The following is a 230,686-nucleotide window of genomic DNA, read 5'->3' as shown; positions in this document are numbered from 1 at the left end:
CCGCGGCTGTCCGCCGCCCTTCGTGCCGGACGCCGACCAGATGCGGGTCATGTTCCAGGTGATGTCGGCTGGAGCGGTCACCGAGCAGTTCGTCGACTACGTCGCCGCGGACCTGCGGTTCAGCGATGCCGATCAGTGCGGGCCGGTACTGGCGTCGACACCCGAGCAACGCGCCGAGTTCCCCGTGGTCGTCATCGGATGCGGTGAGGCGGGGCTGTTGGCCGGGATCAAGCTCAAGGCAGCGGGCATGCCGTTCACGATCATCGAAAAGCAGTCGGGCGTGGGCGGAACGTGGTTGGCCAACCGCTATCCGGGTTGCCGCGTCGACATTGCCAACCAGTACTACGCGTACTCATTCGAGCCGCTCGACCACTGGACGCACTACTACTCCGAGCAGCCCGAGATCCTGCACTACCTCGATGACGTCGCAACCCGCTACGACATCACGCCCGACGTCCGATTCAACACCGAGGCGACCGGCGCCGCATGGGACGAGGAGTCGGCGACCTGGCGGGTCGCGATCCGCGCGGCGGACGGCAGGGCAGAGACGCTGACCGCACGTGCCCTGATCTGCGCGGTCGGCCAGTTCAGCAATGCGGTCATTCCGGATATCAAGGGAGCCAAAGACTTTCGCGGCCCTTCGTTTCATACCGCGGATTGGCGCGACGATGTCGACCTGGCGGGCAAGCGGGTGGCGGTCATCGGCGCCGGCGCCAGCGGATTCCAGCTGGTGCCCGCCATCGCCGACTCGACTCAACAGGTCGACGTCTACCAGCGCACGCCACAGTGGATGGCGCCCAACCCCATTTACCACGACGCCATCCCCGACGGAGCCAGGTGGGCGATCCGCCATCTGCCCTACTACGGACGTTGGCTGCGGTTCGTGTCGTGGTGGCCGATCGCCGACGCACTCGACGAGCAGGTGAGGATCGACCCGGACTGGGACAACGGTGGGCTCTCGTGCAGCGAGTCGAACCACGCGATTCGCGAGATGTTCATAGCGTGGATGCGGGTCTTCTGCACCGACGAGGAACTACTCGCGAAGGTGACTCCGAACTACCCCCCGATGGGCAAACGGACGTTGCAGGACGACGGAACCTGGCTCACCACGCTGCAGCGGGACGACGTCGAATTCATCAACGACGGCATTGCCGAGATCACCGCGGATGGAGTCCGGACCGTCGACGGCGTACATCGACCCGCGGACGTGCTGGTGTGGGCCACCGGATTCGACGTGAACCACCAACTCGGACCCATCAACGTTCGCGGGATCGACGGCGTGGAACTGAATACGGCCTGGGGCGACTCCGCGTACGCCTATCTCGGCGTCACCGTGCCGGGCTTCCCGAACTTCTTCTGCATGTTCGGTCCAGGCACCAACGCCGTGAACGGGGCCAGCATCATCTACAACTCGGAGTGCCAAATGCGCTACATCCTCGGGTGCATCGACATGGTGCTGGCCGGCGGTTTCGGCTCGGCCACCGTACGCGCGGACGTGTGCGACGACTACAACCGCCGCAGCCAGGAACGGCTGAAGGAGATGGTCTACACCCACCCGGCGGTCTCCAGCAGCTATTACAAGAACGCCGCCGGTCACGTGCCCACGTTGTACGGGTTCCGCATTTTCGACTACTGGAAGTGGACCAACCGGCCAAACCCCGACGACTACGAATTGCGGCCGACTCCCGAAATCGTGCCCACCGGTCGTCGCTCGGAGTAGTTTTTTCTCGGTGCCAGGCCGCCGATTGGCACGCCTTGTCAACGAGCCGCGTCAAAGGAGCCGCAATGGGGTTCATCCGGCCCAACCTGCCCGTCGTCGACACCGCCGAGTGGAGCAAGAAGCCGCGCGCCGAACGAGTGGTGCCCATGGTGCGTCACATCGCCGAGAACGGCTTCGGCACGCCACTGATCATGCACGTGATGTACGGCATCAAGATCGCCCTCTACATCCTCGGCGCCTGGGTGTTCGCGTGGACCACCTCGGGCATCGGCGGCTTCACCAACGTCGACACCTGGTGGACCGAACCGATCGTGTTCGAAAAGGCTGTGCTGTACACGATGTTGTTCGAGGTCGTCGGCCTCGGCTGCTGCTTCGGCCCGCTGGCCGGACGCTACTTCCCGCCCATGGGTTCCATCCTGTACTGGCTGCGGCCAGGCACCATCCGGCTGCCGCCTTGGCCTGACCGGGTGCCACTGACCCAAGGCAGCAACCGAACTCCGTTCGACGCGCTGCTCTACGGCGCCCTGCTGGTCTTGCTGGTCACCGCGCTGGTATCCGACGGCACCGGACCAATTCCAGCGCTGGGCACCGCAATTGGCGTGTTGCCGTATTGGCAGACCATCGCGATCCTCACGGTCCTCACGGTCCTCGGTCTGCGCGACAAGATCATCTTCCTGGCCGCCCGCGGCGAGGTGTACGCGCCGCTGGCGCTGGTGTTCCTATTCTCCGGGGCCGACATCGTCATCGGGGCCAAGCTGGTCTTCATGGTGATCTGGCTGGGGGCCGCGACGTCAAAACTCAACCGCCACTTCCCTTTTGTGATCTCCACGATGCTGGCGAACAACCCGTTCATCCCTTCTGGTCCGCTCAAACGGTCGATGTTCAAGCATTACCCGGATGACTTGCGGCCCAGCGGATTAGCGGGCTTCATCGCACACTTCTCCACCGCCGTCGAAGGCCTGGTGCCGCTGGTGCTGTTCTTCTCGCACGGTGGCTGGCCGACGACCATCGCCGCGGTCATCATGATCGTGTTCCACCTCAACATTCTGCTGGCCTTCCCGATGGGAGTGCCGCTGGAGTGGAACGTTTTCATGATCTTCGGGGTGCTGTGGCTGTTCGTCGCACATGCCCCAGTGGGGCTGTCGGGCCTGACTAGCCCCTGGCCCATCGTGCTGTTCGCAGTCATTGCGACAGTAGTGGTGCTCGGAAACCTGTTCCCGCGCAAGGTTTCCTTCCTGCCCGGCATGCGCTACTACGCCGGCAACTGGGATACCACGGTGTGGTGCGTCAAACCGTCGGTCGACGACAAGTTCCGGACCGGCTCGCGCGCACTCGGCCCGATGCAGCACCTGCAGCTCGAGCGGTTGTACGGCAGCAAAGAAGAGACCCTCGTTCCGCTGCACCTCGCAATCGCGTTCCGGGGCATGAACACTCACGGGCGCGCGCTGCTCACGCTGGTGCACCGCGCGCTGGCCGGCTACGACGAGGACGACTACAACCTCTGCGAGGGCGAGACCCTGTGCGCCATGGTGCTCGGCTGGAACTTCGGCGACGGGCATCTACACAACGAATGCCTGATCGAGGCGCTGCAGCAGCGCTGCGGATTTGAACCCGGCGACGTCCGGGTGGTGATCCTCGACGCGCAGCCCATCCACCTCCAGCGTCAGGAGTACCGGCTGGTGGACGCGGCCACGGGCGAGTTCGAGCGCGGCTACGTCGATGTCGACGACATGGTCACCACCCAGCCCTGGGCGGACGACCTTCCCGTGCACCCGCAGCGCAACACCGCCGCCGGCATGACCTAACTCAGGTTGCCGGAGTGACGATGCGGCGCGCGGCCTCCACGGCGGCCGCCCGCCGGGCGGCGACGATGGCGGGATCGGCGGTGACGGCGTCCGGACGCGGCGACTGCGCCCAGGCCAGAGCGACGCCGAACAACAGTGTGAGCAGCTCCATGGGCTGCCAGGCCACATCGACCTGACCGGCCGCCTGAGCGGCCTCGATGGTGGCGATGTCGCGGGCGAGGACCGATTCCGGATCGTCGAGGGATGGCGGGTCGAGCTTCAGCCCCTCCAGGTTGGCCCAGGTCATCATCCGCAAGTGCTCGGGCGTACGGCAGGCGAGGTTGTAGATGTCGCCGACGAACTCCGGTATCGCATCCGCGCGCAGCGTGACGGCGGCGAAGAACTCCGCGGCGTCCGCCGCGACGACGCTGCGGAATAACGTCTCCTTGTCGCCGAAATGGGCGTATAGCCGCTCCTTGCTGGCGTCGGCCGCCCGCGCGATGCGGTCGATGCGCGCACCGGCCAGCCCGTATTGGGCGAACTCGGTCCGCGCGGCAGCCAGAATCGTGTCACGAAGCTCACTGGTGGTTCGCACACGAGAAGCATACCCATACGAACTAGTTCGTTTGGTAGACTATCTGGCACGGGGTGCGCCCCACCGAATGTCGACCCGAACCGAGGATGTCGTGACCCAGCCCATGAGAAAGCCCATCGATAACCCCGTCGACCAGCCCGTCGACCTGGATGCCGTAATGAACCACCCGCCGCGGGTGCAGACCTTGCAGGGCGTGCTCGACCGCGTTCAGGGCGGCATCACGCCGCTCATCGACCTCTGGCAGCCGTATGTTGCCGGGCTCGAAACGCTGCCCCGCGATGGCCGGTTCTTGTTGGTGGGCAACCACACTGCGTTCATCGGCGGTGAGGTGCTGCTGATCCCCCACTTCGTGCGTCGCGAGCTCGGCGTGCGGGTCCGACCGTTGGCCGAGCGCCGGATGGCGCAAGGGTCCGGCTTCGGCAAGGACGTGATCACCGCCTATGGCGCCGTCATCGGCCACCCGGACACCGCACGGGAACTGATGCGGCACAACGAAACCATCCTGGTGTTCCCCGGTGGGGGCCGAGAGATAGCGAAGTTCAAAGGCGAGGAGTACCAGCTGAATTGGCGTGGCCGCGCCGGGTTCGCCCGGGTCGCCGTGGAAAGCAACTATCCGATCGTGCCGGTCGGCCTGGTCGGCGGCGACGACGTCTACAAGAGCCTGGTGACGCGCGACAGCGTGCTGGGCCGGCTCGGCCGTAGTATCAGCACGAGGCTGACCGGCACTGCCGACATGGCGATGCCGGTGATGCGCGGCCTCGGGCCGACGCTTCTCCCCCGCCCCCAACGCATGTATCTGCGCTTCGGTGAGCCGATCGACACCACGAAACCCGACCGTGTGTCGACGGAGGACTGGGTGGCCTCGGTCAAGGACAACACTCAGCAGTCGCTGGAAGCGATACTGGCCGACCTGCTTGCCGTTCGGGCGCGGGACCCTTTTCGGGAACTCAACCCGCTGTCCTGGGCGAGAGCGGTCAACGCCCGCTAGCCGACGATAAAGCCCGGCGCGCAACAAGATCCAGCACATAGCCGATGGCGCCGATGACCACGATCACGGCAACGACCTGGCCGTAAGCCAGCTGGTCGCGGGCGTTGAGGATTTGGTAGCCCAGACCGGAACGCACACCGAGCATTTCGGCCGGCACCAGGACGACCCACGCGATGCCCAGTGCGACCCGTAAGCCGGTCTGCAGGTGCCCGCGGATCGCGGGCAACACGACGACCGTCAGCAGTTCGGTTCGGGTTGCCCCAAAGGATCTGGCCACCTGCAGATAGCCGGGCTCGACGGCGTGCACGCCCGCGGCGGTGTTGATCAGGATGGGCCACACCGCGGCCGCGGCGATCAGAAAGATCACCGGTTGGTTCCCGATTCCAAAGAGCGCCACCGATATTGGCGCCCACGACAGTGGTGAGATCATCCGCAGGAACTGCACCACCGGACGGGTGGCGCGATCGGCGACGTCGTTGAGGCCGATCAGCAGTCCGGCGGGAACTCCGATGACGGCGGCCACCAGCAATCCGACCAGCAGCCGCCACAGGCTGACCCCGGTGTCGGACAGCAACACGCCGCGGTTGTACAGCTCGACCAGCGACTTGCCCACCAGCCCGGGTGTGGTTTGGCGCAGCAGTGACTGCGGTGGGGCGAGCACGGCGGTGGCCAACCACCAAATCCCCACTGCCACCGCGATCGCGAGCGCCGGCGGCCACCACCGGCGCAGAAATGACCACTTCGGTGTTGGTGGCGCATCCGGTGTCACCGCCTCGCCCGGCGTTGCATCGACGGAGCTGATGGGATTGGTGGTCATAGCGGCTGCACCTGTTCGACTCTGGTCAGATCAGTGGGGAGGCCGAAGCTTTCGGGGCCACCGTGGGCGGCCAGCGCAGTCCGGACGAAGGTGTCGTCGACCAATTGCGCGTGCACGGTTGCCGGGTCGAGTCGATTCAGGAATTGCCGGTCGCCGTCAACAACGGTGTCGTGCATGGCTTCTACCAGCCGGCGGGTGAAACTCGGAAACGGGAAGGGCTGGTAGCCCAACCGCTGCGGCTGCCAGTCGGGGTGCGCGAAATGGTAGTCCTGGGCACGATAGGTCAACGCCGTCTTGATCGCCGCCACCGGCTGGGGCAGGTAGGCCCCGGACGACAGCGTCGCGGCCGCCGCGGGGCGGTCGGTGTTAATGCGTTGTTGTGCCAGCACAATCGAGTTGACCAAGGATCCGGCCGCCTGCGGTCGATTGTCGATGAGGTCCTGGTGGGCCAGCACCACGCAGCAGGCGTGGTCGCGCCACACATCGCCGAGAAACGTGTGAATGCGCCCAATCTTGCGCACCTGGGCCATCGCGTTGAACGGGTCTGCCACCACGTAGCCACCGATCGATCGATTTGCCAACGCCGGCACCATGTCTGACGGGCTCATCACGATCAGCTCGACGGTGCGGGCACTGCGCGAGGCGCCTCGGCGCACCACCGGCACCAGATCGTGGGCCCGCAGCAACTCCTGCAGGATGATGTTGTGGATCGACCACCAAAACGGTACGGCGACCTGCGTGCCGGCGAGCTGTCCCACATCGGTGATGTTCGGCGCCACCGTCAATGCCGAGCCGTTGGTGTGGTTCCAGCTCAGCACCCGAACCGAGCTACCCAGCAAGAACCGTAGTTGGATGGCCATCGGCATCAGCATGTGCACGGCGTCGACCTGTCGGGTGACGAACGCCTCGGCCAGCGACGCCCAGCTACGAAACAGCACCGGCCGGGCCGAACTCACCACGCCCGGTTGATAGAGCCCGGCCGCGTGCGCGATCAGCAGTGGTGCGGCGTCGGTGATCGGCAGGTACCCGATGCGAAGCTGTCCGCTGGTGTTGGTCCGGTCGACGGTCGCGGCACGAGCGAGATCGGCCAGACCGGCCAGGCCGCCCGCCGCGGCGAGGGTGACCGTGCCGGCCAGCAGCGAGCGCCGGGACAGCAGCCCCCCGCTCACTGTTCGGCCACCCGGTAATGGCCCAGAATCTCTTGCCGCAGTTCATCATTGGTACCGTCGGGTCGCCATTCGCGGCGAATCCGCCCGTCGACGCCGAGCAGCACGATGCGGCTGGCCAGCTCGACGGCCTCATCGACGTCATGGGTGACCAACACGACTGTGATCCCGAGCTCGGCCGCGAGGTCGGCCAGCCAGGTGCGCAAATCGCCGCGGATCGCCGGGTCCAGGGCGCTGAACGGCTCGTCGAGCAACAGCAGGCGAGGCCGGGTTGCGACCGCCCGGATGATCGACACGCGCTGCGCCTGACCGCCGGAGAGTTGGTCGGGGTATTGGTCGGCCACCCGCTCCAGGTCGAAACGCCGCAGTAGTTCTTGGGCGTATTCGGGTTGAAACGATTGCCGGTTAGCGGCGAATCGTCCGGCGAATACCACGTTTTCACCCGCGGTCAGCCACGGCATGAGCAGCGGCTGCTGAAAGACGACACCGGTGTGCGGGCGGGCCACGCCATTACCGGAGGACCATTCGACGGTTCCCGACGTGAGGCTTTCCAGACCGGCGATCACCCGCAACAGCGTGGACTTGCCGCTCCCGCTTCGCCCCAGGATGGCCAGAAAGTCGCTGTCGTCGATGGTCAGGTCGATACCGGCCAGTGCATGGCTGCCGGCCCCAAAACGCTTGTGGCCGTCGACTATCCGTACTGTGCCAGTCGCCACCGCAGTTGTCCTTTCGCCAGGGCCGGGTGCCGGCTACGCGCATCGCCGGGCATGGCACCAGGCCGACGGTGCCACAGACAGACCGCTCTGTCTACGCGCCCGGTGTGTGGCGCCGCCCGGTGGAAATTCACCCGTGGGACCGCAGCCCGGCCACCGCGGCTCCCAAGCACTCAAGCGGAGTTGAAATGGCTTGCAGCACAAGATGTTCGGCAGGCGATCGGACAACCCGGCCGTCGCCATGCCGGGAGGATGTCGCACCCCACGCAATCGGATCGCGCTGATCTGAACAGACCGGCGCTATCGTCCGCAGGCGCGACCGATGAACTCCGCCGCAAGGTGCCGGCCGAGCCGGATCGGCTCCACCGATTGATCGAGCTTGGAACCCGCCAGCGCACCGTCGTAGAGTAACTGAAGCTGCCGGGCGGTCTCGTCGGGCCGTTCGGCGCCGGCCGACGTCATCAGCTCGGTCAGGCATGACCGCACCCAGTCCCGGTGCGCATCGATCGGTTCGAACCGCTCGCCGGGAAACTCGGTCGCCACGTTGGCGTACAGGCAACCCGGAAAATCGCACCGCAGCCCATTGGCAATCGCCAAATCGAAGAAGGCCAGCGCCTTTTCGGTGGGATCGGTCAGCGCCGCCGCGGCCGTCCCCCACTTGGACCTATCGGCCTGGTCCAGCCCTACAAGGTAAGCGATCACCAAAGCCGCTTTGGAGCCGTAGAAGTCGTACAGACTCGCTTTCGCACATCCCGACTCGCGCAGGATTCGTTCGATGCCGACGGCGCGAATCCCGTGCGCCGCGAAGAGCTTTGTCGCCACCGCAAGCAGCCGATCGGCCGGGGATGCCGACCGTCGCGCAGCCGGTGCCGCGGCCTCCCGGTCGAGGATCTCCATGTTCTCCGACGCTAGCAGAGCTCCGTAGACAGAGCTGTCTGTCTGCTCGTCGCGGGTCAGCGGTCCCTGATCCGGCGGATCACCACGAACACGACCACCGACCCGATCCCCACCAGCGAGATGGCCACCGCGGGCTTCGTCACGAACCCGATAACCCGGATCTTGACGTCGTCGGCGAGGCGGCGAGGATTGGCGCGTTCAGCAAGCGAATCGACGGTTGCCGCCAGCTGATCGCGCGCGACATCGATCTCCTGCTTGATGGCTTCGGGGTCCCGGTCCGCCACTGTGCTGCCCTCCAAGTCCTCCGTAGTCCGCATGGTGCACCTGAGGAACTACCCTAGTGCCGACGCCTGGATGAACCGAAAGGGATGCACCTTGACTGAGACCACGCGGCTGGCCGCCGGCGACAAAGCGCCCGCCTTCAGCCTGCCCGACGCCGACGGCAAAGAGGTATCGCTGGCCGACTACAAGGGCCGCCAGGTCGTTGTGTACTTCTACCCGGCCGCCTCGACGCCGGGGTGCACCAGACAGGCCTGCGACTTCCGCGACAACCTGGCCGAACTCAACGGCGCTGGCATCGACGTCGTCAGCATCTCCCCCGACAAGCCCGAGAAGCTGGCGAAGTTCCGCGACGCCGAGAAGCTGACGTTCCCGCTGCTGTCCGACCCCGACCGCAAGGTGCTCACCGCCTACGGCGCGTACGGCGAGAAGCAGATGTACGGCAAGACGGTCACCGGCGTCATCCGCTCCACTTTCCTGGTCGACGAGAAGGGCAAGATTGCCGTCGCCCAGTACAACGTGAAGGCCACCGGGCACGTCGCCAAGTTGCGGCGCGACCTCGACGTCTAGGACTTAGGGGCGCGCCTGTCACGTGGGATATGAGTGTCTGCCACAACTTTCGCTACCGGACGCTTGGGCCCGGGGAACTCCTCCAGCCCCCTGCCGGCTTTTGCCCGCCAAGCCTGCTTTCGGACAACTGGTACGACCGGTGCTAGGCCTGGTGCGCGCACCCGAACGGATCAGTCGCCGATGACGGCGGCCTCCTTGTACTCGGTGATCGGCCGCGCGATCCCCTGTTCGTCGCAGACTCGCTGCAGCTTTTCCAGGGTCTCGTCGATTCCCGGTCCAAGCCGCTTGCCGGGCGTGAAGGTGGCCGGAAGATGCTGCATGCCCTGGATCACCCCGATCGTCTGATAGTGCACGGTGCCCGCGGGATCGCAGCGGTAGTCAGGCATCCGGTCGAGGACCGCCGTGAGCATCGACTTGAACACGACCCTCGCGACATTGGAGCCGATGCAGCGGTGGATGCCGAGACCAAAGCTGAAGTGCCGGTTGTTCTTACGGGTGAGGTCCAGTCGATTCGGGTCGGGGAACACCGCGGGGTCGCGGTTGGCCATCGCCCAGGACAACCACAGGCGGTCGCCCTCCTTGAACTTGTTGCCGCCTATTTCGAGATCGGCGGCGATGGTGCGACCGTCCCCTGGCGCCGGCGTGAAGTAACGCAGGAATTCCTCGGTCGCGGAGTCGAGCAGCGTGTCCGATTCCCGCCTCAGCAATTCGCGCTGCTCGGGGTTTTCGCCCAGCCATTCGAGTGAGTGCGCGGTGAGCGCCGTCGTCGTGTCGAAACCTCCGCCGATGATCAACCCGAGCATTCCGACCAGTTCGAGGTCGGGGGCAGGTTCGCCGTCGATCCGTAGCTTTGCCATCGCGTCCACCAGACCGGGGCGCGGGTTCTCGCGGATCTCGAGGAGGTGGTTGAACAGGTCCATCCCCATCGCTATCGACTGCTTCATCACCTCGGGAAATTCGGGGGAATCGGCGGGTGTGTACACGCCGGCGTGGGCCGGCTCGCAGTAAAGCGTCCACTTCTTCAGTGGAACGCCCATCATCGCCAGAGTCAGCACGGCAGGCGTGATGTTCGCCAGATCGTCGACGAAGTCGATCCGCCCGGATGCGATCTTTTCGTCGATGCTCGCCCGCACGATCTCGTCGACAAACGGCACCCAGCGCTTGACGGCGGCCGGCGACAGGTACGGATTCAGGACGCTGCGGTAGGCCGTGTGCTCGGGTTCATCCATCTCGAGCATGCCGCCACGGATGCCGGAGCCCTGCGGCGTCGTGGGAATGGTGATGCCCTTGTAGGCAGGGCGTTGGCCGGTGACGTCGTGGTCGTTGGACACGTGCGGGCACCGAGCGAGCTCGAAGACTTCCCGACTGCCCGCGGCCACCCAGTGTCCGTCGTAGGTGTCGGTCCACGCGACCGGGCACCTGGCGTGCATCTCCTCGGTGATCGCGGTGAACCGCTCGCGGTACTCCGGCGTGTGGCGATCAAAGTGGTAACGGTTGATCTTGCCGGCCTTATCGGCACTGCCGGTGAGGGTGTCTCGCGTGCTCACAGTGGCGCCTCCAGCGGACGAATTCTGCTTGTTGAAGCAGTATGCGTTCGGCGCGACCTGGAGGTCTAGTGTTTCGGCCCCGCGTCCGGGCAGAGGTCGGCATGGGCAAAGCGGACCGCGGCGTCGAACTGATCGTGGGTGAGCTCCGCCTGCTTACCGGTACGAGAGTTGGCGAACATGGAGTCGGCGATCTGGGCGGGTGCCTCGCCGGTGTAGAGGCGCCAGCAGATGGCGTTGCCAAACCCCACCAGGTCGAAATTGTGCGGGTCGTCGTGGTTGCCGATGCCGACGCTGTTGATGTCGTTGACGAACTCGTCGGCGCCCGCGTGCGCGGGGCCGGCCACCGCGATTGCGCCACCCAGCAATGCCCCAGCCACCACCACCGTGCGCAGCCGGCCTGGCCTTGGGCTCAGCACCGCCATGGTCGTGTCTCCGATCAGGCCAGGTTGGCCAGCAGCAGCGCTTCGGTGATCGCCGCGCGTTCCAGTACTCCCAGATGCAGGCTTTCGTTGATGCTGTGCGCTTGGGTCGCGGGGTCTTCGACGCCGGTGACGAGGATCTTCGCCTGCGGGAAAGCGGCGGCGAACTCGGCGATGAACGGGATCGAGCCGCCCATACCCATGTCGATCGGCTCGACGCCCCACCCCTGCCGAAACGCGGCCCGCGCCGCGTCGTAGACCGGGCCGCTGGCGTCGATGGCGTAGGGCTCGCCGATGTCGCCGCGGATGACGTCGACCCGGGCACCCCACGGCGCGTGCTGCCGCAGATGCGCGGCCAGCAAGTCCAGGTGCGCCGCCGCATCGCCGCCCGGCGCGACCCGCATGCTGATCTTCGCCCGGGCTCGCGGGATCAGCGTGTTCGACGCTTTCTCGATCGTTGTGGTGTCGATGCCGATGACCGTGATCGCCGGTTTCGCCCACAGCCGCTGCGGCGCCGAACCCGAGCCGATCTCGAACACGCCGTCGAGCAGGCCGGAGTCGGCGCGCACCCGCTCGGGCGGGTAATCCACGGCTGCGGCCGTACTTTCGTGCAGGCCGGCGACGGCCACGTTGCCGTCGTCGTCGTGCAGGCTGGCCAGCAGTCGCACCAGCACCGTCAACGCGTCGGGCACCACACCGCCCCAGATGCCGGAGTGCAGCCCGTGGTCGAGCGTGGCGACCTCGACCACGCAGTCGACCAGGCCGCGCAGCGACACCGTCAGCGCGGGTGTGTCGGTGCTCCAGTTGTCCGAGTCGGCGATGACGATCACGTCGGCGGCCAACGCGTCGCGGTGGGCGGCGAGCAAACGGCCCAGGGACGGCGACCCGGATTCCTCTTCGCCTTCCACGAACACGGTGACACCGACCGGCGGCTGGCCGCCGTGCGCCCGGAAAGCCGCCAAATGCGTTGCGATACCGGCTTTGTCGTCAGCGCTGCCCCGGCCGTAGAGCCGGCCGTCATGTTCGGTCGGCTCGAAGGGGGACGTCTTCCACTGGCTGCGGTCACCTTCGGGCTGAACGTCGTGATGGGCGTACAGCAGCACGGTCGGCGCGCCGGCCGGCGCCGGATGCTGGGCGATGACGGCGGGCGCCCCGCCTTCGCTGACGATGCGCACATCGCCAAAACCGGCCTGCGACAACAGATCCGACACCGCCCGCGCGCTGCGGTGCACCTCGTCACGCCGGGCGGGGTCGGCCCACACCGACTCGATGCGCACCAGGTCCTCGAGGTCTCGCCGGACCGACGGCAACACGTCGCGGACGCGCTCAACCAGATCGCTCATGGCTCAAGGCTAGTCGGGCCACGGTCGATGCGAGACGCGGAGACCGCTTCCAAGGCTTGAGCCTCCAGAGGTCGCGGCTGTCTTTTTGCCCGCCTCTTGGCGACAACCTCCAGGTCGGCTGGTCAAGTTGCTGAGTTGTCGCTCGGAGGCGGGCAAGTCGGCATATGCCCGACTTCTTGTGACAGGTGAGAAACGCTAGGGAGTCTCGAGGATCGCCACTGCGGCCGCGGTGTCCCCCTCGTGCGTCAGCGACACGTGAATCGTCACGTCGGCCAGATGCTTGGCCACATCGCCGGTCAGTCGCACCCGCGGTCGTCCCCACATGTCGGTGACCACTTCGATGTCGCGATGGATGTCCTCGCGCAACACCGGACGCTGCGCGAACCGCGACCCGGACCAGGCCTTGATCACCGCTTCCTTCGCTGCCCACCGGGCGGCCAGGTGACGCGCCGCCGACGAACTCTTGTCCGAGGCGTCGCGGCGTTCACCGGGCGTGAAGGTCTCGGAGAACGCCGTCCCAGGCTGGTCCACCTGCTCAGCGAAATCAGGAATGGAGACGAGGTCGATCCCCACGCCGACAATGCTCATGGTTCGCCAGGCTAACTTATCGGCGGAGTCATTCCGCAGAGGCCCGGTAGGCATCGTCATCACCCAGCCGGGCGTCCGGATTCAGCAGCATCGCCGCCTCCTGCCGCTTCTCCGGCGCGTCGTGATCGAAGCGGCGGTCCGCGGGCCGCTCGTACATCGGCGGGCCACCGGCGATGGCCGACGCGAGCCTGCGCTGACCGGCCAGCAGGCGGGCGTCCGCTCGCTGCTGGTAGTCCGCGCGCTGCTCCGGGTTGAGCGAAGCGATGAACGCCTGCGGGTGCACCAGCGCGACGAGGCCGGACACATGGCCGAATCCGAGGCTGGTGAGCATTCCCGCCTTCAGCGGGAACTTGCCGCCCAGCCGCAGTGTGTCGCGGACCCACACGAAGTGGGCCGACCCGTTCAGCTCGTCGTCGACGCAGTCCAGGCTGCGGTTGGGCGGGATGACACCGTCGCGCAGCATCTGGCACAGCCCCATCATCTGGAAGACGGCCGCGCCGCCCTTGGCGTGTCCGGTGAGGCTCTTCTGCGAGACGATGAACAACGGAGCCCCCTCGGAGCGACCCATCGAGTCGGCGAGGCGCTCGTGCATCTCGGTCTCGTTGGTGTCGTTGGCCAGGGTCGAGGTGTCGTGCTTCGAGATCACCGCGATGTCGTCGGCGGTCAGGCCGAGCTTGGCCAGCGCGTGCACCAGCGGCGAGTCCTTGCCACCGCGACCCGCACCCAGCGCGCCCAGTCCGGGCGCCGGGATCGAGGTGTGCACGCCGTCGGCGTAGGACTGCGCGAAGGCGACCACCGCGAGCACCGGCAGGCCCATCTTGAGCGCCAGGTCGCCGCGAGCCAGCAGGATGGTGCCGCCGCCCTGCGCCTCGACGAAGCCCAACCGGCGCCGGTCATTGGCCCTGGAGAACTTCGAGTCGTGGATGCCACGGCCGCGCATCATCTCGGTGTCGGCGGTGGCCGCCATGTCACCGAAGCCGATGATGCCTTCCAGCGTCAGGTCGTCGATGCCGCCTGCCACCACCAGCTCGGCCTTGCCCAGCCGGATCTTGTCCATGCCCTCCTCGACCGAGACCGCGGCCGTCGCGCACGCGGCGACCGGGTGGATCATGGCGCCGTAGCTGCCAATGTAGGACTGAACCACGTGTGCGGCAACAATATTCGGCAGCACTTCCTGGAAGATATCGTTCGGCTTGTTACGGCCCAACAGGTTTCCGTGGTACATCGTCTGCATCGAGGTGCCACCGCCCATGCCGGTGCCCATGGTGTTGGCCACCAGGCTGGGGTGCACGTAGCGCATCACTTCAGCCGGGCTGAAGCCCGCGGTCAGGAACGCGTCGACCGTCGCGACGATGTTCCACACCGCCAGCCGGTCGATGGAACTCAGCATGTCCTGGCTGATGCCCCACACGGTCGGGTCGAACCCGGTCGGGATCTGGCCGCCGACGACGCGCGACAGCGTGTTCTTGCGCGGCACCCGAATCTCGGTGCCGGCCTTGCGAATAACCTGCCAATCGCTCGAGTCGGGCACCGGGCGGATGACCGTGTGCTCCGGGTCGAACTCCACGAACGAGCGGGCATCGGCTTCCGACGACACCACGAAGGCGAAGTCCTTTTCGAGGAACACCGACACCAGCAACGGCGATCCCTGGTTCGGGTCGACCGCACCGTCGTCGACGAATTCGCGGATGCCGACGCGCTCGACCACGATGTCGTGATAGCGCTCGACCAGTTCGGCCTCGTCGACCAGATCACCGGATTGCGTGTCGTACCAACCCGGTTGCGGGTCGTCCTCCCAGCGAATCAGGCCGGTGGTCCATGCCAGCTCCAGGACGCCGGCCGCCGACAGCTCGTTGTCGACCTCCATCTCGAACCGGGTGCGCGACGAGCCGTACGGACCGATTTCGGCGCCACCGACGATGACCACCAGGTCTGCCGGGTCGACGTCGAGGTCGGCCCATTCCGGCGGCGGGGCCGGGGTGAAGCCGCGCGGCGGTGACGGCAGCGCAGCGATGCTGCCCTCGGCCGCCTCGTCGTCAGCGGACTCCGCCGCTTCGCCGACCCGCTCGCGGGCCTTCGCGGCCAGTTCGGCCATGTCCAGGTTCGCTTCACCGAGCCCGCCGGTCAGGTCCTTCTCGATCGGCTTGCCCGCCGCGGCCACCTTGGACTCCACGTCGCACAGGTCCAGCAGCATCGCGGCCATCTCGTCGGTGGAGTACGTCGTGACGCCGGCCTCCTCGACCGCATCGACGATGGCGTCGTTGTGCCCCATCAACCCGGTGCCGCGGGTCCACCCAATCAGCGCGTGCGCCAAGCTAACTCGCGCGGCCCACGACGATTCCGCGTGCCAGCGGCTGACCAGGGCGTCCAGCGCGGACTTGGCTTCGCCGTAGGCACCGTCACCGCCGAACATGCCGCGGTTGGGCGAGCCGGGCAGCACCACGTGCAGCCGCGACGCGATGTCGCGCTCGGCGCCGATCTTGGACAGGCCGCCGACCAGCCGCTGAACAGCCCACAGCAGGACCTTCATCTCCATCTCGGAGCGCGAACCGGCCTCCGACAGGTCGCCGGCCACCCGCGGCGCGGCGAACGGGAACAGCAGCGTCGGAGTCTGCGCGTCCTTGATGTGAATCGATTGCGGCCCAAGGCTTTCACTCTGCTCGGTGCCGACCCACTCGATCAGGGCATCGATGTCGGAGTAGGACGCCATGTTGGCCGGGACCACCCACAGCGTCGCACCGAACCGCGCGTGGTCGCGGTACAGCGCGCGGTAGAACGCCAGCCTCTCCTCGTCGAGCTTCGAGGTCGTCGCGATGACGGTCGCGCCGCCGTCGAGCAGTCGCGCGGCGACCGACGCCGCGATCGAACCCTTGGAAGCTCCTGTCACAACGGCGACTTCGCTGCTGTAGTAACCCGGGTCGGGGTTCTCGGCGCCCGCAGCGATCCGGCCGTACAGCGACGCGTGGATCTGACGACCCGCGGCCAGCGACCTGCCCTGCCACCAGGTGGCCTGAGTGGCGACGACGTGGCCGGCACCCTCGAACCGCTCGGACAGATGCACCCAGTCGGCGTCGATGTCGCCCTCGTCGGTCAGCCACAGCTTGACCAAGTCCTCGCGGGCGCTGGCCCACCGGTCGTCGAACACGACGGCCTTCTTGGAGTCGAACACCGGCGCCACCAAACGTGGCCAGTCCGCGCCCAATTCGCCGGTGACCAAGTCGATGAGCTCGGCATCGGTGGCCGCGGGCAATGCGGCGGCCGTGTCGTCGAGACCCAACTGGCCCAGTATCAGGCGGGCCGCCGACGCGAGCACACCGTCACGACCGGTGATCTGGTCGGTGAATTCGGAGAGCGCGGCCGCGTCGATGGTCGCGCCGCCGCCCCCGCCCGCCGATGGCAGCGCCACCGAAATGCCGCGCCGTGCGGCGACCGCGGCGACCGCGGCGTCGATGACCTTGTCGACCGAAGCCGCGTCGGCCAGGGCCCCGTCGTGCAGGCCACCCATCGCGCCGCCGCGCACGCTGGTGCCCTCGCGGGTGCCCAGAGCGACCTCGACGGTGACGTGCTTTGCCCAACCGTCGCCGAGCTCCCAGGTCTTCTTGACCCGCTCGGCGATGGCGGCCGGCCGCTTGCCCGACGGCCCGAGGACCGTCTTGAGCTGATCGTTGATGGCATCGGAAAGCACTGGGCCGTAAGGCTTGTAGGTGCGAGCCAGCTTGGTGACCTGCGCCCGCAGTCCAGCCAGGTCCGCCTCGGCCGCCCCGTCGATGGCGCCCAGGTTCAACTCCGAACCCAGGTCGACCAGCAACTGGTTGCGCCGCGAGGACGCCCCGTCGGTGATGGACTCGATGGAGTCGAGTTGCTCGATCTGATCGATGCGCATCTTGGCCGACAACGCGATCAGCGCCAGGGTGGCGTCGGCGGCGTCGAACCCGATGTCGTCGGGGCGCGGAGCCCCGGACGGCGCGGTAGGTGCCGGTGCGGCCGGAGCGCTGACGGCCCCTTCCGGCGCGGACGATTCCGCAACCGGCTCCGGTGCGTCGTCGGCTTCCGGTTCCGGGTCGGTGTCGTTGGCGAACAGCACCGCCGAGTCACGCTCGGCGTTGAGCACTTCCACTGTGCTGTGCGCATATTCGGGCAGCTTGAGGGTGTTGGTGGCCAGGCCCGCGACGGTCGGTGCCGTCTTCACGCCGATCTCGACCAGCCGTTCGACGCCAAGGCCACCCGCGGCCTCCTCGATGAACAGCAGGTCCTGCGTTTCGATCCAGCGCACCGGGCTGGCGAACTGCCATGCCAGCAGCTCGATGAAGACCGTCCGCGCCATTTCGGCCGGCCGTTCGCGGCGCCAGGTGTCGTAGTCGGCCAGGATCTCGTCGAGCGGCTCGGCGGGCACGAGGTCGCGGATCTCCTGGATGAAATCGCGATCCAGCGTGAACGGCCGCGGCACCAGGTTGGGAATGTAGCGCCCGACGATCAGGTCGGGATCCGCGTTGCGGGGCATGACACGGTCCAGCGAGCGGCGGAAGTCGGCCACGCCGACCCGCAACACCCGGGAGTGGAACGGCACGTCAATGCCGGGCACCAGGATGAACGAGCGCTTGCCGCCAGAGATTTCGCGGCGCCGCTCCACCTCTTCTTCCAGCGCCTCCAGACCGCGGACCGTGCCGGCGATCGCATACTGCGAGCCGCGCAGGTTGAAGTTCACGATCTCCAGGAACTCGCCTGTGCGCTCGGCGATTTCACCGACAAACGCGGTGACCTCGTCGTCGGGCAGGTCGATCTGCGAAGGTCGGATCGCGGCCAACCGGTAGTTGGAACGGCCAAGTTCGTCGCGCGGCACGATGTCGTGCATCTTGGAGCCACGGTGAAAGACCATCTCCAGCAAGGCTTCTAGTTCGTAGATGCCGGTCACGCAGGCCAGCGCGGTGTACTCACCAACGGAGTGACCGCACGCGATGGCGTCTTCGACAAAGGCGCCCTGCTCGCGCATCTCGGCGACCTGGGCGGCGGCCACCGTCGCCATCGCGACCTGGGTGAACTGGGTCAGGTAGAGGACACCCTCGGGGTGGTGATAGTGCACCCCGCTGGCGATGATGCTGGTCGGGTTGTCCCGCACCACGTGCAGCACCGAGAAGCCCAGCGTGTCGCGGGTGAACTTGTCCGCGGTGTCCCACACCTTGCGGGCCGCCTTGGACCGGGCACGCACCTCCATGCCCATGCCCTTGTGCTGGATGCCCTGACCCGGGAACGCGTACACGGTCTTGGGCGCGGCCAGCCGTGCGGTGGCCGACATCACCAGGTCGGATCCGATGCGCGCGGCGACTTCCAAAACCTCTGCGCCCTGGTCGATTCCGACGCGGTCGACGCGGAATTCGACCTGATCGCCGGGGCGCACCATGCCCAGGAACCGCGCGGTCCAGCCGACCAGCCGGGCCGGTGGGCGGGCTTGTCCGTCGGTGGCGGTGGCCGCATGCTGCGCGGCGGCCGAGAGCCACATGCCGTGCACGATCGGCGATTCCAGGCCGGCCAGCAGCGCGGCGGCCCGGTCGGTGTGGATGGGATTGTGGTCACCGGACACGACTGCGAACGGCCGCATGTCAACAGGCGCGGCGAGGCTGACGTCGCGACGGCGACGGCGCGGGGTGTCGGTGGCGTTCTCCGACACCGCTCCGCCGGCCCGGACGGGGTCGGTGAGTTCGGCGGCACCCGTGCGCCCCAGGATCGCGAAGCGCTCCTCGAGGGTGGCGATAACAGCGCCGTCGGGGCCAGCCACCGTCACCGAGACCGGAACGACACGACCCATGTCCGTATCGGTGGCCTCCGAAGCCGTTGCGGTAACGGTTAATTGGGCCGGGACTGTCGGAAGTGTGCCGACTATGTGTGCGGCGTGGTCCAGATGCACCAAGCTCAGCAGGCCCTCGACGACGGGTACGCCGCCTTCGGTGACCGCCGAGCCGATGGTCGCGAAGACCGCCGGCCAGCAATGTCCGACCAGCGCGTCGGGGACCGTGGTGAGGCTGGGCGCCAACGGTTCTCCGAAGATCGCCGTGACGCCGGTGTGGTCGGCGACCCGCTCGGGATCCCAGTCGACCGTCGCGATGGCCGTCCCATCGGTGACCTGGGGCAGCAGGTCGGGCCCGTCGACGCCGGCGGCGATCGCCAGCACCGCACGCATCGCCGCGGTGGCGTCTTCGGTGGAGACCACCGGGGCACCACCGTCAACGGTGTTGGCGTGCAACGTGAAGGGAATGTCGATCCAGACACCGGACACCGGCACGGACAGCACCACCTGTTCGTCGCCCGTGCCGCCGTTGGACTTCACCAGCAGCCGAGCGCCGGTGGATGAGTGTGTGGCGCGCTGACTTTCGGGTCCGTCGTGCACCGTCCAGTCGGCGGGATCAGCGATGCGGTGCACCGGGTTGGTGGTGGTGCGGCCGGCCCACAGCACGTCGGGCGCGTCGAGCACCACAGCCAGCGCCCCGGTCACGTCGGGGCGGCCCAGGCGTCGCGACCTGATCGCCTTCGGCTCGGCTCCGGCAGCCAGCACCTCGTCGATGGCGGCCTGCTCGAAGCGGTCGAGCAATTCGCCCACGGGCTCGTCGAGCCGCGTGATGCCCGCGACCGCGGCGGTGCCGGGGATGATGCACACCTGGTCGGCGTCGTAGCGGGCGTCGTGCGCCTGCCACAGCGAGTCACTGCGCCACCAGCGCCGCACATCCTTGTCGATGACCGGGACGAAGTTGACCGGCTTACCCAGCGTCTTGCACAGCGTGACGAAGAACGGCACGTCGGCGGGGTGCAGCACGACGGTCTCGGCGTCGGGGTAGCGCCCAACGAGCGTGGCAAGGGCCTGTTCCGGGCTTTCCAGCAGCACCGAGCCGGTGGAACCGGAAAACAGGCTCTCGATGGGGCCGTGCTCCTGCGGGTGCAGACGCGCCTCGGCGCGCTGCAGCATCTGCTGGAACCGGTCGCGCCAGGTGTCGGCGAGCCACGGGCTGCCGGGTGAGGCCGTGTCGGCGGTCGAGTCGCCCTCGCCGATGGCCAGCTCGACGTAGCGGCGCAGCCACTGCAGGTACGTCATTTCCTTGACGTCGCCGAAGTAGGGCTTGGCGGTGTTGGCCATCGCGGCGATGATCTCGTCGCGGCGCTCGGCGACCGCGTCGGCGTCACCGGCGACCTCGTCGAGCAGCCGGCCGCAGCGCGAGGCGGAGTTGTCGATCTCGTGGATGTCGGCGCCCAGCTGGCTACGGCTGGAAGCCATGCCGCCCTGGGCTTTTCCGGCGCCGATCCATTGGTCGGTGCCGGAGGTCTCGACCAGCATCTGCTTGACCGACGGCGACGTGGTTGCTTCCAGGGTCGCCATGGCCGCGGTGCCGACCAGGATGCCGTCGATCGGCATGGACGGGAAGCCGTACTCCCGCGACCACCGGCCGGACAGGTAGTCGGCGGCCCGCTCGGGGGTGCCGATGCCGCCGCCGACGCAGACGGTGATGTTCGGGCGCGACCGCAGCTCCGAATAGGTAGCCAGCAGCAGGTCGTCGAGGTCTTCCCAGGAGTGGTGGCCGCCGGCACGCCCGCCCTCGATGTGCACGATCACCGGTTTGGTGGGCGCCTCGGTGGCGATGCGGATGACCGAGCGAATCTGCTCGATGGTGCCGGGCTTGAACACGACGTGGCTGATGCCGATGTCGTTGAGCTCGTTGATCAGCTCGACGGCTTCCTCGAGGTCCGGGATGCCGGCGCTGACCACCAGGCCGTCGATGGCCGCACCGGACTGACGGGCCTTTTGCACCAGGCGCTTGCCGCCGACCTGCAGCTTCCACAGGTAGGGGTCCAAGAACAGGGTGTTGAACTGATAGCTGCGGCCGGGCTCGAGCAGTTTGGACAGTTGCTCGATGCGGTCGGCGAAGATTTCCTCGGTGACCTGCCCGCCACCGGCCAGCTCGGCCCAGTGCCCGGCGTTGGCCGCGGCGGCGACGATCTTGGCGTCGACGGTCGTCGGAGTCATGCCCGCAAGCAATATCGGCGAGCGGCCGGTCAGCCGGGTGAATTTGGTGGAGAGCTTGACCTTGCCGTCGGGCAGTCGAACCACGGTCGGCGCGTAGCTCGACCAGGCCCGGGCCACCTCGGGAGTGGCGCCGACGGTGAAGAGATTGCGCTGGCCGCCGCGGGTCGCGGCCGGCACGATGCCGACGCCGAGGCCGCGAATCACCGGCGCGGTCAGCCGGGTCAGGATGTCGCCGGGACCCAGGTCCAGAATCCAGCGCGCACCGGCGCTGTGCACCCGGGTGATCTCCTCGACCCAGTCGACGCCGCTGACCAGGATGGCGTCGGTCAGGTAGCGGGCCAGCTCGACGTCGAGGCCGACCTTCTCGGCCCAGCCGCCGACGATGTCGATGCCGTCGGCCAGCCGCGGCGTGTGGAAGCCCACCTCGACCTGAACCGGGTCGAAGACCGGCGCGAAGACGTCGCCGCCGCGCAGCTTGTTCTTGCGGTCGGCTTCCTCCTTCTCGGAGATCTGCTGGCAATACAGTTCGAAGCGGGACAGCTGCTCGGGAGTCCCGGTGATGACGACCGAGCGCCGGCCATTGCGGATGGACAGCACGGGCGGCAGCACGGTCCGCACATCCTGTGCGAACTCTTCCAACAGCTGGCGGATGCGCTCGGGGTCGGCGTTGGTGACCGACACCATCGGCGGGCGGTCGCCCAGGATCGAGATGCCGCGGCGACGCGCCACCAGCGTTCCGGCCGCACCGATCAGCTGCGCCATCGCCAGCAGCTCGACGTCGCGAGCACCGCCGGCCTTGAGCGCCTCGACCGCGAGCACGCCCTGCGAGTGCCCGGCCACCGCCACCGGCGGCGTCTCGATGAGGTCCAGGCCCTGGCGGCCCAGTGCCCGGATCGCCGCGATCTGGGTGAGCAGCACGCCGGGCACCGACACCGCGGCAGACGTCAGGTGCTTGTCCGAGGGAACCGCGTCTTCGGCGGCGAGAGCGCGTACCCAGCGCAGCGGCTCGAAACCGATCGGACGCACCACGACCAGCTCTTTGGCCACGGGCTCCAGCAGCAATTCCACCTCGCCGACCAGCGTCGCCAGGTCGGTCTCGATTCCGGCCGAGGAGACCAGCTCTTCCAGGGTCTCCAGCCAGGCGCTGCCTTGACCGCCGAACGCGACTGCGTACGGTTCGCCGGCGGTCAGACGGTCGACCAGAGCGTGGGTGCTGTTCGGGCCGTGCCCGTCGCGGTCAGCGGACACCCGGCCATGCTCGTGGATCGTCACGTTCTGTATCTCCCTGTATGCGTCTTTACGTATCGGTTCACCCGGCCGGTGCAGCACCGGCGGGCAGGACCTCGTCGATTCCGCATTGAATCGCAGCCAAAAAAGCAGCTGACCGGTGTGTTGTCGGCGGACCATCCTGGCGAGCCAAGCGGCGCGGCGGACACCATCGGATCTACTAAGAGTGTCATAAGGATTCCTGCCCTTTTGGCGTGGTCAGTGGTTACTGGTGAGTTCTACGCACGGGTAACCGTGTCGTGGGTAACACCGCGATTAACCCCGCCCACGGACGTCTCGAACAAACGTCCTGCGTGCAGGTGGTTACGGTCGAGTAGCTATAACTGCGCAGATCAAGGCAGCATTGTTATCTAATCGTTACGTTAGAAATTTGAGTTTCGCGCCGCACGAGACGCGACGCACTCCGGGCCGTCGCACGAGCGCAGACGTTCGTGGTGCGAGCGGAACGGCGAACAACTGTTTGCTGGGATGCGTGCCGCCGGCGCCCGCTCGGCCCGCTGGGCGAGTTGGCGTCCACCGCGATGCGACGTGGGGGCTAGGCCCACTGCCCGAATTGGGGCTTGAGGATCTCGTTGACATCCACCCCAACCCCGCCGACGCTGCGCTTATCGATCTCGACCTGGTGCAGATTCGCGGCCGGGTGGGCGTATCCCTTGGGCGAGCCCCAGTTGTGCTGCCAGAAGTAGGAACCCAGCCCGTCGTGTAGCGCCCAGTCGATGGTCTTCGAGTTGGCGTAAACACCCGTCCGCTGGTGCCCAACGACGGATTCCCAGGAACGCAGATACGGCGCTATCTGGCTTTTGTACTGCTCGTAGGACGGATCGTCGTCGATGGAGGCATAGATCGGGGCGCTGGCCGGGCCGCCGGCGGCCGCGTGTAGCTGCATCCCGCGTTGCGCGTGCTGCAGGCCACCGCTGGCACCGCCCAGCCAGTCCGCACTGTTGCCCTTGCCGAACTGATAGCACGACACGATTTTCAACCCGTTGCTGTTCAGATCGTGGGCTTCGGCGACCTGGATCGGCTTGCCCAGCATCCACGCGCCGCCCGGGCGCCGATCGGACACATAACGGATGGACCCCACGGCGCCGGCGGCCCGGATCTGGCTGGCGGGGATCACCCCGGCCGCGTAGTCGAGCAAGGTGCCCAGTGCCGCCGAGGCGGGCGCGGCACACGCCGATGACGCCGCGATGCCCAGCCCGAGGAGAGCCGGGGTTGCGGTGGCGAATTTGAGCACGTCACGGCGGCTAATCGGCACATGCGACAGGGTACGACAGAAACAACATTCGACACACCAGCCACGACGGTCACATCTGCGTCACGTTGTCGCAACTCCCGGTCCGCCGGAACCACCGCCTCATCCGCGGTGGGGCGCATCCACCTTGTTGCCCTGCTCCGCGGTGGTGAGCACGTGGTAGACGAAGCCGAGCTTGGCCACCACCGGCAGGGTGAGCCGGAAGGGGTAAAGGGCCTCCTTACCCATGGCGTGGTTCACCCTGTTGAGAACGCCAGAGAGCACCTCCCAGTCGTGCAGCATCGTGGCGAAGTCGCCGTCGCCGTAGTGCACCCGGGGGTTGATGTCGGCGTCGAGGTCGAAGTGCACCCGGCTGGCAGACAGCAGCAGTCCCGAGTCGGCGATGGTCGCCAGGGTGCCGGTGATGTGCAGATAGTGGGCGAACGTCTCCGCCCAGTCCTCCCACGGGTGGGCGGTGGCGTAGTGCGAGATGTAGTCGTGTTCCCACCCGTCCGGGACGACTCCGGCGTAATAGTCCGCTAGGGCGGCCTGGTAGTCGCGGCGTTCGTCACCGAAGAATTCGCGGGTCTGGTCGATGAGCTCGCCGCCGGCGATCAAGATCATCTCGTAGTAATGGCCGACCTCGTGGCGCAGGTGGCCCAGCATGGTGCGGTAGGGCTCCTTGAGGATGATGCGCTGGCGTTCGCGGTACAGCTCGAGCGATTCCGCCAGATCGATGGTGATGACGCCGTCGGCGTGTCCAATGGTCACCGGATGCCCCACCGACTCGCTGGAAATGAGATCGAAGGCCAGGCCCTTCGGGTCCTGGTGGAAAGGTGTGATCGGCAAGCCGAGATCGAGTAGTTGAAAGATCAACCGCCGCAAGTCTTTCAGCGTGCTGGCCAGCTCCTTGAGCGCCTCGGTGTCGTCGGGTCCCGGTTCGTTTCGGACAAAGCCGTCGACGAAGCAGATCGGCGTCTCAGGGCCCGCCGCGACCAGCCAGTTGCAGCCCCGCTCCCAATTGGCGCACCGCACCCACGCCCCGTCGTCGATCGTGGTGGACTCCCCGTCAGCCGGGGCGAGCACCATCTCCATCCAGGGCTTGTGGAATGCCACCTCCGTCGAGCAGACGAAGCAACTCTGCTGTTCGAAGGCCACCGCATAGCCGCAGTGCGGACAGCGAAACGCGCGCATCGGGCTATCCCTTGTCGTCTGGGCCGGTCAGGTACACCCAGGGCCGTTGCGGGCGGCTCTTCAGATATCCCTGCTGCCAGTTCCATTGCGGATGCTGACGCAGGAACTCGTCGGCGTCGAAAGGAGCACCGTCGGCTCGGCCGTAGCGCGCCCACAGCTTCATCTCGGCGATGTCGGCTGCGCAGGCCACCTTCGCGTCGACGGAGCCGAACGGAGTGAACGGCGTCAAACCGCTGTTCTCGCAAGGGTCTTTGTCGGAATGCGCACAAATGGTGCGCGACGATGGGCGCGTGTAGTTGAGGTAGGGATCAAAGGAGTCAGCGATCATGCGCTTGCCGATCTCGACGTCGATGCGCCCGTCGAAGTCGCCGAGCAGCTGTTGCCAGCGCACTTGGCGGGCACCGTTGGGCGTGCGTATATCGCTGAACCCCGTACCGAAGCATTCCAGGTTGCGGATGCGCGGGTCGGTCGGTGCGTTGTCACCCCAGAAGTAGCCGTCGTTCTTGCGCGACAGGCTCTGATACAGCAGGCCCTCTTCGTAGCGCGCGATCTCGCCGGTCTTGGTGTCGCCGATCAACCACGAGTTGGCGTATCCGCCGTTGTTGTCCGCGTTCATCAGGCTGATCCAGTGGTCAATGTCGTTGGCGTACTGAGTCGCGACGCGGGCCCGGCAGAACTCCGGCATCCGTGTCTCGTCATATCCCTTGTAACCCTCGTATCCGCCGATCGTGGTCTCGGTGATCGCCAGACCTGCCGACGACAGCCAGAAGTCGGTCATGCTCGCGATCCACCCGGGCGCGGTCTGCATGACCATCCGATTCCCGTCGGCAGGAGTCAGATCGAGGATCACGTTCTCGAACTGGCCCTGCCAGAAGTCGGTGAAGCTGGTGTGGCCCAGCACAATTGACCCGTCACTGGTCGCACTACCGGTCGCGATGAAGGCGCTGCAGTGGTTGCCTTCGCCACCCGTGGGGGCCAGGGCCGTGTAGCGGCCCGAATTCTTCGGCCACCAGTAACCGGTCAACTCCATCCAGTCGTTGATGCCCAACACGTCCTCGAACGTCGACGGAACGCCCGCGGCCGTCAAACCTGCTGCAACGCCTTCGATTTCGGTGCGCAGCTCGGGCGGGATCAGGGCGGCGTGCAGCTCGACGGCCCGTTCGACGAAGAACTCGTAGGTCATGCCGATGTCCTGATAGGTCATCTCCCGGTAGACCCGGATCGACTCGGCGTACTCGTCGGCGACGAGGTAGCCGTACTGGAAGCCGCGTTCGAACGGTGCGCCGCCGATCGAGACATGCAACCATCCGTCGAGTTCGCGGCGCGACGCCTTGGCGAGCCAACCCTGTTGCTCGTCCGTCAGCGGGGCGGGCGCGGTGCGGGCCGGCGCGGCGCTGGGAGCAGGCGGCGGTAGCACGTTATGTACAGGAGGGGTTGGTGTCACGATCACTCCTCACCTGGGGTGTCGAACAGGCCCAGCTTGAGCCGGTTCACCACGTCTGCGACCGCAAGCCAACCGCGCACGCTGTTGCCTGCCGAGTTCAATTTCGGCGAGAAGGCGGCCACCGCGAGCCGGCCGGGCACCACCGCCAGCACGCCCCCGCCGACGCCACTCTTGGCGGGTACGCCGACCGCGTAGGCCCAATCCCCGGACTCGGTGTACATCCCCTCCATCACCATTTCAGCCAGCACGTAGCGGACATTGGAGGCCGCCATGACCCGCGCGCCGGTGTGGGGATTGATCCCGCCGGCGGCCAGCGTAGCGCCCATGGTCGTCAAGTCGGCGGTGTTCAGCATCGTCGAACACTGCTGGGTGTACACCGCGCAGGCTTCCATCGGATCGCAGAACAGCGAGCCCGCGCTGTACAGCAGCCAGGCGATAGCCTTGTTGTGCGAGTTGGTCTCCTGCTCGGAAGCGTTGATCTCCTCGCTGATGGACAGCGGCCGCCCCGCCAATGCGCTCTGGAAATCCAGGATTTTGCGCCATCGATCGCCCGCGTCGCAGGCTTGCACAAAGCTGGTCGTCGCCATCGCGCCCGCGTTGACCAAGGGCGACGTGGGCTTGTCGTGATGCAGCTCGAGGGCCACCACCGAATCGAATGCGGCTCCGGTCGGGTTCGCACCGAGCTTCGCGCGCACCGCACGATGGCCCCGCTCCTCGATGACCAACGCCAGCGTGAACACCTTGGAGATGGACTCGATGGGAAACTCGTGGTCGACGTCTCCGATCGCGGCGGTGTGGCCGTCGGGAGTCATCGCACACACCGCGAAAAGGTCGGGATCGACGGCGGCGAGTGCGGGGATATACGTCGCGGTTCGGCCCCGGGAGTTATTCCGATTCTTTGAATAGGCTTGTGCCACAGCAGATTCGATTGCCGCCGTGTCCAACGGGTTGGTGGCCATGGCGAATCACTCCCACACTGCGCAGGTCGCTCGAACTCGCGACAGCGAGCGTAGCAGCGTTCGGTGGCCGCGGCCCAGCAAATGGCCTCGCGGCCGACAATAGCGCTGTCACTATTAACTTAATAAAGTTAGGGTCGAAGGTGCAGGCGTTCAGACCAAGGAACCACAGCCGACTGCAGGGGGCTCCCGATGGATCGCGACCAGCTGGTCGACTTGACCAGGCGTGCATTGAAGTTGGCGCGCGACAAAACCACTGACCTTGCCGCCGGCCAGCACACGGTCGATGCCCGCGACTACACCTCGCTGGAGCGACACCTCAGCGACACGGCCCTGATGCTGGCCAGCCCGCAGCTGGTCGGCTACGTCTCCGAGCTGGCCGAGCCCGGCGCGTATTGCACCAAGACGGTCATGGGGCGATCCGTCCTGCTGACCAGAACGTCCGACGGGTCGGTCAAAGCGTTCGACAACGTCTGCCTGCACCGGCAGTCGCAGCTGGCGACGGGATGCGGCACCGCCAAGCGATTCACCTGCCCGTACCACGCCTGGACCTACGACAACACCGGCACGCTGGTCGGGCTGCCCGGTCGCGAGGGCTTCCCGGGCGTGACGGTCAAGTCCGACGGTTTGACCGAGCTGCCGGCCACGGAATTCGCCGGGTTCCTCTGGATCGCGCTCGAGCCCGGCGCCACGCTCGACGTCGCCGCGCACTTGGGACCGCTGGCCGAGGAGCTGGACTCGTGGGGCATCGGCCGCTGGTCTCCGCTGGGCGAGAAGGTGCTCGACGTCCCGATCAACTGGAAGCTGGCCATCGACACCTTCGCCGAGAACTACCACTTCGCGACGGTGCACCGGGATACCTTTGCCACCATCGCCCGTAGCAACTGCACGGTTTTCGATTCGTACGGACCGCATCACCGGCTGATCTTCCCGCTCAACGGGATCCTCGACCTCGACGACGTGCCCGAGGAGCGGTGGGACCCGTTCCGCAGCATGGTGGTGATCTATGCGCTGTTCCCCAACATCGTGTTGTCGGTGACGATCGCCAACGGTGAGCTGTTCCGCGTCTATCCGGGCAACGAACCCGGACGGTCGATCACCGTCCACCAGAACTCGACGCCGCTGGACATCTCCGACGAATCCGTGGCCGCCGGCGCCCAAGCCGTCTTCGAATACGCCCACGCCACGGTGCGCGACGAGGACTACCGACTGGTCGAGCGCCTGCAGGCCAACCTCGAGTCAGGGGCTCGCGATCACCTCGTGTTCGGCCGCAACGAGCCGGGACTACAGCATCGCCACATCACCTGGGCGCAGGCGATCGAGGAAGCGGTCGCGACGGCAGCGCTGTCAGCCACCTGAGTTCACTTCGGACAGCACGGCGATCAAATCAGCGAGAAGGGTTGCCAGAGAATCACTTTGGCCGGACGAGACTCGGCTCAACAGTTCGACTGCTTCGCCCCGACGCCCAGCCGCCACCAGCGGCACAACCTTGTCGACCGTCGACTGCAACTCCGGCGCGGCGGCGTCGGTGTTCGCGACCGTGGTGGCCAGCACCTCGATCAGCTCCCAGTCCCGGTACAGCGCCATCGAGCGCTCGTTGAATGCGAAGCCGGTCACCGGTTTACCCCACAGCGTTCCTTCGTAGCGGTACGGGCCTTCCATGTACTCGATCGGCAGGCCGTGTGCCGGGGCCGGTACCAACGGCTCGCCGACCAGATCGAGTCGCAGTGTGGCGCAGGTGATCCGGTGCCGGTCGGCCAGGTATCGGGCCGGGGCGAGGGGACGCATCAATGGCCGAACGGTGTCTGGCCACCGCACGTAGCTGCTGACCGTGACCTCGACGTCCTCGGCGCATTCAGGCGCGATGGCCGGGTCGGGGTGGCTGGTCGTCACACCGGTAAACGGTTGCAGGGCATTGCCGTTGGTGCGGTCGAACTGCCGCCAGATGCTCACGTCCACACCGTTGTCGAAATTGATGGTGCGCCATTCGTGCGACCTGGCCCGCGGGTCTCCCTGAGTTCCCCCGCCACCGACGTATTTCGGGAACCATTGCCGGTCCACGTGCCCGGCGTCACCGCTGACCTCCTCAACCACCTCACCCCACTGCAGGGTTCCTCTCATCGCCATGCCGGTCTGGAAGTAGGAGTAGGTGTCGGGTTGGCCGAAGCACTCGATCTTGCCGTTGTAGGTCGAGGCGCCTACCGGTGTGGGTGCGCGGGTGGGCGTGACAACCAGGTCCAGCCGCATGGACCGCCCCTGGTGATCGTGGCCGACCAGGCTGACTCGATACGTATAGGGCAGCAATTCGCCATCGCCGTCCCGGCAGCTGGTCCACGACGCGGTGCCTGCGCTGCTCTGGAAGCTGATGTCGAGATGGCCTGGGGCCATGGTCAATTTGCGCTGCGCACCCGGTTTCATGTTGGCCGGCGGCATGTCGTAGTCGGTGTAGGTGCCGTAATCACCGGTATCGAGGTCGAACAGCGCCATCGTGTAGAAGTCGGCGACCACCGTTCCGCCGGGCTGGTTCTTGTTGAAGATGGTCAGGAACGCGAACGATCGATCGCTCTCGACGGCCCGCAGTTGACCGGCGATGAACCAGGTGTCGGACTCCTGGTCCGGGTGTTCGCCTTCGGCGTCGGGGAAATCCAGCTTGGGATCACCCGGCACCAACTGAAACGGATAATGGCGCCAATCGTTGGTCATCTCAAGCCTCGTCTCACCCGGCACGGGTTTCGCCAGAAGGCACTGCTAGGCCGCAGGCCGCTTTTTTCGCTATGTTAGCGTCAATAGCGAAATTGCGGTCGCGGTCCCACCTTTTGAGGAAGTGCCCCCGATGACAGAACATTCCGACCATCGTTCCTATAACGAGCTGTTCATCGGTGGACAGTGGCGTAAGCCCGCCGCCCCTCAGCAGCTCGCGGTGATCTCGCCCCACACCGAGGAGCCGATCGGCCATGTCCAAGTGGCGGGTCCCGAGGATGTCGATGCCGCCGTCGCCGCCGCGCGGCAGGCGTTCGACCACGGCCCGTGGCCACGGCTGACCCATGCCGAGCGGATGGCCAAGGTCGAAGAGCTCGCGGCGATCTACGCCGGGCATGTCGACGAGATGGCCGACCTGATCACCGACGAGATGGGGTCCCCGCGCACCTTCAGCCGGATGGGCCAGGGGGCGGCCGCGGCGGGGTTGATTCACCTCACGCTTGCCGCTGCCCGCAACTTCCCCTGGGTCGAACGCCGCCAAGGTGTGCTCGGCGAAGTCCACCTGCACAGGGCACCGGTCGGGGTGGTCGGGGCGATCGTGCCGTGGAATGTGCCGCAGTTCCTGATCATGCCCAAGCTGATACCGGCCCTGATCGCCGGCTGCACGGTGATCATCAAACCCGCACCCGAAACACCCTTGGACGCTTTGTGGTTGGCCGAAATGATCGAGCAGATCGGCCTGCCCGACGGCGTGGTGTCGGTGCTGCCCGGTGGTACCGACGTCGGCGAGGCGCTGGTCCGTCACCCCGGTGTCGACAAGATCTCGTTCACCGGTTCCAGTGCCGTGGGACGCCGGATCGCCACGCTCTGCGGCGAGCAGCTCAAGCGGGTGAGCCTGGAACTGGGCGGCAAATCGGCGGCGATCATCCTCGACGACGCCGACATCGACAAGACCGTCGCCGGGCTGAAGTCGGCCAGCCTGATGAACAACGGACAGGCCTGCGTCGCGCAGACCCGTCTGCTGGTCAGCGAACGACGGCACGACGAGTTCGTCGACGCGATGGCCGCAATGATGTCTGGCCTACAGGTCGGGGATCCCGCCGACGAGGCGACCGACATCGGACCTCTCTTCGCGAAGCGGCACCAGCACCAGGTCCAGGAGTACATCCGCTCCGGACAAAGCGAGGGCGCCCGCATCGTGCTCGGTGGCCCCAATACCGCCGAAGACAGTCCGGCCGAGCGAGGCTGGTACGTGCGGCCGACACTGTTCGTCGACGCCACCAACGACATGCGCATTGCCCGCGAGGAGATTTTCGGCCCGGTACTGACCGTGCTGCGCTACCGCGACGAAGAAGACGCGCTGCGCATCGCCAACGAGAGCGACTACGGCCTGGCCGGTTCGGTGTGGACGGCGGACGTCGGCCACGGCCTGGAGGTCGCCGCCAGGGTGCGCGCCGGGACTTACGGCATCAACATGTACACCCTCGACATCGGCAGCCCGTTTGGCGGTTTCAAGCATTCGGGCATCGGCCGCGAGTTCGGGCCGGAGGGTCTCGACGAATACGTCGAGCTTCAGACGGTGATCGCCAGCGGCAAGATGCCGCCGCTCACCGCCTGAAAAGCATGGGCGGTCAAGAACTTTCGGGCATCTGCAGGGTAAGCTCCACCGGGCAGCACAGCACACCGTGCTGATTGGTCACCTCGATCGAAATGTCGACAAGGCAGCGCGGCGGATTCACCGAGTCGTCCCGGCGCTTGGCCACCACGCGCCCGCGCCCGATCATGGTGTCACCGGCATAGACCGAACCGGCCAGCCGCAGGGACCGGCGCACTACGCGACTGCTCGGGCCCGCCCAGTCGGTGGCGACACGATCCGCGAACCCGGCCAGATGCATGGTGTTGACGTAGATCGTCGGATTGCCTTGGCTTTGCGCGTAATTCGGGTCGAAGTGGCCGGGAAAATAATCCCAGGTGGCTCCCGCGTTCTCCACCACCCGCTGGTAGCTGATGGGGTCGACCACCTCGGGCAGTTCGACGGGAACGCTGATCTCGTTCCAGTACAGGCCGGCTCCGGTCACGTGGTGGCCTCGGGGGTGAAACGGAACAACGTGTTGCGGCACCGGGCCACGACGGTCTGGTCCTGGCGACGGTAGGTCTCCAGCGTCTCGACGAAATGACCGACGCCCAACCGGGTCCGCTTCTCCGGCGACACCGACACCAGCTCTTCGACGACGGTGAGCAGATCACCCTCGAGGATCGGCTCCAAGAACTCGACATCATTGGCCGCGTTGATGAATGTGGTGCCCGGCAACGGCACTCGCAACACCATCGACGCCGCGGGCGGCCTGCCCCCCGGCTGCCACGGCGGTGGGATCAGCCACCCCATCAACAAAGCCGGCGGGGCCAGCAAGCCTCCCCAGGTTTGCCGGGCGAATTCGCCATCCCAATACGACCTATTGCCGTCGCGCACCATCGCGGCGAACAACTGGATGCGCGCGCCGCTGACCGGTGTCGCCGCGGTTCGCGGTTGGCCGGCCGCGCCGACCATCGCCAATGCGTCCTCGTAGCTGCCGAAGGCCAGCTGGTAGCTGAGGTCCTGATCCACGTAGCGGTGCCGCTTACATGACGAGCGGGTGCCGGCTCGGCACCACGTCCCATGCGAGGTTGCGGGACGTGAAGTACCAGTCGCCGCGCTCGAAGATGAGCTCGTCGCGGTATGTCCCGGTGGCCCGCAGGGTGGTGTCGCCGTACGCGGCGGCAAATAGCAGGGCAACACAACGCTGGCTGGCGTTGACCCCGTCGATGTGGATCTCGTGATCGACGGTCACCAAGCGCGCCCCGTCGCCGCCGTCGAAGCCGGAGCGCAGGCTGGTGAACAGCTCGCCGTCCCGAACATAGGTGGCACCGGAGTGGCGGAACGTGGCGATCCACCGATCACGTTTGCCTGCGGAATAGGCCCGGTTGTGACGGGCATTCAGGTTCAGGATTGCGTCTCGGCCCGTCGCGGATTGCAGGAACTGTTCTTGCTGGTAGGTCATCGTCATCTTGGTTCGCCGACCTCTCTACGAAATGACGGGGAAAAACTCATGTAACACTAACTTAACTTACCTCAGCGGCTCACGATATAGCCGTAACTTTCCCGATCCCAGACGCCCGGATTCAATCCCCGAGCGCGCAACAAATCTTTACGTACGCGTCCGATCACGTTCTTCGGAAGTTCATCCACCGTGTCGACGAACCGCGGCACGCAGAAGTACGGCATGCGGGCAGCGCAGAAATCGAGCAGCTCGGCGCAGTCCAGCGCCGCCCCGGGACGCAATGCAACGACCAACAGAATGTCGTCCTCACCCAGGTCGCTGGGCACCCCGACCGCGGCGGCCTCGGCCACGGCGGGATGACGCAACACCACCGCCTCCACCTCGACCGAGGAGACATTCTCGCCGCGCCTGCGCAGCGAATCTTTGCTCCGGTCAACATAAGTCAGGTTCTGGTCCGCATCGAGCCGGCCGAGATCGCCGGTGCGGAACCATTCCGGGTGGGGCTCGACCTGCAACCCCGCACCGATGTAGCCCTCGCTCATCACATGCGGATGCCGGGGCCTGCAGGTGATCTCCCCGACGGCGTCGGCGGGCAGGGGCTTGCCGTCGGGGTCGACGATGCGCACGTCGAAGTTGGGGTTCGGCCGACCCGATGTGCCCGGAACTCCTTCGTCGGCCACGCCCTTGACGGCGATCGGGAAGGCTTCGGTCATCCCGTACATCGTCACAATGCGACAGCCGTAGCGCTTTTCGATCTCCGAATAGGAGTTGGCGTCGATGGGCGCGGCGGAAATGAATCGCAGCGGCAGGTCTGCATCGCGCGAATCGGCGGGCAGGTTCTGCAGCATCGAGACCATCGCCCCGGCACCGGCGAAGCCGATGGCGCGGTGGGCACGCACGTCATCCCACACCTCACCCGGATGGAAAGCCTTCGCCAACACCGTCGTTGCGCCGACCAACATCGGGGCCAGCACGCTGGGCGCCGCACTCAGGTGAAACAGCGGCATCGCCGTCCATAGCACCTCCCCTGCCCGCAACTCCCACGCCGAGGCCACCGTCGCGGCCACCGAGAACAGGTACTGCCAGGTGGTGGCGACGGCTTTCGACGGTCCGGTGGTGCCCGACGTGTAGAACAAAGATCCGACCTCGACGGGCGGCGCACAGGCGTCGGGGACCGTATTAGTGGTCGCGCGCTCAAGCGCGCTGCGCAGTGAATCATCGTGCACCACAACGTCAGTCACCGTTTCTAGTTGGTCGGCGATCTCGTCGACGCGAGGCCGGCGCTCGGCATCGGTGACAATCACTTTGGCCTGCGACAGCCGCAGGGTGTGCAGCAGGAACTCGCCCTTGTTCGCCGCGTTGACCGCCGCGCTCACCGCTCCGATGCGCGCCGCACCCAGCCAGAAGTAGACCCATGCCGGGCAGGTCGCGGTGAACAGGGCCACGCCGTCGCCGCGGCCCACACCCAGTTCGGTCAGCATCGCGGCCGCCGCGGCCGAGCGTTGCCGCATCTGCTCGAACGTCACGTCGGTTCCGGCGATCGACATCATCACCCGGTCGGGATGCTGCTCGGCGCGGCGGTCGAGCACGGCCGGCACGGTGAAACTATCGACACCGAAATCGGACGGCCCGAGCGGCGCACTGCGGGCGGAGTCCACCTGGCTCCGATCAGGCTTTGGCGGCCGCCGGGTCGGGCTCACCGCTGGCCGTGTAGCCGAAGTCGGTGGCAGCCGCCTCGGCACCCGGGTAGAAGCGGTGCGCCCAGCGGCGCAGCGCGGCGTAGTCGTGCGCCTCCTCGGGCGCCAGGTTCGGCTTCTCCAGGTATTTCATGTTCTCCCAGGTGAAGAAGTCCTGTTTGATGACCTCTTGTTGCAGCGCCAGGAACTTCGCGGCGCGGCCGGTGGGCGCGTCGCCGGTGTCGCCCGGCTCGCGGATGGACGCCTGGGTGAAGAAGTAGTCGGTGTAGTCCTCGTCGACCGGCGTCTGTCCGGTGACCTCGACCGTGGCCACCAACTCGCTGGGGAAGCGGACGATGCCAAGCCCCAGCGAGTAGTTGTCATAGATGATCTTGGCGTCGACCGGCCCGTTCGGGGTCAACCACGTCGACCCCCGGCCGCCGCCGAAGTGGGCGCTGACCGTGGCGTGCAGGTGATAGCCGGACACCTCGAACGAGGTGGTGTTCGCGGGGTTGGCGGCCTTGTGCACGTACTGCACGTGGTAGGGGTCGGCGGCGTTCTCGATGATCATCTGCGCGTGCACCTTGACCCGGTTGAGCATCCGGGTATGTGGGTGCAGCGGGTAGTACTCGTCAGTCTCCAGCTCGGGCAGCACCGGCGGCTGCCAGTACGGCGCCCGGCCGTGCCGCTCGTGCCAGACCACGATGAAGCCGTACCACTCCATCGCCGGGTAGGCGCGGATGCGGACGTTGTTCTTGCACCCGATCTTGCTGTAGGGGATCAGCGCGTTGCTGCCGTCGCCGCGCCACTGCCAGCCATGCCAGGGGCAGACGATGTGCTCGCCTTCCACGGTGCCGCCGACCCCCATGTTGGCGCCGAGGTGCTGGCAGTACGCGTCCAGCACGTGCACCTTGCCCGACGCGGTGCGAAACAGCACCAGCTCCTCGCCGAAGTAGTGCACCCGCTTGACCTGACCGGGGGCCAGGTCCGAAGCGAACGAGACGATGAACCACCCCGTCGGGAACCGGTAAGTGGACAAGGCAATGCCGGACTGGCCGAACTCGCGTTCCGACGGGTCCTGCTCTGAAAGCGTATCTGTCACGACTGCTCCGTATCCCACGCGGCCGAACGCAATTGGGCCGCCTTGATCGACCGCGGTTCGGCGACAGGTTCTATTTTTACTATTTTAGGCATAGAACGTCAACGCGGGTGCCTGCCGAGTGCCGCCGTGCGGCGCCGGTGTCCGCCGGAGCATGGTCGGCAACGACGGCCGGGCCGGCACGCCGACGCGATAAGGCCTTGTGGCGCAACGGTTGTTCGTCGTGACCCCCATGATGGCGCGCACGCAGCGGCACCAGGTCAGTACGGCGCAGGCGTATCGCCGAATGCGGCAAGCACCGCCAGCGGGTCCAGGTAGTCGCGCCAGTGCACGATCTTGCGGTCCGCGATTGTGATCACCGAGACGAACCGGTTGACGTAGGGCGCACCCGTGCTGATCACCGTTCCGTGCATCGTGTACTCGAGAGTCACCACGGACTTCTCGGGGTCGTAATAGCGGTACACGTCGCTGCTGCCGCTCTGCACGATCGAATCCCCATAATTCGAGTACAGCTCGGCCAGCGCTGCTCGCCCGACGATTCGGCGCGGGTAATCCGGGACGGTGATGACGTACTCGACCACCACATCCTCGGCGTGCATATCGAAGAAATCGGTCCCGTCCACCAGGCCCGCCAGACCCTCGGCGACAACCGCGAAGTAGGGCCGCATCGCGGCGTATCTCGTCATGTCTCGCGACGACACAGCGTCACTCCTGAATTCGCAGCGCGGCCTTCGGGCACTGCTCCACCGCGGCGCGAACATCGATCTCCAGATGCTCCGGCACCGGGCCGTCCGCGATCTGCACCACGTCCTCGTCGCCCAGTTCGAACACGTCCGGGGCGATTGACTCACAGAAACCGCTTGCCTCACAAGAGTTTCCGTCGACAGTCACGCGCATCAGTTGCCTCCTTAAAGACCCTTGGGGCGGGTCCCGATCACTCCGGTGGTTGCAAGGTGGGCGAGTTCTTCCTCGGTGAGCCCGCAGCGGTCGCGCAATACCTCCCCATTGTGCTCGCCCAGCGTCGGCGGCGGGCGGCGCAGCCACCGGTCCTGGCCGGCGAGCAAGGCGAACGGCGGGCAGGGATACAGGGCTGACCCGATGCTGGAATGGTTCAACTCCTCGAAGAATCCCCGATCGCGCAGTTGGGGGTTCTCGGTTACCAGTGATGGCGACACCACGGGAGCGGCGGGAACGCCCGCGGCGGCCAGTCGCTCGACCGTCGCCGCCAATTGCTGCCCGGTGAACCACTCCTGCAGCCGTCGATCGATCTCGTCGGCGCGCTCTCGCCGGCCTGCGACCGTGGCCAGGGCATCGTCGCACCAGGCTGGCCGCCCCATCTCGTCGACCAGCGCCGCCCACTGCTCGTCGTCGCGGATGGTGACCGCGATCCAATCGTCGTCTCCCGCGCAGCGGTAGAGGTTCTGAACCAACCCGCCGTGACCGCGGTTGCCCCGGCGGCTCAGCGTGATCCCGAAGACCTCGGACTCGATCGCCTGGATCGCGGTGGCATTCAACACCGTTTCCAGCATCGGCAATTCCACCTGCTGACCCGCCCCGGTGCGTTCGGCGAAATTCAGCGCAGCCAGCACCGCGAAGGCGGCATGCACGCCGGCCAGTGGATCGCAGGCGCCGCGCGGCGCCACCGGCGGAGCGTCCGGCAGCCCGGTCACCCACGCGAGGCCGGCGATCTGCTCCATGGTGGGGGCGAACCCCACCCGCTCCCGCCATGGACCGTCCAGCCCGAACGCGGGCATCCGTGCGACGACGAGTTTGGGGTTGACCTTCAAGAGCACGTCGGCGGTGAGGCCGAACTGGTCCATCACGCGCGGAGAGAAGTTCTCGATCACCACGTCGGCGCCGGCCGCCAGCCTGGTGAAAAGGCGGCGCCCCTCCTCGGAGCCCAAATCCAGAGTGACCGAACGCTTATTGGTGTTCATCGCGTGGAACACCCAGCCGTACTCCCACCAGTCGTCCACGTCTTTGCGCATGCCGCCCGAGTAGCGGATGCCGTCGGGCCGCTGGATCGACTCGACCTTGATCACCTCGGCACCGAACGCGGCCAGTAAGTGGGTTGCCGCCGGCCCGGCCCAGAACGCGGTCAGGTCGACGATCCGAACGCCCTCCAGCGGACGCTCCCGGGTGGCCGGAGCGTATTCGGTTTTGCTTGCCTGCCAAGGTGATTCGCCGTTGTCCGCGCCGGGTCGCGCGGTATCGCCCACCGGCGCGGGCGCGCACGCCGACATCAGCCATGGCGGGCGGGGCTGGTGGAATCCGCCGGGGTTGGGCACGAACACCTGACGCCGGGCCACATACTCCGACTCGCGGATCGTGGACCCGTTGCCCAGCGCGGCGATCGGTAGCCGGAACAGTTGCCCGAGTTCGACGATCTCCTCGACGGTCCGTTCGGCCAGCCATGGGCCGATCTGTTCGCGGATCAGGTCGCGGTATCCCCAGCGGCCGATCTGAAAGCGCAGCTGTTCAATCTCTTCCAGCTGCGGGCATTCGACCATCGCCACGAAGTCAAGCCATTGCTGACCGGTGACCATGGTGATCCCGACGTAGCCGTCCTTGGCCGGCTCGATCGACGGCACCTCGGTGGTGCGGCGGACCGGCGGCACCCGCAGCAGCTGCGAATGCAACCATTCGCTGCTTTGCATGAGCGTCATGGCCTCGAGCATGGACAGGTCGAGGTGCTCGCCTGGGCCGCCGCGCTCGACGCGGCGACGCACCGCCAGCGCCCCGAACGCGGCGAATACGCCACCCATGTACTCCCCCAGGTCGCCGCCGATCGAAATCGGGGGCCCGGCAGGATCTCCGCGAAACCCGGGCGACCCCGCCCACGCTTGCAAGGTGAACTCACTGGCGGTGCGGTCGGCATAGGGTCCGGTCCAGCCGAAATCGGAGATCGTGACGATCACCGCCTGCGGCGAGTCGGCCAGCAGCCGTTGCGGATCGACGCCCAGGGCCGCGGCCTGCGACGGGTTGGCTGTGATAACCACCACGTCGGCACCGGCGAGTTCGGCGCTCAGCCGCTCCGGATTCCCGGCGATGGTCACGCTGAGCTTGCCGGCGTTGAGGTAGCGGTAGAACGGGGAGTCCGCGCCCTCGGCAATCGGGGAACCGCTCGCCGAATACTGTCGCAGCGAATCCCCTTGCGGTGGTTCGATTTTGCGGACCTGCGCCCCGGCGTCGACCAGCAGCTTCCCGCAGTAGCTGCCGGCGATCCGGTCACTGATCTCGACGACCCGCAATTCGTGAAGCGGCGTCGGCCTACTGCCGGATTCCTCGCCCACTCGCACCCGCCCTACCGTGAATCAGAGACGCTATTTATACCATTACTGCTAAAATAGCTAAGCCAGACGAGTACGTGAGGGCATTGCTGCCGCGGACTCGCGCCTGTTACTTCCTGCGAGGATTGGATGACCGCCCTGGGAATTGGTCCCGATGCCCGGCGCCGGCTATCGGCCCCGCGGATCGCTGAAATCGTAGCCGACGAGCTGCGCCGTCAGATCATCGACGGCGAATTGGCCGACGGCGACCTCCTGCCCCGTCAGGAGGTGCTCGTCGAGCAGTTCAACGTCAGCTTGGTGTCGCTGCGCGAAGCGCTGCGGATCCTGGAGACCGAGGGCCTGGTGTCTGTCCGGCGCGGGAATCGTGGCGGCGCCGTGGTTCACGCGCCGGCGAAGACCAGTGCGGCCTACATGCTGGGTCTGCTCTTGCAGAGCGAGTCGGTTGAGATCGGCGATCTGGGCATGGCACTGCAGGAACTCGAGCCCGCCTGCGCCGCGTTGGCAGCCCAGCGGCCCGACCGCGCGGACACCTTGGTGCCAGAACTCAAGCAGGTCAACGATTCCATGGCCGAGCATCTTGAGGACGGTCGGCTCTTCACCGAAATCGGCCGCGAGTTCCACGATCTCATCGTCCAGGGCTGTGGCAACCACACCATCATCGCGGTCGTCGGCAGCCTGGAGACGCTGTGGAGTAGCCACGAGCGTCAGTGGGCGGACGAGAGTGCCGCGCGTGGCACCTATCCGTCGCTGACCCAGCGGCGCGCGGTACTCAACACGCATGTCAAGCTGACTGAGATGATTGCCGAGGGCGACGTCGACCGGGCCCGGCGCATCGCGGGCCGTCACCTGGCCGATACGCAGACCTATGTGTTGTCCGGGCGACCCAGGCAACGGATCTATGCGGTTTCGCCGCAGGCTCTTTCCCGTTCGGGGTCACGCCCGCCGGGCATCCGGCGCTAGGGGATTCTCACGTCCAGGCGAACCGCATTGGTCACCGGCGGCAGCGGCGGGATCGGCAAAGGATGCGCCCGCAAGCTCTGCGAGTTGGAGTACGACGTGGTGCTGGCGGCGCGACGTGAAGCGCCGTTGCGCGCGGCCGCCGACGAGATCGGTGCCCGTTACGTCGTCGCCGACGCATCAGACCCGGACGAGTTTGCCGTTGCGATAAGCACATTGGAGACGGTCGACCTCGTCGTGCACGCGGCGGGCACGCTGGGCGGAACGTATGCGCGCAAGCAGACATTCCACCAATGGCAGGCCATCATCTCGGCCAACCTGGATTCGTGTTTCGTGGTGACCTCCGCCGTGCTGCCGCGGATGCGGGCCGGGTCTCGATTTGTGTTCATCTCGTCGTCGGCGGCACATGAGCCGATGCCGGCCCGCACCGCCTACTCCGCGTCGAAAGCCGGCATGAACGCGTTCGCCCGCGCCCTGGCGCTCGAAGTCGATCGCGACGGCATCGCCGTGCACATCGTGACGCCCGGCCCGGTGGAAACCGAGATGCTGCAGGATGTTCCGTTCGAGATGTATGCGATCCAGATATCCGACGTGGCCGCGGCAGTCGCCTGGCTGGACACGGTTGATCCGTCGGTCGACCTGCCGGAGATCCGTCTGTCCGCCGTGCAGCGGGGCCCGTATGCCCGCCCGCCGGTCGTCCCTACCGAAGCCCGGCGACGGCGCCAGAAAACGGTTTGATCACCGACTCCCCGAATTCGTGCAACGATTCCGGCGCCGCGAAGTCGGCGAACCACACGTAGAAACGCTCGACCCGCTGTGCGGCCAGACCCGCGAAGTAACCGATCAGCTCGTCGGCGTCACCGCAGATCAGCCCCGCCCCCAGGTTGCCGAAACGCCGGGTGCTCACCTCGCGCACGGTCTGCGGATCACTGCCCGAGCGCACGAAGCCGATCATCTGCTGAACCGACACCCGGGCATCTCCCGCGTTCGGGGCCAGCTTGGGTAGCCGGTCGATGTGGTTCGCCTGCAGATTCCACCAATCCGCATGGTTACGAACCAGTTCCATCATTCGCGGTCCGCTGCCGCCCAGGACCAGCGGTATCGGGTGGGCTCGCTTCGGCAGCTGAACCGCCCCGTCCCCGTCGCCGCCGTCACCCCAATACTGTTTGATCAGTGAAAGGTGACGACCGAGCTGCGTCACGCGGGCCACCGGATCAAGCTGGCCGACATCGAATCTGGTGAATTCCGCGGGCCAGGATCCCGAACCCAGGCCGAGATCGAATCGGCCTTCCGACGCGTCCGACAGGGTGACGGCTTGCTTGGCGAGCACGGCGGGATGCCGAAACGCGTCGCAGAGCACCAGGTGCCCGATGCGCAGCCGCTCCGTCTTGGCCGCCACCCAGGAGGCGACAGTCATTGCCTCCCAAATGCTTTCGCCAGGGAGCCCGGGTGCTTCAAGATGATCGATGAACGCAATTCCGTCGAAGCCGCTGGCCTCGGCAACCCGCGCCCGCGCCGTGATGTCGGCCGCCGATAGCCGCACCTGCGGCAAAAACAGATACCACTCGACCATGCGCCCGCCTATGCGTGAGGTGATGTTGCTCTCAGGCGCGATTGCGCCAGCTTCGCTAGTTTACTATCTTTGCTATGTTAGGGCTCTTATGGATGTCGGACTAACTTCGGAGCAGCTGTCGCTGCGGGACACCGTACGCGACATTCTGCGCACCGAGTGTCCGCCCGAAGCCGCCCGTCAGTCGATCACCGATCCGGAGCGCTGGCGCACGCTGTGGAAGACGGTAGTCGACCTGGGCTGGACGGAGCTTGCCGCACCCGACGCCGGCGGCGACTTCGGCCCCGTCGAGCTGACCCTGGTTCTCGAGGAGTGCGGTGCGGCGATCGCGCCCATCCCGCTGCTTTCGAGCATCGGGCTGGCCGCGGGCGTGTTGCGCGCCGCCGGGCCGTCCGCCGAACCCGTGCTCGCCGAGATCGCCGGCGGCGTCGTCGCCACGCTGGCCGCGCACCCGCCCTGGCATCGACTGCCGGGAGTGACGATGACCCTGCACCAGGGCCGCCTGCGCGGACGCGCGGTCGCGGTCCCCAACCTGACGCGTGCCGAGCTGATCGTCGCACTGGCGACGACGGGCGACGGGGTCGTGGCCGCCGTGGCCCGTAGCGGCGACGGAGTCAGGATCGTGGCCGGCGAATCCACCGATCCCGCCCAGCCGGTGGCCGATGTCGAAATCGATGCCGAGCCAGTGGTAGTCGCTCCCGTCGACGTCGAATCGGCGTTGGCGGCGCCCCTGGTGGCGGCCGCCGCCGACCTGGTCGGCGTGGCCAGTGCCGCCCTGCACCGCTCCGTCGAGCACGCCAAGGCGCGACGCCAATTCGGCGCGCCGATCGGCGCGTTCCAGGGCATCAAACATGCGTTGGCCGACAACTACGTCAGCGTGGAACGCGCCCGCAGCCTCACCTACGCGGCGGCCGCCCGACTCGGCGACGCCGACACCCACGCCGACAAAGGGGCCGCCTGGACCGCCGCCGCGCTGGCCAAGGCGGCGGCCGGCGACGCCGCGTCCCACTGTGCGCGTACCGCAGTGCAGGTGCACGGGGCGCTGGCCCAGACCTGGGAGCACGACATGCACCTCTATGTCCGGCGTGCCTGGCAGGGCGCCGCGCTGTTGGGCGACAGTCGCGCGCTTTACCGCGAGATCGGCCGTCGCTTCGCAGGAGGTGCCGCATGACAAGCACAGCAACACGTTCCGAGGTGGTCGACGAGTTCGCCGGCTGGTTGGCCGAGTTCCTGCCCCACGACTACTACGAGCGGTATCGGCAGTACCGCTGGGATATCCCGCTGCGCCGCGACTACCAACGCGCGGCCTTCGAAGCGGGTTGGCTGCAACCCACCTGGCCGCGCGAGCACGGCGGCCGCTCGCTGGACCTGCGCGACGCCATGGAGATTCGCATCGAGGCGGCGCTGCGCTCGGCGCCGAAGCTGCCCAACATCCAGGGTCCCGGCGTCGCCGCGCCCGGCATTCGCCAGTTCGGCACGCCCGCTCAAATCGAGCGCCTGCTCGTGCCCCTGCTGCGCGGCGACGAATGGTGGGCGCTGGGCATGTCCGAGCCGGAAGCCGGATCGGATTTCGCCGGCCTGCGCACCCGCGCCGAACGCGACGGCGACGTGTTCCGGGTCAACGGTCACAAGATCTGGACCACGCAAGCCCACGAATCGCGGTGGTGCACCCTGTATGCGCGTACGGATCCCGACGCGCCGAAACACCGCGGCATCTCCTGTCTGATCCTCGACCTCACCGCGCCCGGGGTGAACATCGAACCCATCCGGATGTCCTCGATCTCCGACGAGACGTTCTGCGAAGTCTTCCTCGACGACGTCGAGGTGCCCGCGGACAACCTGCTCGGCCCGGAGAACGGCGGGTGGAACGTCGCGATGTCGTCGTTGCACCATGAACGCCAAATGATCTGGATCATGAACTGGGTCGAGATCAAGCGCGGACTCGATTCGGTGCGCCACGCCAAGAGCGACGGCGACAACGAGGACCTCTACACCGAGCTCGGCTCGTTGCTCGCCGATGCCGAAGCACTGCGGGCCACCGGATACCGCACCCTGGGCAATGAGCTGGCCGGGCGGCCCAGCCCGGAGGGCGACATCATGAAGCTTCTGGGATCGGTTACCTTGCAACGTGTTTGGGAACTCGCGGCCGCCGCTCAAGGGCCGCGTTCGGCGAGCGACCCCGATCTGCTGTTTGAACGCCAGGACGCGCTGGCCGCCACCATCTACGGGGGCACGTCGGAAGTGCAGCGCAACATCATCGCCGAGCGGCTGCTCGGGCTGCCGAAGGGATGACGATGGATTACGACCTCGGCGACGACGCCGTCGAACTGCGACACCGCCTGCGCGAGTTGATCGACAAGCACGTTCCCGCCGACTTCCTCGGCGCCTGTACCGATGACCCGCAAGACCTGGCCACCACCGAGACGTTCTGCAAGCTGCTGGCGGCCGAGGGACTGCTCGCGCTGGCCTGGCCGAAAGAGCACGGCGGCGGCGGTGGTTCGGTCTGGCAACAGACGGTGTTGCGTGAGGAGATGTGGGCCCAGCACGAGCCGCGTGGTCCCCAGTACATGGGAATCAACTGGGTCGGCCCGGCGCTGATGCGGTACGGGACCGCCGAGCAGAAGACCAAGCACCTCGCGGCCATCGCCTCCGGGGATGTGATCTGGTGCCAAGGATTTTCCGAACCGGAGGCCGGAACGGACCTCGTCTCGCTGCGTACCCGCGCGGTGCCCGACGGTGACGGTTGGCGCATCAGCGGCCAGAAGGTCTGGACGTCGTACGCCGGAATGGCGTCGTGGTGTGTGCTGGCGGCCTGCACCGACCCCGCTGCGCCAAAGCACAAGCGGCTCACCCTTTTTCTGATCCCCATGAACCGCGACGGTTTCACGGTGCGACCGATCTCGTCGATGCTGGGACCGCATCACCTCAACGAGATGTTCCTCGACGGCGTGCAGGCGTTGCCCGGCGACGTGCTCGGCGAGCCGGGCGACGGCTGGCGGGTGATGCGCGAAGCGCTGGCGTTCGAGCGGGTGGGCATCGCGCGCTATGCGCGCTGCGAATCGCTGATGCACCGAATACAAACCCAGCTCGGTGACGACTGGGACCAACTGCCCGAATCGCTTCGCGCCCGCTGGGTGCGGGCGCTCGTCGATCTGCGGGTGGCCAGGCTGCTGGCCTATCGTGCCGTGTCGCTGCAGGACGACCCGTCAGCCGGTGCGGCAGCGAGCGCCGCCCGCATCGCCACCACCACCTGCGACCAGCAGGTGGCCGAGCTGCTCTTCGACGTGCTGGGTCCGGCTGCGCTGGACAGCGGCCCATCGGCGGCACTGCACGGGGCGATCGAAGACCATTGGCGTTACGCACAGGCCGCCACCGTGGCATCCGGCACCATCGAGGTGCAGCGCATACTAGTGGCACGGGACGCCCTGGGAGGACACCGGTGAAAACCACACTGCCACAAGACATTAGTGACTTTGCGGCGGTCGCCACCAAGCGGTTCGCCCGATTGGGCGGGCCCCAGGCCGCGCTGCGAGCCGAGACCGACGACGGCATCCGGGACGCGGCCCGCACCGCCTTGAGCGAGCTCGGCGCGTTCGAGCTCGACGTTCGCTCCGGGCCCGATGACCTGCTGGCCGCCGCGGTGCTCTGCCAGGCCGCCGGGGCGGATGTGCTGCCCTATCCGCTCGTCGACGAGCTGCTGGCGATCGACGGTGCGCGGCTGGCCCTGGTCAATCCCGAGGCGCCGCGCGTCGACCACGGCGACCTGCCCGGCGACTGGATCGCCGCAGACCTCGATGGCAACCGATACCGCCTGGACCTGGCCTCGCGGACGAACGCCAAACTCGGACCCTTCCTGGTGCCGGCCTCGTTAAGCGCACCCGATGGGACAGTCCCGGCCGCCGACGTTAATCTTCATCTCGTGCTGGGATCATGGCGGATTCTGGGAGCAATGCAGCGGTCGCTGCACATCGTCACCGAACATGTGCAGGCCCGGATCCAGTTCGGCCAGCCGTTGGCCGAGTTCCAATCCGTCCGGTTCGCGGTCGCGGATGCCGCAGTCGCGGTGCGCGGGCTGCACGAACTCGCGAAATTCACCATCTGCCGCCCGGAATCGCTGCCCGCGCAGATCCATTCGGCGGACGCACTGGTGCTGAGGTTCAAGGCCGCCGACGCCGCACGCCAGGTGCTGCGCACCTCGCACCAATTGCTCGGCGCTCTGGGTTTTTGCGATGAGTCCGACGTCAGCGTGCTCGACCGGCATACCCAGCCGCTGATCCGGTTGCCGCTGGGCGCCGAAGCGCTCGGGCTGCGGCTGATCGCCGATGTGCGCGACGGCTCCCTGGAGACACTATTCAGCGAGGCACCGGTGGAGCAATCGGCGTGAGCCGCGGCGGCGACGACGCAGAGCGCAGCGATGAGGTGGGGGCACCTCCCGCATGCGGGGGAGAGTGGCGCCCGTGAGCACCGAGTCCGCCGAAGCTGGGGTGACCCCCAACCCGTTCGAGGACGGGATCCCGTTCGCCACCAAACTTTCCCAGCTCGCTTCGGAGCGACGCGACGACACTGCCGTGACCGACGTCGCGCTCGACGGCACCGCGCAGACGCTGACGTTCGGCGAGCTCGACGCCCGCGCCAACCAGTGGGGACGGGCCCTGGCCGCCGCTGGCGCGCAAACGGGTTCCCTTGTCGCACTCGCGATCCAGAACTCACAGCATCTGGTGTTGGCCGCCCTGGGGTGCTGGAAGATCGGCGCGGTCCCCATTCCCATGCACTGGGACCTGCCCGAATGGGAGCGGGATCGGGTGCGCGCGGTGATCGACCCCGCCGTCGTCGTCGACGAACAGACCCGCTGGGAGTTCGAGGCGCGCGCAGCGGGCGAGTCCCAGGAGGCGCTGCCCACCGCCGTATCCCCCACCGCAAACGGAATCTGCAGCAGCGGTTCGACCGGCGTGCCCAAAGTGATCCTCAACCTGGCACCCTCGTTATGGATCCCCGCGCAGGGCGAACCATTCATGGCGAACTGGACACCTGTGGCGCAGCCACAGACCATCATGGTGCCCGCACCGATGTATCACACCAACGGCTTCGCGACCTTTCTCTTCCTGCTGGCCGGCGACCACCTGGTGATACTCGAAAAGTTCGATGCGGCATTGGTTTTGGACGTGATCGAACGCTTTTCGATCACCAACTTCACGGCCACGCCCACCATGCTGGCGCGCATCGCGGCGCGGCCCGACGTGCGGCAGCGTGACCTGTCCAGCATCGTGTTCATCCTGCAGGGCGCCGCGGTAATGCCGCCCTCGCTGTTGCACACCTGGTTCGAGCTGCTGAGTCCCGAACAGATCGTGACGGCCTACGGCATGACGGAGAATCTCGGGCTCACCGCACTGCGTGGCGACGAGTGGCTGACCCATCCGGGCAGCGTCGGTCGCGGCTTCCGGGACACCGAGATCCGAATTTTGGGCGCCGACAAAAAGCCGGTGCCCACCGGTGAGGACGGCGACATCTATCTGCGCGCACCCATGAGCGCCGGATACCGGTATCTGGGCGGGGCACCGCCACTACCCTCGACCGACGACGGGTTCCGCTCCGCCGGCGACATCGGCCACCTCGACGAGGATGGTTTTCTCTACCTCGTCGACCGCCGTGTCGACATGATCGTGAGCGGCGGCGCCAATGTCTTTCCGGCAGAGGTCGAATCCGCACTCGCAGGCCACCCCGGCATCGCTGATGTCGTTGTCATCGGGCTCGCCGACGAGCAGTGGGGGCGCCGGGTGCATGCCGTGATCCAGCTCGCCTCACTCGACGGCGAAAGCCCGCTCACCGAACAAGAGGTCATCGAATACGCCAAGGGGCGGCTGGCACCGTACAAGGCTCCCAAGACCGTCGAGTTCGTGGACACCATTCCACGCACGGCGGCGACCAAGGTGAACCGCTCGGCGCTGATAGCCGCCAGGGGCGGGTAACGCCGAGTCAACGTTGGTCCGGCGACAGGCCGATGACGGTTCCCACCTGACCGGTCAGCCCACCCGGGCTTAGATGTGGTGGCCGAACACGTCTTCCATGACTTCGCCGATCGCCGAAAGCGAACGACTCTGGTGTTGCTTCACCAGCACGTGCCCGCCCAGCACGATCAATGCGATCGGCAGTTCGACGGCGCCGAACGCCAGCAACGCCGCCATCCCCGCCACATACACAACGTCGTGGGTGTCGGGCGCGTGCAGCTTTCCGACGATCGGCAATTCGACCGCACGCTTCTCCAACTTCCGCAACCTGCGCAGCAACGCGACCCGCTTGGAGTGCCGGTGCGCCACCAAGCGGTACGCCGACGGTACCTCGTCGGCAGCCGTCTCGGAGTCGAGCTCGTCGGCGTCGAGCTCGTCGGCGTCGAGATCCGTTTCGTCGGAATCGACTTCGTCAACTTCGTCAACCGCCTCGTCCGAAGCGCGTGTCTGCTCTTCGTCTAGTGCAGTCATGTCTGCCTCTCTTCTTGTGGTCGATCAGCCGATTGGCGCGAGGGCTAGTTGAGGTGCCCGTTCCCGGTCTTCGTCGACCGCGCTGTTGTCCAACCCGGGCAGGTCCTGGACCCACGTTCTCGCCGACGACACCACGTTGGTCAAGTAGCGGTCGGCGTCGCCCGCATGCCTCGTGACACGTTTACCGATGATCGACGCGGCCCGGAGCAAGAGGTCCGGCTTGGCGGCCGTGAGGACGGTCAACCCGACGGCCGGAGCCACCCCTTCGATCCAGCCCAACGGACCGAGGGGAACGCACCCGACGAGCCCACTGACGCCGGGTGTCGTGATGAGGCCGAACATCGCGGCGAATGTTCCTGCGCACGTACCGATCACCAGTGGATCGCGTGATTCCAGCAACGTCTGTCCGAGTTGCGTGGTGACCAGGCCCACCAATCCGACCGTCGCCGCGCGTTGCGGGGTGGGGCGGGTCAAGTGGGCCATGCTCCACGAGAGGCTCGCGCCCAGTGTCGTTGCGGCGCCACGGATAGCAACGGTGTGGGACAGGTCGTCCATGTTGATGCCGCGCTGCGAGGGCGGCCGCATGTTGCGCACCGCGCTGACCGCGACCGCTGTCGTGGGGAACACGTCGGTCAGAATGTTCACCAGCAGGATCTGCCTGGCGGTGAGCGGCGCGATCCCGCGCACCATGGTGCCGTACATGTTGAAGGCCACTTCGCCGGCGTTGCCGCCTAACAACATCGCGACGGCGGCCTGCGCCTGCTGCCACAGTCGATGACCCTCCTCGATCGCCTCCAGGAGGCTTCCGACGCGGCCCTCGGTCAAGACCACGTCGGCCGCACCGCGAGCCGGGTCGCTGCCGTGCGACGACACGCCCACCCCCACGGCCGCGGCGCGGATCGCCGCGGCATCGTTCGCGCCGTCGCCCACCATCGCGGTGATCACCCCGGATTGGCTGATCTGCTGGACGATCTGAACCTTCTGCTCGGGAGACATGCGCGCGTAGATGACGTTGTCCTTGACCACTTCCGCACGCTCGGCGATCGACAACCGCTCCCAGCGGGCCCCGGTGACGATGCGATCGTCCGAGACGTCGAGGCCGATCTCACGCGCGATGGCGCGAGCGGTGGCCGGGTGGTCGCCGGTGATGATCCGCACGCCGATGTCGCGCTTCGCCAACCCCAGCAGCAGTTCCCTGGCGTCGGCCCGCGGCGTGTCCGTGATGCCGAGGAATCCCAGCAAGCGCAGCCCGTCACCACACAGCGGTTCGAGACCCTTCTCGTTTGCGATCGCGAGCTCGGCGTCGGTCAACCGCCGATCGGCGACCGCGATCACCCGCAGTCCGCTGGCGGCCATGTCGTGGACGTGGGCCAGCAGCGCTTCACGGACGGCGTCGTCGCGACCCTCGACGCACGCCGAGAGGACGATCTCCGGTCCGCCCTTGACCGCGAGCGTGCGACCGTCCAGCCCGGCCGCGTAGGCCCGCCCGGCCCGGAAAGGCAACTCGCGGTCGCGCTTCGGCTGAGATCCGGCACGGTTGACGACCGCCGCATCGGTCGCCTGCAGCGGCGCGTGCTCGTGGATCGCCACGGGGGTCGCGAGCGCGGCGCGCTCGAGGATCACGTCCTCGTCGAAGTCCGGCTGCGCGGAGATCGACGTCACCACGAGGCGGTTCTCACTCAACGTCCCGGTCTTGTCGAAGCAGACCACCTCGACGCGTCCCAGCGTCTCGACCGAACGCGGAGCCCTGACCAGAACGTTGCGTTCGGTCAGGCGTCGGGCCGCCTCGCGCTGGGCCAGGGTCGCGACCAGCGGCAGACCCTCGGGCACCGCGGCGACCGCGCAGTACACACCGCTCGTCACCGCCTCCCGAATGCCCGATCCCCGCAGCAATGCCGTCGCGACCACGCCGGCGCCGCCGGTCAGGGTCCACGGCAACACCTTCGCCGTCACGCCGGCCAGCTGGGCATGCAACCCCACCTCATCGCGGCGACGAGGCGCCAGCGCCATGGCCCGGCCCGCGGCGGTCGAGCCGCCGACCGCGACCACCACCGCGCGACACACACCGCTGAGCACGGTCGCGCCCTCGTAAATCATGCAGGCGCGTTCGGCCAGGGGGCGGCCCGGCGTCGGAGCGGGATTCTTCGTGACGGGCAACGACTCGCCCGTCAGCGACGATTCGTCGACCTCCGCGGCCACCGCACTCAACAGCCGCGCGTCCGCGGGAACGACCTCGCCGGCACGGACCTCGATGGTCGTTCCGACCGTCAGCTGTCCGGTATCCACCATCTCGAACTGGTCCGGCCCCGTGACGATGCGGGCCATCGGCGTCTGGGCACTGAGCATCTTCTTCAGCTGACGATCCGAGCTGAGACGTTGCGCCGCCGCGATTCCGGCGCTGCCGAAGAGCACGATTCCGACGAGGGCACCGTCCATCGGAGAACCGACGAGCGCGCTGGCCATTGCCCCGGTGGCGAGGATCGGCGTGAGCGGATCCTGCATCTCGTGCCACATTGCCTCGACGACGTCTTTGCTGCTGTCGGCAAAGTTGGCGGCCACCTTCCGCAATCCCGTTTTCGGCTGTGAGGCCTCCGCGGCGGCACGGTTGGCAAGCTCCGGGCGCAGGATGCGGAGCTTTTCCTGCGCTTGATCCGCGTCCAGCGCATGCCATTCGATGTCGGTGGCCGCGTCCGGGTCGGCCTGGTTGGTCACCCCACGCCCGATCATGTATCCGGGAATCAGCGCGAGCGCGGCGGCCGCGATGCTCGGCCGAACTCCGGCGGCCCGAACCCCCGGCAGCAGCGTGAGCGACCCGAGAACCGTTCCGGCAGCCGCTAATTCGACGCCGCGCCGCGCCGCCGACTTAGCCGCGGGAATGGCGTCGACGATCCGGCAGGCGACCTTGAGGTTCGGTATCAGCACGTCCGCCGTCCACGCGGGCGGCTGGCCAGTAGCCCAGACCGCCAGCCCAATGTCCGCGGCTGCGAAGGCATGCCGGAGGTCTCGCCCGACGACGGCAACGACCTTGCCCTGCGCCTGCAATTGCCGCACGGCGTCGTGGATTCCGCGATCGACATCGTCGCCGATCGGCACGAGTTCGTCGAAGGTCCCGCGTAGGTGGCCAGCGTCGGCCTGGTCAACCGAAACGAGTTTGAGATCCGCGGAACGTGCCGCGGCCAGCAGTGGTTCGGCGAAGGGGTCCGCGCTGCGCGAGACGACGACTTCCAGGTCCCGCAGGGCGGGCAGTTGATGTGCGGGTGACAGCGAGCACCCGCTGTGCACACCGGGACCGAGCAGACCGGCGTCGACATCGGTTTGGGCGCTTTGCCATACCTTCGTGTGGAGTTCTCCGTCCACTCCGTTGATCTCGGCGACACGCAGGCTTTCGCCGACCAGCACCGCGGGGTCGATGATCAGAACATCGACGCCGTCGAGGCGCCGCAGCGCCTCGGGTCGCAATACCAGGGTCTGATGGTTTCGATTCAAGCCGGCGCTGAAGGTGGTGGCGAACGACTCGCGGGCGTAGTTGAGTGCCCGCGGCGCCGCGACGATCACCGCCTCACTGGCCAGCCCCGCGCCACCGCTCACGCACAGCGCGACGGCACCGGCGAGGCCGGCGGCTGTGGCAGCCCTCGCGTAGTTTTCGGCCGCCGTGTCCGGCACCGGCCGCGGCCGCGACGATTCCGGCTCCGACTCGCAAGCAGCGCTGATCGCCAGCTGGGGTTCGTGCTCCTGCCAGGCGTCCACGGCCGCAAGGGATTCGATGAGTCGCAGGCTGCGCATCAGGATGTCGGCGACGATCACCGACGGGGTTTGACCCAGCGATTGAGTGACGGCCGTTCCCAATGCGAGCACCGCGTCGGCGCGGGCGCGGCCCATGGTGCGCTCGAAGACCTTGCGAACGTCGGGCTGCGCCTCGGCGAAGGTGGTCGCGGCGGCAAAGGCCCGCGGCAACCTGGGCGTCCGCGTCACCTGCAACACGGTCGTCACACCCAGCGACGCGAACTTGGCCGCCAGCAGACTCAACCGGTTGACGACCTCCGCGCCGTCCCCGGGGATGTCGAGCACCGCCGGACCGGCGCTCGCCTCGGGCGTGGGTCCCTCGGATATCAAAGCTGGAGTGGCCGTCTCGGCAAACGATCGCTCGATGGCCTCCACCATCAGCGCCAATTTGTCGACTGTCGGCCCGTTCTGGTCGATGTCGACGATCAGCCGCGACAGCGGCCAATTCACCTGTGTGCGTGCGACACCCGGGGCGCTGCCAATCGTCCTCTGCACGACGTCCGCGTACTCGGCCGAGCGAGACTGATCGGGCACCCGCAGTTCAATCCATCCTCGACCGTTGCCCGACCACCGGCGACGAGGACGTTCCCCACCTAAAAGCTCAGCTGCCGCGGCTGCGCCGCCTGCGACCACCATCCGAAGCCCTGAAAAGATCGGCTCGATGACCATATTTGTGCTTGTCACCCTCTCGCAGTAATTCGGCTTGACATTTCAGACTCACGCAGCAGACTCCAGCGGATGTACGTGTCGCTTCACCGTATGGACTCAGGGGATCCAGCAAGCGACGTAGAGAATCTGAAAGGCAAACGGACGGCGAATAATTGGCCACACGCTCGACAACTCGAAATTGGGAGGGCCCTTGACGCTCATCGAACGCGCCACTAAGTCCGCGAATGCGGTTGCCACCGAGACCGTTTCAACGGTCAGCAAGGTCGGGACCTCGATTGCCGAAGGCGTCGTGGTCACGGCCAGGGACGTCCGCACCGGAATCAAGGACGGCCGCATCCGCGGGCGCACCGTGGTCGCCGCGTCGGCGATCGGCTTGTTCGCCGTCGTGGAATGGCCGGTCCTCGTCGCGGTCGGCGGCGCCGCGGTGGTCTACAGCAAACTGAAGAAGCGGCAGGGCGAGACGCCGGAGTAGGTAGCGTAGCCGCCGCCCGCCGACCCACCGTCGGCCGGTTTCGCGGATATCTCGCCACGAGCGGTAACCTCATTCTCCTAGCGCAACCACGGCGCGGAGGAAGGGGACGAGCGTCATGACCGGCGTCAATGACGAGGTTGAAACAACGCGCGGTGACCGCTTCATCAAGACGGCCGTCGAGATCCTGGGCGAAACCGGACGCACCGACTTCACCGTGCAAGAGGTCGTCGCGCGCTCCAAGACCTCGCTGCGGGCGTTCTATCAACATTTCAGCAGCAAGGACGAGCTGCTGCTCGCCTTGTTCGACCGGACCATCGCTCAGTCGGTACACGCCTGGCGCTCGGAGATCGATGGCCTGGACAGCACCGCCGCGCTGAAGCTGGTGATCGATCGCCTCAGCCAGCAACCCGAATCCAGCACGCAGGACAGCTTGAACCGGGCACTGAACCTGTACAACCAGCATCTGGCCGACACCCGTCCCCGCGAATACGCCCGCGTCCTCTCCCCGTTGCATCAGCTGATTCGCCACATCGTCGGACAAGGGATCACCGAGGGTGTCTTCAACCCGGCCCTCGACGTCGGGGCAACGGCCGCGATCGTCATGCAGACCATCATGGGCGCGCAGCGATTGCATTGGCTGGGAAGCGAATTGAACGGAACACCGATCGACACCGGCCAGCTGTACGACTTCGCCAGCCGGGCGCTGGGCATCCGCGACACCGAGGACGAAGCGCCCCAGCCCTCACTGGCCGAGCTGTTCGCCCAGATCGGGATGCGACCAGTGACCCGCGACGGCGAATTCGCGATGACGATGCCGGTGAGCCCGCATGTGGTCAACACGTCCGGCGCGCTGCAGGGCGGCCTGATCGCCACGCTGGTCGATGTGGCGGGCGGACAATTCGGGCTGGATTTCCTGGAGCCCGGCACCACCATGACGACGGCCGACCTCTTCATCCGCTACCTGCGGCCGATCCGGCAGGGTTCCGCGCTCGCGGTGCCCCGGATGTTGCGGGCCGGGCGCCGGGCGATGGTCATGCAGATCGACATCTACGGCGACGGCGGCGACGAACTCGCCGCGACGGCGACCGTGAATTTCGCGATCATCAACGGCGCGACACCAACGTCAGGATTGCGCCCGTAGACCGTGTACACCTGCCCCCGCAATGGTGGTAACGTCATTACCACAATTGAGAATCCCAGACTTCTGCAAGGAGATCGCCATGCCCTCTCGCGAGCTTCCGTACCCCGTGTTCGACGCCGACAACCACATGTACGAACCGCAGGAAGCACTGACCAAGTTCCTTCCGGACAAGCGCAAGAACGTCATCGATTACGTTCAGGTCCGCGGTCGGACCAAGATCGTGGTGCGCGGCCACATCAGCGACTACATCCCCAACCCGACGTTCGAGGTGGTGGCCCGGCCGGGCGCCCAGGAGGACTACTTCCGCAACGGCTCGCAAGGTAAGAGCTACCGCGAGATCCTCGGCGAGCCGATGAAGGCCATTCCCGCCTTTCGCGAACCCGGTGCACGCCTCGAGGTCATGGACGAACTTGGCATCGACTACGCCCTGATGTTCCCGACGCTGGCCAGCCTGGTCGAAGAGCGCATGAAAGACGACCCGGAGATGACCCACGACGTCATCCATGCCCTCAACGAGTGGATGCACGAGCAGTGGTCGTTCAACTACCAGGACCGCATCTTCGCCACCCCGGTCATCACCTTGCCCATCGTGGACCGCGCGCTCGAAGAACTGGAATGGTGCCTCGAGCGCGGCGCGCGCACCGTGCTGGTCCGCCCGGCACCGGTGCCCGGCTACCGCGGCAGCCGGTCGTTCGGCCTCGAGGAGTTCGACCCGTTCTGGCAGGCCTGTGTGCGCGCCGAGATCCCGGTATCGATGCACGCCTCCGACAGCGGATACTCCGAGCTGCTCAACATCTGGGAGCCCGGCGACGAGTTCCTGCCGTTCAAACCGACCGCCTTCCGGAGCCTGGCGATGGGCCACCGCCCCATCGAAGACGCGTTCGGCGCGCTGATCTGCCACGGTGCGCTGACCCGCAATCCCGACCTGCGGATCCTGTCCATCGAGAACGGCGCCGACTGGGTTCCGACCCTGTTCAGGGGCCTCAAGGGCGTCTACAAGAAGATGCCGCAGGCGTTCGCCGAAGACCCGATCGAGACCTTCAAGCGGTGCGTCTACGTCAGCCCGTTCTGGGAGGACCGCTTCGCCGAGATCGTCAAGATGGTCGGCACCGACCGGGTGGTCTTCGGATCGGACTGGCCGCACCCCGAGGGCCTCAAGGACCCGATCACCTTCGTCGACGAGCTGACCGACTTCAGCGACGAGGACAAGGCCAAAATCATGGGCGGCAACCTGATGAAGCTCATGAAGGTGTCCAAGCCGGCCAAGAAGCCGGTCTCCGCCTGATCGAACCCTGAGCAGCGCCCGCCTCAGTTGTCTGCCCTGGTCAACGGCGGGTCGGTAGACGCGGGCTTCGGCCTTGCTATAGAAAAGAACCTCTGCGCGTCATCCGAAGGTCTGTCTTCGGCTATTGACGGGCATCGATTTACGACATCGCCGGGGGGCGACTAGGGAGCGCGCGATGGACAGGGTTTCCGTGGAGTCGTACCTGTCCCCTGCGACGCTCAGCGCCCAGCTGCTCGCTGAGCTGAGCGATCCGCGCAGCACCCTGCGGGCAACGATCCAGCGCAATGGAGCTGCGGTGATAGTCCTGGCCGGCGGCGAGGTCGATGCCTCCAACGAGAACACCTGGCGCCAGCTGATCGGCGAGGCGGCCACGGTCGCCAACGGGCCTGGCCCGTTCATCGTCGACGTCACCGGACTGGATTTCATGGGCTGCTGCGCATTCGCCGTCCTGGCCGCCGAGGCGGAGCGGTGCCGCGACCGCGGGGTCGAATTGCGCCTCGTGAGCTGCGACTCCGCGGTCGCCCGGCTGATCCGGGCCGGCAATCTCGACGGCCAATTGCGGCTGCACCCGACCACGGATTCCGCCCTGTCGACGGCTGCGTCCCCGCCCAGTCCACGACCCGGTCACGACGCCGTCCGGGCCTCGTTAGCAAACTGATGCACCCTTCACCCGGCCGCCGTTGCTAATCTGATTACTTGCGCATGACAAATAGGGCGGCGCATTTGAGATTATTTTGACTCGGTCCATAACAAAGGCCCGCAGGGAGGCTCCGTAGGAGGGACGGCCATATGGTGGCCGAAAAGGACTGGGACAAAACTGTGGGTGCGGCCGACGATGTGCGCCGCATCTTCGAGAATGTCCCCGCCATGCTCATTGGCCTGGAAGGCCCCGAGCATCGCTTCGTCGCACTCAACGGGGCTTACCGCGCGCTGAATCCCTTCCCCGAGCCGGTGGGCATGCTGGCGAAGGACGTCTATCCCGAACTGGGCAGCCAGCAGATTTTCCAGATGCTCGACCGGGTTTATCAAACCGGTGAATCGCAATCCGGCTCCGAGTGGCGGCTGCAGGCCGATTTCGAAGGTTCCGGAATCGTGGAAAGGTACTTCGACTTTCTCGTCACGGCGCGGCGCCGACCGGACGGATCGATCGAGGGTGTGCAAATCATTTTCGATGACGTCACGAAGCGCGTGCAGGCCCGTCTTGCCGCCGAGGCGCACATGGAGGAACTGTCCGCTCGGTACCGCAACGTCCGCGACTCCGCGATCGTCATGCAGCAGGCGTTGCTGGCCGCCTCGGTGCCCGTCGTTCCCGGAGCCGACGTCAGCGCGGAGTATCTCGTCGCCGCGGAGGACACCGCGGCCGGCGGGGACTGGTTTGATGCGATAGCTCTCGGGGATCGGCTGGTTCTCGTCGTCGGCGACGTCGTCGGCCATGGCGTGGAGGCCGCGGCCGCGATGTCGCAATTGCGCACCGCGCTGCGGATGCAGATCGTCGCGGGCCACACCGTCACCGAAGCACTCGAGGCGGTCGACCGCTTCCACGAATATGTGCCCGGCTCCAGGTCGGCCACCTTGTGCGTGGGCTCACTCGACTACGCCACAGGCGAATTCCAGTACTGCACAGCCGGACACCCACCCCCGTTGTTGGTGAGCGCCGACGCGAACGCGCGCTACGTGGAGCCCTCCGGCGCGGGTCCGCTGGGCAGCCACACCGGTTTTCCGGTGCGCACCGAAACCTTGGGCATCGGGGACTGCATCCTGCTGTATTCGGATGGCCTGATCGAGCGACCCGGCAGGCCGCTGGGCGCCAGCACCGCCGAGTTCGCTGAGCTGGCCGCCAATATCATCCGTGGCGAGGGCGGCTTTGTGATCGATGAGCCCACGCGGCGCATCGACCGGATTTGTTCGGAAACACTCGAATTGCTGCTCCGGGAGACCGGTTACAGCGACGACGTCACACTGCTTGCGACCCAACGGCGCACCCCACCGCCACCGCTGCACATGACACTGGACGCGACGATCCAGACCGCGCGCACCGTTCGCTCCCGGCTTCGTGAATGGCTCAACCAGATCGGTGCTCACGCCGACGACATCTCCGACATCGTGCACGCGATCTCGGAGTTCGTCGAGAACGCGGTCGAACACGGTTACGGCACTGAGGTTTCCGGCGGTGTCGTCGTCGACGCATCGTTGGCCGGCGACGGCAACCTGCACGCCTCCGTGCAAGACCACGGGACGTGGAAGGATCACCGCACGGGCGAGCAGGGCCGCGGCCGCGGCCTGGCGATGGCCGAGGCGCTGGTATCCCAGGCGCTGGTCACGCGTGGCAAGAACGGCACCACCGCCAGCCTCACGCACCGGCTCACTCGGCCGGCGAACTTCGTCACCGACGCCATCGGCACCCGAACATCGCGCCGGCGGGCGACCAGCCCCGAATTCACCTCAGTGGTCCGCTACCCGGGCCACATCGTGGTCACCGGCGACGTCGACTCCAACACCGCGTCCACCCTGGATCGCCAGATCGCGGTCGAAAGCCGTTCGGGCATAGCACCTCTGACGATCGATCTGAGCGGTGTCACTCACCTGGGATCGGCAGGCGTCAGCGCCCTGGCTGCCGCGCGCGACCGGGCGCTGCGGCAGGGCGGCGACTGTGTGCTGATCGCCCCGCCCGGCAGCCCCGCACACCACATCTTGTCCATGGTTCAGATACCCGTCGCCAGTGGCGACAACGAGAACGTCTACGTCGAAGAGTAGGAACCTCGGTCAGCGGGGTTTGCCGTGCCGCACCTGATTGAACGGCACCCCGCGATCGGCCGCGTATTCCCTCGGGAAATCCAGCACGCGCTCACCGATTACGTTGCGAGCCATTTCGGTTGTGCCACCACCGATGGCGACGGTCTGACGCGACAAGTAGCGCAGCCCGGTCTCCAGACCGTCGCCGATCTGCCCGACCACACCGGCGGCTCCCGAGATGGACAACGCGGTGTCGACATCCAAAGCCACGGTCTCGGAGTGGAACAATCTGATGAGCGTGCCGGCGGCGGGTGGCAACACGCCGTCTCTGACATTGCGGAACACATGATCGATCAGCTGCTCGGCAACCGCGCGATGCACCATGACGCGGCCGGCCATCTCCTGTACGCGTTCGTTGTCGGCCTGACCCAGCTTGTCCGCAAGAGCAACGTAGTCAACGGGATTGAAATTGCCCCCCTCGCTGCCGCTGCCGCTGGCGAACTCCGAGCCCTGTCCGACCGCTCGGCGTTCGTGGTAGAGCTGCCGCGATGCCACCGCCCAGCCGGCGTTCACCTCACCGACAACCGCATCGTCGCCGACGTCCACCCCGTCGAGGAATTCCTCGCAGAACTCCGTGGATCCACTCAGCATGGTGATGTGCCGCAACGTGATACCCGGATGATGGATCGGCACCAAGAACATGGTCAGCCCCTCGTGCTTGGGCACATCCCAATCGGTGCGGGCCAGACACAGGCCATAGTCCGCGGCGAATGCACTGGTGCTCCAGGTCTTGGCACCGTTGATGACCCAGCGATCCCCTCGGCGTTCGGCGCGAGTGATCACACCGGCCAGATCTGATCCGCCACTGGGTTCACTCAGCAGCTGGACCAACACCTCGTCGCCGCGCAGCGCCGCGGCGATGTGTTGCTTCTTCTGTTCCTCGGTGCCCGCGTCGAGCAGCGTCGCGCAGCAGATGGTGAACGTCGGGACGTTGAGGATCAACGGCATCTCGTACCGCAGCGACTCGTCGTCGAATGCCTTCTGGTACTCGTAGTCCAGACCCAGGCCACCGTATTCGCGGGGGAAGCAGATACCGGCGAATCCGCCTTCATAGAGCCGCTTTTGCAGTTCCCTGGCCCGGTTCCACGCGCGCTCGTCGTCGCGCGGCGCGGCAGGCGGAGCGTCGGGATCGATGGCTGGCATGTTGTCCGCCAACCACTTTCGGGCCCGGGCCGCGAACTCCGCGACGGATTCGGTCGGCGTCATGTGATCGGCTGTCATCGCTGCGCGCGCGCCGCTCGCTCGGCCTGATACACCCGCAGGTTGTGTTCCTCCGGTGTGCCGAACATGGAGCGGTACAACGCAACCCGCCGCAGGTAGAGGTGCAGATCGTGCTCCCAGGTGACGCCGATGCCGCCGTGCATCTGGACGCACGCCTGCACCACCCGGCCGGCCATCTCGCCGACGTACGACTTGGCGATGCTCACCGACACCCCCGCCTCGGGTGAGCGCGCGGCCACCGCGGCGACGGCCGCGGCCGTGGTGGCACGGCACGCTTCCAGCCAGAGCTTCATGTCGGCGAAGTTGTGTTTGAGCGCCTGGTAGGACGCCAGCGGGCGCCCGAAAGTGTGCCGGTCCAGCGCCCATTGGGTGGTGAAGTCGAACACCGTCTGCAGGATGCCGACCACCTCGGCGCATTGCAGCAGCTGGGCGATCTGGCTCTGCCGCTCGATCAGCGCGGGAGTTTCGGCCGCGCTGCCGACGATCGCGGACGGCTCGACGACCACACCGTCGAACCGCACTTGCGCGAATTGCTTGACCAGATCGACCGACTGCTGCGGCACAACCTGGACGCCTGCAGCGTCCGCCGGGACGAGCAGCTGGCGAATCTCGTCCCCGCATCGCGCCACCACCAGCAACAGCCCACTCTGTGCGCCGGCCTCCACCCGATCCTTGGTGCCGTCGATCCGGTACCCGGAGTCGGTCTGGGTGGCCGTGACCGACGGATCCAGTGGTGCCCAGCCCCGGCCGGGCTCGCAGACCGCCCACGAGGCCACCGCTGCACCCGACATCAGCGACTCGATGGTGTCGGCATGGGTTTGCGCGTCGGCGCTTTCGACGAGCGCGGTGAGCACGACGCTGACCGGGTACAGCGGTCCCGGCGCCACCGTCTTGCCGAGTTGTTCGGCGACCATGGCCAAATCCGTGACGCCGCTGTCGGAGACACTGCCGCCGCCAAGGTGCTCCGGAACCAGTAGAGCCGTCCACCCGAGTTCGGCCGCGCGCTGCCACCAGGCGGGGTCAAAGGACACTCCTTCGGCATGCAGTTCCCGGACGCGGCGCAGCGGCGCTTCCTTCTGCAGAAACGACTGGGTTGTCGAGGCGAACAGAATCGTTTCGGGTGATTCGACGACGGTCATGGTGCCGACTTGGCCTTCCTGGGCATGGGGTAGGTGATCATCCGTTGCTACATCGCGAACACGCGGCGCAGCGACATCGCATGCAGAGCCAGGTTCTCTTGCGAGACAACCCAATCCGGTACGATCGCATCGAAGCCGTTGAATGTGGCTGCGATGACGTGCAATTCGGTGTGGACGAAGGCATGCAGCAGCCGGTTGGCGTAGGCGATCGCCTCATCGCGGCACGGGTCGATCTCCGAGCAGCTCATGAACGTCGGAGGGAGCCCCTCCAGATTCGCCCGGTGCGCCGGAACATGTTGACCGCCAACGCTGTCCGGGCCGAGGTAGTGGCTCCATGCGCGACTGACGGCGGGACCGTTGAGTCCGGGTGTGCGCTGGAACTCACGCCGCGACGGCGTCGCATCGCAGTCGAGCATCGGCTGGTGCAGGATCTGCATGAGAATCTGCGGGCCCTCGTTGTCGAACGTGCGCTGAGCCAGGCCGGCGACCAGCGCGGCACCGGCATCCCTGCCCATCACCGCGATGCGCGACGGATCCGCGTCCAGCTTGGCGCTGTTGTCGATGACATAGCGCAACGCCGCATCAAGATCCTGCAAGGGCGCCGGACACGGGTTTTCGGGAGCCAGCCGGTAATCGACCGAGACGATCAGGCAGCCCGCCGCGCGGGCCAGCTCGACGCACTGCGCATGGTCGGTGTCCAGGTTTCCGGTCACGAAAGCGCCGCCGTGGGCATACAAGGCCACCGGCGCCCCCGAAGTGCTCTCGACGCGACCGCGATACAACCGAAGAGCCAACTGGCCACCCTCCGGGCCGGCGATGGACAGCGACTCGATGTCGACACCTTCGGTGTTGGCCGCTGCGGCCCGTTCGGCGGCGGCCTTGTTGGCCCGTTCCCGCTCGGCGGGCAGCGATTCGGCCCGGAACTCGACGACCCCCAGCTCGCTCGCCGCCTCCCGCAGCACCGGGTCGAGCCGGTTAAGGCTTTGCGGCCGTATCAGATTCGTTTGAGTCATACCTCTCAACTTCCGGGCTTATGGCACAGCATGGGCGTCGGGGCCAGGCGGGTCACCAGGTCCAAAACCATCTCCAAGGTAGACCTGCGATTCCATGTGGTGAACGATGAGGTACCTATTGCCGCGAAGTCGCAGTAGCCAGGTGATCCAGCTGGCCCCCGAGTGGGCGATATCGGAGCCTGCGCCGGTGAAACTCCATCGGCTCAGCAGGACGCAGCGCGCGAATCCACCGGCGAGTACTTCGGCGGACCACAGCTGCGAGAACACCAACGCGCGCGTGAGCCGGCCTGCCAGCCGGCCCCAGTGCCGGTCCAACGCTTCGGCACCGATGAGCGGCGTCGGATATTCGTCACCGATGTAGATCGGCTGCGGGGTCTCGCGTTCCCAGAGGCCAGCCACACCGGCGATGTCCAGCGCTAACCACCTCTGGTCATACTCCCTGATCAGAGCCGTCAGCCCGGCAATAAGCCCGGGCTGCGCCGGCTCAGCTTCCGGCGGTGTCAGGCCGCTCACCGGGGAGTGCTTTGACGGTCGGCGGCAGGCCGTATAACGCCGTCGCGTTACCGCGCATGATCCGCTCGCGCTGGTCGGCGGGGAACCGGTTGACCGCGTACGAGGGCGAGTCGTAGCTCCAGTGCGGATAGTCCGTCGAGAACATGAGGTTGTCCCCCAGATCCATCATCTCCAGGTACTCGCGGAAGCCCATGGTGTCGGCGTCCTCGAGTGGCTGGGTGGTGAACCTGACATGCTCACGCACGTAGTCCGACGGACGGCGACGCACCTGCGGCAGGTCCCCGCGGCGGGCTTCCCAGATTCGGTCCATCCGCGTCATGACGGGCATCGCCCAGGTGAAGCCACCCTCGACGAACACCACCCGCAGGTTGGGGTGCCGGTCGAATGCGCCGTCGAACACCAGGCTCATCAGATGCGACACGTACAGCAGCGGCCAGGACGCGAAGAAGTCGTGCCAGTGCGCGGGGTTGCCGACCGGGTAGATCGGAATCAGCTCGAACGGGGTCTGACCCATCAGATGCGTGGCGACCGGGAGGCCGTTTCGCGAGGCCGCTTCGTAGAGGGGGTCGAAATGTGGGTTGCCGAACGGGATTCCGCGGGTCTGCGGTGTCATCAGCACCTGGGCCATGTAGGGATGGCCCGCCCATCGCTCGACTTCGCGGGCGGCCAGCTCCGGAGTCTGGGCGCTGACGCTGATCGACCCGCGCCAGCGACCGTGTGCGTTGTGCTTGTCCAGCCACACGTCGGCCAGCCAGTCGTTGTAGGTGGACTTCAGCACGTGCTCGGCCTGCGGTAGCTGCGCGTCGCACATGGGCTCCAGCGTCGCGATGCTGACACCGGCATCGAGAAGCAGTTGCTTGGCGGCGAAATCCGGGTCGCTGCCGGCGAATCCACCATTGGGCGGCGCGGAGTCCATCCGCACCGAGTTCGTCTTGTAGGAATCCGGGGTGTCGTAGAAGTACGACACCGGGCTGGCCTCATTTCCGGTCGCCCAGATCTTGTCCACCCATTCGGCCGGCGCGTAGGACTTGAGCACCTCCGGCTTAAGAGGCACCGGGTGCACATCGGTGTCGACGATGCTCACCGCGATTTCGTCTTCCTGGCCAGTCTGCGATTCCAGCCGTTCGATCGTGGTCATTGCGCTCGCTCCTTTGCTTCAAGCCCGTAAAGCTCACTGGCGTTTCGCCACAACACCTTGTCGCGCTGGACGGGATCGAGGCCCTCGGCGGCCGCCTCCGGCCTTGAGGCGGACCAGTGGGGATAGCTCGATCCGTACATCAACAGGTCGGATTTGCCGGTGAACTCCATCCAGCGCTGCGTGTGGCCCGGCTCGGGCGCCCCGTCGAACGCCGACGAACAGAACCGGACATGACCGGGCAGGTATTCACTCGGATAGCGGTCGACCCATGGCGTCTGGTCGCGCATCGACAGCCAAAAGGTGTCGAGCCGCCACATCAGCGGGGTGAGGATGTCGTAGCCACCGTCGGCGAAGACGAACCTCAAGTCGGGCAGCCGGCCGAACACGCCCTCGACGATCAGCGTGGCCAGATGCACGAAGTAGTTCAGCGGCATGAACGCCGCATAGCCGGGATAGGTGTGCGCGTGCCCGGCGAACGTGGGGGCATAGTCGACACCGTTGCCGCCGTTGATGTGCACCGCGACCGGTAGACCGTGGGCGGCGGCGGCCTCCCAGATGGGTTCGAACATCGGCTTGCCGTACGGCTCGCGCGACTGCATCGGAACACCGACTTGCACCAGCTTCGGGTGTCCGGCCAGGCGTTCGATCTCCGCGACGGCGCCCCTGGGGTCTTCGGGATTGACCCGGATGGTGCCTAGAAACCGGTCCGCGTATCGGCCGGTGGTGTCGGGCTCGAGCCAGCGGTCGAGCAGCCAATCGTTGACCGCGGCGCAGATTCTGCTGTTGAGCAAGTAGTCGGCGATGTTGCCGCGGGTCAACGGGTTCAGGATCGCGTAGTCCACGCCGGCCTCGTCGAACAGATGACGGCTGACGGTCTCGGGATCCGAGCCCGGATAGTGCTGTCCGTAGAGGTCTTGGCGGTAGTCGCCGCCGGGTGCTTGATACCACTGCCGCTCGACGTCGGGGATCGCCCGCAGTCGGTGGGAGTCGGGCAGGTAGCGCCTGATCTCGGCGTTGTAGCGGAAGTGCGGCTGTACGTTCGCGTCGATAATCATGGGGTTCATGCGGTCAGGTACACCTCTCCGTCGCTGACATCGACGTGGTAGGTGCGGACGCGACGTCGCGGGTCGGCAAGGTTTTGACCCGTGGTGACATCGAATTCCCAGTTGTGCCAAGGGCATCGCACGATCTGCCCGTCACGCACCCGGCGCATCCGGTCGGGCGATTCGGGAGCCGATTCGTTGGTGCCGCCGATCAGCCCCAGGCACAGCGGGGCGCCCTCGTGCGAGCAGTAGTTCACGATCGCGTACAGCGCGCCGTGCACGTTGTACACGCCCACGCCGAACTTCCCGACGTCGACCAGCTTCATCCCACCGGGCGGCAGGTCGTCGAGGGAGCACACGAATCGTCGCGTAGGCACCTGGGAATCACCGCCTCCTGGACACTCCCGCATTCATCCTGAGCCCGTTACGGTAACCATGACAAGTCATTGGGCTTCGTTGCTATTTATACTATGATAGCGACAATCCCGCTGCATCTATCCGCCATACCGGCTGCTCAGGAGGAGGCTGATGACGCTCGGCACCGATCCCGTCGTCTTGGACACCACTGGTGAATCCAGTCCCTATCCGTATTTCGAGTACATGAGGCGAACCGATCCGGTGTGGCACGGCACCTACATGGATCAATCACAGCTGCCGGAGGAGTTGCGGCCGAACGACGAGTGGGTGCTGTTCGGCTACGACGGTGTGTTTCAGGGTTTCCGCGACGACAAGACCTTCACCTCGGCCGCCTACGACAAGACCATCGGATTGGTCATGGGCCACACCATTTTGGCGATGGGCGGCAAGGAGCACCACGACCATCGCAGCTTGGTGGCCAAGGCCTTTCGCGCCACGGCACTGGAACGCTGGGAGCCCTCGGTCATCGCGCCGGTCTGCAATGAGCTGATCGACGAAATCAAATACCAGGGTCACGCCGACCTGGTGAAGGCGCTGACGTTCGAATTTCCCACCCGGATCATCTCCGTACTCCTTGGTCTTCCCCCTGAGGACCTCGACATGTTCCGCCGACTGTCGCTCGACCTCATCTCCATCCCCACCGACATCGTCGCGGGGCTGAACGCCGCCAACGAGCTGCACGGTTACTTCCTCAATCAGGTCGAGCAGCGGCGCCGCAAAGCCACCGACGACATCATCGGCGACCTGGTGGCCGCCGAGATCGACGGCGAAAAGCTCACCGACGAAGCGATCATCGCGTTCCTGCGCCTGCTGCTACCCGCCGGACTGGAAACCACGTACCGTTCGTCGGGCAACCTGCTGTATCTGTTGCTGACCCACCCCGACCAACTCGCGATGGTCGACCAGGACCGGTCGCTGATTCCGAGCGCGATCGAAGAGGGTCTGCGGGTGGAGACTCCGCTCACCATGGTCATGCGGACCACCACCAAGGAAGTCGAAATCGGTGGCAAGACAATCCCGGCCGAGGCGCAGGTCGACATGTGCATGGGCTCGGCCAACCGCGACGAAAGCCGGTGGCCCGACTCCAACAAGTTCGACATCCGCCGGCCCCGGCAAGCGCATATCGCCTTTGCCGGCGGCATTCACATGTGCCTCGGAATGCACCTGGCGCGGCTCGAAACCCAGGTGATGCTGAACAGCTTGCTGGACCGTGTCACCGATCTGGCTTTTGTTCCCGACGACGGAAGCGGTGACGACGCCAGGATCGTCGGCCTCACCTTCCGCTCCCCCAACAAACTTCCCGTCACGTTCACCCCGGCCGCATGAAAAGCCGCGCAGCCATCCTGCATGACGTCGGCGGGCCATGGTCCGTCGAGGAGTTCGAACTCGATCCGCCGCAGGCGGGCGAAGTCCTCGTCGAGATGGCCGCCGCCGGGCTGTGCCACTCCGACGACCACATCCTCAAAGGCGACATGGCCGCGCCCAACGAGATGCTCCGGAAACTCGGGCTGCCGACCATGTTCCCGACCATCGGCGGCCACGAGGGCTCTGGAACAGTACGCGAAGTCGGCAACGGCGTAACCGAATTCGCGCCGGGCGACCACGTGGTGATGTCGTTCGTCGCGGTGTGCGGTCAGTGCCGCTGGTGTGCGAGCGGCATGGAGTACATCTGCGACATGGGTGCCAGCGTCATGACGCCCGGCATGCCGACCGACGGCACCTTCCGCCATCACACCGCCGATGGCAAACCGCTTGGCCACATAGCCAAGGTCGGCGCCTTCGCCAAACACACTGTGGTGTCAACAAATTCCCTCGTCAAGATCGAGCCACACCTGCCGCTGGCACCTAGCGCACTGCTGTCCTGCGCGATTCCGACCGGCTTTGGATCGGTCGCCAACCGATCCGGCATGCGGGTGGGCGACACCGTCGTGGTGGTCGGCGTCGGCGGCATCGGCACGGGCGCGATCCAGGGCGCCCGGGTCGGCGGCGCCGCGCAGATCGTTGCCGTCGATCCGGTGGAGTTCAAACAGAAGTCGGCCCTGCAGTTCGGTGCCACGCACACCGCGGCGACCGCGGCCGACGCGCTGGAGCTGGTGCGCGAGCTGACCTACGGCGTCATGGCCGACGCAGTGGTGGTGTCGCCGTCCCTGATCAAACCCGACGACGTCCGCGATGCACTGAAGCTCACCCGCAAGGGCGGCACCTGTGTGCTCACCGGCATGACCTCGCAGTTGACCAGCTCAGTCAAGATCGATCTGCAGGACTTCATCCTGATGAATAAGTCGCTGGCCGGCACCGTCTTCGGCTCGTGCAACCCGAAGGCGGATATTTTCCGGCTGGCCAGGCTCTACCAGACCGGGCAGCTCCTGCTCGACGAGATGATCACCCGGCGCTACCGTCTCGACGACGTCAATGATGCCTACGACGACCTCCGGAACGGCAAAATCGTCAGGGGCATCATCGATTTCGGGATCGAGTGAGTCACCGCCGAACGAGGTCATCTGCGGTCACCCTTCTTCATCACCCGTTGGAGTTGACCGTACGCATCGATCGGACTATGCAGGGCCAGCCCACCGTCGGCGTGCACGATCTGGCCTGTCACCCAAGGTAATTCGAGCACACCGACGATCGCCCCAGCCACGTCGGTGGCCTCGCCCAGGCCACCCAGCGCCGTCCGTTCGGACAGGCCTTCGACCCAGCCGGGCAGGCGTTCGGGGTTGGGCAGCATCGGCGTTCGGGTGACGCCGGGTCCCACCGCGTTTACCCGGATGCCATGAGTCCCCCACTCCACTGCGGCGACCTTCACCAGCATGTCCACCCCAGCCTTCGACACACAGTAAGCACCCATATCCCGATCGGCGATGATGCCGCTGATGCTGGAAACGGCCACCATCGAACCACCCACTGCCGCGTCGATCATGGCTTGGGCTGCCGCGCGAAGAGTCAGCCAGGTGCCGGTCAGGTTAACCCCCAACACTTTTCCCCATTGCACGGGTGACTGGTCCAGCAGCATGCCCGACGCGCCGACTCCCGCGCAAGCCACCACCCGGATGGGCACACCGCGCTCGCGCACAGTCTGCTCCATGGCCGCCGACACCGCGTCAGGATCGCTGATGTCGCAGGCGATATCACCTCCCGAAAGGTCCCACACCACGACGTCGTGACCCGCCTCGCGCAGCCTTCCGGCGACTTCGCACCCGATACCCGACGCTCCGCCCGTCACCAAGGCAATCGCGGCACTCACTGCGCGGACCCGATCAGCTGATGAACACCAATCACGAGCGCGATTTTAGTCCTGAATGTGGCCTACGGCGTCGTCGACGGGCCGGCTGGCCGCGTCAGCTCCTAACGCGGCACAGCGCGGTCACTTGATTGGCCAGATCCGACAACGCCCGAGCCGCCGCCAGCTCCGCGGTTTCGCGCAACAACGTGTCGGATGGATGACGATAAGCCACGCCCTGCCCCGCCAAATATGAACTGCCCCATTGTAACTCGGCCGTAGCGTACATCTTTCCGCGACGCTCGTCGATGGATAAGTTGACCATTTGATGTGTGGCGAAATTCGAGCGACTGTTGTGGTGCATGCGGTACATCTCCGGATCATGCTCGCGGGACAGTGTCCCTTTTGAGCCTATGCACCTACGTGATGCCTTAAAGGGCCCTTGGTCCCGATTGGGCAGTCCATTGGACACTTTGTGCCAGGTGATCGCCGGACGCAGCGTCGCGAATGCTATGTGATCCTGGCCAGGGTGCGATCCCAGAGCTCGCTGGCGAGGCGGGGATCGTAGGCGGCACGATGGGATTTTGCGATCCGGTGCTTCGAGTAGTACTCGCCGGAAGTCCAGTCGACACCGGGCGTGCTGGACGCGAGCCACACGAGCTGGCCGGCTCCTTCATCTGCGCTCGCGGTGAACAGCACTGTCGGCGTGTACTTCTGCATGAAGACAAGGAAGCGCGATCCGGAGGACTTGCCGATGTTGGAGTTGACGTTGCCGGGGTGAAATGTTGCGGCAGCAAGTCCACTGGCAGCGTAGCGCTGGTGTAATTCCCTGGTGAACAACACGATTGCCATCTTGGTGAGCGCATAGGCGATCGCGGGGCGGCGGCGGGCGGTGTCCTCCAAGGCGTCGACGGTGACTCCGCGAAGCAATTTGTGCGACGAGCTGGTTGTGTTCACCACGGTGGCACGGGATTCGACGAGGACATCGAGCAGTTGGGTGGTGAGCAGAAACGGGGCCAGGTAGTTGACCTGATACGTCCTTTCGAGGCCGTCGACGGTGGTCTGCGGTTTGCTGACCAGGCCGCCCGCGTTGTTGGCCAATACGTCGATGCGCGGGTACTCGGAACGAATCTTGTCCGCCAGGGCGCGCACCGCAGACAGGTCGGCGAAGTCGGCGATGAAGTAATCCGCGCCTAACTCCTCGGCGACCGCGATGGTCTTGTCTTGCGAGCGGCCCACCACGACGACCTTGTCGCCGCCACGGCTCAGCCGGCGCGCCGCCGCCGCGCCGATGCCATCGCTGGCACCCGTGATGACGATCGTCTTAGACGTCATGTCGATCTGACCTCCACGGGGAGTGTATCGACAACCCGATAAACGGGCCGCTCAATGAAAAGCCAGTGCTCAGCGCAGCCTGGAATCGATTTCGAAGGCCAGACACAACTCGGCGAGTTCGAGTGGAACGCCGATCGATCGGCCGGTGTGTTCCTCGATCCGGCGTAACCGGTGCCGAACGGTGTTGGGATGACAGAACAGCGCCGCCGCGGCGTCGGGTATCGAACCACGATGCGCCGCCCATACCCGAAACGTCTGGAATAGCAGGTTGCGATCCGCGGCGCCGTCCAGGCCACCGAGCACCGCGTCGGCCAGGCGCAGGTTGACGTCGGGAGCGGTCACCGCGGCCACGCCCAGGACGCTGTCCTCGAACTCGACGACCGGTTCGTCCGCACTCGTTCCGGTGACCGCGATCCTGGCGTATCGAAGCGCGGTTCCGATGTCCGACAGCGCATCGAAGCGCGGACTGACCCCGGCGCCATGGCTGCTCGTGCGTCGCAGTGTCGCGATCAGGCCGGCGCGAGCGGCATCCGAGGGCAGGTGCACGATGCCGATCTGCAGCTCGGGCAGCAGCCGCCACGCGGAATAGATGTCCAGGCTGCGTAGCTTGTCGACGATGCCCGACAGCGCATGTTTGCCCAGCTCCGGCGTGCGCGCCGCGACCACGACGTAGGGCCCCCGCGTAGGAAGCCCCAGCAGGTCGGCAATTTCCCAGGGACTGTGGCCGGCCGATACCGTGCCGGAAAACAAAGCTTCGGTGAGTGCCGCGCGTTCGGCCTCGTCGTCGACGGCCTGCTGGGTCGCGCGCCGACGGTAGCCGTGGGTCATCGCGTTGGTGTAGACGTCCTGCGCCTCCCAGATGCGTTCGGTCACCGCCAGCAATGCGTGCCGCGAGATACTGTCGTGCGCCTCCACGATGTCCAGGAGTGCTTGCCAGATCAGGTGCGACCCGATCCGATAGGCCGCCATCACCACCGGCAGCGGAACCCGGCTCTGCGCGCGCGATTCGCCGGTCTCGGTCGCCGGGGTGGTGTCGAACGACTGCGGGCCGGCCAATCCGCTGAAGATGAAACGCACATTGGCGGTGCAGCTTTCGATGAGCTCGTCGCTGCTGACCACCTCGGCATGCTGGTAGAAGTCGATCTCGGCCCACACCGCCGAGGCGACGGCAGCGCCGAGTTGTTCGGTTCGCCGCGCCAATTCGGCACCGATTAGCGACACCTGCTCAGCCGTGTTGTCCGCACTCATGCACTAAACGTAGAAGCGCAGAGCGCAATCGTCACCCCCGCACCTCAGTTTTACGCATGGGTGAGGCCATGTCGATGTCGTCGCGAACAACGTCGGGCGCCGCCCGGTGTCCCGCTGCACAATCGCGTCGACAGGCCGGCGGCGGTGCCGCAAACTGGGGCCATGCATGGAATTGAAGTCGCCGAACTCGGCGGGCCGGAAGTGTTGTCCTACGTTGAGATCTCACGACCATCGCCGGGCCCCGGTGAGGTATTGATCAAGGCCGAGGCGATCGGCGTGAATTTCATCGACACCTACTTCCGGACAGGGCTGTATCCGCACGAGTTGCCCTTCGTGCTCGGCGCCGAGGTGGCCGGCACCGTCGAGGCGGTCGGCGACGAAGTGACCGGAATACAGGTCGGCCAGCGGGTAGCGTCCGCGGATGCGGTCGGCGCCTACGCCGAATACTGCGTTGCGCCAGCTACTCTCGTCGCGACGTTACCCGACGGCGTGGGCTCCGACGTCGCCGCCGCGGCGCTGTTGAAGGGCATGACGGCACACCTGCTGGTCAAATCGGTCTACCCGGTACAGCCCGGGGACACGGTGTTGCTGCACGCCGGTGCGGGCGGAGTGGGTCTGATCCTCACCCAGTGGGCGACGAGTTTGGGAGCGCGCGTCATCACCACCGCCTCCACGCCCGCCAAGGCCGACTTGTCGCGTCAAGCCGGCGCGGTCGAGGTACTCGACTATCCAGACGATCCGCAAGAGTTCGGCGCGAAGGTCCGCGAGCTGACCGACGGCAAGGGGGTGGCCGCCGTCTATGACGGGGTGGGCAAGTCGACATTCGACGCCAGCCTGGCCAGTCTCGCCGTCCGCGGCACCCTCGCATTGTTCGGCGCGTCGTCGGGACCGGTGCCCCCGATGGACCCACAGCGGCTCAACGCGGCGGGCTCGGTATATCTCACCCGGCCGTCGCGGATTCACTTCGTGCGTAGCCGTGATGAGTTTGCTTGGCGGACAGACGAGTTGCTCAACCTGATCGCCGCGGGAACCATTGCCATCACAGTGAGTGCGCATTACCCGCTTGCGCACGCCGCGGACGCACACCGGGATCTGCAGGGCCGCAAAACCACCGGCTCGGTCGTCCTCACGCCGTAGCCGGCTCAGACCAAAGTGTAGCGAACCGGCAGGTGCTTGAGGCCGCCGACGAAGGTCGTGGCCATGAGTTCCGGATCTCCGGTCAGTTCAATGGATTTCAGCCTGGGCAGCAGCTCGGAGAAAAAGCTGTTGACCTCCATGCGCGCCAGGGCCGCACCCATGCAGAAGTGCACACCGTAGCCGAAGGCCAGATGCTTGTTGGGTTCGCGACCGACGTCGAAGCGGAAGGGGTCGTCGAAGATATCCTCGTCGCGGTTGCCTGACACATAGGACAGCAGCACGGAATCTCCTGCGGCGATTGGTATTCCGCGCACCGTGGTGTCCTCGGCGGCGGTCCGCATGAATTCCTTGACCGGGGTGACCCAGCGGATCATCTCTTCGGTGGCCAAGGGCATCAGGTCTGGATTCTCACGCAGGCGTTCGAGCTGGTCCGGATTCTCCACGAGTGCGTGCAGGCCACCGGAGATGGTCGCACTGGTGGTGTCGTGACCCGCGGTGGCGACGATCAGGTAGTAGGACACGGTGTCGATGTCCGACAGGGGTTCGCCGTCGACGCGGGCGTTGGCGATCGCCGACGCGAGATCCTCGGTCGGATGCTCGCGGCGTGCCGCGGTCACGCCGTTGAAGTAACCGAACATGTCGAACAAGGCGGGTAGCTGTTCCTCGCCGCTGGTGCCCCGCTTGAATTCGCTGTCCTCGCTGCCGAACAACTCCTGGGTCAGCTTGAGCATGCGGGGGAAGTCGGCTTCCGGGATGCCCAGCAGCGACATGATCACGTACAGCGGGTAGTTGACCGCCACATGTTGGACGAAGTCGCATTCGGGCGCGGCGGCCATCATCTTGTCAACGTAGATCTTGGCCAGTTCATCGACGCGAACCTTCAACGCGCGCATGGCCTTCGGACGAAACCAATCGGAACCGATCGCGCGTACCACCCGGTGCTGCGGGTCGTCCAGGTGGATCAGCGTGCGCACACCCGCGTTGGCCTGCAGCTCGTCGCCCTCTGCCGTCGTCAGCACCGGGCGCGGCCAGTTGGTGAAGAGCGTGTTGTTGCGCTCGATGTCCATGATGTCGGCGTGCTTGGTGATCGCCCAGAACGGCCGATAGCCTTCCACATCGACCCACGACACCGGGGCGGTCGCGCGCAGGTGGGTCAGTGCGGCGTGCAGTCGCCGCTCGTCGGTGTAGGCCAACGGGTCTGTCAGTAACCTGGCGTCGTCGTCCGTTGTCGTCGTGCTCACTGGCGAAACTCCTTCATTGCGGCGTTGACACAGGTCTCGGAGGCGGTCAAAAAGATCGGCAGGACCCGGTCGACGACGCCGGCGCAACGAGACTTCAGGGCCGAGGCGATCGTGTCGACCGGACCGACGACGGCGAAAGCCGCCAGCATGTCGTCGTCGATGAGCGAGCCCATGGCGTCCCACTCGCCTTGCTTGGAGAGCCGGTTCAATTCGTCGTGCAGGTCGCCCCAGCCATGCAGCTCAAGCACTTTGCGGTACGCCGGCGTGGATCCGTAGAAGGCGATCTGCTTGCGCACAGCGGCGGTGGCGGTCTCGAGCGCGGCGTCGTTCTCACCGGTGGCCACCAGCACCTCGGCCGACAACTCGAGATCGCTGCGTGTGCGGCCGGCGCGGGCCAGGCCGCGCAGTAGCGCCGGCGTGGTGACCTCGGTGATGTACCGCTTCGACACCATGGGGTGGCCCAGGTGGCCGTCGCCGACCTCGCCACACATCTCGGTCATGGTTTCACCGACCGCGGCGATGAAGACCTTCGGCAACGAGCAGGACAGCGGCTCGGGCGTGAACATCGGGGTCATGATCTTGTGGGTGTAGAAGTCGCCCTCGAAGCGAAGCTTGGTGCCGTCCTGCCACGCGGCCCAGATCGCGTGCAGCGCCGAGACGAATTCACGCATCCGGCGCGCGGGGTGGCTCCACGGCATGCTGAACCGCTTCTCGATGTGGGGCTGTATCTGCGTGCCCAGGCCGAGAATGAACCGGCCCTTTGAGTACGCCTGCAGGTCCCAGCCGACGTTCGCGACGATCATCGGGTTGCGGGCGAACGCGACGGCGATGTTGGTGCCGACTTCGAGCCGGGAGGTGTGTTCGGCCGCCAGCAGCAGCGGCAGAAATGGGTCGTGACTGGTTTCGGGGGTCCAGCCCCCGTCGTACCCGTGCTCCTCCAGAGCGCCGGCGGCCTGCGCCGCGCGCGCCAGTTGATTGGGAATGCCCCCGTCGATCTTGAGGCGAGGGCCGTCAGCCATGCGGGTAACTTTACAGTAAGCAATCCAGTATGTGACCCTGCAGGTCCAGGCGCGCTACCGTATCCCCGCAGAGGTAGGAAAGAAGCATGACTAAACCCCCGGATTGGGAGGGGACGCTCGAGGACCTCGACCGTCGCCGTCAGCACGCGTGGGCCATGGGCGGGCCGGAGCGGCTCGACAAGCACCGCGGTAAGGGCAAACTCGACGCCCGCGCGCGCATCGAACGCCTCCTCGACCCGGGAACCTTCCGCGAATTCGGCACGCTGGTCGGTGGCGAGGTCGCGGCCGATGCGCTGATCGTCGGCTCCGGCTCGATCAACGGCTCACCGGTGATGCTGGGTGCCGAGGACTTCACCACCCTGGCCGGCAGCATCGGGCCGGGCGGCAACTCCAAGCGCTACCGCATCGCCGAACTGGCGCTGCGCGACAAGATTCCGCTGGTGATGCTGCTCGAGGGCGCCGGCTTTCGGCCGGGCGGCGGACACTACGGCCGCAGCCCCACCGACCTACTCGCCCAGGCACAGTGCTCGGGCCGGGTACCGACCGTGGCCGCCGTGCTCGGTCCCTCGGCCGGGCACGGCGCATTGGTGGCCCCGGTGTGCGACTTCCGGATCATGAGCAAGCAGGGCGCGATCTTCACCGCGGGGCCCCCGGTCGTCAAAGAGTCCACCGGAGAGGAGATTTCGAAGGAGGACCTCGGCGGGCCCGTCACCGCGCTGCCCAGCGGGGTGATCCACAACGTCGCCGACGACGACGAAGCCGTCATCGCCGACATCCGCCGCTATCTGTCGTACTTCCCGCCCAGTGCGTGGTCGTACCCGTCGGCGCTGCCTGCGGACGAGGACAGCGAGCCACGAGCGACCCCCGAGTTGCTCGGCATCGTCTCCCGCGACAACCGCCGGGTCTACGACATGCGCGCCGTGCTCGATGTGGTCTTCGACCGGCCCGACTGGTTCGAAGTACAGCCGCAGTACGGCAAGGCGATCATCTGCGCGCTGGCCCATCTCGGTGGACACCCCGTCGCGATCGTCGCGAATCAGCCCAACGTGCTCGCCGGCTCCATCGACGCCGACGCCGCGGACAAGGCGGCGCATTTCATCATGGTGGCCGACTCGTTCCACCTGCCGCTCATCTTCTTCGCGGACAATCCAGGCATGCTGCCCGGGAGCCGGTCCGAGCGCAGCGGGGTGCTGCGCGCCGGCGCGCGGATGTTCGCCGCCCAGACCGCGGCCACCACGATCAAGCTTCATGTCACGATGCGCAAGGCGTACGGATTCGGCTCGATGGTCATGTCGCTGCTGGGTTTCGATCATCAGAGCGCGACGTTCGCCTACCCGGGCGCGACGATGGGTGCGATGAGCGCGGCGGCGCTGGGCCGGGCGACGCATGCCGGCGAAGACGTCACCGCGAAGTTGCGCGACGCCGAGTTGCAGGCGTCCTATCGCTCGGCCGAACACATGGGCTTCGACGAGCTGATCGATCCCCGCGAAACGCGCGATGCCTTGCTCGCGTCACTGCGTCGGGCGCTGTCCAGCCGTCAGGCCGCCGCCGAACCGGTGAGCCGGACGGTCATCCTGCCGTAGCTCGACCTCGCCCACCGAGTGTGCGGTGACGGCGTCGGGTGTGCATCCAGGGTGGGGAAAATGCCGAAAAGCCGCCGTCAACGCGCACGCGAAACCGTGAGCGCACCCTCGAAGCCATGGGCCGATGCGCGCGAGGTTCTAACCCGCCCGATACTCCGCAACCACCGGCTCGAGTTCGTCGGGCGTCGCGCCGTGCATGATCACCGCGTCGGCCCCGTAATCGAATTCCTTGCGGATGCGCGCCACGCACTGCGCGGCCGATCCAGTGGCCGACGGCTCCAGCCACTCGTCGGGAATCAGTGTCGCGATGTGTTCGATTTGCTCGGGCGTGCCCTTGTGATCGATCCCACCGCCGATGGACGTGACCACCGAATCTTCCCGGAACCGTTGCAGCACAGCGGGATCCCAGCCATTGGTCTGTACCAGCAGGTCGCCGTAGCCCTGTAGGTAAGTGGCCAGCCGTGCGACGGTCTTCTTCAGCCGCAACTGCTCGGGAAGGTGGTCGCCGACGGTGGCGAAGCACGACCACACCCGTACGCTGTCAGGGTCGCGGCCAGCCTTCTCAGCGGCGGTCTTGACGGTATTCACGCAGCGCTGCAACGTCTCCGGCGTGAAGTAGGTGTGCAGGATGACGTCGTCGAACGCACGGCCCCCGAGCTCCAGGGTGTTGGGCCCAAATGCCACCAGCGCCAGGCGAATATCTTCGTTGAAGTCCGGATCGAGAAACAGGATCGGATACTTGCCCATTGGGCCGTCGTGGTTGAAGATCAGCTCGCCGTGGAACAGCCGCCGCATCACTTGGGCCCAGTCTTCCATCTGCGCCGTCGTGACCGCCGGGATGCCGAAGGCGCCGTAGATCGCCGCGATGCCCCGGCCGATGCCGAGCGTGAACCGGCCGCCGGAGAGCCGGTGCATGGTGGTCGCCCACGATCCGGTGATCAGTGGGTGGCGGGTGTTGTGATTGGTTGCGGCGGTGGCGATCTGCATGCGATTGGTTACCGCGCACGCGGCCCCGGAGAGCGACGAGGCTTCCTTGACGTTCCAGCGTTCGGAAATGAATGCGGTGCCGAAGCCCAACTCCTCGCCGCGGCGGGCCTCGTCCATGAGTGTTGCCGGGCCCGCACCACCGGCCCCGGCCAGCAGGTAGTAGCCCAATTCGTCAAGTGTCTTCGTCAAGTCCAAACTCCTTGCTTGTAGCCACAATTCCAGACTTCGGTGATCTTCCCGGCGACGACGCGGAAGATCTCCATGCTGCCGATCTCAACTTCTGCGCCATCCTTGAGCGTCATCGGGGACTGGTAGACGATGGCGACGTGTTCGCCATCGTCACCGGCAACCACCAGGTTAAGGTCGAATCGGATCGCCTCGAACATGGCGCAGTGATCGATGATTCGATTGACTGCCTGCTCGTGGGTGAGCACAGTCGTCTCGCCCACCTCATGCCGCGTGACCGTGTCGCCGATCAACTCCTCGGCAAGCGCGAAATCGCGCCTATTCCACACGACCAGGTTGTACAACTCGACGACCTCGCGGGCCGTCCGATCTGGAGCCATCAGACCGACTCTGCGCTGTCGGCCGCCGCGCGCAGAAATCGCTCGGACACCCGCTGCACGCGACGGGAGAAGATGTGACCGACGTGGCTGCCGTCGTACCAGTACAGTTGGCCGCCCCAGCGCTCCTGCAGCGCGGTCGTGGGTTCGCGCATCGCCATTCGGTCGTGCCATGCCCCGACGATGAGCCGGTGCTGCGGCGGGGGCGCCGGGTCGACCGCCAGCGGGTCGATCACCGAGGTCAGCTGCGCGACCACCGGCGACTCCAGCAGCTCGCGAAATCCGCCCCGGTCCGAGCCGCGGAAGCGCGACAGGTGTCGCGCGATCATCCCGTTGAGCCCCAGGATCGGGGTGTACAGCCCGACCGCGTCGACCTGCCGTTCCAGATGTGAGACCAGCGCCGCCACCGGGGTACCCATCGAAATCCCGCACACCACAACGGCAGTGGCCTGCGGCTGCACCCACCGCACCACGGCGCGCACCTCGGACACCGAGCGCATCATGCCCGCCACGTTGCCCAGCGGATCCATGTCCGGGTAGGCCGGCCACTCGCGGCGCCGGCAGCCGTGGCCGGGCTGTACCGGCATCGCGACGTTGAAACCCAGCTTGTGGTGTATCCGGCCGATCCGGGACAACACCAGATCCTCGGTGCCACCCTGACCGGCGCCGTGCACCCAGACCAGCCACGGCCGCGGCCCGTCGGTGTGCCGGCACACGTGCACCACCGCCCGCGCCGGGCCACCCAGCCCCTCGGCCTCCAGCGTCTTCGGCAGTGCGGGGTCGTGCTCGAACATCATCCGTTCGTAGGCCAGTCCGCCCGCCACACCGGGCAAGCGCCGCCGCTGCACCGCGGTGGCCCGCAGCGGAACGGGGTCGGCGTGGGCGCCGTCGATACCCAGTTCCGCCATCTCTTTGGCGGCCGGTTCACACTCACTCAGCGGCCGCACCCGCTCGGTGAGGTTGCCGCCCAGCAGCGAAAAGCCGGTCAGCGCAAGCTCATCCAGCATCACTTCGCCGAACTGACGTGCGCCGCGCGGCGACGCCGGGACCCAGCCGGTCGATTCGCTGAGGCCGGCCACCGCACGCGGCACCACCATGCCCAGTTCGCGAGTGATGTCCAAGGACCGCTTCGCCAGTGAAAATCCGGCCATGCCGCTCACCTTAAACCAGCTACGCTAGCTTGAAACCGGTGTATCCGCCGGCCGCGATCTCGTCACAGCGGCGGCGATATTCGGGGATCCCGCCGGTGTAGCCCATGTACATCCGTTTCTTGCCGGGCACATTGCCACCGTTGTACCAAGAGTTGCAGGACGGGTGCATCAGCACCGTCGGCGCGACGAGCGAAGTCGCGTGATCGATCCATTCCTGCTGCGCTGTGGTCGTCGCCTCGATGGTGCGAATTCCGTTGCCGCGCAGGTGCGCAATGCACTCGCCGATCCACTCCACATGTTGCTCGAGTGCGGCGACGAAGTTGGTGGCCGCACTCGGACTGCCCGGGCCCTGGATGGTGAACAGGTTCGGGAAGCCGGCGACCGCCACGCCGAGATACGACAGCGGGCCTTCGCTCGCCCAGAAGTCACCGAGCGACCGGCCGTCGCGCCCGCGAATGTCGATGCGGGACAGCGCGCCGGTCATGGCGTCGAAACCGGTGGCATAGACGATCACATCGAGTTCGTAGGAAGCGTCCTCGGTGCGAATGCCGGTCGGTGTCACCTCGCGAATCGGCGCCTTGCGCAGGTCGACGAGCGTAACGTTGTCCCGGTTGAACGTCTCGTAGTAGCCCTGGTCGATGATCGGCCGCTTGCAGGCAAACGGATGCACCGGGACCAGCGAGGCCGCAGTAGCCGGGTCCTTCACGATGCGGGCCACCGCCTCGCCATAGAGCCGGCCGGCCATCTGATTGGCCTCGATGTCGAAGAAGATGTCGCCCCAGTTCAGCGCACCCATGACGCCGTTCTCCTCGATGGCGCGCAGCTGCTCTTCGCGGGTCGCCGACTTCAGCGGCGGCCTGGTCAGCATCTCGAGCAGCACCGAGAAGGCGCTCAGCCGCGCCGCCCCGATGGGGTGGGCCCGTTGCGCTTCGCGGATTTCGCCGTAGCGGGATTTCATCTCGTCCAGCTCGCCGGCTTCGAAGCGGTGCACGCGCCACGGCAGGGTGTACGCGGGCGAACGCTGAAACACAGATAGGTGCAATGCTTCTCGGGCCACGACGGGGATGAGCTGAACGCCTGTCGAGCCGGTGCCGATGACGCCGACCCGCTTTCCGGCGAGATCGAAGCCCTCCTTGGGCCAGCGACTGGTGTACAACGACGTGCCGGTGAACCGGCCCTGCCCGGGTATGTCGGGTTCCAGCGGCACGGACAGAATGCCGGACGCGGCGACGACGAACGGGGCGGTATAGGTTTCCCCGGCCGCGGTTTGCACCACCCATGCCGCGGCCTCCTCGTCGAAGGCCATCGCGACCACCTTGGTGTCGAACGCGATGTCGCGGCGAAGATCCAACCGGTCGGCCACGAAATTCAGGTACGCCTCGATCTCGGGTTGAGCCGGCATCGACTCCGTCCAAACCCATTCCTGCTGAACCTCATCGGAGAAACTGTAGGAGTACTCGATGCTCTCGATGTCGCACCGGGCGCCGGGGTATCGGTTGAATAGCCAAGTGCCACCGACATTTTCAGCCATCTCCAGCACCCGGGTGCGGATGCCGAGCTGCCGCAGCCGATGGAGCATGTACAAACCGGAGAAACCGGCGCCGATCACCAGGGCGTCAAAGTGCCCGGCTTCGTCAACGTCAGTCGCCATCGCCACCCCTAATCCTCAGGATCGTTCGAGTCAGGTGCAGAGTTTTGATCCGCCATTGGCCATCGTGTTTCTGGTAGGTCTCGTGGTAATGACCGGCGCCATGCAGTTCGCGGCCGTCGGCGAAGACGAGCAGGTCTTCCATCGCCCAGATCCCGGTGGCGGTGGTCGCCGAGGTGAGCGTGAGCTCCGGGGTATGGCAGTGGTGCATCGTCGCCACGCCTTCCAGGCCACCCAGCACCATCGGGACGAAGTTGTCGACACCCTCCAGTGGTGGGGCCGTCATCGGGTCGGCGCCGGCGACCCCAACCGCCATATCCAGAGTGACCACCACGTCGGCGGTGAATACGTCTCGCCAGGAGTCGACGTCTTTGGTGTCCAGAAAACGGCAGTAGCGCGCCTTCAACTGCCGAAGCTCTTCCAGCTCGTCAGCCGCCGAAACCACCTGACTCATCACGCTCCCTTGCCGCGCACTGAACGAACTGCTGAAATCTATACTGTAACGGCCTTAGTATCTAGCAGAAATCGGAAGGCGCCGACGTGTTGGTTCCATTCACCTGGAAGGTCACCGGCTGGTTCATGGTCGGCTGGTCGCCCGAGTTTCCCGTTGGCGAGGTCCGGCCGCTGCACTATTTCGGCGAGGATCTCGTCGCCTATCGCGACGAGTCCGCGACATTGCACGTGCTGGAAGCGCACTGCAAACATCTCGGCGCGCACATCGGCCACGGCGGCAAGGTGGTCGGCGACTGCGTCGAGTGCCCTTTCCACGGATGGCGCTGGGGCCCGGACGGCACCAATCGCTACATCCCCTACCAGCCCGACCGGCCCAACCGCGCGCTACGGTTGCGGGTCTTTCCGGTCCGCGAGCAATACGACTGCGTGTTCATCTGGCATCACCCGGACGGCATCGAACCGCAGTGGGAGATGCCGGACATATTCGGTAAGTTCCCGCAATTCGAGACCGACCCGGCGAACTACTACCGGGCCTATCCCGAGTTCTCCCGCCGCGCGGAACGCGAACCCGTGCATCCGCAGATCGTGGCGGAGAACGCGCCCGACAGTGCCCATTTCGAGTACGTCCATCACGCCACCGTGACGCCCAGGGTGCTGGACTGGGAGATCGTCGGCCAGGAATGGCAGTTCACCGCGGGCTGGCCGGACGCCCGCAGCGACAACCCCGATGACTTCGCGTTGATCTTCCACAGCCACCTGTTCGGTCTCGGCGGGGCGATCAGCGTCTTCGAGGGAGCGCAGAACCACCGGCTGATCTTCACCTGTACTCCAGTCGACGACGAGTGTTCGGACCTGTTCTACTCGATCTGGTGGCCCCGTGTCCCCGGTGACACCGCCGACGTGCCGGACGGCAAGCTACGCGACCTGATCGAAAAGCAGTTCCTGTCAACCGTTTTCGACGATCTGCAGATCTGGCGCTACCAGAAGTACGTGGAACATCCGGCGCTGTCCAAGACCGACGCGAAAGGGTATATGGCACTGCGGAAATGGGCGACCCAGTTCTACGACGTCGCCCCAGATCTGACCGCTTCGGTATGAGACCTCAACTCGCTGAAATCGCCGCACCCGGGCACACTGCCATAGTCGCCCAGGAGTGTCAGGGCGCGGTGATCGGCCCAGACGCCGGGCTGGCCATGCTCGCCGAGGAAGCCCGCCGCGTCGCGCTGCCCAACATCGTGCGCCTACTGCCGGCGGCGCGGGCTGCCGGCATCCACATCGTGCACTGCCTGGTGCAGCGGCGCCCCGACGGACTGGGGTCCAACCACAACGCCAAGATCTTCACCATGAGTCACGGCGCGGTCGACATCACCCCGGGCACGCCGGGAGCGGAAGTGCTCCCCGAATTAGGGCCCGAGCCAAGCGATCTGATTTTGCGGAGGTGGCACGGTGTGGGCCCGATGGGGGGCACCGACCTCGACGCGGTGCTGCGCAATCTCGGGGTGTCCACGGTCGTCGTGGTGGGCGTATCGCTGAACATCGCGATTCCCAACCTCGTCATGGACGCCGTCAACGCCGCCTATCGTGTCGTTGTGCCGAAGGACGCGGTGGCCGGAATTCCGGCCGAGTACGGGGATGCCATCATCGCCAACACGCTGTCGCTGCTGGCGACCATCACCACGACAGACGACCTGCTCGCGGCATGGAAGGTGTCATGACCGACACGGCACCGCAGACCCGCGGCGGATTTCCCGACGTCAGGCCCGTCGAAAACGCACCTCCCGAGCTAGGCCGGTTCGTCGCCGCGCTACACCGGCTGCAGGACCTGACCGTGTCCACCAACCCCGGCGACTCATCCTGGGCCGCCGCGGCCGAGCACATCGAGAGTGCCTGCGCGCTGCTCGACGGCCATCAGGTTCCGGAAACCGAAGTCGTGGCCGGTCGTGTACTCAGCGTGCCCGGGCTCGCCCATCCCCTGATGCCACCGTGGACGCTTACCGAATCCGGACCGGACGGCGTCATCATGACGGGACACTTCACTCGGGCGCACGTCGGCGGGAACAACGCCGTGCACGGCGGCATGATCCCGCTGCTTTACGACTGGCTGTTCGGGATGGTGGTCACCAGCGCCGGTATTCGCCCGACGCGCACCGCCTACCTGCACGTCGACTATCGCAAGATCACCCCGATCGACGAGCCCTTGATCGCCCGTGGCGGCATCAGCAACGTCGATGGCAGGAAGGTTTTCATCTCCTCTACTATGACCGCCACCGATGGCACGCTACTGAGCGAAGCCAGCGGCCTGATGGTTCGTCTGCTACCCCACCAGCCGTGAGAGGCATGATGTCTGATACCACAACACAATTCACGGTGCCCGCCGTCGCCAGGGCCGTCGCGGCCGCGATCGGCGACCGCGAGCTGCTGATCCAAGGCGATCAGCGATTCAGTTACGCACAGCTGATCGAGCGGTCGAACCACCTCGCCGCGTATCTGCACGCCCAGGGGCTGGGGTGCCACACCGAGCGCTCCGACCTCGCCGGCCACGAGGTGGGCCAGGACCTGCTTGGCCTGTATGCCTACAACGGCAACGAATTCGTCGAGGCTCTGCTCGGCGCCTTCCAGGCGCGCGTCGCCCCGTTCAACGTCAACTTCCGCTACGTCAAGGCCGAGCTGCAGTACCTGCTGGCCGACGCGGGAGCAACCGCACTGCTTTACCACGCCGCGTTCGCACCCCGGGTGGCCGAAATCCGGGGCGATCTTCCACAACTGCGCGTCCTGATACAGATCCCCGACGACTCCGGCAACGAATTACTAGACGGTGCAGTCGATTACGAGACGGCCATCGCGTTGGGCGCGCAGCTGTCAGCACCGGAAACCGACCACTCACCCGACGACTTGTACGTCCTGTACACCGGCGGCACCACGGGGATGCCGAAGGGAGTGCTATGGCGCCAGCACGACATCTTCATGACGTCCTTCGGCGGGCGCAACATCATGACCGGCGAGCCGGCCGAGTCAGTGGACGAGATCGCGACGAGGGTCGCCGAGGGCCCGGGCACCAAGCTGATGATCCTGCCGCCCCTGATCCACGGCGCCGCCCAGTGGAGTGTGATGACGGCCCTGACCAGCGGACAGTCCGTCGTCTTCCCCACGGTCGTCGACCATTTGGACGCCGACGACGTCGTGCGCACCATTGAGCGGGAACAGGTTTCGGTGGTGACCGTGGTGGGCGACGCGATGGCGCGTCCGCTGGTCGCCGCCATCGAAAAGGCCCGGCAAAACGGGACAGCCGACGTGTCGTCGCTGGCGGTGGTCGCCAATGGCGGCGCCTTGCTCACGCCCTACGTCAAGCAACGGCTGATCGAAGTCCTGCCGAACGCCCTCGTCATCGACGGCGTCGGATCCTCGGAGACCGGGGCACAAATGCACCACCTCTCGACGACGGGAGCGGTGTCGACCGGCATCTTCAACGCCGGACCCGACACCTTCGTCGCGGCCGAAGATCTCGGCGCGATGCTGCAACCGGGTCACGAGGGCAATGGCTGGCTGGCGCAACGCGGTTACGTCCCGTTGGGCTACAAGGGCGATGCGGCCAAGACCGCCAAGACGTTCCCGGTCATCGGCGGCGTTCGCTACGCGGTTCCCGGCGACCGGGCACGCCACCGCGCCGACGGCAGCATCGAATTGCTGGGCCGCGATTCGGTGACCATCAACTCCGGCGGCGAGAAGATCTTCGTCGAGGAGGTCGAAACCGCGATCGCATCACATCCGGCGGTGGCCGACGTGGTGGTCACGGGACGACCGAGCGAGCGATGGGGCCAGGAGGTCGTTGCCGTCGTCGCGCTGGCCGAAGCCGCTCATGCCGACGCCGACGAGCTGGTCGCCCACGCCGCACAGTCGTTGGCCCGCTACAAGCTCCCCAAAGCGGTGGTATTCCGTCCGGTCGTCGAGCGCAGCCCCTCGGGCAAAGCCGATTACCGATGGGCGCGCGAACAAGCAGAGAATGCCTGAATCCCCGGGAGTAACAATGTCGTTGCTGCAAAAAGACGAGACCCTGAGCGCGTCGACCGAGGTACAGGCCTCACGGGACGAGGTATACGCGGTCGTCTCCGATGTCACGCGAATCCCCGAGTGGAGCCCCGAGACCACGCGCGCCCAATGGCTTACGCCAGAACGCTTTCGGGCGTGGAACCGCCGCAGGCTCGGCCGTTGGAAGACCGAGGCGAACGTCGCAGCCGCTGAACCCGGACGCGAGTTCTCGTTCGTCGTGCAGATCTTGGGCGGGGACTGGACGCAGTGGACGTACCTGGTCGAGCCCGGGTCGGCGCCGGGCACCACGCGACTGACCGAGACGGTCCGCATGTGCGTTCCGCTGCCCCTCGGTGTCGCGGCTTTCGAGCGCCTTGCCCTGTTCGTCTGGGATCGCCGGACAGACCTGCAGCGCAATCTCGAAGTCTCGGTAGATCGCATACGCGCGATCGTCGAAGCCGGGGTGAAAGCATGAAATACCAAGGGCGCGTTGCCGTCGTCACCGGCGCCGGGTCCGGCATCGGCCGCGCACTGACCCTCGCACTTGCCCGCGACGGGGCGCACGTCGCCGCCTCCGACATCGATGCGGCCGGCTTGGCCGAGACTCAAGAGGCCGCCGGGCCCGGCAAGGTGTCGACGTACGAGCTCGATGTCGCCAAGCGCGACGCGGTCTTGGCGCACGCCGAGCAGGTGCGACGCGACCTCGGGCCCGCCTCACTGCTGTTCAACAACGCCGGAGTCGACCTGTTCGCCGGCATTGCGGACATGTCCTGGAAAGACTTCGACTGGCTGATCGGCATCAACATCGGCGGTGTGGTCAACGGCACCAAGGCTTTTCTGCCGCAGCTCATCGAATCCGGTTCAGCCCAGCACCCCGCCCGTCTGATCAACATGTCCAGTGCCTTCGGCCTGATCTCGGTTCCCTACCAGGGCGCCTACAGCACTTCGAAATTCGCGGTCCGCGGTTTCACCGAGGCGCTGCGCCAGGAGATGATCATCGAACGCCATCCGGTCACCGTGCACTGCGTGCACCCTGGTGTCGTGCGCACCAACTTTGGGGCGAATATGCGCACGGCGGACAACGAAGATCCCGAACTCGCCGCGAAATATTTCACCCGTGCGGCGCTGACCACTCCCGCGAAGGCTGCGCAGGTCATTCTCCGGGGAGCCGAGAAAAACCGCGCCCGAATCCTCATCGGGCCCGACGGGCGCGTGATGGCGGCGATGCCTCGCCTGCTCGGCGCGGGATACGTCGGGCTGCTGGGTCGCGCAGCCCGGCTGACGAATTCCCGATCCCCCCGGGCCGGCAGCTAAACGCGGAGCCGGCTCTTGAGCCGGCGTTGCGTGCGTGACCGTGCCCTGCGCATCATGACGTTGGCATAGAGCTGCATCGAATTCCCGAACGGCGGCGCCGCGTTTCCGCCGAGGCTGAACGGAAGATCGTTGCCGACCACCGACCGGTGATGGCTGAAGGTGTCGAAGCCGGCCTTGCCGTGGTAGGCGCCCATGCCGCTACGGCCCACGCCGCCGAACGGCGCCTCCGACGGAATCATCTGCGCGGCAAAGTCATTGCGGGCGACCCCGCCGCTGCGGGTGTTGCGGATGAATCTGCGGAAGTCGGCGCCATCGGGCCCGTACCAGTAGGCCACCAATGGCGCCGGGCGCTGATTGATGTAGTCGATGGCGTCGTCCAGCCGCGTATACCCCTTGAGCACGAGGACCGGGCCGAAGATCTCCTCGTCGGCGATCAACATGGCGTCGTCGACGTTGCGGACGATCGTCGGCGCGATCTTGCGCGACGCGCGGTCGGGTAACGACTCCCCCTCCGGCGCAATGGTTTCCACATCGGCACCGTTGGCCCGCGCATCCTCGATCAGGCCGACGACCCGATCGAAGTTGGCGTCGTTGACCGATGAGCAGTAGTCGCCGTTGGAAACAATGCTGGGAAACATGTCGCGCAGGGTGGCCCGGGCGGTGTGCACGAAGGTGTCCAGCTGATCGTCCGGAACGAACACGTAATCGGGGCAGACACAGACCTGTCCACCATTGACCATGCGGCCTCGCGCGATCCGGGTCGCCGATCGCGCGATATCGGCATCGGGCGCGACGACGACGGGATTCTTGCCGCCGAGCTCCAGCGTCACCGGAACCAGGTTCTGCGCGGCGGCCCGTTGTACCAGGGCGCCCACGGACGGCGAGCCGGTGAAGAACAAATGATCGAAGGGCAGCGTAGAGAACGTGGCGGCGACGTCGGGGCCGCCCGTGACGACGTCGAGTTCGGCGTGGTCGAAATACTTGGGCGCCGTTGCCTTCATGAGTTCCGCGGTGTGGGCGGTGACCTCCGACATCTTGATCATCACCCGGTTGCCGGCCGCGAAAGCGGCTACCGCGGGCAGCACCACGAGGTTGAGCGGGAAGTTCCACGGGCCGATGATGCCGACCACTCCGAGCGGGGACGGCTGTATCTCGGCCCGCAGGCCGACGAGCCCCGCAGCGCGCATGATTTTGGTGGCGCGCATCCACCGCGCCACATTGGACCTGGTGTGCTCGATCACCGACATCATGCCGATCACCTCGGTGAACAGCGTCGCCGCCCGGGATCGGGTGCCGAAATCGGCGGCCATCGCTTCGATGAAGTCGTCGGTGTTGTCGAGGACGAGCGCCATGAGGCGGTCGATCCGATTGCGCCGCAGCGCAACGCCGGGAGGTCCATCGTGGATAAAGGCTTGCCGCTGCCGCTCGAGAACGGCGCCCATCGCCGCCCGGTGTTGCTCGACCAGGTTGTCAGCGCGTTCATCGACTGTGCTCATGACTCACCTTTGCGACGGGGGCCGTTGCCCATCGAACCACGACACAGCCCATATTGCCTACTGTAATATTTACAGTACGATTTTGCGGGAAGGTCTTCCCACGAGAGCTGACAGCACGATCCTGGAGATCAGGTGACAACGAAAACCGGCGATCAAACCGTTAGCCTGCGCGACCCCTACCCCTTCTTCGCCCAGAAACGCCGCGAGTCGTCCGGCGTCTTCCACGGCACCGTCATGGACTATTCCAAGACCCCGGATTCCCTAGTCCCCAAACGCGAGTACACCGCAGTGTCGTTCAATGCGGTCAACACGGTGTATCGCGACGGCCGGGTATTCAGCTCCGCTCCGTATGACAACACCATCGGTCTGTTCATGGGCCCCACCATCCTGGCGATGGGAGGCAAGAAGCATCGCGAGCATCGCAACCTGGTGTCGGCGGCGTTTCGGTCCAAGGCGTTGGCCCAGTGGGAGCCGACAATCGTCCGACCGATCTGCAACGCACTGATCGACGAATTCATCGGCACCGGCCAGGCCGACCTGGTCCGGAACTTCACCTTCGAATTTCCCACCCGTGTCATCGCCCGGCTGTTGGGGCTGCCCGACGAAGACTTGCCGGTGTTCCGCAAGCGGGCCGTCGAGTTGATCAGCTACACCGTCAACTATGAACGCGCCTTCGAGGCGTCGGCGGCACTCAAAGACTACTTCTGCGAACAGATCGACAAACGCAGAGCCAATCCCACCGAGGACATCATCGGCGATCTGGTCACCGCCGAGATCGACGGCGAAAAGCTCAGCGACGAAGCCATCTACTCATTCCTGCGCCTGCTGCTGCCCGCCGGGCTGGAAACCACCTACCGGTCCTCGGGGAACCTGCTTTACCTGCTGCTGACCCACCCCGATCAGTTCGCCGCCGTGCAAGAGAATGCGGAGCTTCTCCCCCAGGCGATCGAAGAGGGGTTGCGCTTCGAGACACCGTTGACCACCGTGCAGCGATTCACCACCGAAGACGTTGAGCTGGAAGGGGTTACGATACCCGCACGGTCGGTGGTCGGGGTGTGCATGGGTTCGGCGAACCGAGATGAGCGGCGCTGGGAACGACCCGAAGAATTCGACATCTTCCGCAAGCCCACGCCGCACATCACCTTCGCCGCCGGTGAGCACACTTGCCTGGGCTTGCACCTGGCGAGACTGGAGACGCGCGTTGCGGTCGGCTGCCTGCTGGACCGGCTGGCCAACGTCACCCTGGTGACCGACGACGATCCGCACATCTTCGGGCAGCCATTCCGTTCGCCGACGGGTCTTCCTGTCACGTTCGACGCCAAGTAGGGTGCCCAAAATGGTCAAGGTAATGCAGGGCTTTCGGGTCCTCGAGGTTGCGCAATTCACGTTCGTCCCGGCCGCCGGTGCCATCCTGGCCGACTGGGGCGCCGACGTCATCAAGGTTGAGCACCCGCTGCGCGGCGACACCCAGCGCGGCTTCATCAACATGGGCGGCATCCAGATCGACCCGGAGCGTCACCCACTCATGGAGCACCCGAACCGCGGCAAGCGCAGCGTCGGCATCGACATCTCCACGCCGGGTGGCCAGGAAGTCATCTACGAACTGGCCAAGACCGCAGACGTCTTCCTCACCAACTACACGTCCTCGGTGCGACAGAAGAACAAATTCGACGTTGAGCACATCCGCGCGGTGAACCCCAACATCGTCTACGCCCGCGGCACCGCATACGGCGACAAAGGCGACGAGCGCGGCGTCGGCGGCTACGACGGGACGGCGTTCTGGACGCGGAGCGGCGTGGGCTACGCGTTGACGCCGGAAGAGCTGGGCGCTCCCCTGTCACAGGGGATTCCCGCCTTCGGCGACTCCATCGGCGGCATGTTCATCGCCGGCGGCATCTCGGCGGCGCTGCTGCACCGTGAACGCACCGGCGAAGCCGTCGAACTCGATGTGTCCCTGCTGAGCACCGCATGGTGGGCGGCCGGCGCCAGCGTGACCCAGGGCATGGAGAGCGGCGAGGTGATGCGCACGCCGATGCCGGGAACGACCGGCCCGGTGGTGAATCCGTTCATGGGCAACTACCAGACCTCCGATGGCGGCACGATCAACCTGTGCATCATCAGCCCGACCGCCTACATCCGGGACACCTTCGAACACCTCGGCATCCCCGAGGCGGCCGACGATCCACGGTTCTCCGAGGTGCTCCCGCTGATCCAAAACGCCGACGCCGCTGCGGAACTGATCACTAAGGCCATCGCGGGGCAGACATTCGACTACTGGCGAAAGCACCTCAAAACGATGAAGGGGCAGTGGGCGCCGTTCCAGAGCCTGATCGACCTGGCCAGCGACGAGCAGGCCATCGCCAACGACATGATCGCCGAAGTCGAACTCGCCAGCGGGGGCGCACCATTCAAGGTCGTGCGCGGTCCCGTGCAGTTCAACCACGAGCCGCTGGAAACCACCAGGGCCCCGCAGGCCTCCGAGCACACCGAAATCGTGCTGATGGAAATCGGTATGGACTGGGACCGCATCGAAGAACTCAAGGATGCCGGGGCTATCGCATAAGGCACAGGCGCACAAGGGATTCGACTGCACGGGATAGGGCCAGACTTTGACCGACGCCTACTACGAGCTGGTCGACCCCCACGATGGGATCGGTGAGAGGTTCAGCGCTTCCGATCACGTCATCAGCACGTGGTCACCGACGATGCAGAATGCCGCGCCCGTGTCGGCGGTGCTGGTCCGGGCCTTGGAGCGCTGCTCGCCGCGCGACGATGCCCGGCTGACCCGTGTTGTGGTCGATCTTCTCGGACCGGTTCCGATCACCGACCAGCTGTGGGTGCGCGCCCATATCGAGCGTCCGGGCACCAAGATCGAACTGCTCAACGCGCAGATGCTGGCGCCGGGCCCCGACGGACAGCCTCGGCCGGTCGCCAAGGCGTCCGCCTGGCGGTTCCAGGAGGGCGACGCGGCCGAGTTGTTCTTCACGCCCGCCGCCCCGCTGCGACCGGCCAGCGAGGGACTGCCCCGCAGTCCCGACGACGACGCGAACCAGACCTACATCCAGAGCCTGGATTGGCGTTGGCTCAACGACATTCTCAATGACGTGCCCGGCGAGTGCTGGGTCCGGCCGATGGTCGACCTGGTCAAGGGTGAAACGATGACCCCGATGCAGCGACTCTTCGCGGTGTGCGACATCGCCAACGGGATGGGCAGCCGGCTGAGCGTCGCCGAGTGGACGTTTCTCAACACCGATCTCACGGTGCACATCCATCGCGTGCCCGAGGGTGAATGGATCGGCATACGAGCCGAAAACCATTACGGCCGAGACGGAGTCGGCGTCTCGCGCGGCACGATTTTCGACGAGCACGGGGCAGTGGCCGCCCTGCAGCAGGCCCAGCTGGTGCGCCGCCGTTAGCAGATACTGTAAGATTTACAGTTGGTTATTCGCCAGGCTGACACACGGAGGCACGGATGACGAACGATGTCGCCATCATCGGGGTGGGACTGCACCCGTTCGGTCGCTTCGAGGGCAAGTCGGCAATGCAGATGGGTGTGGACGCGATCCTTGCCGCCGTCGCCGACGCGGGCGTCGAGTGGAAGGACGTCGAATTCGCCACCGGCGGCAGCTGGACGGTGGCCAACCCGGACGCGATCGTCGGCATGGTCGGGCTGACCGGCATTCCGTTCACCAACGTGTTCAATGCGTGCGCCACCGCTGCCAGCGCGGCGAAGGCGTGTGCCGACGGGATCCGGCTGGGCGACTATGACATCGGCATCGCCGTCGGGCTGGACAAGCATCCGCGCGGCGCCTTCACCGAAGATCCTGCGCTGGTGGGGATGCCGCGCTGGTATGCCGAGAACGGGCAGTACCTGACCACCCAGTTCTTCGGGATGAAGGCCAACCGCTACCTGCACGAGCACAACATCTCCACGCAGACGCTGGCCAAGGTCGCAGCCAAGAATTTTCGGAATGGAGCGTTGAACCCCAACGCCTTTCGCCGCAAGCCGATCCCCGAAGACGACATTCTCAACTCGCCGGTGCTGAACTACCCGCTGACTCAGTACATGTTCTGCGCGCCCGACGAGGGCGCCGCGGCGGTGGTGATGTGCCGGGCCGACATCGCGCATCGTTACACCCCCAAGCCGGTCTATCTGCGGGCCGTGGAAGTCCGCACCCGCCGCTACGGCGCCTACGAGGTCAACACGACCTGCGCGCCGGTCGAAGAGGACGTAGCGCCAACGGTTTACGCCGCGCGTGCCGCATTCGAGAAGGCCGGCGTGGCGCCTGGAGACGTCGACGTGATTCAGCTGCAGGACACCGATGCCGGCGCCGAAATCATCCATATGGCCGAGTGCGGCTTCTGCGCCGACGGCGACCAGGAGAAGCTGCTGTTCGACGGCGCTACCGAGATCGGCGGCTCGATGCCGGTCAACACCGACGGTGGGCTGATCGCCAACGGCGAACCGATCGGCGCCTCCGGCCTGCGCCAGATCCACGAAATCGTCCGCCAATTGCGTGGGGAGGCGGGCGATCGCCAAGTACCCGGCAACCCGAAAGTCGGTTTCACCCAGTTGTACGGTGCCCCGGGCACCGCCGCGGCAACCATCCTGACCACCTGACCTCGGCGAGCAGACACAGAATCGGGCTACACGCGCAGATTTCATGCGATTCTGCGTCTGCTCGCGAAAGAAAGGGGACGACCCGATGGCTCAATTCACCGGGGCGCCGATTTTCGACGCCGACCAGCACATGTACGAGACGCCCGACTCGTTGACGAAGTTCCTGCCCGAGAAGTATTCGAGGGCAGTGCAATTCGCCCAGTTCGGGCGGCAGACCCGCATCGTGATCAACGGCAGGGTCACCGACTTCATCCCGAACCCGACGTTCGAACGTGTGGCCGCGCCGGGCGCGCACGAGAAGTTCTTCGCCGGCGAGAACACTGAGGGCCTCACGCTACGCGAGATGCAGGGCCCGGCGATCGCGGCGCCCGCCGCAACGCGCACCCCGGCCGACCGGGTCGACGAACTCGATCGACAGGGGGTCGTCGAGGCCCTGAACTACCCCACGCTGGCCAGCCTGGTCGAGCACTCGTCGGCCGACGATCCCGAACTGACGCTCGCGATCATCCACGCACTGAATCAGTGGATGGCCGAGCACTGGACGTATAACTACGGAAACCGGGTGTTCTCAACGCCGATCATCAATCTCTCCGAAGTCGACGCCGCACAGCGCGAGCTCGAGTATCTCCTTGCCAATGGGGTTCGGGCCGCGTTGGTCAAACCCGGTCCGGTGAACGGTCTCCACGGTTGGCGGTCGCCCGCACTTAGAGAATTCGATCCGTTCTGGCGCGATGTCGAGGCTGCGGGATTGCCGATCGTGCTGCATGCCAGCTACCCACCGCTGGACGACTACGTCGCCAAGTGGGAGCCTCCCCATACGCAGAACTTCATGGCCCAGAGCGCGTTTCGCTGGATGGTGCTAGGGCACCGCGAAATCGCCGACATGATCACCAGCCTGATCTGTCACGGTACCCTGACCCGATTCCCGAAGCTTCGCATCGCCAGCGTCGAGAACGGCAGTTCGTGGATCTTCCCGCTGTTCAACGACTTTGCAGAGCTCCACAAGAAGATGCCACAGAACTTCCCCGAGCACCCGCACGACGTGTTCCGGCGCAACATCTGGGTGAGTCCGTTCTGGGAAGGGTGTGTGGGCGACGTCGTCGACACGGTCGGATGGGACCGGGTGCTATTCGGCTCCGATTACCCGCATCCCGAAGGGCTCGCCCAACCCAACGGCTTTTGGAAATATGCCGATGACATGGACGAACGGCGCACCTATGACTTCATGGGCGACAACGCGCGTCGCTTCATGGGTCTGCCCATCGCCAACCCGGACCCGGCGGCCGTCAATCCGCCGGCACTGGCCAGCGCCTGAACACCTATCGACGACAGTGGCGAACTGCGTCGGTGACCGCTAGCCTGCGGCGCTACCCACCGCCGCGTCCGCGAATTCACAGAACGCGTCGTAAGCACGAGCACCGTAAATCGTTGCCGGTCCGCCGTGCATAAGAATACTCACGCCAATGGCTTCGGCGGCTTCTTCCTTTGAGGCGCCGGCGCGAACCGCACCCTGGGCGTGTGAGGCGATGCACCCGTCGCAACCGGCTACCACCCCGATCGTCAACGCGATGAGTTCCTTGGTCTTTGTGTCCAAAGCGCCGGACGTCAACGCCGCCTTGCTCATCTCTCCGAATCCCCGATAGACGTCGGGGATCATTTTCCGCAAGCTGCGATGCTGCGGATTTAGCTCGTCAAGTACGTCGTGATAGTGATTGTGATCGCTCATAGTGAATATAATACAAATACCCATGGGGGTATTCCCCAACGCCTGCGTCTTTCCGGACCACTAGGGCATCGGCTGAGGCTAGTGCGGACCCATCATTCCGCCCGGCCCCATCATCCCGCCGGGCCCCATCATTCCGCCGGGCCCCATCATTCCGCCCGGCCCCATCATTTCGCCCGAGTTCATCATCGGGCATCCCGCCATGCCGCCGGAATGAGTCCGGCTGCCGGGCCAACCATCACGGTCCCAGCCATGCTCGTTACCCGAGGACCAGCCCAACAAGACTCCCGAGAAGAAGATCACCGCAAGGACGAACACGACACCGGCAACGATGACCACCCAGGCAGCGGCCTGACCAAGCCGACTCGGCCGACCGTGCGGTGCGTCGCCGGTCGGCTGTCCGATCGCGGTGGAGCGCTCGGCCTCGAGTTCAGATTCATCCGTCATGATTCGAATGATGTCCCACATCCGACCCTTGCCGGTAGGGCCCATCGGCCCTAGAAATGCCCGTCAGCGCCGGCGGCGGTGACATCTCCAAACCAAAAGGTCTCTGCCGCTTGACCGCATCGGCGTCCTCGCCCAGCAGAAGGGAGCGGACAAGCCGGCGCGGCCCGAAAGGCCGCAGCATATAGCTGGCCGGACGAGGGCGCACTCTCTGCGGCCACCAGAACCAGCGCCCCAGCAATGCGGCGATCGACGGCGTCATCAAGGAGCGCACGACCAGGGTGTCGAATAGCAGGCCGAGGCCGATCGTGGTGCCGGCCTGGCCAATCGAGCTGAGATCGCTCGCGGCCATCGACATCATGGTGAAGGCGAACACCAGCCCCGCCGCCGTGACGACACCGCCGGTCTCCCCCATCGAGCGGATGATGCCGGTCTTCAGGCCTGCTCCGATCTCCTCCTGGAACCGTGACACCAGTAGCAGGTTGTAATCGGATCCCACAGCCAGCAGGATGATCAATCCGAACACCGGTGCGATCCAGTTGAGATCCAGACCTAAGACGTGTTGCCACACCAATACCGACAGCCCGAATGCGGCACCCAGCGACAGCAGCACCGTACCGACGATCACTAGGGACGCGACCAGGGCCCGCGTGATAATCACCATGACGACGAAAATCAGTGTCAGGGCGGCGATTCCGACGATCAGCAGGTCATAGTTGGAACCGGACTGGATGTCGCGGTAGATCGCGGCCGTCCCGGCGAGATAGAACTTGGCGCCGGTGAGCGTCGTCCCCTTCACCGCGTCATGTGCGGCGGCCAGTTCGGGCTTGACCGCGGAAATGCCTGCCGGGGTGGCCGGGTCCGCATCATGGGTGATGATGAAGCGCGCGGCCTTGCCATCCGGCGACAGGAAGAGTTTCAGGCCGCGCTGGAAGTCGGGATTCTGGAACGCTTCCGGGGGCAAATAGAAGTAGTCGCCACTCCTGGCGGCGTCGAAGGCCTGACCCATCGCGCTCGCCGTATCGGTCATCTGGGCCATTTGCGTGACCAGACCCGAGAAGCTGCTGTGCATCGTGAGCAGCGTCCCCTGCATGGACGTCGCGACGGCGATGATCGGCGGAAACTGGGCCAGCATCTGGGGAATGATCGCGTCGACATTGTTCATGTCCTTGACCAGCGTGCTCATGTTCTCGCTGAACTTGTCCACACCGTCGATCGCTTCGAACACCGACCTCGAAGCCCAACAGACCGGGATGTTGAAACAATGTGGTTCCCAATACAAGTAGCTGCGGAACGGCCTCGCGAAATCGTCGAAGTCCGCCAGATGGTCTCGCATCTCGTTCAGCGTGGATTGCATGTCGCCCATGTCGCCGACCATGTGATGAGTCGTGCTGCTCATCTGACCGAGCAAACCCTGCATCCGCTGCATCGAGCCGACCATGGCGCCGAGGTCGTCGCTCATCGCGAGCATGTCGGCCGTCCGGTCCTTCATGAATTGCAGGTTCTGCTGGATCGGAATCGATTGGGCACTGATCTGGAACGGTATCGACGTGTGCTCGATCGGCCCGCCCAGCGGCCGGGTGATGCTTTGCACCATCGCGATACCCGGCGACCGAAACACATCTTTGGCGAGGCGGTCGAGAATGATCATGTCGCCGCTGTTCCGCATGTCGTGATCGCTCTCGATCATGAGGATGTCGGGATTCATGGTCGCGGCACTGAAATGGCGCTCCGCGGCCGCATACCCGACATTCGATGGCAAGTTGTCGGGTATGTAGTAGCGATCGTTGTAGCTGACCTTCATGCTCGGCATGATGAGGATGCCGACGATTGCGATGGCCAGCGAGGCCGCGAACACCGCACCGGGCCAGCGCACCGTGGCGGTGCCGATGCGCCGCCACCCACGCGTCTTGATCATCCGTCTCGGGTCGAGCAAACCAAACCGCGTGGCCACCGCGACGACGGCCGGCGCCGCGGTCAGCGCTCCCGCGACGACGACCAGCAGCCCCAGAGCGGACGGGATGCCCAGCGCCTTGAAATACGACAGCCGCGCCAAGTGCAGACAGAAGGTAGCTCCCGCGATCGTCAACCCCGAGCCCAAGATGATGTGCGAGGTCCCACGAAACATCGTGTAGTAGGCGGCTTCCCGATCCTGACCGGCTTGACGAGCCTCCTGGTAGCGACCGATGAGAAATATCGCGTAGTCGGTGCCGGCCGCGATTGCCAACGAAGACAGCATGGCGACGACGAAGGTCGAAAACCCCAGCAGGTCGTAGTTACCCAACAGCGCGATGAGCCCTCTGGCCGTGCCCATCTCGAAACCGACCATGACCAGAACCAAAAGCATCGTGGTGACCGAACGATAGGCGATGAACAGCATGATCATGATGACCACACCGGTGACGCCCATCATTTTGAACATGCTTTTGTCGGCGGCTTCGTTCATGTCCGTCGTCAGCGGCGCCGGACCGGTGACGTACACCTTGAGCCCTTTGGGCGGCGCTGACTTGTCGACGATCTTCCGCACCGCGTCGACAGACTCGTTGCCCAGGGTGCTGCCCTGGTTGCCGGCCAGGTTGAGTTGTACGTAGGCGGCTTTGCCGTCGCGGCTCTGGACGCCGGCGGCGGTGAGCGGGTCTCCCCACACGTTCTGGACATGCTGCACGTGCTTGGGGTCGTCCTGCAGTTTTGTCACCAAGCCGTCGTAATAGCCGTGCGCCTCGTCGCCGAGTTGTTGACCGCTCTCGAGAACGATCATCGCGATGCTGTCGGAGTCCGACTCGTGGAAGGTTGCGCCGATGCGTTTGGCGGCGATCATCGCAGGCGCGTCTTGGGGCGACATCGTGACCGCGTGGCTGCGTGCGACCGACTCGATCGGCGGCACAAGCACGTTCAGGGCCACGGTTAGTAGTAGCCACCCGATGATGATGGGCCACGCGAACCTGCGGACGAACCGCATGAATTTCGGACGGGCGTCGCGATCGGTGTTCATGCGGCCTTCACCAGACAGGAAGTTTGGGCGTGGCGCCCCACGGTGGATTTCTTGTCCTTGACCTCACCGTTGACGGTGATGCGGCACCCGATGGTGTCGCTATCGCCCTGTGCGACCACGCTGGCGATCACGGCCGGCACCGTCGTCGTGATCGTGAAAGTCCAGGGCAGGCTGGTGAAGTTCGCCTGTTCCGGCGCAGCCTTGGTGTCGAGGTAGCTCACGCTTCCTGCGGTGTCTCCGGGCCCGTAAATCTCGTACGTCACCCGCTTGACATGCGACGGCTCCAGAGGTTCGGCGCTGCTGCCGGTCGCGGTAAAGATCGCGTCGGAGCCGAAAACGCCGCGCAGCCGCATGACGGCTATAGCACCAAAGGCAACCGCGACCACCACCACAAGCGGCACCCATGCTCGCTTGAGGAAGGTCAACATTGGTCTGCCCATTGGTTTAGTCGCTCCGTCAGGTCGGTTGCGCGTCGGGTCAGCGTGCCGCAGCAGGGCCGTTGAGATGCCGTTGCGCACAACGTTGACTGGCCGCACGTCAACCTCCTCGCTTTCCCCGACACCCGCCGGCATATACCCTACCCGGTATAGTATATGCACATGCAGAGCACTGCGATTCGCTTGCTGGGCAAGCGTGCTGCGGGCAGCCTTCAAAACCGAAGATGAGTCTTCGAGACCAGATTGATGCGGCCTACTGACGTCAGAGCGTCAGTAGGCCGCATGTCGGGAGCGATCGAGCCCCTAGGCCAGCGCGAGGAAGAGCTTCTCCAGTTCGTCTTCGGTCAGCGGCTTCTTGCCCTTAGCCCCTTTTCCGGTTGTGCATTCGCGCATACCGGTGGCGACGATCTTGAATCCGGCGCGATCCAGCGCGCGCGAGACAGCGGCAAGCTGCGTGACCACGTCCTTACAGTCGCGCCCTTGCTCGATCATCGAGATGACGCCGGCCAATTGACCCTGTGCTCGCCGCAGTCGATTCAGTACTGCGGCGATGCTGTCTTCGTCTCCGACCATTGCTGTCCCCTTGCCTGTTACGAGCAATGATAAGCCATCATCCCCCGGGGGGTATTCCCGCTTCAGCTAGGGGGGCAACTATTGTGCGGCTCGTCGAGTCGGGATCAGGAGACTTTCGCCACCGGCGGCGAGTAATTGGGCTTGCCCAGCCCAAGCACGTGCTGGGCGATCATGTTGCGGAACACCTCTAGCGTGCCCCCGTAAATTCCGGCCAGCGGGGCGAAGCGATACGCGTACTCGGCACTGCCGTCGTCGGCGGCCCCGTCGGCCCCGAACGGCAACGTCGCTGCGGCCCCGTGCAAGTCCATCAGGTCCGGAGAGATGTCCCGCATGGTTTGTGCGATGGCAACCCGCCCAAAGATGCTCGGCGAACTCAACGCGGCCTCCAACCGAGCGAAGCTGCGTCCCAGGCGATAAGCCACCGATTTGTCGTCGACCGGACGGCGTCCGTTGGGATCCGGCTGGCTGACTCGGGTCACGGCTTTGTCCACCGCCTGGGCCATGAAACCGGCCTGATGCATCATGATCGACGGGTCCTGCAACCCGTCGGGTGCAGCCGCGACGGCGCCGTGCTCGACGTTGAGCGGCTCGCGCAGCACCGTCCAGCCTCCGTTGACGTCACCGAGCCGGTACTTGTCGTCGACCCGGACATCGCTGTAATAGACGATGTTGGTGCGGTCGCCGTCGACGGTGCGGATGCCCTGGATCTCGATGCCCGGCAAGTTCAATGGAACAAGAAACATGGTGAGGCTCTTGTGCTTTCGCGCCTCGGGGTCGGTGTTGGTGATCAGGAATACATATTGGCAGTTGTGCGCGCCGGTGGTGAACATCTTCGAGCCGTTGATCAGCCAGCTGTCGCCATCGCGCACCGCCCGCGTCTTACAGGTGGCGATATCGGATCCACCTTCGGGTTCGGTGTAACCCAGGCACAACCGGACGTGGCCGCTGAAGACCTTCGGGAGCACCTCCTCGACGAGCTCGGGCTTGCCGAATTTCTCCACCGAGCGCGCCACCATCGCGGTGGTACCCCAGGTCACCCATGGCACGTGCGCCCGACGCTTCTCCAGCTCCCAGATGCGCCGACGCACCCGGCTGAATCCGCCCTCGCTCGACGGCTTCCATTCCTTTTCCAGATACCCCTCGGCACCGAGGGCCAAGTGCACGCCCTCGTCGAAGTTATCGCCCGTCTCTCGGTCGCGCCGCCTGACTTCCTCGGTGACGTGCGTGGCCAAAAAGCTTCGGGCCTCGTCGAAAAAGGCCCTGTCCTCGTCGGCGAGCTCGACGCGGGAGAAATCCATGGTGTCTCCTTCCTAGGCCCGAACGGCCTGCGCCGCGCTCTCGCGGGCGGTCACGATCTCGGCGATGCGCGTGGCGGTTGCACCGGGATCGCCGGCGGCCAGCGGCCAGCCCCTGGCACGCACCAGATATGCGGTCGCGGCGGCTTCCGACGAAACACCAAGTCCCCCTTGAATGTGCACGGCCATGGTCGCCGCCTTGGCGGCCTCCTCCGACATGAACACGAACGCCGACGGCGCCAGCTCCGGACGCTCGTCGGGCTCGTTGTCCAGGAACCAGGCGGCGCGGCGCGCGAGGTTCCGCCCGCCTTGGACGGAGATGGCTATATTCGCCAACGGATGGGAGATGCCCTGCAATGTGGAGATGGGCACCCCCAGCGTGTAGCGGGTCTTGGCGAACTCCGCCGCGATCGTCATCGTCTCGTCGACCAGGCCGACCAGCGCCGCGGCGGTCAACAACCGCCATTCATCGAGCGCCCGTTGGTATTTCGCTATCGCATCGGACCCTTGAGCAACGACCGTTCGGGTGTCGGCGGCGGCCGGGTCCACCCAGGCCATCGGTAGCCGGCCGATGTTGTCGACCTTGGCGGGCCGGGTACCAAACGTCAGACGGACAACCTGGTCCCCGTCGCGAACGATGATGTGGTCGGCGATCGATCCGGTGGGAATCAACCGGGCACCCGACACGCTGTCGATGCGCACGTCCAGGGCCGCGAGCTGCTCTCCGTGGACGACACCCGCGGTGTCATCACCCAGTGCGTCCAGACTGGCCAGCAACCGGGCGGCACAGACATGGTCGATCCACGGAACCGGTGCCAGCGACCGGCCGATCTCCTCGGCCACCAAGGTGAGGTCGACCAGTGTCGCGCCGTCGCCGCCGCTGGACTCCGGCAGTGCCATGGTCGTGGCACCCATCGCGCACAGCCGCTCCCACAGATCCTTGTCGAAACCGGAAGCCTCTGCCGCACGGACCGTTTCGATCGGGCAATGGGTCTTGAAGAACTGCTTGTAGACCGTCTGCAGATCCACGTGGTCCTCGGACAGGCTGTAGTCAATCCTGCGCAGTTCGTAGCGGTCCATTCCTCAGTGCTCCTCTTGGGGGTATTCAGTCGACGTCTAAGACAAGCGGTCGAAGAAGAATTCCTCTGCATTGTTATAGAGGTAGTTGTCCAATACCTCAGCGGGAAGGTCCAGCGCACGCGCTTCGGGGATCACCCGGCGCATCTTCAATACCGGCCAGTCCGATCCGTAGATCACCTTGTTGGGGCCGCGCGTCCGCATGTAGTGCACCAGGCTTTCCGGCAGCCGCTTGGGCGACCACGCCGACGTCATCAGACGAAGGTTGCTGTATTTGATCAGCAGCCGGATCGCGAGGTCCCACCACGGGTCGGCACCGTGAATCATGCAGAGCTTGAGTTCGGGAAACCGCACGCAGACGCGGTCGAGATGGATGGGATTCTGCGCCTCGCCGGGGATCGGGGGGCCGGGAAGGCCGGTATTGATGCACAGCGGCACCTCGAGCTCGGCGCATTTGGTGTAGAGCGGGTAATACACGGCATCGCTGGGCGGGTACTGTCCATCGCCCCAAAAGCTGGGCCCCACAGCCGCATACGCGATCGGCAGATCCTTGACGAGGGCACTGAGTTCCCTTAGCCCGGGCATCGGCCGCAACAGGTTGAAACCGCCGATGGCCAACGCGAATCGGTCCGGCCTGTCCTCGACGAATTTGCGCGCGGTCACCGACGGCTTGGCGAGGCTGTCCATCAGGATCGCCCTGCGCACACCCTGTTCATCCATCTCGTCCAGCAACGCCGACAGGTCGACGGGCGCGAACATCGACTCGGGGCCTTTGAAATAGTCGTCGCGCACCTTGAGCATCCAGGTGGGTTGTTGCTCGGTCTCACCGAAGTGAACATTGACGAGGCAATCGATGACGTGACCGACTGAGCTTGCTGTCATTTCGAAATCGGCGCTTTCTCGTGAGCCAGGCGCTTGGCCCAGCGGTAATCTGCCTTGCCGTTGCCCAACCGCTGGACGTGTTCGACGAAAATGAACTCCTTGGGCACTTTGAACCGCGCCAGCTGCGCCCTGCAGTGTGTTTGTAGCGGCTCGCGACCCGTGCTGGCTTCGTCACGGAGTTCGACGAGCGCGACCAGTTCTTCGCCCCAGCGTTCACTCGGACGGCCAACGACCAGTGCGTCGGCGATCGCCGGGTGGGCGCGCAGGACTTCCTCGACCTCTTCGACGAAAACCTTTTCGCCGCCGGTGTTTACCACCAGCGAGTCGCGGCCGAACAACCGCAATGTGCCGTCCGATTCCAGACCCGCGCGGTCGCCCGAGACCACTACCCGCCTTCCGGCGACCTCAGGGAAGGTCTTGCGGGTGGCCTCGGGATCATTGAAGTATCCGAGCGGGATCCGGCCCTCCCTGGCGACCCAACCCACTTCCTGCTCGCCGGGCGCGAGGAAATGGCTGTAGTCCTCGGAGAGAACCAGTGCACCCTCGCGCAGGGTAAAGGTGTCGGTTCGCGTGTCACCACTACTTCGCCCGAAGCCCACGTTCCCGGTTTCCGACGAGCCATACCCGTTGATGAGCGTGATCTGGGGCAGCAGTTCCAGCAACGCCTGCTGGTATCTGGGATTCGTTGCGGCCCCGCCGGTGCCGATCCCATACAGCGACGACAAGTCGTATGGACCACGCCGCAGCTCGGCAACCAACGGCGCGGCGTACGCGTCGCCGACCATTGTCATCATGCCGACCTTCTCGCGCTCGGCCGTCTCCCACACCGATTGCGGATCAAGCTTCTTACTCGTGTCGTAGAGCACCACGGGCGTGCCGCTCATGACCGCTGAGAAGGCCGTCCACATGCCGGCGGCGTGCATCAGCGGCGAGACCGCGAACCACGCCGGGCCGCAGCCGCGCACCTTGTCGTGAATCTCGTTGGCGGACTCATGGTCCGCGCCCACCATCGACGAGACGTAGATGTCGGACTGTCGCCACAGCACGCCCTTGGGCCGGCCGGTGGTGCCGCCGGTGCAGATCATCAACAGATCATCGGGCGATCCGGTCACGCCCTGATCCGTATCCCCCTGCGCCAGAACGTCGTCCAACCGAACCGCACCGGGCAGTTCCTGGTCGGTGCTTCCGTCGTCTACGGACACCAATAGGTCGGCACTATCGGGCGGAAGCACGTCGGCGAACTTGGTGCCCAGCGAGCGGTGGTAGATCACCACCCGTGGCTGCACGTAGTCGAGCAGCTCACCGAGCTCGCGCGGCGTGTAGTTGTAGTTGAAGTTGACCGGGACGGTGCGCGCCTTGAGACAACCGATCACCATGTCGGCGTAGAGGTCGTTGTGCATGATCAGCGCCACGCGATCCTGTCCGCATTCCCAGCGTTCCAGGTTGTCGCGTTCACGATGGGCCCCGAACCCCTTGGCGGCCAGAAAGTTCGCGAGCCGACGGGTGCGGTCCGCCGTCTGCGCGAAGGTGCTTCGCCGATCTCCGCATACCGTCATCAAGCGGTCGGGCACGACGTCGGCGATGGCATCGAAGACCGCCCCGATGGTCCATTCACTCACGGCAGGAGCCGCCCATAATCGTCCTTTCCGCGTCCTAAGCGTCGGTTGGGCGCAGCGAGGGGAACTGCGGCGGCCGCTTTTCGAGGAAGCTGGTGATCCCCTCGATGACATCCGGACGCGGCAGCGACTCTTGAAGGAGAACGCCCGCAAGCGAATTGGCTTCCACGACATCGCGCACGGTGTCTCCGTAGACTTGACGCTTGATCACCGACATCGCCGTAGGCGAGCAGTTGGCAGCGATGTCCTCGGCGTATTCCAGGGCGCGCTTCATCAGCTCATCGCCTGGCACGACTTCTTTGACCAGGCCCAGTTCGGCGGCCTCCTCGGCGAGGAAGGTGCGCGCGCTCAGCAGCAGGTCCAGGGCAACTCCCACGCTGGTCAGGCGAGGAAGGATCCACGAGATGCCGAATTCGGCGATCAGCCCGCGGCGAGCGAAGACCGCGGCGAACTTCGCCCCGGCGGCGGCGAACCGGACGTCACACATCAGCGCCTGAGTGAGCCCGATGCCGACGCACGAACCATTGATCGCAGCGATGACGGGCTTGCGCAGGGTTGTCACGAAATGGGGCGGCCGTTCGCCGACCAAGTCATCCAGGTTGGCATTGCCCGCATTCTCCATCGACTCGCCGACCTTGTCCGCCGACCGCGGCGGGCCGAGATAGGCGCCGGCACAAAATCCCCTGCCACGCCCGGTCAGCACGATCGCCCGGATCGCCGGATCGTGTTCGGCACGGTCGATGGCGGCGTAGAACCCGGCGGCGATGTCGGGACCCCACGCGTTGAGCCGCTCCGGTCGGTTGAAGGTCAGGATTGCGACGCCGCTGTCCGTGGCCTCGTAGAGCACCGCATCGGAAGCACCGTCGCTGCCGGACATCCGCGGCACCTCCTCATGCGTGTACTACCGGATCCAGTGGGCTTTTGTACCCATACTGTATACCTATCGGTACCGCGTTCCACAACCGCCGACGCGGCACCGCAAACCGCGATCAAACAGCGGATTTCGGGTGGCCGAACCGTGGGTCCCGACGGCGTCGGTGAGGGTGTTGCGCGGGCGGTCAATTCCCAGAAAAAGCAAGGATTCAACCGGATTGGTGATCCCTAGCGCGACGTGCGGCCCCGACCGATGAGCCTGACGATTCCCAACAGGATGACCGCCCCCAGCAGACAGGTTAGAAACGAGAACAGCAGGCCGCGGCCTGCCACTTCCACACCGACGCCGCGGAGCACGAAGCCGCCGATCAAGCCGCCGATGATGCCGGCCACGATGTTGAGCACCAGCCCCATCCGGGCGTCGGTCCCCATGAGCTTGCTGCCGATCCAGCCGGCCAGGCCGCCGATGACGATCCAGCCGATAACGCCCAAGGTAAGCATTGACGATCCTTCCGACACCGGCCCGACGCCAGGCGAGTAACCCTCACCGTATGCCCCGCTCAGCGTCTTGGTAAGCGTGCGGGTTTGGACCGGCGATCTCGGGGTTACCGACAGCAAGCCAATCCGGACAGTTGGGCACCGAGGGGATCACTAGTGAGTTCGATCGCGAAAACAATTCTGAACCGTCTGAAGCAGGTGCGGTCCGCGGCGTTGCGGATCCAAGGGGCGCTGGCGGGCGCTCAGCTTCTTTTGTCGGTATGGCCGCTAGCCGCTCTCGTCGCCGTCGCCTTGTGGGTGCGACGTCGTCGAACTCGGGGCGAACATCCGCACTCCGAGAAAGCAACGCAGCCCGCCGATGCCGATGCCGATGCCGACAGTGAAGCGTCCGCGCCGTCCCCGGCCGACACCGCAGCCGGTGGAGCCCCCAGCTGACGTCGTGGTGGGCGCCACGCCGCCAATTGCAATTCGTTTTCGCGGTCGGCTACGCGGACACGAGCCCGAGCCGGCGATAGGCGCCCTCGATCTGCGCCTTGGCCTCCGGCGGAAGCTCGGCTTGCGGCGGCCGGGAATGCGGGTAGGCGCCGATGGGCAACCCCAACAACGACGCCGCGTATTTGAACGCACCGCCCCAGTGGGTGAAGTAGTCCGCCCGCCCGGGATAGCAGGTCCACCACGATCCGATATCCAGGTCGAATTGGTCCATGCCGGACTCACGTCCGTAATCCATTGCCTCAAGCAGTTTGTCGTTGAGCACAAGCTCCCAGTATTCGGAGAACAGCCGACGCTGCGGGGTCTCGAACAGGTAGCCGGCCGTCCCTAGTTGTGCAGGACAAACGATCCCGGCCCGCAACCACCCGGCGCGGTAGACGGTCCTGTCGCATTCCCACACCGCAAGGGCTGGCGCCAACTCATGCAGGCGCCGACTCGCCTCCGGCCGGAAGGCGCCCTCCTTGGTGGCGCACACCGCGGGCACCTCGTCGTAGATCCGTGCGCTCTCGGCCGGGGTCAGCACGTAACCGGAGGACGGGGAGTTGAACATGCCCAGCGCGATATCGGTACGTGCGGCAACGTATTTGAAGAACCTCAACACACCCTCGCCGCCGTGGGCCTCCATCATCGGCGTCTGGATGTAGGCGATGTCTGCGCCCGCCTCCTGGGCGTGCAGCGTCAGGTCAAGACAGTCCTTCGCCGACGTCGCCGCCGTACAGGCCTGAATGACGACGTGCGGATTCAGACTGCGGGCCTCCTCAATGGCCACCTCCAACAGTCGTTTACGCTCATCGAGGGTCAACGACCAGAACTCGGCAATGCCGCTGGTGCACCACAACATCGGGTGCCCGAGGTCACCTACGCAGTAGCGCACCAATGTCCGATAGGCGTCCCAGTCGATGTCGTCACCGTCGGTTCCACAGAACGGCGTGTAGAGGGAGTCACCAATCCCCCGCAATGCCCCCCGCGCCCACACGCGCGCCTCGCTAGCCTTCGCCATGTTCACTCCCTTTGTCGGCCAATCGATTTCGCGTCAGGTGAAGTCCGAACCACCATCGACGTTGATGTTCGCTCCGGTCATGTAAGAATTGCGCCGCGACGCCAGGAACGCGGCGACGGGTCCGATCTCCTGCGGCAGGCCGGCCCGGGGCATGTGCGCGGGATGGCCGAAATGCTTGTCGATGGCCTCCATGAGGCGGTAGGGGTCATGGCCGTCGACACCGACGGATTCAGCCCACCCGACGAGTGACTCCGACGCGATGCTGCCCGGCGACACCACGTTGACCAGGATCTCGTCCTTGGCCAACGACAACGAGAGGTTCTTCGAGACGCTGGTGAGCATCGACTTGGCCGCGGTGTACGCGGGCAGCATGACGCTTTGTCGTTGCGTGGAATGCGCCGAAAAGTTGACGATCCGCGCCCATTGCGCCTTGCGCAGCAAGGGAAGTGCCGTGCGCACGCAGCGCACCATGCCCAGCACGCCGTCCTCGACGGATTGCAGCCACTGGTCGTCGGTGAGGTCTTCGAAGCTGCCCGCCGCACCCGGACCGACCGTGTTGATGAGCACGTTTAGTTCGCCGCCCCATCGCTCCCCGAGATCGGCGAACGCTTTTTCTACCTGCGTTGCGTCCCCGATGTCGACGACAAGGCCGAGAGCGTCCGGGCTACCGCGACCCGCCAGATCGACGACCGCGCTATCGAGAGCGTCCTGCGTCCGGCCGATCACCGCTACCCGGGCGCCGTCCTCCGCAAGGCAGCGCGCGGTGGCCAAACCCATGCCCCGGCTACCGCCGACCACTACTGCTGCGGCATTCGCCAGCCCTAGATCCACGACTTACGCCCGGTCATCTTTGCCCGCCCAGCGTCATATACCAAAAAGCCTACGATAGGTATTACAGTAGCAGAAGGAAAAGTGAATGAGAGGCGAGTTGGCGGTCATCGCCGAGCGGCGACACGCCCACATAAGCGCAGGTGAGAGCGGATCTGCCGGTAGGTTTACGTCAGCCGGTGAAGCAATTGCAGATCGCATGCACAGGATACATTTTGATGGAGGTGCCCGTAGTGGCAAAACAGGCAACCGCCGATAAACGTCAGCGACGCGAACGGGGGTCCATCAATCCCGATGACATCATTAGCGGCGCATTCGAACTCGCTGAGCAGGTATCGATAGACAACCTGAGCATGCCCCTGCTCGGCAAACATCTCGGCGTCGGTGTGACCAGCATCTACTGGTACTTCCGCAAGAAGGACGATCTCCTCGATGCGATGTCCGATCGCGCGTTGAGTAAATACGTGTTCGCCACTCCGTACGTCGAGGCCAGCGACTGGCGTGAGACGTTGCGCAATCACGCGCGTTTGATGCGTAAGACCTTCATGGGCAACCCAATTCTGTGCGACCTGATTTTGATTCGTGCCGCGCTCAGCCCAAAAGCGGCGCGAATGGGCGCCCTGGAGATGGAAAAGGCAATCGCCAATCTGGTCGAGGCCGGGCTATCGCCGGAAGACGCCTTTGACACCTATTCCGCGATTTCGGTTCACGTCCGCGGATCAGTGGTACTGCAACGGCTGTACGAGAAGAACCAGTCGTCGGACGTCGGACCGCGAGCCATCGAGGACGCTGTTGCGATCGACCCCGAAAATACTCCGCTGCTGTCTCAAGTCACCCGGATTGGTCACCGGATCGGGGCGCCCGACGAAACCAACTTCGAGTACGGCCTCACGTGCATCCTCGACCACGCCAGCCACTTGATCGAAGAAGGTTCGACGGGCACCAAGGCGGCGCCGTCTCGGGCACGAAAGGCGACCAAGTCAGCCGGTCAGCGCGGTCAAACCAAGGCGACAGCGGACAGCTAGTTGCCAGATTCAGTTGTCACGCTTCGGGTTCCGGGACGTGGAAGTGTTCGTCGCGTAGCCGGAATGCTTCCTTGGTGCCGTGCTGGGCACGGGTTTTGACGAAGTTGAACTCGTCCGGCCCGAATTGCAGGTTCGTGCCGTATGCGTGGAAGAGATAGCTCGCTACTTCCTCGCCGTTGTATGCCTGGCTCTGTTCGACCAGCCGGAAAGCCTCCTTGGCGATGACGACGCCGTCGGCGGGCATCTTCGCCACCTTCTCCGCCCAGTACCGGGCCCGGGCCGTCACGGAGCCGGGATCGCAAGTGTCGGTGAAGATTCCGAGGTGCTCGAGCTCGCCGGCTTCGATGATGTCACCGGTCAGCAGCAGACGCCGGGACAACACCGGCCCGAGCCGGTGAAAGAACATGTGCAGGCTGCCCAGCGCGGGACCGAGGAAGCGGGTGGCCGGCATGCCGATCTTCGTGTCGCGCGCAATCACGGAGATGTCGGTCATCAGCGCCATCTCGAAGCCACCACCCAGGGCGTAGCCGGCGATCTCCCCCACGGTCACCTTCGGGAAGCCCATGAAATTGTGGTAGAAGCTAAATGACTTGCGGTCCACGGTAAGTCGTCTGCGTTGGCTGGGACGTCGCTTGGCTGCTGAATCATCCTGCCCGCCTTGGCCCTTCGGCCCGTACCAGCCGTAGGCGTTGTTCATGTCGGCGCCGGTGGAAAAGACGCCGCCGGCGCCACGTAGCAGTACGACGGTGATGTCGTCGTCTTCGGCGACGCGATCCAGACAACGGGCTAGGGCCTCGCGCATGGCGGCGTCATAAGAGTTGCGCTGCTTGGGATTGTTGAGTGTGATCGTGGCGATGCGCCGGTCGGGATCGAGCTCGAACAGCACGCGATCATCCGAAGCACTCGAGTCGGTCATGCGCTGGGTTCCTTTCGCCGCCTGCCGAATCTGGTTCCGGCCAGTTTGTCCGGCGTCGATGCCAACGTGTTGACCTCGCCGGTGCAGAGGACTTCGTCGTCGAGCAGGAGCCGCGCCGTCGACGCGATACCCCGCTCGACCTGCGACCGGGCGACGTCGAAGCGCAGCTCGGTCAGCAGCGGCGTCGGCCGGCGGTAGGTGACCGAAAGTCCACGCGTCTTGCCGGACATACCGGTGACGCAGTTGTGATGCTGAATGATGGAGTCGAAAAAGACCGCCAGAAAGCCGCCATGCACGAGTCCCGGCGGTCCTTCGTAAATCACTGGGAAGACGATGCGGCCGCCGGCGTTGTCGGCGTCGAGGTAGTCGAAGGAATACTCGGGAAAGCACGGGTTGTAGGCAGCGATGTCGGTTGCATGGTTGAGGTAGACGCGGCGCGGATCGCCGTCGACCTCACCGATGCGAGGCGAGCTGTCGGTGGGAGCGGCAGCGGCCAGCTCACCCTCCCATTCGTCGAACTTCGCCAGCATGACATCGACCGTGGGGTGCGGATGTTCGAGGGACACCAGCAGGGAGCTCAGCCGTCGCATGGCACCCGCGGCGGCCACGGTCTGGTCGAGCGGGGCCTCGCCGAACTTGGCGTCACCGCCCCGTGAGGTTCCATCGGCCATGCGAACCTCTCTTACCTGGTTTCACCCGGTTGTTCCGTCGGCAACGTATCCTTGCTAACTTATACAGCGTAGCAATCGTATTGCCTACTGTATGGGTAACCATATCGCCGAGAAAGGCCGGATCCGACGGTGAGTCACGAGGCCGCAAAGGCCGATGCCGAGGGATCGGTGACCGTCCACCGAGACGGCGCGATTCTGCGACTCACATTCGATCGCCCGGCGCAGCGTAACTCGTTGAGCCGACTGATGATCGAGACATTGGTCGAGGCGCTGACCGACGCCGCTGCCGACGACTCCTTGCGCGCGATTCACCTGCGCGGCGCCGGAGACCACTTCTGCGCCGGCGCCGACTGGGTGGCCACCAACAGCAGCGGACAACGTCCCCGCACCGGTGACCTGGTGCGCAGAATTCCACACGCCGCCCACCGCTTGATCGAGCTGATTCACACCATCCAGCTCCCGGTCGTGTGCAGTGTGCAGGGCTGGGCGGTAGGCATCGGCGCCAACTTGGCACTGGCCGCCGACTTCGCGGTGGCCGCCACCGACGCCGTGTTCTGGGAGCCGTTCATCGACCGAGGGTTCAGCCCCGATTCGGGTTCGACATGGCTGCTGCCCCGGCTGGTCGGCGTCGCGCGGGCCAGGCGAATGTTATTGCTCGGCGAGAAAGTCGGCGCCGCCGATGCCGCCGACTGGGGGATGATTCACCAAGCCGTCGATCGGGCCGACCTGGGCGCGGCCGCCGATGAGCTGGTGGCGCGGCTGGCGAACGGCCCGACCGTGGCGATCGGGCTGGCCAAGCAGGCGCTGAGCTTCGGTGCGCATGCGACCCTGAACCAGTCCATGAACCAGGAGTTATACAACGTCGAATTATCCTGTCGAACAAGCGATTTCAAAGAAGGCCTGGAAGCCTTCCGGCAGCGGCGAGATCCGGAATTCCGTGGTCGCTGAACCGATCAGGTTTCGATCACACTGGGCCTCAACCGAAGGGAACACGGATGCCTGCTGACTCGTTCGACAACATCACCTACGAGGTCGACGGGCACACCGCCACCATCACGCTGAACCGGCCCCAGGCTCTCAACGCGCTCAGCCCGCACATGGTCACCGAGCTTCGCTCCGCCTACGACGAGGCCGAGAACGACGACAAGGTGTGGCTGACCATCGTCACCGGGACGGGTCGCGCCTTCTGCACGGGAGCCGACGTCGGCGCCATCCCCGAGGACGGCAAGGTGATCTACGAGCGGCCGTACCTGTCGACCTATGACCAGTGGGAAGCACCGCAGGAGGGCACACCGCCGTTTCGCACGGCGGCCAAGCCGGTGGTGACCGCCGTCAACGGATTGTGCTGTGGCGCAGGCATGGATTGGGTCACCACCTCCGACATCGTGATCGCGTCGGAGCAGGCGACCTTCTTCGATCCGCACGTCAGCATCGGATTGGTGGCCGGACGCGAGATGGTACGGGTATCGCGGGTGCTGCCCCGGTCGATCGCGCTGCGGATGGCGTTGATGGGCAAGCACGAACGGATGAGCGCACAGCGCGCCTACGAACTCGGGCTGATCAGCGAAGTCGTCGGGCACGACCGCCTGCTGGAGCGGGCACACGAGATAGCGGACATCGTGAACTCCAATGCGCCACTGGCGGTTCGGGGAACGCGGCTGGCCATCGTCAAGGGTCTGAATGTGCCGCTGCACGAAGCCGAGATCATGGCCGAGACGTTCCGCGAGCGAGTGCTGCGGACAGAGGATTCCGCCGAAGGGCCCAAGGCCTTCATGGAAAAGCGCAAGCCCAATTGGCAGTGCCGATGAATTTCGAAACCATCCTGCTCGACATCGACGGCGCCGACCATGTCGCCACGATCACGCTGAACCGGCCCGACCAGCTCAACGCGTTCAATCGCACCATGTGCGAGGAGATGGCGGAGGCCTGGCGCGTCGTCAAGCTGGACGAGTCGGTGCACGCGGTGGTGCTGCGAGCCACCGGGAACCGGGCGTTCAGCGCCGGTCTCGACATCAAATCGCCCTACGGGCAGCCCGAAAACGTCTGGAATCACGAGGATCCCGGGGAAGCGCTCAGCCCGAAATGGCAGAAGATGTGGAAGCCGGTGGTGTGCGCCGTACAGGGCATGTGCACGGCGGGCGCGTTCTATTTCGTCAACGAATCCGACGTCGTCATCTGTTCAACGGACGCAACGTTTTTCGATTCACATGTGTCGGCCGGCCTGGTCTGCGCCCTGGAGCCGATCGGTCTGATGCGCCGTATCGGTCTGGGCGAGACGTTGCGCATCGCCCTGATGGGCAACGACGAACGGGTCAGCGCCGACACCGCACTGCGGATCGGCCTGGTGTCCGAGGTGGTCGCCCCCGACCAGCTGTGGATCCGCGCCCACCAAATTGCGGCGACCATTGCCGCCAAACCACCGTCGGCGACTCAGGGCACCGTGAAAGCGATCTGGGAGTCGCTGGACAAGCCGTACCGGGCCGCGCTCGAGCACGGGCTCATCTACACCCGGCTGGGCAACCCGTTAGGCACTGCCGAACTGGCGGCGCAGCGCGACTCCGCGGGCAAGCCCGCCAGGAGCGAACCCGAAATACGGTGATGACCGCACACCCGTTGAGTCAACGCATCGCCGACGTGCTGAATCTGCAGCCCGGCGCGGATGCGATCGAATACAAGGATCGATGGTGCTCGTGGGGCCAGATAAGCGGCGCTGCCCGCCATATCGCTTCTGTGACAGCCGAATACGGCGATGACCCGCAGATCGGGATGCTGTTGCGCAACCGGCCTCCGCACGTGGCGGCCTTCCTCGGTGTGCTACTCGGCGGCGGAACCGTCGTCACCATCAACCCGTCACGCGGCGACGACCGCACCCGTGCCGATATCGCCGCGCTGGGGCTGCCACTGATCGTTGGCGAATCCGACGACCTGGAGACGCTCGTCGATCCGGGAACGCCGACGATGGCGATCTCGGGTCAGTTGGACGACGCGGAGCCCGGGCGATGCGGTGCCGGTCTGCGCACTCCGCAAGGCGTGGCGGTGCGGATGCTGACCAGCGGAACGACCGGTCCACCCAAACGAATCGACCTCAGCTACGACATGCTGGCCCGCAGCGTGATGGGGTCCGATCCGGGCAGCGCCCCCGCCCCCACGGAGCTGCGACGCGGTGTCGCGATCGTGAATTCACCGCTGGTGCATATCGGCGGCGTGTTTCGGGTGCTGCAGTGTGTCGCCGAGGCGCGATCCTTCGTGCTGCTGGAGCGGTTCGAACTCAACGCGTGGGCCCAAGCCGTACGCAAGCACCGGCCGCGCGCGGTATCGCTGGTGCCGGCCGCACTGCGGACGGTGTTGCACTCCGACTTGCAGCGAGCAGACCTCGACAGCGTCCGCGCAGTGACGTGTGGCACGGCACCGCTATCGGCCGACGATGCCGATGCCTTCACCGAGAAGTTCGGCATCCCGGTGCTGACCTCTTATGCCGCAACCGAATTCGGCGGCGGTGTCGCCGGGTGGACGCTGGGCGACTACCAGCAGTACTGGCGGGCCAAACGCGGCAGCGTGGGCCGGCCCAATCCTGGCGCACGCCTGCGGGTGGTCGACGACGCCGGCCGGCAGCTCGGGCCCGATCAGGTTGGCTTGCTGGAAGTGAAGCCCGGACAGCTCGGGCCGTCGGCGCAGTGGATGCGGACCACCGATATGGCACGCATCGACGCCGACGGTTTTGTCTGGATCGTCGGTCGAGCCGATCAGGCGATCATCCGTGGCGGATTCAAGGTGATGCCCGACGACGTGCGGGTTGCCCTGGAGAGCCACCCGGCGGTGGCCGGCGCGGCCGTGGTCGGGCGATCGGACGAACGCCTCGGCGAGACGCCCGTGGCGATGGTGGAGCTGCGCGAGTCGGCAGCTGCCGACACCGAGACGCTGGTCGAGTTTCTGCCCACCCGACTGGCCCGCTACGAGATTCCGACCGAGATCGCGATTGTCGCAACGATTCCGCGCACCCCCTCGGGCAAAGCCGACCTGAGCGCGATCCGACGCTTCTTCACCGAATCCGCCGCCGCCACAGACCATGCGCGGTGATTTCACGGTCGCCGAAATCCTGCGAGAGCACAGCCACTCGCGGGGCGACCACCCACTTCTGGTGTGCGACGAGGACCGGATCAGCTACGGCGGCGCCGATCGCCGCTCCGCGGAGCTGGCCCGCGGACTGATCGCCCTCGGCGCCGGCAAGGGCACGCATGTGGGCCTGCTGTATCCCAACGGCACCGAGTTCGTCGTCGGGATGCTGGCCGCCGCACGGATCGGGGCGGTGGTGATCCCGTTTTCCACCTTTGTCACCGCGCGCGAGATGCGCGAACAGCTGGTGCACAGCGATACGCGAATTCTGCTGTCCGCTGCGTCGTTTCGGTCCCACGACTATGTGCAACGACTGTGCGAGGTCCTTTTGGACGCCGACCTCGATTCCCGGTTGTTTTGCGCTGCCGCACCGCAATTGCGCCACGTTGCGGTCACTCACGAAACGGTCTACCGCCTGGCCGACACCGTCGACCCGGCGCTGCTGCGGGCCATGGAAGACGACGCCAACGGGAGTGACCCGCTGGCCATCGTCTACACCTCGGGGTCCACGGCCGCGCCCAAAGGCGTGGTGCACAGCCACGCCGCGCTGCTCGGACATCAGCACAACCTCAACGAGATTCGCGGCCTGGCCGCGACGGACACACTGTTCTGCAATTCACCGTTCTTCTGGATCGGCGGGTTCGCATTCGCCTTGCTCGCCACGCTGGTCGCCGGGTCGACCCTGCTGTGCTCCAACGCCACCGACGCCGCCGCGACCCTCGACTTGCTCGAGACCGAAAAGCCAACCATGACCAATGGTTTCGCGGCGGGTGTCGCGCATCTGGCCGAACACCCGAGCTTCGCCCAACGCGATCTGTCGTCAATGCGCCGGGGCAACCTGTACCCGATCCTGGCTCCCGATGCCCGGCCCGCCGACCCGGAACTCCGGCACAACATGCTCGGCATGACCGAAACCGGAAGCGTCGTATTGATCAGCGGCGACGAATCCGATCAGCCAGAAGAGCGCCGCGGGTCATACGGCAAGCCGGCGCCGGGATTTGAGGCCGTGGTCATCGATCCGGAGACAGGAGAAACCGTCAGCGCGGGCGAGACCGGCGAACTGTGGGTCCGCGGGCCCTACCTGATGCAGGGTTATTACAAACGCAGCCGCGAGGACTGCTTTGACGCCGACGGCTGGTTTCATACCGGCGATATGGCGCGCATCGACGCCGACGGATTCGTGTATTTCGTCGGACGGCGCAGCGCGATGATCAAGTCGGCGGGGGCCAATGTCTCGCCGCCCGAGGTGGAAAAGGCCATCGCCAAGGCCACCGGCGGACTGCGCGCCTACGTCGTCGGCGTTCCCGATTCCCGGCGGGGGCAGCTGGTCGCGGCAGTCATCGCCGTGCCGGACGGCGCCGATGCCTTCGACGAGGCAGGGCTGCGCGAGCGGCTGAAGGCGGAGTTGTCGACGTACAAAATCCCCGCCCGGTTCGTCGCCCTGCCCAGCGCCGAAATTCCGCTGCTTTCCAGCGGAAAGGTCGACACCCAGCAACTCAGGAAGCTGTTCGATGCCTGAACCGGTAGCGCACACCATCGACGAATTGGTCAGGTTGCGCGCCGCGCAGCACGGTGACCGCCCGATGGTGATCGATCCCACCGGCCGGGTCAGCTACCGCCAACTCGACTCGACCACAACAGATTTAGCGGCATGTTTCGTCGAAGCGGGTGTCGGCAAGGGCACTCGGGTCGCGCTGATCATGCCCAACTGCACCCGCTGGATAGAAATCGCCGTCGCCTTGACCCGCGTCGGTGCCGTCCTGGTGCCGCTGAGCACGCTGCTGCAGGCCGGTGAACTCGCCGCCCAGCTGCGCGTCGCGGCCGTGCAGTTCCTGGTCACCGTCGAAGAGTTCCGCGGCCACCGCTACGTTGACGACGTCCGGGCGCTACCCCCGCCCGAACTTCCTGCCTTACGCCAGGTTTGGACGACCGGACAGCTCGATGTCGCCACAGCGAGCGATCGCGTCCGCCGGATCATCGATGCGATGACGGAAACGGTGACCGCCGCCGACCCGATGGTGATCATGTTCACCTCCGGCAGCAGCGGAAACCCCAAGGGGGTCATACACTCTCATGGCAACGCGTTGGGCGCGGTGCGGTCGGGCCTGGCGGCGCGCTGCATCAGCTCCGACACTCGGCTATATCTGCCGATGCCGTTCTTCTGGGTCGGTGGCTTCGGCAGCGGAATTCTGTCGGCGCTGCTGGCAGGAGCCACCCTGGTGACCGAAGAGATACCGCGCCCCGACACCACCCTGCGACTGCTGGAACGCGAACGGGTCACGCTGTTTCGGGGCTGGCCCGACCAGGCCGAGGCTCTGGCAAGGCATGCGAGTTCGGCCGGCGTCGATCTGTCGGCGCTGCGGCCGGGCAGCCTCGACGCCCTGCTTCCGGTTGAGCAGCGGGCCGCGCCCGGAGCGCGGGCGGCGCTATTCGGCATGACGGAGGCGTTCGGGCCCTATTGCGGCTACCCCGCCGACACCGACATGCCCGCGTCGGCCTGGGGCAGCTGCGGAAAGCCCTTCGGCGGCATGGAAGTTCGCATCGTCGACCCCAACAGCGGCGCACCGGTGCCGCCCGGAACCGCCGGCATGATCCACCTCCGCGGACCACACACCCTGCGCGGAATATGCGGCCGCAGCCGGGAAGAGTTGTTCACCCCCGACGGCTTCTATCCCACCGGCGACCTCGGCCACCTCGACGACGACGGATTCCTGTTCTACCACGGCAGATCCGACGACATGTTCAAGGTCAGTGGCGCGACCGTATATCCCAGCGAGGTCGTACGGGCGCTGCGGAGCATCGACGGCGTCGACCACGCTTTCGTCACCAACGTGCCCGGCCCCGCGGGCGACCGGGTCGGCGCGGCCGTGGTGCGCGGCAAGCCGGCCTTGAATCGTGACCAGCTGCGCGATCAGGCGCGCACGCTGCTGAGCTCCTTCAAAGTCCCGACGGTATGGCTGTTTCTGGAATCCGACGAAGACGTTCCGCGCGGCGGCACCGGCAAGGTCGACACCCGCAGGCTGCGGGAGATGCTCGCCGAAACGAACCCTTAAGGCACCCGCGTCCAGGGTTGGCAGTTCTGCGACTCGAAGGCCTTGACCGATGTGTTGATATTCGCGTACATCGGCCCGATAGAGATGTTCGTCTGGAGCACATGCTCCTTGTTAGCGTCGGGCGTGCCGTAGGTGAACCACGCGCACATCGAATCCTGAGTCGGGACATTGTTGATCCACACTCCGACGACCGACGCCGACCCGTCCGTGTGGTACAGACCCGGTGCGATGTCAGGCCCGACGACAAAGACACCGTTCCCAGGAATCGGGTCCATCGCGGCAGCCGCCGGTGGCGCCATTGCGATCGCCGTCACACTTGCTACGAATATCGCCAGTGCTCGAAGTGCTCGGGCCATTTCTCTGCTCTCCACGCGGGCGTCCCCTAGAGGCAGCGTATGCGCAGGTCGGTTGCGCAACAACCCCCGTCGAGCTCAGCGAGGGGCCGGACGATCCGTATCTGCCACCACGCCCCGCGCGACAAGGTGATCGATCAACGGAACCGCACCGGCCGCAAGATGTTCCGACATCGCCGCGCGGGCAAGCACATCGTCGTGTATCTCGAGGGCGGCGAGGATCCGCCGATGATCCTCAATCGACTGGCTCGACCAGCCCTCGATCGCGGGGAACACCGATTCGGGCGCATACCGGGTGATCTGCGACATCAGTTGGGCAAGCTTTGGCGAGTCCGCCGCCACGTTGATCGCACGATGAAACTCGTGGTTGAGCCGGACCGTCCGCTCCTCGTCGTCACCGGCATAGGCGTCCTCGAGCTGGGCCTGGATCTGCTTCAGCTCGTGCAACTGATCGTGGTCGATGTTGACGGCGGCCCGCGCGGCCAGTTCGCCGCCGACATGAGCCTGGACATTCGCGACGTCGGTGACGTCGCGTCCGGTCACCGGCAACACCACGAACCCACGGTGGGGCTGTTGGGCGATCAAGCCCTCGGCACGCAACGCGAACAACGCCTCACGCACCGGTGTGACGCTGATCCCCAGTTCCGCCGCCAGTTGGTCCAGCCGAACATACGACCCCGCGGCATAGCTGCCGTCGAAGATCCTACGGCGGATGAGGCGCGCGACATCGTCGGAAAGTTGTGGCCGCGCAGCGAAATCCGGAACGCTCATCTCACACCTGGTACTCGGCGAGCAATCGCTTGCTGATGATGGACTTCTGGATTTCGCTGGTTCCTTCGCCGATGAGCAGGAAGGGCGCGTCGCGCATCAGCCGCTCGATCTCGTACTCCTTGGAATAGCCGTAGCCGCCATGGATCCGGAAGCTCTGCTGGGTGACCTCGGAACAGAGTTCGCTGGCCAGGTATTTGGCCATACCGGCGGCCACGTCATTGCGTTCCCCCGAGTCTTTGAGGCGTGCCGCGTTGACCATCATCAGGTGCGCCGCCTCGACTTTGGTTGCCATCTCGGCGAGTTGGAACGCGATGGCTTGATGCTCGGCGATCGGCTTGCCGAAGGTCTCGCGCTGCTGGGCGTAACGCACCGCGAGTTCGAAGGCGCGAAGCCCGACGCCGCAGGCACGCGCCGAGACGTTGACCCGGCCCACCTCGATGCCGTCCATCATCTGGAAGAAGCCTTGCCCGGGGGCACCGCCAAGAACGTCGTCGGCGCTGGCCTGGTAGCCGTCGAAGATCAGCTCGGTGGTGTCGATGCCCTTGTAGCCCAGCTTGTCGATCTTGCCCGGTATCACCAGGCCCGGCACGACTTCGCCGAAGCCCGTTGGCTTTTCGACCAGGAAGGCGGTGAGGTTGCGATGGGGCTTGTCCGCGCCCTCATCGGTCTTCACCAGCACCGCGATCAGCGTCGAACTGCCGCCGTTGGTCAGCCACATCTTCTGGCCGGTGATCCTGTAGTTGCCGTCGGAACTGCGGTCGGCCCGAGTCCGGATCGCGGCGACATCGGAACCCAACCCCGGCTCCGACATCGAAAAAGCACCACGCGTCTCGCCCGTCGCCATGCGTGGCAGGAAGCGCTGCTTCTGCGCGTCGGTGCCGTGCTGGCGCAGCATGTACGCGACGATGAAATGGGTGTTGAGCACCCCGGACACGCTCATCCAGCCGCGCGCCAACTCCTCCACGCACAGCGCGTAGGTCAGCAGCGACTCCCCCAGCCCGCCGTACTCCTGCGGAATCATCAGTCCGAACAGCCCCATGTCCTTCATCTGATCGACGAGGGGCTGCGGGTAGATATCGCCCCGTTCAAATTCCGCGGCATGGGGAATGACTTCCTTCTCGACGAATTGCCGTACCGTCGCGATGATCTCGGTCTGGAATTCGGTCAGACCCAGGGTTTGGGCGAGTTTTGTCATGCGCGGTCCCTTCAGGCGATCGTTTTGGTTTCCGCCAAACGCGCGATGTCCGCGGCGGTCAAACCGAGTTTTTCCGTGAGGATGTCGGCGGTGTCCCGGCCGAGCGCGGGCGCGGCCTCGCTGGTGGGGTGGACCCCGTCGAACGCGGCCGGCAGGCCGGCGGCCAGATATTCCCCGACACCGGGCTGGTGCAGCCGGGAGAACAGCGGATTGTCAGTCACTTTCGGGTCTTCGACCACCTCCGCGAAAGTGCGGTATCGCTCGAACAACACGGTGGTGCGCGACAGCGCCGCGGTGACCTGTTCGGCCGTCCGATCCGCGAACCAGGTGGCGAACAAACCCGACAGCACGTCACGGTAGCGGTAACGGTCACCTTCGACACCGAAGTCCACGCCCAACGCCCCGGCCAGAGCGGCCACCGCGGAGCCCGTACCGGTCACCTCGACCATGTCGCGAAAGTGCCTGGGAGTCAATATGACTACCATAAAACGCGCGCCGTCGGAACTGGTGAAGTCCTGGCCGTACTGGCCATAGATGGCGTTGCCCAGGCGCTCGCGCTGCGTCCCGATCACCTGCGGTTCGGTCAGCAATCCAAGATTTCCGGCCGTGGCCAGTGCGACATCCTCCAGCGCAAGCGTGATGCGAGCGCCCGCCCCGGAACGCTCACGCTGGTGCACCGCAGAGACAACCGCCAGCGCCGCGTACAGGCCGCAGCACACGTCCCAGGCAGGCAGCACATGGTTGATCGGACCGGCGTGGTTTGCCGGACCGGTCACCAAGGGATATCCGATGGCCGCGTTGACGGTGTAGTCGACCCCGGTGGACCCGTCGCCGCGCCCAAGCAGTTGCACATGGATGACGTCGGAACGGCTGGCGGCCAACGCATCATGACTCAGCCAGGGCAGCACCGCATTGGTCACGACAATGCCGTCGCCGTCGGTGACCAGCCGCTGGACCAGCTCCTGCCCCTTGGCCGAGCGCACGTCGATGGTGGCCGAACGCTTCCCCTTGTTCAGCCCGGTCCAGTAGATCGACGTGCCGTCGGCGGTCAGCGGCCAGCGCTTCACGTCCGAGGCGCCCCCAATCGGATCGACCCGGATCACCTGTGCACCAAGCTGGTTCAGCGTTACCCCGCACAGCGGCGCGGCGACGAAGCTGGACACCTCGACGACCGTAAGGCCGGTGAGCGGCTGCACGTCAGGCGACCCGCTCGAAAACCGCGGCGAGCCCCTGCCCGCCGCCTATGCACATGGTCTCCAGGCCGTATCGCGCCTGCCGGCGATTGAGCTCGCGCGCCAAGGTGGCCAGCATCCGGCCACCGGTCGCGCCGACCGGGTGACCCAGCGAAATTCCCGAACCATGAACGTTGGTCCTGTCGTGGTCGGGGGCGCCGAAGTTCCATTCCCGCATCACCGCAAGCGCCTGTGCGGCAAAGGCTTCGTTGAGTTCGATGAGATCGATGTCGCTCAGGCCCAGGCCCGCTTTGGCAAGCGCGGCCTCGGTCGCGGGGACCGGACCGATGCCCATGATGTTGGGCGCCACGCCCGCCAGCCCCCACGACACCAGGCGGACCAACGGGGTCAGGCCGTACTCGGCCGCCTTCTCCGGGGTCGTCACCACGCACATCGATGCCGCGTCATTCTGCCCACTGGAATTGCCGGCTGTGACCGTCGACTCCGGATCATCTTTCAGCAGAACCGGTTTGAGCTTGCTCAACGACTCCACCGATGTGTCGCCACGGGGATGCTCGTCGGTGTCGATGAGTTCCTCGCCGTGGCGGGTGCGTACCGAGACTGGAATGATCTCCTCGGCCAGGATGCCGTCCTTTTGCGCGGCCACCGCACGCTGGTGCGAGCGCACCGCGAGCTCGTCTTGCTCCTGACGTGAAATGCCGTACTGGCGGCGCAAATTCTCGGCCGTCTCCAACATCCCACCCGCAACCGGGTAGTGCCGCCCGCCCGCCGTGGTCCGCCCCCGGGCCAACCCATCGTGCACCTGCACGCCGCCGCGGGCACCACCCCAGCGCATGTCGGTGGAGTAGAAGGCGACGTTGCTCATGCTTTCGCAGCCGCCGGCGACCACGAGGTCATGGTCGCCGTTGCCCACCTGCAGACTGGCCTGGATGACCGCCTGCAGGCCCGACCCGCAACGCCGGTCAACCTGCATGCCCGGGACCGTCACCGGTAGACCGGCATCCAACGCCACCACGCGCCCGATCGCCGGCGCTTCGCTGTTGGGGTAGCAGTGCCCAAGAATCACGTCCTGCACGGCCTCGGGCGCCAGCCCGGTGCGGTCGAGCAGCCCTTTCAACGCGGCGACGCCGAGGTCAACGGCGGTCAGCGAGTTGAACATTCCGCCGTAGCGGCCGATCGGCGTCCGAACCGGTTCGCAGATCACGGTTTCGCGCATGTCAAGACCTCTCAGAGATGACGGCCGCCGGTGATTTCCATGACGGTTCCGGTCATGTAGGACGACAGGTCGGACGCCAAGAACAGGGCCACGCTGGCGACCTCGCTCGGCTCGCCGGCCCGGCCCATCGGCACCTCGGCGACCTTCGAATCCCAAATTCGTTGCGGCATCGCCTCTGTCATGGCCGAGCGAATCAGACCAGGTGCGATGGCATTGACCCGAACCCCAAGGTAGGCAAGCTCTTTGGCGGCAGCCTTGGTCATCCCCACGATGCCCGCTTTGGCCGCCGAGTAATTGGTCTGCCCGACCATCCCGACCTTCCCGGACACCGAGGACATGTTGATGATCGCGCCTCGCTTGTTTTCCCGCATGATCGCCGCCGCCAAGCGAGTGCCGTTCCACGTCCCCTTGAGGTGCACGTTGATCACCTGATCGAACTGCTCCTCGGTCATCTTGCGCATGGTCGCGTCACGGGTGATCCCGGCGTTGTTGACCATGATGTCCAGGGCGCCGAAACGGTCGACCGCCGTCTGGATCAGGGTTTCGACTTCGGCGGCTTGCGTGACATCGCAGCGGACCGCTACAGCGACGTCGTCACCGCCCAGTTGTTTGGCAACGGCTTGGGCCGCTTCGAGATTGACGTCGCCGAGCACAACTCGCGCGCCCTCGGCGACAAAACGTTCCGCGATGGCCAGGCCAAGTCCTTGTGCTGCGCCGGTGATGACCGCTGTCTGACCGCTGAGCAACGACACTTCGTCACATCCTTACCTGTTGTTGGACCGGCTGGGCTCCGTCGATCGAATATCATATTTCATATAGGATTCTCTCCGACATCAGGCTCGGTCTTGATTACCGGCGCCTTGCCTTGCCCATGACGATGGCGCAACGGCTGTCGAACAAGGCCGGAGAGGAGCGTCCATCGATGACCAGTGCCGACAACGTGGAAGTGTCCGACGAGGACTTCCAGGAGATCCTCGCGCAGACCCGTCACTTCGTTCGCACCGCGGTAGTCCCCCGCGAGCAGGAGATCCTCGACGACGACCGGGTACCCGACGACCTGCGCGAGCAGGCCAAGAAGATGGGGCTGTTCGGTTATTCCATACCCCAGGAGTGGGGCGGCCTGGGCCTGAATCTCGTGCAAGATGTCGAGCTGGCAATGGAATTGGGCTACACGTCGCTGGCGCTGCGGTCGATGTTCGGAACCAACAACGGCATCGCCGGACAGGTCTTGGTCGGGTTCGGCACCGACGAGCAGAAGGCCCGGTGGCTGGAGCCGATCGCGACGGGTGACGTCGTGGCCTCCTTCGCGCTGACCGAACCGGGCGCCGGCTCGAATCCGGCCGGCTTGAAGACGAAAGCCGTTCGCGACAAAGATGATTGGGTGATCGCTGGCCAGAAGCGCTTCATCACCAATGCGCCCGTCGCCGACCTGTTCGTGGTGTTCGCACGCACCCGGCCGGCCGACGACGAGGGCCCCGGTATCGCGGTCTTTCTGGTTCCCGCAGACGCCGCGGGAGTCGAGGTGGGCGCCAAAGACGCCAAGATGGGCCAAGAAGGCGCCTGGACCGCGGACGTGAGCTTCGATGACGTCCGCGTGGGACCCGATGCGCTCATCGGGGGCAGCGAGGACGTCGGTTATCGGGCGGCGATGACGTCGTTGGCACGCGGCCGGGTCCACATCGCCGCGCTCGCCGTTGGCGCGGCGATGCGCGCGCTCGACGAGTCGGTGTCCTATGCCGCCACCGCGACTCAGGGCGGCGCGCCGATCGGTAGCTTCCAGTTGGTCCAGGCGATGCTCGCCGACGAGCAGACCGAAGTGATGGCGGGCCGCGCGCTGGTCCGCGAGGCCGCGCGGCTGTGGGTCAGCGGCGAGGACCGCCGGGGAGCGCCGTCGGCGGCGGAGGTGTTCTGCACCGAAATGGCCGGCAGGGGAGCCGATCTCGCGGGGCAGATTCACGGCGGCAGCGGGTACATGCGTGGCGTCCCGGTGGAACGGATCTACCGTGACGTGCGCCTGCTGCGGCTATATGAGGGCACCAGTGAGATTCAGCGCCTGATCATCGGGTCGAACCTCGTCAAAGTGGCGCAACGAGCCACCACAACGAAGGAGCGTTAATGGCCGGAAGGCTTGAGGGGAAAGTCGCTTTCATCACCGGGGCCGCACGCGGCCAGGGTCGCGCTCACGCGGTTCGCATGGCTAGTGAGGGCGCCGACATCATCGCCGTCGACATCGCCGGCAAGCTGCCGAACTGCGTTCCCTACGATCCGGCGACCGAAGAGGACCTCGCCGAAACCGTACGCCTGGTCGAAGAGACGGGCCGCCGGATCTTCGCGTCGGTCGTCGACACCCGCGATCTGGATGCGCTGCGCAAGGCCGTCGACGACGCCGTCGCCGAACTGGGACGCCTCGACGTCATCGTGGCCAACGCGGGTGTCGCCGCTCCCCAGCCCTGGAACGAAATCACGCCCGAGTCGTTTCGCGATGTCATGGATATCAATGTGACGGGCACCTGGAACACCGTGATGGCCGGCGCGGACAAGATCATCGACGGGGGTCGCGGCGGCTCGATCATCCTGATCAGTTCGGCGGCCGGGGCCAAGATGCAGCCGTTCATGGTGCACTACACCGCCAGTAAGCACGCGGTCACCGGGCTCACGCGCGCGTTCGCCGCCGAGCTGGGCAAACACTCGATCCGGGTCAACAGCGTCCACCCCGGGCCGGTCAACACCGCGATGGGATCCGGCGACATGGTCGACGCGGTCGGCCGAGCCATGGAAACCAACCCGCAGCTGGCACATGTACTCACACCGTTTCTGCCGGACTGGGTCGCCGAGCCGGAAGAGATCGCCGACGCCGTGTGCTGGCTGGCCAGCGATGAGTCGCGCAAGGTCACCGCAGCCCAGATCCGGGTCGACCAGGGCTCGACCCAGTACTGATCGCCAGCAGATCCGCCCGACCGATCCGCAAAGCCGCGCAGGCCGTGCGGGGAAACGCTCGTAGTCTCCGGATTCGGCAACGGGAGCCAGCAGCCGACGATCCCGCCAGTCGGTGATCTAGATCATATTGTTATCAAAAAGTGATGGGCGTCACGCTCAATGGTCAAGCACGAAAATTTATCTCTCTCTTATTCTCTCATCATGGGTCGGGACCCCTTGCCGACGAATGCTGTTCAGCCGGACGCGGCTGACGTCAACGACTACCTGCTTGCCGACGGCACGATCGTCATACCCGACGGCGTGACGCTCACGTCATTTTTCGATCGAAACCGCCGCGCGCTCGGGGACAGCCCGTCCTATCGCTTCATCGACTACTCGAAGGACCCCGACGGGCGAGTCATCGATATGAGCTGGAACGAGCTGTGGACGCGAGTCCGGGCGATCGGCGCCCGCCTGCAGCAGGTCACCCGCCCCGGAGACCGGGTGGCGATCGTCGCGCCCCAAGGTGTGGAGTACGTGGCTGCCTTCTTTGCCGCCGTCCACGCGGGCAACACCGCGGTGCCCCTGTTCGCGCCATCGTTGACCGGGCACGCGGAACGGCTGACCGCGGTGCTGGCCGACGCCCGCCCCACCGTCGTGCTGACCACCACCGCGGCCGCCGAGTCGGCGCGGGAATTCCTGCGCACCCATCCGGTCGCCGGGCGGCCGCGGCTGATCGCCATCGACGCGATCCCCGCGTCGCTCGCGTCGATGTTCACCGAGCCGAACGTGAGCACCGACGATGTCGCCTACCTGCAGTACACGTCCGGCTCGACCCGCATCCCCGCCGGAGTCGAGATCACCCATCGCGCCGTGTGCACCAACGTGGTGCAGATGGCCGCGGGCGCCGGGCTGGATCGCGGAATCCGCAGCGTGAGTTGGCTGCCGCTCTATCACGACATGGGTTTGCTCATGCTCATGTTCCCGGCTTTGTGCGGCGGGTACCTGGTGATGCTGGATCCCATGGCGTTTGTTCGCCGCCCGTTCCGATGGATCAAGCAGCTCAGCGCGGAGGCCGCCTACGGCCGCACGTTTGCCGCGGCCCCCAACTTCGCCTACGAACTCACCGCCGAGCGCGGGCTGCCTCCCGCCGGCGAGACCGTCGACCTGCGCAACGTGGTCGGGTTGCTCAATGGCTCAGAGCCGGTGACGGTCTCGGCCATCGAGAAATTCACCGCGGCATTCGAGCCGTACGGCCTGCCCAAGACGGCGATCAAGCCGTCCTACGGGATGGCCGAGGCGACGCTGGGCGTGGCCACGCTCGCCCCCGACGCGGCGGCAAGTGCGGTGTACCTCGACCGCAGCGAACTCGCCGCCGGGCGCGCGGTGGTCGTCACGCCGGATACCCCGGGCTCCGTCGCCCATGTCTTTAGCGGCCCCCTGATGCCGGATCTGTGGGCGGTGATCACCAACACCGAAGGCGCGGAGGTCGCCGACGGTGTGGTCGGGGAAATCTGGTTGCACGGCAACAACATTGGCCGCGGATACTTCCGCCGCGAAGAGGAAACACAACGCACCTTCGGCAACAAGCTGCAGTCCCGGATCGAGCACGGCAGCCATGCCGAGGGTGCCGCGGACAACAGCTTCTGGCTGGCCACCGGCGATCTCGGTGTCTATATCGACGGCAAGCTGTACCTGACCGGCCGCGTCAAAGACCTCATCATCGTCGACGGCCGCAACCACTACCCGCACGACATCGAGACGACGGTCAGTCACGCATCGAGCGCGATCCGCACCGGTTACGTGGCCGCGTTCTCGGTTCCCGCCGACTCGCTCAGCGCTGAGGGAAGCCGCGCCGGCGAGCGGCTCGTCGTCGTCGCCGAACGTGCCGCAGGCGTCGGGCGCAGCGATCCCGCGCCGATCGAGGCGGCCGTGCGCGCAGCGGTCTCCCGCGAGCATCATCTCCGCATTGCCGACCTGCGGCTCGTCGCCGCAGGCAGCATCCCCCGCACTACCAGCGGCAAGCTCGCCCGCAACGCGTGCCGGGCCGAGTACCTCGACGGGCGATACGACCGTTAACCGGGCTCAGCCGATCAGGTCCAACGTCTGCAGCTCACGGATCGCCCGACATCCCCGCGCCAGCATGGTCAGCACCATGTCGTCGCCGCGGTCCGTCGCGGCCGCGAAAGCGAACCCCAGAGCAGAGATCAGCGGAGCCTGGATGACCCCGAGACGGTAATCGCGCCAACACGTTTCGCGGTCGTACCCCGTCACGCCATACCCCAGCAGCGCCTGGTGATAGTCGTCGACCAGGTTTCGCTCGATCGCCGCGCGCAGTTGCGAATCCAGGCTGGTCGCAGTGAAATACGCGAGATCCCGCGCCGGAAGACCGACGCCGAGCGTCTGCCAGTCGACGACGCTCACCCAACGGTTTTCGGGATCGAACAACAGATTGTCGAGGCGATAGTCACCGTGCATCAGGGCGAACCGCTCGGGATCGGTCAACAGCCAGGGTGTCACCTTGGCCATTGCCGCCCTGAAGGTCTCGCGATCCTCAGCGGTCATCCGGTCGCCGAGCTTTTCGAGGGTGATGTCGACACTCATCATCGCTACATCGCCAAGACCCTTGGCGGAGGCCTCATCCGGGCGCGGGAACCCGAGGCCGGGCAGGTCCAGCCAGAACGGATCGCACCAACTGGGGCCGTGCAGCCCGGCCAGCGCCACCACCGCCAGCCTCGCCTCCTGCTCGCCGCAGCCGGCGATCTGATCGCCCTGCACCGCGGGCGCTTGGTCGGCGAGCAACAACGCGTAGTTCATGGCGTCGTCGCTGATTTCGCAGTAGAAGCACTGCGGCGTCGGCACCCGCACCCGATCGGTCACCGCGGCGTAGAACGCGCATTCGCTGCGGTAGCCGATGACGACCCGGTCCCGCACGGTGTCGTCCAGGGCCGGCAGCTTGATCACGAACGTTGGCGGCAGGTCTTCCGGAGCCGCGGCGTAGGTGGCCGTCACGCGATACGTCGCCCCGGTCTGCCCGGTGCCGATGGGAACGACGTCGACGTCGACGACCTCGACGGCCGCACCGCGCCCGCTCAACGCCGCCGACAGCCATTGCGCTGTCACGTCGGCGGGATAGCGGGGAATCGACACCACAGCACTCATACGCACACGCCTCCGTCCGACCGTTTTATGAACTGTAAGGCATACGGCAAGCCCTGCGGTCAACGGCCGTTACTTAGTCGGCGAGGATGTGCCATTGCGCGGCGTCGTGCTGCTGGCGCCAGAACTCGTCGAAACGTCCACCCGCGGCGAGCAATTCGTCGACCGACCCGTCCTCGACGATTCGGCCGTTGTCAACGAACAAAACGCGATCGGCATGACGAATGCTGGCCAGCCGATGGGCGACGATGACCCGGGTGCGCGACCGCGGGTCGGCAGTGAGCGCATCGACCACAGCAACCTCGTTCTCGGTGTCCAATGCGCTGGTCGCCTCGTCAACCAGCAGCACCGGCGCGGGCTTCAGCAGGGCACGGGCGATGCTGACGCGCTGCCGCTCGCCGCCGGACAACGCCGACCCGGCTTCGCCGACCACCGTGTCGGCCCCGTCGGGCAGCCTGCCGATGAGCTCGTCGACCCGGGCCAGGCCGATCGCCCCGGACACCTGGTCGTCACCGGCGCCGGGATCCCCGGCGAGCACGTTCTCGCGGATCGTCCCGTGGAATAGGTACGGATGCTGAAACACCACACTGCTGGCCTGACGCCGCGACTCGGCATCCAGGGTGGCGGCGTCCGCGCCGTCAAGCAGCACGCGCCCGCGGGTCGGCTGATGCAGCCCGGCGATGAGCGAGAGGATCGTGCTCTTCCCTGAGCCACTCGGACCGACAATGGCCGTCGTGGTTCCCGGCTGCAGGGCGAAGCTGACGCCGTCCAGCACCGGCGTGCTGGCGCCGTCGTAACCGAAGGCGACGTCATCGAACTCGATGACCGGGGCCTTAGCTTCGTCTCGAGATCCTTCGCCGAGCGTGCCGGCTCCGGCCCCGATCACCGGCGCGCTGAGCACCCCGCCGATGCGATCGAGCGTGGCGCGGGTGCTCTCCAGCGCCGGCGCCAACTCGCTGACGGTGGTGAATGGCTCCAGGTAGCGGGCGATCACGACGATCAGCGCTATCGCCTCGGCGACGGTGAGCGTGCCATTCACGGTCAACGCCGTGGTCGCACCGGCCAACAGGATGAGTGCCAGCTGGCTGGCAACGCTGAACAGCAGCTGGCCCGGGATCTGCATGCCGAGCAGCCGCATCGTCGCGCTGTGCTGCGCGGCCAGCGCGGAGCCCACCAGAGAGCGGGCCGGCTCGACGCGCCGAGCGGCGCGCAGCGCCTGCTGGGTGCGGGCGAATTCGATGATCCGCTCGGTGAGCGCGGTGTTGGCGTCTCCGGCCGCCGCGTCGGCACGCCGCGTCAGCCGCGCCGAGGCCCACAGCGCACCCAGCAGCAGCGGCACGCCGGCCAACGCGGCCGCCCCCAGCTGCCAGGAGATCGGCAACAGCGCCAGCGCGATGACGGCGGGTAGCAGAATCGCGGTGATCAGCGGGGTCAACAGGTTGACCACGAGGCCGACCAGCTCCGGACCGGTTGCCGCGATCGCCTGCCGTGACATCGCGGTGTTCTCGGCGGTGAACCAGTCCAGCCGAACCCGCGGCAGCCGGTCGGCGACGTCGTGCTGGGTGTGGTCGAGGACGGCGAAGCCCAGATCGAAACCGATCCGCGCCGTCATGGTGTCGATCACCCACCCGGTCAGGGTCGCCGCGGTGAGCCAGCCCAGCCACACCAGCGCGTGACGCGGCGAGTCGCTGAACAACGCGCCGACCAGCGGGACGAGCAAGACCGCGCCGACGGCGCGCACCACGACCGAGACGAACGCGAGCACGGCGTAGGTGATCACCTTGGCGCGCCGGTCCGGCGGGACCAGGCCGATCCACGTGCGGATCATCGTGCACCCTCCGCCGGCACCGCGGTGGCGGCCAGCGGCTTGCCCTGGCCCGTCTCCCACAGCCGGCGGTACCGTCCGTCGGCGGCGAGCAACTCCTCGTGGGTGCCACGCTCGACGATCCGCCCGTGATCGAGCACGGCGATCTGGTCGGCCCGGGTGATGGTGTGCAACCGATGGGCGATCACCAACACGGTCCGATCCTGGGTTAGCCGGTTAAGTGCTTGCTGCACAAGGTATTCCGACTCCGGATCGGCGAATGCCGTGGCCTCGTCGAGGATGAGCACCGGGGTGGCGGCGAGGATCGCACGCGCGATGGTGAGGCGTTGCCGTTCCCCACCCGAGAGCGCCGTGCTGGCGCCCAGCACGGTGTCGTAGCCGTAGGGCAGTCGCAGCACGCGGTCGTGGATTTGCGCTTCGCGGGCCGCGGCCTGGATTTGTTCGACGTCGGCATCCGGGACGGCCAACGCGATGTTCTCGGCGACCGTGCCATGCACCAGCTGGGTCTCCTGCAGGACGAAACCGATTCGCGTGTAGAGCTCGTCCGCAGTCAGCGACCGGATGTCTTGTCCCCCAACACGTATCGAACCATGCTCGACATCGTGGAATCGGGCCAACAGCGCGGCAAGCGTCGACTTTCCGGATCCGGACGGACCGACGAGCGCCGTGACCGTGCCCGGTCGCAGTTCCAATGACACGTTCTGGATCACCGGAACGCCCGGGCGGTAGCTGAAGCCGACGCGGTCGAATTCCACCATGCCCGCTGAGTCGTCGCGGGGCTCCGCCCCACGCAGCTCCTGCATCGCGAGGTCGGGTTCGTCGAGCGCGATCTGCAGGCGTCGCGCGGCCAGCATCCCGGCGCGGATCCCACCGAGGCCGTACGCGATGCCGAGTAGCCGGACGCCAAACGTGGTGCCCAGCAACAAAAACGGCAGCAGGTTCACCGGATCCATCCGGTGCGTGACGACCAGTAACGTACCTGCGGTCGCAATGAGCCACAGGAACGTCGAGGGCCGGGTGGTCAGGTCCATCGCGGTCTTCTTGCCGGCCAACGGGCGTTGCCAGGCGACCAGGAATCCGATGTACTCGTCGAGGCGACGCCGGAAGCTCGAGGCGGCCGCACCGCCGAAGACGCGAATCACCGGCTGTCCCTCGAGGTACGCGCCGGCCTCGCCGTTCATTCTCTCGGCCCACTTCTGCGCCTGGACGATCCGCGGGCCCGATTGGATGGTCAGCGACGACGTCATCACGAGGTAGACGAGCACCGGCCCGAACAAGACCAACGCCACCCGCCAGTCGACGACGAACAGATAGATCAACACCGCCACCGGCGCGACGGCCGCATTGACCGCATCCGGGATGGCATGGGTGACCAGATAGTGCAGTGCCAAGGTGTCGTCGCTGACCAGCTGTTTGATCGAACCCGAGCCGCGAGCGGTGAACCAGCCCAACGACAATCGGGACATCTTGGTCAACAGCCGCGAACGCAGATCGCTGGCGAACCGAGCGTCGACGACGTGCAGCCAGAGCGTCAAGGCGGCGCCCAGCACGGTGCCCAAGCCCAGCACCGACACGGCCGCGATTCCGACGTTCCACAATCGGGACGCTTCGGCGCCCGACCCGAGCAACCGGGCCAGCTCCACCAGTAACACGAACGGCGCCAGCTGGACCAGGGTGATCACGGCCTGCAGCACACCGGAGATGATCAGCGCCGAGCGCAGCGGGGCGAGCAACCGGCCGGCGGCCTGAGCACGCCAATTCCCCTGCGGGGCAACGGGCGCGACGGACTGCGGCTCCGGCTGCGCTTCCGGCTGCGCCACAACGCTTTCCGGCTCAACTGTGTCGATCACCGGAGAGTCACCGTCGGACTCGCCGCCGCGGGTGGTGCCCATCTCGCGGCCGGCGCTCCAATACGCCTGCGCATGCACCTCGGATTTCGGGAAGCCGAACACGTCACGCAGTCGCTTGCGGACGTGTTTGAGCGTGGTCGCCTCCGGTGTCGCCCAGGCATACCAATTCGACCAGTCCCGGGATTCGATGGCGTTGGCCAGCGATTGCTCGTCGTGGCGGGGAACCCAGTGCACCCGCAGACGCGGATGCTCCGCGATCGGGATCAACGCGTCGTTGTCGTCGTGCCGCTCGAGATACAACTCGATGGGGACGTCGTCGGGAATCGTGCCGATGATGCCGTTGATTCCCGGGATGGACGCTGAATCGCCGATCAACAGATATCCGGCCGGCTGTTCGGCGGGGACGTCGAAACGCGACGAGCCCATCAGCGACATCACCGCGATCGTGGTGCCGGGCGCGACGGTGCGTGCCCACTTCGACGCCGGGCCGGCCGGCTCGTGCAGCACCACGTCGACCGCAAAACGGCCGGTGGCGGCATCGGCCTCGGAGATTGTGTAGGCGCGCTGGAACTCGGTGTCCGAGCCGTCGGGGTCGGGGAACCAGAACCGCAACCAGGCGGCGGGTTCGTCCTCGGCGTCTTCGAACAGGGTCGGCGACACCATCCGTATCCGCACGAAGTGCGGTGCGATCGGCACGGTTTCGGTCACCGTCGCGGTGTGGTCACGCGCACCGAAGCCCCGCAATAACGCACCCTGGAACCCGCGTGCCATCAACGGTCCTCTCCCGCGGCGGCGAATTCGGCCACGACTGCAGCGCACCTGGACGTAAAAAGTAAGGGTTGCCTTACCATAGCTTAAGCCCGGTTGGCCAGTCGAGGCGCGGGTGCGCAGTTGCTTGGCACCGCATCGTGATCGACGCCGCCCTAATTCGGGGTGTAGCCACACCCACGCGCCATGCACGCATACGCCTTAGCGCCATCCGAAGTCTGTACCCCATGACGAGACGCATCAGAAGTGAGCGCGTGAAGGCAAAGTGTGCGGGCGGAGGGACTCGAACCCTCAAACTCTCTCGAGCACCGGCACCTAAAGCCGGCATGTTTGCCAATTTCATCACGCCCGCGGCGTGCCGATCGTACCGCTTGCCGCACCGAAGAATCTGTCGGCGTTGCCACCTAATCTCGGTTCATCACGGCCACGAGAGGTGGACGCACGGGTGCGATCCGCGCAGGAGTTCAAAGCCGTACAGCGCCTTGTTGCGATCGGCAGGAACGACTGTTCGATCGCGCTTCACACGGGCATACCGCGAAGGACTGTGTGGGACTGGCGCAACTGCAGGTCACCAATTCGAGCAAGGAACCTGACCGCAGCATCACCATGCGGCATTGATCATGACTTCTCCGCACTCACGACAAACGCCCTACTGTTATCTGCTCGGCCTCTATCTCGGCGATGGCTGCATCCTCACGCAGCGGCCGCGTCTGACGTTTAAGGATCGTCCTCGGCGCCAAATATCCGCAGATTATCGCGCGCTGCCGCGTAGCCGGCGCGGTCGGGTCTCATGCCCGCCGCCACATTGCGCCCACACCGATCAACGCAACTAGCAGCGCAGGCGCCGGCGATCGGTGCAGTACCGTCGAGGGGTGTCCGCGGAGGGTCTTCGAACGCGTCGCCGTCGTCCCGCGCTCATCGTTCTGGTGATCGTGGCGGCCTGCGGCTGCCTGGCCCTGGGCTGGTGGCAGTGGACGCGCTTCCAGTCGGCCTCCGGCACCTTCCAGAACCTCGGCTACGCGCTGCAGTGGCCGATGTTCGCGGGGTTCTGTGTCTACGCATATCGCAAGTTCGTCCGCTATGAGGAACTGCCGCCCGAGCTGCACAAGGCCGGCGAGGTCACCGAGATACCCGCCGGACTGCTGCCCGAACGCCCAAAGGCCCAGGCGCCGCCCGACGATCCCGCGCTGCTGGAGTACAACGCTTACCTGGCCGAGCTCGCGAAGAATGACGCCGAAGAACAGAACAGGACAACCGCATGACCACACCCGAGACACCCGGAGCACCGGCAGTACCCGGTGACCGGATCCGCACCGCGCTGCTCGGCTATCGGATCATGGCGTGGGCGACGGGTCTGTGGCTGATCGCGCTGTGCTACGAGATCGTCTCGCACCTCGCCTTCCACCACGAGATCCGGTGGATCGAAGTGGTGCACGGGTGGGTGTACTTCGCCTATGTGCTGACCGCGTTCAATCTGGCGATCAAGGTCCGCTGGCCCATCGGCAAGACCGTCGGCGTGTTGCTGGCCGGAACCGTGCCTTTGCTGGGCATCATCGTCGAGCATTTCCAGACCAGGGACGTCAAGGCGCGCTTTTCGCTCTAGGCCAGTGCCCGCAACGCCGGCAGCAGCAACGCGAGCGCGCGACCGCGATGCGACGCCGCGTCCTTCTCCACGGGGCTGAGCTGAGCGGCGGTGCGCCCGCTGAACTCAGGGCCGTCGGGCAGGAAAACCGGGTCGTAGCCGAAGCCGCCGTCGCCGCGCGCTTCCCGGGCGATCGTGCCTGGCCACTCGCCGCGCACCACGGCCTCGCCGGACGCCGAGACCAGAGCGCAGGCCGATACAAACGCCGCGACGCGCCGGTCGTCGGGCACATCGCGCAACTGGGCCAGCAGCAGGGCCGTGTTCGCCCGGTCGTCGCCGTGCTTGCCCGACCAGCGCGCCGAGAGGACACCGGGCATGCGGTTGAGAGCGGCCACCTCCAGGCCGGAGTCGTCGGCCACGCTCGGCAGACCGGTAGCGGCAAACGCGTCGCGCGCTTTGGCCACCGCGTTGTCCTCGAAGGTCGCGCCGGTCTCCGGCGCCTCGTCGAACGGCGCCACATCGTTCAATGACACCAGCGTCAGGCCCGACAACCCGGCTCCGTCGAGCACCCGGCGCAGCTCCGCCAGCTTCTTGGAGTTGCGGCTGGCGACCAGCAGTTCGGTCAGTTTCCAAACGCCTTCGACGGCGCAGACCCTTCGGGCAGCACGCCCGGATACGGCTTCTCCAACGCCTCGCGCTGTGCGGCGAACAACGTGTCGCAGGCGCCGAGCGCCATGTCGAGCAGCTTGTCCAGGGTCGAGCGCGGGAACGTCGCGCCCTCACCGGTTCCCTGAATCTCCACCAGCGTCCCGGTGTCGGTGGCGACGACGTTCATGTCGACCTCGGCGCGCGAATCCTCCTCGTACGGCAGGTCCAACCGAATCCGGCCGTCGACCACGCCGACGCTGACCGCAGCGATCGCGCACGACAGCGGCCGCGGATCGGAAAGCTTGCCCGCGGCCGACAAGTAGGTCACGGCGTCGGCCAGCGCGACATAGGCGCCGGTGATCGCCGCGGTTCGGGTTCCCCCGTCGGCCTGCAGTACATCGCAGTCGACGGCAATTGTGTTCTCCCCCAACGCCGCCAGGCTGATGCACGCGCGCAGCGACCGGCCGATCAGCCGACTGATCTCCTGGGTGCGACCGGACGGGCGGCCCTTCACCGACTCCCGGTCGGAGCGAGTGTGGGTAGCCGACGGCAGCATTGCGTACTCCGCGGTCAGCCACCCCAGGCCCGAACCCTTGCGCCAGCGCGGCACGCCATCGGTGACGCTGGCGGTGCACAGGACCTTGGTTTGACCGAATTCGATCAGCACCGAGCCCGCCGGGTGTTCGGTGAAACCCCGCGTTATCACCAGCGGGCGAAGCTCGTCGTCGAGGCGACCGTCTTCTCGTTTGGACACGACGCCAACCCTAGTCCGCGGGCACTGTGCGCCGGCGTAGGTGGGGGCACCCCCACCCGTGGGATGGATCAGACTCGTTCGGAGTGCCGGACGTCGAACGTCTCACCGCACACCACCGCGTGCACGGGACCGTCGAATTCGGCCTTGGCCTCGCTGATCACGTCCTCTCGCGAGGTCCACGGCGGGATGTGGGTGAGCAACAGCTCGCGCGCACCGGCCTGCGCCGCTGCGCGGCCTGCCTCGGTACCCGAGAGGTGCAGCGCCGGTGGACGGTCCGGCTCGTGCGTCCAGGAGGCTTCGCAGAGGAATACGTCGGCATCGCGCGCGAGCTCGACCAGCTCATCGCAGGTTCCGGTGTCTCCGCTGTAGGTGAACGAGGCGCCGTCGCGATCGGTGATCCGCAGGCCGTACGACTCCGTGGGATGCGCGACCACTCGTGGCGTTATCGTGAGCGCCCCGATGGTCACCGACTCGCCGTCAACCCAGTGGTGCAGATCGAAGATGTCCGAGCAGTCGTCGATCTCCCCGCCGTAGGGCGACGACGCCGCCCCCAGCCGCGACCAGGTGTCGCTCGGGCCGTACAGCAACGCCTTACCCTCGGGGCGCGCCGGGTGATAGCGACGCCAGACGAAGAGTCCCGGCATATCCAGGCAGTGGTCGGCGTGCAGATGCGACAACAGCACGTGCACCGACCCGGGGTCGGCATAGCGTTGCAGCGCGCCGAGCACCCCGCCGCCGAAGTCGATTACCAGTGGCGGAGTATCGGGAGCCCGAAGCAAATAACCCGACGCAGGCGAGTCCGGACCCACCACGCTGCCCGAGCAGCCCAGGACGGTTATTCGCACGGACACTACTGTGCCATGCCCAGTCCCACCATGAGAAAAACATTGCCGCATTGATGTGATCAGAATCTCGCAGTGCCCTTTTAAAGGACACGAACAGGGCCCGTCTACAGGACACGAGATTGAGGGTGCACTGGTTTGACGCCGGTGACCGCGGGCCCCAGAAATCGTGCCGCCAATGCGGTGAAGGCTTCAGGATCGCCGGTAGCTTCGAAGACGCGGCTGGCCGGCGGAGCGTCATGGGAACGCAGCAGATCCCGTTCGGTGAGCACCCGGAGCACTTCCTTGGCCGTTTCCTCGGCGCTGGAAACCAGCGTCACGTTGTCCCCCATCGCCAGTTGGATCAGCCCGGACAGCAACGGGTAGTGCGTGCATCCCAGCACCAGGGTGTCGACCTGGGCCCGCTGCAGCGGCTCCAGGTAACCCTCGGCCAGCCCGAGCACTTGGCGTCCGCTGGTGACGCCGCGTTCGACGAAGTCCACGAAACGCGGACAGGCCACGGCGGTGATGTCGGTATCGCGGGCGGCGGCGAAGGCGTCCTGGTAGGCGTGCGAGGTAATGGTCGCCTGCGTGCCGATGACGCCGATGCGGCCCGTGCGGGTGGTGGCGACGGCGCGACGCACGGCCGGCAGGATCACCTCGATGACGGGCACGTCGTAGCGCTCACGGGCGTCCCGCAGGCACGCCGCGGACGCCGTGTTGCACGCGATCACCAGCGCCTTGACGCCGCGTTCCACCAAGTCGTCACCGATGGCCAGCGCGTGCGCGCGGACCTCGGGAATGGTGAGCGGACCGTAGGGACCGTTGGCGGTATCGCCGACATAGACGATGTCCTCGTCGGGCAGTTGATCGATGATCGCGCGGGCGACGGTCAGACCCCCGACGCCGGAGTCGAAGACCCCTACTGGTGCTAATGGCGAATTCATGTCGTCAATCGCGGCGACGAGGTGCCGGCCTTTCGCTGGGCGCGGGCCTTGCGTTCCGGCGACGACAACCAGTAGGCCGCCACGACCCCGGCGATGGCTCCGCACAAGTGGCCCTGCCAAGACACGCCACCGCACTGACCGAGCACCGGCATAGCGCCGAGCAGGACGCCGCCGTAGGCGAACAACACCACCAGTCCGATGGCGATGTCGATGAACCTGCGCACGAAGATCCCGAACACCAGCAGGAAAGCCAGCCAGCCGAAGATCAGCCCAGAGGCGCCGATGTGGTCGGTCGGCCCGCAGTCGCTGCCGATGTTACCGATGAGCCAGGTGCCGAACCCGCCCAGAATCCACACGATCGCGGTGGCCCAGACAAACCGGGACAACCCGGCCAGCGTCATCAGAAATCCGAGCACCAGCAGCGGGATCGTGTTGGCCATCAGGTGCGACCAGTTCGCGTGCAGAACCGGGGCGAAGACGATCCCCCACAGGCCGTCGGCCTCGAGCGGCCTGATGCCGTTGGCATCCAGGGAGTGGCGGGTCAGCTGGTCGATCAGCTCGACGAGGTAGAGCAGCGCCGTAAAGGTGAGGATGGTGGCCCCGCCCACGATCCAGCGAGACTGCCCCTTCGGTTGCGTTGCCGGTGAACGCGGAGAACCGGAACTGATGCCCATAGCTGCCCTTCTAGACCGATCTCGCTTGGTCCAGGCTACCGGCATAGCCCCCGGTCAACAGACGATCAGGACCCGAATGCTCCGGGCAACGTGCCACGGTATGTCGGTATTCCGGCGATCGACTCGGCGGCCAGCACACCGACCAGCACCGCACGCGCCAGGCAGTCGGCCGCGGCCGCGCCCACTTCGGTCGTCAGTCGCGTCTCCGGGGAAATCCCGGCGGGCGCGTCGGTCGGCGGCGGAACTTCGACGGCCCCGGTGGCCAGGGCGAACACCGTGTCGCCGTCCAGTGGCGTGTGCGCTGGCCGAATGCTGCGGGCCAGGCCGTCCTGGGCGGCGATCGCGACACGCCGGCAGGCCGCGGCACTCAGCGCGGCGTCGGTCGCCACCACCGCGATCGTGGTGTTCAGCGGGTCCAGCGGAGACGGCAGCTGGGCGAGCGCGTCGACCTGTTCGGGCGGCGGCGTCGTCAGCGCGAACTCTTCGATTGAGGCGGCCATCCAGGGCAGGCCAGTGGTCCGGTCGACGATGTCGCCCGCGGAGTTCACCACGACCACCGCGCCGACGGTCACACCCGACGGCAGTGTCGTCGACGCCGTCCCGACGCCGCCCTTGAGGACGCCGGCCCGCGCCCCCACGCCCGCTCCGACCGTGCCTTCGTCGGGCCCGCCGTCGGCATTGGCCGCTGCCTCACAGGCGGCGTAGCCGAATTCCGCCGTCGGCCGGCGGTCCCAGCCGCCGACCGGCAGGTCGAAGATGACCGCGCCCGGCACGATGGGCACCAAGCCACCTTTCATCGCCAGGCCGCGGTCGTGCTCCTCCAGCCAGCGCATGATGCCGTCGGCGGCCGCCAGACCATAGGCACTGCCGCCGGCCAGCAACACCGCATCGACGAACCGCACTGAGTTGGCCGGGTCCAGCAGATCGGTCTCCCGCGTGCCCGGTGCGCCGCCGCGGCAATCGACCGCGCCGACGGTCCCCGGCGGTGTCAGCACCACCGTCACGCCGGAGGCCCATCCGGCGCCCATCGACGCGTCGGGATCCAATCGGTGGTGGTGGCCGACGAGGATTCCCCCGACGTCGGTGATTGAGTTCATCCTGGCGCCAAAAGGATCATTGGCGCCCCATCAGCACCAGGACCAGGTATTCCTGCAGGACGGTCAGCCACTGATACACGTCCAGGTGGGTGGCCAGCGGATGGTTATCGGGCAATCGGTCAGGGCCGTCCTGGCCGATGTCGAGCATCACGCCGAGGGTCAGCCGAATGTCGTTGACCGACGAGATCCACGCGTTCGCGGCTTCCTCGGTCAGCTCGAAGCGACCACCGTTTTCCGGAATCGTGTCCAATAGCTGTTGTGCGGCAACACGTTTGGCGTCGATTATCTGCGGTTCGTGCAGGCTGCGCAATGCGGCGTTGAGACTGTCGACCGTGTCGCCCAGCGGATCTCCGTCGTCGGGTTTGTAGAAATCCGGTAGCAGCCGGCGCAACGTCGGATCGTTCGGCGCGTCCGAGTTTCCGGTCTTGATGCCGGTGATCTCTTCGAGTTCGTCTGAGGGAGAAGAAGATTCGCGCTCATCGAGCAAGCCGATCATCGCGGTGACGAGGTTGCGGAGCAGGGCCGCCTCGTGTGCCGCCAGGGCGGACCGAAAACGGGGACCGTCGGCGGTCTCGACGCGCTTCCACTTGCGCACAGGGAACCCGGATGTCCTTGAATCTCAGCGGTCCTGCTGCATCGTCGCCCACAACCCGGCGGCATGCAGCTTGGACACGTCGACTTCCATGGACTCCCGGCTCCCGGCCGACACCACTGCCTTGCCTTCGTTGTGCACCTGCAACATCAGCTTGGTGGCCTGCGGCTCGTCGTAGCCGAACAGCTTCTGGAGCACATATGTCACGTAGGTCATCAGGTTGACCGGGTCGTCCCACACGATGGTCACCCAGGGACTCGCGGTGACGCCGACTGGAGTGGCCTCGCGCTGCCCGGTGGTTCCCGGCTTGGTAGGCGCTGACGCAACAACCATGGGCTCTAGGATACCGAGACCCGGCCGCCCCGCTGGCAGCCGTTACCGTTGCGGGATGAACGAGCCGCTTCTGGCCGGGCTGCTGACCGACAAGTACGAGTTGACGATGCTGGCCGCGGCGCTGCGCGACGGCACCGCCGATCGCCGCAGCACGTTCGAGTTGTTCGCCCGCCGGCTGCCCCCGGGACGCCGTTACGGTGTGGTCGCCGGAACCGGGCGCCTGCTGGAAGCGTTGCCGCAGTTCAGGTTCGACGACGACGCGTGCCGATTGCTGGAAGAGTTCCTCGACCCGCCCACGGTGCGCTACCTCGCCGATTTCCGGTTCGGCGGCGATATCGACGGCTACGCCGAGGGTGAGCTGTATTTCCCCGGCTCCCCGGTGCTTTCGGTGCGCGGCAGCTTCGCCGAATGCGTGGTGCTCGAGACGCTGGCGCTGTCGATCTTCAACCACGACACGGCGATCGCGTCGGCGGCGGCCCGAATGGTCAGCGCGGCAGACGCGCGCCGACTGATCGAGATGGGATCGCGACGCACGCATGAGCACGCGGCTGTCGCCGCCGCCCGCGCCGCCTACCTCGCTGGATTCGCCGCATCGTCCAACCTCGAGGCGCAGCGCCGATACGGCATCCCCACCGAGGGAACCGCCGCCCACGCGTTCACGATGCTGCACTGTCACCCGGACACATCGCCGGAGTCCGCTGAGCTTGCCGCATTTCGTGCGCAGGTCGACGCGCTGGGCACGGGCACCACGCTGCTGGTGGACACCTACGACGTGACGATCGGCGTGGCCAACGCCGTGGCCGCCGCGGGGGTGGCGCTCGGCGCGGTGCGCATCGACTCCGGCGAGCTAGGCGTGCTGGCGCGTCAGACACGCCAGCAGCTCGACCAGCTGGGCGCGACCACGACCCGGATCGTGGTGTCCGGCGATCTCGACGAGTTCTCCATCGCAGCGTTGCGTGCCGAGCCGGTGGACAGCTACGGCGTGGGCACGTCGCTGGTCACCGGCTCGGGCGCGCCGACCGCGGGCATGGTCTACAAGCTGGTCGAGGTGGACGGCATGCCGGTGGAGAAGCGCAGCAGCCACAAGCAATCCCGGGGCGGTGGCAAAGAGGCGCAGCGGCGGTTCCGCTCGACCGGCACGATCACCGAGGAGGTCGTGTATCCGGCCGGCCGTGCGCCCGACACCACCGAGCCGTTCCGGGCGCTGACCATCCCGCTGATCCGGGGCGGCGAGGTGGTGGCCGACACCAGCCTGGCCGCCGCGCGGACGTTGGTGGCGTCCGGGCTGCGCAGCCTGCCATGGGAGGGACTGAAACTCGCACACGGCGAGCCGGCGATCCCGACAACACAAATCCCCGCCTGACCTCCACTACCGTCGACGACGTGTCCGCGTCCATGCCCGAGCTGCTGGCCATCGCGGTGGCCGCGCTCGGCGGCACCGAACGCAGCGGCCAGCTGCAGATGGCCAACGCGGTCGCGCAGGCATTCGACACCGGCGAGCACCTCGTCGTGCAGGCCGGCACCGGCACCGGCAAGTCGCTGGCGTACCTGGTTCCCGCCGTCGTCCGGGCGATCAGCGACGACGAGCCGGTCGTGGTCTCCACCGCGACCATCGCCCTGCAGCGTCAACTGGTCGACCGTGACCTGCCCCGCCTGGCCGAGTCGCTGGCCGCCGCGCTGCCGCGCCCGCCGCAGTTCGCCCTGCTCAAGGGGCGACGAAACTATTTGTGCCTGAACAAGATTCACGGCGGTGCCGCAGAAGACGACTCCGGCGCGGACGAGGAACGTCCACAGGAAGAACTCTTCAACCCCATGGCGGCCAGCGCATTGGGCCGCGACGTGCAGCGGTTGACCGCCTGGGCGTCGACGACCGATACCGGCGACCGCGACGACCTCAAGCCCGGCGTGCCGGACCGGTCCTGGTCGCAGGTCAGCGTTTCGGCGCGGGAATGCCTTGGTGTGTCCCGCTGCCCGTTTGGCGCGGAGTGCTTTTCCGAACGGGCCCGCGGCCGCGCCGGTGCCGCCGACGTCGTGGTCACCAATCACGCCCTGCTGGCCATCGACGCCGTGTCCGAATCGTCCGTGCTGCCCGAACACGCGCTGCTTGTGGTCGACGAAGCGCACGAGCTGGCCGATCGGGTGACGTCGGTGGCCACCGCCGAGCTGACCTCGGCCAACCTCGGTGTGGCCGCACGGCGCGTCACCCGGCTGGTCAGTCCCGAGCTGACCGACCGGCTCGAAGCCGCCTCGACGACGCTGACCTCCGCGATCCACGACGCCACACCGGGACGCATCGATCACCTCGACGACGAGCTGGCGACCTACCTGACCGCCCTGCGCGACGCGGCCAGCGCCGCGCGGTCAGCGATCGAGACCACCAGCGACGCCAAGGCCGCATCGGCGCGCGCCGAAGCCGCTGCGGCACTGAGCGAAATATCCGACACCGCCTCGCGGATCCTGACGTCGTTCGTCCCCGCGATCCCCGATCGCACCGACGTGGTCTGGCTCGACCACGAGGACAACCGGGGATCGCCGCGCCCGGTGCTGCGGGTGGCGCCGCTGTCGGTGGCGGGCCTGCTGCGCACCCAGGTGTTCGCGCGGTCGACCACGGTGCTGACGTCGGCGACACTGACGATCGGTGGGTCGTTCGACGCAATGGCCGCGTCGTGGGGTCTGCCCGCCCCGGACGACAGCGCCGAGCATCCGCCGTGGCGGGGCCTCGACGTCGGATCGCCGTTCGAACACGCGAAGGCAGGGATCCTCTATGTGGCCGCCCCCCTGCCACCGCCGGGCCGTGACGGCGCCGGCTCGGCCGAGCAGCTCAGCGAGATCACCGAGCTCATCACCGCCGCCGGCGGGCGCACGCTGGGTTTGTTCTCGTCGATGCGGGCGGCCCGGGCCGCGGCCGAGGCCATGCGCGAACGGCTGTCCACGCCGGTCTTGTGTCAGGGCGACGACAGCACCTCCGCGCTCGTCGAGCAATTCACCGAGGACCTTCAGACGTCGTTGTTCGGCACGCTGTCGCTGTGGCAGGGCGTCGACGTGCCGGGGCCGTCGCTGTCGCTGGTACTGATCGACCGCATCCCGTTCCCGCGCCCGGACGATCCGCTGCTGGGCGCGCGCCAGCGCGCGGTGGCCGCCCGCGGTGGCAACGGCTTCATGGCCGTCGCGGCCAGCCATGCGGCGCTGCTGCTGGCGCAGGGATCCGGACGGCTGCTGCGCCGCGTCTCCGATCGCGGGGTGGTGGCGGTGCTCGACTCGCGGATGGTCACCGCCGGCTACGGCGGCTACCTGCGCGCGTCGCTGCCGCCGTTCTGGCAGACCACCAACGCGGCCCAGGTGCGCGGCGCGCTGGAACGGTTGCGCGCCGCGCCGGACGGCGCGTCCGGCTGACTACCCCGCCAGGGCGACCAGACCGAGTTCGCTGGCGGATGCCAGCATCGGGTGCCGGGGCAATATCCGCACGGTGTATCCGACCGCTCCGGCCACCGGCAACGGCGTCGTCGTCGAGAAAACCTGCTTGCCGCCTTCGGCGGTCCCCGTGTAGGACATTTCGACGGTCACCGGATCCAGCAGCACATCGCCGGAGTCGACGCGTCCCACGACGGCCTGCACCGTGACCTCGTCCGGCGCGAGCCCGGCCAGCCGCACGGTCGCGGTCAGGGTGAGCTTCGAACCGAGCAGTGGCGTATCCGGCAGCCCGGTGCTGTCGACGTCGGTGATCTCGATCTTCGGCCACGCTTCTCCGACGCGCCGGCGATAGGCGGCCAGCTCGCGGGCGGCCCCGAACGCGCCGGTCTCCTCATCGGCCGGCGCGACGGTTCGGCGCAGCGACTCCGCCGCCGGCAAGTAGTACTGCTCGACGTAGTCGCGAACCATCCTGGAAGCCAACACTTTCGGCCCGAGTGTCTGCAAGGTGTGGCGCACCATCTCAATCCAGCGCGGCGGCACGCCGTGTTCGTTGCGGTCGTAGAACGTCGGCGTCACCGCTTGTTCCAGCAGGCTGTAGAGCGCACTGGACTCCAGCTCGTCGCGCCGGGTTTCATCGGCCAGTCCGTCGGCAGATGGTATCTCCCAACCGTTTTCGCCGTCGTACCACTCGTCCCACCAGCCGTCGCGGATGGACAGGTTCAGTCCGCCGTTGAGTGCGCTCTTCATTCCCGAAGTACCGCAAGCCTCCAGCGGCCGCAGCGGGTTGTTCAGCCAGACGTCGCAGCCCCAGTACAACAGCCGGGCCATCGACATGTCGTAGTCGGGCAGAAAGGCGATGCGGTGACGCACTTCCGGGCGGTCGGCGAACCGCACCACCTGCTGGATCAACGCCTTCCCGCCGTCGTCGGCCGGGTGCGATTTGCCGGCGACGATCAGCTGGATCGGCCGCTTCTCGTTGAGCAGAAGCTGTTCGAGCCGATCCGGATCGCTGAGCATCAGCGTCAGCCGCTTGTACGTGGGTACCCGGCGGGCGAAGCCGACGGTCAGCACCTCGGGATCGAATGCCGTTGCGATCCAACCTAATTCGGCGTCGGAAGCGCCGCGTTCCAGCCATGACCGGCGCAGTCGCTGCCGGACGTCGTCGACCAGCAGTGCGCGCAGTTGCGAGCGAATCCACCACAGGTGACCGGGGTCGACCTCGCGCAGCCGCAGCCAGACACCCGGATCGCTGAACGCCGCGTCGTCCGGCCCAGCCAGCTCCTGGCCCAGCTGCAACCACTGCGGCGCCGCCCAGGTGCGCGCGTGCACTCCATTGGTGATCGACCCGATCGGCACCTCGGCGCGGTCGAACCCCGGCCACAGCTCGTTGAACATCCCCCGGCTGACCCGGCCGTGCAGCAGCGAAACCCCATTGGCGCGCTGGGCAAGCCGCAGACCCATGTGGGCCATGTTGAACTTCTCCGGATCGTCTTCGGCACCGAGCGCGATGACCCGCTCGGTCGGCACGCCCGGCAAGAGCACGGGCGTCCGCTCACCGGGGGCGTCGTCGGCATGGTCGTCGAAGTACTCCTGCACCATCTCGACCGGGAACCGGTCGATACCAGCGGCCACCGGAGTGTGAGTGGTGAACACCGTGCCGGACCGCACCACCGTCAGCGCGGTATCGAAGTCCAATCCCGCGTCGGTGATCAGCTCGCGAATGCGTTCGGCGCCCAGGAACCCGGCGTGCCCCTCGTTCATGTGGAACACCTCGGGCGCCGGCCTGCCCTCGACGGCGGTGAAAGCGCGGATCGCCCGCACACCGCCGATGCCAGCCAGGATTTCCTGCTTGATCCGATGTTCCTGATCGCCGCCGTAGAGCCGGTCGGTGACGCTACGCAGCTCGTGCTCGTTCTCCGGGACATCGGAGTCCAGCAGCAGCAGCGGCACCCGACCCACCTGTGCCACCAGGATTCGCGCGGTCAACTGTGCGGAGTCGGGCAGCGACAGCTGCACCAGCACGGGATCGCCGACGGCATCGGTGAGCAGTCGCAAGGGCAGACCCTGCGGATCCAGCGACGGGTAGGTCTCGTTTTGCCAGCCCTCTGCGCTCAGCGACTGGCGAAAGTACCCGGAACGGTAGTAAAGCCCGACCGCGATCAGCGGCACCCCCAGATCCGATGCGGACTTCAGGTGGTCACCGGCGAGGATCCCCAAGCCGCCCGAGTAATTGGGCAGCACCCCGGCGACGCCGAACTCCATCGAGAAGTACGCGATCCCTGCGGGCATCGCGACGCCGGCCTGCTGCTGTAGCTGATACCACAAAGGACGGGTCAGGTAGTCGTTCAGATCACCTGCCAGCTCATCGAGCCAGCGCAGGAACTCCTCGTCGAGCGCCAACTCGTCGAGGCGCGCGGGGCTGACGGCCCCCAGCAATTCCACCGGGTCATTGCCGCAGCTGGCCCACAGCGTCGGATCGATGGCCGCGAACAGATCCTGCGTCGCCGTGTCCCAAGACCACCGCAGATTCTTCGACAGCTGTTCCAACGCGGCGAGGCGCTCGGGCAGATGAGCACGGACGGTAAAGCGGCGGAGGGCTTTCACACATGCCTACCTTACTGAGGATCGCGCGGCTCGCAGGCCGACGGACTGGCCGTTCGCCATTGAAGGGTGGCGTGGTCAGACTGGCAGTTCGCCATTGAAGGGTGGCGTAGTCAGACTGGCCGTTCGCCCTGCGGTGTGTGGCCAGCCACTAGGGTGGGTACCGGGTAGTTGTTGGGGCCGCAAAGATGCCGCCCCGCTGAGAAAATTCCCCACAAGAGGAAGTTTCGAAAGACGAGAGGCAATCCGCGAAGCAGCACACCGCGGTCTGGCCGCAAACAATCGGACGAAACGGAGTGGTGGTGCCCGGTCGTGTCGAGATCGATAACGTCCAGCCTGTCGTTTCCTGCGGCACATATCCCGCCAAAGCGGTGGTCGGTGAGGTAGTCCCGGTCAGCGCCGCGGTATGGCGCGAAGGCCATGATGCCGTCGCGGCGACCCTGGTGGTGCGCTACCTTGGAGCGCACTATCCGCAGGTGACCGAGACCCGCCGGATCAAGGCGGTGCAGGCGCCCGAACGGCTGGCGTCCGCGCCGGCGACCAGTTCCCCCGAGCGGGTCAAGCCGCTGGCGCTGCCCATGACGATGGGCCTGGAACCCTACGTCTTCCACGGTCAGTTCACGCCCGACCGGGTCGGTCTGTGGACCTTCCGGGTCGACGGGTGGGGTGACCCGATTCATACCTGGCGGCACGGGCTGGTGGCCAAGCTGGACGCCGGCCAGGGCGAGACCGAACTGTCCAACGACCTGCTGGTCGGCGCCGCCTTGTTCGATCGCGCCGCCATGGGTGTGCCGCGGGCCGGTCGCCAACCGCTGCTCGCCGCCGCTGCGGCCTTGCGCACCCCCGGGGATCCCGTGACGCGCACCGCATTGGCGCTGGCGCCCGAGATCGACGAGTTGCTCGGCGTCTATCCACTGCGGGAGATCGTCACCCGCGGCGAGCAGTTCGGTGTCTGGGTGGATCGGCCGCTGGCCCGCTTCGGCTCGTGGTACGAGATGTTCCCGCGCTCGACCGGTGGCTGGGACGCCGACGGCAACGCGGTGCACGGCACCTTCGCCACGGCGGCCGCGGATCTTCCGCGCATCGCCGACATGGGATTCGACGTCGTGTACCTGCCCCCGATCCACCCGATCGGCAAGGTGCATCGCAAGGGCCGCAACAACTCTCCGACCGCCGTCCCCGGGGATGTGGGATCCCCGTGGGCGATCGGCAGCGACGAGGGTGGCCACGATGCTGTGCATCCGAACCTGGGCACCATCGACGATTTCGACGACTTCGTGGCAGCGGCGCGTGATCTGGGTATGGAGGTCGCCCTGGACCTGGCGCTGCAATGTGCACCCGATCATCCGTGGGCGCGCGATCACCGCCAGTGGTTCACCGAATTGCCGGACGGGACCATCGCTTACGCGGAGAATCCGCCGAAGAAATATCAGGACATCTATCCGCTGAACTTCGACAACGATCCCGCGGGGCTCTACGACGAAGTGCTGCGCGTTGTCCGGCACTGGATTGACCACGGCATCAAGTTCTTTCGCGTCGACAACCCGCACACCAAGCCGCCCGACTTCTGGGCGTGGTTGATCGGCCAGGTCAAAGACACCCATCCCGACGTGCTTTTCCTGTCCGAGGCGTTCACGCCGCCGGCCCGCCAGTACGGGCTGGCCAAACTCGGCTTCACCCAGTCCTACAGCTACTTCACCTGGCGCACCGCGAAGTGGGAGCTCACCGAGTTCGGCAACGACATCGCCGCACTCGCCGACTTCCGTCGGCCGAACCTGTTCGTCAACACTCCCGACATCCTGCACGCCTCACTGCAGCACAACGGGCCGGGCATGTTCGCCATCCGCGCGGTGCTGGCCGCGACCATGAGTCCGGCCTGGGGCGTGTACTCGGGTTACGAGCTGTTCGAGCACCGGGCCGTGCGCGAGGGCAGCGAGGAGTACCTCAACTCCGAGAAGTACGAACTGCGGCCCCGCGACTACGCGGCCGCAGTCGCCGAGGGCAGGTCGCTCGAGCCGTTCATCAAGCAGCTCAACGCGATTCGCCGAGTACATCCCGCGCTGCAGCAGCTGCGCACCATTCATTTCCACGGCGTCGACAACGACGCGCTGCTCGCCTACAGCAAGTTCGACCCGGCCACCGGCGATTGCGTGCTGGTGGTGGTCACGCTGAACGCCTTCGGGCCCGAGGAAGCGACAGTGTGGTTAGACATGGCCGCACTGGGTATGGAGCCATACGAGCGCTTTTGGGTGCGCGATGAGATAACCGGCCACGAATTCCAATGGGGGCAGTCGAATTACGTTCGCATCGATCCAGGCCACGCGGTCGCACACGTCATCAACATGCCACTCATACCACCAGAATCTCGACCCACGTTGCTGCGCAGGAGGTAACAGGGCCCGGAAGGGGAAACACGCATGAGTCAAACCGAGAGCCGCACAGACCAACTCGCCAGGGCACAGCTGGCGCCCGACCCCGCTGAACTGGCCAGGTTGGTCGCCGGCACACATCACAATCCGCACAGCATCCTGGGCGCCCACGAGTACGGCGACCACACCGTCATCCGCGCGTTCAAACCGCACGCGACCGAAGTCGTCGCGATCGTCGGCGACGACCGGTTTCCTATGCCGCATGTCGACACCGGATTGTTCGCAGTGGCATTACCGTTCGCCAACCTCATCGACTACCGGCTGGAGGTGACCTACGGATCGGACACGCACACCACGGCCGATGCGTACCGCTTCCTGCCCACTCTCGGCGAGGTCGACCTGCACCTGTTCTCCGAGGGCCGCCACGAGCGACTCTGGGAAGTCCTTGGCGCGCATCCTCGCTCGTTCACCACGGCCGACGGTGTCGTCGACGGAGTGTCCTTCGCCGTCTGGGCCCCCAATGCCAAGGGCATCAGCCTGATCGGCGAGTTCAACGGCTGGAACGGCAACGAAGCCCCGATGCGGGTGCTGGGCTCCACCGGAGTGTGGGAATTGTTCTGGCCCGGCTTCCCCACCGATGGCCTCTACAAGTTTCGGGTACACGGCGCAGACGGCGTCACCACCGAACGAGCCGATCCGTTCGCGTTCGCGACCGAGGTGCCGCCGCACACGGCGTCACGGGTGACATCGAGCAACTACGTCTGGACCGACGGCGACTGGATGACCCAGCGCGCGCAGCGCAACCCCGTGTTTGAACCGATGAGCACCCTCGAGGTGCACCTGGGCTCGTGGCGGCCCGGCCTCAGCTATCGCCAGCTTGCCCATGAATTGACGGATTACGTTGTCGAGCAAGGCTTTACCCATGTGGAGCTGTTGCCGGTGGCCGAGCATCCTTTTGCCGGGTCGTGGGGATATCAGGTGACGTCCTACTACGCGCCGACATCGCGGTTCGGCACCCCCGACGACTTCCGGGCCCTGGTCGACGCCCTGCACCGGGCCGGCATCGGCGTCATCGTGGACTGGGTACCCGCACACTTCCCGAAGGACGCCTGGGCACTGGGCCGGTTTGACGGCACCCCGCTCTACGAGCATTCCGATCCGCGACGCGGCGAGCAGTTGGATTGGGGCACTTACGTATTCGACTTCGGCCGTCGGGAGGTGCGAAACTTCCTGGTGGCCAACGCGTTGTATTGGCTCGAGGAGTACCACATCGACGGCCTGCGGGTGGACGCGGTGGCCTCGATGCTGTACCTGGACTACTCGCGCCCGGAGGGCGGCTGGACCCCCAACATCTATGGCGGACGGGAAAATCTGGAGGCCGTTCAGTTCCTGCAGGAGATGAACGCGACGGCACACAAAGCCGCTCCTGGCATTGTCACCATCGCAGAGGAGTCGACGTCCTGGCCAGGGGTTACCCGACCGACCAGCCTTGGCGGCCTTGGCTTTTCGATGAAGTGGAACATGGGCTGGATGCACGACACGCTCGACTACATCAGCCGTGATCCGGTGTATCGCAGCTTCCACCACCACGAGATGACGTTCTCGATGCTCTACGCCTTCAGCGAGAACTATGTGCTGCCACTGAGCCACGACGAGGTGGTGCACGGCAAGGGCACACTGTGGGGACGGATGCCGGGAAACAACCACGTCAAGGCGGCCGGGCTGCGCAGTCTGCTCGCCTACCAGTGGGCGCACCCGGGTAAGCAATTGCTGTTCATGGGCCAGGAGTTCGGGCAGCGCGCCGAGTGGTCAGAACAGAATGGCCTGGACTGGTGGCAGCTCGACGAGCAGGGTTTCTCCAACGGCGTGCTGCGGCTGGTGCGCGACATCAACGACATCTACCGCGGCCATGCCGCGTTGTGGAGTCAGGACACCACCCCCGAGGGCTATTCCTGGATCGACGCCAACGACTCCGGCAACAACGTGCTGAGCTTCCTGCGCTACGGCAAAGACGGCTCGGTCATGGCTTGTATCTTCAACTTCGCCGGAGCCGAGCACGGCGGCTATCGAGTGGGCCTGCCCGTCGCCGGCCGTTGGCGCGAGGTCCTCAATACCGACGCCACCGTGTACAACGGATCCGGAATCGGCAACCTCGGCGGTGTCGATGCCACCGACGACCCGTGGCATGGGCGTCCGGCCTCGGCACTGCTGGTGCTGCCACCCAACGCCGCCCTGTGGCTGGAGCCGGCCTAAACACAAGCGCCGCCCTGTGGCTGGAGCCGGCCTAAACACAAGCGCCGCCCTGTGGCTGGAGCCGGCCTCAACACAAGCGCCGCCCTGTGGCTGGAGCCGGCCTCAACACAAGCGCCGCCCTGTGGCTGGAGCCGGCCTCAACACAAGCGCCGCCCTGTGGCTGGAGCCGGCCTAGTACAGCGCGTTGGCGAGATTTCGTCGGCCGACCACGACCTCGGGATCGGCCGGATCGAAGAGTTCGAAAAGCTCGATCAGCCGGGTACGCACCGAAGTGCGTTCATCGCCAGATGTGCTGCGCACCAACGCGATAAGCCGGTCGAATGCCGCGCTTACATCCTGGTTGAGGATTTGCACATCGGCCGCCGCGAAAGCGGCTTCGATATCCCCGGGTGCGGCATCGGCAACCGCGACGGCATCGGGGCGCTGCGTGGTTGCGCGGGTGAGAAAGTCGATCTGCCGGATCGCGCCCTTGGCCTCGACGCTGCCCGGATCAGTCTCCAAGATCGCCTCATACGACTGCTTCGCCGCGTCGAAGTCGCCGTCCTCGAGATGCTGGCGGGCGGCGGTCAGCACCGGGTCGACTTCGACCGCTTCCGCGGAACCGCTTGAGCCCGTTAGCTTGCCGGCCGTGGCCGAGAGAATCTGATCCAGCCAGCGACGCAGTTGATCGCCGGGCTGGACGCCCTGGAAGCTCGACAACGGCTGTCCCGCAGCCAAAGCCACCACCGTCGGGACCGCGTCGACGCGGAAGGCCTGGGCCACCCCGGGTGCCACGTCGACGTTGACCGTCGCCAGCGACCACGCGCCGTTGTCTTCGGCGGCCAGGCCGGCCAGCGTGTCGAGTAGCTGGATGCATGCCTCGCTGCGCGGCGACCACAACGCCACCACGACCGGCACCTCTTCGGACCGGACCAGGACGTCGTTCTCGAAGTTCGCCTCGGTGACCTCGACAACCCCCGGGGCACCCGGTGCCGGCGGGGACGCACCGCCTGCGGGGCCACCCGCCGACGGGGTCTGCTGGGCTCGCTGCTTGAGGCCGGACAAGTCGACTGCGCCGGCGGCCAGCGCGGGCCCGATTGAAGATCGCGGACGCGTCACGTCGTCAAGTTTGTCATGCGCGCCGGGCGTCGATCCACCCGGTGGCGCCGGGCCTACGCGGGAGCAGGGCTGGCGCAAATTGCGACCGTACTGGCCGGTAAACAGGACTTATGACCAAAATCACAACGGCACACGAACATCGCGTGTGAGCAACGCCGACGGAAACGGCGCCGGCTACCCCGCGCGCAAAATCAGCGCATCACCCTGACCACCGGCACCGCACAGCGCGGCGACGCCGTAGCCGGAGCCGCGCCGGGCCAGCTCCAGAGCGACATGCAGCGTGATCCTGGCCCCCGACATGCCGATCGGATGCCCGACCGCGATCGCACCGCCGTTGACGTTGACGATCTCGGGGGCGACGCCCAGCTCACGTGTCGAGGCCAGCGCCACCGCGGCGAACGCCTCGTTGATCTCTACGACGTCGAGTTGGTCAACCGAGATGCCCTCACGGCCGAGTGCCTTCTTGATTGCGTTGGCAGGCTGCGACTGCAGCGTCGAGTCCGGGCCGGCGACCACGCCGTGCGCGCCGATCTCAGCGAGCCAGGTCAGCCCAAGCTCCTGGGCTTTCTCCTTGTTCATCACCAGCACCGCGGCGGCGCCATCGGAGATCTGCGAGGCCGACCCCGCGGTGATGGTGCCGTCGCGGCGAAACGCGGGCTTGAGGCCGGCCAGCGACTCCGCGGTGGTGTTTGCGCGGATACCCTCGTCCTGGGTGAATTGCAGCGGATCACCCTTGCGCTGCGGAATGTTCACAGCTACCACCTCGTCGGTGAAAACCCCGTCCTTCCACGCCGCGGCGGCCTTCTGGTGCGACCGCGCAGCGAACTCGTCCTGCTCGGCGCGGGTGAACTTGTCCACGTCGTTGCGCTGCTCGGTGAGCGCGCCCATCGGCTGGTCGGTGAACACGTCGTGCAGGCCGTCGTAGGCCATGTGGTCCACCACCGTGACGTCGCCGTACTTGTAGCCGGCACGGCTGTCCATCAACAGGTGTGGGGCCTTCGTCATGGATTCCTGCCCACCGGCCACCACCACGTCGAACTCTCCGGCACGAATGAGCTGGTCAGCTAGGGCAATGGCGTCAATTCCGGACAGGCACATCTTGTTGATCGTCAGCGCCGGGACGTCCCAGCCGATGCCGGCCGCCACCGCGGCCTGCCGGGCCGGCATCTGGCCCGCGCCCGCGGTCAGCACCTGGCCCATGATCACGTATTCGACCAGCGAGGCATCGACGTTGGCCTTCTCCAGCGCGCCGGCGATCGCGATGGCACCCAGATCGCTGGCCGAGAAATCCTTCAGCGAACCCATCAATTTGCCGATCGGGGTCCGCGCTCCAGCAACGATCACCGACGTCGTCATGACTACCTCCTAGACGTGCGCCGGCGGCCAATTCGGCCTCCCCGAGAAGCGCAATCTTTGCCGCCAGGTTACCTTTATGTGATGACGACCGATCACGTTGACGCCCGTCACCTCCTGGCTACCTCTTTGGTGACCGGCCTCGACCACGTCGGCATCGCGGTCACCGACCTGGACGCCTCCATCGCCTGGTATCACGACCACCTCGGCATGATCCTGGTGCACGAGGAAGTCAACGACGATCAGGGCATCCGTGAGGCGATGCTCGCCGTGCCCGGCACCAGCGCGCAGCTGCAGCTCATGGCCCCGCTCGACGAAACGTCGACGATCGCGAAGTTCATGGACAAGCGCGGACCGGGCATCCAACAGATGGCCGTCCGGGTCAGCGATCTGGACACGATCTGCGACCAGCTTCATGAGCAGGGCGTGCGGCTCGTCTACGAGACAGCCCGGCGCGGTACAGCAAACTCGCGAATCAACTTCATCCACCCCAAGGACGCAGGCGGGGTGCTGATCGAGCTGGTCGAGCCGGCTTCCTGACAGCGTCCAGCCCTCAAGACCATTTCCTGGTCGGGCCCCGGCTTGCCCGATTGGCCCAGCACGGTGTGTGCCAGTGCCGCCGCTCGTCCACGCCGCTGTGCGGCGAATCGGCCGGCCATACCACCACATGCGCGGTGCCGGAACGGATTTCATGATCGCAGCCCGGGCATCGGTAGGTCTTGATGGCCCGGGCACCAGCGACCGCGCGCACTTCGTACTCGTAGCCGTCGGGTCCCGTTTCCACCCGATGCAAAACGCCCGACAACGAGGCCGACCTTTGCCGGGGCGGTGTGCGGCGCCGAGCCATGCGCCCAGTCTAATCGGGCGAATCAGAACAGCCGGTACTCGTCGCTGTCCATTCCCCGCATCTTGTCGTAATCCAGTGTGAGACAACGAATTCCGCGATCGGTGGCTAAGGTACGTGCCTGCGGTTTAATCTGCTGCGCCGCGAACACGCCCTTGACCGGCGCGAGAACGCTGTCGCGGTTGAGTAACTCGAGATAGCGGGTGAGTTGCTCCACGCCGTCGATCTCACCGCGCCGCTTGATCTCCACGGCGACCGAACCGCCGTGTTCGTCGCGGCACAGCAGATCGACGGGCCCGATCGCGGTCATGTACTCGCGGCGCACCAAGCTGTATCCCTCACCCAGCAGCTGGACGTGTTCGGCGAGCAGTGCCTGCAGGTGGGCCTCCACACCGTCCTTGACCAACCCCGGGTCGACACCCAGGTCGTGGCTGGAGTCGTGCTCGATCTCCTCGACGGTGATGCGCAGCTGTTCGCCCGCCTTGTTCTCGACCACCCATATCGGCGCCGGCCCGTTGAGGTCTTCGGCGAGCCAGCACGGCGGACTCATCCAGTTCAACGGTTTGTAGGCACGGTCGTCGGCGTGCACGCTCACCGACCCGTCGGCCTTGAACAGCAACAACCTGCGCGCCGACGGCAGATGCGCGGTGAGCCGCCCTACGTAGTCGACGGTGCACTGGGCGATCACTAGACGCACCCGACTCACCTTAGAGCGTCGTAGACGAATTAGGCTGGCGCCACCATGTCGGCCAATAAGAGCGTGGCACAACGCTTGGGGCGGGTGCTCGAGACGGTGACCCGTCAGAGCGGGCGGCTGGACGAGACCCCCGCGTACGGGTCCTGGCTGCTCGGGCGGGTCACGGAAAGCCAGAGCCGCCGGCGGGTTCGCATTCAGCTCATTCTGACCGTGTTCATCCTGGCGACGAACCTGGTCGGAATCGGCGTCGCGCTGCTACTGCTGACCGTCGCCTTGCCGACCCCAAGCATCTTCAGCGACGCGCCGCGGTGGATCACCTTCGGGGTGGGGCCCGCATACGTGGCCGTCGCGCTCGCCCTTGGGGCTTACTGGATCACCCGACAGACGGTGGCCGCGCTGCGCTGGGCGATCGAAGAGCACAAACCCACGCTGGGCGACGAACGCAAAACGTTCCTGGCCCCGTTCCACCTGGCGCTCGGAGTGCTCTTCCTCTGGGGCGTCGGGACGGCGTTGTTGACCACGCTCTATGGGCTGGCCAACGAGCTGTTCATCCCGATCGTCGGTTTCTCCGTTGGCTTCTGCGGCATCCTGGTGGCCACCTTCTGCTACCTGTTTACCGAATTCGCCCTGCGGCCGGTGGCCGCACAGGCACTCGAAGCCGGACAAGCCCCCCGCCGGCTGGCACCGGGCATCATGGGCCGGACCCTGACCGTGTGGCTGCTGGGCTCCGGTGTGCCGGTTCTCGGCATCGCGCTCATCGCGTTCTTCGCTTTGGTGTTGGGAAACCTGACCGAGACCCAGCTGAGTGTGGCGGTGCTGATCGTGTCGAGTGCGGCGCTGTTCTTCGGCTTCGTTCTGATGTGGATCCTGTCCTGGCTGACCGCAACGCCGGTCCGCGTCGTCCGGGCCGCACTCAAACGCGTCGAGCAGGGCGACCTGCGCGGCGATTTGGTGGTGTTCGACGGGACCGAGCTCGGCGAGCTGCAGCGTGGGTTCAACTCGATGGTCGACGGCCTGCGTGAGCGCGAGCGCGTGCGAGATCTGTTCGGCCGCCACGTCGGGCGCGAAGTCGCCCTGGCCGCAGAACGCGACCGCCCGAAATTGGGCGGAGAAGAACGGCATGTCGCCGTCGTGTTCATCGACATCGTCGGCTCCACGCAGCTGGTGACCAGTCAACGGCCTGCCGACGTCGTTCAGGTCCTCAACAAGTTCTTTTCGATCGTCGTCGACGAAGTCGATCGAAACCACGGACTGGTCAACAAGTTCGAAGGCGACGCGTCACTTGCGATCTTCGGCGCCCCGAACCACCTGGAGTGCCCGGAAGACGATGCGCTCGCCGCGGCACGCGCCATCAGCGACCGGCTGGCAGCCGAGATGCCGGAACTCGAGGCCGGTATTGGCGTGGCGGCCGGCCAGGTCGTCGCCGGTAACGTCGGCGCCAAGGAGCGGTTCGAATACACCGTGATCGGCGAACCGGTCAACGAGGCAGCGCGGCTGTGCGAGTTGGCTAAGTCGCACCCAGCTCGAACACTCGCGACCGAGTGCACCGTGCAAGGTGCAAGCGAAAGCGAGCGTGTTCGTTGGTCTTTGGGTGACACGGTGACATTGCGTGGGCATGACCATCCGACCCGCCTGGCCTGGCCCAGCTAGTCAATCGGCGGGCCGCACCGCCGGACCGCCACAGGAGACCCTTTTAGCCTAGAAAGTCGGGCCCCTCAGCGGACGCGGCAAACGAATGGTCTTATCGGCATTCCTGCATGGATCTCAGACTGAGAACGGAATTCAATGGTTTCGCGACGAACAGTCAGCGAGCCATTTATGCTCGGTGACAACGCGCACGATGGCCCCTAAACCAGTGCGAGGCTAAAGTCTCGTGCGCATTGGCCGACGCAGCTAGCAACGCGACACCGGCCCCGGGCCTGGGCAGCACGACTTCCCTCGCTCCCAGCGTCACTCAGCGACCTGTGCGCCGTGGCGCTAGGGTCTTCGGGACTGGCGGCGCCATTGAAAGGAGGTGTAGGCGAATGTTCCTAGGAACGGTCGGCGATTGGTCAGCACAGGGCGACGTCGTGTGCTGGTATCCCACGCCGAAAACCTACGCCCGCGCCGCCGAAGCGGAATTTCACCCCGCCCCGGTGAGTTATCAGCAGTCACAGCATCTCAATTACTATCGTCGCCAGGTCAGCCGCGGCCGCGATATCCCGCGGTTGTGCATTGGCGCCTGGGAGATCAACGGCATCTGCGATATCGATGCGATGACAAACGCGGTGAATAGCCATGTGCGGCGGCACGACACCTACCACGACCGGTTTGCCTTCTACGATAACGAGATTCTCCGCTACGTCATCACCGACCCCGGGGACATCACTTTGGCGCCAACGGGTCTCGGCACGATGACTCCAGCCGAGATCCGCAAATTGCTTCTCGACACGCCCGATCCGCTCCAGTGGGACTGTTTTACCTTCGGAATCATCCAGGGCGACGATCGGTTCACCGTCTACATCGCCATCGATCACTTGCGTGCCGACGGAATGTCGGCCGGTGTGATCTTTCTCGACATCCAGACGGCATACTTCACCGCGCTGCAGAGCGCGCAGATTGAACACAAACCCGTGACCAGCCATCGTGAATACAGCGCGAATCAGCGCGCGTACACCGCGAGCTTGAATGAAGAGTCACCCGAGATCCAGTCGTGGCGGGCCTTCCTCGCCGCGAACAAGGGGGCGTTGCCGAAGTTCCCCCTCGAACTGGGCGAGGCGACCGCGGATACGCCGGGAGCGATCGACGTGTTCGACCTGATCGATGCGGACCAGGGCCGACGGTTCGAAGCGACGTGCCGCGCCGCGGGCGCGCGCTTCAGCGGTGGCGTGTTCGCCTGCGCCGCCCTAGCCGAGCACAGGTTGACCGGCGCCGCAACCTACTTCGGACTCACGCCATTCGACAACCGGCGAGACTGCGCCCACGCCATTACGGTCGGTTGGCTGGCCAGTTTCGTCCCGTTGATGATTCCCACAGCCGGCGCGTCATTCGCCCAGGTAGCCAACGCCGCTCAGGCATCCTTCGACTCGAACACCGTCCTCGGTGCTGTGCCGTTCTATCACCTACTGGAGACACCCGGCCAATCGTCGGATTCCATCGAGGTGCCGGACCGTCCCGTCCCGATGCTGTCCTACATCGACATCCGAAAGCTGCCTTTCGGCGAGAGCTTTGACGGTCTGCGTGTCGGCATATGGGGTGATAATCGGCTGTCGGAGACCGTATGCATGTGGGTCAACCGGATGCACGACAGGACGCAGTTGGTGGTCGCTTACCCTGGCACCGACGTCGCCCGCAGGTCCATCCTGCGCTACGCCGAGGCGATGCGTGCCGAGTTCGCCCGGGCATCCGACGGGGCCGAGCCGCACATCGATAGCTGATGCCTTCTCGGCCTGCTGCCGCCGGTGGCATGTGGTTAGGAGCCCTGGCGGCACTGACTTTGCGAACGATATCGGGCGCTCGGCGCGACGCCGACCTACTCTTCGCAGCCCTGGCGCCCGTGGGCTGCTTCCTGGGTTTCACATTGGTTTTAGGCGCCCTCATCGACACCGGCCACATAACGTACGCGCAGTATGTCCTTCCGGTGGTCATTGTGCAGGCGATGCTCTTCGGCGCGATGACAACGGCTGATCGCGCCGCGCGGGATCGGCTGTCCGGCTTTGGATTTCAGCTGCGCAGTTTGCCGATTCCGGCGGTGGTGCCGCTAGCCGCGCGGATGCTCTATTGCTTGATACGCGCGGTGATCGCCTTGATCGCCAGCATGGCGATCGCATGGTTCTTCGGCTTTCGGATGGCGGGCGGCGCGGCCGATGCGGTTCTTTTTGTCGCCATCGTTGTCACCTTTGCGATGGCAGTGTGCCTAGGCGCCGACGCCCTCGGCTCCCGGGTCGGCTCCGTCGAATCGTCAAGCCAAATACTGCTCCTACCTCAACTGCTACTCGTCCTACTGTCCACCGGCATCGCTCCGGTGGACTCCTTTCCGAACTGGCTCGGCGCGTTCGTCCGCTACCAGCCTGTCTCGCAGGTCACCGGGACGTTGCGAGGGCTTGCCGCCGGTCACGTCGCGGTCAGGGATCTGGCGGCGACGTCGGTGTGGTGCCTCGCGTTGCTGGCACTGTTCGGCGGGATCGCGGTGCGGATGCAGCGACGCTACGGTGGCGGGCTTTCGGGCGCGCCTAAGCCCATCCGCAAGGCAACTCCCACTGCCGAGCCAGCACGCGATGCATGCGCAGCCCCGCCGATGATGGCGAATATGCAAGCAACAAAAGGGGTTTCGAACCAGACACCGCTGACAGCGTTCGTCAAACAAAGCGGCGTGGAGGCGGGGCGGCTATTGCGCCGTTGGCGACGAGACCCGATCGTCGCGGTGCAAGCGCTGTTTTTTCCGACCCTCCTACTCATCGTCTACAAATTGCTGATCGGCAAGGCCGTCCTGGCCGTCACCGGGCACGACAGCCTGTACGGCTTAGTGCCGATGTGCGCGGTCGTCGGTGCGATTTTCGGAACCCTCGGCGCTGGCCTGGCTCTGCCGCAAGAGCGGGAGTCGGGCCTGCTGACCAGGTTGTGGGTGCTGCCGGTTCATCGTGCGAGTCCCCTGGCGGGCCGACTGCTCGCGGAGGCTGCCCGAGCCTTCACGTCCGCCATTCTGCTCACCATCTTCGGGATCGCTTTGGGTCTGCGATTCACTCATGGCTGGATCGCGATACCGACCTTTGTGCTGCTGCCCGTGGCGATCTCGACGGGTATGGCCACCGTGGTCATCACGATCGCTGCTCGCGCCGACGGTCGCGTGATGGTGACCTGGCTGGGTGCAGCATGCATTGTGCTGCTGTTCCTGAACACGGGTGTTGCCCCCGCCGAGGTGTTTCCGGGCTGGCTGCAACCGGTGGTGCGCTTTCAGCCGATATCACCGACGGTCGAGGCGATGCGCGCGCTCGCGGGGGGCGGGCCGGTGTTGTGGCCGCTATCGCAGGCCGGTCTGTGGGCCGGCGCGCTCGTCGCGATGTTCACGCCGTTGGCGGTGCGCGGGTATCGTGCAGCGGCCGAAGCCGGCTGCTAGTGACGAAGCTGGCGCTGCTGGACCAGGCCGCGTTCTTACGGCTTCGGGCCACCGGCCAAGGCAGTACGGTGCAATGCACGTGGGTGTACGACCGCGACGTGAATATCGACGAATTACGGTCATTCAAAAGCAATCTCGACGCAGGTCTGCTCGGACGGCGGATCGAGCGCTCGCCACTGCCGTTCGGACGTCATCGCTGGGTACTCGGCAGCCGATCGCCCGAGATCGCGCTCGAGCCGCGGCAGCCACGGTCGGAGATCGGCGGCTGGATTGAAAGACGCGCGCTGGTGCGCGTCGACCCTGAGTTCGGTCCGACGTTTCACGTTGGCGTGCTGCCGTTGGACGACGGCGGTGCAGCGGTCACCTTGGTGGCATCACACTGCGTTGCCGATGGGCTCGGCGTAGCAACGGCCATAGCTGAAGCGGCCAGCAAAAAAACGCGCAATCTTGGCTATCCACAGGAGAATTCACGCACCCGGTGGCGTGCAGTGCTTTCCGACCTCGCCGACGCCGTCCTCGCCCTGCCGACGGTAATCCGCGCGCTGGTCGCGACTCTGCTGATATTGCGCAAGGTCTCGGCTGAAACCCAAGTCCCGCCTGAGGCGCGCCGACCCGGTACGCCGGCCTCGAGTGGCGAGGGCCAGGCCATCCTCCCGTCGGTGACGATACAAACCGATGCTGCGGCATGGGAGGCACGTGCGCGCAGCCTTCACGGAAGCAGCAACACGCTTGTCGTCGCATTCGCAGCTCGCTTGGCTCACCGGATGGGCAGGGTGCACCCCGACGGAAACACTGTGACGGTCGTGCTTCCGGTCAGCGACCGCACCAACACCGACGACGATCGTGCCAACGCGCTGACCTCGATCACACTTACGGTCGATGCCCGAGCGGTGGCTGAAAACTTGAGCGGCGTACGTGCAGAACTCAAGACCCTGTTGAAGTCCCGGGCGGAGCAACCCAACGAAATGCTCGCCGGACTGCCGCTCATTCCCTTCACACCGCGATGGGTGGTCCGGCGCGCCGAAGGCATCGCCATGTCGACCTCGCAACTGCCGGTGGGCTGTTCGAACCTCGGAAGCCTCGATACCGCCGTTAGCCGAATCGACGGTGGGGATGCGATCGAGGTCTTCATGCGGCTGGCCGAGCAGGGCATCACTGCGCGCCGCATCGAAAAGACTCACGGCCAATTATATTGCGGCACAGCGACGATCAACGGCACGCGATTTTTGTCCGTCGTCGCATATCAGGGCGGCGCAGCCAATACGGCCGCGGCGACGCGCGAGCTCGCGTGTAGCGCGCTGGCCGACCTGCACCTGTTCGCCACCAGCGTCTACGCCAGCCCGACGTGACGGTAAACCCGAGCCTCAGCGCGAATAGGCTTACCCGCCAGCCTCTGTACATCGGTATAGCCGTCGCGATTGCGGCGTGGGCAACGGCCGTGCTGTGGTTCGGGATAAAGATCTTTCCACTCGATGTGTACTGGATGTCCTACTACTCCGCTGACTACGCACACGGCTTCGTCCGTCGCGGGCTCGCCGGTGAATTGGTCGACTTGGTCCCGGGACACTACTTCGGGGTCACGCTCACACTGCGGTGGCTGTCGACGGCGGTCTACCTGTGCGGCCTCGCAACGGTCGCGGGCATGGTGCTGTTCAGTCGTCATCGATCTGAGCGCAGGCTGATGGTCGCGATGTTAATTCCGTTGCTGCCATTCGGAGTTCCGTTCGCGGCCTTCTCTGCCCGGCCAGACCTGTTCGGCGGGGCGGCTCTGGCGCTGTTCAGCTCGGCGTTGGCGTTTGCACGTTCCCGGGCCATCGCAATGGGATGTTGCGCAGCGTACGGTGTGGCGACCGCCGCGTTGACGCTCGTGCACGAGGCGATTGGCCTCGAGTTTGCTTTGGGCGCCGTGCTGGCGATCATCGTCCTCGGTGGCGCGCTGGAAACCACTCAGCGCTTGGGCATAACCGTGGCTGTGGCGCCGGGTGTCATCACCGCGGCTGTGGTCGCGGCGTTCGGTCGTCACGACGTCGCTGCTCAACTTTGTGCGGCGGTGCCCCATCACTCGATGCCCAACCCATTGGCCACCATCACATCGGTACGGACGCTGCTGCACTACGTGGTTGCCGGACAGCCAAGTCAAACCGACTATCACGACTGGGTGTGCCGCAACGTAATGCCGAACTACGACAACGGAATTATGGATGCCATCCGCACTGTCGGCCACATCGGAGCAGGCGGCCTCATCGCGTCGCTGATGTTCGGTGTCGTTGCAATCGTCGTGACTATGCGTGCAGTCAGCGGAATCTCGGGTGTGCCGCTGCGTGCGTTCGTCGAGGAGTTGCGGGGCCAAAGAGTATGGGTCACCGCCGGGCTACTGTTGATCATTCCCGTTTTCCTGACCGGCATCGACTGGACCCGCTGGCTGACGATCGTCGCGTTCGACGTCGCGGTCGTGTTCATCCTCTTCTCGGGACAACGACCGGAGATCGCGCAGCAGCCCACGCCAAAAGTCTTGCGATTGTTCATTCTTCTCGTCACGGCCCTAGCGCTATTCCCGGTGGGCGTCATTCCGGGTTTCGGCGGACCGCGGATGATCTAACCGTCGCGCTCTACAGCTGAACGGTGACCTTTACTCGGCCCTTCGGATCGCGAGTGGCGGTCGCGTGCCCGGTGCAGTCGGCCCCATGGAAATTCAGCAAAGTGAGTTCCCCACCGGCACCCAGGAAATTGCGCCACCAGCTTTTGCCGTTTGGAGCGGCCACGTTGATGGTGACAACATTCCCGCGCCGGCGATAGCCGACCGGGATCTCGAAGGTGTTGCCGGAGCGTCGACCGGTGTAACGAACGACAACGAGCCCCTGTCCGACCAGATTCCCCAGCACGGGAGCATTGATCAGGCTGACCGCGACGCCGTTGACCGCCCGGACGAACCGGTTCTCGTGATACCCCGAAGCCATGCGGCCCACGCTACTGGCGACCATTCGGCGCTGCCAGTCCGCGCACGCGACCAACGGACAACCGTCGGCATCTCGAACCGGATTTCTTCCGACTGATCGCAACTATTAGCGGTCTTCGGGTCCGATGTATACAGTTGACTACACACGGAATGACTGAGGAGACATCATGGGTAGCGATCTTCGTGTGGTCCAGCTGGGCGAGAACATCGGTGCGCGCGTCGACGGCGTGCGACTCGGCGAACTCGATGCCGAAACTGCGGCCGCGATCAATCAAGCGCTGCTGAGGCACAAAGTGGTCTTCTTCCGCGGTCAGCGCCACCTGGATGACGACGCCCACTACGCCTTCGCGGAGAGCCTTGGCGTGCCAACGACTCCGCACCCGACGCTGAGGTTCGAGGGAAGCCGGGTGATGCGGCTGGAATCGTTTGGCGGTGGCGGCGCCAACCAGTGGCACACTGACGTCACCTTCGTCGACCGACCACCGAAAGCCTCGATCCTGCGCGCTGTCGAGTTGCCTTCCTACGGCGGCACCACCACCTGGGCCTCCACCGTCGCCGCCTATCGCCAGCTCCCCCAACCGTTGCAGGACCTGGCGGAAAACCTGTGGGCCCTACACAACAACGCGTTCGATTACGCCCAAGTCGATCCCGCCAAGCTGGCAGCGGCGGAAGCCAACCCCGAAGCGCTACTGAAGTACACGGCCGAATTCCAATCCACCCTTTTCGAAACGCAGCACCCGGTGGTGCGAGTACACCCGGAAACGAGCGAGCGGGCGCTGCTGCTCGGCGCCTTCGCCAAGTCCATCCTCGGGGTCAACGGCGCCGAGTCACAGGCGTTGTACCGGATTTTCCAGGACCGGATCACCTGGCTGGAGAACACGATTCGGTGGAACTGGGAACTCGGCGACGTCGCGATGTGGGACAACCGCGCCACCCAGCACTACGCCGTGTCCGACTACGGTAACCAGCCCCGCCGCATGCACCGGATCACGCTGGCCGGCGACATTCCGGTAAGCGTCCGCGGCGAACGTAGCCGGGCGATCCAGGGCGATGCTACCGAGTACTCGGTGATCGATACGCCCAAACCGCTTGTGGCATAACGGACGCCGACCCTGACGGCGCTCAGCCCGGGGTAGCAGCTCGGCCGAAGTACAGCTCGTGGGTCGCGATGCACACGAGTTGGCCGGTGCGGTTGTACATCGTCGACGTCGTCAGCCCCCGGCCGGCGACACCGCTGGAAGAGATCTGATCCGACAGGACCCAGTCCGTCAGATCGACCGGCCGGTGAAACCACAACGCGTGGTCGATAAGCGCGTTGAAGGTGCTGACCGGCGTGGCCCGCCGCATGACGAGTGCGGGTTCGACCATCGTGGTTCCGGATAGGTAGGTCAGCAGGCAGTCGTGCAGCACCTCGTCGGCCGCGACAAAGCTGTTGGGCCGCCACCACATGCGCAACCGCGCCGATGGCTCGGCCAGGTCGACGGCCAGCCGCGGCGGAGGGTCGACATAGCGCAGGTCGAAGGGCCGGGGCTCGACCCAGAAACCGTCCAGTTCATCCGCATAAGCGACCAACTGCTCCTGCACCGGCGGAAGCGAGTCAGGATCCGTGACGTCGGGCATCGGCTGCTGGTAGTCGAGTGAGTCGAACGGCTCGTTGAACGACGCGAGCGCCTCGAGCAGGATCTGGCCCTCCTGGCAGGCGGTTACCTTGCGGGTGGACAACGCGCCGCCGTCGCGGGCTATGTCGACATGAAGGTCGACCGGCTTGCGGGCATCGCCGGCACGCAGGTAATAGACGTGCACGCTGTGGGGTCTGCGGCCCGGCGCAGTGAGGCTCGCCGCCATCAGGGCCTGGGCGGCGATATGGCCGCCGGCGATGTGGTGGCCGGCGTTGTCCAGCTGCGTGGCGACGAAGTGACAATCGTCAAGGCGATCGACGCTGAGCGTTGCGATGACATCGGCCAGAGTCGGCCAGCGGTAACTCACTCGCGCAATCTTTTCATTGGCGCCGAGCAGCCCGGTGGGCGGCAGGCTGAATGCGTCACCTCGGCTTGGGACAGGCGAATCACCGGCCGACTATCGTGTCGCTTTTCCGCCAGTCTTGTCGGCGGGTAGGTGTAACTGTTGAAGCGTGCACGACGATTTCGAGCGCTGCTACCGAGCGGTCCAGTCCAAGGACGCCCGGTTCGACGGATGGTTCGTCACGGCGGTGCGCACGACTGGGATCTACTGCCGGCCCAGCTGCCCGGTGCGGCCGCCCTTTGCCCGCAACGTGCGGTTCTATGCCACCGCGGCGGCCGCGCAACGTGCGGGTTTCCGGGCGTGTAAACGGTGCCGGCCGGACGCGACGCCCGGCTCTCCGGAATGGAATGTGCGCGGCGACGTCGTCGCGCGAACGATGCGGCTCATCGCCGACGGCACCGTGGACCGCGACGGCGTCGGCGGTCTCGCCGCTCATCTCGGGTACACGGCACGTCAGCTAGAGCGGCTGTTGCAGGCCGAAGTCGGCGCCGGCCCACTGGCGTTGGCCCGCGCACAACGGGCGCAAACGGCCCGGGTGCTGATCGAGACCACCGAGCTACCGTTCGGCGACGTCGCGTTCGCCGCCGGGTTTTCCAGCATCCGGCAGTTCAACGACACCGTGCGCCTGGTGTTCGAAGCCACGCCGACATCCTTACGCACGCGCGCCGCGGCCCGGTTCGGGCCGAAAGCCACATCGCCGGGAACCTTATGTCTGCGGCTGCCCGTCCGTGAACCTTTTGCGTACGACGGTGTTTTCGGTCACCTGGCCGCGAGCGCCGTACCCGGTTGCGAGGAAGTCCGCGACGGCGCCTTTCGGCGCACCCTGCGACTACCGTGCGGCAGCGCCGTCGTCGCATTGACGCCAGACGTCGATCACGTCCGTTGCCTGCTGGTGCTCGACGACTTTCGCGACCTCACCACCGCGATCGCCCGCTGCCGGCGGCTGTTGGACCTTGACGCCGACCCCGAAGCGGTGGTGGACACGTTGTCTCGCGACCCCGAACTTGGCCCGGTCGTGAAGAAGGCACCCGGACAACGTATTCCGCGCACGGTCGATGAGGCTGAACTCGCCGTGCGCGCGGTGCTGGGCCAGCAGGTGTCGACCAAGGCGGCCAGAACCCATGCCAGCAGGCTGGTCACGGCTTACGGACAGCCGATTCGCGACCCCGACGGCGCGCTGACCCACACCTTCCCGTCAGTCGACGAGCTCGCAGAGATCGACCCCGTCCATCTGGCCGTGCCCAAAGCCCGGCAACGCACACTGACCGCCCTGATCGCCGGACTCGCCGACAACCGCGTCGTGTTGGACGCCGGCAGCGACTGGGACTGCGCGCGCAACCAGTTGCTGGCACTGCCGGGCATCGGTCCCTGGACGGCCGAGGTGATCGCGATGCGCGGACTTGGCGACCCAGATGCGTTTCCCGCCAGCGACCTTGGGCTTCAGCTGGCCGCCAAGCAGCTGGGCTTGCCCACCGACCAACGGAGGTTGATCGAGCGCAGCACGCGGTGGCGGCCTTGGCGCTCCTACGCCACCCAACATTTGTGGACCACGCTCGAGCATCCGGTCAATCAATGGCCACCACAGGAGGTTGCATGATCCAGTACCGCACCATCGACAGCCCGATTGGACTCCTGACGCTCGCCGGGCGCGGCGGCGTGCTGACGAATCTTCGGATGGTCGATCAGACGTATGAACCCAGCCGGACCGATTGGTCGCCCGATCCCGAAGCCTTCGCGCCCGCGGTCGAGGAACTCGACGCTTATTTCGCCGGTGAGCTCACCGATTTCGCGATCGAACTGGACCTGCTGGGCACCGAATTCCAGCGACGGGTGTGGAGGGCGCTGCTGACAATTCCATACGGGCAGACCCGGTCGTACGGAGAGATCGCCGAACAGATCGGTGCGCCGGCCGCCGCGCGCGCCGTGGGATTGGCGAACGGCCATAACCCGATCGCAATCATTGTCCCGTGCCATCGCGTTATCGGCGCCAGCGGCAGCCTCACCGGCTACGGAGGCGGGCTCGATCGAAAAAGAACCCTGCTCGAATTAGAAAAGCAACGAACATCAATGAATTTGACGTTATTCGACTAAGCGCAAATGCAAAAACACCCCCTTTGCAGGGGGTGTTTTTGTGTATGTTCGGCGGTGTCCTACTTTTCCACCCAATAGGGCAGTATCATTGGCGCTGACAGGCTTAGCTTCCGGGTTCGGGATGGGACCGGGCGTTTCCCTGTCGCTGTGGCCGCCGTAACTCTATTTATTTTTCCATTCAAGTGTATTGATGGGGGGTGTGGTATTCGACGCGACTATAAGTCACGAAAAGAATATGTGGTTGCGAGTTGTGTTGGTAAGTTTTCGGCCGGTTAGTGCCAGTTCCCTCCACCCATTGCTGGGCTTCCAGGTCTGACCTATCAATCCCGTAGTCTGCGGGGGGCCTTATCCCTCTAAAAGGGTGAGAAACCTGATCTTGGAGAAGGTTTCCCGCTTAGATGCTTTCAGCGGTTATCCTGTCCGAACGTGGCTATCCAGCCGTGCCCCTGGTGGGACAACTGGTATACCAGAGGTTCGTCCGTCCCGGTCCTCTCGTACTAGGGACAGGTTTCCTCAAGTTTCTGACGCGCGCGGCGGATAGAGACCGAACTGTCTCACGACGTTCTAAACCCAGCTCGCGTGCCGCTTTAATGGGCGAACAGCCCAACCCTTGGGACCTGCTCCAGCCCCAGGATGCGACGAGCCGACATCGAGGTGCCAAACCATCCCGTCGATATGGACTCTTGGGGAAGATCAGCCTGTTATCCCCGGGGTACCTTTTATCCGTTGAGCGACACCCCTTCCACTCAGAGGTGCCGGATCACTAATCCCGACTTTCGTCCCTGCTTGACTTGTAAGTCTCGCAGTCAAGCTCCCTTGTGCATTTACACTCAACACCTGATTGCCGTCCAGGTTGAGGGAACCTTTGGGCGCCTCCGTTACATTTTAGGAGGCAACCGCCCCAGTTAAACTACCCGCCAGGCACTGTCCGTGAACCGGATATACGGTTCGACGTTAGGTGTCCAATACGATCAGAGTGGTATTTCAACAACGACTCCGCTCTAACTAGCGTTAGAGTTTCACAGTCTCCCACCTATCCTACACAAACCGTACCGAAGACCAATACCAAGTTGTAGTGAAGGTCCCGGGGTCTTTTCGTCCTGCCGCGCGTAACGAGCATCTTTACTCGTAGTGCAATTTCGCCGAGTCTATGGTTGAGACAGTCGAGAAGTCGTTACGCCATTCGTGCAGGTCGGAACTTACCCGACAAGGAATTTCGCTACCTTAGGATGGTTATAGTTACCACCGCCGTTTACTGGGGCTTAAATTCTCCGCTTCACCCTTACGAGTTAACGGGTCCTCTTAACCTTCCAGCACCGGGCAGGCGTCAGTCCGTATACATCGTCTTGCGACTTCGCACGGACCTGTGTTTTTAGTAAACAGTCGCTTCTCGCTGGTTTCTGCGACCGGTTACCGCTCCCACCGCAAGGGTGTTCACGGCATGCCGGCCCCCCTTCTCCCGAAGTTACGGGGGTATTTTGCCGAGTTCCTTAACCATAGTTATCTCGTACGCCTTGGTATTCTCTACCTGACCACCTGTGTTGGTTTGGGGTACGGGCCGTGTGTGAACTCGCTAGAGGCTTTTCTTGGCAGCAGAGGATCACCGAATTCGCCTCAAACGGCTATGCATCACCTCTCAGGAATATGAACGACGGATTTGCCTATCGCTCTCCCTACAGGCTTGCCCCAGTATTACCACTGACTGGTACGGCTACCTTCCTGCGTCACCCCATCGCTTGACTACTACCAACCCGGGTTCCACGCAGCCGGTGATCCTCGCACCCCGAAGGGATTGATAGACCACCATTTGGGTGGTTAGCAGAATTGATTCATCACGGGCGCTCATACACGGGTACGGGAATATCAACCCGTTGTCCATCGACTACGCCTGTCGGCCTCGCCTTAGGTCCCGACTCACCCTGGGCGGACTGGCCTGGCCCAGGAACCCTTGGTCTTTCGGCGGGCAAGGGTCTCACTTGCCTAATCGCTACTCATGCCTGCATTCTCACTCCCCCACACTCCACCACCGGTTACCCGATAGCTTCGCTGCGTGAGGGACGCTCCCCTACCCAACCTTGCGGTTGCCGCGACTTCGGCGGTGTGCTTGAGCCCCGCTACATTATCGGCGCACAATCACTTGACCAGTGAGCTATTACGCACTCTTTCAAGGGTGGCTGCTTCTAAGCCAACCTCCTGGTTGTCTCTGCGACTGCACATCCTTTTCCACTTAGCACACGCTTAGGGGCCTTAGTCGGCGATCTGGGCTGTTTCCCTTTCGACGTACGGAGCTTATCCCCCGCCGTCTCACTGCCACGCTATACACCACGGCATTTGGAGTTTGGCTGACGTCAGTAACCTAGTAGGGCCCATCGGCCATCCAGTAGCTCTACCTCCGTGGTGAAACACGTAACGCTGCACCTAAATGCATTTCGGGGAGAACCAGCTATCACGGAGTTTGATTGGCCTTTCACCCCTACCCACAGCTCATCCCCTCAGTCTTCAACCTAAGTGGGTTCGGGCCTCCACGCGGTCTTACCCGCGCTTCACCCTGGCCATGGGTAGATCACTCCGCTTCGGGTCCAGAACATGCCACTCAAGCGCCCTATTCAGACTCGCTTTCGCTGCGGCTACCCCACACGGGTTAACCTTGCGACATGTCCCTGACTCGCAGGCTCATTCTTCAAAAGGCACGCCATCACCCCACAAGGAGGCTCTGACGGATTGTAGGCACACGGTTTCAGGTACTATTTCACTCCCCTCCCGGGGTACTTTTCACCATTCCCTCACGGTACTAATCCGCTATCGGTCATCGAGAAGTATTTAGGCTTACCGGGTGGTCCCGGCAGATTCACAGCAGATTCCACGGGCCCGCTGCTACTCGGGTGTTGATATAAGGCAGGTGCCGGGTTTTCGCGTACCGGGCTCTCACCGTCTATGGCAGGCCATCCCAGACCACTTCCGCTAACTACGACACTTTCTAACTGCCCCTCAGCCAGGTAGAGCTGAGACATATCAATCCCACAACCCCGCACGCACAACCCCTACCCGGTTACACATACATGCGGTTTAGCCTGTTCCGCGTTCGCTCGCCACTACTGACGGAATCACAATTGTTTTCTTCTCCTACGGGTACTGAGATGTTTCACTTCCCCGCGTTACCTCCCGCACCCTATATATTCAGATGCGGGTAACACGACATCACTCGTGCTGGGTTTCCCCATTCGGAAATCCTCGGATCAACGCTTGGTTGACAGCTCCCCGAGGCTTATCGCAGCCTCCTACGTCCTTCGTCGGCTCTCGATGCCAAGGCATCCACCATGTGCCCTTAAACACTTACTAACACAAGAATTATAACAAATTACACAAATGAACACGTCACCATAAAGGCAACGCATCCATTAGATGCTCGCAACCACTATCCAATACTCAAACACCACACCCCACCACCAAGATGGAGGGACAAGACTCTGGGAAGAACCCGAGTGTTGTCTCAGGGCCCAATAGTGTGCTTGGCGATTGCCTGTTGTTGTGCACCCGGCCCTCGTCCACTACAGACGAGAACCCCTCACGGCTCACACCCCACCAATTGGGATGTTTCTCGTGGTGCTCCTTAGAAAGGAGGTGATCCAGCCGCACCTTCCGGTACGGCTACCTTGTTACGACTTCGTCCCAATCGCCGATCCCACCTTCGACAGCTCCCTCCAAAAGGTTAGGCCACTGGCTTCGGGTGTTACCGACTTTCATGACGTGACGGGCGGTGTGTACAAGGCCCGGGAACGTATTCACCGCAGCGTTGCTGATCTGCGATTACTAGCGACTCCGACTTCACGGGGTCGAGTTGCAGACCCCGATCCGAACTGAGACCGGCTTTAAAAGGATTCGCTTAACCTTACGGCATCGCAGCCCTTTGTACCGGCCATTGTAGCATGTGTGAAGCCCTGGACATAAGGGGCATGATGACTTGACGTCATCCCCACCTTCCTCCGAGTTGACCCCGGCAGTCTCTCACGAGTCCCCGCCATTACGCGCTGGCAACATAAGATAAGGGTTGCGCTCGTTGCGGGACTTAACCCAACATCTCACGACACGAGCTGACGACAGCCATGCACCACCTGCACACAGGCCACAAGGGAACCGACATCTCTGCCGGCGTCCTGTGCATGTCAAACCCAGGTAAGGTTCTTCGCGTTGCATCGAATTAATCCACATGCTCCGCCGCTTGTGCGGGCCCCCGTCAATTCCTTTGAGTTTTAGCCTTGCGGCCGTACTCCCCAGGCGGGGTACTTAATGCGTTAGCTACGGCACGGATTCCAAGGAAGGAAACCCACACCTAGTACCCACCGTTTACGGCGTGGACTACCAGGGTATCTAATCCTGTTCGCTCCCCACGCTTTCGCTCCTCAGCGTCAGTTACTGCCCAGAGACCCGCCTTCGCCACCGGTGTTCCTCCTGATATCTGCGCATTCCACCGCTACACCAGGAATTCCAGTCTCCCCTGCAGTACTCCAGTCTGCCCGTATCGCCCGCACGCCGAGGGTTAAGCCCCCGGTTTTCACGAACAACGCGACAAACCACCTACGAGCTCTTTACGCCCAGTAATTCCGGACAACGCTCGCACCCTACGTATTACCGCGGCTGCTGGCACGTAGTTGGCCGGTGCTTCTTCTGCAGGTACCGTCACTTGCGCTTCGTCCCTGCTGAAAGAGGTTTACAACCCGAAGGCCGTCATCCCCCACGCGGCGTCGCTGCATCAGGCTTGCGCCCATTGTGCAATATTCCCCACTGCTGCCTCCCGTAGGAGTCTGGGCCGTATCTCAGTCCCAGTGTGGCCGGACACCCTCTCAGGCCGGCTACCCGTCGTCGCCTTGGTAGGCCGTCACCCCACCAACAAGCTGATAGGCCGCGGGCCCATCCCACACCGCAAAAGCTTTCCACCATAAAGCATGCGCTAAATGGTCCTATTCGGTATTAGACCCAGTTTCCCAGGCTTATCCCGAAGTGCAGGGCAGATTACCCACGTGTTACTCACCCGTTCGCCACTCGAGTACCTCCGAAGAGGCCTTTCCGTTCGACTTGCATGTGTTAAGCACGCCGCCAGCGTTCGTCCTGAGCCAGGATCAAACTCTCCAAACAAAAACTCCTCGCGAACGAGGTGAATTCGAATCAGAAAAATCTGACCTAACAAAAAGACGCCAAAACTGGCATCTAAATAAATTGCGACCACACCCTCACACGGGGGTGCTTAGATGCGGTCAAAAAAACAACAACAAACAAAAACACCAAACACACTATTGAGTTCTCAAACAACACTCTTACTTGTTTTCGCCCGCTTCGGGGCAACCCTGCCAGCTTAATACAGATCCGGTAGAGGAGTCAAGCCCCGGTTTCAGTCATCTTCGTGAACGACCGCGCCTGGTGGGCAACAACTTCCGGTTACTGTACCCGTTCGATCTCCGCTCCCAAAATCGCCAGGTTCTCGACGAATAACGGGTAGCCGCGGTCGATGTGGAAGACGTCGTGGACCTCGGTGTCGCCGTCGGCGACGAGCCCGGCGAGCACCAGGCCGGCGCCGGCGCGGATGTCCGAACACCACACCGGGGCGCTGGAAAGTTGCGGAAGACCCCGCACCACGGCGTGATGCCCATCGGTGCGGGCATCAGCACCGAGCCGGATCATCTCTTCGACGAATCGGAACCGCGCCTCGAACACGTTCTCGGTGATCATCGAGGTGCCGTCGGAGATCGAGGCCAGCGCGATCGCCATCGGCTGCAGATCGGTCGGGAACCCGGGGTACGGCAACGTGGCGACGTTCATGGCCTTCGGACGCTCGTACTGAGTCACCCGGAAGCTGTTATCGGTCTGCGTGACGGTGGCGCCCGCGTCGTGCAGCTTGTGCAGCACCACCTGAAGATGCGCCGGGTCGACACCGGTGATGGAGATGTCACCGCGGGTGATGGCTGCCGCGATGCCCCAGGTGGAGGCCACGATGCGGTCTCCGATCACGCGATGCTCGGTGGGATACAGCCGTGGCACGCCAGTGATGGTCATCGTCGGCGAGCCCGCGCCCTCGACCTGGGCACCCATCTGGTTCAGCATCGTGCACAGATCGACCACGTCAGGCTCGCGCGCCGCGTTGTGAATAGTGGTGACACCCTCGGCGACGACCGCCGCCATCAGGATGTTCTCGGTGGCCCCCACCGAAGGAAACTCCAACTGAATCTCGGCGCCCCGCAAGGTATCCGCGTGTGCAACGACGCAACCGTGCTCAATGTTGCACGTGGCGCCCAGCTGGCGAAGCCCTGCCTGATGCATATCCAGCGGGCGCGATCCGATCGCATCACCGCCGGGCAGGGCGACCTTGGCCCGCTTGCACCGGCCGACCAGCGGCCCCAGCACGCACACCGAGGCGCGAAACTGCCGCACCGCGGCGAAATCGGCGTCGTACTTGGGTTCGTCGGGCGAGGTGATGCGGGCGACATCGCCGTCCAGCTCGACGGTGGCGCCCAGACCACGCAGCACCTCTGCCATCAACGGCACATCGAGGATGTCCGGGCAGTTGGTGATCGTGCTGGTGCCTTCTGCCAGCAATGTCGCGGCCATCAGCTTGAGCACGCTGTTCTTCGCGCCGCCGACGGCGACCTCGCCTGACAAGCGATTGCCGCCGGTCACCACGAATCGCTCAGCCACCCGCGTCAGTTTAGTGATGCGGTATCGGCTTGTCAGTCGGCCTGGCAGGTCAGCCGAGTACGGTTTGCTCATGGCGATACACCTGACCCGCATTTACACGAGAACAGGCGACGACGGAACCACCGGTCTAAGCGATTTCTCGCGGGTCTCCAAGAACGATGCCCGGCTGGTGGCCTACGCGGATTGCGACGAAGCCAACTCCGCGATCGGCGCTGCGATCGCCCTGGGTCAGCCAGACGAGAAGTTCGCCGAGGTGCTGCGACAGATCCAGAACGACTTGTTCGACGCCGGCGCGGATCTGTCGACGCCGGTGGTGGCCAATCCCGAGCACCCTCCGCTGCGCGTCACCCAGGCCTACATCGATCGGCTCGAAGCGTGGTGCGACGCTTTCAACGAGCCGTTGCCTGCGCTGAATTCCTTTGTGCTGCCTGGTGGTTCGCCGCTATCAGCGCTGCTGCACGTGGCGCGCACCATCGCGCGCCGCGCCGAGCGATCCGCATGGGCGGCAGTCGATGCTCACGAGGACGGCGTCAGCGTTCTCCCGGCGAAATATCTGAATCGGTTGTCGGATCTGCTGTTCATCCTGTCGCGGGCCGCCAACCCCGACGGCGATGTGCTGTGGCAGCCGGGTGGACAAAAGCAATAGTCGCGCGAGGGATCTCGGCGCTACACGCTGCGACGACGCGCGCGCGGTGACGGACGGGACTCCAGCCATGACAAGAACGCGGTAAGCGCACCCTGGTCGAGCGCCAGCTCGTAGCCCGATCTGCGGTCCTGGGTCGTGTCGCGCAGTTCCAGCACCACGATTTCGTCGGTCATGATGTCGAACTCGTCGCCCCGCGGGGCACGCCGGGCCACGATCTCCACACCGCGGCGACCGAGCCGGCGATCCGGCCACAACCGCAGACTCGATAGCCGGTAGAAAGCGGCTTCACCACCCCGGTAGCGAATCACGCCGTGCCGCCAGCCGTGGCCACCAACCGCGGGGATGTCCCGCATGATGCCTGCCGTTCCGCCCTGTCGCAGCTTCCATAAGCGATAGCTCAGTGCGGCGACGGCGACCCCCAGCACGACAACGAGCGCGGCCATGCCGACCATGGGCGCGCTCATTGGCGGTTAGTCAATCGCGCCGACGGCGCGCAATCTCGCACGCCCCCTGGCGGCGACGCGGGGGTCGTCGGACTCCGAGTCCTCCTTGGCGGCGGCCTCGTCGATCTCCGACTCGAATTCGGCGGACTCAGCGAGCACGGTCACCGACTCCTCGGTGACCGACAAGAACCCGCCATCCACGGCGATCCGCAGATCGTTTTCGCCTTCACGTTCGACGCGCACCATGGCGTCGTCGACCAGTTGGGCGACCAGCGGAATGTGGTGGGGCAGGATCCCGATCTCGCCGGAAGTGGTGCGGGTGAACAAGAAGGTTGCCTCACCCGCCCAGATCTTGCGGTCGACTGCGACGATCTCAACGTTCAATTCGGCCATGCCACACCACCTTTCGACTCAGCCGGAAGTCCTTGATCACAGCTTGGCGCCGAGGCTCTCGGCCTTCTTCGCCAGGTCGTCCAATCCACCGATCAAGAAGAAGGCCTGCTCGGGCACATGGTCGAAATCGCCCTTGCTCAGCCGGTCGAACGCCTCGATGGTCTCCTTCACCGGAACCGTCGAACCCGGCTGGCCGGTGAACTGTTCGGCGGCCATCATGTTCTGCGAGAGGAACCGCTCGATGCGGCGGGCCCGGTTCACCAGCTGCTTGTCCTCTTCGGACAACTCGTCGATACCGAGGATCGCGATGATGTCCTGAAGGTCCTTGTAACGCTGCAGGATTCGAATGACTTCCTGCGCGACACGGTAGTGCTCGTCACCAACGACGCTGGGGTCAAGGATCGTCGAGCTGGACGCCAGCGGGTCCACGGCGGGGAAGATGCCCTTGGAGAACACCGCACGGGACAGCTCGGTGGTGGCGTCAAGGTGAGCGAACGTCGTCGCCGGCGCCGGGTCGGTGTAGTCGTCGGCCGGCACGTAGACGGCCTGCATGGACGTAATCGACTTGCCTCGCGTCGAGGTGATGCGCTCCTGCAACTCACCCATCTCGTCGGCCAGCGTGGGCTGATAACCCACCGCCGACGGCATCCGGCCGAGCAGCGTCGACACCTCGGATCCGGCCTGGGTGAACCGGAAGATGTTGTCGATGAACAGCAGCACATCCTTGCCCGCCTCGTCGCGGAACCATTCCGCCATCGTCAGCGCGGACAGTGCGACCCGCATACGAGTACCGGGCGGCTCGTCCATCTGACCGAAGACCAGCGCGGTGTCCTTGAGCACGTTGGCTTCCTTGAGCTCGACCCAGAGGTCATTGCCCTCACGGGTGCGCTCCCCCACGCCGGCGAACACCGAAGTACCCGAGAAGTTACGAGCGATGCGGTTGATCATCTCCTGGATCAGCACCGTCTTGCCCACGCCGGCACCGCCGAACAGCGCGATCTTGCCACCACGCACATAAGGAGTCAGCAGGTCGACAACCTTGAGACCGGTCTCGAGCATCTCGGTCCGCGGTTCGAGGTCTTCGAAGGCCGGTGGCTTGCGGTGAATCGACCAGTGCTCGAAGTCTTCTCCGTATCCCGGCTTGTCCAGGCAGTAACCCAGCGCGTTGAAGACGTGGCCCTTGACGTCCTCACCGACCGGCACCGAAATTGCTGCACCGGTGTCGATCACCTCGACGCCACGCACGAGGCCGTCGGTGGGCTGCATCGAGATAGTCCGCACCAAGTTGTCGCCGAGGTGGTTCGCCACCTCCAACGTCAGGGTCTTCTTCAGCTCCTCGAAGGTGATCTCCGCGTGCAATGCGTTGAACAGCTCGGGGACCGAACCCCGCGGGAACTCAACGTCGACGACCGGCCCGGTCACCCGTACCACGCGGCCGCTGGTGTCCGATTTGGTCGGCTTGTCGGTCTTTTCGGCAGTAGCGCTCATTATTTTTCGCTTCCTTGTGGGGCTACTTAGCGGCGTCGGCGAGCGCGTTTGCGCCACCGACGATTTCGCTGATTTCCTGGGTGATCTGGGCCTGCCGCTCACGGTTGGCCTCTAGCGTCAGAGCCTTGATGAGGTCGTCGGCGTTGTCGGTGGCCGATTTCATCGCCCGCTGACGCGACGCCAGCTCGGATGCGGCCGACTCGAGCATGGACGCATAAACCCGCGTGGTCAGGTACCGCGGCAGCAGCGCATCGAACAGTGTCGTCGCGTCCGGCTCGAACGAGTACAGGGTGCGCGGTCCGGTGTCTTCCTCGACATACTCCACGACCAATGGAGCCATCCGATGGGCCACCGCCGTCTGCGACATCATCGACTTGAACTCCGAGTAGACGATGTGCAGTTCGTCGACGCCCGCAACGTCGTCAGCCTGCTGATCGTCGTCCCCGGTGCCCTTCATGAACGCATCGACCAAGGTTGAACCGATCTCCGCGGCGCTCTCGTACTGGGGTTGCTCGGAGAAGCCGGTCCACGACGCGGCGATGTCCCAGTTGCGGAAGGTGTAATAGCCCAGCGCTTTTCGGCCCACCGTGTAGAGGACTGGTTCTTTTCCCTCCTCGCGGAGCAGGGCGAAAAGTTGTTCGGAGCGACGAAAGATGCTCGAGTTGTACGCCCCGCACAAGCCGCGGTCGGAGGACACCACCAGGACACCGGCCCGCTTCGGTTCCGGACGCTCGACGAGCAACGGATGGTCCAGAGCGGCTTCGTCGGCCAGGGTGGTGAGCATCCGGGTGATCTCGAAGGCGTAGGGCCTCGCGGATTCGAGCCGATTCTGCGCCTTGGGCAGGCGCGATGTGGCGATCAACTCCTGGGCCTTGGTGATCTTCTTGATCGAGCCCGCGGAGCGGATCCGCCCGCGTAGTTCGCGAAGTGTGGCAGCCATGGTTCGCTACTTCTTGTCCTTCTTGGCGTCCTTGTCCTTGGGTTCAGGCTTTTTGACCTTCACCGATTCTTTGCCTTCGTCTTCCTTGGGCTCGGCGTGCTCGTCGGGCACCACCGACCCACCGCCCGTCGCAGCGAAGCCCTTCTTGAAGTGATTGATGGCGTCGGTAAGCGCCTTCTCGTTTTCCTCACTGAGCTTCTTGCTCTCGCGGATGTCCGCGAGGATCTTTCCTTCGGAGCCCCGGATGTGGTCCAGCAGTTCGGTTTCGAATCGCCTGACATCCTCGACCGGCACCGAGTCCACGTGTCCACCGGTACCCAGGAACATGGAGACCACTTGTTCCTCGACGGGCATGGGCTGGTTTTGCGGCTGCTTGAGCAGCTCGACCAGCCGCGCGCCGCGCTCCAACTGCGCCTTCGAGGTGGCGTCCAAATCGGACGCAAAGGCGGCGAAGGCTTCCAATTCGCGGTATTGCGACAGGTCCAGTCGCAATGAGCCGGCCACCTCTTTCATGGCCTTGATCTGCGCCGCGCCACCGACCCGCGACACCGAGACACCGACGTTGATGGCCGGCCGGACGCCCTGGTTGAACAGGTCTGTCTCCAGGAAGCACTGCCCGTCGGTGATCGAAATGACGTTGGTCGGGATGTAGGCCGAGATGTCGTTGGCCTTGGTCTCGATGATCGGCAAACCGGTGAGTGAACCGGCCCCGAGCTCGTCGGAGAGTTTCCCGCAGCGCTCCAATAGTCGCGAGTGCAGGTAGAAGACGTCGCCGGGGTAGGCCTCGCGGCCGGGCGGACGGCGCAGCAGCAGCGAGATCGCGCGGTAGGCCTCGGCCTGCTTGGTCAGGTCGTCGAAGACGATGAGCACGTGCTTGCCCTGATACATCCAGTGCTGGGCGATCGCCGAACCGGTGTACGGCGCAAGCCATTTGAAGCCTGCGGCATCCGAGGCGGGCGCCGCGACGATGGTGGTGTACTCCATCGCGCCGCCCTCTTCCAGGGTGCGGCGCACAGACGCGATCGTGGTGCCCTTCTGCCCGATGGCCACGTAGACGCAGCGCACCTGCTTGCTCGCGTCTCCCGTCTCCCAGTTCTGGCGCTGGTTGAGGATGGTGTCGACGCAGACGGTGGTCTTGCCCGTCTTGCGGTCGCCGATGATCAGCTGACGCTGGCCACGGCCGATCGGTGTCATCGCGTCGATGGCCTTGATCCCGGTCTGCAGCGGCTCACTGACGCTTTGCCGCTGCACCACCGAGGGCGCCTGGAGTTCCAGCGCGCGGCGCGTCTCGGCTTCGATGTCGCCGCCACCGTCGATCGGCTGGCCGAGGGGGTTGACGACCCGCCCCAGGAAATTGTCACCGACGGGGACCGACAGGACTTCGTTGGTGCGCTTGACCTGCTGGCCCTGTTCGATCTTCTCGAAGTCACCGAGGATCACCGTGCCGACGCTGTGCTCGTCGAGGTTGAGGGCGACACCGAGGACGCCACCCGGGAACTCGAGCAGCTCCTGGGTCATTACCGACGGCAGACCCTCGACGTGCGCGATGCCGTCGCCGGCGTCGATGACGGTGCCGACCTCCTCGCGGGAGGTGTCGGAGGTGAACGAACCTACGTACTCTTCGATCGCGCTCTGGATGTCATCAGCGGAGATTGTCAACTCGGCCATAGCTTTTCGTCTTCCTACTTCGGTTAGTGCTGACTAAGTTCGTGTTCAGTCGGGCAGTTGAGCCTCGGCCGCGGTCAGACGCGACGAGAGCGATCCGTCGATCACTTCGTCGCCCACGGAGATGAGGAGACCACCCAGCAGGGCGGCGTCGATCTGCAGCTGCACCGCGACCGGATGTCCATAGATGCGGCTAAGTACTTCGGTGAGGCGAGTGCGCTGAGCATCGCTGGGCTCGGCGGCCGCACTCACTTGCGCCACAATCTCATTGCGCCGTGCCACCGCGGCTTCGGCCAAGAACAGCACGGCGTGGTCGGCCGACTGACCTCTTAACAGCTCAATGGTCTGGGACAGCAATGCGTTGGTAATCCTGTTGCTTCTGCCGGTCGCGCTGCTGAGCACGTTGCGCAGCAACCCAATTCGGCCTTCGGCCGGAGTCCCGTACTCGCCCAGGAGGACACCAAGGCGCGGCTGTGCCTCAAGGATCCGCGCAAACCGGAACAACTGGTCTTCGACCTCGTCGACCCGATCCTCGCGTGCGGCGACTTCCAACAACGCTTGCCGTGACACGTGTTCGACGGCGTCGATCAGATCCGAATTGGTAGACCATCGCTCCGAAACGGCCGCCCTTAACAACTCCAGAGTCGGATCGCCGACTTTGCCGGCCAGTAGCCGTTCGAGCAATCTGACCCTGGGCTCGGCGTCTTCGGACGGAAGCGTGAGATACCGAGTGACGACAATTTCGTCTTCGAGCATCTTGGCGACCGAAACCAGCTCACTGGAAAGCTTTTCCAATCCCGGAACGTCCAGATCCGCTGCTAGCGCGTCGAACCGGTCCGTGACGCTTTTCAGTGCCCGCCGACTCGCCGAGCGCATCTTCGCCATCAAGGGGTACTTGACTTCAGCCGCCGCAGGCGCCATGGCATCGAGCTCGTCCAAGAATCGATCGACTGTGGCCGACTGCTGCTCCACGTCGGCGACATAGTTGCGCACCAATTCCTCTGCCTGGCGCACAGATTCGTGCCCAAGCTCCACGCGAAGCTGACGGCTCAGCTGTGCCCGCAACAGTTCAGCCTGGCGCTGACCCTGCGCCTTGATGCGCTCCGCCTCGATCCCGGCCTGCTCGCGCAATTGCTCGACGATGCGCACCGCGTCGGTCTTCGCCTCTTCGACGACCTGCTTGGCTTCCGCCTCGGCGGCCTGAACCGCTTTGCTGTGCGCCGTGGTCGATTCGGTCAACCGCTCGGCGGCCGTAGCCGAATCATCCAGCTGCTGGCGCACCGTGTTCTGTCGCGTCGCCATCAATTTACGCACGGGCGGCACGACATAGCGCACGACCAACAACACGATGACCGCAAACCCGATCAGCTGTCCGATAAACGTCGACATATTTGATTTACCTCGCCGCGGTAGAGGTAGTGACGTCGACACCGAGGATGCGGCTGGCCAACGTCGCCGACATGCCGGCCACGTTGGCACGCAGATCCAGTTCCACGGAGTCCCTCTCCCGCTTCAATTGTTCGGCGGCCAACAGTAACGTCGACGAGACCTGTTGCTCCGCTTGGGCGCGGGCGTCCTCAACCGCCTTGCGACCCTCGGCCCGGGCGTTGTCGCGGTAGGACGACGCCTGGACTCGAGCTTCCTTCATCGCCTTTTCGTAGTCGGCCTGCGCCGCTTCGAACTGCTCAGTCGCTTTCCTGTTGTCGGCAACGGTCTTGGCGACCATGGCGTCGCGCTCGCGCAACACCTTCAGGATCGGCGGCACGACGAACGTGCCGATGATGCCGAGCACGACTAGGAAGATGGCCAGCACGAAGAAAAAGGTGCCGTTGGGAACGAGGAAGTTGTTGCCTCCCTCTGCTACCTGGCGTGATGCCAGAATGCTCAGGCTCGCGTCGCCCATCACAGCGATCTAGCCGACGGGTGTGGCGAAGACGAACAACGCCATGAACGCCAGGTTGATGAAGTACGCGGCCTCAACCAGACCGACGGTAATGAAGAACGGCGTAAACAGCCGGCCTTGCGCCTCGGGCTGCCGTGCGATACCCGCAACCAACGCGTTACCAGCAATGCCGTCACCGATGCCGGCGCCGATTGCACCGCCACCCATGATCAGTCCACCACCGATGAGAGCAGCGGCAGCGACTTGGGGGTCCAGAGCCATTCTTATCCTCCTTTTATCTGGTAGTGGTCTACCAGGCTTTCTGTAATGATGTGCGGCTCAATCCAATTCATGAAGATCTCAGTCATGGTGTTCGTCGAGCTCCATGGCTTGGCTGAAATACAAGATGGTCAGGATCGAGAAGATGAACGCCTGAATTGCGCCGACGAACAAGTCGAAAGCTTTCCAGATTGCGTTCGGCGCCCACATGATGTACGGCGGGAAGAGCGCGATCAGCGCAACCAAGATGCCACCGGCGAAGATGTTCCCGAAAAGTCGCAGCGACAACGAGATTGGCTTCGCGAGCTCTTCGACCAGGTTGATCGGCGCCAGGAACGCCACGTGACCCTTGAGCACCGCCAGCGGGTGACCCACGATCCCACGGCGCCAGATCCCCGCGATGTGGTAGCAGACGAAGACGAAAAGGGCCAGCGCCAGAACGTAATTGATGTCCGCCGCCGCCGAGCTGAGCAACTCGGTGGTGCGCCCGGACTTATCGGTGTACTGCAGCGGCAGCACCGACAGCCAGTTGGAGATCAGGATGAACACGAAGATGGTGACCGCCAGCGGCAATACGAACGGCGCGATCCGCATCCCGACGGCCGCCTCGATCTGATCGCGCATCTGGACGGTGATGGCCTCCCAGAACAACTGCACTCCGCTGGGGACGCCGGTCGAAGTGATCTTGGCGCGCAGGAAGAAGGCCAGCGCGAGCACGATGACGGCAGCGATTCCGGTCGACAGAATCGTGTCGGTGTTGACGGTCAGCCCAAGCCAGGTGGCGTGTGTGTGCTCGCCGACCTCGATCGCGCCTTCAGCCAGGAACGTCGTCTCAGTCATCGCTGCTGCTTCTTCCTTCCGTTCCCGCGGTTACGCCGCCGTTGGAACCATCCGGGGAGTCGGATTCCACCCAGTCGCCACTGCGCAGCTTCTTCCATACCGGGAGCGCCGTCGACAACACCAAGATCACCTGGAAGAGCGCTAACCCGAACACCACACCCAACCCGGCCGGCCGGAAAACGAAGGCGATGATCAGGCCGATGATGGTGATGACCGCTAGCCGAGTCGCCGAATTCAGAGCCATCGTGCTTTTCATCGGATGGTCTTTGGCGGTGATCGATGCGACTGAACGTCGCACCAGCAAGGCGTTGAGCAAACCCAGGAGCAGCCCGACGCCGAAGAACACCCCAACCATCAGGTGACCGGACAGCCCGGCCGCGACGAGTGCCACCGCGGTGATGGCGATGCTGAGGAAAAATAGGTGAACCGGGCGGAAAGCAACAGAGGGAAACACCAACGGCGCGTCCTGCGCTGGTGTCGTCACTGCAGCACCTCACTCCGGATTTGTAGGGCGGAAATCCGACCGATTGATCGGTAGCCCGCCGAGCGTATCGCACGTCACAGTGGGTTCACGCAAGGGGTCGCTCCCTTTGTCGGTCGTGATCCGGCACGGTCGGATTCGCCTCCGACGCGCCGGCTGGCCGGCAACCCGCGAGATTGATTTCGGGGTTCTACCAGCACCGTACCACAAGGTCAGGGCCACTACTACTAGTCGTCGTAGTCCTCGTCTGCGTAGTCGCGGCGACGAAGGAGCGGGATCGCTGTCGCGACTCCGGCCACCACGATGGCACCCAACATGACCGCGCCGGTATCGCGGGGATTGAAAAAGATCGTGCTCGCCGCGCCGAACGCGACGATGCCGACCCACAAATAGATGAGCAGGACCACTCGGCGATGCGAATGACCGATCTGCAGCAACCGGTGATGCAGGTGCATCTTGTCGGGACTGAACGCGCTGCGGCCCGCGCGGGTGCGGCGCACGATCGCCAGCAGCAGATCGAGCATCGGTACGAACATCACCGCGGCCACCAGTAAGAACGGCGACAGCAAGGCAAACACATCGCGTGCGCCGTAGGCGTTCTGCGAGATGGGCCCGGCGGCCGTCGTGGAGGCGGCGGCGAGCATCAAACCGATCAGCATTGAGCCGGAGTCGCCCATGAAGATTTTCGCGCGGTGGAAATTGTGCGGCAGAAAGCCCAGACACGCCCCCGCCAGCACCACGGAAATCAGGGCCGGCGGATAGAACAGCACGTCACCGCCGTGGTCGCGCAGCAGCCCCACCGAGAACATGCAAATCGCGAGGGCGGTGATGAGTCCCAGGCCGGCGGCGAGTCCGTCGAGTCCGTCGACGAAGTTCATCGCGTTGACGATCGAGACCGTCAGCGCCAGGGTGAGCAGGATCGATGAGGCCTGGTCCAGCACGATCGTGCCGACTCCCCCGATCGGGATGTACAACACGCTCCAGGCGACGCCCATGGTCACCAGGACGCTGGCCGCGGTGATCTGGCCGGCGAACTTGGTCAGCGCGTCGAGGCCCCACCGGTCGTCGATGAGCCCGATGCCCATGATCACCGCGCCGGCCACCAGCACCGCGGGCATGCCGGTCGAGTAGACGAACCCGCGAGTGAGCGCGGGCAGCTGGGAAGCCAGGAAGACAGCCGAGAGGATGCCGACGAACATCGCCAGCCCCCCCATCCGCGGGGTGGGCGTCACGTGCACATCGCGCTCGCGCGGATAGGCGACGGCGCCCAATCGGGTGGCCAGCACCCGCACCGGTCCGGTCGCGAAGTAGGTGATGATTGCCGCGGTCAGCCCGACGAGCGCGAGCTCACGCAGCGGGACACCGGCGCCTCGATCGGACAGCGCGTGCGAACCAGCCATCAGGCTGGCTAGGTGGCTGGCTGGGCCGGTGGACACTACGAGACCGTACGTCACCTTCCTGAGACCTCAATAACTGTGCGGCGGCGCGTTCGCTGGTTAGGCGATCAAACTTCCGGGGTCCGTCCCAAGCACTTCGGCGATCCGCTCGACGCTGACCGGGCCCGCTCGCAGAATGCGCGGCGCGGCTCCGGTGAGGTCGACGATCGTCGAGGCGGTGCCTTGTTCACAACGGCCGGCATCGAGGTAGACGTCGACGAGATCGCCGAGCTGATTTCGGGCCTCCTCGGCGGTGACGGCGGCCGACCGGCCGGAGACGTTGGCGCTGGACACCGCCATCGGACCGACCTCGCGCAACAACTCGATCGCGACGGGATGCAGCGGCATCCGCAGCATGACCGTGCCGCGGGCATCCCCGAGATCCCAATGCAACGACGGCGCTTGCGCCACAACAAGACTCAGCGCTCCAGGCCAGAAGGCGCGGATCAGCTGACGAGCCCCGTCCGGCATGGTGTAGACCAGACCCTCGATGGTGTGCCACGAGCCGACCAGAACGCCCACCGGCATGTCCCGCCCGCGTCCCTTCGCCGCGAGCAGCGCCGCGACCGCACTGTTGTCGAATGCGTCTGCGGCAATGCCGTAAACGGTGTCGGTCGGCATCACGACCAGGCGGCCACCCTTGAGTGCCCCCACCGCCGAGGCGATTCCGTCCGAACGCCGGTCGGGGTCCGCACAGTCGAAGACGTCAGTCATGTGCGCCCCTCCTCCTCATCGCTTCGCTCTGCATCGTCACGACGCGAAGTCATGGGCGCCCCTCCTCCTCATCGCTTCGCTCTGCATCGTCACGACGCGAAGTCATGGGCGCCCCGCCTTCGGGCCGTCACGAATCTTGGTCGGCCAACCAGATCCTGCCTGGCCTGAATGTCTTCGAAAAGCCCTGTGCTCGCGATTAATTCGACCGTGCGCGCCGACGTAGTGTCATCGTGTTCAACGGCGAACAAGCCGCCGGGGCGAAGCCAGCGTCCGGCGAGCCGCACCACTTCGGTGATCACCGCCATCCCGTCCGGTCCGCCGAACACCGCGCGAGGTGGATCGTATTGGGCAACTTCGGGTTCCACCGTCGCGCCGTCGGGAACGTAGGGCGGATTCGACACCACCAGGTCCACCCGTGCGTCCAGCTCAGCAAGCAGACCCAGCTTGGAGGCCAGCTCGGTGACGTCGGCCGATAGCAGCTCCACCGAGGTGCCCTCGGCATTGCGACGCGCGTAATCCAGTGCCGCGGGGGAATCGTCAATTCCGATGATGCGGGCATCGGGCCGATGCCGGGCCAGGGCGACGGCCAGCGCTCCGGATCCGGTGCACACATCGACGATGACCGGCGAGGCCGACAGCTGCTGCGCGGTCGCCCATGCCAACATGGCCTCGGTCTCCGGCCGGGGTATGAACACCCCGGGCCCGACGTGCAGGAGCACGGGACCGAAAGCCTCCGTTCCGATGAGATGCTGCAACGGCACCCGCCGCGAGCGTGCCGCGACGACTTCGTGGTAGCGGCGGAGGAAGTCGTCGTCGAGGGATTCGACCAGGGTCAGCCGGCCGCGTTCGGTGCCCGCCAGGTGGGCGGCCAACTGCTCGGCGTCGTGACGGGCGGAATCGATTCCCGCTTCGGCGAGTTGCGCCGCAGCACAGTCGATTGCACGCCGCAGGACGGTCATGCCTGTTGCAGCCTCGCCTGCTTGTCGGCTTCGCTCAGCGCGTCGAAGAGCGCATCGAGGTCACCGTCGAGGACCTGATCGAGATTATGTGCCTTGAAATTGATCCGGTGGTCGGCGATCCGGTTCTCCGGGAAGTTGTAGGTGCGGATCCGTTCGCTACGGTCCACCGTGCGAATCTGGCTGGCCCGATCGGCCGACGCGTCGGCCTGCGCCTGCTCTTCGGCCAACACCTGCAGCCGCGCGGCCAGCACCTGTAGCGCGCGAGTCTTGTTCTGTAGCTGTGAGCGTTCGTTCTGGCACGTGACGACAATCCCGGTGGGCAGGTGCGTGATTCGCACGGCGGAGTCGGTGGTGTTGACGCCCTGCCCGCCCTTGCCTGACGAGCGGTACACGTCGATGCGCAGATCCGACTCGTCGATCTGTACCTCGGCGACTTCTTCGGGTTCCGGATAGACCAATACCCCCGCGGCTGAAGTATGCACGCGCCCTTGGGATTCCGTTACCGGGACGCGTTGCACCCGGTGCACGCCGCCTTCGAACTTCAGCCGCGACCACACCCCATCGACCGAGTCGCCCTTGCTGGCGATGGTCAGCGTCGCGTCCTTGTAGCCGCCGAGGTCCGAGATCGTCTCGTCCAGCACGGTGACCGTCCAGCCGTGTCGCTCCGCGTAGCGGATGTACATCCTGGCCAGGTCGGCGGCGAACAACGCCGACTCTTCGCCGCCCTCACCGGATTTGACTTCGAGCACGACATCGTCGGCGTCATGCGGGTCGCGGGGTGCCAACATATCGGTGAGCTGGGTGTCCAGTTCGGCGACCCGCGATTCCAGCTCGACAACCTCATCGGCGAACGACTGGTCATCCGCGGCCAGCTCGCGTGCGGTGTCCAGGTCGCCGCGAGCCGACACCAATTTGCGGTGGGTGGCGACGATCGGGGCCAAGCGGGCGAACCGGCGACCGACCTTGCGGGCTTCGACAGGATCGCTGTGCAGCTGCGGATCCGACAGCCGCTGCTCGAGCTCGGCGTGCTCAGCGAGCAGCCCATCGATCGTCTTGACCGGCTGCGTCATGTCACACCTCCTGCCACCGTCGCGCCACGTACCGCAAACGCGAACCGACGCCCGGCCTGTGCATGTTCACGCACAGTTCGGGCGTCGGCAATCCAGCTATTTGTCCGCTTTTTCCGCGGCTGCGTCGCCGGCCTTGCGCTTGCCGTACCGCTTCTCGAAGCGGGCCACGCGTCCGCCGGAGTCCAGAATTTTCTGCTTGCCGGTGTAGAAGGGGTGGCACTGCGAGCAGACCTCGACGACGATGCGGCCGCCTTCCTTGGTGCTGCGCGTCTGGAAGGAGTTGCCGCACCCGCAGAGCACGGTCGTCTCCGCGTAGGTGGGGTGGATGTCAGCTTTCATGGTGTCCTCTTCGATCGTTTGTCGCCCTGGCCCGCCACGTGAATCCGGCGGTTGGGCGTGAACTCCGAACCAAAAGGCGGTTCTGGGGTAATCGAGCCTCGATTATGCCAGGTCAACCGCCATCATCCCAAACACCGAGATGCGCCCCCGCATTCCCGGCGGTGTAGCGGCGGGTTTTCCTGCCGCTACAGGGGCTCGCTAGTCGTTGTCCATGTTCGCCGGCGTCGTCTTCGACACCTGGACCAGGAACTCGTAGTTGGTCTTGGTCTTGCGCAGCTGCGACATCAGCAGGTCGATGGCCTGGTGAGAGTCCAGGCCCGAGAGCACGCGGCGCAGCTTGTGCACGATGCCGAACTCGTCGGGCGAGAGCAGCAGTTCGTCCTTGCGGGTACCGGACGGGTTGACGTCGACCGCGGGGAAGACCCGGCGCTCGGAGATCTTGCGGTCCAGCTTGAGCTCGGCGTTACCGGTGCCCTTGAATTCCTCGAAGATGACCGTGTCGCCGGTGGAGCCGGTCTCGACCATCGCGGTGGCGATGATGGTCAGCGACCCGCCTTCCTCGATGTTGCGCGCCGCACCCAGGAAACGCTTGGGCGGGTACAGGGCGGTCGAGTCGACACCACCGGACAGGATGCGGCCCGACGCCGGCGACGCGTTGTTGTACGCACGGCCCAGTCGGGTGATCGAGTCCAGCAGCACCACGACGTCGCGGCCCTGCTCCACCAGCCGCTTGGCCCGCTCGATCGCCAGCTCGGCGACCGCGGTGTGGTCGGACGGCGGCCGGTCGAACGTCGAGGCGATGACCTCGCCCTTGACCGAGCGCGTCATGTCGGTGACCTCCTCAGGGCGCTCGTCGACGAGCACGACCATGAGGTGGCATTCCGGGTTGTTCTTGGTGATCGCGTTCGCGATGTCCTGCAGGATCGTCGTCTTACCCGCCTTGGGCGGCGACACGATCAGCGCACGCTGGCCCTTGCCGATCGGCATGATCAGGTCGATGACCCGGGTGGTCAGCCGGTCGGGCGTGGTCTCCAGCCGCAGCCGCTCGTTGGGGTACAACGGCGTCATCTTGGTGAAATCGGGACGCTTCTTGGCGTCCTCGACCGGTCCACCGTTCACGGTATCGAGGCGGACCAGCGGGTTGAACTTCTGCCGCTGGTTGGGCTGCTCGCCCTCTTTGGGCACCCGAACCGCGCCGGTCACCGCGTCGCCGCGGCGCAGGCCGTTCTTCCGCACCATGTTCATGGAGACGTAGACGTCGTGCGGGCCGGCCAGGTAGCCGGAGGTGCGCACGAACGCGTAGTTGTCCAGGACATCGAGAATGCCGGCGACCGGCTGGACGACGTCGTCATCGCGCAGCTCGGCGTCGCCACCGCCACCGCCTTCGCCCGTCCGTTCGCCGCGGCGCCTACGGTCGCGGAACCGGCGTCCCCGGCGACCCTGACGGCCTTCGCCGTCTTCGTCGTCTTGCTGGTTCGAGCCGCCGCGATTCTGCTGGCCGCCTGAGCCCTGTCTGTCACCGCCGCGATCGTTGCTCGAATCGGATCCGCGGTCGTCGTTCTTGGATTCTTGCCGGTTGCCCTGGCGCTCTTCGGAGTCGCCGCGGGGCTTGCCGTTGCGGTTCTCGCCCTTGCCGCCGCGCGTGTCTTCGCGGTCCGCCTCGTCGGTCGCGGAATCAGCTGACCCCGCGTCACGGGAGGCACTGCGGCGTTCGCGGCGCGGCGCCTCGTCCGTCGAATCGTTCTGGTGCCCTTGGGCGGTCGGCGTTTCGGCGTCGGCCACGTCGGGTTTCCCGTTGTCTTCGGAGGCGGGATGGTCTTTGACCGACGTGCCGTTGGCCTGTCCCCGGGTCTCCTTGATGGCGGCGATGAGTTCGTTCTTGCGCATACCCGACGTCCCCTTGACGCCGGCCTGGTTCGCCAGTGCGCGCAATTCGGGCAGCACCATGGTGGACAGGGAGCCGACCGGGGTGTTCTTGACGTCTGGAGTGTCTGTGGTCACGGGGCTCGACAGCTGGTCGCCATCGGTGCTTTCGCCAGCCGTGAAGAGGTCCGTATCAGTCACGGATTTCCTTTCTTTCCCTCGCTGATCAGTTCATACGAGGGTTCGTTGCAGTCAGCCAAATTGCCGAGTGCACCCAATCGTCTCTACAACGGTGATCGCCTAATGGGCGGCGGAAAGCGGCGAACCTCGTCCACGAGAAGAATTGGTAGTTGTCCTAGCGGCAAGGCAGTTTTTGCAGATGCAGATGCTGCGATTGCTGGACGGCTCCGAGGATAGCCCGCATCTGGGCCGGAAGCAAGCAAACCCTCCGACCACGCTGTGGATTAACTCCGAACTGTGACACCCGGGCTCCAGCGAACTCCTCCGCCGGCGGCCATCTCAGTGATGGTAAATCCATGCGCGGCTCCATAGTCCACCGCTTCACCAGGCAATTGTGGCTGTGTGCTGAGCGCTATCAGCGATGGGCCCGCCCCCGAAAGCGTCGCTGACACGTTAAGACGCCGCAGCAGCCGCAAATATTCCGCGGAGGCGGGCATTGCCGAGGCACGCTGCGGTTGATGCAGGAGATCTTCAGTGGCCGGCATCAGCAGATCGGGGCGATTGGTCAGCGCCACCACCAGCAACGCGGCGCGGCTGACGTTGAACGTGGCGTCGTCGTGGCTGACTTCGACGGGCAGCAGCACCCGAGTTTCCGACGTCAACGACCGTTCCTCGGGGATCGCGCAGAACAGCCGGATATCGGGATGAAGGCGCAGCCCAACGGCCGAATATTCGGGCGCGGGGCCGCCGCGGTCGACCCACGAAACCACGGCGCCACCTAGCACCGCGGCCGCGGCGTTGTCGGGATGACCCTCGAACTCCGAGGACAGCTGGATCAGCTGCGCCTCGGTCAGCGGTGTCGAATCCGTTTGTGCGATAAGGCCATTCGCCGCAGCCAGGCCGCTGACAACTGCCGCCGCCGACGAGCCCAGGCCGCGAGAATGCGGGATGGCGTTGCGACAACGCACCAGCATGCCCGGTGCGCTGGCCCCGGCCGCCTGCAGGCCTCGTTCGATGGCCCGCACCACCAGGTGTTCGGGCCCGAGCGGGACCTGACCGGCGCCCTCGCCCTCGACTATTACTTTCAGGCCTGAACCCGTTGTCTCGACCACGATTTCGTCGCACAGGTTCAAGGCCAGCCCGATGCTGTCGAAACCCGGGCCGAGGTTGGCACTGGACGCCGACACGACGGCGCTTGCCACCAGCCCTGCGGGCAGCATCTGGGTCACGGACACACTCTCAGATTCGATGCGTGACGACCCGCTGCACCCGGCTTCGGCGCGTTTGCGATCGCCACTACGCGAGCCCCAGCTTCTCGACAACGAGCACGGGATCCACGGGAAGCGCGGCCACGGTCGGCATATCCTTCAGCGCGGTGTCCGGATCCTTGAGCCCATTGCCCGTCACCGTGCACACCACGGTCGAGCCGCGCGCCACCCAGCCGTCCTCGACGGACTTGAGCAGGCCCGCGATGCTGGCCGCCGATGCGGGTTCGACGAAGACTCCTTCGGATTCGGCCACCAGGTGGTAGGCGGCCAGGATCTCGTCGTCGGTCGCGGCCAGGAAACGCCCGTTGGATTGCTGCTGCGCGGCGACGGCGGCCGTCCACGACGCCGGAGCGCCGATGCGGATCGCGGTCGCAATGGTCTCGGGGTTGCTGACCGGCTTGCCGTGTACCAGCGGCGCCGCGCCCGCTGCCTGGGTGCCCAGCATCCGCGGCAACTTCTCGAACACGCCCTCCTGGTGGTATTCGGTGTAGCCCTTCCAATAGGCGGTGATGTTCCCGGCGTTGCCGACCGGGAGAGAGTGCACGTCGGGCGCGGTGCCCAGCGCGTCGACGATTTCGAACGCCGCCGTCTTCTGGCCTTCGATGCGCACCGGGTTGACGGAGTTGACCAGCGAGATCGTCGGGAAGTCGGCGGCCATCTTGCGGGCCAGCTCCAGGCAGTCGTCGAAGTTGCCCTCGATCTGAATGATCTTGGCGCCGTGCATGACTGCCTGCGCGAGCTTGCCCATCGCGATCTTGCCCTGCGGTATCAACACCGCGCAGGTGATGCCGGCGCGGGCCGCATAGGCCGCCGCCGAGGCTGAGGTGTTGCCCGTCGACGCGCACAACACGGCCTGCTGCCCACGGGCCACCGCCTCGGTGACCGCCATCGTCATGCCGCGGTCTTTGAAGGATCCCGTGGGGTTGAGGCCCTCGACCTTGAGATAGACCGTGCAGCCGGTCTTTTCGGAGAGCCGGGTGGCCGCGATCAGCGGGGTTCCGCCCTCGAGGAGTGTGACCGGTACCCAATCGTCGCCGACCGGCAGCCGGTCGCGATAGGCGGCGATCAAACCCGGCCAGGGCTGGTGCGTGGCCGTTCGCGGAACGCTCATATGCCGGACCCTTCCAGTCGCAACACGCTGGCCACACCCAGCACAGCGTCCAAATCGGCGAGCGCATCTACGGTTTCGGAGAGCGCCGCGTCGGTGGCGCTGTGCGTGACCACCACGATGCGGGCACCAACCCGCCGTCCGCCGTCCTCCACACCTTCCTGGCGAACTTCGGCGATGCTGACCTCGCGCTTGGCGAATTCGGCTGCCACCGAGGACAACACGCCGGGCCGGTCGGCAACATTCATGCTCACGTAGTAACGCGTGGAGATCAATCCCATTGGTGCAATGGGCAATTGGGCATATTTCGATTCCTTGGGACCGCGGCTGCCCAGCACCCGGTTGCGCGCAGCCATTACCAGGTCACCGAGCACCGCCGATGCGGTGGGCGCCCCGCCGGCGCCCTGGCCGTAGAACATCAACCGCCCCGCCGCCTCGGCCTCGACGACCACGGCGTTGAAGGCTCCGCTGACGGTGGCCAGCGGATGCGTCAACGGCACCAGCGCCGGATAGACGCGCGCCGAGACCCGTTCCTGACCATCGTCGCCGGTGATGCGCTCGCAGATGGACAGCAGCTTGATGTTGCAGCCCAACGCATGTGCGGTGGCGAAGTCGGCCGGGGTGATTTTCGTGATGCCTTCGCGATACACGTCGTCGGCGGTGACCCGGGTGTGGAAGGCAATGGAGGCCAGGATCGCGGCCTTGGCCGCCGCGTCGTAGCCTTCGACGTCCGCGGTAGGATCGGCCTCGGCGTAGCCCAGGGCGCTGGCATCGGCCAGGGCGCTCTCGTAGTCGGTACCGGTGCTGTCCATCGCGGACAGGATGTAGTTGGTGGTGCCGTTGACGATCCCGGCCACCCGGACCACGGTGTCGCCGGCCAGCGACTGGGTCAGGGGCCGGATAACCGGGATGGCGCCGGCGACCGCGGCCTCGAAATACAAGTCGACCTGCGCATTTTCGGCTGCCTGCGCCAATTCGCCGGTGGAGGTGGACAGCAGCGCCTTGTTGGCGGTGACGACGGACTTGCCGTGCTCGAGCGCGGTCAGGATCGCCTTGCGGGATGGCTCGACGGGGCCCATCAACTCGACGACGATGTCGACGTCTTCGCGCGACACCAGCTCCTCGACCTTGTCGGTGAGCAGCTCCACCGGAACACCGCGGTCGGGGGCCACGCGGCGAACTCCGATGCCGCGCAACGCCAGCGGCGCTCCGATACGAGCCGCCAGATCGTCGGCGCTGTCCTTGATGATGCGGACAACTTCGCTGCCGACGTTGCCCAATCCGAGCACAGCTACGCCGACCGGCTTGACGTCATCGGACACGGTTCACCTCACTTCCAGACTAAGCAGATCCTCGACGGTCTCTCGGCGCAGGATCAGCCGCGCCCGCCCATCGCGAACCGCGACCACGGCGGGCCGGCCGACCATGTTGTAACGGCTGGACAGCGAATAGCAATAGGCGCCGGTTGCGGCCACCCCAAGCAGGTCGCCCGGCTTCAGGTCACCAGGCACCCAGGTATCGCGCACGACGATATCGCCGCTCTCGCAGTGCTTTCCGACGATGCGGGCCAGCGTCGCCGGCGCGTCGCTGACCCTAGAGACCAGCCGAGCGTCGTACTGCGCGTCGTACAGCGCGGTGCGGATGTTGTCGCTCATGCCGCCGTCGACACTGACGTACCGACGGTGTGCGGTGCTACTGACGTCGACGTCCTTGACGGTGCCGACTTCGTAGAGCGTGATGGTGCCCGGCCCGGCGACGGCGCGCCCAGGCTCGACCACCAGCCTCGGGGTCGGCAGTCCGACGGCGGCGGACTCGTCGCGCACGATGGCGCTCAGCTTGGCCGCCAGTTCGGCGACCGGGGGTGGGTCGTCAGGTGCCAGGTACGAGATGCCCAGGCCACCACCGAGATCCACAGTCGAAATCTGTGCGGTCTTCTCGATACCGAACTCGGCGACGACGTCCCGCAATAGACCGAGGACACGGCGCGCCGCGATCTCGAAGCCGGCGACATCGAAGATCTGCGAACCGATGTGGCTGTGCAGGCCGACCAGTCGCAGGTGGTCGGTGGCGAAGACCCGGCTTACCGCTGCCGCCGCCGCGCCACTGGAGACCGACAGTCCGAACTTCTGATCTTCGTGTGCGGTGGAGATGAATTCGTGGGTGTGGGCTTCGACCCCGACGGTCAAACGAACGAAGACATCCTGGACGATGCCGGCCTCTCCCGCAATGGCGTCGAGGCGATCGATTTCGATCATCGAATCCAAGACGATGTGGCCCACCCCGGCTTCGACGGCAGTGGTCAACTCCGACACGGATTTGTTGTTGCCGTGGAAGGTGATCCGCTCGGGCGGGAAGTTGGCGTGCAGTGCGACGGCCAGCTCTCCGCCGGTGCAGACGTCGAGGTTGAGGCCCTCCTCGTCGATCCAGCGGGCTATCTCACTGCACAGGAAGGCCTTGGCGGCGTAGTGCACGTTCTGCCCGCCGCCGAACGCCGCCGCGATCTCTCGACAGCGAGAGCGGAAGTCGTCCTCGTCGATGACGAACAGCGGGGTGCCGTACTCCTGCGCGAGGTCGGTCACCGCGACTCCCGCGATGCCGGTCACGCCGGCTTCGTCGCGAGCAACGTTGCGCGGCCACACGTTTGGCGCCAGCCGCAGCAGCTCCTCGGGGGACTGCGGACGCAGCGGGCTCTGCGCGGGACGCGTTTCTTCGGCGTGCCGGGGACCGGCGGGGTGGACGTTCACATTCGCTCCGGAGCAGTAACGCCGAGTATCGCCAGGCCGTTGGCGATGACCTGCCGGGTGGCCTGGCACAGTGCCAGGCGCGCGGTGTGCAGGTCGGTGGGTTGCTCGTCGCCCTGGGGCAACACTCGGCACGAGTCGTAGAACCGGTGGTAGTCACCGGCGAGGTCCTCCAGATACCGGCACACCCGGTGCGGTTCGCGCAGGGACGCAGCCGTTTTCAGCACTCGCGGGAATTCCCCGATGGTGCGCAACAACGTGCCCTCTTTGTCGTGGCTGAGCAGCTCGAGGTGACAGGTGTCGGGGATCAAGCCGAGCTCGGCCGCGCTGCGCGCCAGCGCGGAGAGCCGCGCATGCGCGTATTGCACGTAGTAGACCGGGTTTTCGTTAGAGGCCGAGGACCACAGCGCCAGGTCGATGTCGATCGGGGTGTCGACGGACGAGCGGATCATGCTGTAGCGCGCGGCATCCACGCCGAGAGCATCGACCAGGTCGTCGAGTGTGATCACGGTCCCGGCCCGCTTGCTCATCCGGACGGGCTGCCCGTCGCGGACGAGGTTGACCATCTGACCGATGAGGACCTCGACGGTGGCCGGGTCGTCACCGAAGGCCGCGGCGACCGCCTTGAGCCGGGCGATGTACCCGTGGTGGTCGGCACCGAGCATGTAGATGCACAGGTCGAAACCGCGCTGCCTCTTGTCCAGGTAGTAGGCGATGTCGCCGGCGATGTAGGCCGGCTTGCCGTCGCTCTTGATCACGACGCGGTCCTTGTCGTCGCCAAAAGCGGTGGTGCGCAACCAGGTTGCGCCGTCCTTCTCGAAGATGTTGCCGGTCTCGCGAAGCTTGGCGACAGCCTGGTCGACCAGGCCACTGGTGTGCATGGAGTCTTCGTGGGTGTAGATGTCGAAGTCGGTGCCGAATTCGTGCAGCGACTCTTTGATGTGGGTGAACATCAGGTCGACGCCGATCTCGCGGAAGGTCTCATGCATCTCGGCCTCGGGCAGGCTGAGCGCGTCGGGCGCCTTCTTCAGCACGTCCGCGGCGATGTCGACGATGTAGCTGCCCGCATATCCGTCGTTCGGGGTCGGCTCGCCCTTGGCGGCGGCGATCAGCGAGCTGGCGAAGCGGTCGATCTGGGCGCCGTGGTCGTTGAAGTAGTACTCACGCTCCACGGAGGCGCCCTGGTTGGTGAGCAGCCGGCCCAGCGCATCGCCGACGGCGGCCCAACGGGTACCGCCGATGTGGATCGGCCCGGTCGGGTTGGCCGAGACGAACTCGAGGTTGATGTTGTGTGCGGCGAGGTCGTCGGAGGCGCCGAAGCTTTGGCCCGCGTCGATGACGTTGTTGATCACCACCGCCTGCGCCGACGCTTCCAGCCGCAGGTTAATGAAGCCCGGCCCGGCCACCTCCGCCGCGGCGATCCCGTCGGCCCGCGCGAGCGCCTGCGCGAGCCATCCGGCCAGCTCACGCGGGTTGGTACCGACCTTCTTTCCCAGCTGCAACGCCAGGTTGCTGGCGTAATCGCCGTGCTCGGGGTTGCGCGGCCGCTCCACAGTGACCGTTGCGGGCAGCGCAGACACGTCGAGGCCATGCTCGGCCAGCACCGCGGCGGCGGTGATTTTGAGCAGCTCAGCCAGGTCGGCGGGGGTCACGAGCGTCCATCCTATTGGCTGGGGTGCCCGCGCCCCGAATCCGTTGCGATGACGGAGCAGCCACCTTGATGCGTTAGTCTGTCTGGGCCCAATGGCGCAGCATGTGTCTGTGCGCCCCCGTAGCTCAGGGGATAGAGCGTCTGCCTCCGGAGCAGAAGGCCGCAGGTTCGAATCCTGCCGGGGGCACAAGCATTCTCGCAGGTCAAGCGTGGTTTTGAGGTGAGCCAATCTCGGCATGCATTTCCTGTGCATTTTTGCCATCGCTGGTCAGATTGCTGGGCGTGCGTGTCTCGGCCTGTCCGCTGCGCTTATTGCACAGCAACCCCGGCTCTGCTAAACCCACGGATCGCCGTTGCCGAACGACCAATCCGAACGGTCGACGAAGACCGTGTTAATCATGATGTCATCAGGGCGTACGGACAGCTTGCTCTTCAGTTCGTCAGCTACATACCGGAAGAATGCCAGCTTCACATCTTTATCATTTCCGACAGTGCTGGTCACTTGGATCAAGATGAAATCAGGCGATCGATCCCAGCCCAGGAAGTGTTGGTCGAAAATCAAATTATCAGGTGAATGCTCGCCGATGACTATGAAACGGTCGCCCTCCGGCGCCTTCAGGACATCGACAATTCCCTTGTACACGACGTCGGCCACAGCGGCGCGATACTCGGCGGTTTTTCCCTTAAGCAGATCGATACGTGCAAACGGCATAAGAGTCTCCTCTGGCTGCGGATTTGGTTGAGAAAGTTCAGATTTGGTGCTTAACGTCGGAGCAGATAGTAAGACCCTATGCCCGACTTGCGGTCCCCGCGCGCCGGTTCCGGCGGGGCACTACGGCCCCGCGTTCCGGCGGGCCTCGCCCCGGTGCGCCGTGGTGGTGACGCGAGGGCCCTCAAATCCGTCATGCGTCCCATGCGGTAGGCAGTCAGCCGATCGTGCTGAGTGTCCAATGTCTCTGTCCCACAACACCCCCGACCGAATTTAGGACGCACGAGCTTGCGAGCGAAATCTCAGGCGCTCACGGGCGCCCGCGACAGTCGTTGTCGCGCAGGAACTGTCGCCGAAGACGTAGGTTCCAAATCGTCGCTGACGTCATCAAGCGCGCGGCAACGGGCCCTTGCCGCGGTATGCGGTCGCGCCCTAGCCGTGCCGGCGGGTTACAGTTCTGCGGTGAGTCGCTGGGTGGTTATCGCGATTGTCGCGGCCGTGGTCGCGGTCGAGTTCTTCGTCTTCGGTGCCGGCTCGATCTTTTGGGGATCGATCCTCCTCGGCATGATCGTGGTCGTGTTCGCGGAGACGATGCGGACCAGGTAAGGCCCGCTGACGGAGGTCGAGCGCGCGCTAACTCCGGGCGAGGACGAATGCCTCGATGTGGCGATCGCCGGCCGTTATTTCGTACGTGCGCCAGCCGGGATAGATTTCGATGCCTTTCGCGTAGATCTCGTCGCGCTCGCCGGGCGGGGCAACTCGCGCGACGGCATCCCAGGTATCGCCCTCGATACAGACAGTCGCTTGTGGGTTGGCCTTGAGATTGTGATACCAGGCCGGGTGCTTGGTGCCGCCAAAATTCGACGCGATGACGGCCAGTCCTTCGGGGTGCGGGATCGGGAATACCGCGACGGTACGAGGCTCCCCCGACTTCGCCCCAGTGGTGGTGAGCATGACAGCGGGAACGCCGGTCACGATCAGAGAGGCGCTGCGTCGACCACCGGTGAGCGCGCTGGCCAGCCGATCGAGGTGGTGTGCCGTCGGGCGGAAAAGCGCCACCCCCACCTTCGTGGCGATGAAGGCGCGCATCGCCCGATGAAATGCGTTGGCATCAGCAAAGTTTCGGGTTGGCACCCTTACTCCTGCTTCGCGCTGTCGATGTGATCCCGGTCGTATTCGATGACGGGCGCCGAGTCTCCGTAGACGTTGAGGGTGTGGATGAAGCGATGCAATCCCATGACGCCGGCGCAGGTGAACCCGAGCTCGATGATCTGTGCGGCGGTGAAATGCTCACCCAACCGTTTGTAGAACTCGTCGTCCATGGCGTGGTGATCGGCCGAGAGCAGGTCGATGAACTCGACGGCCATCTCCTCCTGTGGCGTCAGCGTGCCGTGGCCCGGCGCGAGCAGGCACGCGACATCCTCGTCGGTGATTGAGTCATGTTTGCGCGACTGGCTGCAGGGTTCGCACTCGCCCAGTTGAGCGCTGCGGATGCGCAGGAGCTCCAGGATGCGGCCGCCGAGCAGCGTGCCGGCACCCAGGTGGGTCCTGGCCATATTGACCTGCTCGAGCTGTGCGCTGCGGTAGGCGAAGATCTGCAGGGGCACCGGCGTCGCGTAGAGCCCGGCGGCAACACCCGCGTCGACGATTTCGCGGGAGCGCGAGCTGAGCTCTTCCATCGGGATTGGTGCAATACGCGGCATTAATTCAGGCTATCTTTTTTATGCGTCACTGAAAAGAAGCCAATGCGGGAGAATTCGATGTCCAGACTTGCCGGAAAAGTGGCGATAGTTACCGGAGGTGCCGGCGGGATTGGTGCGGCGACGGCGCGCGAATTGGCCCGCGAAGGTGCGGCCGTTGCCGTCGTCGATATCGACGAGGCGAAGGCCAACGAGGTTGCCGTCGAGATTCGGCGAACCGGGGCCCATGCGATCGCCGTCGGCGGCGATCTCGCCGAGGAAGACGCGGCGAGGTCCGCGGTGGCTGCCACGGTGGCTGAGTTCGGCCGCGTCGACGTCCTGCACAACAACGCGGCGTTGACCGCCAGCGGCTTCTTGTCCCGCGACACCACGGTCTCGGAGATGCCCATCGAGGTCTGGCAGCGGTCAATGGAGGTCAACCTCGGAAGTCAGCTGCTCATGTGCAAATATGCCGTCCCCGAAATGCGTAGCGGCGGCGGGGGTTCGATCATCAACATGTCGTCGGGAGCGGCCCTGTCGGCTGACCGGACCCGCCTGGCCTACGGCGTTTCGAAGGCGGGGGTGCACGCCCTGACGATGTACGTGGCGACCAGCGAGGGAAAGCGGCGCGTGCGGGCGAACACCATCGTGCCCGGATTGATTCTCACCGACGCCGTGCGCGCGCACCTGTCCGACGAGATCCTCGACGGCCTCGGCCGCGCCACGTTGACGCCCTATGTCGGACAGCCGCAGGACGTCGCGGAGCTCGTCGTTTTTCTGGCCTCCGAGCAGTCCCGCTACATTACCGGACAAATGATTTCGATCGACGGTGGGATGTCAGCGCACGTCTCGATGAATACGGGCGATTAGCTGATTGCAGCCATTATCCCCACAAGCGCTATTGCGAGCAGCGGATGTGAATTAGCGAATTTCTTTCGCCCTTATTGAGTTGTTGGTCCGAGCGCGTAGGCGCCGGTCTCCGGGTGGTGGTACCAGCCGCTGGCCGCATGCGTGCCGCCGTCGACATGGATCGTCTGGCCGGTGACGTAGCTGGCCATGTCGGATGCGAGAAATACTGCCGCGCCTGCCATTTCGTCGACGTGACCCGCGCGTCCCATCGGTACGGTGAGTCCGACTCGCCCCTCGGTGCCCGGTGGCGCAATCTGCGCGAGGCCTTCGGTCCAGGTGATATCGGGGGCCAGCGCGTTGACCCGGATGCCGTGCGGGGCCAGCTCGAGCGCGGCGGTCTTGGTGTAGTTGATGACGCCCGCCTTGGCCGCCGCGTACGTCGCGTAACCGGGTGCGGCGCGCACACCCTCGATCGACGTGACGCTGATGATGCTGCCGGGCAGTTTCTGCTCGACGAGGTTGCGGGCCACCCGCTGCGTGCACAGGTAGACGTGGCGCAGGTTCGACTTGTACAGGGCGTCCCAGCCGTTCTCGCTGGTGTCGAGGATCCCCGACCAGAAGACACCCCCGGCATTGTTGACCAGGATCGTCACCGGCCCAAGCTCCCCGGAGGTCTGCGCCAGCGCGGCGTCCACCGCGGCGCTGTCCCGGACGTCGACCGGAATACCGAGAGCACCGATCTCCTCGGCGGCGGACGCGCAGGTATCGGGGTTTCGCTCCCAGATCGCGACCCGCGCGCCAAATGCCTTCAGCCCCGCCGCGATGCCGCGGCCGATACCGGAGCCGCCACCGGTGACGACCGCGACGCGGTCGGTCAGGAGCACGCTTGAGGGGTCGAGTGCCATGGAGTGACTATAGAACAATCCCACTTCAAGGTTTACAGTTCTCACTGAATATGTTCGATATGTAATGCAGTCCAGCCCAGGGAGGCCGCGATGGCCAGCACGATCTTCGTCACCGGCGCGACGGGTCAAACCGGCGCCAACGTCTGCGAGCAGCTGATCGAGCGTGGTGACCAGGTTCGCGCCCTGGTTCGCGATCCCGACGCCGCCGCGGCGCTGGCCGAGATCGGCGTCGAATTGGTCAAGGGCGACATCAGCGACGCCGACGACGTCCTCGCAGCTGCTAAGGGCGCAGAGGCGGCCATCCACTGTGCGGCACTGCTCGGTGGCGCGAGTCAGGACATCGACGACTTCAAGGCCGTCAACCTGGTCGGGACGACGAACGTCCTGGATGCCGCGAAAGCCCACGGTATGCGGCGGGTGGTCGCCCTGAGCACCGCCACCTTCCTGGACTTGAGCACGGGGCTGGCGTTCGAAGAGGCGCCCGTCCTGCAGAATCCGCCGAACGACCCCTACACCGTCACCAAGCTCGCCGCCTTCCTGGAAGCGCACCAGCGCGCTGCCGCGGGCGACGACGTGCTGACCTGCCACCCAGGCGCCATCTACGGTCCGGGCCTGGTCATGGAACGCGCGTTGCATCGCACCAGTTTCAATCGAGTGCTGTTGGCAGGCATGCGCGGAAAGATCAAGCGCTACTTAGCTTTTCCGGTGACCTGGGTCGCAGGGGCCGATGTCGCGAAGGGCTCGATCGCGGCACTGGACAACGGGGTGGCCGGCGAGCGCTACCTGTTGGTCGGCCGGCCCGAAGACACCTTCAGTACCGCCGGTGGCATCAACCGGGCCTGCGAGGTCGCCGGAATCGACCACCGCGTCGAGGATCTCGACTACCGCACCGATCCCGAGGCGTTGACTGCCGAGTTCGGGCCTACCTTGATGGCCATCGCGAAAGCCGCGGCCACGGGCAAGCGTTCGCCCAGAAGCACAGACAACCTGACCGCCCGGCGCCTCGGGTATGACCCCATGTCCTTTGACGACGGACTGCGGCTGCTGATCTCGTGGCTGCGCAAGCTCGGCAAGCTGTAAGGGCCGCCGCGGTGTCGATCGCCGAATCACGCGGCTCAGATCACGGAGATTTGGCCGATCGAATCCTGGACGCCACCCAGCGCCTGGTATTTCGGACCGGTGCCCGCAAGTTGTCGCTGTCGGACGTGGCAAACCTGGCCGGAGTATCGCGGCCCACCATCTACCGTTACTTCGCATCCAAAGACGGCCTCGTCGACGCGCTGGGAAAGCGCGAACGGCGTCGCTTCAACGCGGCGATGGACAACGCCATGTCCGGAGTCGTCGGCGTCGCACGGCTGGAAGCCGCGGTCGACGTGGTCGCAAGCTTCGTCGAGGCTCAGCCGCCCGGGCACCTGCTCGACCTCGAGCCCGACTTCGCGCACGGCCAGATGGCCGCGGCGCTACCCATGCTTGCCGACGGGCTGGTGGCGGTTTTGCAGCTCTGCGCGAGCGAAGGCGCCATCACCACCGCACTGGCACCCCGCGACCTCGCCGGCGCAATCGCACGAACCGCGTTGAGCCACTATATCTTTCCCGACACGGATCGCGCCGCAGCGCGCCGAGAGATCCGCGCCGCCGCCGGTCTTTCCGGCCGGGCGTGGGTGTCAGCGCGGACGGTGGCGGGGCGCGCCGCGTCCGACTCGGGCAATTCATAGATATGACTTCACCGATTTGACTTAGCCATGAATGCTCCCGAAATGCTTGCCGCACAACGGGGAGGCGGCGGTATAACAAACTCATCCCTCAGCGACGCAAGGACGAAAAAGCATGCGGATCAACACATTCATGGCGGCGGCCGCGATCGGTGCCAACGCCGGACTTTGCACACCGGCACCGCCGGCCGGGGCTACGGACGAAACAAGGATGAACGGCGTCTACTCTTACGCCGACGAAGACGGCCTGACGGGCACCTGGATCATCAAAACCACGTGCACGCCGGCCTGCGTCGCCCACGTGAGCACAGCACCGGATGCCGGGTTTGATGCCCCGCTGGTCAACGGCCGTTACACCGTGACCCGAACCGTCCCGGAGGGCGCCGTGTGTCCGGATAACAGTCAACATCCGGTGACCGTCAACCAATCATGGGATCCGCAAACGCTCACCGGCGAGGTCGACTTCTTGGAGACCTCCGCGCCGTGCGGTCTTGGCGACCAACACGACGACTTCGTTCTCACACGAATTGGCTAGCGGCAGAACACTATCCAACGCGCGAGCTCAGCCCCGCAATCAAATTGATAGTGACGGCCAGAACGACCGCACCAAGCAGGTAGGACAGCAACGCGTGTCGCAGCACCGTGGATCTGATTGACGTCAAACCGATCTCAGTGTCCGACACCTGGTAGGTCATGCCGACGGTGAAGGCGACATACGCGAAGTCGCGAAAGCTCGGCGGCTCGGGGTCATGGAAATTGATTCCCCCGGGCTCGCCCCGGTAGTAGAGCCGCGCGTAGTGCACCGTGTACAACGTGTGCACGGCAAACCAGGACGCCGCGACGGTCAAAATGCCGACAAGGGCGGCGGCGACGGCTTTGGCGCCCGAATGCGACCCGGCCGCAACCACATAGCCGACACCGCCCAGGCTCGCGATGCTCGCCGAGACGATGACCACGTCGGCGACCCACCGGGTGGGGTCCTCCCTGTTCGCATACCGGCACGTCTGCGTGGCGTCCATCCCGCCCACGATGAGCCACGTCCACCCCACATAAACCAGCGCGGCAGCGACCCAACCGGTGAGCGCAAATCTCCAGCCGATCGTGCTCCCCACCGCGAAAGCGACGCCGGCTCCAACCATCACGGCAACCGCAATCCTGACCGCCGCAGTTTCGCGGGAAAACAGAACCGAAGGTTTCACACTCCCGACCTAAGCACACGAACCTGAATAACTGCAGGTGGTAGCCGTGCTGCGACCGCGCGTCGCTCGCGCATCGGATTCGGGTGTTCCGCGATCGTTTGCCAGCATCATCAGTTCGGCGCGCAATCCCAGCTAACGAAGCCCATAATGATGCCGTTGCAACCCCTTACCCCAAGAAGGAGGCGAACGATGTCTGTTCGCGGACTACGCCTGCTGTGTATCCCTGCCGCAATTGCTGCCGTGCTCACCGCGGGCAGTGGAGTTGCCACCGCCGACGACGACGGGTATCTCGCCCAGCTGAAGAAGATCGGCGTCGTCTGGCAGCCGGGAGGGGATTCCACTCTGATTTCGCTCGGCCATGCCATCTGCTCAAACCGGGCCGCCGGTCAAACGCCGGACCAGTTGGCCGCTGACGTCCACTCCGGCTTGAACAGCAGCTTCAGCTACGCGGACGCCACCGCCATCGTGAGCGCCGCGGAATCGAACTACTGCCCGTAGTCCCTCGACCGGCCGGAATCACCCGGCCGAAAAGGCAGCGACCGGCATTTCCACGGTTCCACGACACGGGCCGCTGTCGATGTCGGTGTGCCAGGTGCCCCGCAGCGAACCGTCGGGCTGCGGGGTGTAGAAGGCCCACGACTTCGCGGGTGCCCAGACTTTCGGATTCCCTTCTCCCATATAGCAATCCCACTGAAAGTCGAAGTGCTCGACCCATCTTGTTCCGTCCCAGACGTAGTGGGACGGCTGCGGCAGGGTCGGGTTCTTGGGAACCGGTCCGTTGGTGGCCGTGGCGACGCATGGCCCCGACGAACACGACGTCACGAAGACGTAGTCGGCGCTGAAGGTGGGCTCGGCTTGACCGGCGGCCACGCTGGTGCCCGTCTTCTGGACGGCGTAGCGCACCAACGAGTATTTCCCGTTCCAGGCCGGCATCGCCGCGTGCACGCGAACGGCGGGGACGCCGAGGACCGCAAGCGCTACGGTGCCAAGGACCGCTGCCCAGCGCGTGGCAGCAAGCGATCGTGAACACACCACGTCAATGGTGCGTATGCGATGACGCAACGAGGTATCGGCGCGGACACGATCACTGTTTCTGCAGCAGGAACAAGCCGTAGGCGGCGATCGACTGCGCGTCGGCGATCACCCCGGAGCGGATCATCTGCTCGACCTCGTCGCGGGGAAACCACGCGCTGCGCATGTCCTGCTCTTCGTGCTCGCGCTCCGCTTCGCCCTCGGTGATCCCGGTCGCCAGGAACACCCACCCCCGCTGGCTGGTCATCCCCGGAGCGACATCGACCAGGCCCAGCGCCACGAACGCGGTGGCACCTAGTCCGGTCTCCTCGCGGAGCTCACGCGCGGCGAGCTCGGCCGGTTCGGCGTCCGCCAGGCCGGGAGCGGTGCCCTGCGGAAACTCCCACCGCCGCACTCCCAGCGGATACCGAAACTGTTCGACCAACCGGAATCGCTGCCCGTCGTAGGGCATCACCAGCGCATAGTTGGGCTTGTCCACCACAGAGTAGATGCCTGAGCTGCCGTCCGGGCGGCGAATGTCGTCCTCGCGGAGCACCAGCCACGGGTTCCGGTAGATCTCGCGGGATGCGACGGTTTCGATGATGGGCACCTCGACAGTATCTCGGTCTCCTCCTCCCCAGCGCGGGCCAGGTGGCGGGCGCGAGTTGAAGTTGTTGCGCCGCAACCAAAGCAACGCGCCCAGCCGGGGATCGCATAGACAGTGACATCGATCGTGCCGGGTGGCACGATCTGGCACACTGCCCGATAGTTCTAGCAAATCGCGCTAACGCCCGGATGGAGTGAGTAACCATGCAGCAAGGCATGCACAGCCACGTCATCGTCAGCGGCGACGACGCGCTGGCGAGGACGATTGTCGAAGAGCTCAGTAGCGCAGGTATGCCTGTTGTCAGGCTCGTCGACACCGAGGTCGCAGACACCGAAGACGACCTCACCGAGGCTGGGGTTGCGCACGCGACTGCGGTGATCTGTGCGGGCAATGACGACGCGATAAATCTCGAAATCGCTTTGTTAGCAAGGGATGCCAACCCGAATGTACGCGTGGTGGCGCGGCTGGCCAACGACGTGCTGCGGACAGCGGTAGCGGTCGACAACGGCACCGGCGCGATCCTCGATGTCGCCGAGCTGGCGGTGCCGTCGGTCGTCGAGGCATGTCTGGCGCGCCCCTCGCACCCGTTTGACGCGGCCGGCATCAAGTTCGTGGTGTCGGGCGCGGAGGTGCCGTACGACGCGACGCTGCGGGAGATCTACGCCGACCTGGCGCCGGTGGCGGTGATCCACGGCAAGAACTCGCCCACACCCGGGTTGCTGGAAGCCTGCCCGGGTCGCGACCTTCAGGTCCATGCCGGCGACTGGGCGGCGGTGATCGGCACCGCCGAAGAGTTGGCAGCCCGCGGCATCAAGGCCCCTCGCCCCACCACCTCGCGCTCACGGCACCGTCCGCTGCGACGAATGGTCGATGCCGCGCGCGCCCTGCGCAACGACGTCAACCCGATGTTCGTGCGGGCGGTCACCGCGGTGTTGGCCGTGCTGATCGGCTCGACGGTGCTGCTGCGCTTCTGCTACGTACCCCACCCGCGGATGACCTGGGTCGACGCCTTGTACTTCAGCACCGAGACCATCGCGACCGTAGGCTACGGCGACTTCAGCTTCCTGTCGCAGCCGACCTGGCTGCGACTGTTCGCCATCATGTTGATGTTCGGCGGCGTGATCACCACCGCCGTCCTGGTCGCATTCATCGCCGACCTGCTCATCTCGCGCCGCTTCGCGTACACCGCCGGTCGCCGGCGGGCACGCCACTTGCGCAACCACGTCATCGTCGTCGGGCTGGGCTCGCACGGCAGCCGCGTCGTCGCCGATCTGACCGACGCCGGATACGACGTCGCGGTCATCGAAATAGACGAGAACAACCGCTATTTGTCGACCGCGGCCGAGCTCGGCGTGCCGGTGATCTTCGGCGACGCCACGCTGCGCCAGACGCTGGAGGCGGCCCGCGTCGACCACGCGCGCGCGGTGGCGGTCTTGACCCACGACGACATGGTCAACATCGAGACCGGGATCGTGCTGCGCGAGATGCTCGGCCCCCGGGTGATGCCGAAGGTCATCCGGCCCGAGGTTCCGATTGTGCTGCGCATCTACGACCGCCGGCTGGGCAGCGCCGTGGCACGACGCTTCGGCTTCGACACCGTCCGCTCGACCGTCGAACTCGCCGCGCCATGGTTCATCGGCGCCGCGATCGGCCTGCAAGTCTTGGGGACGTTTTCGGTCGGGCAGCGCTACTTCATGGTCGGAAGCATGTACGTTGCGGCGGACAGCGAGCTCGACGGGCTACGAATGTTCGAGATGTCCACCCAAACCCGGGTCATCGCCATCACCCGGCTCGACGCCCCGCTCCAGCTCCGCCCGCGACGCGACGCCCGGCTGCGCGGCGGAGACACCGTCTACGTCGTGGGCCCCTATCGCGAGTTGCTGGCGACACTGCGCAAGGGGCAGCCACCGCACCAGCCGGACATCGACCAGAAGCGGCTGCCCGCTTAAATCGGAAGTGCGTTAAACGTGTCCGTGTCAGCAACAGCATGGTGAACTTGAGCCCGTGCCCGATCCGTTGCAGGCGTTGCTGTCACCCGAGCGCCTGACGCAGGTCGTCGATGTCGGCGCGAGACTCGGCGATGACGACCCGCCCTACACGGCGATGCTCGCGGCCGGCCTCTGCCAGGTGACCGGCTTTGAGGCCCAACGGGATGCGTTCTTCGAACTGCAGGCCAAACGGCACGACCCGAACGAACGCTATGTGCACGGCGCGGTGGGCGACGGCGGCGCGCACACCCTGTACGTCAGCCGGGGCAGGGGATTGTCGAGCCTGCTGGAACCGGACCTGGAGCGGCTGGGCTTGTTCGGCGTCCTCGAACCGCTTGCGCACGTCCTCGTCGAGATCCCCATGCAGACTCACCGCCTGGACGACATCGCCGAGATTGCGCACCTCGACTTGCTCAAGATCGATGTTCAGGGCAGCGAGCTCGTGGTGTTTCGGGGTGGGACGACCAAGCTCGCCGAAGCGGTGGCGATCCAGGCCGAGGTCTCGTTCACGCCGCTGTACAAGGACCAGCCGACATTGGGTGACATCGACGGGGAACTGCGCGGCCAGGGATTCCTCCCGCACGGCTTCCCCGCGATGAAAACCTGGCGGATCTCCTCACCTCTGTTGGGCGACGTTCCCCACTTCGAGCCCAACCAGGTCCTCGACGCGGACCTGGTCTACGTGCGCGACTTCGGCCGCCCGGATGAGATGACCGACGAGCAGCTCAAGCAGCTGGCCCTGATCGCGCATCACTGCTACGGATCGGTTGACCTGGCATTGCGCTGCGTAACGCTGCTCGACGAACGGCGGGCGCTAGACGGCGGAGCGCAGCGCTACGTCGACATCCTCAACGGCCGCACGCCCACTGGCGGCCTAGAGCCGGGCGGCAACCTCGGCGGCGCGTCGGACCTGTCCGAGGTCTGAACTCGTCGGAATGAGCTGCACCTCGTCGGTGCCGATGTCCTCGAATCGCCGCAGCACCGTCAACAACTCGTCTTCCGTGCCGGCCCAGCCCGTCGTCGGCGCCATCGCGTCGACGTATTCGGCCGGAATCCAGTTCATGTAGCGGCGCAGGTGGCCGTGCACCTGTGCGCGGGCCTCATCCGGCGCCCCGAACGCGAACCAGAACGACGTCGCAAGGTGGGGTTGCGGCTTGCCGGCCTGCGCCCACGCCTCACGCGCGACGTCGAAAAGCTCGTTCTGCTTGGCGACATCAAGGTCGAGCGTGGTGCCGGCCAGTCCGTCGGCCCATGCGGCGGCGCTGCGAACGGTCTTGGGCCCGATGGCGCCGACGAACAGCGGTGGGCCGCCGGGCTGGACCGGCGACGGCCCCACCGGTAGCACTGATTCGGTAATCTTCTCCCCCGCCCACACCCGTTTCATCACCGCGACCCGTTCGGCCATGCCCCGGATCGTCTGCGTCGCCAGATCGGCACCGACGGCGTGGTAGTCCTCATGCCTGCCGCCCACGCCGACGCCGACCGTCAGCCGCCCGCCACTCAGCATGTCGGCCGTTGCCAGTGCCTTCGCCAGCATCACCGGATCATGCAGCTGCGGCACGATCACCGTCGTCACCAACCGAACCCGACTCGTCCAGGCGGCCAGCGCGCCCAACAAGGTCAGGTTGTCGGGGTTGGAGAACGTGATGCGCTCGCCCCAGCACAGCGACGAGAACGGCCCCTCGTCGATGGCGCGCGCCCAGTCCTGTAGAACCGTCGCATCCAAATCCGGCTCCATCACCGGCATGGTCATCGCTATCCGCACGAACGCGATTCTGGCACGGACTCAACATCGCGCTGCCGCAGTGGCAGCATGGGTCGGGTGGGCCTATCCAGTACTTCCATTGCGCACGTGCGGCTGACCGTCACCGACATCGAGAGATCCCGGCAGTTCTACGAGAGCGTATTCGGTTGGCCGGTGTTGCTGGAAGTTCCGGAGAACGCCGACGAGGCCACCCGCGAGCAGTTGGCTTTTCTGTACGGCGGTGTCGTCTACGACCTCGGCGGCACGCTGATCGGGCTGCGACCGGTCGCCAACGACCGCTTCTTCGAGGATCGCGCCGGCCTCGACCACATCGCGTTCCGGCTCGGCAGCCTGGACGAATTAGAAGCTGCGGCAGCACATCTCGACGAGGCGGGGGTGACCCACGAGCCGATCAAAGACATTGGGCCGTCCTACATCCTGGAGTTCCGCGATCCCGACAACATCGCCCTGGAACTGACCGCGCCTAAGTAGCGCGTTGTCGCCTCGCGGCGACGGTGGTTGACTGGATAGGACTATGACCATCAGTTTCAACCACACCATTGTCGCCGCTCGCGACAAACAGAAGTCCGCGGAATTTCTCGCCGAATTGTTCGGCCTGCCAAGCCCGAAGCCGTTTGGCCCCTTCCTGGTTGTCGCCCTCGAACACGGCGCGAGTCTCGATTTCGCCGATGTCCCCGAGGGAGAAGAGATCCGTAGGCAGCACTACGCCTTCCTGGTCTCCGAGCAGGAGTTCGACGCCATCTACGGCAAGATCCAGGCGCGCGGCCTGCAGCATTGGGCGGATCCCGGTCAGCGCCGGCCCGGCGAGATCAACCACCGCGACGGCGGTCGCGGGGTCTACTTCCCGGACCCGGCCGGCCATGGCATGGAGATCCTCACTCGCCCCTACGGCTCGGGCGGCTGAGTCGCAGGCGGTCTAGTCGTCGTTTCGGCGCGGAGCGCCGTGCCGGGTGTGCTCCTGATCCCGATAGTCATCGGCGAGTTTGGCCACATGCTTGGGCAGCGTGCCGGCCGCGACGTCGGCCAGGGTGGTTTCTTCGAGCACCGAGCGCATGCTGGCGCGCAGCGCGCGCCAGACGTCGGTCATCGCTGCCGTCGGCCCCGAATACGGCAGGTCGCCGAGTCCGATGTCACGGACGCTGGCCAGCGGTCCGTCGATGCAGCGCAGCACGTCGGCGATGCTGATCTCGCTGCCCGGACGCGCCAGCTCGTAGCCACCGTCGCGGCCGCGATGGCTACGGACCAGCCGATCGGTACGCAGATTGGTCAGGATGTCGACCAGGAATTGCGGCGGTATGCCCTGCGCAGCGGCCAAGTCGTCGGTCTTGACCAGCGTTCCGCTGTCGACGGTGGCGAGCTGGATCATGGCCCGCACCGCATATTCCGCCTTGGCTGACATGCGCACTCACAGGATTGTGCCATCCGGCGACGGCACAAGCGCTGCGGCTAGGGCTAGGACTAGGACTAGGACTGCGGGCGCAACTGCAGCAGGTCGACGACGCTCTGTGCCATTTCCTCGACCGTAACGTCCGGAATCAGCCGCAGGTCCGGGTTCCTCGGCCGCTGATACGGGCTGTCGACCCCGGTGAAGTGGGTGATTTCGCCCGCACGTGCTTTCGCGTACAGCCCCTTGGGATCACGACGCTCGCATTCTTCGATCGGCGTGTCACAAAAGACCTCGAAGAACTCGAAGCCGGCGTCGGCGTGGACCTTGCGCGCCATCTCACGGTGCTCGGTCAGCGGACTGATCGCCGGTACCAGCACGACCTGCCCAGAGTCGGCCAGCAACGTAGCCACATGCGCCAGCCGGCGCAGGTTCTCGGCGCGGTCGGCCATGCTGAAGCCGAGGTCGGCGTTCAAGCCGTGGCGCAGGTTGTCACCATCGAGAACGTAAGCGGGAACGCCTATTTCGAGCAACTTCTGCTCGACCAGCATCGCCACCGACGACTTGCCGGCACCCGAGAGGCCGGTGAGCCACACCGTCCTGCCCCTGACCGCCCGGTCTTCGGCGGTCACAAGTGACTTGTGCCGCACGGTATTCGGGCTGGCCGCCTGCGCCGACACGTCGCGCAACACCATGCCCGCCGCCACCGTGCCGTTGGTGTTCGGGTCGATGAGGATGAACGAACCGGTACTGGCGTTTCGTGTGTACTCGTCGAGCAGCAACGGCACCTGGGTGCGCAGGGAAACGCGACCGAGTTCGTTGAGCTTCAGCGCTGTTGCCGTCTTGTCGCGGTGCAAGGTGTTGACATCGAGCCGGTAGTCCAGCGCGGTCACCTTGGCCCGGGTGGTTCTGGTGGTGTGCTTGATGACGTAATCGCGACCCGGCTCCAGCGAAGCGCCGTCGGCCATCCAACACACGGTCGCGTCGAACTCCTGCGCGATCCTGGGCTGGTTATTGGTGCGGGCGATCAGGTCACCGCGTGAGATGTCGATCTCGTCGACGAGACTGACCGACACCGCCATCGGCGGAAACGCTTCTTCCACAGGCCCATTCGGGCCGTCGATGGCGGAGATTTTGGTGGTCTTGCCGACCGGCAGCACGACCACTTCGTCGCCGGGACGCATGACCCCGCTGGCCACGGTTCCGGCGTAGCTGCGGTGATCTTGATGCTCATGGGTATGCGGCCGGATGACGTATTGCACGGGGAACCGCACGTCGACCATGTTGCGGTCACCGGCGATGTAGACCTCTTCGAGGTGCGAGAGCAACGCCGGGCCCTCGTACCAGGGCGCCTTGTCCGATTTGGTCACCACGTTGTCGCCGTGCAGCGCCGACAACGGGATGGTGGCGACGTCCTGCACATCCAGGCGTGCCGCGAACGCGTGGAATTCGTCGCGGATCTCCTCGAATTTGGTCTGATCCCAATCGATCAGGTCCATCTTGTTGACCGCGAGCACGATGTGCTGGATGCCCAACAGCGACGCCAGGAAGGCATGGCGGCGCGACTGTTCGAGCAAGCCGTGGCGTGCGTCCACCAACACGATCACCAGCTGGGCCGTCGACGCACCGGTCACCATGTTGCGGGTGTACTGGATGTGCCCGGGCGTGTCGGCGATGATGAATTTCCGCTTGGGCGTGGCGAAATAGCGGTACGCGACGTCGATGGTGATGCCCTGTTCGCGTTCGGCCCGCAAGCCGTCGGTCACCAGCGCCAGGTCGGTGTACTCGTGGCCGCGCTCCTCAGACGCCCGCTCCACCGACGCCCACTGGTCTTCCATCACGGCCTTGGAGTCATAAAGCAGGCGCCCGATCAGGGTGGACTTGCCGTCATCGACGGAGCCGGCAGTAGCCAGCCTCAGTAGTGTCGCCATCAGAAGTACCCCTGCCGTTTCCGGTCTTCCATGCCCGCCTCCGAGATTCGGTCGTCAGCCCTGGTCGCGCCGCGTTCGGTCAGCCGGGACACCGCGGTTTCGGCGATGACCTCCGACACCGTGCCGGCCTCCGACTCGACGCACCCGGTGCAGGTGACGTCTCCGACGGTGCGGAACCGCACCGTGGCCTCGAACACCGGCTCGTCGGCGCGTGGCTGCAGGTGCCGGTCTACCGCCAGCAACATGCCGTCGCGGCTGAATACTTTGCGCCGGTGGGCGAAATAGATCGACGGCAACTTGATCTTCTCAGCGCCGATGTAGGACCAGATATCGAACTCGGTCCAGTTGGACAGCGGGAAGACGCGGATGTGCTCACCCTTGTGGTGGCGTCCGTTGTAGAGGTTCCACAGCTCCGGCCGCTGGACCTTGGGGTCCCACTGGCCGAACTCGTCGCGGAAGCTGAACACCCGTTCCTTGGCGCGTGCCTTTTCTTCGTCGCGGCGCGCTCCGCCGAATGCCGCGTCGAATTTGTTCTCGCGGATGGCGCGCAGCAGCGTCACGGTCTGGATGGGGTTACGCGACGGGATGGTCTCGACAACCCTGCCCGCGTCGATGTCTTCCTGCACCGACGCCACCACCAAGCGCACCCCGGACTCGGCGACAAGTTCGTCACGGGTCGCGATCACCTCGTCAAAGTTGTGGCCGGTGTCGACGTGCATCACCGGGAACGGCAGCCGCCCGGGGCGGAATGCCTTGAGCGCCAGGTGCAGCATGACGATGGAGTCCTTGCCGCCCGAGAACAACAGCACCGGCCGCTCGAACTCGGCGGCAACCTCGCGAATGATGTGGATCGCCTCGGCTTCCAGCGATCGCAGATGGCTCAATTCGTATTGCCCGGCTGTGGGGCCAGCCTTTACATCGCTGGTCATGGCGTCCTTATCGTGAAACCCATTAAACTTGGTAGAGTTGACCATATTTACGGTCATTGCCATCTATGCAACCAGGGTCTGCCCTCGGTGTCAATGACATGACGCGATGACGGTTCGCATCGGGAGCGACACCGGCCGATGAGAACCCGGGCTAGGACAGGGCTAACGTTTTGCCCGCCTCTGCGCGACAGTCCCGCTCGAACACGGGCGTGCGCCGGCGGCGGCCACGGCGTTGTCGCTCCGAGGCGGGCAAAAGTGCATGACCGCCGAGAGGCGTGGCGCGGCGGCGCGATTGCCACCCTTGCCGATCTCCCCACCGCGGCGGCCTGGTACGGCGCGGCCGGTCACTGACCCTGCGAGGCGGAGATCGTCGACCCGCAGGGCAGGCTCGTCGCGAAAGCCCTCGGCACCTACAAGCTCGGCTGACCGAGCGTCAGAGGGTGATCTCTTCGAGCTTGCCGGTGGCGACGTCGAAGATGAACCCGCGCAGCGACACGTGCTTGGTGACGAACGGGCTGTTCTCGATGCGGCGCAGTGACTGGCGGACGTCCTCCGCCAGATCCGGGAAGGCCTCGCCCGACCACGGCGGCTTGACCCCCGTCTCGTCCTGGATGGTCCGCTTGAAGGCGTCGTCGGTGAAGGTCAGCATCCCGCAGTCGGTGTGGTGAATGAGGATGATCTCCTTGGTTCCCAGCAACCGCTGACTGATCGCCAGCGACCGGATGGCGTCGTCGGTGACGACCCCTCCGGCGTTACGGATGACGTGGGCGTCGCCCTCCTGCAGGCCCAGAACGCGGTAGACGTCGAGTCGGGCATCCATGCATGCCAGCACCGCGACGTGCTTTGCCGGCGGCAGGGGCAGGGGCCCCTTGAAGCTGCTTGCGTATTCGGCGTTGTTCGCCAGGAAATCATCGGTAACCGTCATGCCGGTCTCCCTCGATAGCGCGGTATAGAACATGCTGGACAGATGAATGCCGCGGTGGAGCCTAACAATCGGCCACCTGGAATTCACTGGTGATAATCAGCCTGATCACAAGGGCCGCGCCGCATGAATCGGGTCGCCGGCGCAACGTCGCACAGCCGGCTCGCGGCCGGATCGATAACCTGTCCCCATGCGACGCAAGCGGGGCACTTTGGCATGATCCGCTTCCTTGGGCGCCGGCTCCTCAACTATCTGGTGCTGCTCGCGCTGGCGTCGTTCCTGACCTATTGCCTGACATCCCTGACGTTTCATCCGCTGGACAGTTTCATGCAGCGCCACCCGCAGCCCCCTGCGGCGGCCATCCACGCCAAGGCCGTCCAGCTCGGCTTGGACAAGCCCCTGCCCGTCCGGTACGCGAATTGGGTTTCCCATGCGGTCATTGGTGACTTCGGCAGCACGGTGACCGGGCATCCCGTATCCCAGGAGCTGTGGCGCCGGATCGGGGTGAGCCTGCGGCTCGTGGTGATCGGTTCGGTGCTCGGCACGCTGACCGGTGTCATCGTGGGGGCCTGGGGTGCGGTCCGCCAGTATCGGCTCAGCGATCGGGTGATCACGGTGTTCTCACTGATCATCCTGAGCGTTCCGTCGTTCGTGCTGGCGAGCCTGCTGATCCTGGGCGCGCTGCGGATCAACATGTTCGCCGGTGTGGGGATCTTCCAGTACACCGGTGAGACGGCACCGATTCCGCCCACCAACGCATGGCAGGCCGTCATCGAACGCCTGCAGCACATCGTATTGCCAACTCTCACCTTGGCTTTGGGCTCAATGGCGGGCTTTAGCCGCTATCAGCGCAACGCCATGCTGGACGTGTTGAGCGAGGATTTCATCCGGACCGCCCGCGCCAAGGGCCTGACACGCCGGCGCGCGCTGTTCAAGCACGGCCTGCGCACTGCCCTCATTCCGATGGCCACGCTGTTCGCCTATGGGGTCAGCGGGCTGGTGGTCGGCGCGGTGTTCGTCGAGAAGATCTTCGGCTGGCATGGCATGGGCGAGTGGGTGGTGTTGGGCATCTCGACGCAAGACACCAACGTCGTCGCGGCGATCACGCTGTTCTCCGGGGCGGCGGTGCTCGTCGGCGGACTGCTGTCCGACATCATCTACGCGGCGCTGGACCCGAGGGTGCGGGTGTCATGACGCAACCGACCACCGCCGCCACGCCCGTCGGGTCCGGCATCAACCCGGCCGCCTTCACCTCCCGGCGAAACCTGGTGCTGCGCCGGTTTATTCGCAACAAGCCGGCGGTGGTGGCGTTGGCCCTGCTGATGCTGGCTTTCATCGGCTGCTACGCGCTGCCGCCGCTACTCCCCTATGGCTACACCGAACTCGACTTCAACGCGCTGCTGCTGCCGCCGTCATCCAAACACTGGTTCGGCACCAACGCCCTGGGCCAGGACCTGCTGGCCCGGACCCTGCGCGGCATGCAGAAGTCGATTCTGATCGGGTTCTGCGTGGCACTGATCTCGACCACCGTCGCCGCTACGGTCGGAACGGTCGCCGGCTACTTCGGCGGCTGGCGCGACCGGGCCCTGATGTGGCTGGTGGACCTGCTGCTCGTGGTGCCGGGCTTCCTGCTGATCGCGATCATCACTCCGCGCACCAAGCAGTCGAGCAGCATCCTATGGCTCATCGTGCTGCTCGCGGCATTCGGCTGGATGGTCAGCTCGCGCATGGTGCGCGGGTTGACGATGAGCCTTCGAGAACGCGAATTCGTCCGTGCAGCGAGGTATATGGGGGTTTCGAGCCGCAACGTCATCGTGCACCACATTGTGCCGAACGTGGCGTCGATCCTGATCATCGACGCCACGCTTAACGTCGGGTTCGCGATCCTCGCCGAAACCGGGTTGAGCTTCCTGGGGTTCGGCGTTCAGCCGCCCGACGTCTCGCTGGGCACGCTGATCGCCGACGGCACCCCCTCGGCGACGACCTTCCCGTGGGTGTTCCTGTTCCCGGCCGGGGCGCTGGTGCTGATCGTGTTGTGCTCCAACCTCACCGGCGACGGCCTGCGGGACGCACTGGACCCGAGCAGCCGGCCGCCGCGCACAAACCGCCTTAAGAAGCGCCGCAAGAAGCGGCGGGAAAAGTGACGGCCCTGCTGGAGGTGACGGATCTGAGCGTCACGTTCGAGACCGGCGACGTCCGGGTACCCGCCGTCCGCGGCATGAGTTACCGGATCGATGAGGGCGAAGTGGTCGCCATCGTCGGCGAATCCGGTTCGGGCAAAAGCACGGCCGCAATGGCGGTCATCGGATTGCTACCCGAATACGCCAACGTGTCCGGATCGGTGCGGCTGCACGGCGAGGAATTGCTCGGGCGCTCCGATCAGGCGATGTCTGACATCCGCGGCAAGACGATCGGCACCGTGTTCCAGGACCCGATGTCGGCGCTGACTCCCGTGTACACCATTGGCGACCAGATTGCCGAGGCAATCACGGTGCACGACAACGACATCAGCCGCGCAGGAGCACGCCAGCGAGCGGTCGAACTGCTCGAGCTCGTCGGCATCGCACAGCCGCAACGGCGGGCGAAAGCGTTCCCGCACGAGCTGTCCGGTGGCGAACGCCAGCGGGTGGTCATCGCCATCGCCATCGCCAACGACCCGGACCTGTTGATCTGTGACGAGCCGACCACCGCGCTGGACGTCACGGTGCAGGCGCAGATTCTCGACGTGCTGCGCACCGCGCGCGACGTCACCGGCGCAGGCGTTCTGATCATCACCCACGACCTGGGCGTGGTCTCCGAATTCGCCGACCGGGCGATCGTCATGTACGCCGGACGCGGGGTCGAAGTCGCCGCCGTCGACCGCCTCTATCGCGACCGCCGGATGCCGTATACGGCCGGACTACTGGGATCGGCGCCGAGCCTGGACGCCCCCCAGGGCACCCGGCTGATTCCGATACCCGGCGCGCCGCCCGCGATGTCGGCGCTATCACCCGATGCCTGCCCCTTCGCCCCCCGCTGCCCGCTGGTGATCGACGAATGCCGTTCGGCGGAGCCCGATCTCGTTGCCATCGAGGAAGACCATTGGGCGGCCTGCATCCGCACCGACGACGTCGCCGGCCGCACGGCGGCCGAAATCTTCGGCGTGTCAACACAACCGCCGACAAGCGACGCCGCGGTCACCGAGCCCCAGACTGTGCTGCGGGTCACCGACCTCACCAAGACCTACCCACTCACCAAGGGCGTGATCCTGCGCAGGCGGGTGGGCGAGGTGCGGGCGGTCGACGGCATCAGCATCACGTTGGAGCAGGGCCGCACCCTGGGCATCGTCGGCGAATCCGGCTCGGGCAAATCGACGACGTTGACCCAGATTCTCGAGCTCACCGCGCCGCAGACGGGGTCCATCGAAATCCTCGGCGACGATGTCGCTTCCCTCGACGATGCCGGGCGCCGCAAGCTGCGGACCGAACTCCAGGTGGTGTTCCAGGACCCGGTGGCTTCCCTGGATCCCCGCCTCCCGGTTTTCGATGTCATCGCAGAACCGTTGGTGGCCAACGGTTTTGATCGGAAGCGGCGCGAGGAACGGGTCGCCGAATTGCTGTCCATCGTCGGGCTGGACCGCGCCGATGCCAGCCGCTACCCCGCCGAATTCTCCGGTGGGCAGAAGCAGCGGATCGGGATCGCGCGAGCGCTGGCCCTGCGGCCGAAGATTCTTGCGCTCGACGAGCCCGTGTCGGCGCTCGACGTGTCGATCCAGGCGGGCATCATCAACCTGCTGCTGGACCTGCAGGCACAATTCGGCCTGTCGTATTTGTTTGTGTCGCATGATCTTTCGGTGGTAAAACACCTAGCGCACCGGGTCGCCGTGATGTACCGGGGAGCGATCGTCGAACAGGGCGACGGCGACCAGGTGTTCACCAATCCTCAGCACGAGTACACCCGGCAGTTGCTGGCCGCCGTTCCGGGAGCGCACCGCGATGTCGCCGATGCTTAGCATCTTTCGCAGGATTGCACCGCTGGGGCTGGTGGTAGTCCTGGCCGTCTCGGGCTGCGCCGACGGCTATCGCGACGCGCCGCAGGCACGGGCCGCGCGAGTCGGCACCACCAGCGACATGAACCCACAGGATCCGGCGACGCTGCGCGAGGGCGGCAACCTGCGACTGCCGCTGGTGTCGTTCCCCGACAACTTCAACGAGTTGAACATCGACGGCAACACGTCCGACAACGGTGCGATCGTCACCCCGACGCTGCCCGGGGCATTCATCACCCAGGCCGACGGCACCCTGAAACTCAACACCGACTACTTCACGGGCGCCGAGCTGACCGGCACCAATCCTCAGGTGGTCACGTACACGATCAATCCGAAGGCCACCTGGAGCGACGGCACCCCGATGACGTGGCTGGATCTGAAGTCGGAGGTCGACGCGGACAGCGGGAAGGACAAGCGCTACCTGATCGCCAGCAGGGCCGGATTCGAACGCGTCAAGTCGGTGACGCGGGGGGTCGACGAGCGCCAGGCGATCGTCACGTTCGCCCAGCCATACGCCGAGTGGCGGGGCATGTTCGCGGGCGGGATCCAGCCCGCGAGCATGACGGCCAACCCGGAAATCTTCAACGAGGGCCAGCTCGAGGCGCCCGGCCCGTCCGCCGGGCCGTTCATCGTCACGACGATCGACAGGACCGCGCAGCGCGTCGTGCTCACCCGCAACCCCCGCTGGTGGGGCGCCAGGCCTCGGCTGGACTCCATCACCTACCTGGTACTCGACGCGGCCGCCGTCATCCCCGCGCTGCAGAACAACGCGATCGACGCCGCCGGCGTGAGCACGCTCGACGATATGGTCACCGCGCAGCGCACGCCCGGAGTTACGATCCGGCGCGCCGCCGCCCCCACTTGGTTTCACTTCACCTTCAACGGCGCGCCCGGCTCCATCGTGGCCGACGAGCGAATGCGGCTCGCGATCTCGAAAGGCATCAACCGCCAGGCCATCGTCGATGTCGTGCAGCACAGCCTGACCAACCATCCGACGCCGTTGAACAATCACATCTACGTCGAGGGTCAGGTCGGCTACCAAAACAACAGCGCACCAGCCGATTACAATCCCGACCAGGCCCGCAGGGATCTCGATGCGATGGGCTGGAAGCTCAACGGCGCCGTACGGGAAAAGGACGGCAAACAGCTGGCCGTTCGGGATGTCTTCTTCGATGCCCAAGCGAACCGGCAGATCGCCATGGTCACCCAGAACAGCCTGGCCCAGATCGGGGTTAAGTTGGTGCTCGACCCTAAACCGGGTAACGGCTTCTTCAGCCAGCACGTCAGCGTCGGCGATTTCGACATAACTCAATTCGGTTGGGCCGGAAACGCGTTCCCGCTTTCGGCACTGCCGCAGATCTACACCTCGGACGGCGACAGCAACTTCGGCAAGATCGGCAACCCGGCGATCGACGCCAAGATCGACGAGACGATGTCCGAACTGGACCCGAATAAGGCGCGCGCACTGGCCAACCAGGTCGACCAGATGATCTGGCAAGAGGGCTTCAACCTGCCCCTGTATCAGTCGGCCGGCAATGTCGCGGTGCGCAGCGACCTGGCCAATTACGGCGCGCCCGGCCTGGCCGACATCGACTATGCGGCAATCGGATTCATGCGAAACTGACCCGCCGACGCCATGGCGACGGTAGCGCCGGCATTGCACCCTCGGCGATGGCGGCAACCTCGACCGCCTTCCACAGCAACCGCATCGCGGGGCGAGGCGCAAGTGCGTCCAGCATCGATTCCTGCCCGGCGAGTCTGGCGGTCTCGCCACGCGTCACCGCTCGTGCGACGGCAAGCGCGGCGGATTCACGCGAGTCGAGCGCGCTGTGCCCCATCGTGGGCAAACCCACCAGCACCGCGCCGGGTATCAGCGAGGCCACCCGCTGCGCGACTGCGCGTGGCGTGATCAGATCACGCCCTCCGGAGATGACCACGGTCGGCCAGGTGAATTTCGGCATCTGCGCCACAAGGTCATACGGCTCGGCCTCGAAAACATCTGTAGCACACATTATTTCACGTATTGCCGCCGCGGGGTCGAAGGGCAGGCCGTCGGGTTCGGCGGCGTAGTCGAGTTCGCGGAATGCGATGCGGCCCACCAGATCGATCTCGTGGCGGTAGGGCACATTGAGGCCGACCACCGAGGTGAATCGGGATAGCATGTGCCACAACATCATTCGTCCGCCAAGCAACAAATCCAGCTCGCGATCCAAGAGCGATGGCCCACCGTAGGCATAGATGGTCGCGGCGATCTCACCTGCCGGCGGGCTCATCAACCCGGCGTCGATGAGCTTGCGCACCTTAGCTGCCAACGCCGCGGTTTCCGGAGAATCGCCGTCCACCAGCAGCCCCCGAATGGCCTCGCGGACGATCGCAATGTCGTGCCGGGACAGCAGCGGCGAATCGAGGACCATCGCCGATACCCGGCCGGGATGGCGTATACCGAGCCCGGCCGCGATGTAGGTGCCATAGGACGTTCCGTAGATGACCGCCGAGTCCACATGGGCATCGTCGAGCACGGCGGCCACGTCGTCGACGACTTGATCGACGGTGAATGCGTGCGGTGGCAGGTCGGCCCCGAAGTCGTCGTGGCGCGACATCCCCACGCCGCGGTGCTCGATCATGATGACGTCGAGACCGGCGGCGGCCGCGCGGCGCCGCAGCCCCTTGTACACCTGCAGCGACGCGACGCCCGGGCCACCCGGGATGATGACCAGCGGATGGGCGGACTTAAGACCAGTGCGCACGTAGTACAGGTCGAACTCGTCTTTGCTGCCTGGCGAAACCGGCCTGCGCACCGGGCGGACGCCGGGCATGCCCGCCAGCTTCTCGTGCATCCGGCGCCGTCTTGCGTTCATGGTCATCGGTGTCGAACCGCCATGGCCCCATTCTGCCGAGATCGCCCGTTGTCGGCAGCGCGGCGCGGCGCGCGCCAGGTGCTAAACGGCCAGATCGATGCGGTGCGCGCCCTTGACGCCGTCGTAGCGGTCGGGGCTACAGGTCAGGACGATGACCTGCCCGTGCGCGCCCACGCTGTCGAAGACCTCGCCCATCTTGGCCAGCCGGTCCGGATCGGTGAACCCCAGCGCGTCGTCGACCACCACCGGCACGCCGTCCTCCTTGGCGACCAGGGCGGCGCCGGCTAGCCGCGCCAGGATGCCGAGTTGCTCCTTGGCCCCGCCCGACAAGGATTCGTAGGGGACGGTGACGCCGTCGAGGGTGCGCGTGCGGATACACAGGTCGCTGTCGACGTCGACTTCGAACGTGGAGCCGAACACCGGGCGGCCGAGCCGCTGCAGTTCGGTGCGGTAGGGCTCCACATAGCGCAATCGGGTGGTGTCGCGGTGCCGGGTCATCACCGACCGCAGTAGTTGCGCGGCCCGGGCCCGGGCGCCGACGCTGGAGTGCTCGCCGGCGGCGTGCTCACGTTCTGTCTCCGCGGCGTCGAGCTTGCCTTGGCGACCCTCACCCCCGAAGACCGACAGCTCGATGCTGACGTCGCGCAGCGCGGCCGCGGCATGTTCGTAGCGGTCGCGCAGCGACTCGTCCGCCTCGGCCGCCGCGGCCAGTTCGGCGGCCACCGCGTCCGGTGCCGCGGCGGCCAGCTCCTCGGCCAGCTCGGCGGCCCGTCGCGCGGCGGCGGCTGCGGCCTGCTGCCCGGTCTGCGCCGCGGACGCCAGGTCGTCGTCGGCGATCGACGTGCGTTCCTGGGCCAATTGCGCTGTGGCCCTGTCGAGTTCAGCTCGTTGAGTCGCCGCTTCACTGCGCAGCACCGTTGCCCGGGTGGATATCGCGGCCAGCGTAGAGTCGGCGTGCGCCGCGGCCTGCCGCCGCGCCTCGCATTCGGCATCCGCGGCAGAGCGCGCCGTGTCGGCGGCCTCGAGTTCCGCACGGGCAGCGGCGATGTCCGTGACGACCTCGGCGCCGGCCGGTTGCCCGGCGCGCAGTTGCGCGAGCCTTTCTCGCATGTGGTCGATCTCTTCGTCGCCGCACAGGCCGGACAGCGTCGCGCCCAACTGGTCGCGGCTGTTCTGCAAGTCGCGGCGGCGCTGGTCCTCCGACCGTGCCGCCGCGAGGTCTGTGACCCCACCGGCGGCCAGCGCCGAGGACAATTCTTCTTGTGCTGCAGCGTGTTTCGCCTGAACGTCGAGCGCGGCCGCGCCGGGGGTGATCCGGGCGGTCAGAATCCCGGGCACCTCGACCTCGGTGGTGCCGGTGACGGTTGTCGACCAGCGGTGACCGGCCGGCAACGACACGTGCTGCGCGCCCACCGCGAGTTCGATGTCAGCGGCGGCGGTGAATTCGACCGCCGCCGAGATCAGCACCAGCTGATCGCTCGCGCGATCGACCGCGGTCGCCGCCGCTTCGATGCGCTGCATGAGCTCATTGTCGAGCACGACCGCGGTGAGCTTGGCACGGACGCGGTCGCGGTCCTGTTGAATGGCCTCGATTTTCGCCAGCCGGGCGCTGACCCGGTCGATCTCGTCGCGCTCGGCGATATGGTCGACGGTGCGTCGCGCGGATTCGGCACGTCGTCTGAGTTCCGCGAGCGCATCGACCGCCGCCGCTACCGCGGTGCGGGCAGCCTCGGCGTCGGCGTGCGCCGCGGTGTGGGCAACGGCGGCTTCGTGTGCCTCCGTCTCGGCGGTCGCGACCGTCGCTGTACGGCTTTCGATTTCGGCGAGCAACCGCAACCGTCCCTGGTGGGCGGTGATCGCCGAGGTGCCGTTCGCCGCGGCGGCGTCGGCGACCAGTTTGGCCTCCCGCACCTGCCGGGTGAGTTCTGCGATCTTGGCGTCGGCGGCCTGCGCCGCCACCAGCCTCGGGCCGACCTCGCGCCGCAGCTGCGAAAGTTCGGCCACCTCCTCGGTCAACTCGGCGTGCCGGCGTACCCGCTCGTCAACCTCCGCGACCCGCGCCGCGCATTCCGCGACCGCGGCCTCCGCGGCGGCCAATCGGGATATCGCCGCGGCCCATTCCGCGGTCGGGCGTCCGGTGGGAGTGAAATAACGCCCGTACTCGGTGTCGATCCGCTCGATGAGCAACGGTTCGGTGCCCGACAGCGCGGCGGCATCGCCGGCGGCCACATCGAGGGCTCGCGACAGCGCATCGCAACCGGACAGATCGACCGCGGCGGTCGACGTGGCCTGCAGCACCCGCTGAGCGTGCCACAGGTCGTTGTCGACCGTCTCCGCCAGCATCGCCTGGACTCGTTCGTGGGCTTCGTCGCCGGTCAGTTGTTCGCGGTGCGGCGTCAGCACCGTCAATTCGGTCTCACACTTCTTGTGGAAGCGCTTGCGGTAGATGAAACGGTATGTGCCGCAGCTGATTTCAGCGGTGACCTCGGAGCCGACATCACTGTTGGTCGGTTTGACCTGCTTGACTTCCTTCTTCGTCGAGCGGTCCCTGGATTCCAGCAACAGATCTAGGGCCTCGATCATCGACGACTTGCCGACTTCGTTGGCGCCGCACACCACCACCACGCCGTGGTCGGGAAATTCGATCTCGCGGTGTGCGATGCCGCGATAGTTGTTCAGGACCAGCCGGTGCAGCTTCACGCCGCCCCCCGATCGGCGAGGCGCAGCAGCAGCCCCAGCGCCGCCTGCGCGTCGGCGGCCGACGAGGCGTCGCCCTCGCGCGCCGTGGCTACCAACTCGTCGACGGCCGCGGCCGCGAATCCGCCGATGCCGAGATTGGTGAATTCGCCGTCGGCCGGGATCACCGCCAGATCGGTGTTGCGCTGCCACAGCCCCAGCCAGGCGAATAGCAGGCCGTATCGGTCCAGGCAGGCGTCCAGCGCGGCGCGGTCGGTGACCGACAACGACCCGGTGAGCGCCAGTCGTACCACGGTTCGGTCCTTCTCGGTCATCAAGTCCAGATTCAGATCGAGGTCGGCGATGTCGCGGCTGTTGTCGACCTGACGGTGCAAGGTGACGAACCGCCACTGGCCCACGTGCCGGGCCGTCACGGAGACGTTGGCGCGCGGGTCGTTCTCATCGATGTCGACCACCAGGACGTGGCCCGGATCGGATTCGCCGTCGTCGTAGTTGGTGACTTCCGGTGACCCGGAGTACCACACCCTTCCGGTGTCGCCGACCTGCGTGAGCGAATGCTTGTCGCCCAGCGCCACATAGTGCACCGTGCCGCGGGCCAGCGCATCGTCGAGCCGCGCCAGCCGAATCAGCGACGGTTTGTCGCGATTGGGGTCCAGGACGTCGACGCCGCCGTGGGCGAGCAGAACCCGGGTGACCGGGCCGGGCGCGAGGTCATCGAGGACTTCGGCGACCAGATCGGTGGTCGGAGCCTTGGACCGCCACGGCGCGGCGACGATCTCCAGACCTGGGCGAACCTGATGAACTCCGGCCCGGTCCAGCACCGTGACGTTGTCGGGGCGTTCGGCGGTGAACAGCGCGCTGGTGTACACCGACGACGCATCCAGCGGATCATGATTGCCCGGCAGCAGGTAGACCGGAATACCGATGGCGCGCATGGCTTCCAGCGACTGGCCGACCACCTGCGGGGCGAGTTGATTGTGTTCGAAGACATCACCTGCCACCACGACGAACTCCGCCCCCACCTCGGCGGCCAGCGCACCCAGGCCGGCCACGGCATCGCGCCGGGCGGCCGAATACCGCGGCTGGGCATCGCCGGCCAGGAAGTGCCGGGTCATGCCCAGCTGCCAATCGGCAGTGTGCAGGAATCGCATCCCGAACCTCCTTTTCAACGTCGCGTGGCTATCTGGGCAAGGCGAGTCTAGGTCGGTGCGCCGACAACTCTGGGGACGCGCATCGGCATGCCTTCGAGGAGTATCGGCGGCCCGGCTGCTCCGGCTCGACGACCGGCGGCGGGTGCCGTCTGCCCGCCTCTGAGCGACAATGCCGCGCGTGCTGTATTCACTTGCGTCACTGTGGTTTCAAGGGATTTATTGTCGGTGGGTGCCGCTAGTTTGACGGTATGAGTTCGGCAGGGTTTCTCGATCGGGAGGGGTTGACGGCGGCGTTCGACGCACTCGACGCCGCGGTCGACGATGTCCTCGCGCAGGGATTCGGCGCCTTGACCACGCCCGAGCTGTTGGCACTGCTGGGACGCTGCGAACGAGTGCGGCGGCGCTTACCCGCGGTGGAGCATCCGATGATCAATCAGCTGGCCCGCGAAGCCACGCCTGCGGAACTCGGCGGCAGACTCTCCCACACCGTGGCCGAATGGACACTGACCAGCCGCGCCGAGGCGGCCCGCCGAGTCCGCGAGGCCACCGACCTCGGTGAGCGCAGCACATTGACCGGCGAACCGTTGGCGCCCATGCTGGCGTCCACCGCCGCCGCTCAGCGCCGCGGCCGCCTGGGCGCCGGGCAGGTCGCGGTCATCCGCCGGTTCTGCCACCAGCTTCCCGGTTTCATCGACCCCGACACCCGCGAACACGCCGAAGCTCAACTGGCCCGGCTGGGCACTCAATACCGGCCCGAGCAATTGGCCGCGCTGGCCGACCGGCTCGCCGATTGCCTCAACCCCGACGGCAGCTACACCGACGATGACCGCGCCCACCGATGCGGCCTGACCCTCGGTAACCAACAAGCCGACGGCATGTCGGCAGTGCGCGGCTGGCTGACCCCGGAAGCGCGCGCCACCTTCGAGGCGGTACTCGCCAAACTCGCCGCGCCCGGCATGTGCAACCCGAACGACGACACGCCCTGCGTGGACGGCGCACCCACCCAACAGGCCATCGACCGCGACGGCCGCAGCTGCACTCAACGCCAGCACGACGGCCCCAACGCCGGACTACGTGCCCTGCTCGCCAGCGGACAACTGGGCCGGCACAACGGACTCCCAGCGTCAATCGTCGTCACCACCACCCTGGCCGAGCTGGAAAGCGCCACCGGCAAGGGAGTCACCGGCGGGGGCACTCGCCTGCCGATCAGCGATGTCATCCGGCTGGCTCGCCACGCGCATCATTACCTCGCCATCTTCGACCATGGCAGGGCCGTGGCGCTGCATCACACCAAACGCCTCGCAACCCCTGGGCAGCGAATTGTGCTCTACGCGAAGGACCGCGGCTGCTCCGCGCCCGGATGCAACCTGCCCGGCTTCTACTGCGAAGTCCACCACGTCACCGACTACGCCCACTGCCGCGCCACCGATATCGACGACCTGACCTTCGCCTGCGGACCTCACCACCGAATGCTGAGACCAACGGGCTGGACCACCCGAAAACGCGCGAACGGCGACACCGAATGGGTCCCGCCCCCACAGCTCGACCGAGGCCAACCGCGCACCAATACCCTCCACCATCCCGAGAAGCTGTTATGCGACGACGACGGGGATTAGCCTGACTCGGGTGACTGATCGGCGCACCCTCGTGCTCATGCGGCATGCGAAATCCGCCTATCCGCCTGGCGTGGCAGACCACGACCGCCCCTTGGCGCCCCGCGGCATTCGTGAAGCCGCGCTGGCCGGTGATTGGCTGCGCGCCAACGCACCCGCCATCGACGCGGTGCTGTGCTCGACGGCCACCCGCACCCGCCAGACGTTGGCCGAGACCGGGATCGACGCGCCAGTGCGATACAGCGAGCGACTCTACGGCGCCACCGCTGGGACGATGATCGACGAAATCAACGGGGTTGCCGACAGCGTCAACACCGTGCTGGTCCTCGGGCACGAACCGACGATGTCCGAGGTAGCCATTGGCCTGGCGGGCAGTAATGGCACCGATGAGACAGCGGCGCAACGCATTTCGGAAAAGTACCCGACGTCAGCGATCGCGGTGCTGACCGTCGCCGGCGCTTGGAAAAGCGTCGAACTCGGCACGGCCGCACTCATCGAATTCCACGTGCCCCGCTGAGCCCGGCCAGGAGGCTGAACCCCGCTAGGAGTTGGTGGACAGCGTCAGCTCCATCAGCTTGAGGGCCTGCGCGCAGGCGTCGATGCCGGGCGCTTGCGGGTTGACCCACCAGCCGACCACACCCGCCGCGTCGCTGGCCACGCCGCAGGCACCGTTGGCGTCATCGGGGCGCATCACGATCGATTGCACGCCCGCGATGGCCCGCGTCTCGACCTTGTACTTCAGGAAGTCGGCGACCTTATGCTCCTCGTTCAGGCTGCCCTGCTCGAACCAGAACCGGGTGATGTCGATCAGCCCGGCCGGGTTGGCCGCCTGCCACCGGCAGATCGCGCCGACGAATGTGCTCTGGATGTCGAGCGGATCGGCGCCCACGGTCTTGGCCAGGATGTCGCTGGTCAAGACCTCGCACTCCTTGAGCAGGTTCGGATACTGCTGCTGGGAGTTGTTGTTGCGCGGCGTGTTACCGCCCGCCTTGACGGCATTGCCCCCAACCGATTCCGAACACCCGGCCAGCACAAGCAGTGCGGTGATCGCAATGGCGGCTCGGGCAACGACACCTTTGCCGGGCCGTTGGCCACGACGCGTCGAATCGGTCATTTCGAGTTCGCAATCGATTGGCGAGTCAGCTCTTTGGCGATGTCGCACGGCGGCGGAAATGGCTTCTGGCTGAAGCTGATCGACCATTCGATGAAGTCGTCCTGGAACTGAATGCCGACCTCACAGAGCGAATCGCCCAGGTTGGGTTCGTTACCGACGGCGATGAAGCCGCTGTGGCCGTTGATGTTGATGTCGTCGACGCTGGCGCGCGAGAGTTCCTCGGTCTTGCGTTCGCGTCCGATCGGGCTGCCGCGGTACCAGGAGAAGGAGAAGTGCGGGCCGAGAATTCCGCCGCCCGCCAGCCACTGACACCCGACCGAATTCTTGGCGGTGTTGTTGAGCCCCGACACCTTGGTCAGCTCCGTCACCGTCTGATCGTTGATGCCGCCGCATTGCGGGAACATCGGTCCGTGGTGGCCCTCGCCGCTGCCCGGCGCCGACGATGTCGTCGCCCCCGGCTTGTTGTCGCCAGAACCGGAGCACCCCGCAATCGTCGAGATCAGGACCATGGCCGACACCGCCAGGCCCAGCACCGTCGGGTTACGCCGCACCACTACCCTGCTTTCCCTCAGGCCGCTGCTGGTCCACACGATGCACTGTAGCGGCAGCCCAACGGGTCAACCACCGACGCGCCACCTGATCAGGCATTTCAATGCATTTGCCGGATGCCCTCGGAGCACGCAACCACGCGGCGGCGCTCAGGGCCAGTTCAGGTGGCAGCTCAAAGCCTATGTGCGACAGTTACCCCATGCTCCTGGCCCTGCTGCGCCAGTACATCCGGCCCTACCGCCGGCTGCTCGCGGTGCTGATGGTGCTTCAGCTGATCAGCACCCTGGCGTCGCTGTACCTGCCCACCGTCAACGCCGCGATCATCGACGACGGCGTCTCCAAGGGCGACTCCGCGACGATCATCCGGCTCGGCGCGGTGATGCTTGGGGTCACCGGGCTGCAGGCATTGTGCTCGGTCGGAGCCATCTACTTCGGGTCCCGCACCGGGATGGGGTTCGGGCGCGATCTGCGCTGGGCCATGTTCGAACACGTCACTACGTTCTCCGAGCGCGAGACCACCCGATTCGGTGCGCCGACGCTGCTGACCCGCAGCACCAACGATGTCCGGCAAATTCAATACCTGGTCCAGATCGCGGGCACCGTTTTGGTCACCGCGCCGATCATGTGTATCGGCGGCATCTTCATGGCCATCCACCGGGAGGCCGCGCTCACCTGGCTGCTGCTGATCAGCGTTCCCACCCTGGCGCTGGCCAACTACCTGATCATGTCGCGCATGCTGCCGCTGTTCCGCAGCATGCAGGGCCTGATCGACGGCATCAACCGGGTAATGCGCGACCAGCTGTCCGGCGTGCGGGTGGTGCGGGCGTTCACTCGCGAAGGCTTCGAGCGGGACAGGTTCGCTCGCGCCAACATCGCGCTGTCGAATACCTCACTGACCGCGGGCAAGTGGCAGGCGCTAACGCTGCCGGTGACCACGCTGACCATCAACGTGTCCAGCGTCGCGCTGATCTGGTTCGGTGGTCTGCGCATCGATCGCGGCCAGATGCAGGTCGGTTCGCTGACCGCGTTCCTGTCCTACTTCACCCAGATCCTGATGGCCGTGTTGATGGCGACGCTGACGTTGGTCGTGCTGCCCCGGGCGTCGGTGTGCGCCGAACGGATCACCGAGGTGCTGTCCACCCGCGCCGCCATCGACAGCCCGCAAAGCCCCCAATTCCCCGAGCGCGGCATCACCGGCGTCGTGCGCGTCGATGGCGCCACCTTCACCTATTCCGGCGCTGACCGCCCAGTGCTGCAAGATATTTCGTTTAGCGCGCGGCCCGGTATGACGACGGCGGTGGTGGGCAGCACCGGGTCGGGTAAATCGACACTGGTCTCGCTGATCTGCCGGCTCTACGACGTAACCGGCGGCACCGTGCTCATCGACGGCGTCGACGTCCGCGACTACCAGACCGAGCGGCTGTGGTCGGCGATCGGGCTGGTCCCCCAGCGCGGCTACCTGTTCTCGGGAACGCTCGCGGAAAACCTGCGCTACGGGAAGGCCGACGCCACCGACGAACAGATGTGGGAAGCGTTACGCATCGCCGCCGCAGACGAATTCGTGCGGGCACACGACGACGGCCTGCAGATGCGCGTCGCCCAGGGCGGAATCAACTTCTCCGGGGGGCAACGGCAACGGCTGGCCATCGCCCGGGCGGTCATCCCCCGCCCGGCCATCTATTTGTTCGACGACGCCTTCTCCGCGCTCGATGTACACACCGACGCCCGGGTTCGCGCGGCGCTGCGCGAGATATCAGGCGACTCAACGATCATCGTTGTCACACAGCGCCTTTCGACGGCGGCGCAGGCCGACCACGTGATCGTCATCGACGACGGCCGGCTGGTGGGCTCGGGTACGCACGAATCGCTGCTGGTCGATTGCCCCACCTATGCGGAGTTCGCCGACTCGCAGACGGTGGAAGTCGGGGGCGCACCGTGACTCCGGGGCCCCAGCGGCCGGCCCGCGGCACCCCGGCTCCCGCCGCTACTCGATCCAGCGACTTCTGGGGCTCTGCGATCCGGTTGGTCAAACGACTTGCACCACAACGAAAGCCCGCCATCGCGGTCATCACCCTAGGCGTCACCGGCACTGCGATCGGTGTCGTCGTCCCGCGGATCCTGGGCCACGCCACCGATCTGCTGTTCAACGGCGTCATCGGCCGGGGGCTGCCCGCGGGAATCAGCAAGGCGCAGGCCGTCGCCCAGGCCCGGGCGCGGGGCGACAACGCCTTCGCCGACCTGCTGTCGGGGATGAATGCGGTGCCCGGCCGCGGAGTCGACTTCGGCGCCGTCGGGAGAACTTTGACGCTGGCGCTGGTCCTGTATCTGGTTGCCGCGCTGCTGATCTGGGCACAGGTGAGGTTGCTCAACGTCACCCTGCAGCGCACCATGGTCGCGCTGCGTTCCGACGTCGAAGACAAAATTCATCGGCTGCCACTGGCCTACTTCGATGGGCGTCAGCGCGGTGAGCTGCTGAGCCGGGTCACCAACGATATCGACAACCTCCAGTCGTCGCTGTCGATGACCATCAGCCAGCTGCTCACGTCGACCCTGACCGTGGTGGCGGTGCTCGCCATGATGGTGTCGATCTCGCCCCTGCTGGCGTTGATCACGGTGCTGACCGTGCCGATCTCACTGGTGGCGACGCGCGCGATCGCGCGCCGTTCGCAACGCTTGTTCGTCGCCCAGTGGACCAGCACCGGACGGCTCAACGCCCACATCGAGGAGACCTACAGCGGATTCACCATCGTCAAGACGTTCGGCCATCAGGCCGCGGCACGCGACCAGTTCCGCGACTTCAACGACGACGTCTACCGCGCCAGTTTCGGTTCCCAGTTCTTCTCCGGCCTGGTGGGGCCGGCGACGACGTTCGTCGGCAACCTGGGATACGTGGCCGTCGCCGTCGTCGGTGGCCTGCAGGTGGCCACCGGTCACATCACCCTCGGCAACATCCAGGCGTTCATCCAATACGTCCGGCAGTTCAACGCGCCGCTGAGCCAGGTGGCCGGGATGTACAACACCCTGCAATCGGGCGTCGCCAGCGCGGAACGGGTGTTCACACTGCTCGACGAACCCGAGGAGTCACCGGACCCACAGCCTGCGCCTGCAGTAACACTGCCGCCGCCGAACGGCCAGGTGATGCAGCCGACCGGACGGGTCGAGTTCCAGCACGTCAACTTCGCCTACCGACCGGGCACCCCGGTGATCGAAGACCTGTCGATGGTGGCCGAGCCCGGCAGCACGGTGGCGATCGTCGGGCCGACGGGAGCCGGTAAAACCACACTGGTGAACCTGCTGATGCGGTTCTACGACGTCGATTCGGGCCGAATACTCGTCGACGGCATCGACATCACCGCGATGAGTAGGCACGCCCTGCGATCGCAAATCGGCATGGTGCTGCAGGACACCTGGCTCTTCGACGGGACAATCGCGGACAACATCGCCTACGGACGAGAAGGGGCGACAGAACACGAGGTGGTGGCCGCCGCCAAGGCCGCCTACGTCGACCGGTTCGTCGAGACGCTGCCCGCCGGCTACCAGACCCGGGTCAGCGGGGACGGCGCCAACATCAGCGCCGGCGAGAAGCAACTCATCACCATCGCTCGCGCATTTCTGGCCCGCCCGCAGTTGTTGATCCTGGACGAGGCAACCAGCTCGGTCGATACCCGCACCGAGGCCCTCATCGCCCGCGCCATGCACGAGCTGCGCCAAGATCGGACGAGTTTCATTATCGCGCATCGACTTTCGACTATTCGAGCGGCGGACCGCATCCTGGTGATGCAGGCCGGCCGGATCGTCGAACAGGGAAACCACGCCGAGCTGATCGCTCGCCGGGGCGCCTACTACGCGATTACGCGGGCCTAGCTCCCCGGCAGCGGACGGCGCCAGCCTTGCGGGCCCGTCAAGGGCACAAGAAGTCACCGAGAAGTTATTGCGCGCGACCTGTCCATGATGGCACTGCCCGGGAACGTATTTCGGCGACGCGGCGTGGGTGAATCATC

At 65.7% G+C, this 230,686-nt stretch carries 202 protein-coding genes, 2 tRNA genes, 3 rRNA genes and 1 pseudogene (1 of these 208 cut by a window edge); 79 read left to right on the top strand and 129 right to left on the bottom strand.

What is annotated here, in order from left to right; translation table 11 throughout:
- On the top strand, positions 1–1,720 hold the 3' portion of the coding sequence (locus MNAB215_RS19335) for a flavin-containing monooxygenase (protein ID WP_077080242.1). Its footprint begins 278 nt before the window's first position; only the last 1,720 of its 1,998 coding nucleotides appear in the window; its start codon lies off the left edge, out of view; it ends in the stop codon at positions 1,718–1,720.
- Positions 1,721–1,785: 65 nt separating this feature from the next.
- Entirely contained in the window at positions 1,786–3,525 is a 1,740-nt protein-coding gene (locus MNAB215_RS19330) for a DUF3556 domain-containing protein (protein ID WP_077080241.1), read from the top strand.
- Between the two features lies 1 nt (position 3,526).
- Here the strand turns inward: MNAB215_RS19330 and MNAB215_RS19325 are convergent, their stop codons facing one another.
- Positions 3,527–4,099 carry a TetR/AcrR family transcriptional regulator gene (locus MNAB215_RS19325; protein WP_077080240.1) on the bottom strand — a complete coding sequence of 191 codons (573 nt, stop codon included), beginning with the start codon at positions 4,097–4,099 and terminating at the stop codon, positions 3,527–3,529.
- A 103-nt stretch (positions 4,100–4,202) separates the two neighbouring features.
- Between MNAB215_RS19325 and MNAB215_RS19320 the strand changes: the two genes are divergently transcribed.
- Positions 4,203–5,087: a lysophospholipid acyltransferase family protein gene (locus tag MNAB215_RS19320; protein WP_077082159.1), complete on the top strand. Its 885-nt coding sequence runs from the start codon at positions 4,203–4,205 to the stop codon at positions 5,085–5,087.
- Here MNAB215_RS19320 and MNAB215_RS19315 read toward each other — a convergent pair.
- The 5 genes from MNAB215_RS19315 to MNAB215_RS19295 all read right to left on the bottom strand — a co-directional run bounded on the left by MNAB215_RS19315 (position 5,074) and on the right by MNAB215_RS19295 (position 8,964).
- Entirely contained in the window at positions 5,074–5,904 is an 831-nt protein-coding gene (locus MNAB215_RS19315) for an ABC transporter permease (protein ID WP_083746178.1), read from the bottom strand. The genes MNAB215_RS19320 and MNAB215_RS19315 overlap by 14 nt on opposite strands.
- Positions 5,901–7,073 carry an ABC transporter substrate-binding protein gene (locus MNAB215_RS19310; protein WP_077080239.1) on the bottom strand — a complete coding sequence of 391 codons (1,173 nt, stop codon included), beginning with the start codon at positions 7,071–7,073 and terminating at the stop codon, positions 5,901–5,903. Before MNAB215_RS19310 ends, MNAB215_RS19315 begins: the two co-directional genes overlap by 4 nt.
- Complete coding sequence (locus tag MNAB215_RS19305; protein ID WP_077080238.1) at positions 7,070–7,786, bottom strand: ABC transporter ATP-binding protein; 717 nt, start codon at positions 7,784–7,786, stop codon at positions 7,070–7,072. Before MNAB215_RS19305 ends, MNAB215_RS19310 begins: the two co-directional genes overlap by 4 nt.
- Positions 7,787–8,083: 297 nt before the next feature.
- Complete coding sequence (locus MNAB215_RS19300) at positions 8,084–8,680, bottom strand: TetR/AcrR family transcriptional regulator (protein ID WP_077080237.1); 597 nt, start codon at positions 8,678–8,680, stop codon at positions 8,084–8,086.
- Positions 8,681–8,736: 56 nt separating this feature from the next.
- The gene (locus MNAB215_RS19295; protein WP_077082158.1) at positions 8,737–8,964 is read right to left on the bottom strand and encodes a DUF3618 domain-containing protein; all 228 of its coding nucleotides are present in this window, start codon (positions 8,962–8,964) and stop codon (positions 8,737–8,739) included.
- A gap of 91 nt (positions 8,965–9,055) precedes the next feature.
- Between MNAB215_RS19295 and bcp the strand changes: the two genes are divergently transcribed.
- A complete protein-coding gene (gene bcp / locus MNAB215_RS19290; protein ID WP_077082157.1) occupies positions 9,056–9,529 on the top strand; it encodes a thioredoxin-dependent thiol peroxidase in 474 nt (157 codons plus the stop codon).
- Positions 9,530–9,699: 170 nt separating this feature from the next.
- Here bcp and MNAB215_RS19285 read toward each other — a convergent pair whose 3' ends face one another.
- The 9 genes from MNAB215_RS19285 to glsA all read right to left on the bottom strand — a co-directional run bounded on the left by MNAB215_RS19285 (position 9,700) and on the right by glsA (position 27,549).
- Positions 9,700–11,076, bottom strand: coding sequence for a cytochrome P450 (locus MNAB215_RS19285; protein WP_077080236.1), 1,377 nt, complete (start codon positions 11,074–11,076; stop codon positions 9,700–9,702).
- Between the two features lie 65 nt (positions 11,077–11,141).
- Positions 11,142–11,498 carry a DUF732 domain-containing protein gene (locus tag MNAB215_RS19280; RefSeq protein WP_077080235.1) on the bottom strand — a complete coding sequence of 119 codons (357 nt, stop codon included), beginning with the start codon at positions 11,496–11,498 and terminating at the stop codon, positions 11,142–11,144.
- A gap of 14 nt (positions 11,499–11,512) precedes the next feature.
- Positions 11,513–12,838: a dipeptidase gene (locus tag MNAB215_RS19275; RefSeq protein ID WP_077080234.1), complete on the bottom strand. Its 1,326-nt coding sequence runs from the start codon at positions 12,836–12,838 to the stop codon at positions 11,513–11,515.
- Between the two features lie 195 nt (positions 12,839–13,033).
- Positions 13,034–13,426, bottom strand: a complete 393-nt coding sequence (gene acpS, locus MNAB215_RS19270) for a holo-ACP synthase AcpS (protein WP_077080233.1) — start codon at positions 13,424–13,426, stop codon at positions 13,034–13,036.
- Between the two features lie 28 nt (positions 13,427–13,454).
- Entirely contained in the window at positions 13,455–22,706 is a 9,252-nt protein-coding gene (locus MNAB215_RS19265; RefSeq protein ID WP_077082156.1) for a type I polyketide synthase, read from the bottom strand.
- Positions 22,707–23,256: 550 nt separating this feature from the next.
- The gene (locus MNAB215_RS19255) at positions 23,257–23,976 is read right to left on the bottom strand and encodes a DUF1906 domain-containing protein (protein WP_077080232.1); all 720 of its coding nucleotides are present in this window, start codon (positions 23,974–23,976) and stop codon (positions 23,257–23,259) included.
- A 99-nt stretch (positions 23,977–24,075) separates the two neighbouring features.
- Positions 24,076–25,146, bottom strand: coding sequence for a zinc-binding metallopeptidase family protein (locus MNAB215_RS19250; RefSeq protein ID WP_077080231.1), 1,071 nt, complete (start codon positions 25,144–25,146; stop codon positions 24,076–24,078).
- Between the two features lie 4 nt (positions 25,147–25,150).
- Complete coding sequence (locus MNAB215_RS19245; RefSeq protein WP_217348939.1) at positions 25,151–26,590, bottom strand: C45 family autoproteolytic acyltransferase/hydrolase; 1,440 nt, start codon at positions 26,588–26,590, stop codon at positions 25,151–25,153.
- A gap of 2 nt (positions 26,591–26,592) precedes the next feature.
- Complete coding sequence (gene glsA / locus MNAB215_RS19240; protein ID WP_077080230.1) at positions 26,593–27,549, bottom strand: glutaminase A; 957 nt, start codon at positions 27,547–27,549, stop codon at positions 26,593–26,595.
- Positions 27,550–27,738: 189 nt separating this feature from the next.
- Here glsA and MNAB215_RS19235 point away from each other — a divergent pair, with 189 nt between their 5' ends.
- Complete coding sequence (locus tag MNAB215_RS19235; protein ID WP_077080229.1) at positions 27,739–28,905, top strand: aromatic ring-hydroxylating oxygenase subunit alpha; 1,167 nt, start codon at positions 27,739–27,741, stop codon at positions 28,903–28,905.
- Here MNAB215_RS19235 and MNAB215_RS19230 read toward each other — a convergent pair.
- Positions 28,894–30,249 (bottom strand): lipocalin-like domain-containing protein, encoded by a 1,356-nt coding sequence (locus tag MNAB215_RS19230; protein ID WP_077080228.1) that lies wholly within the window; start codon positions 30,247–30,249, stop codon positions 28,894–28,896. The genes MNAB215_RS19235 and MNAB215_RS19230 overlap by 12 nt on opposite strands.
- Positions 30,250–30,379: 130 nt before the next feature.
- Between MNAB215_RS19230 and MNAB215_RS19225 the strand changes: the two genes are divergently transcribed.
- Positions 30,380–31,864, top strand: a complete 1,485-nt coding sequence (locus MNAB215_RS19225) for an aldehyde dehydrogenase (RefSeq protein ID WP_077080227.1) — start codon at positions 30,380–30,382, stop codon at positions 31,862–31,864.
- Between the two features lie 13 nt (positions 31,865–31,877).
- On the opposite strand, the gene MNAB215_RS19220 is transcribed toward MNAB215_RS19225, so the two are convergent.
- The 8 genes from MNAB215_RS19220 to MNAB215_RS19185 all read right to left on the bottom strand — a co-directional run bounded on the left by MNAB215_RS19220 (position 31,878) and on the right by MNAB215_RS19185 (position 39,352).
- Complete coding sequence (locus MNAB215_RS19220; protein ID WP_077080226.1) at positions 31,878–32,324, bottom strand: MaoC family dehydratase; 447 nt, start codon at positions 32,322–32,324, stop codon at positions 31,878–31,880.
- Positions 32,321–32,851: a MaoC family dehydratase gene (locus MNAB215_RS19215; protein WP_077080225.1), complete on the bottom strand. Its 531-nt coding sequence runs from the start codon at positions 32,849–32,851 to the stop codon at positions 32,321–32,323. The genes MNAB215_RS19220 and MNAB215_RS19215 overlap by 4 nt, the downstream gene beginning before the upstream one ends.
- 13 nt (positions 32,852–32,864) lie before the next feature.
- Positions 32,865–33,290 (bottom strand): nuclear transport factor 2 family protein, encoded by a 426-nt coding sequence (locus MNAB215_RS19210; RefSeq protein WP_077080224.1) that lies wholly within the window; start codon positions 33,288–33,290, stop codon positions 32,865–32,867.
- A gap of 65 nt (positions 33,291–33,355) precedes the next feature.
- Positions 33,356–34,942 carry an AMP-binding protein gene (locus MNAB215_RS19205; RefSeq protein WP_077080223.1) on the bottom strand — a complete coding sequence of 529 codons (1,587 nt, stop codon included), beginning with the start codon at positions 34,940–34,942 and terminating at the stop codon, positions 33,356–33,358.
- Between the two features lie 10 nt (positions 34,943–34,952).
- Positions 34,953–36,062, bottom strand: a complete 1,110-nt coding sequence (locus MNAB215_RS19200; RefSeq protein ID WP_083746336.1) for a Rieske 2Fe-2S domain-containing protein — start codon at positions 36,060–36,062, stop codon at positions 34,953–34,955.
- A gap of 257 nt (positions 36,063–36,319) precedes the next feature.
- A complete protein-coding gene (locus tag MNAB215_RS19195) occupies positions 36,320–36,760 on the bottom strand; it encodes a nuclear transport factor 2 family protein (RefSeq protein ID WP_245830355.1) in 441 nt (146 codons plus the stop codon).
- Between the two features lie 4 nt (positions 36,761–36,764).
- Positions 36,765–36,956: a ferredoxin gene (locus MNAB215_RS19190; RefSeq protein WP_077080220.1), complete on the bottom strand. Its 192-nt coding sequence runs from the start codon at positions 36,954–36,956 to the stop codon at positions 36,765–36,767.
- Positions 36,957–36,967: 11 nt separating this feature from the next.
- Positions 36,968–39,352, bottom strand: coding sequence for a CaiB/BaiF CoA-transferase family protein (locus MNAB215_RS19185; protein WP_425436545.1), 2,385 nt, complete (start codon positions 39,350–39,352; stop codon positions 36,968–36,970).
- A 126-nt stretch (positions 39,353–39,478) separates the two neighbouring features.
- On the opposite strand from MNAB215_RS19185, the gene MNAB215_RS19180 reads away from it, so the two are divergent.
- Together MNAB215_RS19180 and MNAB215_RS19175 are read left to right on the top strand one after the other, a co-directional pair.
- A complete protein-coding gene (locus tag MNAB215_RS19180) occupies positions 39,479–40,309 on the top strand; it encodes a FadR/GntR family transcriptional regulator (protein ID WP_077080218.1) in 831 nt (276 codons plus the stop codon).
- Positions 40,310–40,312: 3 nt separating this feature from the next.
- A complete protein-coding gene (locus MNAB215_RS19175) occupies positions 40,313–41,044 on the top strand; it encodes an SDR family oxidoreductase (protein ID WP_077080217.1) in 732 nt (243 codons plus the stop codon).
- Here the strand turns inward: MNAB215_RS19175 and MNAB215_RS19170 are convergent.
- Positions 41,007–41,879: an LLM class flavin-dependent oxidoreductase gene (locus MNAB215_RS19170; protein ID WP_077080216.1), complete on the bottom strand. Its 873-nt coding sequence runs from the start codon at positions 41,877–41,879 to the stop codon at positions 41,007–41,009. The genes MNAB215_RS19175 and MNAB215_RS19170 overlap by 38 nt on opposite strands.
- Before the next feature lie 88 nt (positions 41,880–41,967).
- Between MNAB215_RS19170 and MNAB215_RS19165 the strand changes: the two genes are divergently transcribed.
- From MNAB215_RS19165 to MNAB215_RS19145, 5 genes are all read left to right on the top strand, one after another.
- A complete protein-coding gene (locus MNAB215_RS19165) occupies positions 41,968–43,047 on the top strand; it encodes an acyl-CoA dehydrogenase family protein (protein WP_077080215.1) in 1,080 nt (359 codons plus the stop codon).
- On the top strand, positions 43,044–44,168 hold the full coding sequence (locus tag MNAB215_RS19160) for an acyl-CoA dehydrogenase family protein (RefSeq protein ID WP_077080214.1): 1,125 nt from the start codon (positions 43,044–43,046) through the stop codon (positions 44,166–44,168). Before MNAB215_RS19165 ends, MNAB215_RS19160 begins: the two co-directional genes overlap by 4 nt.
- Positions 44,169–44,170: 2 nt before the next feature.
- On the top strand, positions 44,171–45,319 hold the full coding sequence (locus MNAB215_RS19155; protein WP_077080213.1) for an acyl-CoA dehydrogenase family protein: 1,149 nt from the start codon (positions 44,171–44,173) through the stop codon (positions 45,317–45,319).
- Positions 45,316–46,260, top strand: coding sequence for an acyl-CoA dehydrogenase family protein (locus MNAB215_RS19150; protein WP_077080212.1), 945 nt, complete (start codon positions 45,316–45,318; stop codon positions 46,258–46,260). Before MNAB215_RS19155 ends, MNAB215_RS19150 begins: the two co-directional genes overlap by 4 nt.
- A gap of 73 nt (positions 46,261–46,333) precedes the next feature.
- Positions 46,334–47,842, top strand: a complete 1,509-nt coding sequence (locus MNAB215_RS19145; RefSeq protein ID WP_077082154.1) for a class I adenylate-forming enzyme family protein — start codon at positions 46,334–46,336, stop codon at positions 47,840–47,842.
- Between the two features lie 69 nt (positions 47,843–47,911).
- On the opposite strand, the gene MNAB215_RS19140 is transcribed toward MNAB215_RS19145, so the two are convergent.
- A complete protein-coding gene (locus MNAB215_RS19140) occupies positions 47,912–48,352 on the bottom strand; it encodes a hypothetical protein (protein WP_083746177.1) in 441 nt (146 codons plus the stop codon).
- A gap of 24 nt (positions 48,353–48,376) precedes the next feature.
- Positions 48,377–52,669, bottom strand: a complete 4,293-nt coding sequence (locus MNAB215_RS19135) for a cation-translocating P-type ATPase (RefSeq protein ID WP_077080211.1) — start codon at positions 52,667–52,669, stop codon at positions 48,377–48,379.
- A gap of 325 nt (positions 52,670–52,994) precedes the next feature.
- Here MNAB215_RS19135 and MNAB215_RS19130 point away from each other — a divergent pair, with 325 nt between their 5' ends.
- From MNAB215_RS19130 to MNAB215_RS19110, 5 genes are all read left to right on the top strand, one after another.
- Entirely contained in the window at positions 52,995–53,276 is a 282-nt protein-coding gene (locus MNAB215_RS19130) for a hypothetical protein (protein ID WP_077080210.1), read from the top strand.
- A gap of 115 nt (positions 53,277–53,391) precedes the next feature.
- Entirely contained in the window at positions 53,392–54,417 is a 1,026-nt protein-coding gene (locus tag MNAB215_RS19125; protein WP_077080209.1) for a hotdog fold thioesterase, read from the top strand.
- A gap of 79 nt (positions 54,418–54,496) precedes the next feature.
- Positions 54,497–55,702 (top strand): amidohydrolase family protein, encoded by a 1,206-nt coding sequence (locus tag MNAB215_RS19120; protein WP_077080208.1) that lies wholly within the window; start codon positions 54,497–54,499, stop codon positions 55,700–55,702.
- 175 nt (positions 55,703–55,877) lie between these two features.
- Positions 55,878–56,360: an anti-sigma factor antagonist gene (locus tag MNAB215_RS19115; RefSeq protein ID WP_077080207.1), complete on the top strand. Its 483-nt coding sequence runs from the start codon at positions 55,878–55,880 to the stop codon at positions 56,358–56,360.
- A 131-nt stretch (positions 56,361–56,491) separates the two neighbouring features.
- Positions 56,492–58,456, top strand: coding sequence for a SpoIIE family protein phosphatase (locus tag MNAB215_RS19110; RefSeq protein WP_077080206.1), 1,965 nt, complete (start codon positions 56,492–56,494; stop codon positions 58,454–58,456).
- Between the two features lie 9 nt (positions 58,457–58,465).
- On the opposite strand, the gene MNAB215_RS19105 is transcribed toward MNAB215_RS19110, so the two are convergent.
- The 7 genes from MNAB215_RS19105 to MNAB215_RS19075 are packed head-to-tail and all read right to left on the bottom strand — an operon-like array spanning position 58,466 to position 64,921.
- Positions 58,466–59,701 (bottom strand): acyl-CoA dehydrogenase family protein, encoded by a 1,236-nt coding sequence (locus MNAB215_RS19105; protein ID WP_077082152.1) that lies wholly within the window; start codon positions 59,699–59,701, stop codon positions 58,466–58,468.
- An 11-nt stretch (positions 59,702–59,712) separates the two neighbouring features.
- Positions 59,713–60,855, bottom strand: coding sequence for an acyl-CoA dehydrogenase family protein (locus tag MNAB215_RS19100; protein ID WP_077080205.1), 1,143 nt, complete (start codon positions 60,853–60,855; stop codon positions 59,713–59,715).
- 47 nt (positions 60,856–60,902) lie between these two features.
- Positions 60,903–61,868 carry an alpha/beta hydrolase gene (locus tag MNAB215_RS19095; RefSeq protein WP_077080204.1) on the bottom strand — a complete coding sequence of 322 codons (966 nt, stop codon included), beginning with the start codon at positions 61,866–61,868 and terminating at the stop codon, positions 60,903–60,905.
- Positions 61,869–61,886: 18 nt separating this feature from the next.
- Positions 61,887–62,381, bottom strand: a complete 495-nt coding sequence (locus MNAB215_RS19090; protein ID WP_245830354.1) for a hypothetical protein — start codon at positions 62,379–62,381, stop codon at positions 61,887–61,889.
- Positions 62,353–63,519, bottom strand: coding sequence for an amidohydrolase family protein (locus tag MNAB215_RS19085; RefSeq protein WP_077080203.1), 1,167 nt, complete (start codon positions 63,517–63,519; stop codon positions 62,353–62,355). The genes MNAB215_RS19090 and MNAB215_RS19085 overlap by 29 nt, the downstream gene beginning before the upstream one ends.
- Positions 63,516–64,574: an amidohydrolase family protein gene (locus tag MNAB215_RS19080; RefSeq protein WP_077082150.1), complete on the bottom strand. Its 1,059-nt coding sequence runs from the start codon at positions 64,572–64,574 to the stop codon at positions 63,516–63,518. Before MNAB215_RS19080 ends, MNAB215_RS19085 begins: the two co-directional genes overlap by 4 nt.
- Positions 64,575–64,579: 5 nt before the next feature.
- Positions 64,580–64,921 carry a Rieske (2Fe-2S) protein gene (locus tag MNAB215_RS19075; protein WP_245830353.1) on the bottom strand — a complete coding sequence of 114 codons (342 nt, stop codon included), beginning with the start codon at positions 64,919–64,921 and terminating at the stop codon, positions 64,580–64,582.
- 169 nt (positions 64,922–65,090) lie between these two features.
- Here MNAB215_RS19075 and MNAB215_RS19070 point away from each other — a divergent pair, with 169 nt between their 5' ends.
- Positions 65,091–66,305, top strand: a complete 1,215-nt coding sequence (locus tag MNAB215_RS19070; protein ID WP_077080201.1) for a cytochrome P450 — start codon at positions 65,091–65,093, stop codon at positions 66,303–66,305.
- Entirely contained in the window at positions 66,302–67,459 is a 1,158-nt protein-coding gene (locus tag MNAB215_RS19065) for a Zn-dependent alcohol dehydrogenase (protein ID WP_077080200.1), read from the top strand. The genes MNAB215_RS19070 and MNAB215_RS19065 overlap by 4 nt, the downstream gene beginning before the upstream one ends.
- A gap of 17 nt (positions 67,460–67,476) precedes the next feature.
- Here MNAB215_RS19065 and MNAB215_RS19060 read toward each other — a convergent pair whose 3' ends face one another.
- The 4 genes from MNAB215_RS19060 to MNAB215_RS19045 all read right to left on the bottom strand — a co-directional run bounded on the left by MNAB215_RS19060 (position 67,477) and on the right by MNAB215_RS19045 (position 70,782).
- Positions 67,477–68,223, bottom strand: coding sequence for an SDR family NAD(P)-dependent oxidoreductase (locus MNAB215_RS19060; RefSeq protein ID WP_245830352.1), 747 nt, complete (start codon positions 68,221–68,223; stop codon positions 67,477–67,479).
- A 94-nt stretch (positions 68,224–68,317) separates the two neighbouring features.
- Entirely contained in the window at positions 68,318–68,572 is a 255-nt protein-coding gene (locus MNAB215_RS19055; protein ID WP_077080199.1) for a dsRBD fold-containing protein, read from the bottom strand.
- 137 nt (positions 68,573–68,709) lie between these two features.
- Positions 68,710–69,534, bottom strand: a complete 825-nt coding sequence (locus MNAB215_RS19050; RefSeq protein WP_077080198.1) for an SDR family NAD(P)-dependent oxidoreductase — start codon at positions 69,532–69,534, stop codon at positions 68,710–68,712.
- A 69-nt stretch (positions 69,535–69,603) separates the two neighbouring features.
- Entirely contained in the window at positions 69,604–70,782 is a 1,179-nt protein-coding gene (locus tag MNAB215_RS19045) for a PucR family transcriptional regulator (protein WP_077080197.1), read from the bottom strand.
- 162 nt (positions 70,783–70,944) lie between these two features.
- On the opposite strand from MNAB215_RS19045, the gene MNAB215_RS19040 reads away from it, so the two are divergent.
- Positions 70,945–71,919 (top strand): quinone oxidoreductase family protein, encoded by a 975-nt coding sequence (locus MNAB215_RS19040; protein ID WP_077080196.1) that lies wholly within the window; start codon positions 70,945–70,947, stop codon positions 71,917–71,919.
- A gap of 5 nt (positions 71,920–71,924) precedes the next feature.
- Here MNAB215_RS19040 and MNAB215_RS19035 read toward each other — a convergent pair whose 3' ends face one another.
- Both MNAB215_RS19035 and MNAB215_RS19030 read right to left on the bottom strand, forming a co-directional pair.
- Entirely contained in the window at positions 71,925–73,160 is a 1,236-nt protein-coding gene (locus MNAB215_RS19035) for a cytochrome P450 (RefSeq protein WP_077080195.1), read from the bottom strand.
- Complete coding sequence (locus MNAB215_RS19030; protein ID WP_077080194.1) at positions 73,157–74,179, bottom strand: LLM class F420-dependent oxidoreductase; 1,023 nt, start codon at positions 74,177–74,179, stop codon at positions 73,157–73,159. Before MNAB215_RS19030 ends, MNAB215_RS19035 begins: the two co-directional genes overlap by 4 nt.
- 86 nt (positions 74,180–74,265) lie before the next feature.
- On the opposite strand from MNAB215_RS19030, the gene MNAB215_RS19025 reads away from it, so the two are divergent.
- Positions 74,266–75,762, top strand: coding sequence for an acyl-CoA carboxylase subunit beta (locus tag MNAB215_RS19025; RefSeq protein ID WP_077080193.1), 1,497 nt, complete (start codon positions 74,266–74,268; stop codon positions 75,760–75,762).
- Positions 75,763–75,900: 138 nt separating this feature from the next.
- Here MNAB215_RS19025 and MNAB215_RS19020 read toward each other — a convergent pair whose 3' ends face one another.
- Genes MNAB215_RS19020 through MNAB215_RS19000 form a run of 5 tightly spaced genes read right to left on the bottom strand, consistent with a single transcriptional unit; the run spans position 75,901 to position 80,556 of the window.
- Positions 75,901–76,971, bottom strand: coding sequence for a TIGR03857 family LLM class F420-dependent oxidoreductase (locus MNAB215_RS19020; protein WP_077080192.1), 1,071 nt, complete (start codon positions 76,969–76,971; stop codon positions 75,901–75,903).
- Positions 76,935–77,315 (bottom strand): nuclear transport factor 2 family protein, encoded by a 381-nt coding sequence (locus MNAB215_RS19015; protein WP_077080191.1) that lies wholly within the window; start codon positions 77,313–77,315, stop codon positions 76,935–76,937. The genes MNAB215_RS19020 and MNAB215_RS19015 overlap by 37 nt, the downstream gene beginning before the upstream one ends.
- Complete coding sequence (locus MNAB215_RS19010; RefSeq protein ID WP_077080190.1) at positions 77,315–78,463, bottom strand: PHB depolymerase family esterase; 1,149 nt, start codon at positions 78,461–78,463, stop codon at positions 77,315–77,317. The genes MNAB215_RS19015 and MNAB215_RS19010 overlap by 1 nt, the downstream gene beginning before the upstream one ends.
- A 19-nt stretch (positions 78,464–78,482) precedes the next feature.
- The gene (locus tag MNAB215_RS19005) at positions 78,483–80,114 is read right to left on the bottom strand and encodes a flavin-containing monooxygenase (protein ID WP_077082148.1); all 1,632 of its coding nucleotides are present in this window, start codon (positions 80,112–80,114) and stop codon (positions 78,483–78,485) included.
- Positions 80,104–80,556, bottom strand: coding sequence for a nuclear transport factor 2 family protein (locus tag MNAB215_RS19000; RefSeq protein ID WP_083746335.1), 453 nt, complete (start codon positions 80,554–80,556; stop codon positions 80,104–80,106). Before MNAB215_RS19000 ends, MNAB215_RS19005 begins: the two co-directional genes overlap by 11 nt.
- Positions 80,557–80,651: 95 nt before the next feature.
- Here MNAB215_RS19000 and MNAB215_RS18995 point away from each other — a divergent pair, with 95 nt between their 5' ends.
- From MNAB215_RS18995 to MNAB215_RS18970, 6 genes are read left to right on the top strand one after another with little or no spacing between them, the layout of a single operon-like run.
- Positions 80,652–81,662 carry a Rieske 2Fe-2S domain-containing protein gene (locus MNAB215_RS18995; RefSeq protein WP_077080188.1) on the top strand — a complete coding sequence of 337 codons (1,011 nt, stop codon included), beginning with the start codon at positions 80,652–80,654 and terminating at the stop codon, positions 81,660–81,662.
- A complete protein-coding gene (locus MNAB215_RS18990; protein WP_077080187.1) occupies positions 81,659–82,279 on the top strand; it encodes a cysteine hydrolase family protein in 621 nt (206 codons plus the stop codon). Before MNAB215_RS18995 ends, MNAB215_RS18990 begins: the two co-directional genes overlap by 4 nt.
- Complete coding sequence (locus MNAB215_RS18985) at positions 82,276–82,896, top strand: PaaI family thioesterase (RefSeq protein ID WP_077082147.1); 621 nt, start codon at positions 82,276–82,278, stop codon at positions 82,894–82,896. The genes MNAB215_RS18990 and MNAB215_RS18985 overlap by 4 nt, the downstream gene beginning before the upstream one ends.
- 8 nt (positions 82,897–82,904) lie before the next feature.
- The gene (locus tag MNAB215_RS18980) at positions 82,905–84,572 is read left to right on the top strand and encodes an acyl-CoA synthetase (protein ID WP_077082146.1); all 1,668 of its coding nucleotides are present in this window, start codon (positions 82,905–82,907) and stop codon (positions 84,570–84,572) included.
- A gap of 16 nt (positions 84,573–84,588) precedes the next feature.
- Positions 84,589–85,065 (top strand): SRPBCC family protein, encoded by a 477-nt coding sequence (locus MNAB215_RS18975; RefSeq protein ID WP_077080186.1) that lies wholly within the window; start codon positions 84,589–84,591, stop codon positions 85,063–85,065.
- Positions 85,062–85,904 carry an SDR family NAD(P)-dependent oxidoreductase gene (locus MNAB215_RS18970; protein WP_077080185.1) on the top strand — a complete coding sequence of 281 codons (843 nt, stop codon included), beginning with the start codon at positions 85,062–85,064 and terminating at the stop codon, positions 85,902–85,904. The genes MNAB215_RS18975 and MNAB215_RS18970 overlap by 4 nt, the downstream gene beginning before the upstream one ends.
- Here the strand turns inward: MNAB215_RS18970 and MNAB215_RS18965 are convergent.
- A complete protein-coding gene (locus tag MNAB215_RS18965; RefSeq protein ID WP_077082145.1) occupies positions 85,901–87,346 on the bottom strand; it encodes a coniferyl aldehyde dehydrogenase in 1,446 nt (481 codons plus the stop codon). The two genes, MNAB215_RS18970 and MNAB215_RS18965, sit on opposite strands and share 4 nt — an antisense overlap.
- A 186-nt stretch (positions 87,347–87,532) precedes the next feature.
- Here MNAB215_RS18965 and MNAB215_RS18960 point away from each other — a divergent pair, with 186 nt between their 5' ends.
- The 5 genes from MNAB215_RS18960 to MNAB215_RS18940 all read left to right on the top strand — a co-directional run bounded on the left by MNAB215_RS18960 (position 87,533) and on the right by MNAB215_RS18940 (position 93,336).
- Positions 87,533–88,726 (top strand): cytochrome P450, encoded by a 1,194-nt coding sequence (locus MNAB215_RS18960; protein ID WP_077080184.1) that lies wholly within the window; start codon positions 87,533–87,535, stop codon positions 88,724–88,726.
- 22 nt (positions 88,727–88,748) lie between these two features.
- Positions 88,749–89,963, top strand: coding sequence for a CaiB/BaiF CoA transferase family protein (locus tag MNAB215_RS18955; protein WP_077082144.1), 1,215 nt, complete (start codon positions 88,749–88,751; stop codon positions 89,961–89,963).
- A 46-nt stretch (positions 89,964–90,009) separates the two neighbouring features.
- Positions 90,010–90,816: a thioesterase family protein gene (locus tag MNAB215_RS18950; protein ID WP_077080183.1), complete on the top strand. Its 807-nt coding sequence runs from the start codon at positions 90,010–90,012 to the stop codon at positions 90,814–90,816.
- 56 nt (positions 90,817–90,872) lie between these two features.
- Positions 90,873–92,021, top strand: a complete 1,149-nt coding sequence (locus MNAB215_RS18945) for a thiolase family protein (protein ID WP_077080182.1) — start codon at positions 90,873–90,875, stop codon at positions 92,019–92,021.
- Positions 92,022–92,106: 85 nt separating this feature from the next.
- Complete coding sequence (locus MNAB215_RS18940) at positions 92,107–93,336, top strand: amidohydrolase family protein (RefSeq protein WP_077080181.1); 1,230 nt, start codon at positions 92,107–92,109, stop codon at positions 93,334–93,336.
- A gap of 39 nt (positions 93,337–93,375) precedes the next feature.
- Here the strand turns inward: MNAB215_RS18940 and MNAB215_RS18935 are convergent, their stop codons facing one another.
- From MNAB215_RS18935 to MNAB215_RS18870, 14 genes are all read right to left on the bottom strand, one after another.
- Positions 93,376–93,747 (bottom strand): carboxymuconolactone decarboxylase family protein, encoded by a 372-nt coding sequence (locus MNAB215_RS18935; protein WP_077080180.1) that lies wholly within the window; start codon positions 93,745–93,747, stop codon positions 93,376–93,378.
- A gap of 78 nt (positions 93,748–93,825) precedes the next feature.
- Complete coding sequence (locus MNAB215_RS18930; RefSeq protein WP_077080179.1) at positions 93,826–94,191, bottom strand: hypothetical protein; 366 nt, start codon at positions 94,189–94,191, stop codon at positions 93,826–93,828.
- Positions 94,181–97,180 carry an MMPL/RND family transporter gene (locus tag MNAB215_RS18925; RefSeq protein ID WP_245830351.1) on the bottom strand — a complete coding sequence of 1,000 codons (3,000 nt, stop codon included), beginning with the start codon at positions 97,178–97,180 and terminating at the stop codon, positions 94,181–94,183. The genes MNAB215_RS18930 and MNAB215_RS18925 overlap by 11 nt, the downstream gene beginning before the upstream one ends.
- Positions 97,177–97,608, bottom strand: coding sequence for an MmpS family transport accessory protein (locus tag MNAB215_RS18920; protein ID WP_077080178.1), 432 nt, complete (start codon positions 97,606–97,608; stop codon positions 97,177–97,179). Before MNAB215_RS18920 ends, MNAB215_RS18925 begins: the two co-directional genes overlap by 4 nt.
- A 312-nt stretch (positions 97,609–97,920) precedes the next feature.
- On the bottom strand, positions 97,921–98,190 hold the full coding sequence (locus tag MNAB215_RS18915) for a metal-sensitive transcriptional regulator (RefSeq protein WP_025735226.1): 270 nt from the start codon (positions 98,188–98,190) through the stop codon (positions 97,921–97,923).
- Positions 98,191–98,294: 104 nt separating this feature from the next.
- Positions 98,295–99,488, bottom strand: a complete 1,194-nt coding sequence (locus MNAB215_RS18910) for an acyl-CoA dehydrogenase family protein (RefSeq protein ID WP_077080177.1) — start codon at positions 99,486–99,488, stop codon at positions 98,295–98,297.
- A 12-nt stretch (positions 99,489–99,500) separates the two neighbouring features.
- A complete protein-coding gene (locus MNAB215_RS18905; RefSeq protein WP_077080176.1) occupies positions 99,501–100,565 on the bottom strand; it encodes an acyl-CoA dehydrogenase family protein in 1,065 nt (354 codons plus the stop codon).
- A 36-nt stretch (positions 100,566–100,601) separates the two neighbouring features.
- Positions 100,602–101,444 carry an amidohydrolase family protein gene (locus MNAB215_RS18900; RefSeq protein ID WP_077080175.1) on the bottom strand — a complete coding sequence of 281 codons (843 nt, stop codon included), beginning with the start codon at positions 101,442–101,444 and terminating at the stop codon, positions 100,602–100,604.
- On the bottom strand, positions 101,441–103,063 hold the full coding sequence (locus MNAB215_RS18895; RefSeq protein ID WP_077080174.1) for an acyl-CoA synthetase: 1,623 nt from the start codon (positions 103,061–103,063) through the stop codon (positions 101,441–101,443). Before MNAB215_RS18895 ends, MNAB215_RS18900 begins: the two co-directional genes overlap by 4 nt.
- 34 nt (positions 103,064–103,097) lie before the next feature.
- Positions 103,098–103,937, bottom strand: a complete 840-nt coding sequence (locus tag MNAB215_RS18890) for an enoyl-CoA hydratase (RefSeq protein ID WP_077080173.1) — start codon at positions 103,935–103,937, stop codon at positions 103,098–103,100.
- 224 nt (positions 103,938–104,161) lie between these two features.
- Positions 104,162–104,434: a GlsB/YeaQ/YmgE family stress response membrane protein gene (locus MNAB215_RS18885; RefSeq protein ID WP_077080172.1), complete on the bottom strand. Its 273-nt coding sequence runs from the start codon at positions 104,432–104,434 to the stop codon at positions 104,162–104,164.
- Positions 104,435–104,698: 264 nt separating this feature from the next.
- On the bottom strand, positions 104,699–104,884 hold the full coding sequence (locus MNAB215_RS18880; protein ID WP_077080171.1) for a hypothetical protein: 186 nt from the start codon (positions 104,882–104,884) through the stop codon (positions 104,699–104,701).
- Between the two features lie 31 nt (positions 104,885–104,915).
- Complete coding sequence (locus tag MNAB215_RS18875) at positions 104,916–105,923, bottom strand: dihydrodipicolinate synthase family protein (protein ID WP_077082143.1); 1,008 nt, start codon at positions 105,921–105,923, stop codon at positions 104,916–104,918.
- 33 nt (positions 105,924–105,956) lie between these two features.
- On the bottom strand, positions 105,957–106,754 hold the full coding sequence (locus MNAB215_RS18870) for an SDR family NAD(P)-dependent oxidoreductase (RefSeq protein ID WP_077080170.1): 798 nt from the start codon (positions 106,752–106,754) through the stop codon (positions 105,957–105,959).
- 215 nt (positions 106,755–106,969) lie between these two features.
- Between MNAB215_RS18870 and MNAB215_RS18865 the strand changes: the two genes are divergently transcribed.
- Positions 106,970–107,776 (top strand): TetR/AcrR family transcriptional regulator, encoded by an 807-nt coding sequence (locus MNAB215_RS18865; protein ID WP_077080169.1) that lies wholly within the window; start codon positions 106,970–106,972, stop codon positions 107,774–107,776.
- A gap of 16 nt (positions 107,777–107,792) precedes the next feature.
- On the opposite strand, the gene MNAB215_RS18860 is transcribed toward MNAB215_RS18865, so the two are convergent.
- Positions 107,793–108,692 (bottom strand): enoyl-CoA hydratase/isomerase family protein, encoded by a 900-nt coding sequence (locus tag MNAB215_RS18860; protein WP_077080168.1) that lies wholly within the window; start codon positions 108,690–108,692, stop codon positions 107,793–107,795.
- Positions 108,689–109,363: a hotdog family protein gene (locus MNAB215_RS18855; RefSeq protein ID WP_077080167.1), complete on the bottom strand. Its 675-nt coding sequence runs from the start codon at positions 109,361–109,363 to the stop codon at positions 108,689–108,691. The genes MNAB215_RS18860 and MNAB215_RS18855 overlap by 4 nt, the downstream gene beginning before the upstream one ends.
- Positions 109,364–109,492: 129 nt before the next feature.
- Here MNAB215_RS18855 and MNAB215_RS18850 point away from each other — a divergent pair, with 129 nt between their 5' ends.
- Genes MNAB215_RS18850 through MNAB215_RS18825 form a run of 6 tightly spaced genes read left to right on the top strand, consistent with a single transcriptional unit; the run spans position 109,493 to position 116,529 of the window.
- Complete coding sequence (locus tag MNAB215_RS18850; RefSeq protein ID WP_077080166.1) at positions 109,493–110,311, top strand: enoyl-CoA hydratase/isomerase family protein; 819 nt, start codon at positions 109,493–109,495, stop codon at positions 110,309–110,311.
- 47 nt (positions 110,312–110,358) lie between these two features.
- A complete protein-coding gene (locus tag MNAB215_RS18845; protein ID WP_077080165.1) occupies positions 110,359–111,171 on the top strand; it encodes an enoyl-CoA hydratase/isomerase family protein in 813 nt (270 codons plus the stop codon).
- Positions 111,168–111,962 carry an enoyl-CoA hydratase/isomerase family protein gene (locus tag MNAB215_RS18840; protein ID WP_077082142.1) on the top strand — a complete coding sequence of 265 codons (795 nt, stop codon included), beginning with the start codon at positions 111,168–111,170 and terminating at the stop codon, positions 111,960–111,962. The genes MNAB215_RS18845 and MNAB215_RS18840 overlap by 4 nt, the downstream gene beginning before the upstream one ends.
- Positions 111,962–113,440 (top strand): class I adenylate-forming enzyme family protein, encoded by a 1,479-nt coding sequence (locus MNAB215_RS18835; RefSeq protein ID WP_077080164.1) that lies wholly within the window; start codon positions 111,962–111,964, stop codon positions 113,438–113,440. Before MNAB215_RS18840 ends, MNAB215_RS18835 begins: the two co-directional genes overlap by 1 nt.
- Complete coding sequence (locus MNAB215_RS18830) at positions 113,430–114,995, top strand: class I adenylate-forming enzyme family protein (protein WP_077080163.1); 1,566 nt, start codon at positions 113,430–113,432, stop codon at positions 114,993–114,995. Before MNAB215_RS18835 ends, MNAB215_RS18830 begins: the two co-directional genes overlap by 11 nt.
- The gene (locus tag MNAB215_RS18825; RefSeq protein WP_077080162.1) at positions 114,988–116,529 is read left to right on the top strand and encodes a class I adenylate-forming enzyme family protein; all 1,542 of its coding nucleotides are present in this window, start codon (positions 114,988–114,990) and stop codon (positions 116,527–116,529) included. The genes MNAB215_RS18830 and MNAB215_RS18825 overlap by 8 nt, the downstream gene beginning before the upstream one ends.
- On the opposite strand, the gene MNAB215_RS18820 is transcribed toward MNAB215_RS18825, so the two are convergent.
- The 6 genes from MNAB215_RS18820 to fabG all read right to left on the bottom strand — a co-directional run bounded on the left by MNAB215_RS18820 (position 116,526) and on the right by fabG (position 122,009).
- Positions 116,526–116,885, bottom strand: a complete 360-nt coding sequence (locus tag MNAB215_RS18820; protein WP_077080161.1) for an Rv1352/Rv1906c domain-containing protein — start codon at positions 116,883–116,885, stop codon at positions 116,526–116,528. The genes MNAB215_RS18825 and MNAB215_RS18820 overlap by 4 nt on opposite strands.
- Before the next feature lie 75 nt (positions 116,886–116,960).
- Positions 116,961–117,653 (bottom strand): GntR family transcriptional regulator, encoded by a 693-nt coding sequence (locus tag MNAB215_RS18815; protein ID WP_077080160.1) that lies wholly within the window; start codon positions 117,651–117,653, stop codon positions 116,961–116,963.
- Position 117,654: 1 nt separating this feature from the next.
- Positions 117,655–118,848 (bottom strand): acyl-CoA dehydrogenase family protein, encoded by a 1,194-nt coding sequence (locus MNAB215_RS18810; RefSeq protein ID WP_077080159.1) that lies wholly within the window; start codon positions 118,846–118,848, stop codon positions 117,655–117,657.
- Between the two features lie 11 nt (positions 118,849–118,859).
- Positions 118,860–120,044, bottom strand: coding sequence for a CoA transferase (locus MNAB215_RS18805; RefSeq protein WP_077080158.1), 1,185 nt, complete (start codon positions 120,042–120,044; stop codon positions 118,860–118,862).
- A 1-nt stretch (position 120,045) separates the two neighbouring features.
- Positions 120,046–121,257 carry an acetyl-CoA C-acetyltransferase gene (locus tag MNAB215_RS18800; protein WP_077080157.1) on the bottom strand — a complete coding sequence of 404 codons (1,212 nt, stop codon included), beginning with the start codon at positions 121,255–121,257 and terminating at the stop codon, positions 120,046–120,048.
- A gap of 11 nt (positions 121,258–121,268) precedes the next feature.
- Positions 121,269–122,009: a 3-oxoacyl-ACP reductase FabG gene (gene fabG, locus MNAB215_RS18795; protein WP_077080156.1), complete on the bottom strand. Its 741-nt coding sequence runs from the start codon at positions 122,007–122,009 to the stop codon at positions 121,269–121,271.
- Between the two features lie 170 nt (positions 122,010–122,179).
- Here fabG and MNAB215_RS18790 point away from each other — a divergent pair, with 170 nt between their 5' ends.
- The 3 genes from MNAB215_RS18790 (at position 122,180) to MNAB215_RS18780 (ending at position 126,252) form a co-directional block, all read left to right on the top strand.
- Positions 122,180–123,373: an acyl-CoA dehydrogenase family protein gene (locus MNAB215_RS18790; protein WP_077082141.1), complete on the top strand. Its 1,194-nt coding sequence runs from the start codon at positions 122,180–122,182 to the stop codon at positions 123,371–123,373.
- Positions 123,373–124,194: a mycofactocin-coupled SDR family oxidoreductase gene (locus MNAB215_RS18785; RefSeq protein WP_077080155.1), complete on the top strand. Its 822-nt coding sequence runs from the start codon at positions 123,373–123,375 to the stop codon at positions 124,192–124,194. Before MNAB215_RS18790 ends, MNAB215_RS18785 begins: the two co-directional genes overlap by 1 nt.
- 201 nt (positions 124,195–124,395) lie before the next feature.
- On the top strand, positions 124,396–126,252 hold the full coding sequence (locus MNAB215_RS18780) for a fatty acyl-AMP ligase (RefSeq protein WP_077080154.1): 1,857 nt from the start codon (positions 124,396–124,398) through the stop codon (positions 126,250–126,252).
- Positions 126,253–126,258: 6 nt separating this feature from the next.
- On the opposite strand, the gene MNAB215_RS18775 is transcribed toward MNAB215_RS18780, so the two are convergent.
- The 4 genes from MNAB215_RS18775 to MNAB215_RS18760 form a co-directional block, all read right to left on the bottom strand.
- The gene (locus MNAB215_RS18775) at positions 126,259–127,335 is read right to left on the bottom strand and encodes a phosphotransferase family protein (protein ID WP_077080153.1); all 1,077 of its coding nucleotides are present in this window, start codon (positions 127,333–127,335) and stop codon (positions 126,259–126,261) included.
- A 73-nt stretch (positions 127,336–127,408) separates the two neighbouring features.
- Positions 127,409–129,160, bottom strand: coding sequence for an ABC transporter ATP-binding protein (locus MNAB215_RS18770; RefSeq protein WP_077082140.1), 1,752 nt, complete (start codon positions 129,158–129,160; stop codon positions 127,409–127,411).
- Positions 129,157–131,778 carry an ABC transporter ATP-binding protein/permease gene (locus MNAB215_RS18765; RefSeq protein WP_077080152.1) on the bottom strand — a complete coding sequence of 874 codons (2,622 nt, stop codon included), beginning with the start codon at positions 131,776–131,778 and terminating at the stop codon, positions 129,157–129,159. The genes MNAB215_RS18770 and MNAB215_RS18765 overlap by 4 nt, the downstream gene beginning before the upstream one ends.
- Before the next feature lie 265 nt (positions 131,779–132,043).
- Positions 132,044–132,127 (bottom strand) — tRNA-Leu (locus tag MNAB215_RS18760).
- Positions 132,128–132,647: 520 nt separating this feature from the next.
- On the opposite strand from MNAB215_RS18760, the gene MNAB215_RS18755 reads away from it, so the two are divergent.
- Together MNAB215_RS18755 and MNAB215_RS18750 are read left to right on the top strand one after the other, a co-directional pair.
- Positions 132,648–133,037, top strand: a complete 390-nt coding sequence (locus tag MNAB215_RS18755; protein WP_077080151.1) for a hypothetical protein — start codon at positions 132,648–132,650, stop codon at positions 133,035–133,037.
- Positions 133,034–133,378, top strand: a complete 345-nt coding sequence (locus MNAB215_RS18750) for a DUF3817 domain-containing protein (protein ID WP_077080150.1) — start codon at positions 133,034–133,036, stop codon at positions 133,376–133,378. Before MNAB215_RS18755 ends, MNAB215_RS18750 begins: the two co-directional genes overlap by 4 nt.
- Here MNAB215_RS18750 and MNAB215_RS18745 read toward each other — a convergent pair.
- The 8 genes from MNAB215_RS18745 to clpS form a co-directional block, all read right to left on the bottom strand.
- The gene (locus MNAB215_RS18745; protein WP_077080149.1) at positions 133,375–133,983 is read right to left on the bottom strand and encodes a non-canonical purine NTP pyrophosphatase; all 609 of its coding nucleotides are present in this window, start codon (positions 133,981–133,983) and stop codon (positions 133,375–133,377) included. The genes MNAB215_RS18750 and MNAB215_RS18745 overlap by 4 nt on opposite strands.
- The gene (gene rph, locus MNAB215_RS18740; RefSeq protein WP_077080148.1) at positions 133,980–134,759 is read right to left on the bottom strand and encodes a ribonuclease PH; all 780 of its coding nucleotides are present in this window, start codon (positions 134,757–134,759) and stop codon (positions 133,980–133,982) included. Before rph ends, MNAB215_RS18745 begins: the two co-directional genes overlap by 4 nt.
- A 68-nt stretch (positions 134,760–134,827) precedes the next feature.
- Positions 134,828–135,610: a cyclic nucleotide-degrading phosphodiesterase gene (locus MNAB215_RS18735; RefSeq protein WP_077080147.1), complete on the bottom strand. Its 783-nt coding sequence runs from the start codon at positions 135,608–135,610 to the stop codon at positions 134,828–134,830.
- Between the two features lie 98 nt (positions 135,611–135,708).
- Positions 135,709–136,527 (bottom strand): glutamate racemase, encoded by an 819-nt coding sequence (gene murI / locus MNAB215_RS18730; RefSeq protein WP_077080146.1) that lies wholly within the window; start codon positions 136,525–136,527, stop codon positions 135,709–135,711.
- Positions 136,524–137,246 carry a rhomboid family intramembrane serine protease gene (locus tag MNAB215_RS18725; RefSeq protein ID WP_108637664.1) on the bottom strand — a complete coding sequence of 241 codons (723 nt, stop codon included), beginning with the start codon at positions 137,244–137,246 and terminating at the stop codon, positions 136,524–136,526. The genes murI and MNAB215_RS18725 overlap by 4 nt, the downstream gene beginning before the upstream one ends.
- Before the next feature lie 20 nt (positions 137,247–137,266).
- Positions 137,267–138,298, bottom strand: a complete 1,032-nt coding sequence (locus MNAB215_RS18720; protein WP_077080144.1) for a P1 family peptidase — start codon at positions 138,296–138,298, stop codon at positions 137,267–137,269.
- Positions 138,299–138,314: 16 nt separating this feature from the next.
- Positions 138,315–138,893 carry an oxidative stress transcriptional regulator AosR gene (gene aosR / locus MNAB215_RS18715; RefSeq protein WP_077080143.1) on the bottom strand — a complete coding sequence of 193 codons (579 nt, stop codon included), beginning with the start codon at positions 138,891–138,893 and terminating at the stop codon, positions 138,315–138,317.
- A gap of 24 nt (positions 138,894–138,917) precedes the next feature.
- A complete protein-coding gene (gene clpS, locus MNAB215_RS18710; protein ID WP_077080142.1) occupies positions 138,918–139,223 on the bottom strand; it encodes an ATP-dependent Clp protease adapter ClpS in 306 nt (101 codons plus the stop codon).
- A 55-nt stretch (positions 139,224–139,278) separates the two neighbouring features.
- On the opposite strand from clpS, the gene MNAB215_RS18705 reads away from it, so the two are divergent.
- Both MNAB215_RS18705 and MNAB215_RS18700 read left to right on the top strand, forming a co-directional pair.
- A complete protein-coding gene (locus MNAB215_RS18705) occupies positions 139,279–140,586 on the top strand; it encodes a nicotinate phosphoribosyltransferase (RefSeq protein ID WP_077080141.1) in 1,308 nt (435 codons plus the stop codon).
- A 32-nt stretch (positions 140,587–140,618) separates the two neighbouring features.
- Entirely contained in the window at positions 140,619–142,616 is a 1,998-nt protein-coding gene (locus MNAB215_RS18700; RefSeq protein WP_077080140.1) for an ATP-dependent DNA helicase, read from the top strand.
- On the opposite strand, the gene glgP is transcribed toward MNAB215_RS18700, so the two are convergent.
- The gene (gene glgP / locus MNAB215_RS18695) at positions 142,617–145,238 is read right to left on the bottom strand and encodes an alpha-glucan family phosphorylase (protein WP_077080139.1); all 2,622 of its coding nucleotides are present in this window, start codon (positions 145,236–145,238) and stop codon (positions 142,617–142,619) included.
- Between the two features lie 299 nt (positions 145,239–145,537).
- Here glgP and MNAB215_RS18690 point away from each other — a divergent pair, with 299 nt between their 5' ends.
- The gene (locus MNAB215_RS18690) at positions 145,538–147,628 is read left to right on the top strand and encodes an alpha-1,4-glucan--maltose-1-phosphate maltosyltransferase (protein ID WP_217348938.1); all 2,091 of its coding nucleotides are present in this window, start codon (positions 145,538–145,540) and stop codon (positions 147,626–147,628) included.
- A 24-nt stretch (positions 147,629–147,652) separates the two neighbouring features.
- The gene (gene glgB / locus MNAB215_RS18685; protein WP_077080137.1) at positions 147,653–149,857 is read left to right on the top strand and encodes a 1,4-alpha-glucan branching protein GlgB; all 2,205 of its coding nucleotides are present in this window, start codon (positions 147,653–147,655) and stop codon (positions 149,855–149,857) included.
- Positions 149,858–150,028: 171 nt separating this feature from the next.
- On the opposite strand, the gene MNAB215_RS18680 is transcribed toward glgB, so the two are convergent.
- Entirely contained in the window at positions 150,029–150,955 is a 927-nt protein-coding gene (locus MNAB215_RS18680) for a thioredoxin family protein (RefSeq protein ID WP_077080136.1), read from the bottom strand.
- A gap of 174 nt (positions 150,956–151,129) precedes the next feature.
- Positions 151,130–152,311 carry an acetyl-CoA C-acetyltransferase gene (locus MNAB215_RS18675; RefSeq protein ID WP_077080135.1) on the bottom strand — a complete coding sequence of 394 codons (1,182 nt, stop codon included), beginning with the start codon at positions 152,309–152,311 and terminating at the stop codon, positions 151,130–151,132.
- Between the two features lie 78 nt (positions 152,312–152,389).
- Between MNAB215_RS18675 and mce the strand changes: the two genes are divergently transcribed.
- Positions 152,390–152,848 carry a methylmalonyl-CoA epimerase gene (mce, locus tag MNAB215_RS18670; RefSeq protein WP_077080134.1) on the top strand — a complete coding sequence of 153 codons (459 nt, stop codon included), beginning with the start codon at positions 152,390–152,392 and terminating at the stop codon, positions 152,846–152,848.
- 13 nt (positions 152,849–152,861) lie between these two features.
- Here mce and MNAB215_RS18665 read toward each other — a convergent pair whose 3' ends face one another.
- Positions 152,862–153,155 (bottom strand): hypothetical protein, encoded by a 294-nt coding sequence (locus tag MNAB215_RS18665; protein WP_077080133.1) that lies wholly within the window; start codon positions 153,153–153,155, stop codon positions 152,862–152,864.
- A gap of 22 nt (positions 153,156–153,177) precedes the next feature.
- Complete coding sequence (nucS, locus tag MNAB215_RS18660; RefSeq protein WP_077080132.1) at positions 153,178–153,849, bottom strand: endonuclease NucS; 672 nt, start codon at positions 153,847–153,849, stop codon at positions 153,178–153,180.
- A gap of 45 nt (positions 153,850–153,894) precedes the next feature.
- On the opposite strand from nucS, the gene MNAB215_RS18655 reads away from it, so the two are divergent.
- The 5 genes from MNAB215_RS18655 (at position 153,895) to MNAB215_RS18635 (ending at position 161,543) form a co-directional block, all read left to right on the top strand.
- The gene (locus MNAB215_RS18655; RefSeq protein ID WP_077080131.1) at positions 153,895–155,499 is read left to right on the top strand and encodes an adenylate/guanylate cyclase domain-containing protein; all 1,605 of its coding nucleotides are present in this window, start codon (positions 153,895–153,897) and stop codon (positions 155,497–155,499) included.
- Between the two features lie 374 nt (positions 155,500–155,873).
- Positions 155,874–157,265, top strand: a complete 1,392-nt coding sequence (locus MNAB215_RS18650) for a condensation domain-containing protein (protein WP_077080130.1) — start codon at positions 155,874–155,876, stop codon at positions 157,263–157,265.
- On the top strand, positions 157,265–158,944 hold the full coding sequence (locus MNAB215_RS18645) for an ABC transporter permease (RefSeq protein WP_245830350.1): 1,680 nt from the start codon (positions 157,265–157,267) through the stop codon (positions 158,942–158,944). The genes MNAB215_RS18650 and MNAB215_RS18645 overlap by 1 nt, the downstream gene beginning before the upstream one ends.
- Positions 158,944–160,293, top strand: coding sequence for a condensation domain-containing protein (locus tag MNAB215_RS18640; protein WP_077080128.1), 1,350 nt, complete (start codon positions 158,944–158,946; stop codon positions 160,291–160,293). The genes MNAB215_RS18645 and MNAB215_RS18640 overlap by 1 nt, the downstream gene beginning before the upstream one ends.
- Positions 160,290–161,543 (top strand): hypothetical protein, encoded by a 1,254-nt coding sequence (locus MNAB215_RS18635; RefSeq protein WP_077080127.1) that lies wholly within the window; start codon positions 160,290–160,292, stop codon positions 161,541–161,543. The genes MNAB215_RS18640 and MNAB215_RS18635 overlap by 4 nt, the downstream gene beginning before the upstream one ends.
- Positions 161,544–161,553: 10 nt before the next feature.
- Here MNAB215_RS18635 and MNAB215_RS18630 read toward each other — a convergent pair whose 3' ends face one another.
- On the bottom strand, positions 161,554–161,901 hold the full coding sequence (locus tag MNAB215_RS18630) for a hypothetical protein (RefSeq protein WP_077082139.1): 348 nt from the start codon (positions 161,899–161,901) through the stop codon (positions 161,554–161,556).
- 166 nt (positions 161,902–162,067) lie between these two features.
- Here MNAB215_RS18630 and MNAB215_RS18625 point away from each other — a divergent pair, with 166 nt between their 5' ends.
- Positions 162,068–163,000: a TauD/TfdA dioxygenase family protein gene (locus tag MNAB215_RS18625; protein WP_077080126.1), complete on the top strand. Its 933-nt coding sequence runs from the start codon at positions 162,068–162,070 to the stop codon at positions 162,998–163,000.
- Positions 163,001–163,022: 22 nt separating this feature from the next.
- Here the strand turns inward: MNAB215_RS18625 and MNAB215_RS18620 are convergent, their stop codons facing one another.
- The gene (locus MNAB215_RS18620) at positions 163,023–163,886 is read right to left on the bottom strand and encodes an acyl-CoA thioesterase (RefSeq protein WP_083746174.1); all 864 of its coding nucleotides are present in this window, start codon (positions 163,884–163,886) and stop codon (positions 163,023–163,025) included.
- A 145-nt stretch (positions 163,887–164,031) separates the two neighbouring features.
- Between MNAB215_RS18620 and MNAB215_RS18615 the strand changes: the two genes are divergently transcribed.
- Both MNAB215_RS18615 and MNAB215_RS18610 read left to right on the top strand, forming a co-directional pair.
- Positions 164,032–165,519, top strand: coding sequence for a DNA-3-methyladenine glycosylase 2 family protein (locus MNAB215_RS18615; RefSeq protein ID WP_077080124.1), 1,488 nt, complete (start codon positions 164,032–164,034; stop codon positions 165,517–165,519).
- On the top strand, positions 165,516–166,013 hold the full coding sequence (locus tag MNAB215_RS18610; RefSeq protein WP_077080123.1) for a methylated-DNA--[protein]-cysteine S-methyltransferase: 498 nt from the start codon (positions 165,516–165,518) through the stop codon (positions 166,011–166,013). Before MNAB215_RS18615 ends, MNAB215_RS18610 begins: the two co-directional genes overlap by 4 nt.
- 46 nt (positions 166,014–166,059) lie before the next feature.
- Here the strand turns inward: MNAB215_RS18610 and rrf are convergent.
- From rrf to murA, 4 genes are all read right to left on the bottom strand, one after another.
- Positions 166,060–166,172, bottom strand: a 5S ribosomal RNA gene (gene rrf / locus MNAB215_RS18605).
- Positions 166,173–166,265: 93 nt separating this feature from the next.
- Positions 166,266–169,352: ribosomal RNA gene (locus tag MNAB215_RS18600) — 23S ribosomal RNA — on the bottom strand.
- Positions 169,353–169,627: 275 nt separating this feature from the next.
- Positions 169,628–171,146, bottom strand: a 16S ribosomal RNA gene (locus tag MNAB215_RS18595).
- The 16S, 23S and 5S rRNA genes sit together here, the layout of an rRNA operon.
- Before the next feature lie 300 nt (positions 171,147–171,446).
- A complete protein-coding gene (murA, locus tag MNAB215_RS18590) occupies positions 171,447–172,700 on the bottom strand; it encodes a UDP-N-acetylglucosamine 1-carboxyvinyltransferase (protein WP_077082138.1) in 1,254 nt (417 codons plus the stop codon).
- A 70-nt stretch (positions 172,701–172,770) separates the two neighbouring features.
- On the opposite strand from murA, the gene MNAB215_RS18585 reads away from it, so the two are divergent.
- Positions 172,771–173,346 carry a cob(I)yrinic acid a,c-diamide adenosyltransferase gene (locus MNAB215_RS18585; protein WP_077080122.1) on the top strand — a complete coding sequence of 192 codons (576 nt, stop codon included), beginning with the start codon at positions 172,771–172,773 and terminating at the stop codon, positions 173,344–173,346.
- A gap of 20 nt (positions 173,347–173,366) precedes the next feature.
- Here MNAB215_RS18585 and MNAB215_RS18580 read toward each other — a convergent pair whose 3' ends face one another.
- The 21 genes from MNAB215_RS18580 to argS form a co-directional block, all read right to left on the bottom strand.
- Complete coding sequence (locus MNAB215_RS18580; RefSeq protein WP_077080121.1) at positions 173,367–173,810, bottom strand: DUF2550 domain-containing protein; 444 nt, start codon at positions 173,808–173,810, stop codon at positions 173,367–173,369.
- 6 nt (positions 173,811–173,816) lie between these two features.
- Complete coding sequence (locus MNAB215_RS18575) at positions 173,817–174,182, bottom strand: F0F1 ATP synthase subunit epsilon (protein WP_077080120.1); 366 nt, start codon at positions 174,180–174,182, stop codon at positions 173,817–173,819.
- A 36-nt stretch (positions 174,183–174,218) separates the two neighbouring features.
- Entirely contained in the window at positions 174,219–175,670 is a 1,452-nt protein-coding gene (gene atpD, locus MNAB215_RS18570) for a F0F1 ATP synthase subunit beta (protein WP_077080119.1), read from the bottom strand.
- Positions 175,671–175,692: 22 nt separating this feature from the next.
- Entirely contained in the window at positions 175,693–176,610 is a 918-nt protein-coding gene (locus MNAB215_RS18565; RefSeq protein ID WP_077080118.1) for a F0F1 ATP synthase subunit gamma, read from the bottom strand.
- A 6-nt stretch (positions 176,611–176,616) separates the two neighbouring features.
- Positions 176,617–178,278, bottom strand: a complete 1,662-nt coding sequence (gene atpA / locus MNAB215_RS18560; RefSeq protein WP_077080117.1) for a F0F1 ATP synthase subunit alpha — start codon at positions 178,276–178,278, stop codon at positions 176,617–176,619.
- Positions 178,279–178,323: 45 nt separating this feature from the next.
- Positions 178,324–179,664 (bottom strand): F0F1 ATP synthase subunit B/delta, encoded by a 1,341-nt coding sequence (locus tag MNAB215_RS18555; RefSeq protein WP_077080116.1) that lies wholly within the window; start codon positions 179,662–179,664, stop codon positions 178,324–178,326.
- Positions 179,665–179,671: 7 nt separating this feature from the next.
- On the bottom strand, positions 179,672–180,178 hold the full coding sequence (locus MNAB215_RS18550) for a F0F1 ATP synthase subunit B (RefSeq protein WP_077080115.1): 507 nt from the start codon (positions 180,176–180,178) through the stop codon (positions 179,672–179,674).
- Between the two features lie 9 nt (positions 180,179–180,187).
- On the bottom strand, positions 180,188–180,433 hold the full coding sequence (locus tag MNAB215_RS18545) for a F0F1 ATP synthase subunit C (protein ID WP_108637788.1): 246 nt from the start codon (positions 180,431–180,433) through the stop codon (positions 180,188–180,190).
- 84 nt (positions 180,434–180,517) lie between these two features.
- Positions 180,518–181,276, bottom strand: a complete 759-nt coding sequence (atpB, locus tag MNAB215_RS18540; protein WP_077080113.1) for a F0F1 ATP synthase subunit A — start codon at positions 181,274–181,276, stop codon at positions 180,518–180,520.
- Positions 181,269–181,760, bottom strand: coding sequence for an ATP synthase subunit I (locus MNAB215_RS18535; protein ID WP_077080112.1), 492 nt, complete (start codon positions 181,758–181,760; stop codon positions 181,269–181,271). Before MNAB215_RS18535 ends, atpB begins: the two co-directional genes overlap by 8 nt.
- 224 nt (positions 181,761–181,984) lie before the next feature.
- Entirely contained in the window at positions 181,985–183,211 is a 1,227-nt protein-coding gene (locus MNAB215_RS18530) for a glycosyltransferase family 4 protein (RefSeq protein ID WP_425436473.1), read from the bottom strand.
- A gap of 42 nt (positions 183,212–183,253) precedes the next feature.
- Positions 183,254–183,907 (bottom strand): L-threonylcarbamoyladenylate synthase, encoded by a 654-nt coding sequence (locus MNAB215_RS18525; protein ID WP_077080111.1) that lies wholly within the window; start codon positions 183,905–183,907, stop codon positions 183,254–183,256.
- Positions 183,908–183,996: 89 nt separating this feature from the next.
- Positions 183,997–184,866: a peptide chain release factor N(5)-glutamine methyltransferase gene (gene prmC, locus MNAB215_RS18520; protein WP_077080110.1), complete on the bottom strand. Its 870-nt coding sequence runs from the start codon at positions 184,864–184,866 to the stop codon at positions 183,997–183,999.
- Positions 184,863–185,936, bottom strand: coding sequence for a peptide chain release factor 1 (gene prfA, locus MNAB215_RS18515; protein ID WP_077080109.1), 1,074 nt, complete (start codon positions 185,934–185,936; stop codon positions 184,863–184,865). Before prfA ends, prmC begins: the two co-directional genes overlap by 4 nt.
- A gap of 96 nt (positions 185,937–186,032) precedes the next feature.
- Entirely contained in the window at positions 186,033–186,275 is a 243-nt protein-coding gene (rpmE, locus tag MNAB215_RS18510; RefSeq protein ID WP_077080108.1) for a 50S ribosomal protein L31, read from the bottom strand.
- Between the two features lie 198 nt (positions 186,276–186,473).
- The gene (gene rho, locus MNAB215_RS18505) at positions 186,474–188,339 is read right to left on the bottom strand and encodes a transcription termination factor Rho (protein WP_077080107.1); all 1,866 of its coding nucleotides are present in this window, start codon (positions 188,337–188,339) and stop codon (positions 186,474–186,476) included.
- A gap of 263 nt (positions 188,340–188,602) precedes the next feature.
- Complete coding sequence (gene thrB, locus MNAB215_RS18495) at positions 188,603–189,538, bottom strand: homoserine kinase (protein ID WP_077080106.1); 936 nt, start codon at positions 189,536–189,538, stop codon at positions 188,603–188,605.
- 76 nt (positions 189,539–189,614) lie between these two features.
- Complete coding sequence (gene thrC / locus MNAB215_RS18490; RefSeq protein WP_077080105.1) at positions 189,615–190,697, bottom strand: threonine synthase; 1,083 nt, start codon at positions 190,695–190,697, stop codon at positions 189,615–189,617.
- Entirely contained in the window at positions 190,694–192,016 is a 1,323-nt protein-coding gene (locus tag MNAB215_RS18485; RefSeq protein WP_077080104.1) for a homoserine dehydrogenase, read from the bottom strand. Before MNAB215_RS18485 ends, thrC begins: the two co-directional genes overlap by 4 nt.
- 3 nt (positions 192,017–192,019) lie before the next feature.
- Complete coding sequence (lysA, locus tag MNAB215_RS18480; protein ID WP_245830455.1) at positions 192,020–193,378, bottom strand: diaminopimelate decarboxylase; 1,359 nt, start codon at positions 193,376–193,378, stop codon at positions 192,020–192,022.
- A gap of 56 nt (positions 193,379–193,434) precedes the next feature.
- On the bottom strand, positions 193,435–195,087 hold the full coding sequence (gene argS / locus MNAB215_RS18475) for an arginine--tRNA ligase (RefSeq protein WP_077080102.1): 1,653 nt from the start codon (positions 195,085–195,087) through the stop codon (positions 193,435–193,437).
- 113 nt (positions 195,088–195,200) lie between these two features.
- On the opposite strand from argS, the gene MNAB215_RS18470 reads away from it, so the two are divergent.
- Positions 195,201–195,273 (top strand) — tRNA-Arg (locus MNAB215_RS18470).
- Between the two features lie 147 nt (positions 195,274–195,420).
- Here the strand turns inward: MNAB215_RS18470 and MNAB215_RS18465 are convergent.
- The gene (locus MNAB215_RS18465; RefSeq protein WP_077080101.1) at positions 195,421–195,798 is read right to left on the bottom strand and encodes a tautomerase family protein; all 378 of its coding nucleotides are present in this window, start codon (positions 195,796–195,798) and stop codon (positions 195,421–195,423) included.
- 459 nt (positions 195,799–196,257) lie between these two features.
- On the opposite strand from MNAB215_RS18465, the gene MNAB215_RS29785 reads away from it, so the two are divergent.
- Positions 196,258–196,401 carry a hypothetical protein gene (locus tag MNAB215_RS29785; protein WP_165691587.1) on the top strand — a complete coding sequence of 48 codons (144 nt, stop codon included), beginning with the start codon at positions 196,258–196,260 and terminating at the stop codon, positions 196,399–196,401.
- Between the two features lie 27 nt (positions 196,402–196,428).
- On the opposite strand, the gene MNAB215_RS18460 is transcribed toward MNAB215_RS29785, so the two are convergent.
- Together MNAB215_RS18460 and MNAB215_RS18455 are read right to left on the bottom strand one after the other, a co-directional pair.
- Positions 196,429–196,884 carry a nitroreductase family deazaflavin-dependent oxidoreductase gene (locus MNAB215_RS18460; protein WP_077082136.1) on the bottom strand — a complete coding sequence of 152 codons (456 nt, stop codon included), beginning with the start codon at positions 196,882–196,884 and terminating at the stop codon, positions 196,429–196,431.
- Between the two features lie 47 nt (positions 196,885–196,931).
- Positions 196,932–197,498 (bottom strand): carboxymuconolactone decarboxylase family protein, encoded by a 567-nt coding sequence (locus MNAB215_RS18455; protein WP_077080100.1) that lies wholly within the window; start codon positions 197,496–197,498, stop codon positions 196,932–196,934.
- 57 nt (positions 197,499–197,555) lie between these two features.
- Here MNAB215_RS18455 and MNAB215_RS18450 point away from each other — a divergent pair, with 57 nt between their 5' ends.
- Positions 197,556–198,344 carry an SDR family NAD(P)-dependent oxidoreductase gene (locus MNAB215_RS18450; protein ID WP_108637787.1) on the top strand — a complete coding sequence of 263 codons (789 nt, stop codon included), beginning with the start codon at positions 197,556–197,558 and terminating at the stop codon, positions 198,342–198,344.
- Between the two features lie 71 nt (positions 198,345–198,415).
- On the opposite strand, the gene MNAB215_RS18445 is transcribed toward MNAB215_RS18450, so the two are convergent.
- Positions 198,416–199,228 carry an SDR family NAD(P)-dependent oxidoreductase gene (locus tag MNAB215_RS18445; RefSeq protein WP_077080098.1) on the bottom strand — a complete coding sequence of 271 codons (813 nt, stop codon included), beginning with the start codon at positions 199,226–199,228 and terminating at the stop codon, positions 198,416–198,418.
- 90 nt (positions 199,229–199,318) lie between these two features.
- Here MNAB215_RS18445 and MNAB215_RS18440 point away from each other — a divergent pair, with 90 nt between their 5' ends.
- The 3 genes from MNAB215_RS18440 to MNAB215_RS18430 all read left to right on the top strand — a co-directional run bounded on the left by MNAB215_RS18440 (position 199,319) and on the right by MNAB215_RS18430 (position 201,475).
- Positions 199,319–200,308: an NAD-dependent epimerase/dehydratase family protein gene (locus tag MNAB215_RS18440; RefSeq protein WP_077080097.1), complete on the top strand. Its 990-nt coding sequence runs from the start codon at positions 199,319–199,321 to the stop codon at positions 200,306–200,308.
- 11 nt (positions 200,309–200,319) lie between these two features.
- Positions 200,320–200,943: a TetR/AcrR family transcriptional regulator gene (locus tag MNAB215_RS18435; protein WP_077080096.1), complete on the top strand. Its 624-nt coding sequence runs from the start codon at positions 200,320–200,322 to the stop codon at positions 200,941–200,943.
- 112 nt (positions 200,944–201,055) lie between these two features.
- Positions 201,056–201,475, top strand: a complete 420-nt coding sequence (locus MNAB215_RS18430; protein ID WP_077080095.1) for a hypothetical protein — start codon at positions 201,056–201,058, stop codon at positions 201,473–201,475.
- A 10-nt stretch (positions 201,476–201,485) separates the two neighbouring features.
- Here the strand turns inward: MNAB215_RS18430 and MNAB215_RS18425 are convergent, their stop codons facing one another.
- The gene (locus tag MNAB215_RS18425) at positions 201,486–202,079 is read right to left on the bottom strand and encodes a DUF1345 domain-containing protein (protein ID WP_174604664.1); all 594 of its coding nucleotides are present in this window, start codon (positions 202,077–202,079) and stop codon (positions 201,486–201,488) included.
- A 270-nt stretch (positions 202,080–202,349) separates the two neighbouring features.
- Here MNAB215_RS18425 and MNAB215_RS18420 point away from each other — a divergent pair, with 270 nt between their 5' ends.
- Positions 202,350–202,637: a DUF732 domain-containing protein gene (locus MNAB215_RS18420; RefSeq protein ID WP_083746334.1), complete on the top strand. Its 288-nt coding sequence runs from the start codon at positions 202,350–202,352 to the stop codon at positions 202,635–202,637.
- Between the two features lie 18 nt (positions 202,638–202,655).
- Here the strand turns inward: MNAB215_RS18420 and MNAB215_RS18415 are convergent, their stop codons facing one another.
- Both MNAB215_RS18415 and MNAB215_RS18410 read right to left on the bottom strand, forming a co-directional pair.
- Entirely contained in the window at positions 202,656–203,171 is a 516-nt protein-coding gene (locus MNAB215_RS18415) for an Rv2253 family sensor-like surface protein (RefSeq protein ID WP_483869955.1), read from the bottom strand.
- A gap of 52 nt (positions 203,172–203,223) precedes the next feature.
- Positions 203,224–203,760, bottom strand: coding sequence for an NUDIX domain-containing protein (locus MNAB215_RS18410; RefSeq protein ID WP_077080092.1), 537 nt, complete (start codon positions 203,758–203,760; stop codon positions 203,224–203,226).
- A gap of 212 nt (positions 203,761–203,972) precedes the next feature.
- On the opposite strand from MNAB215_RS18410, the gene MNAB215_RS18405 reads away from it, so the two are divergent.
- Both MNAB215_RS18405 and MNAB215_RS18400 read left to right on the top strand, forming a co-directional pair.
- Positions 203,973–205,706: an NAD-binding protein gene (locus MNAB215_RS18405; RefSeq protein WP_077082134.1), complete on the top strand. Its 1,734-nt coding sequence runs from the start codon at positions 203,973–203,975 to the stop codon at positions 205,704–205,706.
- Positions 205,707–205,761: 55 nt separating this feature from the next.
- Complete coding sequence (locus tag MNAB215_RS18400) at positions 205,762–206,670, top strand: FkbM family methyltransferase (RefSeq protein WP_077080091.1); 909 nt, start codon at positions 205,762–205,764, stop codon at positions 206,668–206,670.
- On the opposite strand, the gene MNAB215_RS18395 is transcribed toward MNAB215_RS18400, so the two are convergent.
- Positions 206,620–207,498, bottom strand: coding sequence for an LLM class flavin-dependent oxidoreductase (locus MNAB215_RS18395; RefSeq protein WP_077080090.1), 879 nt, complete (start codon positions 207,496–207,498; stop codon positions 206,620–206,622). The genes MNAB215_RS18400 and MNAB215_RS18395 overlap by 51 nt on opposite strands.
- 69 nt (positions 207,499–207,567) lie before the next feature.
- Between MNAB215_RS18395 and MNAB215_RS18390 the strand changes: the two genes are divergently transcribed.
- Together MNAB215_RS18390 and MNAB215_RS18385 are read left to right on the top strand one after the other, a co-directional pair.
- Positions 207,568–207,981 (top strand): VOC family protein, encoded by a 414-nt coding sequence (locus MNAB215_RS18390; protein ID WP_108637786.1) that lies wholly within the window; start codon positions 207,568–207,570, stop codon positions 207,979–207,981.
- A 43-nt stretch (positions 207,982–208,024) separates the two neighbouring features.
- Positions 208,025–208,414, top strand: a complete 390-nt coding sequence (locus tag MNAB215_RS18385; RefSeq protein WP_077080088.1) for a VOC family protein — start codon at positions 208,025–208,027, stop codon at positions 208,412–208,414.
- 12 nt (positions 208,415–208,426) lie between these two features.
- Here MNAB215_RS18385 and MNAB215_RS18380 read toward each other — a convergent pair whose 3' ends face one another.
- From MNAB215_RS18380 to cysD, 3 genes are read right to left on the bottom strand one after another with little or no spacing between them, the layout of a single operon-like run.
- Positions 208,427–208,915, bottom strand: a complete 489-nt coding sequence (locus tag MNAB215_RS18380) for an Rrf2 family transcriptional regulator (RefSeq protein ID WP_077080087.1) — start codon at positions 208,913–208,915, stop codon at positions 208,427–208,429.
- Positions 208,916–208,974: 59 nt separating this feature from the next.
- A complete protein-coding gene (gene cysC, locus MNAB215_RS18375) occupies positions 208,975–210,825 on the bottom strand; it encodes an adenylyl-sulfate kinase (RefSeq protein WP_077080086.1) in 1,851 nt (616 codons plus the stop codon).
- Positions 210,825–211,817: a sulfate adenylyltransferase subunit CysD gene (cysD, locus tag MNAB215_RS18370; protein ID WP_108637662.1), complete on the bottom strand. Its 993-nt coding sequence runs from the start codon at positions 211,815–211,817 to the stop codon at positions 210,825–210,827. The genes cysC and cysD overlap by 1 nt, the downstream gene beginning before the upstream one ends.
- Before the next feature lie 257 nt (positions 211,818–212,074).
- Between cysD and MNAB215_RS18365 the strand changes: the two are divergent.
- Positions 212,075–212,180: pseudogene (locus tag MNAB215_RS18365) on the top strand (PaaI family thioesterase); the annotation flags it as partial.
- Positions 212,181–212,187: 7 nt separating this feature from the next.
- Here MNAB215_RS18365 and MNAB215_RS18360 read toward each other — a convergent pair.
- Positions 212,188–212,679 (bottom strand): beta-class carbonic anhydrase, encoded by a 492-nt coding sequence (locus MNAB215_RS18360; RefSeq protein WP_077082132.1) that lies wholly within the window; start codon positions 212,677–212,679, stop codon positions 212,188–212,190.
- Positions 212,680–212,892: 213 nt separating this feature from the next.
- Between MNAB215_RS18360 and MNAB215_RS18355 the strand changes: the two genes are divergently transcribed.
- Genes MNAB215_RS18355 through MNAB215_RS18340 form a run of 4 tightly spaced genes read left to right on the top strand, consistent with a single transcriptional unit; the run spans position 212,893 to position 218,327 of the window.
- Positions 212,893–213,870 (top strand): ABC transporter permease, encoded by a 978-nt coding sequence (locus MNAB215_RS18355; RefSeq protein ID WP_077080085.1) that lies wholly within the window; start codon positions 212,893–212,895, stop codon positions 213,868–213,870.
- The gene (locus tag MNAB215_RS18350; protein ID WP_077080084.1) at positions 213,867–214,820 is read left to right on the top strand and encodes an ABC transporter permease; all 954 of its coding nucleotides are present in this window, start codon (positions 213,867–213,869) and stop codon (positions 214,818–214,820) included. The genes MNAB215_RS18355 and MNAB215_RS18350 overlap by 4 nt, the downstream gene beginning before the upstream one ends.
- On the top strand, positions 214,817–216,667 hold the full coding sequence (locus MNAB215_RS18345) for a dipeptide ABC transporter ATP-binding protein (RefSeq protein WP_077080083.1): 1,851 nt from the start codon (positions 214,817–214,819) through the stop codon (positions 216,665–216,667). Before MNAB215_RS18350 ends, MNAB215_RS18345 begins: the two co-directional genes overlap by 4 nt.
- Complete coding sequence (locus MNAB215_RS18340; protein WP_077082131.1) at positions 216,660–218,327, top strand: ABC transporter family substrate-binding protein; 1,668 nt, start codon at positions 216,660–216,662, stop codon at positions 218,325–218,327. The genes MNAB215_RS18345 and MNAB215_RS18340 overlap by 8 nt, the downstream gene beginning before the upstream one ends.
- Here MNAB215_RS18340 and MNAB215_RS18335 read toward each other — a convergent pair.
- From MNAB215_RS18335 to MNAB215_RS18325, 3 genes are all read right to left on the bottom strand, one after another.
- Entirely contained in the window at positions 218,314–219,567 is a 1,254-nt protein-coding gene (locus tag MNAB215_RS18335; RefSeq protein WP_077080082.1) for an alpha/beta hydrolase, read from the bottom strand. The genes MNAB215_RS18340 and MNAB215_RS18335 overlap by 14 nt on opposite strands.
- A 75-nt stretch (positions 219,568–219,642) precedes the next feature.
- On the bottom strand, positions 219,643–222,261 hold the full coding sequence (locus MNAB215_RS18330; protein WP_077080081.1) for an AAA family ATPase: 2,619 nt from the start codon (positions 222,259–222,261) through the stop codon (positions 219,643–219,645).
- Positions 222,258–223,409 (bottom strand): metallophosphoesterase family protein, encoded by a 1,152-nt coding sequence (locus MNAB215_RS18325; protein ID WP_077080080.1) that lies wholly within the window; start codon positions 223,407–223,409, stop codon positions 222,258–222,260. Before MNAB215_RS18325 ends, MNAB215_RS18330 begins: the two co-directional genes overlap by 4 nt.
- Positions 223,410–223,657: 248 nt before the next feature.
- Here MNAB215_RS18325 and MNAB215_RS18320 point away from each other — a divergent pair, with 248 nt between their 5' ends.
- Together MNAB215_RS18320 and MNAB215_RS18315 are read left to right on the top strand one after the other, a co-directional pair.
- Positions 223,658–225,025, top strand: coding sequence for an HNH endonuclease signature motif containing protein (locus MNAB215_RS18320; RefSeq protein ID WP_077080079.1), 1,368 nt, complete (start codon positions 223,658–223,660; stop codon positions 225,023–225,025).
- Between the two features lie 10 nt (positions 225,026–225,035).
- Positions 225,036–225,539, top strand: a complete 504-nt coding sequence (locus MNAB215_RS18315; RefSeq protein ID WP_077080078.1) for a SixA phosphatase family protein — start codon at positions 225,036–225,038, stop codon at positions 225,537–225,539.
- 24 nt (positions 225,540–225,563) lie between these two features.
- Here MNAB215_RS18315 and MNAB215_RS18310 read toward each other — a convergent pair whose 3' ends face one another.
- Both MNAB215_RS18310 and MNAB215_RS18305 read right to left on the bottom strand, forming a co-directional pair.
- Positions 225,564–226,136 carry a DUF3558 domain-containing protein gene (locus MNAB215_RS18310; protein ID WP_077080077.1) on the bottom strand — a complete coding sequence of 191 codons (573 nt, stop codon included), beginning with the start codon at positions 226,134–226,136 and terminating at the stop codon, positions 225,564–225,566.
- Entirely contained in the window at positions 226,133–226,645 is a 513-nt protein-coding gene (locus tag MNAB215_RS18305) for a DUF3558 domain-containing protein (protein ID WP_083746333.1), read from the bottom strand. Before MNAB215_RS18305 ends, MNAB215_RS18310 begins: the two co-directional genes overlap by 4 nt.
- A 239-nt stretch (positions 226,646–226,884) precedes the next feature.
- Here MNAB215_RS18305 and MNAB215_RS18300 point away from each other — a divergent pair, with 239 nt between their 5' ends.
- Positions 226,885–228,624, top strand: coding sequence for an ABC transporter ATP-binding protein (locus MNAB215_RS18300; RefSeq protein WP_077080076.1), 1,740 nt, complete (start codon positions 226,885–226,887; stop codon positions 228,622–228,624).
- Positions 228,621–230,549 (top strand): ABC transporter ATP-binding protein, encoded by a 1,929-nt coding sequence (locus tag MNAB215_RS18295; protein WP_077080075.1) that lies wholly within the window; start codon positions 228,621–228,623, stop codon positions 230,547–230,549. Before MNAB215_RS18300 ends, MNAB215_RS18295 begins: the two co-directional genes overlap by 4 nt.
- Positions 230,550–230,686 lie beyond the last annotated feature (137 nt).

The organism is Mycobacterium numidiamassiliense, assembly GCF_900157365.1.
GTDB lineage: Bacteria > Actinomycetota > Actinomycetes > Mycobacteriales > Mycobacteriaceae > Mycobacterium > Mycobacterium numidiamassiliense.
The sequence above is the reverse complement of the archived record's forward strand: the minus strand, read 5'-3'. Positions and strand labels throughout refer to the sequence as shown.

Coding starts and splice junctions, on each gene's coding strand:
- MNAB215_RS19330 (WP_077080241.1), top strand. CDS start 1,786: ATGGGGTTCATCCGGCCCAACCTGCCCGTCGTCGACACCGCCGAGTGG.
- MNAB215_RS19320 (WP_077082159.1), top strand. CDS start 4,203: ATGAGAAAGCCCATCGATAACCCCGTCGACCAGCCCGTCGACCTGGAT.
- MNAB215_RS19315 (WP_083746178.1), bottom strand. CDS start 5,904: ATGACCACCAATCCCATCAGCTCCGTCGATGCAACGCCGGGCGAGGCG.
- MNAB215_RS19300 (WP_077080237.1), bottom strand. CDS start 8,680: ATGGAGATCCTCGACCGGGAGGCCGCGGCACCGGCTGCGCGACGGTCG.
- MNAB215_RS19280 (WP_077080235.1), bottom strand. CDS start 11,498: ATGGCGGTGCTGAGCCCAAGGCCAGGCCGGCTGCGCACGGTGGTGGTG.
- MNAB215_RS19275 (WP_077080234.1), bottom strand. CDS start 12,838: ATGAGCGATCTGGTTGAGCGCGTCCGCGACGTGTTGCCGTCGGTCCGG.
- acpS (WP_077080233.1), bottom strand. CDS start 13,426: ATGAGCATTGTCGGCGTGGGGATCGACCTCGTCTCCATTCCTGATTTC.
- MNAB215_RS19250 (WP_077080231.1), bottom strand. CDS start 25,146: ATGCGCGCGTTTCGCTGTCCGCACTGCGGCTATGCGGTGGCCTTCGAA.
- glsA (WP_077080230.1), bottom strand. CDS start 27,549: ATGGCCACCAACCCGTTGGACACGGCGGCAATCGAATCTGCTGTGGCA.
- MNAB215_RS19235 (WP_077080229.1), top strand. CDS start 27,739: ATGGATCGCGACCAGCTGGTCGACTTGACCAGGCGTGCATTGAAGTTG.
- MNAB215_RS19230 (WP_077080228.1), bottom strand. CDS start 30,249: ATGACCAACGATTGGCGCCATTATCCGTTTCAGTTGGTGCCGGGTGAT.
- MNAB215_RS19225 (WP_077080227.1), top strand. CDS start 30,380: ATGACAGAACATTCCGACCATCGTTCCTATAACGAGCTGTTCATCGGT.
- MNAB215_RS19210 (WP_077080224.1), bottom strand. CDS start 33,290: ATGACGATGACCTACCAGCAAGAACAGTTCCTGCAATCCGCGACGGGC.
- MNAB215_RS19190 (WP_077080220.1), bottom strand. CDS start 36,956: ATGCGCGTGACTGTCGACGGAAACTCTTGTGAGGCAAGCGGTTTCTGT.
- MNAB215_RS19180 (WP_077080218.1), top strand. CDS start 39,479: ATGACCGCCCTGGGAATTGGTCCCGATGCCCGGCGCCGGCTATCGGCC.
- MNAB215_RS19170 (WP_077080216.1), bottom strand. CDS start 41,879: ATGGTCGAGTGGTATCTGTTTTTGCCGCAGGTGCGGCTATCGGCGGCC.
- MNAB215_RS19165 (WP_077080215.1), top strand. CDS start 41,968: ATGGATGTCGGACTAACTTCGGAGCAGCTGTCGCTGCGGGACACCGTA.
- MNAB215_RS19160 (WP_077080214.1), top strand. CDS start 43,044: ATGACAAGCACAGCAACACGTTCCGAGGTGGTCGACGAGTTCGCCGGC.
- MNAB215_RS19155 (WP_077080213.1), top strand. CDS start 44,171: ATGGATTACGACCTCGGCGACGACGCCGTCGAACTGCGACACCGCCTG.
- MNAB215_RS19140 (WP_083746177.1), bottom strand. CDS start 48,352: ATGACTGCACTAGACGAAGAGCAGACACGCGCTTCGGACGAGGCGGTT.
- MNAB215_RS19125 (WP_077080209.1), top strand. CDS start 53,392: ATGACCGGCGTCAATGACGAGGTTGAAACAACGCGCGGTGACCGCTTC.
- MNAB215_RS19120 (WP_077080208.1), top strand. CDS start 54,497: ATGCCCTCTCGCGAGCTTCCGTACCCCGTGTTCGACGCCGACAACCAC.
- MNAB215_RS19115 (WP_077080207.1), top strand. CDS start 55,878: ATGGACAGGGTTTCCGTGGAGTCGTACCTGTCCCCTGCGACGCTCAGC.
- MNAB215_RS19110 (WP_077080206.1), top strand. CDS start 56,492: ATGGTGGCCGAAAAGGACTGGGACAAAACTGTGGGTGCGGCCGACGAT.
- MNAB215_RS19105 (WP_077082152.1), bottom strand. CDS start 59,701: ATGACGCCGACCGAATCCGTCGCGGAGTTCGCGGCCCGGGCCCGAAAG.
- MNAB215_RS19100 (WP_077080205.1), bottom strand. CDS start 60,855: ATGACCGTCGTCGAATCACCCGAAACGATTCTGTTCGCCTCGACAACC.
- MNAB215_RS19095 (WP_077080204.1), bottom strand. CDS start 61,868: ATGACTCAAACGAATCTGATACGGCCGCAAAGCCTTAACCGGCTCGAC.
- MNAB215_RS19085 (WP_077080203.1), bottom strand. CDS start 63,519: ATGACCACGATCGAACGGCTGGAATCGCAGACTGGCCAGGAAGACGAA.
- MNAB215_RS19080 (WP_077082150.1), bottom strand. CDS start 64,574: ATGATTATCGACGCGAACGTACAGCCGCACTTCCGCTACAACGCCGAG.
- MNAB215_RS19070 (WP_077080201.1), top strand. CDS start 65,091: ATGACGCTCGGCACCGATCCCGTCGTCTTGGACACCACTGGTGAATCC.
- MNAB215_RS19065 (WP_077080200.1), top strand. CDS start 66,302: ATGAAAAGCCGCGCAGCCATCCTGCATGACGTCGGCGGGCCATGGTCC.
- MNAB215_RS19055 (WP_077080199.1), bottom strand. CDS start 68,572: ATGTACCGCATGCACCACAACAGTCGCTCGAATTTCGCCACACATCAA.
- MNAB215_RS19050 (WP_077080198.1), bottom strand. CDS start 69,534: ATGACGTCTAAGACGATCGTCATCACGGGTGCCAGCGATGGCATCGGC.
- MNAB215_RS19045 (WP_077080197.1), bottom strand. CDS start 70,782: ATGAGTGCGGACAACACGGCTGAGCAGGTGTCGCTAATCGGTGCCGAA.
- MNAB215_RS19040 (WP_077080196.1), top strand. CDS start 70,945: ATGCATGGAATTGAAGTCGCCGAACTCGGCGGGCCGGAAGTGTTGTCC.
- MNAB215_RS19030 (WP_077080194.1), bottom strand. CDS start 74,179: ATGGCTGACGGCCCTCGCCTCAAGATCGACGGGGGCATTCCCAATCAA.
- MNAB215_RS19025 (WP_077080193.1), top strand. CDS start 74,266: ATGACTAAACCCCCGGATTGGGAGGGGACGCTCGAGGACCTCGACCGT.
- MNAB215_RS19015 (WP_077080191.1), bottom strand. CDS start 77,315: ATGGCTCCAGATCGGACGGCCCGCGAGGTCGTCGAGTTGTACAACCTG.
- MNAB215_RS19010 (WP_077080190.1), bottom strand. CDS start 78,463: ATGGCCGGATTTTCACTGGCGAAGCGGTCCTTGGACATCACTCGCGAA.
- MNAB215_RS19005 (WP_077082148.1), bottom strand. CDS start 80,114: ATGGCGACTGACGTTGACGAAGCCGGGCACTTTGACGCCCTGGTGATC.
- MNAB215_RS18990 (WP_077080187.1), top strand. CDS start 81,659: ATGAGACCTCAACTCGCTGAAATCGCCGCACCCGGGCACACTGCCATA.
- MNAB215_RS18985 (WP_077082147.1), top strand. CDS start 82,276: ATGACCGACACGGCACCGCAGACCCGCGGCGGATTTCCCGACGTCAGG.
- MNAB215_RS18980 (WP_077082146.1), top strand. CDS start 82,905: ATGTCTGATACCACAACACAATTCACGGTGCCCGCCGTCGCCAGGGCC.
- MNAB215_RS18975 (WP_077080186.1), top strand. CDS start 84,589: ATGTCGTTGCTGCAAAAAGACGAGACCCTGAGCGCGTCGACCGAGGTA.
- MNAB215_RS18970 (WP_077080185.1), top strand. CDS start 85,062: ATGAAATACCAAGGGCGCGTTGCCGTCGTCACCGGCGCCGGGTCCGGC.
- MNAB215_RS18965 (WP_077082145.1), bottom strand. CDS start 87,346: ATGGGCGCCGTTCTCGAGCGGCAGCGGCAAGCCTTTATCCACGATGGA.
- MNAB215_RS18955 (WP_077082144.1), top strand. CDS start 88,749: ATGCAGGGCTTTCGGGTCCTCGAGGTTGCGCAATTCACGTTCGTCCCG.
- MNAB215_RS18945 (WP_077080182.1), top strand. CDS start 90,873: ATGACGAACGATGTCGCCATCATCGGGGTGGGACTGCACCCGTTCGGT.
- MNAB215_RS18940 (WP_077080181.1), top strand. CDS start 92,107: ATGGCTCAATTCACCGGGGCGCCGATTTTCGACGCCGACCAGCACATG.
- MNAB215_RS18935 (WP_077080180.1), bottom strand. CDS start 93,747: ATGAGCGATCACAATCACTATCACGACGTACTTGACGAGCTAAATCCG.
- MNAB215_RS18930 (WP_077080179.1), bottom strand. CDS start 94,191: ATGACGGATGAATCTGAACTCGAGGCCGAGCGCTCCACCGCGATCGGA.
- MNAB215_RS18925 (WP_245830351.1), bottom strand. CDS start 97,180: ATGAACACCGATCGCGACGCCCGTCCGAAATTCATGCGGTTCGTCCGC.
- MNAB215_RS18920 (WP_077080178.1), bottom strand. CDS start 97,608: ATGTTGACCTTCCTCAAGCGAGCATGGGTGCCGCTTGTGGTGGTGGTC.
- MNAB215_RS18915 (WP_025735226.1), bottom strand. CDS start 98,190: ATGGTCGGAGACGAAGACAGCATCGCCGCAGTACTGAATCGACTGCGG.
- MNAB215_RS18910 (WP_077080177.1), bottom strand. CDS start 99,488: ATGGATTTCTCCCGCGTCGAGCTCGCCGACGAGGACAGGGCCTTTTTC.
- MNAB215_RS18905 (WP_077080176.1), bottom strand. CDS start 100,565: ATGGACCGCTACGAACTGCGCAGGATTGACTACAGCCTGTCCGAGGAC.
- MNAB215_RS18900 (WP_077080175.1), bottom strand. CDS start 101,444: ATGACAGCAAGCTCAGTCGGTCACGTCATCGATTGCCTCGTCAATGTT.
- MNAB215_RS18890 (WP_077080173.1), bottom strand. CDS start 103,937: ATGTCCGGCAGCGACGGTGCTTCCGATGCGGTGCTCTACGAGGCCACG.
- MNAB215_RS18885 (WP_077080172.1), bottom strand. CDS start 104,434: ATGCTTACCTTGGGCGTTATCGGCTGGATCGTCATCGGCGGCCTGGCC.
- MNAB215_RS18875 (WP_077082143.1), bottom strand. CDS start 105,923: ATGGCGAAGGCTAGCGAGGCGCGCGTGTGGGCGCGGGGGGCATTGCGG.
- MNAB215_RS18865 (WP_077080169.1), top strand. CDS start 106,970: ATGGAGGTGCCCGTAGTGGCAAAACAGGCAACCGCCGATAAACGTCAG.
- MNAB215_RS18860 (WP_077080168.1), bottom strand. CDS start 108,692: ATGACCGACTCGAGTGCTTCGGATGATCGCGTGCTGTTCGAGCTCGAT.
- MNAB215_RS18855 (WP_077080167.1), bottom strand. CDS start 109,363: ATGGCCGATGGAACCTCACGGGGCGGTGACGCCAAGTTCGGCGAGGCC.
- MNAB215_RS18845 (WP_077080165.1), top strand. CDS start 110,359: ATGCCTGCTGACTCGTTCGACAACATCACCTACGAGGTCGACGGGCAC.
- MNAB215_RS18840 (WP_077082142.1), top strand. CDS start 111,168: ATGAATTTCGAAACCATCCTGCTCGACATCGACGGCGCCGACCATGTC.
- MNAB215_RS18835 (WP_077080164.1), top strand. CDS start 111,962: ATGACCGCACACCCGTTGAGTCAACGCATCGCCGACGTGCTGAATCTG.
- MNAB215_RS18830 (WP_077080163.1), top strand. CDS start 113,430: ATGCGCGGTGATTTCACGGTCGCCGAAATCCTGCGAGAGCACAGCCAC.
- MNAB215_RS18825 (WP_077080162.1), top strand. CDS start 114,988: ATGCCTGAACCGGTAGCGCACACCATCGACGAATTGGTCAGGTTGCGC.
- MNAB215_RS18820 (WP_077080161.1), bottom strand. CDS start 116,885: ATGGCCCGAGCACTTCGAGCACTGGCGATATTCGTAGCAAGTGTGACG.
- MNAB215_RS18815 (WP_077080160.1), bottom strand. CDS start 117,653: ATGAGCGTTCCGGATTTCGCTGCGCGGCCACAACTTTCCGACGATGTC.
- MNAB215_RS18810 (WP_077080159.1), bottom strand. CDS start 118,848: ATGACAAAACTCGCCCAAACCCTGGGTCTGACCGAATTCCAGACCGAG.
- MNAB215_RS18800 (WP_077080157.1), bottom strand. CDS start 121,257: ATGCGCGAAACCGTGATCTGCGAACCGGTTCGGACGCCGATCGGCCGC.
- MNAB215_RS18790 (WP_077082141.1), top strand. CDS start 122,180: ATGACCAGTGCCGACAACGTGGAAGTGTCCGACGAGGACTTCCAGGAG.
- MNAB215_RS18785 (WP_077080155.1), top strand. CDS start 123,373: ATGGCCGGAAGGCTTGAGGGGAAAGTCGCTTTCATCACCGGGGCCGCA.
- MNAB215_RS18780 (WP_077080154.1), top strand. CDS start 124,396: ATGGGTCGGGACCCCTTGCCGACGAATGCTGTTCAGCCGGACGCGGCT.
- MNAB215_RS18775 (WP_077080153.1), bottom strand. CDS start 127,335: ATGAGTGCTGTGGTGTCGATTCCCCGCTATCCCGCCGACGTGACAGCG.
- MNAB215_RS18770 (WP_077082140.1), bottom strand. CDS start 129,160: ATGATCCGCACGTGGATCGGCCTGGTCCCGCCGGACCGGCGCGCCAAG.
- MNAB215_RS18765 (WP_077080152.1), bottom strand. CDS start 131,778: ATGGCACGCGGGTTCCAGGGTGCGTTATTGCGGGGCTTCGGTGCGCGT.
- MNAB215_RS18750 (WP_077080150.1), top strand. CDS start 133,034: ATGACCACACCCGAGACACCCGGAGCACCGGCAGTACCCGGTGACCGG.
- murI (WP_077080146.1), bottom strand. CDS start 136,527: ATGAATTCGCCATTAGCACCAGTAGGGGTCTTCGACTCCGGCGTCGGG.
- MNAB215_RS18725 (WP_108637664.1), bottom strand. CDS start 137,246: ATGCCGGTAGCCTGGACCAAGCGAGATCGGTCTAGAAGGGCAGCTATG.
- MNAB215_RS18720 (WP_077080144.1), bottom strand. CDS start 138,298: ATGAACTCAATCACCGACGTCGGGGGAATCCTCGTCGGCCACCACCAC.
- clpS (WP_077080142.1), bottom strand. CDS start 139,223: ATGGTTGTTGCGTCAGCGCCTACCAAGCCGGGAACCACCGGGCAGCGC.
- MNAB215_RS18705 (WP_077080141.1), top strand. CDS start 139,279: ATGAACGAGCCGCTTCTGGCCGGGCTGCTGACCGACAAGTACGAGTTG.
- MNAB215_RS18700 (WP_077080140.1), top strand. CDS start 140,619: ATGCCCGAGCTGCTGGCCATCGCGGTGGCCGCGCTCGGCGGCACCGAA.
- glgB (WP_077080137.1), top strand. CDS start 147,653: ATGAGTCAAACCGAGAGCCGCACAGACCAACTCGCCAGGGCACAGCTG.
- MNAB215_RS18675 (WP_077080135.1), bottom strand. CDS start 152,311: ATGACGACGTCGGTGATCGTTGCTGGAGCGCGGACCCCGATCGGCAAA.
- MNAB215_RS18665 (WP_077080133.1), bottom strand. CDS start 153,155: ATGGCTCGGCGCCGCACACCGCCCCGGCAAAGGTCGGCCTCGTTGTCG.
- MNAB215_RS18655 (WP_077080131.1), top strand. CDS start 153,895: ATGTCGGCCAATAAGAGCGTGGCACAACGCTTGGGGCGGGTGCTCGAG.
- MNAB215_RS18650 (WP_077080130.1), top strand. CDS start 155,874: ATGTTCCTAGGAACGGTCGGCGATTGGTCAGCACAGGGCGACGTCGTG.
- MNAB215_RS18645 (WP_245830350.1), top strand. CDS start 157,265: ATGCCTTCTCGGCCTGCTGCCGCCGGTGGCATGTGGTTAGGAGCCCTG.
- MNAB215_RS18630 (WP_077082139.1), bottom strand. CDS start 161,901: ATGGCTTCGGGGTATCACGAGAACCGGTTCGTCCGGGCGGTCAACGGC.
- MNAB215_RS18625 (WP_077080126.1), top strand. CDS start 162,068: ATGGGTAGCGATCTTCGTGTGGTCCAGCTGGGCGAGAACATCGGTGCG.
- MNAB215_RS18610 (WP_077080123.1), top strand. CDS start 165,516: ATGATCCAGTACCGCACCATCGACAGCCCGATTGGACTCCTGACGCTC.
- MNAB215_RS18585 (WP_077080122.1), top strand. CDS start 172,771: ATGGCGATACACCTGACCCGCATTTACACGAGAACAGGCGACGACGGA.
- MNAB215_RS18580 (WP_077080121.1), bottom strand. CDS start 173,810: ATGAGCGCGCCCATGGTCGGCATGGCCGCGCTCGTTGTCGTGCTGGGG.
- MNAB215_RS18575 (WP_077080120.1), bottom strand. CDS start 174,182: ATGGCCGAATTGAACGTTGAGATCGTCGCAGTCGACCGCAAGATCTGG.
- atpD (WP_077080119.1), bottom strand. CDS start 175,670: ATGAGCGCTACTGCCGAAAAGACCGACAAGCCGACCAAATCGGACACC.
- MNAB215_RS18565 (WP_077080118.1), bottom strand. CDS start 176,610: ATGGCTGCCACACTTCGCGAACTACGCGGGCGGATCCGCTCCGCGGGC.
- atpA (WP_077080117.1), bottom strand. CDS start 178,278: ATGGCCGAGTTGACAATCTCCGCTGATGACATCCAGAGCGCGATCGAA.
- MNAB215_RS18555 (WP_077080116.1), bottom strand. CDS start 179,664: ATGTCGACGTTTATCGGACAGCTGATCGGGTTTGCGGTCATCGTGTTG.
- MNAB215_RS18550 (WP_077080115.1), bottom strand. CDS start 180,178: ATGGGCGACGCGAGCCTGAGCATTCTGGCATCACGCCAGGTAGCAGAG.
- atpB (WP_077080113.1), bottom strand. CDS start 181,276: ATGACTGAGACGACGTTCCTGGCTGAAGGCGCGATCGAGGTCGGCGAG.
- MNAB215_RS18525 (WP_077080111.1), bottom strand. CDS start 183,907: ATGACTGACGTCTTCGACTGTGCGGACCCCGACCGGCGTTCGGACGGA.
- prmC (WP_077080110.1), bottom strand. CDS start 184,866: ATGACCGTCCTGCGGCGTGCAATCGACTGTGCTGCGGCGCAACTCGCC.
- prfA (WP_077080109.1), bottom strand. CDS start 185,936: ATGACGCAGCCGGTCAAGACGATCGATGGGCTGCTCGCTGAGCACGCC.
- rpmE (WP_077080108.1), bottom strand. CDS start 186,275: ATGAAAGCTGACATCCACCCCACCTACGCGGAGACGACCGTGCTCTGC.
- thrB (WP_077080106.1), bottom strand. CDS start 189,538: ATGCTGCCCGCAGGGCTGGTGGCAAGCGCCGTCGTGTCGGCGTCCAGT.
- thrC (WP_077080105.1), bottom strand. CDS start 190,697: ATGAGCGTTCCGCGAACGGCCACGCACCAGCCCTGGCCGGGTTTGATC.
- MNAB215_RS18465 (WP_077080101.1), bottom strand. CDS start 195,798: ATGCCGTTTGCACGTATCGATCTGCTTAAGGGAAAAACCGCCGAGTAT.
- MNAB215_RS18460 (WP_077082136.1), bottom strand. CDS start 196,884: ATGCGCGCCTTCATCGCCACGAAGGTGGGGGTGGCGCTTTTCCGCCCG.
- MNAB215_RS18455 (WP_077080100.1), bottom strand. CDS start 197,498: ATGCCGCGTATTGCACCAATCCCGATGGAAGAGCTCAGCTCGCGCTCC.
- MNAB215_RS18450 (WP_108637787.1), top strand. CDS start 197,556: ATGTCCAGACTTGCCGGAAAAGTGGCGATAGTTACCGGAGGTGCCGGC.
- MNAB215_RS18445 (WP_077080098.1), bottom strand. CDS start 199,228: ATGGCACTCGACCCCTCAAGCGTGCTCCTGACCGACCGCGTCGCGGTC.
- MNAB215_RS18440 (WP_077080097.1), top strand. CDS start 199,319: ATGGCCAGCACGATCTTCGTCACCGGCGCGACGGGTCAAACCGGCGCC.
- MNAB215_RS18430 (WP_077080095.1), top strand. CDS start 201,056: ATGCGGATCAACACATTCATGGCGGCGGCCGCGATCGGTGCCAACGCC.
- MNAB215_RS18425 (WP_174604664.1), bottom strand. CDS start 202,079: ATGGTTGGAGCCGGCGTCGCTTTCGCGGTGGGGAGCACGATCGGCTGG.
- MNAB215_RS18405 (WP_077082134.1), top strand. CDS start 203,973: ATGCACAGCCACGTCATCGTCAGCGGCGACGACGCGCTGGCGAGGACG.
- MNAB215_RS18395 (WP_077080090.1), bottom strand. CDS start 207,498: ATGACCATGCCGGTGATGGAGCCGGATTTGGATGCGACGGTTCTACAG.
- MNAB215_RS18385 (WP_077080088.1), top strand. CDS start 208,025: ATGACCATCAGTTTCAACCACACCATTGTCGCCGCTCGCGACAAACAG.
- cysC (WP_077080086.1), bottom strand. CDS start 210,825: ATGGCGACACTACTGAGGCTGGCTACTGCCGGCTCCGTCGATGACGGC.
- cysD (WP_108637662.1), bottom strand. CDS start 211,817: ATGGCAATGACCGTAAATATGGTCAACTCTACCAAGTTTAATGGGTTT.
- MNAB215_RS18360 (WP_077082132.1), bottom strand. CDS start 212,679: ATGACGGTTACCGATGATTTCCTGGCGAACAACGCCGAATACGCAAGC.
- MNAB215_RS18355 (WP_077080085.1), top strand. CDS start 212,893: ATGATCCGCTTCCTTGGGCGCCGGCTCCTCAACTATCTGGTGCTGCTC.
- MNAB215_RS18350 (WP_077080084.1), top strand. CDS start 213,867: ATGACGCAACCGACCACCGCCGCCACGCCCGTCGGGTCCGGCATCAAC.
- MNAB215_RS18340 (WP_077082131.1), top strand. CDS start 216,660: ATGCTTAGCATCTTTCGCAGGATTGCACCGCTGGGGCTGGTGGTAGTC.
- MNAB215_RS18335 (WP_077080082.1), bottom strand. CDS start 219,567: ATGACCATGAACGCAAGACGGCGCCGGATGCACGAGAAGCTGGCGGGC.
- MNAB215_RS18325 (WP_077080080.1), bottom strand. CDS start 223,409: ATGCGATTCCTGCACACTGCCGATTGGCAGCTGGGCATGACCCGGCAC.
- MNAB215_RS18320 (WP_077080079.1), top strand. CDS start 223,658: ATGAGTTCGGCAGGGTTTCTCGATCGGGAGGGGTTGACGGCGGCGTTC.
- MNAB215_RS18310 (WP_077080077.1), bottom strand. CDS start 226,136: ATGACCGATTCGACGCGTCGTGGCCAACGGCCCGGCAAAGGTGTCGTT.
- MNAB215_RS18305 (WP_083746333.1), bottom strand. CDS start 226,645: ATGGTCCTGATCTCGACGATTGCGGGGTGCTCCGGTTCTGGCGACAAC.
- MNAB215_RS18300 (WP_077080076.1), top strand. CDS start 226,885: ATGCTCCTGGCCCTGCTGCGCCAGTACATCCGGCCCTACCGCCGGCTG.